The organism is Jutongia huaianensis (assembly GCF_014384985.1).
Taxonomy (GTDB): Bacteria; Bacillota; Clostridia; order Lachnospirales; family Lachnospiraceae; genus Jutongia; species Jutongia huaianensis.
The window spans coordinates 1-230,686 of record NZ_JACRSX010000003.1 but is presented as its reverse complement, the minus strand read 5'-3'; the positions used below and the strand labels follow the sequence as shown (position 1 = coordinate 230,686).

Below are 230,686 nucleotides of genomic sequence, written 5' to 3'. Positions count from 1 at the left end.
TCTGAATATTGCCGTTGTCACACATGGCGGTGTGATCCGTATTTTACTGACCGCTCTTTTTGGAGGAGATTTTGCAAAACGTTTAATGTTTGGCACTTCTCTGGAAAACTGCAGCATCACCCAGCTTCACTATGATGAAGAAAAAAATGGATTTTTTCTGGACCGCTTCAATGATTATGCGCATCTGGAACAGGATCCGTCTCTGTTACGCAATCGTTTCAAATAAACGAAAGGAGTCTGAATTATGACAAAGATTATTCTGGCATCCGCATCAGACCGCAGAAAGGATATTTTGTCACAAGTAGGGATTTCCTACGAAGTGATGCCGAGCAGTATTGATGAAGATGCGATCCAGGCTGACACACCTGCTGCACTGGTGGAAGCATTATCTGCCGCCAAAGCAGAAGATATCGCCGAACGTCTTACAAAGAATTTCGTCATTATCGGTGCGGATACTGTTGTTGTAAAGGACAATAGCATTCTGGGAAAGCCGTCCGATGAGGCAGAAGCAGCGAAAATGCTTCAGATGCTTCAGGGAAACCGCCACGAAGTATATACCGGTGTTACCCTGATCTCTGTCTCCCCGGAAGGAAAAGGACTGATCGATACCTTCCATGTCCGGACCATTGTTGATATGATCCCAATGACCGCAGCACAGATCGATGCTTACATAAAAACAGGAGAACCTATGGACAAGGCAGGCGCCTACGGCATTCAGGGCCGTGGTGCTGCATATATTCAGGATATTGCCGGAGATTATTATAATGTCGTGGGACTTCCAATCTCCACAGTACTGACCCGGTTAGCCAATATGGGAATTGATCTGTATTAAATAGTAAACCATTTATGCCACACAGAAAAATTTGTGTGGCTTTTTTATTCAAACTCTTTTCATAATTTTTGTTTTTGTTGCATAATCGGTGTTCTAGGCGTATAATAAACACCGTTATGATTTTTGGTAACCTGTTCGTATTACGAAAAACATAACACGAATATGTAGAGATAATATAGGAGGTTGATTATGATCAGAGTAGGAATTATCGGTTCAACAGGATATGCAGGACAGGAGATCGTGCGTATTTTACTTCGCCATCCAGAGGCAAAAATTGTCTGGTATGGCTCACGCTCCTATATTGACAAGCGATATAGTGAAGTTTTTGGAAATATGTTCCAATTAGTAGAAGACATCTGCAAGGGAGAAAATATGAAAGAACTTGCAGATCAGGTGGATGTTATATTTACTGCCACACCTCAGGGCTTATGTGGCTCACTGGTAAACGAGGAAATTTTGTCAAAGGTAAAGATTGTGGATCTCAGCGCAGATTTCCGAATCAAGGATGTAGACAAATATGAAAAATGGTACGGAATCCATCATGAAAGTCCGGATTTTATAAAAGAGGCTGTATATGGTCTTTGCGAGATCAATAGAGAGGATGTCAAAAAGGCACGTCTGATCGCTAATCCCGGATGTTTCCCGACATGCTCCATTCTGTCTGTTTATCCCCTTGCCAAAGAGGGAATTATTGATATGAGTACCGTGATCATTGATGCCAAATCAGGAACCTCCGGTGCCGGACGTGGTGCCAAGGTTGCCAATCTGTATTGCGAGGTTAATGAAAGCATTAAAGCATATGGTGTGACAACTCACCGCCACACCCCGGAGATCGAGGATCAGCTCAGCTATGCCTCAGGAGAAGATGTGATTCTGAACTTCACCCCTCATCTGGTGCCAATGAACAGAGGTATCCTTGTTACTGCATATGCTTCTCTGAAAAAGAATGTCACTTACGAGGATGTGAAAGCCATCTATGATAAATATTACAAAGAGGAGTATTTTGTCCGTGTTCTTGATAAAGATGTCTGCCCGGAGACACGCTGGGTAGAGGGCAGCAACTTTGTCGATGTTAATTTCCGGATCGACCCGCGTACCAACCGTGTCATTATGATGGGTGCCATCGACAATCTGGTAAAAGGCGCTGCCGGTCAGGCTGTCCAGAATATGAATCTGTTATTTGGACTTCCTGAAAATCTCGGTCTGGAAATGCCTCCGGTATTCCCATAAATAAAAGCGTTATTCCGAGAAACAGACCAGATCATTGAATATAAACAACAAAGCAGAATTTATAATTCTGCCCGCAGTCAATGGAGGATTAAAATGAGTGCAGAAGAAAAAAGTACATATATGAGTGAGATCGTAGGAAAGGCAGAAACTCTGATCGAGGCCCTTCCTTATATCCGTGATTTCAATAATAAGATCGTTGTTGTCAAATATGGCGGTAGTGCCATGCTGGATAAAAAGCTGGAAGAAAGTGTGATTCAGGACGTTGCCCTCTTAAAGCTGGTTGGTATGCAGCCGATCATTGTTCATGGAGGTGGCAAGGAGATCAGTAAGTGGATTGACAAGGTAGGAAAGGAAACGGAATTTGTTGATGGTTTCCGTAAAACAGACAAGGAAACTATGGAAATTGCAGAAATGGTATTAAACCGTCTCAATAAATATCTGGTACAGATGGTAGAACGTCTGGGCGTTAAGGCAGTAGGTATCTCCGGAAAAGATGGAGGACTTCTGCAGGTGGATCAGAAAAAGCCAAACGGTAAAGATATCGGTTATGTGGGAGATGTTAAGAAGGTAGATACTCTCGTGATCGATACCCTGCTTGCCAATGATTTTATTCCGATCATCGCACCGATCGGTCTCGGTGAGGACGGTGAAACCTACAATATCAATGCTGATGATGCTGCCTGTGCCATTGCCGGTGCTCTGGGAGCAGAAAAGCTTGCATTCCTGACAGATATTGAGGGTGTCTGCAAGGATCCAAAGGACCCTTCGACCCTGATCTCTGTGATGAGTCTTGAAGATGCCCATAATCTCATTGAAGACGGTACCATCAGCGGTGGTATGCTGCCAAAGGTTACAAACTGTGTGAATGCAGTCAATGCCGGTGTTGGAAGAGTACATATCCTGGATGGACGTATTGAGCATTGTCTTCTTCTGGAGTTCTTTACCAAAAAAGGTATCGGAACGGCGATCATTGACACAGAAGGCGGTCTTTACGAAAACGAACGCATTTAATGATTTTACTCAATATAAACGGATCAATACCGGGATATATGCAGGGACCGGATTGAAAATTGACAGAACGGAGGATGAATATGGATATTCAGAAAGCAGATCAGCATTTTATACATACTTACAATCGTAAAATAACATTTGTCAAAGGGGAAGGAATGTATCTCATTGACGATACAGGCAGAAAATATCTTGATATGGGTGCCGGCATTGCCGTTTCTGCCCTTGGCTACAGCAACGACGAGTACAAACAGGCATTGAAGGATCAGGTGGATCAGTTGATCCATATTTCTAATCTTTACTTTAATGAGCCTGCCGTCAAGGCTGCCGGTTATCTCTGTGAAGCATCGGGAATGGACCGTGTTTTCTTTACCAACAGCGGAGCAGAAGCCATTGAGGGAGCATTAAAACTGGCACGTAAATATGTCCGCACCAAAACCCCTGAAAACAAAGGTGATATCATTGCCATGGAACATTCTTTCCACGGTCGTACCATGGGTGCACTGTCTGTAACCGGTACAAAGCATTACAGAGAACCGTTCGAGCCATTGATCGGCGGCGTTTCTTTTGCAAAATATAATGATTTAGACAGCGTTAAGGCTCTGATCACACCGGATACCTGTGCTATTATTATGGAGTCCCTGCAGGGAGAGGGCGGTATCCATCCAGCTACAGAGGAATTTATGAAAGGGGTTCGTGCTCTTTGTGATGAGAATGGCATTGTGCTGATCTTGGATGAGATCCAGTGCGGTATGGGCAGAACCGGTGAAATGTTTGCATTCCAGCATTACGGTATCCAGCCGGATATCATTACCAGTGCAAAGGCACTGGGCTGTGGTGTGCCGGTAGGTGCTTTTGCAGCCAAAGAAGAGATTGCACGGGCTTTAGTTCCGGGAGACCACGGAACAACCTATGGCGGTAATCCACTGGCAACAGCGGCTGTCTGCAAGGTATTTGAAATTTTCAAAAAAGAGCATATTGTTGAACATGTCAAAGAGCTTACCCCTTACCTCCGGGAAAAGCTGGAATCGCTTGCTGCAAAGCATGCATCCATGAAGGAGGTTCGCGGCATCGGTTTTATGCAGGGGATCGAATCCGATATTCCGGCAGGAGATATTGTGGGTGCCGCCCAGGAAAAGGGACTGATCTTGATTTCCGCCGGTACCAATATTATCCGTATTGTTCCTCCTCTGATTGCAGAGAAAGAGCATATTGACGAAATGTGTCGTATCCTTGATGAAATCTTTACCGAAAAAGAAGCATAGACTACAAATACAGCGATTGATACAAATGAACATACATATACACAACAAACGGGTCCGAAAGACCCGTTTGTTGTGTATAGATCTTTTTATTATGGGAAAACTAACCAAAATGAAGGGAGGTTCTTCTATGTGGGGAATGATCATTTCTTTGATCTCCGGTGTTCTGATGAGTGTGCAGGGAGTGTTTAACACAGAGGTAACAAAACAAACCAGCGTCTGGATCTCCGCTGCCTTTGTGCAGCTTACTGCCTTGATTGTCTGTATCGCAGCCTGGTTTCTGACGGGAAGAGACGGACAGATTGCCGGTATTATGCGTGTTCATCCACGTTATATGCTGTTAGGCGGTGTCATTGGCGCCTTTATCACATACACCGTCATTATAGGCATGAATCAGCTTGGTCCCGCCAAAGCAGTTATGTTGATTGTCGCGGCCCAGTTGATCACAGCCTATCTGATCGAGGTTTTTGGACTGTTTGGTGTGGAACGCGTAGGCTTTGACTGGTTGAAGCTTTTGGGAACTGCACTCTTTTTGGCAGGGATCATAATTTTTAAAAAAAATTAATAAATTTTTTCCCGGTGGCTATTGTTTTTTTGGCTGGAATCGTTAGAATAGAGATAGGTTCGCAATTAAAATGACATATATCTGCTATGAATTTCATTCGTAGGAGGTATTATGAAACGTCAAACATTGATCACAATAGGAATATGTATCTGTTTTCTGGTGCTGTCCGGCTGGTTCTATATGAGATCTACAGCAGGATCAGCCCCAAATACACAGGAATGGATATCCGGCCGGGACACACCTGCTCCGTCTCTGACGGGAGATGTGTCTGCGGACAAGGTTACTGCTGATAATGGGGAATGTGCAGTATATATCTGCGGTGCCGTGAAAAATCCGGGGGTTTACCGCTTTACAGGAGATGCCAGAGTCTGTGACGCCGTGGAAGCAGCAGGCGGTTTTCGCAAAAAAGCAGACCGTGCTGCGATCAACCAGGCACGGCCGTTAAATGACGGGGAGCAGATTACGATCCCCAAAAAAGGGAAAAACACCGGTTTTGCAAAGAAACAATCTGTCGGGGGAGGCAGGGAATCCGGGCTGGTCAATATTAATCAGGCGGATCTGGCGGAGTTGATGACACTTGCCGGGATTGGCGAGGCAAAAGCCCAGTTGATCATCGATTACCGCACAGAAAACGGAAGCTTTGCTTCTGTTGAGGATATTATGAAGATTTCCGGGATTAAAGAGGGGATATATAACCGGATCAAAGATCAGATCACAGTGTAAAAGAATCAATGAAAAGTTTAGGGGGAGCGTTATGGCGAGAAAGGTTCTGGTTGTTGACGATGAAAAGCTTATTGTAAAAGGAATCCGTTTCAGTCTGGAACAGGATGGAATGGATGTAGATTGTGCCTATGACGGGCAGGAGGCTCTGGATCTGATCCAGAAGAATGAATATGATGTTGTATTACTGGATGTGATGCTTCCGGTTCTCACCGGTTTTGAAGTCTGCCAGCAGGTACGGGAATTTTCTGATGTTCCAATCATCATGCTGACCGCAAAGGGCGATGATATGGATAAGATCCTTGGTCTCGAATACGGTGCGGATGATTATATCACCAAACCATTTAATATTCTGGAGGTAAAGGCCAGGATCAAAGCAATTATCCGTCGCAGCAATGCAGGTCACTCCCATGACGAAAATCCAAAGCTTCTTACATATGATGTATTAAAGGTAGACTGCGATAGCCGCAGAGCCTATATCGACGAAAAGGAAGTGAACCTGACTGCAAAGGAATTTGATCTTCTGGAGCTTTTGATGGTTCACCCGAATAAAGTCTACAGCCGTGAGGAACTGTTAAATACTGTCTGGGGCTATGATTATCCGGGAGATGTCAGAACAGTGGATGTCCATATCCGCCGTCTCCGTGAAAAAATCGAAAACAAACCAAGCGATCCAAAGTATATACATACAAAATGGGGCGTTGGCTATTATTTTCAGAAATAAACCGGCTGCGACTTCCGGATTACTAAAATAAATGCTTCAAATGGCAGGGAAGGGTGCGCTTTGAAACAATTTCTTGGCAAAGTTCTGTATTTTCTCCGCAGTATGCGGATACAGGTACTGATTGTATTTTTGATGATGGGACTGGTTCCCCTGTATATCTTTTCTATAATTATTACAAATGCATATGAGTCAAAGCTGGTGTCCCAGCGTGTCGATGAGCTGCAGTCCTACGGAACCATGATCTCCAATCTGGTGGTGTCCTCCGGTTATCTGGTGGATCACGACAGTGAGGAGGTTGTGGAAGAGGCGGCACAGATTGCTGAAATTTATCAGGGACGTATTATTCTGGTAGATCAGAACCTCCGCATCATTCATGATACTTATGGACTGGAGAACGGCAAAACAGTTATTTCCACAGAGGTTGTAAAATGTTTTAACAGCGATAATGGAAAATACATAAATGAGCTGGGAGAGTATGTTCAGCTTACCATGCCCATTATAAATTCCAACAAACAGACAACCGATGGTGTCGTCATCATGAGCTTTTCCACGAAAAATCTTCATCAGATGGCGGATGCCGTCAAACGTCAGGTATACATTATCCTGTTGATATTAACAATTCTGGTGCTTTTGGGTGCTTTGCTTTACTCCACCCTTCTGGCACGCCCATTAAAGCAGATTACATCCTCGATCAACGAAATATCCCAGGGGGATATGAGTGTAAAGCTTAACATGCATGGTTTTTCGGAGATCAGCAGTATTTCTGATTCTTTCAATCAGATGATCGATGTCATCCGAAATCAGGACACGGCACGTCAGGAATTTGTTTCCAATGTTTCCCATGAGTTAAAGACACCGATTGCTTCTATGAAGGTCCTGGCCGATTCCCTGCTTTCACAGGAGGGAATGCCGGAGGAAATCTACCGGGAGTTTCTCGGTGATATCACCAATGAGATCGAGCGTATGACAAAGATCATTAACGATCTGCTCTCCATGGTCAAAATGGACAAGAATACGTCTCAGGTAGAAGTTGTCAACACAAGCATCAACGATCTTCTGGAGCAGCTTTTAAAGCGACTCAGACCGATCGCGGCAGAACGTAACATTGAGCTGATCTACGAAAGTTATCGTCCTGTCATGGCAGATATAGATGAAACCAAAATGTCAATCGCATTAAATAACCTCATTGAAAATGCCATCAAATACAACTATGACGATGGCTGGGTCCGCGTAACGCTCAACGCCGATCACAAGTTTTTCTATGTCACGGTACAGGACTCCGGCGTTGGTATCCCGGAGGATGTTCAGGATAATGTATTCGAGCGTTTTTACCGAGTGGACAAGGCGCGTTCCAGAGATACCGGCGGTACCGGACTGGGACTTTCCCTGACCCGTAGTGCCGTACTTTTACATCGAGGTTCCATTAAGCTATATAGTAAAGAAAAGGAGGGGACGACATTCACTGTCCGTATCCCGTTAACTTATGTTCCATAATATACCAATATCCCAAAATGCAAGATATCTATGGAATCAACACTGTTACCCGTCAGCATATGCTTATCATATCATCGCCGGAAAGGAGGACCACATGCCGATTAGCACAGATACAACATCCAAAAATATTCATCTGTTACGATTGGGCTTTTGCGCCTGTGTCCTGTTTTTGGTACTTCTCTTTTGTGGTGGTTGTTCTTTCCATAAGGAGAAAGAATATACCGGCTATTATGTATTTTGTCCCGATGCCAATGAAACAAAAGTGGGATTTGAAAAATATACGCCAGAGTCCCGGAAACGGGATGATCTCGTCAATGAATTTCTGACAAGACTTCAGTCGGAACCAAAGGATCTCGGACTGCGAAAGGCATTACCGGACGATGTTACAGTAGATGATTTTATTTTCGAAGACTCCGGCCAGTTGTCTCTGTACTTAAGCTCCGGTTATGGAAAGATTAAAGGTGTCTCCGAAATTCTCCGTCGGGCTGCCATTGTAAAAACACTCTGTCAGATCCGCGGAGTCAGCAGTGTACAGTTTTATGTTGCCGGTCAGCCCCTGACTGATTCTAATCTGGACGCTGTAGGATACATGACTGCCGATTCCTTTATTGACAATACCGGCGGAGAAACCACCTACAAACAAAATGCCACATTAAATATGTATTTTAGCGACAAAACAGGAAGCAACCTTGTCAAGGTCCCTGTAGATATTACCTATGACGCAACCATCCCCCTGGAGCAGCTTGCCGTAGAGCAGTTGATACGCGGACCCTATTCTATTGATGGTGTGGACCCTGACGAGATCAAAGCAACGATACCGGAAAAAACAGAGCTTAACAAAATCTCTGTCAAAGAAAATACCTGTTATGTTGATTTCTCTGAAGAATTTCTCAAAAAACGTACCAATATTTCCGCAGAGACAACCATTTATTCTGTTGTAGATACTCTTGCAGAATTATCCAATATCAACAAGGTACAGTTTAGTATTAACGGAGAACAGGTGCTTTTATATAACGATACCATTGATTTCGGTTCTGCCTTCGAACGTAATCTGGATATTGTCGATCAGGAATAGGAGGAACAACTATTAAACGACCATTTTTATGGATTTTTGCTGGAATAACCATATTATTTCTTTTATACCGGGCCATTTATTCTGAAAAGGATGATGCCCGGTATTATTGTTTTAACGGGATCTGGGAGGATCAGACCTCTGCTTCAGCCACCGGAACGATTGATCAGATCTGCATGGAACAGGGAAAAGAGGACCGTATTGTCCTGTATCTGAAAAACTGTCGTATTCATCTGACAACTGATACACAAGTGTATTTCCAAAAGAAATTGTATATTTCTATTTCCGGAAAACCCTCTCTGCAGCCGGGAAACACTCTTTTTCTGAATGGAACACTTCTGGAATTTCCGATTGCCACCAATCCCGGTATGTTTAATCGCCGGGAATATTACAAAGAGAAAGGAATTTACTATGAATTCAGAGCTGATTCCTTTCAGGTACTGCAGTACAATATAGATCCCATCAAAAATATTCTGTATCATATCCGGGACAGAATCAGTCTTGTATACCAGACCTGTCTGCCCCCAAAAGAAAGCGGCATTGTATCTGCAATGATCCTTGGAGATAAATCTCTTCTGGATATGAATATCCAGAAGCTGTATCAGGAAAGCGGGATTGGACATCTGCTTGCCATCAGCGGTGTTAAGACACAAAACTTGGCTATCCCCCTAACCCGTAAAACTCGCATAAACTCGGCATTTGTGTCACTACATATCGCTAAAATTTACATTCTAAAACTGTGCTTAGACGAGGAAATTATTCCCCGTTGTCGTTTCCCTTGTTCAAGGGGGTATCTCACAAAATATATAAATTAGCAAAAGAAGCAATAATTCAGCGTAAGTTTAATCTTATGGCAGAAGTCTAAAAATTGGCAAAAGGAGAAGATAAATATGGCATATAAAAAATATAGAGAAATGAAGGTTTATGAAGCAAGTGGATATCAGTACAAGCGAACACCAAGCATTGTTCTGAAAGGAAAATGGCTGTCGGATCTGGGATTTGACATCGGAGAGCAGATTGAAGTGAAGTGCGAGGATGGACGGTTAGTTATAACAAAAGCGAATGAAATATGGGACATAAATTAGATAGATTTTAGGTAGAGTTGAAGGGCGTGGATGGATGCAGAAAAAGCTGACCATAAGAATGATCAGCCTTGTATTATATCTTTCGGAAGAAATCTTCGTCAATTGTATAAGTTGTTATTGGATGTACCCCAATTTCGTATTCAGTGAGTTTATTGATGAATTCTTCGCCATCTAAAAGGTCAATCTGTTGTTTGCCTGGGCTGCAGGCTTCTTCACGTGCGGCTTTTGAAAATGTGCCAGTGGTAATAAAAAGACCTTTTTCAATATTAGTTGTGAGAGAACCACGGAAATCTCTAATATCAGGTGCACCAACAACACCGCTGTATCGTTTGCATTGGAAAGCAACATTAAAACTGAAGATGCCGTTGATTTTCAGCTTTCCGGTTCCATCAATTCCACCATCACCAGATTTCTTTGTAACTTCTACTTGGGAAAATCCGCATTCACGAAGAACTCTTTGAGTTAGTCTTTCAAATCCATACGGATCCATTGTTTGTAGAATATCAGCAAGCTTTTCCTTCCAAGGTTTTATTTCATCTGGAAATTCCTCATCATCGTTGCTGGGATCGTCGTCTTCTGGAAGATCTGGGGCTTCATCCTTAGTGGAGGATGAAGCGGCTTTATTTCGTCTTTCTGCGTTTTTCTTTACGATGGCAGATACGATTTCTTTTTCGTCAAGAACCTCTATACCAACGAAGTCTGGGGTGATAGACCATACAGAACGAGCACTATTATGGATAACACCATACTTTGAGAGATATGTTCTTGCCCACGCTAGTTGGTAGGATAATTCGCTCTGGTTAACTTTTCCCATATGTGTGATGTCTGCTACTTCATCTGGGATGTTCAGATCCTTTATAACTTGGTTCAGAATCTCATCGTTGGTTCCTGAACCCCCAAGCTCTTTTAATGCGACAAAAGTCGGCATTATCAATTTGTTATATCGTGGAATTCGACTGTCTATCTTGTTTCGCATATAATCACTTCCTTTTGGGTATACTTAAATTTTATTATACTGCATGTTTATACTTGGATCAATACTTGAGAACGGTAGAAGTTGAATAGGTTTACAGAAATACTTGCTTATATTCGCCCTGTCGAATATAATGAATAGTACATTTTGATGGCTGGAGTGGTATTTATGGATTGTTTAACACCAGAGCAAAGACATAAAAACATGGTTAACATAAAGTCAAAGGATACGTCAATAGAAGTTGTCCTAAGAAAAGCATTGTGGAATAAAGGGATTAGGTACAGAAAAAATTATAAATTATTACCGGGTACTCCTGACATTGCTATCACAAAATATAAAATTGCCATTTTTTGTGATAGCGAGTTCTTTCATGGTAAGGATTGGGAAGTTTTAAAGCCTCGATTGGAAAAAGGAAAAAACGCTGAATTTTGGATAAAGAAAATTGGAAAAAACAGAGAACACGATGATGAGGTTAATAAAAAACTCTTATTTATGGGATGGACCGTTATAAGATTTTGGGGAAACGATATAAAGAAAAAAACGGATGAATGCATTAAAGTAATTGAAGAAACGATTTTTGACATGTTGATTTGTGATGAAGAAATGCAAGACAGTTAAGCAATAACCGCCTTGCATTTTTTATGTCATATTAATAGCGTGAGAGATCGAGAGTATAGCTTCCAGGAATGCATATATGGGCAATGTCATCATCGAAGTCTTCCAATTTTCGAAGAAGTGGTCGATCATAGATGTTTTTTATGTTTGTGGCTGGATAACCATTTGCAGGTGAGTATTTTCGAATCAACCGAGAGCTTAATCCTGGTGTTTGTGGAGTCATTGCGTCAAGAGCATTATACAAAGTATTTGGCATGTAGATTGCGATGAAGCCTCTTTGCTTATATTGTTTGACTCTGTCAGGTGACCATTCACTTGGATCATCAAACAGACCATATCCAACTACGGGAGCAGCATTTTGCCCAGTTCCACTGACAATTAAACGTTCTTTGGCCTTGTAGCTTTTGACCGATATAAATAGGTTAAAAGGAGATCCCATAATGGCGAAATCTCCAATCCAATCCCATGTTTTAGGAAGTGTATCATATCTGTTTGGAGCACTTGCGTCGAGTGCTATTTTACAGATTAATTCAGTTACGGCTCCGGTGACTTTGACGTCCTCTTTGAGTCCGGCTGTGACTATATCGGTATGAACAGCATCACGTGCGGCCAAAATATCATATATGTGATCGTATTGGGTTTGTGCAGATGCACCGGAAAAACCGCTTCTTCGTATTGTCTCATCAAAGATAAGCTGCGATTGAGAGATATCTTTACGTGTTTTATTCTGTACATCTCTTAAATCATTTATGAACGGCATATCAAAGCCTCCTTTATTGCTTAATATTAATATTGTAACAGTTTTGATGATGAATGTATAGAGTAGTCGATATTCTGGCTTGAAATTTGTGATTTTACCAGTTTCAATTTTGCACAAAATGTGATAAAATGAGGACAGATTGACCTATAAAAGAGACAAAGGAGATATTGAGATGAATACGTCCGAAGCAATAAAGGCGAAAAGAAAGAATTTGGGGCTTACGCAGAAGGATTTTGCCGATGCACTTGGAATGGGAAGAAACGGAGATAGAACATTACGCAGATGGGAAAATGGAGAATCCGCTCCGTCTGTATTAGAATATAAAACGATTTTGCAATTTGCAGAGAAAACACCGTTTGAAGTAAAGGATGAAATACCGGAATTTAAATTTATTGATTTGTTCGCTGGAATAGGAGGAATAAGGATTCCCTTTCAGGAGTTGGGGGGAAAATGTGTATTTACGTCAGAGTGGGACAAATTCGCACAAAAGACCTATAGAGTAAACTTTGGTGAAGAACCGGCAGGAGATATAACGCAAATAGATGCAAAAGACATTCCTGATTTTGATATTTTACTGGGTGGTTTCCCGTGTCAGCCTTTTTCACAAGCCGGATTAAAAAAAGGATTTTCTGATACTAGGGGAACTTTATTTTTTGAAATTGAAAGAATCTTAAAGGAAAAAAGACCGAAAGCCTTTTTGCTGGAGAATGTCAAGCAGCTCAAAGGGCATGATAAAGGACGCACATTAAAAGTGATACTGGAACATTTGGATGCACTCAATTACTACGTCAACTACGAAGTACTCCGTGCTGGAGATTTTGGTGTTCCTCAGAATAGAGAAAGAATTTATATTGTTGGATTAAATAAAGAATACTATAATATTTCTGATGATTATGAGTTTAAGTTTCCAACACCTACTTATGAAAAAACAAGACTTGGCGATATATTGGAACATGATGTGGATGAAAAATACACGATAAGTGATGCATTATGGGAAGGACATCAACGAAGGAAAAAAGAACATAAGAAAAAAGGAAATGGATTTGGTTATTCATTATTTAACGAAGAATCAGAATATACAAATACTATTAGTGCACGATATTATAAGGATGGAAGCGAAATTTTAATTGATCAGGGACCAGATAAAAATCCAAGGAAACTCACTCCGAGAGAATGTGCTAGATTACAAGGCTTTCCTGAACAATTTATTATAACGGTTTCTGATACCCAGGCATATAAGCAATTTGGAAATTCCGTTGCGGTTCCGGTTATTCGTGCAGTAGCGAAAAGGATCAGAGAGGAAATGGGGTCTTTACCAGTAAAGGAGTGATTTAACGAATGGATGATAACAATACAATTTTGAAAGATTTAGGAGAACTTGTAGAAAATACAAAAAGTGCAGTTAAAGCTAAATTTAGTTATGAGGATGTTAGTCTGAGTGGGGGATTTAAGAAGGCTTTCGCAAAAAATATTGCTTCTGGTGGAAATACAATAGAGTATTTAAAAAGCACTGCTATTATTACTACCTCGGCTGGGTTGAAAATATACTTGCCTAATCAATGGTTTGTTCTTGCAACCTATCCGGTAGAATTGATAAAGGAAATTATAAAGTACCGAAATTACACTGAAAAGGTAATTGATAGTAATGCTGGTGTTTTCGTGGGAAGCAATGGAAAAGCTCTGGAAAAGAAAGAAATATACAAAAATTTGAAAAGCACAGATGGCATAGATTTTTCTGAAAAGTTCAAGCAAATTATGAAAGATTATCTGTTGGATTTGGGACAGCAGGAGGATATTGCTAATCAAAATTGTGAATTGTTATATAAATTCGTATCAAACGATAAATGGTGGTTAGGTGGAAAAGGGATAGAGAGAACAAATGATTTCTATGTTTCGCCTATTTTAAGTGTATTAAATCTTGTTAACGCAAGTCAGTCATATGTGGCAACTATTACGTATGCATATGTGAATGATGCAAATTTGTATGCAGAGTTGGAAACAATTACAGAGGCCGATGAAGAATGCAGTGACAGTTTCGAAGATGAATACCGTAGGGCGGCTAAGATAATCACAGATTATGTGTCAGAAACTGGATTTGAAATACCATGCAGAAGAAGTAATATTGAAACTGCTATACGAGAGTTTCAGGAAAGATTCTCACCAGAAAAGCTGGCAGCCATTGAAGATGAGAATCTCTTAACTTCTTTATTTTATACAGTTGGGGATAATAAAGAAGCACTATGCTGTTGGTTAGAGCATAATGCAGACTGCCGAGAATATTTCGGAAGCATTGCTGGTGGATCTGCATACAAATTTGGTTTGTTTCAGAAAAAGGATACAGGCGAGTGGATGACGGGAAGCCCGCAGAAACCAGAGGTGTTATCAGAAGAACAGGCTCTTGAAATCGGAAAGACAATAAGAGATGCCCTTGTTAAAGGTGTAGATATTATAAATAATGCCATCTTGGATAATCTGTCTGATTTTGAAAAGCTCGATGAAGATTTGAAACAGGGTGTAGGTGAACAATACTATAACCTGGCATGGTTTCATAAATATTTTTCACTTATCTGTCCAGAAAAATTAAGCGGTTTCCATTCAAATGACTGGCAGACACATGTACTCAGATGTTTAAGAATCAATCCAAGTGAAAAATATTATGCCCGAAGCGCACAGCTTGCGAAGATTGAAAACTATGCCGGAATGTATTATAGAGAATTCTTTGCTGTTGTTTTCGAAGAATTTGGTGGCATAAAACATTTTGTGAGAATTGGCACAAAAGATGATGAAAAAAATTATGTTGCGGAATGGCAGCAGAAATCTGTAGTTGGAATCGGATGGAGAGCTATCGGGTCACTTCAGGATTATGTTGCGGGTGATGGAATAGATAAGGATGCCATTACAGAAAAGATGATGGAAGAGTATTTCCACGATGATAAAAAGACAGCATCCAGAAAGGCCGGAGAACTGGCAAGATTCTATAAAACAAATGCAGATACTGTTTTTGTAGCTATGAATGGAGAAAAGCTGATAGCGTTTGTTGATGAAATTGGAGATTACTTTTATGACGCATCAACGGCTATGGCGCATATGAAAGCTGGAAAGTGGCATAATAAATTTGCAGATGGAGATACCCTTCCGGATAAAGCAGAAGGAAAACTTACATCCTGTTATCAGCTTACAAATAATGAAAATCTGATGTTTTTATATGAAAAATATTATTATGGGGAAGAAGCTGAATCAGAAGAATTAGATAATTCGGAAGCGGAGGAAACCTATATGCCGTTAGTATTTAACACAGAAATAGAAACAAAATATGAAAGAAACCGTATTGTTTTTGGTGCTCCGGGTACTGGAAAGAGTTATGAACTGAAAGAGGATTGTGAGGACTTGTTGAAGGACACAAATGGTTCTTATGAGCGTGTTACATTCCATCCTGATTATTCATACTCGCAGTTTGTTGGTACATATAAGCCTGTCATGGGTGCAGATGAAAAAATCAGATATGCTTTTGTGCCGGGACCGTTCATGCGTGTTTATGTAGAAGCACTTAAGAGCGGAAGAACTGAAAATCCACAGCCACACCTTCTGCTTATTGAAGAGATAAACAGAGCAAAAGTGGCAGCAGTATTTGGCGATGTATTCCAGTTGCTCGACAGGGATGATGATGGAGTCAGTGAATATGAAATTCAGGCATCAGAGGATATTAGAAAATATCTTGCCTCACAACTAAAAGGAGATCCTGATAACTATCAGAAGATTCGCATCCCCAATAATATGTTTATCTGGTCTACAATGAATAGTGCGGATCAGGGAGTATTTCCGATGGACACTGCGTTTAAGAGAAGATGGAACTTTGAGTATCTTGGCATCAATGAAAACGAAGAAAAGATTTCTGGCATTGGGAAAATAGAACTTGCCGGAAGTGATGAGCCTATTGAATGGAATATCCTCCGCAGAGCTATTAATGCAAAAATGTCATCAGATCAGTTTAAGATTAATGAGGACAAGCTGATGGGACCATTCTTCCTTTCAAAGAAGATAATTGCATCTGACGAGAATGGCATGATTGTAGATACAGACAAATTTGTGGCTGCATTTAAGAGCAAGGTAATTATGTATCTGTATGAAGATGCAGTTAAACAGGGCAAGCACAGATTCTTTGATGGATGTGATAACAGCAAATATTCATCTGTGTGTGATGCTTTTGATGAAATAGGAATGGGAATCTTTGGACCAAATTTCAAGGAAAACTTTTATGATAAACAAAAGGATGAGGCATAATGAAAGTTGTTTCACGGTATGTCAGGGAACAGAAGCGTTATACGAAAAATGACCTTAAAAGCAAGTTTTCCTTTGACGAAGACGGAGTAGAAAAATTTATAAAAAATCTCAAAGCCTATGGTGTCTTGAAAAGTGTAAAAAATACTGATGACCAGCTCGAAATGTCAGACCTTGTAGATGACGATGTGGAAATTACGGATGAAACGGCAGAGAGTGGTGACTGCCTGTATGTATTTACATATGTCGGAGTCATCACCTGTGGAAGCCGTGTCATAAAGGTTTATCCGAAGTATCTGCTGTCAAAGAAAGACGATAATGTTCTGGATGAGATGAAACAGGTTGTTAAAGTACTTGAGCGTTACAGCCGTTCCGAAGAGCAGATTATCAATGTTTTTAATGGTAATGGAGAGAACAGAAGTTTTAATATACTTGCGGTTATCCTGTTCCTGATTAATGATTATTACGAATATGGTATCTATACGAACAGTGAGGATATCATAGAAGTAAATGGAGAGGGCGAAATCCTCTGGGGAAAGACCATTGATGAGAGTTTTGCCATGATCGAGGATAACCGTCCGTATTATATGGAACTTTATACGGAGAAATCTGTAGAAGATGACATGGATTATTTCAAACGTCTGCATGAATGCGTGCTTACGGAATGTTCCAGACAGCTTCGAGATGCACAATTGGATACTCTCTTTGATATGGATGTCATAGAACTTTCCGAGGAAAAACTGGCCGATTTTGGTGATAAGGAATATGTGTTAGAACGGATTATAAAGGAACTAAATCTTCAATTTAATACGCACAGGCAGATTCTTCTCAAAACACTATATGCCTATGTGTCCCAAGACAGAAAAATGCTGGATGAGAATGATGGTATCAGTATGTTTGGAACAACAGCATACCATGCTGTCTGGGAGAAAGCCTGTGCGGAAGTATTTGACAATAAGCTGAATACTACCCTTACCCAGCTCAAGATGACTGTTCCGCTTGCGGAGAAATATAACAGCAAAACGGCAAAGAGACAGAAGCTGATAGATATTATAGAAAAGCCTGTATGGCAGGGAGAAGATACGGAAGCAAAGGCAGCAGATACCCTTATTCCAGATTTGATCAGTATTCCGTGCGTAGACGGAAAGGACTGGTTCATAATATTTGATGCCAAATATTATAATCTTCAGTTGGAAAAAGGAAAGTCCCTCAGAGGAAATCCGGGTGTCGGAGATGTAACAAAACAATATCTGTATCAGCTTGCCTATAAGGATTTTATTAATGCACATGGCATTGCAGAAGTCAGAAATTGCTTCCTGATGCCAACAGAGAAAAAAGATATTGTAAAAAAAGGCTGTGCCAGAATGGCTATGCTTGAAGCACTCAATCTGAAAAACATACAAATCCGTCTGATTCCGGCAGCAGAGTTATATGATAATTATCTGACCGGAAATCATATGGATATTACACGATTGGATTTGTAATAAAGGAGGGACGGAATTATGGTTGTTTGTCCAAAATGCAGATCGGACAGGACTGCACCAATATTATATGGTTATCCGTCCAATGAAGCCTTTGAAGCAGAAGAGCGGGGAGACCTTATCCTGGGTGGATGTGAGATGATAGACGGAATGCCACACGAGGATTATGGCTGCCTTGACTGCAGATACCGATGGTCAAAGGAACTTCTTCCAGCTACTCAGATTACAAAAATACGATATAAGGTTGTGGAGAATGGTCCGTGCACGATAGATTCCCAACAGTCGTGGGTATATGAAATATATCCTGATGGAAGGTGTAAAGAATATACATACCAAGGGCAGAACCGGAAATATCAATTTAAGACGGAAGAGAAGGTATCTGAAAAGAAGGCATACAGACTTGCATGTAGTTTGCAGAAAATCATAGGTGCTCCATTATGGGAGAAGAACATTGTAGAAGGTCAAGTGTGCGATGGATGCAGTTATAAACTTCAGATAACTTATGCTGATAAGCGGAAAGAAGTTATAAATGGTGATGTTGCCGGAGGTACGTTTGATTCCATACTGGAGAAATTCGTCCGCAGTGTGTTTTAGGAATAAGCCAATTGACATAAATGAACTATTGACAACAGAACAAGTGTTCGATATAATAAGCCTAGGTTCGCTACCTAAGGTTATTAATGTTAAACAGTGACAAAATTGACACCAAGGTTAGGTCAGCCTGACTTTCCCTTAGCTGGCCTTCAATTATTATATGGAGGCGATAACGTGGTTACCAAACTGGAAGTGGGCGATAAGGCTTTTATTGTAGAGAGCAATCGCATTGTCAGAGAAGTTTTTATTCTAAAGAGAAGTAGAGATTTTTATACCGTTCGTTTTGCTGAAAATGCATCAGGCGGTATACAACTTAGGGCAAGCAGACTTTTTGCTTCCAAGGAAGATGCCGAAAGCAGTATGCCCAAGAAACAAGTACAGAAGAGAACAGGATTTCGTTCTCCGTATGATTATCTATAAGAATGGAGGATAGCATATGGGAGAGCAGATTCTTAAAGTTTCATGTCCGTGCTGCAAAAATGGCAGATTATTTGATGTGATGCCTGATACTGAAGGTACTATCCAGATAAAATGCCCGTGCTGCAGAAAAATAATACAGATATCATTACATAATAAAGAGATTCGTACTGAGCGAATAGGTGCATGAAAATTATAGCAACCAATGCCTGACGAAGCAATAGATACTTTCTTTTGCTTTGTCAGGCATTTTTTAATTACTTTGCGTATGCGTGCAAATGCAAAGTGGATTTGCAAGTATTGACAAATTAAACAAATGATATTATAATTTGTTTAAAGATGCGAAGAGAAGGAGATGATTGCTATGAAAAACGAAGAATTTGAACTTTTGATTCAAAAAGCAACAATAGGATGTTGTACGAAAGAAGAACTGTTAGATGCCAAGGAAAGACTGGAATCTGCCGTTGAGGATAAGAATGCTGATTGTGCGGATTATGAACAAGCTATGCAGATGCTTAGTCTGGAAGGCAAGGATAGCAATAATCCTGAAGAAGTGAAGAAAGCGCTGGAATCTTATGGAGTTACTGCTATTACAAGAGATGAAATAAAGGAATTACAAGAGCAGAGAAATAGGTTGGCGTATTATCTGACTAACATCACGGAGGCATTGGATAAATTTAAAAACTTTAATAAATATGCATGCTTCAATAATATCCGTGCTTTGTTAAAGATAAATTCAGATGTAAAAATTGGAATGATAGAGAAAGAGGCAGGTGTTCGTCTTGGATATATGTCAAGACTTGAAAAGCCTGAAAATTCATCTGAGCCTACATTGGAATTTGTGGCAACAGCAGCAAAGATGCTTGGTGTGAGCATAGACTTCCTGATATCAGCCAACATTGATGAAGTAACGCCAACAGAAAAATATGTATTGGAATTTATAAAAAAAATTGCGGATGATTCTAAATGCGAAAAATTATATTGGAACAGGGAGTCTAATCAAAGACTGAATATTCCTACAGATTTATATTCAGATTTTGGTCCTGCACCACATGCATTACAGAGCCCAGATGATAATAGCATGGACTGTAATGGTAATTATAGACAGGCATGCTTCTATTCAAGATTTTATCCTGAAAAAAATATACAGGTAACAGGAAATGTTTATTGGTCAAGATTAGAAGATGCTGAAAGCGATATATACATTTTACCTTGTGCAATCAATATAGATCCTGATTGCATGGAGGGACAAGAGTGTTATGAAATATATATTATTGCACCTGATAAATCTGTTGTTCCGTTGTGTAACACAATCATGGCATGCGACATAATAAAAGCCGCCGTGAAGGATTTGTATATGCAGATTGAGGTGTTGTCTTCACACGTAAATATTGATAAAAAAGCGAGAAGCGTTATAGATGCCTATTTGAATAAAGATAAAAATGCATTATCGAAGATCTTTAAAGCACCTGAACCTTCAAGTGATGATTTTTCGACCGATACAGATTTGCCATTTAACTAGGAGGTGGTGCGTATGCAGAGAATAGAAATCAGAAACCGAAATAGTAGTAAGCCTACAAAACCGAGAGTGTTTGATGCACTGATCGATGATGATGGAAAAATATATTTTGAATCAAAAGTAAACAAAAATCCTGAAGTGGTGGCACTGACGGATGTCATGAAACAAATTGAAGAAGCACAGACAAGCTACTGAGCCCTGATCCATAATTTATGAGATACTATATGCCAGAGTTGTTACTGCAATCGAAAGATTGCGTAGCAACTCTATTTTTTTGTCCTTTTTTAGGTTGGTCCAGAAAAGTTTACTTGCTCTTATATATTGCAGTAAACAAAGACTTAAAGATTTTCAGAAACAAAAGGGAGAACAAGTATATAGATACCTGATTACGATACGCATTTGGGTAGTATGGATGTTCTTCAGACTGATGAGATTCAGTTCAGCATTGGAGATAAAAATACCTAACCTTATATATTCTCCGTTTGAAAAATTCAAAATACGATTTTTTTTCAAAACAAAAAAGCGAATAAAGAGAAGAAGGTAATAGGAAAAAATTCAAGAAAAAAATCGAATAGGAAATTAGCCTTCCTATTTGGATTTTATATTTCTATCAGACAAGGACGAAGGGAGGTGAAAAGCTGTGAGTGCAAATGAGCGAAGAGCTGAGATCATGCGAATCATGGTCGCACGAAGACAAGAGAATATGCAGGTCTTAGCTGCGGAGCTTGGTGTTACGGATAGAACTATCCGAAATGACATTCTTGTGCTTACGGCTGAGTATCCTCTTGAAACTACTAGAGGTAACGGAGGCGGTGTCCGTATCGCTGACTGGTATCATCCACATAAAAATATTTTTTCACAGGATCAGATTTCGGTTTTGGAACAGTTGATGGACAAGGCTGATGATGAACAGAAAAAAGTGCTTGACCAGATGCTCCGTGAATACGGCTCTAATAAGTATAGTCCTGCAGTCTAGGACAGGCGGATGACGATCTGCCATCCAAGAACAATATTGACGAGAACCCCACGGCCATGAGAGCCGAATGAGAAAGGATGATTTAATTATGAAGAAAAAAATTTTTATCTGCAGCCCTTATCGGGGCAGAGTCGAGGAAAACAAAAAGAACGCAGTGAGCTATGCAAGGATCACTGCCATGTCAGGTGACGTTCCAATCGTACCACATCTCTATTTCCCATCATTCCTCAATGACAATATCCCAAACGAGCGAATGACAGGCATCGCAATGGGTCTTGAACTCATGGATATGTGCGATGAGGTGTATGTGTTCGGTTTCGACATCACGGAAGGCATGAAGTTTGAACTCGACCATGCAAAGGAAACAAGGAAACCTGTAAGGCTTTATGATACGGATTTCAATCCCGTGAATGTCAGGACCATTCCTGTGGATGAACGTGCGGATGCCAGATACAAGGGCATCATCAGAAATCTGAAGGTGTTGAAGTAGGAGGTCCACCATGTCAGCAGTCAATGTCCGTTACGGACTGTATCCGGGTGACCGCCTTATGGTCACTGACGGAAAGAAAAAGAAGAGAGCAACCGTAGTAAAGGAGTACCCGTTCCATATTCTGATGGACTGGGGAAAGTACAAGTCCAGCATAAACAAAATCGATGTGTATACAGGTGATGTGAAGCTGGCACGCATTTGAAAGGAGAGAACGTCATGAGTGAGGCATTGTTATTAGTGGCCGAGGGATACGAGCAGATTGCTGCCGGAATCAGAAAGATGGTTGCAGCACAGAAGGATACACCAAAGAAAGAGGAGAAGCCTGTGAAGAAGGCAGAAAAGAAGGAAACTCCTGTGGAAGATACACCGAAGGATGAAGCTGCCCCAAAGGAGAAAACAGTGGACAGAAAGACGGTCCGTGCATTCCTTGCGGAAAAATCCAGAGCAGGAAAAACATCCGAGGTCAAGAACCTGATCGAGCAGTTCGGATTCCAGAAGCTGTCAGATGTTCCTGATGAGAAACTGCCGGAACTGTATGAGAAAGCACAGGTGCTCTAATGGGCGGACATGCAAGGTTCTCCCCATCGTCCGGTAAAAGACGTCTGGAATGCCCTCCATCGTTACTGTTGGAGGAGCAGTTCCCGGATGAAGAATCTCCCTTCGCAGCAGAAGGGAGTGCCGGACATGCGATGGCAGAGTACCTCATCAATAAGTATCTGAAGAAAAGGACTAAAAGACCTGTATCTGATTATTATTCGGATGAACTGCTCGAAGCCGTGGATGTTTACGTGGAATATGACATCAGCCAGATCGAACAGGCAAGACATGAGTGTCCGGATCCGTTCATCGGTGTGGAGCTTAAGGTCAGTCTTGCTGACAGGATTCCGGACTGTTTCGGAACAGCAGACATGGTAGTTGTTGATTCACACAAGATCCACATCATTGACCTGAAACTCGGCAAGGGCGTGATGGTCGATGCGGAAAGAAATGTCCAGCTTATGATCTACGGACTGGGAGTCCTTGACATGCTCGGTTTCTTATATGAGATCGACATGGTGGAACTTACAATCGTCCAGCCGAGAATTGACCATTTCTCTACATGGGAGATATCTACAGAAGAACTTCTTGCATGGGGAAAGGACGTTCTTGAACCGGGAGCTGCAAAGGCACTTGCCGGAGAGGGAGAGTTCAAAGCCGGAGACCACTGCAGATTCTGCAAGGCAAGATTTACATGCCGTGCAAGGGCAGAGGAATATCTGAAACTTGCCCAGATGGAATTCAAGGAGCCGGACCTTATGTCTGATGAGGAAATCGCAGAGGTGCTTTCCAAGGCAGATGCACTGAAGAAGTGGGCAGAGGAGGTTTACACCTACGCACAGAATGAAGCGGTGGTCAATCATAAGGAATGGCCCGGATATAAGCTCGTTCTGGGAAGAAGCAACCGGAAATACACGGATGAGGATGATGTTGCAGAGGCAGCAGAAAAAGCCGGATACACGGACATCTTCAAAAAGAGCCTGATCGGTATTACCGAGATGGAAAGACTGATGGGCAGAAAGAAATTTAATGAGATCCTTGGCAGTTTTGTGTACAAGCCTGACGGCAAGGTCACACTGGTGCCGGATTCAGATAAAAGAGAAGCAGTAAAAACAGCAACCGCAGAAGCGGATTTTAAGGAGGACTAAATTATGACAACAGCTAATTTAACAAAAGTAATCGTACCTTGCAGACTGAGCTACGCACACCTGTGGGAGCCGGATTCCATCAATGGAAGCGAACCGAAGTATTCCGTATCCTGCATCATCGATAAGGATGATAAGGAGACCATTGCCAAGATCAAGAAGGCTATCGAGGTGGCAAAGGATGAAGGAAAGGGCAAGTGGGGCGGCAAGATCCCAGCAAATCTGAAACTCCCGTTAAGAGACGGAGACATCGACAGACCTGAAGATGAGGCGTACCAGAACAGTATGTTCCTGAATGCGAATTCAAAACAGGCTCCTCAGATCGTGGACAGACAGGTACAGCCGATCCTTGACCAGAGCGAGGTATATTCCGGCTGCTACGGAAGGGTATCCATTACATTTTACGCTTATAACAGCAACGGCAACAAAGGTGTGGCAGCAGGACTCGGCAATGTCCAGAAGTTAAAGGACGGAGAGCCTCTCGGTTCCAGAGCCAATGCCAAGGATGAGTTTGATGCAGTGGATGCAGAGGACGATTTCCTTTCATAGGAGTGAACCAGTAAACCATAGGAAGGGCGGTGGCATACACCGCCCGGATACATAAAGGAGATGCCATGAAGGAACTGATGAAAGAGTTAAACAGCATAAAAAAATATATTCCATATAATACGTTCCGCACCATCAAGGGACAGATAAAGTCCGGTAACGTGGATGCTGCGAGAACGGGAATCAACAGAATAAAGAAGAAAGCGGAGGGACAGGCTTATGGACACACTTGCAATTGATATTGAAACCTACTCGGATGTATCACTCCCGGACTGCGGGGTACATAGATATGCTGCATCGGAGCAGTTTGAGATCCTTTTATTTGCATACAGTCTGAACGATGAGCCGACCAGGATCATTGACCTTGCATCCGGGGAGAAAATGCCGGATGAGATCATGAAGCTGCTTACGGATGATTCCGTGATAAAGACTGCCTATAATGCAGCATTCGAGCGTAACTGCATCAACCGTTACTTTGGTCTTTCCTTAAAGCCGGAAGGGTGGAGATGTACGCTCGTTCAGGCATCCATGCTGTCGCTTCCGCTGTCACTGGAAGGCGTGGGAGAAGCACTGAACCTTGATAAGAAAAAGATGTCGGAAGGAAAGGAACTGATCCGGTTCTTCTGTATGCCGTGTAAGCCGTCCAAGTCAAACGGCGGCAGGACAAGAAACCTTCCATCTGATGAGCCGGAGAAGTGGGAGCTGTTCAAGACCTACTGTATCCGTGACGTGGATGTGGAAAAGCAGATCAGGAATAAGCTCTCGAAGTTTCCCATACCGGACAGGGAGCAGGAACTGTACTGCATGGACCAGAGGATAAATGACAGGGGCATCATGGTGGATCCGGAACTTATCACACATGCAGTGGCCTGTGATCTTCTGTATAAGGAAACGGCAACAAAGAAGGCATATGAAATATCAGGACTTGAGAATCCGAACAGCGTGGCACAGCTTAAGGGATGGCTTGCACGAAAAGGCATCGAGATCGATTCCCTTGCAAAGGCAGCCGTGGAGGAACTGGTGGAAAACACGGACGGTGATGTAGCGGAAATGATGAAGCTGCGTCTTGCCCTGTCAAAAACGTCAGTCAAAAAGTATGAAGCTATGGAACGTTCCGTCTGTCCGGACGGAAGGGTGCATGGATTACTGCAGTTTTACGGGGCCAACCGTACAGGAAGGTGGGCCGGCAGACTGGTGCAGATCCATAACCTTCCACAGAACCATATGGAAGACCTCGAACTTGCACGCTCCATCGTAAAGGAAGGCAGATATGACCTTGTGGAGCTTTTGTATGATTCCATACCGGATGTGCTTTCGGAACTGATCCGTACCGCATTTGTGGCAAAGCCGGGATGCAGATTCATAGTCAGCGATTTTTCCGCGATCGAGGCAAGGGTCATGGGCTACCTTGCCGGAGAGGGATGGGTAATGGAGGAGTTCCGTGGTGCCGGAAAGATCTATGAGCAGACGGCATCGAAGATGTTCCATATCCCGATAGAGGAGATCACGAAAGGAAGCCCGTACCGTGCAAGGGGAAAGGTGGCATCGCTTGCCTGTCAGTATGGCGGTGCGGAAGGTGCGCTTATCAGCATGGGAGCACTGAACTTTGTGGAAGAGGATGAACTGAAAGGTCTGGTGCAGTCATGGCGGACAGCAAATCCGCACATCGTAAATTACTGGTATGAGATCGATGGTGCGGTAAAAGCTGCCGTGAAGGAACGGAAGATGACCACGGTCGGAAGGGTGACGGTATATTACCAGTCCGGGATGCTAAAGATCGCACTGCCGTCAGGAAGGGTGCTGTCATATGTAAGACCGAGGATGACCGTGAACCGTTTCGGCTCGGAAAGCGTCAGCTATGAAGGTGTCGGTACGAACCGCAAATGGACAAGGATAGAATCCTACGGTGCAAAATTCTGTGAGAACATCGTTCAGGCAACCGCAAGGGATGTGCTGGCAGAAGCAATGCTCAGGCTCGAAAAGAAAGGCTTTGACATCGTGTGCCATATCCATGATGAAGTGGTGCTTGAAGTGCCGGAAGGAACATCCTCGGTGGAAGAAGTAAATGAGATCATGGCGGTATGCCCTGACTGGTGTGAGGGGCTTCCGCTTAAGGCAGCCGGATTTGAAAGTCCGTTTTACAAGAAAGATTAGGAGGTGCTGCATGGGAGGACGAAATACGGAAGGCTATCCTGACCCGACAGCAAATACTGCGGTCGGCAGGGTAACAAAGGAAGAAAAGAAGAAAAAGAAGGAGGCAGGAAAAGATGTTCGTATCAATCGGAAACTCAAGAATGGACAAAAAGTTTAACTGCACGGATATGACATATGAAGATTTTGTCAGCCGTCTGTCCAAGACAAAATATACTGCAGAAACAATGGAGCAGTACAGGAAGATGCCGAAGGGACAGCAGGACAATATCAAGGATGTCGGAGGCTTTGTTCTTGGAAAGCTGAAGGGCGGACGGAGAAAGAAAGACTGCGTGATATCCAGATCCGCCATCACGCTTGACATGGATTACGGGACACAGGGCATCATTGATGAACTGGAAATGTTCTTTGACATGAAGATGGTGGTGTATTCCACCCATAAGCATACACCGGAAAAGCCGAGACTGCGTATCATCATATTCCTGACAAGGGATGTGACTCCTGATGAATATGGTGCGGTCAGTCGTATGCTTGCATCGGATATCGGCATTGAACTTTTCGATGATTCCACCTATGAGCCTTCCAGACTCATGTACTGGCCTAGCACTTCAAGTGACGGTGAGTATGTGTTTCAGGAAATCGATGGGGCAGAGGTGGATCCGGATGAAGTGCTGGCACGTTATAAGGACTGGCATGATGTATCCGCATGGCCGGTAAGCAACCGTCAGGCATCCGTGGTACAGAGGGATATAAAGAAACAGGCAGATCCGCTTTCCAAGGACGGACTGATCGGGGCATTCAACCGGACATATACGGTGACACAGGCTATCGATAAGTTCATCCCGGATGTGTACAGGCATTCGAGGGCAATCCCCGGAAGATATGATTATATCCCGGCAGACTCGGCAGCCGGAGTCGTTGTCTATGATGACCTGTTCGTATACAGCCATCATGCAACAGACCCGTGCTGCGGAAAGCTGATGAATGCGTTTGATGTGGTAAGGCTTCATAAATTCGGTGACAAGGATGCAAGGGCAGACGAAGGGACAGAACCCGGAAAACTCCCGTCCTTTAAAGCCATGCAGGATTTTGTATCTGCAGATGAAGAAGTAAAGAACACGCTTGCAAAAGAAAGACAGGAGCTGGCAGTACAGGAATTTTCCGCAGAGTCGGATGAGGACTGGCAGAATAAACTGGCACTCGACCGCAGGGGAAACATCAAGGATACACTGCAGAACATCGCACTGATCATCCGCAATGATGAGAATTTCAAGCACATCGTGTACAACGAGTTCAAGGATACCATTGATGTCACCGGTCCGCTTCCGTGGAAACAGGTAAAACCTGGATGGAACGATTCTGACCTTGCAAATGCAAAGGTGTATTTCGAGAGGGTGTACGGGATCTGGTCACCAACCAAGTTCAAGGATGCACTGCTTGCCGTGGTGTCATCCGACAGGCTTTACCATCCGATCAAGGATTATTTTGCAACGCTTCACTGGGACGGGCAGGAGCGTATCGACACACTGCTCATCGACTATTTCGGTGCGAAAGATTCTCCGTACACAAGAGCAGTCATCCGCAAGACACTGGTGGCTGCGGTAGCACGTATTTATAAGCCGGGAGTGAAGTTTGACTCCATCCTCGTGCTGAACGGTCCGCAGGGAATGGGAAAATCAACCTTCTTTTCCATACTCGGAAAGCAGTGGTTTTCGGATTCCTTATCCATTTCGGATATGAGGGATAAGACTGCTGCCGAGAAGCTGCTCGGCAACTGGATCCTCGAAATCAGTGAGATGAACGGCATCCGCAAGACTGAGGTCGAGGTAGTGAAGTCCTTTGTCACCCGTCAGGATGATAAGTTCCGTCAGGCATACGGTGTAAATGTAGAGTCCCACCCAAGAAAATGCATCATCGTGGGAAGCACCAACTCCGAGGGCGGATTTTTACGTGACGTAACAGGAAACAGAAGGTTCTGGCCTGTGCATGTGCCGGGGACAGGAAAACACCATCCGTGGGAGCTTGACTGTGTTGACCAGATCTGGGCGGAGGCAATCGATCTGTATAACGAAGGCGAGGAGCTGTTCCTAAAAGGTGCGGAGGCAGAAGAAGCCTATAAGATGCAGCAGGAGGCAATGGAGTCGGATGACCGTGAAGGAATCGTGCAGGATTACCTCGACAGACTGCTGCCGGATAACTGGGCATCGATGGATATCTACCAGAGAAGGGCATTCCTAGGCGGTGGTGAGTTTGAGACAGTTGGTGTAAAGGGAACGGCCGTGCGTGAGCGTGTCTGCATCATGGAGATATGGGTGGAGTGCTTCGGCAAGGAACGCCAGAACTTAAAAAAGGCGGATTCCTATGAGATCGAAGGCATCTTAAACAAGATCGGGGGATGGAAGAAGTATGATTCCAATACCACGGGCAAGACCAAAGTCCCCCTTTACGGAGTGCAGAAGACTTTTGTGCGGATGGATGAGAAACCAGAGGAAACCCGTTAGGCGGTTTCCGAGGTTTCCCAGATGCAGATGGGCAACGGTAGTCGGAAACCGTGCTGACACCTTGGAAAATAAGGGGTTGCGGTTCTTAGTTTCCCAATTTCCCATTAAATCCAGTTGAGAATTAGAAATAAAGATAAAAAGAGCAATTCATGTATATATGCGCGTATAGGAGTTAAAGGCATATGGCAACCGCAATCGGCAAAGGAGGTATCTGGTTTTGCTAGAAAGTACAGTAGAGAGACATTTGAGGGAAGAAGCTAAAAAGCGGAAAGGCATGGCGTTAAAGTTCGTATCGCCCGGTATGAATGGAGTGCCTGACCGCATCGTCCTGATGCCGGACGGGAAAATGGCATTTGTGGAACTGAAAGCACCGGGGAAGAAGCCGAGACCTCTTCAGCTGAAGAGAAAGCGGATGTTTGAGAGGTTAGGCTTTCCCGTTTATGTAGTTGATAATATCGAACAGATCGGAGGTATCCTTGATGAAATACAAAGCACATGATTATCAGCAGTATGCAACAGATTTTATAATCGAACATCCCGTGAGCTGCCTGATCCTTGACATGGGACTTGGGAAAACGGTCATCACGCTCACGGCACTGTGGCTTCTGCTGTTTGATTATTTTGAAGTAAGGCGGGTGTTGGTGATTGCACCAAAACGTGTGGCTGAGACCACATGGCCGGCAGAGATAAAAAAGTGGGAGCATCTTTACGGCATGACATCTGCAGTGGCAATGGGAACTGCAGCACAGAGAAAAGAAGCACTTCTGTCAGGAGCAGATGTGACCATCATCGGAAGGGACAATGTTTCGTGGATGACAAAAAATATGTTTTTTGATTTTGACATGGTCATCATCGATGAGCTGTCGAGCTTCAAGTCCCCAAAGGCACAGAGGTTCAAAGACCTGAAAAAAGTAAGGCCGATGGCAAAGCGGGTGGTCGGACTTACCGGAACACCGGGAAATCTTATGGACCTGTGGGCGGAGATAGGGATTCTTGATATGGGGCAGAGGCTTGGGAGATTCATCGGTGGATACCGTGACAGGTTCTTTGTTCCGGATAAGCGGAATCGTGAGATCATCTTTTCCTACAAGCCGAGGGAAGGCGCTGAAGAAAAAATATATGAGCTGATCTCTGATATCAGCATTTCCATGAAGGCTGTTGATTATCTTGATATGCCGGAATGCATAAGCAACCGTGTGAACGTATCCATGTCGGAATCCGAACAGGTGCTTTATGACAGGATGGCAGATGAAATGATCCTTGAATACGGGGAAGGACAGGACATCGATGCGGTAAATGCAGCAGCCTTAAGCAACAAGCTCCAGCAGATGGCAAACGGTGCAGTCTATGATGAATCCGGCAATGTCCGTAATATCCATGACAGAAAACTGGATGCTCTGGAAGACCTGATCGAATCGGCAAACGGGAAACCGCTTCTGGTTGCATACTGGTTCAAGCATGACAGGGAGAGGATATTAAAGAGATTTCCGGCAAGGGATATCAATACAAAGAAAGACATTGATGACTGGAATTCCGGAAAGATCCCTATTGCACTGATCCATCCGGCATCGGCAGGACACGGACTGAATCTTCAGGAGGGCGGATCGACAATCGTATGGTTTTCCCTTACATGGTCCCTTGAACTGTATCAGCAGCTTAATGCCAGACTTTACAGACAGGGGCAGAAACACACGGTTGTCATAGAGCATCTGGTAACGGATGGGACGGTCGATGAGGATATCCTTCATGCAATCGAGAGGAAGGACAATACACAGAATGCAATGATAGAAGCGGTAAAGGCAAGGATTGGAGGTATGGCGGATGACGGCAGAAGTAATGATGAAGGAATATAAGAACATGAAAAAGGAACTGACCGTGACTGAGTTCCAGCTCCGTCAGTTTCAGGGAGTGAGCGAACAGGACATGATCGATTCCATGCTCTATGCCCATCCGGAAGGGGAAAGGGTGCAGACCAGCACTCTTTCCGATAAGACGGCAAACATAGCGATCAAGTACAGGACAGCAATCGAAAGGGAGAATGACGAGTGGTATGGTTTCCTTTTTCACAGATATATGTTCCTGAAGGAAGAACTGGATTTTTTCGAGCATGCAGTGAACGGACTGGATGAAAGACATAGAAGCATCATCACGGATCTTCTGGATGAAGATATGACATGGGACATCATGATGGATCGATACCATGTGAGCCACACGATGATAGCAAAGTACAGAAAAGCAGCATTAAAGGAACTTGATAAACAGTATGAACTTAGGGACAGACAGGTGGAAGCCTTTGTTCTCGGATAGGAGGTTTTATGTGTAAGCGTGGAGATATTTACTATGTGGATTTTGGAGAAAAAGATGGAAGCAAGCAGGGCGGTGTCCGTCCGGCACTGGTGGTAAGCAATAATAAGGCGAATAAGCATTCACCTGTGGTCACGGTCGTTCCGCTGTCAGCCAGGGTGTGGAAAAAGAAGTATCTTCCGACCCATGTGCAGATCCCCAAAGGCAGCGGTCTGAACAAGCCGAGCATGGCTCTGGCGGAACAGGTGGAGACCCTTGATAAAACAAGACTTGGTGACAGAATCGGGGAAGTGCTGGATGACATGGTCATGGAGCAGATTACAGTAGCGCTCCAGATACAGATAGGTGCATATGCAGAGTACAATTAAGGCAGTCAGACGGCTGTCTTTTTTGTTTGCTCTATGGTAAAATCTTAATATGCTTTTAATGTGTGAAATTGGGAAGGTGTGATATTTTATGTCCTATGAAGAAGATTATAGAGAACCTTATCGTGCAAAATGCGTTTGTGGTCGGGGTTACTTACAATTTTACAGGATACATCTGTCAAATGACTGGGGACAGGAAAAAGAGAATGACACGGCTGTTGAGATTTTCTGTGAAAGTTGTAAGAAAAAATATCATTATGAGAGAAATCACGGAAGCGATTATTTAGTCCCAGATGGATTATCATTTCCAAATCAGATCCCTGAATTGAATAGAAAATATTCTTATAACGATAAGGAACAGCTTGTAAAAAAATATGGACGGGAAAGAATAGAGGCTATGGTAGCAGATATGACTGCACCAAAGCATCGTTTTATAAAAAATCTGGAAAATGACGATGCAATTAAATTTGCAAATCGCTGGGCGCAGTGGTATAGAAAAAAATCACTGTCACCTATGATTTCATATTTACAAAATATTCTGGATCAATATAGTGATTTAGAGAGCAGCATTGAGTGTAAAAAACCATATAATGAAAAGTATCATCAGGAAATGAATGCTTTTTCAAAGATGGAAATGGAAACAGAGAAGAAGAGTTATAGGCTGTCATTCCAATATGATAAAAAACAGGATGAAGCCGATAAAGAGAGAAGAAGACGGGAGCAGGAACGCTACGAAGAAGAACATCGATATGATGATTTTGAGGCAGTTGTTCATTATGATCCGTCATATAAAAGAGATTTTTCCAATCAATACTGGGACAGTTATTTTATAAAAGAGTGTACAGATATGCAGCATCTGTCTTTAGATAAGCCGGAATATGGAAAACCAGTAATAACAATTGCAAAAGAATATGCCTGCGTGTGCCAGATTTGTGGAAAGGAAGAGAAGATACTTTCATCCAGCATGAAGATATCATATGATGAGGAACAAGGGTATTATCTGGAAAAAAGCTGTAGCTGTCACTGTGTTTCATCTTTTGAAGCAAAAACAATGGATATATTAGATCAACTGGGAATTACTTATATCCGGGAAAAATCCTTTGATGGCTTGGTTGGAGATTCCGGAAAGAATCTTCGGTTTGATTTCATATTGTCAAAATCAGTAGACGAAACTGGGAAAGCAATATTTGATCTGGCAATAGAATTACAGGGACCACACCATTATAAAAAAGGATATTATGATGAGTTCGGTACATACGTAACAGACGATTGTTCGGACAATAAAAGTATAAATGATAGGTTTGAGCGTCAGCTAAAATACGATGATAAAAAGAAGAAATATTGTCAGCAGCATGGAATCAGCTTAGAGTGCATTAAATATGCGGCATCTAATGATATTGATTGTTTAGAAAAGATGCTTAGAAATATTTTGAAACAGCACGGATATCGGTATTTCGTTGAGAACGAGAAGCATGGTGAACAGATGGTGTACTAGAGGTGCACTAAAGGTGTACTAAAGGTGTACTGACTTTTTATTTTACAGGTGCTATGATTAAGATGGCAAAAATGGAAGGGAGCAGAAATGCTCCTTTTCTTTATGCCCGGAGGCGGTGTCTTTCCAATCCTTTCACACCGCCCGTGTACATAGAAGGGAGGAATAGCAGATGCCGATGAAACCAAAGAAACCGTGCAGACATCCCGGATGTCCGAAGCTGACAGACGGTCTGTACTGTGAGGAGCATGAAGCACTGCACCGTGGTGACAGGACGAGCAGCAGTAAGCGTGGTTACAATAGGCGGTGGCAGAAGGCAAGGGCGAGGTACTTAAAAGCACATCCTTTGTGCGTGCAGTGCATGAAGGAAGGCAGGGCAGTGACCGCAACCGTTGTCGACCATGTGAAGCCACACCGTGGTGATCCCGTTCTGTTCTGGGACGAGAAGAACTGGCAGAGCTTATGCAAACCTTGTCATGATAAAAAGACATGGAACGAGGATAACAATCCTGAGTATCGGTTCTGATGGCAGACCGTGGGGGTATCAAAATCTCTACGGAGCAAGCCGCTGAAGACCGATGGCCCCCTTTGCGTGAATTTTCGCAGAATTAAACAGGGGGGATATAAAACAGACAGGATAATTTTCGCAGAATGTACTTAAAACACGGCAAAAAGGGGTATTTTCTTTTGCCGGAAAATTATGAAAAACGCAATATTTAAGGCTGGAAAACAGTGTAAAAACATTGTTTTTCCGGCCTTTTTTCGTGTGCTGGAAGGAGAGTGAGAAAGGATGACGGACACACAGGCAAAGCAGATCAACGAGATGCGTATGCGGGGCATGGGATATAAAGCTATCGGAATGGCAATCGGACTGTCCCGTGACATCGTCAGGAATTACTGCAAGCGACATAACCTTGCCGGATATGCCACAGTGGTTTCAAAAAATATGAAACTCATGGTGGACGGTAAAGAGGTATGCCACTTCTGCGGTAATCCAATCGAACAGCCGAAGACAGGCAGACCGAGACGGTTCTGCTGTGAAAAATGCAGAAGGGAATGGTGGAAAGCACACCCCGAAGCAGTGAAGAAAAGCGAGAAGGCTTCCTACACGTTTGTATGTGAGCAGTGCGGGAAGCCATTTATTTCCTATGGAAACAAGAACAGAAAATACTGTGGCCGTGAATGCTACTTCCGGCACAGATTTTTAGCAGAGGAGGATCAGGAAGATGCAGTTTCAGAGTTATAAAATAGCAGACCTTATCCCCGCTTCCTATAATCCAAGAAAGAAGCTGAAGCCGGGTGATAAGGAATATGAAAAAATCAAGAACTCCATTAAAGAGTTCGGATATGTCGAGCCGATCATCATCAACTCAGACATGACCATTATCGGAGGACACCAGAGAGCCACGGTTCTTTCAGACCTCGGATATACGGAAGTGGAGTGTATCATGGTCGATATCGACAAGACCAAGGAAAAGGCACTCAATGTTGCCCTTAATAAGATCACGGGTGAATGGAATAAGGAACTTCTGGCGGACCTTATCAAGGATCTTGAGGATTCCGATTTTGATGTCGGCGTCACGGGTTTTGAACCGCCGGAGATAGAGCAGCTTTTCAATTCCGTGCATGACAAGAAGATCACGGAAGATGATTTTGATGTGGAAGCGGAGCTTGCAAAACCGACCGTTGCAAAGGCGGGTGATGTGTGGCTGCTCGGAAAGCACCGTGTCATCTGCGGTGATTCCATTCTGCCGGAAACTTACGATGCACTGATGGATGGACGGAAAGCCAACCTTGTGCTGACGGATCCTCCATACAATGTAAATGTTGAGGAGACAGCCGGAAAGATAAAAAATGACAACATGCCGGATGAGGATTTCTATAAATTCTTATTCGCAGCATTTGTCAACATGGAGCAGTCGATGGAACAGGATGCTTCCATTTATGTTTTCCATGCGGATACGGAAGGGTTGAATTTCAGAAAGGCATTTAAGGATGCCGGGTTCTACCTTTCCGGCTGCTGCATCTGGAAAAAGAATGCACTGGTGCTTGGAAGGAGTCCGTACCAGTGGCAGCACGAGCCGTGCCTGTTCGGATGGAAGAAAGGCGGTAAGCACCAGTGGTATTCCGACAGGAAGCAGACAACCATCTGGGAATATGACCGTCCGAAGGCGAGCAAGGATCATCCGACCATGAAACCCGTGGCACTTATGGCATATCCGATACAGAACTCATGCATGAGCAACTGCATCGTGCTTGACCCGTTCCTCGGTTCAGGTTCCACGCTGATCGCCTGTGAGCAGACGAACCGTATCTGCTACGGCATTGAACTGGATGAGAAGTTCGTGGATGTCATCGTGAACCGCTACATTGAACAGCGTGGTTCGGATGCTGATGTATATGTGCTCCGTGATAATATGAAAATTTCATATCAGGATTTATGCAGGGGAGGGATGTATAATGAAGCAGATGACATTTCTTGACCTGTGTTCCGGCATAGGCGGTTTCAGGCTTGGCCTGGAAACTGCCGGCCATAAGTGCATCGGATACTGTGAATATGATAAATTTGCAAGAGCCTCCTATGAGGCTATGTATGATACGGAAGGAGAGTGGAAAGCTCATGATGTCACAAAACTTAAATCCGAAGATGTCCCCTATGCAGACATCTGGTGCTTCGGATTCCCATGTCAGGACATCTCCGTTGCTGGAAAACAGCGGGGACTGGTCGGAAAAAGAAGTGGAATATATTACAACATTATTGACCTCCTCAAAGGTAAAGAAGAAAGTGCTAAACCCACATACTTACTTGTTGAGAACGTTAAGAACCTGTTATCGATCAATGCAGGATTCGATTTTGCCTCAGTTCTGTCTGAAATGGACGAAGCAGGGTATGACTGTCGGTGGCAGGTGCTTAACTCCAAAAATTTCGGAGTGCCACAGAACCGTGAGCGTGTGTTCATTATCGCAAATCTTAGAAGCAGAGGTAGACGAGAAATATTACCTCTCACCGGAGAAAACGCAGCAGCTCTTAACCAGCTTATAGGAGGTATGCAGGGTTACCGTGTTTACGGGACGGACGGCATCTCCGCAACGCTTGTCGGCAATGCCGGAGGCGTCGGCGCAAAGACAGGGCTTTATTTCATCGACCAGAGCAACCATGATCCGAAGATCACGGACACGGCAAGATGCCTGACTGCACGGTACACTGCCGGGATGACAAACCACACGGCAATGAACTCAGCGGTGCTTGAAGTTCATCCGGTCCTGACACCGGAACGTATGGAGAAAAGACAGAACGGCAGACGCATGAAGGATGACGGAGAGCCGATGTTCACGCTGACATCTCAGGACAGACACGGTGTGTATGTCTGTAAGAAGGAAGATTCCGTGAAAGTCAGGAATGCCACAAAGACAGGATACGATGTTGCCCGTGAAGGTGACGGCATCAATCTTGCGTATCCGGACAGTACGACCAGACGGGGCCGTGTAGGCAAGGGCTGTTCCCAGACGCTGGACTGTTCTGGTCAGATGGGTACGCTCATGAGGGGCGGACGCATCAGAAGGCTGACACCGAGGGAGTGCTTCCGGTTACAAGGATTTTCTGATGAGCTGTTTGACCGTGCATCGGCTGTCAACTCCGATGCACAGCTATATAAACAGGCGGGGAATGCAGTGACGGCAACCGTGGCATATGCGGTTGCGATGTCCCTGCCGGAGTCCAGAAACTGACCTTACATTTTCTTTTGGAAAGTACCATTATCTGCTTGACTATATGGGCGTTCAGAGTGATATATGGTACTACCAAAAGGAAAGGAGATCAGCAGAATGGAAATTATAACAAACGCTGAAAACAGAAAAGAACTGGTAAAAGCCTTAGCCGGGCATTTCGGACAGAGGTCAGAGTACCTTGGACCACCAAGTTTTGCATACCGCATCGGCAGCATCACGGTGGACAGGGATGCAAAGGTCATCCTTGAAGATGATAGTATGGAAGATGAGGTGAGAAGGGTGCTTTTTCAGAACGATGTTGCAGAAGAAACACAGGAACCACAGACGGAAGAACCAGAAGCGGAAATAAAAATACCAATTGGTGATATGACACCACAGGGAATCATCAACCTGATAAACATGATGCATTCCAAGCAGTACCTTATCAACAGGGCAGCCGGAAGGGAGTGCATTTCCATTACGGATACGCTGACAGATGCACTTGCCGAAAGAACCTTTGAAAATACGGAAGAAGCGGTAAGGTTCATTACGGAACATGGCGGATGCAGGGGAGTCGCATTTAAGGTTGGAAACATTGATTTTACGGGATTCCCGCATGCGGACAGCATGATGGAATATTGCAGACTGGCAGCAGCTATGGTAAAGAAGGCATCGGAACAGAAACGTGTAAATCCGAAACAGACCATTGAAGAAAATGAAAAATATTACATGAGGGCATGGCTTGTGTCCATCGGATTTGGCGGGAGCGAAGGAAAGGAAGTAAGAAATTTCTTTCTTAAGGGACTGAAAGGACACACGGCATTCAGAACCCCGGAAGATGCGGAAAAATGGAAAGCCAACCGCAGGGCAGAAAGGGGGACAACGGTATGTTTGGAGTAAGCAGACAGACACTTGAAAGACTCAGAAAAGAATATCCTGCGGGAACCAGGGTGGAACTTATCCGCCTTGATGACCCATACAGAAAGATACCGTCAGGAACCATAGGAACGGTCGAGTTCGTGGATGATGCGGGACAGCTCCACACGGTGTGGGAAGGACACGGCTCTCTTGCAATGATCTACGGAGTGGATGAATGGAGAAAGGCAGATACCAATGAGTAAGATAACGACCGTATGTTACGGTAAGGAAGATACATGGGAAACGAAGGAAGCTGCGGAGCAGTTCTTCCTTCAGGCCATGATGGGTTCTGACGGAAGTGAACGGGAGCGGTATACAAATATATACATAAAACTGCAGATGGGGCTGACCTACTGCACGGATGAAAAATTTTAAACGAGGTGGATGATGAAAGAAATCAGGAGAAAGCTGATGGCTCTGATGAAGAAGCATCAGATGGGAATAACAGAATTTGCAGAGAAATGTGGTATGGAAGAAGGTAGAATGGAAAGAATCCTTCACAGCAGGGGAAGGCTCACACCGGCCGAGGCGGTACAGATCGCAGCAGCCTTCGGCCAGACGATGGAAGAAGCGTTTGATATCGACCCCCTTCCAATGGACGAAGTCCGTGAAATGGAAAATACGGAGTTTCATAAGATGGTGACGGAGCATCTGAACACGATAGCAAAGATACACAAGAAAACTCCTGCAGAATTTGCAGAGCAGTGTGGTCTGACGGAGCGGAGGGTAAAGAATCTGCTGGACGGCACGGCAAGGATGAGTGTTGTTGAAGCGGTAAAGATTGCGGATGGATTCAATGTGTCCCTTGATTATCTGCTTGGGTATTATCCTTATCCGCTGCCGACACCGAAGACGGAAGAACAGGTCCGTGCCTTTGAAGCAATCGGAAAAATGAACCTCGATGAACTTGCAGAATTTGCAGAAAAACTAAAGGAAGAGCTGCCACAGGAAGAGTCATAATATACACAATTCCAACCGCAGATGTTTGTGCAGTTTATGGCACATATATAACTGGATATATGTGTGTTTTAGAGCGAATATGTACCTACCGAAAGGGAAGAAAACAAACGGAGGTACAAGCCATGAACGAAAGGATTGCAAGACAGATTGAGGAAATGAAGAAACAGACCATCGGAGTTGAGGTCGAAATGAATAACATCAGAAGGGGTAAGGCAGCAGAGCTTGCAGCTGCATTCTTCGGAACGGGAAGATTTGAAAACACGGCTTCCAGAAACGGATATTATACATGGTCAGCATGGGACGAAAGCGGAAGGGAATGGAAATTCCAGAAGGATGTCAGCATTGCGGGACCTGATGATAAGAAATGCGAACTGGTGACACCGATCCTTACCTACAGCGACATTGAAACACTGCAGGAACTTATCAGGAAGCTCAGACATGCGGGGGCAAAGAGTGATGCGACAAGGGGATGCGGGGTACACATCCACATCGGTGCAAAAGGGCACACACCGCAGACACTCAGAAATCTTGCAAACATCATGGCGGGGCATGAGAACCTTCTGGCGGATGCCTTAGACCTTGACAGGGGAAGGATGAACCGCTACTGCAGAACGGTAGACCCAAGATTCCTCAAGGAACTCAACAAGAAGAAACCGAAGACGATGGCTGCCCTTGCAGACATCTGGTACACCTCAAACAGAGCAAGCTACGGACGGAATCAGCATTACAATGACAGCAGATACCATATGCTGAACTACCATGCAACCTTTACAAAGGGGACGGTTGAATTCAGGCTTTTCCAATTCGATGCCCCGGCAGACGGAAAGCTGAACGGACTGCATGCGGGACAGCTTAAGAGTTACATCCAGCTCTGCCTTGCACTCAGCCAGATGGCAAAGGAAGTAAGGACGGCAAGCCCGAAACCGCAGCAGACGGAAAATCCGAAATACGCAATGAGGACATGGCTTTTAAGACTCGGATTCATCGGGGATGAATTCAAGACGGCAAGGGACATCCTCACAAAGAGACTTGCAGGAGACACCGCATTCAGAAGCGGAAGGGCTGCTTGAAGAGAACAGCCTCCTGCCACCTTGGAGCATTGACCGCCATGTGCGGTCTTAAGGTGGTAGAAGGGTGTTCCCTTCGGAAAGGATGGAAACATTATGCAGAAAAGATATTACATTGCTTACGGCAGCAACCTAAATATCAGACAGATGCGGATGAGATGCCCGCATGCGAGGGTGGTCGGAACTGCAGTCATTAAAGATTATGAACTGCTTTTCAAGGGAAGCCTTACGGGTGCCTATCTTACCATAGAACCCAAGAAGGGCGGAGAGGTTCCCGTTGCAGCATGGGAGGTCACGGAATCGGATGAGGCGGCACTTGACCGCTACGAAGGATTCCCAACATTTTATTACAAGAAGGAAATGGAACTGGACATCAAGGGAATACGGACGGGGAAGATACGGAGAAGGAAGTGCTTTGTATATATCATGCACGAAGAACGGAAGATAGGAGTTCCTTCCCTTTCCTATGTAAGCACATGCCTTCAGGGGTATATCAGCTTCGGATTTGACGAGCACTATCTTTCCGAAGCACAGATAAAAGCGGTGGAGGTGGCAGGACATGAAGAGTGAAATACTGCGGATACGGATATGCCCACGGTGCGGAGAAAGATACGTAGCACCGCCCGCTTTATCAAGGACTGATGGAACAACGCTTATCTGCCCAGACTGTGGCACACGTGAGGCTCTTGAGAGCATTGGTGTCGGAACAGAGGAACAGGAACAGATCCTCGAAGCCATCCACAGATCACAGCAGTAATATGTACAATTCCTCCGGTGGATCTTTGTGTACATTATGAAGCAGATATGACTGGATAATATCTGCATTCAGAGCGAATATGTACCTACCGAAAGGGAAAACAAAGAAAACGGAGGAACAAAACCATGAAGAAGATTGAAATTTTTGAAAGAGCCATCAAAGAGGGAGGAAGACTTAAGGATTACGGAATCAATGCAACGGTGTTTGCAGCATACAGAAACCTTGAATACACAGGAAACGAAGACCTCGATTTTGCGGATACCATCTGGGATCATGATATTGCAGAGATTGCAGAGACCTTAAGGGAAAACGGAATCAAGGAATTTACGATAAGCAGCACCTTTTCAGGACTCATAGAAACACTTGCAGCTTTTGAAAAAGAAGGAATAAAGATGGCGGGACTTATCGAGGTGAACGCAGGATACACAGATTTTATGACCGGGGAAAAAGCAAGGATCCCGGCAATCAGAATGACACTTTAAAAACACATGGATAACAAAGCAAAGGACCTCTCCGGAGGTCTTTTATTATGCCCATTTTTACGAGGAGGTGAGGACAGTGGCACAGAGAGGAAGAAAGCCAAAGCCTACGGCAGTAAAGGTGCTTGAGGGAAATCCGGGCAAGAGAAGCCTTAACACGGGCGAACCAAAGCCTGAGAAAAAGGCCCCGCGCTGTCCGGCATGGCTTGAGGACGAGGCAAAGAAAGAATGGAAAAGGATGGCGAAACAACTGGAGCATCTCGGCATCCTGACGGAAATAGACATGGCAGCATTCGCAGGATACTGTCAGGCATATGCAAGATGGAAAGAAGCAGAGGAATTCATCACACAGCACGGTGCAATCGTGAAGACTCCGAGCGGTTACTGGCAGCAGGTACCACAGGTATCCATAGCCCAGACCTATCTGAAGATTATGAATAAGTTCTGTGAGCAGTTCGGTCTTACACCGTCTGCAAGAAGCCGTATTTCAACGGATAACGGGGAAGACAAGCAGAACGATGAAATGGAGCTTCTGCTTGTGAAAGGCGGTGCAAAGTAATGTTTGATAAAGCAAAAGCGGATCATGCGGTGAATTTTATCAACTGCCTGAAACACACCAAAGGACGGTGGAGGGGAGTTCCTTTTGAACTTCTGCCTTGGCAGGATGAGATCATCCGCACGATCTATGGAACAGTAAAAGAAAACGGATACAGGCAGTACAACACCTGTTATTGTGAGATACCAAAGAAAAACGGAAAGTCCGAACTGGCAGCAGCCATTGCACTGTATATGACATGCGGTGACGGTGAGTGGGGAGCAGAGGTATATGGATGTGCTTCCGACAGACAGCAGGCTTCCATCGTATTTGATGTTGCGGTGGACATGGTGGACCAGTGTCCGGCACTGAAAAAGAGGATAAAGCCTGTCATGTCCGTAAAGAGACTTGTGTATAAACCGACCAACAGTTTCTATCAGGTGCTGTCGGCAGAGGCATATACCAAGCATGGTCTGAATGTCCATGCGGTGATTTTTGATGAGCTGCATGCACAGCCGAACAGAGAACTGTTTGATGTCATGACCAAGGGTTCCGGTGATGCAAGAACACAGCCGTTGTTTTTCCTGATCACGACAGCCGGAACAGACAGAAATTCGGTGTGTTTTGAACAGCATCAGAAGGCTCTGGATATCATTGAGGGAAGAAAAATCGACCCGACATTTTATCCCGTGATATATGGTGCTTCCGATGATGATGACTGGTCAAGCGAGGATGTGTGGTATAAAGCGAATCCTTCACTCGGCTATACGATAGACATTGAAAAAGTACAGAATGCCTATATCAGTGCAAAGGAAAATGCAGCAGAGGAGAATGTATTCCGTCAGCTCCGTCTTAACCAGTGGGTAAAGCAGAGCACACGATGGATGCAGATGGATAAATGGGATGCCTGTGCATTTGCCGTAAATGAGGAAGAACTTCTCGGACGGGAATGCTATGGCGGACTCGACCTTTCAAGTTCTACGGATATCACGGCATTCGTGCTGGTGTTCCCGCCAAGAAATGATATGGAAAAATATATGATACTTCCGTATTTCTGGATACCGGAAGATAACATGAGGCTGCGTGTCAGAAGGGATCATGTCCCATATGATGTATGGGCAGCCGAGGGATGTCTTCAGACCACCGAGGGCAATGTCATCCATTATGGATTTATCGAGCAGTTCATTGATGAGCTGGGAACAAAATTTCATATCAAAGAGATTGCATTTGACAGGTGGGGAGCTGTGCAGATGGTACAGAACCTTGAGGGTATGGGATTTACCGTTGTTCCGTTCGGACAGGGGTATAAGGATATGAGTCCTCCGACCAAGGAGCTGATGAAGCTGACACTTGAAGAGAGGATAGCACATGGCGGACATAAGGTACTGCGGTGGATGATGGATAACGTGTTTGTCCGTCAGGATCCTGCAGGGAATATCAAAATGGATAAGGAAAAATCCACGGAGAAGATTGACGGGGCTGTTGCAACCGTCATGGCACTTGACCGTGCAATCAGGAATGAGGGCAGTGACGGAAGTGTGTATGATGACCGTGGCATTCTCGTATTCTGATGCAGCTGTGTATGATTCTGTAAAATCATAATCCGGCTGCATGTTTCTGTGCTAATATAAAGAAAAAGCACAGGAGGCATCCGCATGCAGGAAGAATTTTTTATGAACAGTATGGAACATGATCCAAAACTCAGTGGGGAGCATGGTGCACAGACAAGGAAATCCCTTGCAATGAAAGCAGAGGAGATACTTGGAATGGATCTGGAAGTGATAGTGGCAGATGATGACCTAATGTATGATTCACTGGTAAAACTGAAACCGCTTGAGAATCCAAAGAAAAATCCAATGCAGAATGCACTGAGAAAATATTATTACTACAGGAATGGAAAAGAATTTCCAAGACTGAACAGTTATCAGAGATAATACGGAAACGGCACTTCTTCGGAGGTGCTTTTTTTGTAGCCGTTTTTAGGAGGTGTCACATGGGAATTAAGAGTTTATTTGGTTTCGGACAGGCGAGGGATAAGCCTGTGGATAAGGCGGCTGATGCCGGATATTCGTTCCTGTTCGGACGGACAACAAGCGGAAAGCCCGTGAATGAAAGAACTGCAATGCAGACAACGGCAGTATATGCCTGTGTCAGGATTCTTGCGGAAGCAGTCGCATCCTTACCCCTTCATGTATATGAGTATCAGGATGACGGAGGCAAGAAGCTGGTGCATGAACATCCTTTATATTATCTGCTCCATGATGAGCCGAACCCAGAGATGACTTCATTTGTGTTCAGGGAAACACTGATGAGTCATCTTTTAATATGGGGAAATGCCTATGCACAGATCATAAGGGACGGTGCCGGAAGGGTGCTTGGCCTGTATCCGCTTCTTCCTGACAAGATGGAAGTGCAGAGGGATGACCGGGGAAATATTTATTATGTGTATTCCAGAAACAGTGATGAAAATCCCATGTTCAAGGAATATGGCAACATCAAGCTGAAAGCCGAGGATGTACTTCACATTCCGGGACTCGGATTTGACGGACTGATCGGTTATTCACCGATTGCGATGGCAAAGAATGCTGTCGGCATGACGCTTGCCTGTGAGGAATACGGTGCGAGTTTCTTTGCAAACGGTGCGAATCCGGGAGGGGTTCTGGAACATCCAGGAGTGCTGAAGGATCCGTCCAAGGTCAGGGAATCTTGGAACTCCGTGTACCGAGGTGTGAATAATGCACACAAGATCGCAGTGCTTGAGGAAGGCATGAAGTACCAGCAGATAGGAATACCACCGGAAGAAGCACAGTTCCTTGAGACAAGGAAATTCCAGATAAATGAAATAGCAAGACTTTACAGGATACCGCCACACATGGTCGGTGACCTTGATAAGTCGAGCTTTTCGAATATAGAGCAGCAGTCCTTGGAGTTTGTGAAATACACACTGGACCCTTGGGTGATCCGGTGGGAGCAGTCACTCCAGAGGTCGCTCCTTCTGCCGGGAGAAAAAGGGAAGTATTTCATTAAGCTGAATGTGGACGGACTTCTCCGTGGGGATTATCAGTCGAGGATGAACGGCTATGCAGTCGGAAGACAGAACGGCTGGTTTTCTGCCAATGACATCCGTGAAATGGAGAACATGAACCCTATCCCTGATGAGGAAGGCGGCAACCTGTACCTTGTGAACGGCGCAATGACCAAACTTGCGGATGCAGGGGCATTTGCGGGAGCGGACAACGGACAGCAGAAGGAAGAAGAAAAACTCCCGGCACAGGAAAACAGCAGAAAGAGAGGTAAACGATGAAGCGGAAGTTTTGGAACTGGATAAAGAATGAAGATGAGAGCGTGCCTGATATGGAAAGGACGCTCTTTTTAAATGGCATGATCTCGGATGAAACATGGTACGGGGATGAAGTTACCCCGCAGCTTTTCAAGGATGAGCTGAATGCCGGAAGCGGAAATATCACGGTATGGATCAATTCTCCGGGCGGTGATGTGTTCGCAGCAGCACAGATCTACAACATGCTCCGTGACTACAAGGGAAGCGTGACCGTCAAGATCGACGGCATTGCAGCTTCGGCAGCATCCGTTATTGCGATGGCGGGAAATACGGTATGCGTATCCCCTGTGGCAATGATGATGATCCACAATCCTGCGACTATGGCAATGGGTGAGGCAAAGGATATGCAGAAGGCAATCGCAATGCTGAATGAAGTCAAGGAGTCCATCTTAAATGCTTATGAGTCCAAGACTGGGCTTACCCGTGCAAGGCTCTCACACATGATGGATGACGAGACCTGGTTTAATGCCAAGAAAGCCGTGGAGCTTGGATTTGCAGATAAGATCCTTTTTGATTCCGATGAGGATGAGAAAAAGAAAGAGCCGGAAGAGCCGGAGAAAAAGCCGGACGAAGGCAGTGAAGGAGAGGAAGAGGAGAAAAAGGATGACGGGGAAAAGGAGAAGAAAAAGAAGCTCCCGTTCCAGCAGGATTCCATGATGTTCTCTACAAAGGCGATGAATGAATCGTTCCTTTCCAAGGTATCCCATACGGATGCCATGATACCAGTTAACCAGTTGGAAAAAAGACTGAGTCTTTTAACACATTAAGGAGGATTTCAAGATGAGTAAGATTTTAGAATTAAGAGAAAAAAGAGCAAAGGCATGGGAAGCAGCAAAGGCATTTCTCGATGCCAAGAGAACACAGGAAGGCTTTGTGTCCGCTGAGGATGCAGCAACCTACGACAAGATGGAAGCAGATGTCGTAAATCTCGGAAAAGAGATCGAGAGACTGGAAAGACAGGCTGTCATCGATGCAGAGCTTGCAAAGGCAACAAGCACACCGATCACCAACCAGCCGAATGCAAAGACTGATGGTGATACAAAGACAGGAAGGGCAACCGATGAGTACAGAAAAGCGTTCTGGAACGGCATGAGAAACAAGGTGCTGTCCTATGAAGTACAGAATGCCCTTACCATCGGCACGGATTCCGAGGGCGGTTATCTCGTACCGGATGAGTACGAGAAGAAACTGGTGGAAGCACTGGAAGAGGAGGTATTCTTCCGTAACCTTGCAACCGTCATCAAGACATCGAGCGGTGATCGTAAGATCCCAATCGTTACATCCAAGGGTGAGGCAGCATGGATCGATGAGGGCGGTCAGTTCCCTGAATCCGATGACAGTTTCGGACAGACAACTATCAGTGCCTTTAAGCTGGCAACCATGATCAAGGTGTCAGATGAACTCTTAAATGACAGCGTGTTCAATATTGAGCAGTATATTTCAAGGGAGTTTGGAAGAAGAATCGGTACAAAGGAAGAGGAGGCATTCTTTATCGGTGACGGCAAGGGAAAACCTACCGGAATCTTCAATGCCACAGGCGGTGCAGAGACAGGGGTTACTGCCAATAATACTTCCATTACATTTGATGATGTCATGGATCTTTATTACTCCCTGCGTGCTCCATACCGTAACAAGGCAGTATGGCTTCTTAATGATTCGACCGTAAAGGCAATCAGAAAGCTGAAGGATGGAAATGGAAATTATATCTGGCAGCCGTCCGTGAGGGAAGGAGAGCCGGACAGGATCCTCAACCGTCCGTACCGCACATCCATTTATGTGCCGGAGCTTGCAGCAGGAAGCCGTGTCATGGCATTTGGTGATTACAGTTATTACTGGATCGCTGACCGTCAGGGCAGAAGTTTCAAGAGACTGAATGAGCTTTATGCTACAACTGGTCAGGTCGGATTCCTTGCTTCCGAGCGTGTGGACGGCAAGCTGATCCTTTCCGAGGCAGTCAAGACACTTGATATCAAGGCTGCCGGAAAGTAGGTGGACGGATGTTCGTAACGCTTGAGGAAGCCAAAGGTTATCTCAGGGTCGATTCGTCAGACGAGGATGATCTCATCCTCCGTCTGATGGAGACATCCGAAAGCCTGATCTTAAATGTGACAAGACGTACACGGGCAGGACTGAAACGGCATGAGGCACTTATCCGTACTGCGGAACTGTATGCTATTGCTTATCTGTATGAGCACAGGGAAGAAGCCGATCATAAGGCAATGACGGAAACACTGAAATATTTGCTCTTTGGGATCAGGAAGGAGAGATTCTGATGATTGAACTCATGCGTGAGAGGATCACGATACAGAAAAGCAGTACCCAAAAGGATAAGAATGGAAACCACATGCTTGTGTGGGAAGATTATTATAAGTGTTTTTCCTATGCGAACAACCTGTCCGGTAAGGAATACTGGGAAGCAAAACAGGTCAATGCGGAAACAGAACTGGATTTTATTATCCGGTACTGCAGTGAGGTGTCAGGACTTGACACGGAGCATTACCGCATAGTTTTCCGTGGAAGACTTTATAATATTACATTCGTTGATAACGTGCAGTACAAAAACAAATCGGTAAGGATAAGGGCTGCCCTGATAAAGAGGTGATGGAATGGCAGAGAGAAGAACGACCGTTGACGGTCTTGCGGATGCAATCATGGACGGACTCAAAGAGTATGCAGACCTTGCAACGGATACGGTCAAGGATGCGGTAAAAGATGTATCCAAGACGGTAAAGAAAGACATTCAGGCAAATGCCCCAAAGCGTACCGGCCGGTACAAAAAGAGCTGGACCGTGAAAAAGACAGCGGAAAGCAGCAATTCCATCACGATGACTGTCCATTCCAAGGACAGATACCAGATTGCCCACCTGTTGGAGCACGGCCATGCAAAGCGGGGCGGCGGCAGGGTAGCCGGAAGGGAGCATATTGCTCCGGCAGAGGCAAAAGGAAACAGGGAGCTTATGCAGAAGATTGAAAGGGGGCTGCGTTCATGACATATGAAGAAGTTGTGGCAATGATGGAAGAAATGAATCTTCCGTTTGCTTATGACCATTTTGTGGAAGGCGAATCCCCGGAACCGCCTTTTGCAGTATTTCTTTATCCGGGAAGCAGCAATTTCCCGGCAGACGGTAGGGTATATTATAAATCCAGCCGTCTGAATATAGAAATTTATACGGATTTGAAAAATCCGGAACTGGAATTTACAGTAGAAGCCGTGCTTGATCTGCACGGTATTTTTTATGAAAAAAGCGAAGTATGGATAGAAACTGAAAATCTGTATGAGGTGCTTTATCAGATGGAGGTATAGAAGATGGCTAATAAAAAGAACAAAGTCAAATTTAATATCTGCAATGTGCATTACGCACCGATTACGGTTGCAGAGGAAGGCACGGTCAGTTTTGGAACACCTGTACCAATGCCCGGTGCAGTATCCATCAGCATGGATCCGACAGGAGAGCCGGAATCATTTTATGCAGATGGTATTGAGTATTATGTAATCAACAACAATCAGGGATATGATGGTGACCTTGAACTTGCCATGATCCCGGAATCGTTCAGAACGGATATCTTAAAAGAGGAACAGGATGCCAATAAGGTGCTTGTGGAGAATGCAAATTCCGAAACAGGAAGCTTTGCACTTCTTTTTGAATTTGATGGTGATATCCGTAAGATCCGTCATGTACTTTATAACTGTTCCGCATCCCGTCCGACCATTGAGTCAAAGACTAATGAAGAAGATAAGGAAGTGCAGACAGAAACACTGACAGTAAAGGCAAGACCAATGGCAGACGGATATGTCAAGGCAAAGACAGGAGATTCCACGACAGATACAGTTTATAACAACTGGTATAAGAGTGTGTATCTTCCGGCTGCAACTCCGGCACTGGAGCAGCAGTCAGCAAAATCAACCAAGAGTGTATCATAGGGAGGACTAAGACATGGGTATCAGAAAGGATATAGAAATTGACGGACAGATGGTTGCATTCAAGGCAAGTGCAGCCATTCCAAGAATCTACAGATTAAAGTTCCAGAGGGATATTTATAAGGATCTGGCAGTGCTTGAAAAGAGTATTGGAGATGGAAAAGAGGAATCATCAAACCTTGATATGTTTTCTCTTGAGATGTTCGAAAATATAGCATTTATTATGGCCAAGCATGCGGATCCAAGCATTCCGGACACACCGGAAGAGTGGCTCGATAATTTCAATACATTTTCAATTTATCAGGTCCTTCCGCAGCTTATTGAACTGTGGGGACTGAATGTAAAAACGGATGTGGAAGCTAAAAAAAACTTCGTCCGACAGAGCGTGAAATGACAACCCCACTGTTTCTGTTGCGATGCGTGCAGTTAGGTTTATCGATGGCAGATCTTGATATGCTGTCGATAGGCCTTATCAATGATATGTACAGCGAGAGCCGGAACGATGATTATAAGTATGCTGAGCTTGCCACACAGGAAGACTTCGACCGATTCTGATTGAGAGAACAGTCTTTTTCTGTTATACTTATCTACAGAAAAAGGCTGGGATATTCTCAGCTACAAATCGAAATTTGTCAAAGAAACTTGATGACAATTAAGTGATAGTATTGCAGAAATGACAATCTGAAATTGAGGAGATAAATAAGTATGAATACAAAACAGAAACAAATTTTAGCATGGGTTCTCCTTAGTTGTGGAGTTATTATCGCCGGTGTAATACTTGGTGGTATTACCGGAAAACTTGTTTTAGACCACATCATATAAGGAGAAATGTCATGTTCAGTACAAATAAAAATCGTAAAATAGGTATGTTGATATTTCTGTTTGTTGTATCCTTTATTGTGGGTATGCTCATCAACATTCAACGTCTTGGGTCTTTACCGATGAAGCTTATCCAAGTTGAATGGAATGATACAGTAGGATGTGTGTATGAAAATCTTGATTATGAAAATCCGAGCGACCACAAATATGATTTATATGTGCCGAAAAATCTTGATACGCCAGAGTCAAAATGCCTGATTCTTTATATACACGGAGGAAGTTTTAATTCCGGGAGCAAAGAAGATGGCGATGCGTGGTGCAAATATTATACGTCAAAAGGATACGTAACAGCAACGGTTGATTATACATTGCAATCAAAGAAGGGAAAAAGTGAAGAAGAATTACTCAACGCCAGTCTTGAGTTAATGAATGAAGAAATTCTAAGCTGTGTTGCCGCAATCAAGGAGCAGGCATCGCAGCTTGGAATTGATTTAACACAAATGGCTACCTGTGGGGTGTCAGCAGGTGGAACACTTGCGATGAACTATGCATATAAAAATGCTGACATTTCTGCAATCCCAGTAAAGTTTGTCTTTCAACTCGCAGGTCCTGCTTCATTTGAGCCATCCGATTGGAGTTTGCTGAAATCGATAGACCATATAACCACAGATGCGGATTTTGCAACCATGATGACAGGGGTTAGAATTACAGATGAAATGATGGCATCAAAAGAGTATCTTCCGTATATTTACTCTGTTTCGCCTACATATTTGGTGGATGCAAACTCGGTGCCGACCTTGATGGGGTATGGACTAATCGACCATTGTGTGCCGACTCAACTTAAATACCCTTTAATAGATGCATTGAAAGAGAATGGTGTGCCATACGATTATGTTGAATTTCCAAAATCGAACCATGGAATGTATAATGATATTGATAAATTGCAGGAGTTTATCAATCTATCACTTGAATACTGTGATAAGTATTTTGATAAATAAGATAAAGACAAATTCAAGTTTGCAACACTGACAATTTTATAATATTACATAGGACATCCGTCAGAAATGGCGGGTGTTTTTATTTTATTACGGAGCAGAAATGCTCCTTTTTTTGTACCCATTTTTAGGAGGAGGTGAGAGGAATGGCAAGCCGTATTCAGGGTATCACGGTAGAAATTGGTGGTGATACAACCAAACTGCAGAATGCACTTAAAGGCGTGAACGGACAGATTAAGTCTACCCAGTCACAGCTTAAGGATGTAAATAAACTTCTGAAACTGGATCCGGGAAATACGGAGCTTCTGGCACAGAAGCATAAGCTGCTTGCGGAAGCGGTCGGTGAGACAAAAGAGAAACTGGCAACCCTGAAGACGGCAGCAGAACAGGCGAATACTGCACTTGCCAATGGCGAGATCTCACAGGAACAGTATGATGCCCTTCAAAGGGAAATCGTGGAAACGGAACAGGACTTAAAGAATCTGGAAACACAGGCCAACCAGTCGGCAACGGCAGTACAGAAAATTGCAACAACGGGCGAGAAGTTAAAGACGGTTGGGGACAACATTTCCTCTGCCGGGCAAAAGCTTCTCCCGGTAACAGCCGGAGTGACTGCACTGGGTACGGCATCCGTAACGACCGCAGCCAACTTTGAATCTTCCATGTCACAGGTACAGGCAACAATGGGAATCACCAAAGATTCTATGTCCAAGGTCAACGGGCAGTCGGTAAATACGATGGATACCCTTTCAAAGCTGGCAAAGAAGATGGGTGCAGAGACGGCCTTTTCCGCATCTGAGTGTGCGGAAGCATTGAATTACCTCGCCCTTGCCGGATACGATACACAGCAGATGTGTGATACACTGCCGACCGTTCTTAACTTGGCAGCAGCCGGAGATATTGCCCTTGCTGATGCTTCGGACATGGTAACGGATGCGATGTCTGCCCTTGGAATGGGTGTGGATGAAGCAGAAACAATGGTAGACCAGATGGCAAAGACGGCATCTACCACGAACACATCGGTTGCACAGCTTGGCGAAGGAATCCTTACCATTGGTGCGACTGCAAAATCCATCAAGGGCGGTACGGCAGAACTGAATACCGCACTTGGTATTCTTGCAAATAATGGTATCAAGGGTGCAGAAGGCGGTACACACCTCCGTAATATTATCCTGTCCTTACAGAATCCTACGGATAAGGCAGCAGCCCAGATGGAAGCCCTCGGACTTTCCGTATATGATTCTGAAGGAAACATGCGGTCAATGAATGATATTCTTGGTGACCTCAATAAGAGCATGGATGGAATGACATCTGCTGAGAAGTCAAATATCATCAGCACCATTTTCAATAAGACAGACCTTTCTTCCGTAAATGCCCTGCTTGCCAATACGGGAGAAACATGGGACAGTTTACAGAAGTCCATCACGGACAGCGGTGGTGCTGCACAGCAAATGGCAGATACACAGCTTGATAACTTACAGGGACAGATCACCATCTTAAAGTCAGCACTGGAAGGCCTGGCTATTTCATTTGGAGAACTCCTGATGCCGGCCATTAAACAGATAGTCGGATGGGTACAGAAGTTTGTTGACTGGCTGAATGGACTGAGCGAGGGAACAAAAAAGACGGTCGTTACGATTGCACTTCTGGCAGCAGCACTCGGCCCCGTTCTTATCGTGATCGGCAAGGTAATATCCGCAGTCGGCACGATCATGACAATCGTTCCGAAGATTGCCGGAGTCATCAATACGGTAAAAGGAGCATTTGCAGCACTTAATACTACAATGCTTGCAAATCCAATCGTTCTTATCATTGCAGCAATAGCAGCTCTTGTGGCTGCTTTTATTTATTTGTGGAATAACTGCGATGGATTCCGTCAGTTCTGGATAGACCTTTGGGAGAATGTAAAACAGGTAGCCATCACGGTATGGAATGCCATAAAAGCGTTCTTTTCACAGGTATGGGAAGCAATCAAGATGATATTCTCGACCGTGTTTGAAGTGATAAAAACGCTGGTAACCACTTATTTCAATCTGTATAAAACCATCATTGAAACGGTATTCAATGTAATAAAGACCGTCATTACTACGATCTGGAATGCAATCAAGGGCGTGTTTACTACAGTTTTCAATGTGATAAAAACTCTGGTCACAACGTATTTCAATATCTATAAGACCATTATCCAGACGGTGCTTACCATTATCCAGACGGTTATCACGACCGTGTGGAATACGATAAAAACGGTCATTACCACAGTTCTGAATGCGATAAAGACCATCTTTTCCACGGTATGGAATGCAATAAAGACGATCATCAGTGCAGTGGTAAGCGGAATCAAGGGACTGATCACGGGAGATTTCACTGCAGTCAAAAATTCCATTACCACGATAATGAATACGATAAAGAGCACCATTTCCACTATCTGGAACACCATCAAGTCCACCATCTCCACGGTTCTTGGTGCAATCAAGGGTGCAGTCACATCCGTATTTAATGGAATCGTAAATGCAGTGAAGGGGGCAATGGGAAATGTCTTAAATGCCGTAAAATCAGGATTTTCCAATGTAAAGAGCTACATCACGGGTCTGGCTTCACAGGCATTTACATGGGGTAAGGATCTCATCATGGGAATCGTAAACGGCATCAGGAGCTGCATCGGTGCAGTCGGGGATGCAGTAAAGAGTGTGGCTGACAAGATCAAGTCATTCCTTCACTTCTCCGTGCCGGATGAAGGCCCTCTTACTGATTATGAATCATGGATGCCTGACTTTATGGGCGGACTTGCCAAGGGAATCGAAAAGAGCCGTGGAATGATCCAGAAAGCAGTCAGCGGGGTTTCTTCCGACATGGTCATCAATCCAAAGGTCAGCGGGGTGGAAAACATGACAGGAAACCCTACGGCACAGCAGACGGAAAGCATTTCAGGAATGCTTTCTGCAATTACTTCTGCAATCCGGGATGTTAAGGGAGACAGCGGTGACATTGTCATTCCTGTATATCTGGGCGGTACGATGCTCGATGAGGTTATTGTATCGGCACAGCAGAGGGCAAATTTAAGAAGCGGAGGAAGATAGCATGGCATATATACAGTATCTTGTTTTTAACGGCCGTTCCCTTCCAAAGCCGGATTCTTATGACGTGGGACTTTCCGATGTAGAGGCAGATTCCGGCGGGGAAACGGAAGCCGGAACAACACAGAGGGATGTGGTAAGGACGGGAGTGGCAGACATTTCCGTCTCTTTTTCAGTATCACCGAAGTGGGTAAAACTTCTGACGGTATATTCCAAACTGCCGAAGATCGCAGTGGAATATTTCGATACGGAAACCTTGGACTTAAAAGAAGCAGAAATGTATATTACTGGATTTAAGGCAAAGCTGGAAAAGGATACATCATACAAAGGTCTGTGGACGGTATCTTTTTCCCTGAAAGAAATGTAGGAGGCGGATACGGTGTTTGAGGTATCAGAAAAATTCAAGAATGCCGTAAGGCAGAATACAAGAAAATATGAATGGTACGGGACCATCACGACAAAAGCCGGAAAGGAATATCCGTTTACGGCTAAGGATATCGTGAAAGGTTCCGGCTACATAAAGTGGCAGTGCTGCAGTAATACGGAGATAGAACTCGGAACGGTTTATGCTGCTGAAATGGGAATCAGCCTGTTTTCGGAAATCGACCGTTATACCCTTGAGGATGCAGAGGTAAGGCTTTATTACCGCCTGACACTTCTGGATGGGACAAAAGAGACCATACCGATGGGAATTTATGAGATCTCCGAAGCAAACAGGAAGGTACGGACATTGGAACTGAAAGGCTATGATCATATGCTCCGGTTTGAAAAAACGCTGAAGCTGGATTCTTCAAGCGGAACGCCATATCAGTTTCTAAAGGCTGCGTGTGATGCATGTAAGGTTGAATTGGCACAGACGGTTGCGGAGATCAACGCCCTCCCAAATGGAAAAACCACCCTCGGTGTTTATTCTGATAATGACATGGAAACATTCCGTGATCTGATCTTTTATGTGGCACAGGTGGTAGGCTGTTTCTGCCAGATAGACCGGTATGGAAAACTGGTTCTCAAAAGATATGGAAATGAGTCCGTATGGAATGTGGAGCAGAAGGAAAGGTTTGACAGCAGTTATTCGGATTTTGTTACAAGATATACTGCCGTGTCATCCACGAACCAGATCAGCCAGACGGCAGAGTATATTGCAATGGAAAAGGATGATGCCCTTACAATGAACCTCGGTATCAATCCGCTTCTTCAGTTCGGACTGAAATCCGTAAGGGAGAAAATCCTGCGGGAAATCCTGACGGCACTGCAGAAGATAAATTATGTCCCGTTTGACAGTAACACCATAGGAAATCCGGCAATGGAAGTCGGTGATATCCTTAAGTTCTCAGGCGGTCATGCAGACGAAACAAAAATAAGCTGCATTACAAGCATCGAGTGTAAGATCTACGGAAAGACGACACTGAAATGCGTGGGTAAAAATCCGAGACTTGCATCTGCCAAGAGCAAGAACGATAAGAACATTACGGGTCTTATCAATTCCGTGGAAAGCGGAAGGACCATTATTTATAACTTTGTAAATGTTGCCCCGTTTGAAATAGGACAGCCACTGACGAATGTTATGGATATTGATTTTACTGCAACGGAGGACACAACGGCAGCGTTCCAGTGCGAGATGCTTCTCGAAGTAATAAAGCCGGAGGATGCCACTGCAGATGGAGAAACGGAAGAAGAAAACCCAGAGCCGGAACTTCCGGAGCTTTCCATCATATACAAAATAAATAATGAAACCATTGATACCTTTATGCCGACAAAGACCTGTCTGTATGGAAAGCATATTATGACATTGTTTTTTCCGATATCAAAGGTCATAGAGAACAGTTCAAATACATTTTCCATGTATCTAAAGATATCATCAGGGAGCGCAAAGATCGGTGAGGCACAGATCAGGGCAACCATCAGTGGTCAGGGACTCGCAGCAGGACTGGGAGACTGGAATGGACGCATCAATATCAATGAGAATATTGGAAATATCAGCATTACGGATGTACCGTTTGTGGCTGATGTGTTTAAGGATACGGCATCCGTAACATTCCCGTCCAAAAAGACACAGGGACTGACACAGACAATCGGAAATATTCCGATTGCTGACCAGAACTATGAAGCGGATGCATTTACGGATCGTGCATGGATCACGGAGATCCTCCGAACCTTTGTACTTACAAGCGTGCGGGGAAATCCGAATTATAACGGATATATCACGGTCAATACGGAAGAACGGTTCATGCTGCGGAAACGGTATGTACAGAAGTCAGGACCGGAATCCCTCGATCACGGATATGCAGAAGACCTCGTGATCGATATTTCATACTTCACAAGGGTGGACGGGGTGGAAGTCAATGGTTATACCGCAGCAGTCCGTCCGCAGTTTGTAATCACTACGGCAGAGACTTCCGTTAAATTTCCAGATACCATTACCGTTGAAAACGGGTTCTTTGAACTGAAAGCAGTAACTGAACAGACACAGGAAGCCGTGACGGATGAAGTGGATGAAGGTTTTCTGGAAAGGACAACGGTTGATATATCCGGCTTTGACGGAGTGAAAGGAGTGGAATTTACACTATGAACTATGACAATATAAATGATATTTTTTCGGCCGGTATCACCAACATGACCTGTCTGTTACAGGACAGCAACAACTATGATGGCGGTACGCTTACCGTGAGCGGTGCGGATTTTTTCACGTTCCTCGGAAAAGCCGTGCCGTATATTTATGCACATGGTGATTCTTACTGGGGAATCGGCAGTGATGCCACGCACCTTAAAGTGGATAACCGTGATACCAGAATGAGATCGCTTTACAGGGAAGAAGGGACTTTATACAGTTATTACCGTTTCCTGAAAATACGGTGGGAAGGATGGTCGCATTACAATGCATCCGGGGCGGACTACCAGCTAAAGTATGACCTCCTGTTCTGGGACACGGGGGATATTTCCCTTCATATGATTTCTGTTCCTGTCCAGTGCTATGATGGCGGTTTTGGGTTTAGTGCAGACAAGAACTATACTTTCACAAAGCCCGATGCAGCTTCCCCGGATATTACTTTCCAGTATTATGCGGACAGTAAGACCTTTGAAGTGAAATACACACCGATTGACCTGTTGGTCCCGTTTAAACTCCTCATAAAAGACGGGGACGGAAAACTGTATACGGTGGAGAACCAGATCATAAATGAGGAGCTGTCAGAAACAGCGGATGTGCTTGTCGGACTGGAAGAAACAGAAGTCAATGCACTTTTGTTTAAAAAATATGGATTTGCAAAGATGCCGGAGTGGAATCTGATAAAAGGGCTGATACTTCCTTCCGTATTAAGCTGGAGTGACAGCAGGGCATTTCCTCTGAATGCCGTGATCACGGGAACACCGCCAAAGCAGTATATTGAATGCATGGCGGATCTTTCGGACGGCACGGTTATTGGAATCAAGGCACTGAATGCAGAATATGAGGGAGAAATCACGGTACAGTACAGTTATGACGGGGAGACCTTTACGGATGAAACCCCGATGGCGGATTTTCTCACCATGAATCTGGATGAATTGTATGCCGGACTGCTGGAAGCAAAGACGATAACCTTCCGTTTCTGGCTTGCGGGCGATGCAACGCTTACATCCTTTATCATGAATTATAGAAATGGAGATGATGACGATGCTCAAGGGAACAACAAGAATAGAACTTACTGATGTAAATACGGGTGAGGTGGAGACTTACCAGAACAGCAATATGGTCACCAATGCACTAAGGGACATCCTGAAACCGCTCGGACTTTCCAAAAGACCGAACAGGTTCTTAAATGAGTTTGTGCCGTATTATGAAAAACTGCTCGGAGGAATCCTGTGCTTCGACAGGGAGATACCGGAGAATGCGGATGGATATTATCCCCCGGCAGATGCAAACCTTGTCGGCTGTGCTTCACATGGAATGCAGAACAACACAAAGAATACCTTCCGTGGCGGATTCAACCAGACAGAATCGGAAGTAAATCTGAAAGACAGGTATGTGAAATATGTATATGATTTTGCAACCAGTCAGGCGAACGGCACGATTGCCAGCATCTGTCTTACACACAGAAATGGTGGTCTTACATCATACGGCAGTAAAAATACCAGTCCAATCAGGGACAATTTACTGATGCAGTCCATTGCAGAAGACAATCTTCAGTATGTGTACCCTGACAGGACAGGAGCAAGCACGAGCAGCAGATATTCTGGTATGACGATTGGAAAAACGGAGCTGATATTCCTAATCGACAGGGCAAAGGACTGTGTGTATTATTTCAAGGTGGCAGATAAGAACCATATCCACATCACAAAAAGACGTGCATTTTTAAAGACGGTGTCTATTCTTGATAATATTTATACCACGAAACCGCTTATCGAAGAAATCGAACTGGCGGAGCTATCCTCGGAACTGCAGATAGGCTACTGGTCATATAATTATGATCCGTCAAATGATTGTCTGTATATCTGCACGAGCAGCAACAGCAGGACTGCCCCAGAGGGAAAGTTTCTTATAACGGAAATAAAAGTGGACACTTGGAAAATCAAGCAGTATGAAATTACAAACACTACGGATAAATATCTCAGGACGGAAGGAAACTGGGGAATGTTCGTTACCGAAGGCTATCTTCTGCTGAGGGGATATGATGCCCCGTATGATGTGTATAAAATCCAGATCACGAATTCGGCCAATGTTGTAAAGCTGAAGCGGACCAATGTGACCAACATCAATGGCGTGCCAAAGTTCGTGATCAACGGACGGGTTTATTACGAATACAGTTATGAACAGCTTCTGATTGCGGATTTGGCAACGAATGAGATTATGCCACCGGAGACACAGACATTGTTTAATTCCAGTTATACGATGAGCGTGACTCCTGTAAGAAATGAACCACTCATTTACTTTTGTGATTATGGCACATGGTCAACGTCCGGCTGGTACATGATGTGTAATTATCTGGCAACCATCAATAACCTTGATGCCCCGGTTACCAAGACGGCAGATAAGACAATGAAGATAACCTATATCTTACAGGAACAATAAAATAATTTTCGGAAATCGGCAGTTATCCATTACGGTTAGCTGCTTTTTTCATACAAAAAATCAAAGGAGGACAAGACGATGAAGGAATTCTGGAATGCGGTACAGTTTGTATTTACGGCAGTCGGGGGATGGCTCGGCTATTTCCTTGGCGGATGTGACGGCCTGCTTTATGCGCTGCTTGCGTTTGTGGTGATTGATTATATCACGGGAGTGATGTGTGCAATCAGTGACCAGAAGCTGTCCAGTGCAGTCGGTTTTAAGGGAATCTGCCGTAAGGTGTTAATTTTCCTTATGGTCGGCATTGCAAACATTATGGATGTACATGTCATCGGCACCGGAAGCGTGCTTCGGACGGCAGCTATTTTCTTCTACATCTCAAATGAAGGGATATCCCTTCTGGAGAATGCATCCCATCTGGGACTGCCTGTTCCGGCAAAGATAAAAGCCGTTCTGGAACAGCTCCATGACAGGGCAGAAGATGACAAAGACAACGGGGAAGGGTAGCACCTTCCCTATTTTATTACAAAGAATTGGAGGATCATATTATGAGTCAGAGATTTGGAATTGATGTAAGCAGATGGCAGGGCAGTTTTGACTTTGCAAGGGCTAAGAGTAAGGAAGGCGTTGAGTTTGCCATTATCAAAGCCGGAGGTGCTGATTCCGGGCTTTATAAGGACAGCCAGTTTGAGGCAAACTATAAGAAATGCGTGGAATGCGGACTTCCGAAAGGGGCATATTTTTATGGAAATGCCAGAAGTACTGCAGAAGCAAAGAAAGAGGCAGGATATTTCCTTTCACTCCTTAAGGGGAAGAAGTTTGAATATCCTGTTTTTTATGATGTGGAAGGAAGCATGATCACAAAGAATGACAGGAACACACTGACACAGATCATCAAGGCATTCTGTTCAGAAGTGGAAGCAGCCGGATACTGGGTCGGTATTTATTCATCCGAGTCATTTTTTAACAGCGAGATGAACGATGTGGAGCTTACTCGCTACACCCACTGGGTTGCCAGATGGGGAAAGAGCAAGCCGTCCCCAGCAAGCGGTGCGGAAACACAGATCTGGCAGTTTGGCGGTGAGACGAACCTTATCCGCAGTAATAAGATTAACGGACAGACCTGTGATCAGGATTACTGCTATGTGGATTTCCCGGCAAAGATCAAGGCAGCAGGACTGAATGGTTATGCGAAGGGAAACAGCAGTGCTCCGGCAAAGAAATCAAACGAGGAGATCGCAGCAGAGGTCATTGCCGGAAAGTGGGGGAATGGCACGGAAAGACAGAACCGTCTGTCTCAGGCGGGATATGATTATTCTGCCATCCAGAGCATCGTGAATAAAAAGCTCTCGCCATCCAAGAAATCCGTGGATGAGATCGCAAGGGAAGTCATTCATGGTGACTGGGGAAACGGAACGGAGCGTAAGAACCGAATCAGTGCTGCCGGATACGATTATTCCGCAGTGCAGAAAAGGGTAAACGAGCTTTTAGGATAAGGATATGGCTGATGGTCAGGAATGGCTGTCAGCCGTATTTTTTTCAGTTTATGCCAAGGATAAAAAGGTGAAAGGTATCCGAGAAAACACTTGCTATTATTGGCTTTCAGAGTGATATATAGACTACCAAAACGAAAGGAGGCATGGCTTGTGGAAATTCAGATCAGGGAAGGAAACAGGGAACAGAAGAGAAAACTAAGGGTATGTGCTTATTGCCGTGTATCAACGGATGCAGATGAACAGGAAAATTCACTGGAAAACCAGATAAGGCATTATGAAACTGTCATAAAAGCGAACCCGGCTTATGAATATGCCGGAGTCTACAGTGACTTTGCCATATCAGGGTTCAAGGAAAAAAGACCCGGTCTGCAGAAGATGCTTGCTGATGCACAAAAAGGAAAGATAGACCTTATATTAACAAAATCGGTATCACGTTTTGCAAGAAACACCTCAATCGTTCTGGAAGCTACACGAAAGCTGAAAGAACTGAATGTAGGTGTTTTTTTTGAACTTCAGAATATCAATACCCTGTCGGGGGAAGGCGAGCTGATGCTTACGATCCTTGCTGCATTTGCACAGGCAGAAAGTGAGAGCGGAAGCGTTGGTGCAAAGATGGTGTACCAGAGAAAGTACGAGGCAGGTATTCCGGTACAGTACCTTGAGCGTTCTTTTGGATATACGAAAGACGAAAGGGGAGTCTATATTGCAGACGAAGAGGAAGCAGCATGGGTAAGAAAGATCTATGAGATGGCAGCAGACGGATATACTCCTGCATCAATCAAACGGTATCTGAATGAAAACAAGGTAAAGACCATAGGCGGTGCAGAATGGATCGACAGCACGGTGTTCCGTCTTATTGAAAATGAGATCTACAAGGGTGATTACATCATGCATAAGCATTTTGTGAATGAAGAAAGAAAATTGGTGAGAAACAGGGGAGAAGTAGATGCATGGTATATCGAGGATGACCATGAAGCAATTGTTTCCCCCGAACTCTGGCAGAAGGCACAGGATGCCATTGAAGCAAAGCGGGATTACCTTGCAGAAGGATCTGTTATTGAAGATTTTACGGAAGAGAACTACCCATACATGAACAGGATATTCTGTGCAAAATGCGGACATCCGCTTTATAGACGCATCTATAGTAACGGCAACAGACTGAACTGGGGGTGCAGCGGTACAAAGCGGCATGGGAAATCATTCTGCGAAGGGATAAACATTCCGGACGGGGTGCTTCGGAAAGCATGGCATTTTGACGGGAATATGTATATTGATGAGAAACCTTCCGTAAAGGGTACAAAGGAATTCACCTATCTGAAGGAGAGCTCATGGAAAAGAAGGCATAAGAAGAAAGTGCCAGAAGCAATACCGGAAAATACGGAAGAAGCATATCCGTACAGAAAGAAGATATTCTGCGGACTCTGCGGAAGCAGACTGGTCCGCCATGTAAATCCGAAAAGCCATAAGGTCATATGGATATGCAACGGGGCAAAACGGAAAGGAGTGGCATTCTGCAGGGGGACAAGGATACCTGACTCCGTTATCAGGGGATGGGGAGAAATCAAAAAAGATATTTATATTCAGAGAAAGGATGATAAGAATGGCAAGAAGCGTTACAGTTATACCAGCAAGAAACCGACAGCGTGAAACAGGACGCAGGGCGGTACAGGAAAAGAAGATAAGGGTGGCAGCCTACTGCCGTGTTTCCACGGATCAGGAAGACCAGCTCCACAGCTTTGAAGCACAAGTCGATTATTACACTAAATATATCAATGACCATGAAAATTATGAAATGGCGGGCATCTATGCGGATGAGGGTATTTCAGGAACCAACACAAAGAAAAGGGAACAGTTCAAAAGGATGATCGCAGACTGCGAAAGCAGTAAGATAGACCTTGTCATTACAAAGTCCATCAGCCGTTTTGCCAGAAACACGCAGGACTGTCTGGCATATTCCAGAAAATTAAAGAACCTTGGAATCGGCATCATATTCGAGAAGGAAAACATCAACACCCTTGATTCCACGGGCGAGCTTCTATTCACGATATTAAGCTCGCTTGCCCAGGATGAGTCAAGAAATATTTCGGAGAACTGCAAATGGGGCATCCGCACCAAATTCAAGAATGGTGAGATGCATCTGAATACATTCAAATTCTTAGGATATGATAAAGATGAGAATGGTAAGCTGGTCATCAATAAGGAACAGGCAAAAACGGTAAGACGCATCTACAGGGATTTCCTTATCGGCATCAATCCGGCACAGATCGCAAAGGAACTGACGGAAGAGAAGGTTCCGGGATGCAACGGACAGACGAAATGGTATCCAAGCACAATCGTGGGTATCCTGAAACAGGAAAAGCATATGGGCGATGCGCTTCTGCAGAAGACCTATACGGCAGATTTCCTTACCAAGAGACAGGTTAAAAACAACGGTGAGATAGCGCAGGTCTATGTAAAGGACAGCCATAAGGGGATCATAGATAAGCAGACATGGAATGCGGTGCAGGAAGAATTTGAACGCAGGGAACGGTTCATGGAAGCGCACGGCACGGACAGGTACAGTTACGGTGCGGACTGCATGCCGTTCTGTGAGAAGGTGTTCTGCGAGGAATGCGGAAGCCTGTTCACGAGACATTCATGGAGATCAAGGGGAATCGTACAGTGGCAGTGCAAGAACCACAGGAAAGATGGGAAAGTGGCATGCACGAATGCCTACGTTGATAATGCAGACCTTGAAAAGGGATTTGTAAAAGCATTCAACAGACTGGTGGCAGACAGGGATAAGCATATGGAAAGATGGCAGCAGATGAAGTCGGACGGGACACCGCTTGAAAAGATCAGGGCGGGGCAGATGATGGAAGCCGTGGGAAATGAACCTCTTACCAGATTCGTCCCGGAGATCGCACAGCTTGTCCTTGCGGAAGTGACGGTGCTTGGTGCAAAGAAATATGAGTTCTTCTTTCAGGAAGGCAGCAAGGTAAAGGTTTCCGTGTAGATCACCCGGAAACCCCGCTGTCATGAAGTCCAAACAGCTCCATCTGGCTGCTTTCACCGTCCGCATCCCCAGGTTCAGGAATGTCGGATGGTTCTTCTTCCATGTCCTTTTTATGCGGAAGTTTATGGGTATAAAGTTTATCCCAGGTAAGCGGATTCCGGCTTTTTTTGTTGTAGTATATCAGTATGGCTTCCGCAAATCCGAGTGAGCCGGAACGCCTGTCCTTTGCAGTGCGGGCGAGTTCCTTGATGGATATCCTTCCGAGCTTTTCCTTAAATACATCATCTTTTATGGCATCACCGTAAGCATTCAGGAAACGTGCCAGTCCGTTCATCATGTTTGCACTGAAGGACTGGGATGCACCTTCCCATGTGGCTGCAATGAGACGGATGACATGGTCGAGCATATGATAGCCGTATTTGTCGTGGATGTTTTCCAGGGTTGCGACAGCGCAGATACCGCCCGGTGTCGTGGTAGATGCGATGGTAAGGTCATAGGATTCCACCAGGTCACGGATGATGAGCTGTTTGTCATTGCCAGCCTCTATGTTTGCCATGAATATCTCATAAGGCAGCAGGGGCTTTACATATTTCATCTGGTTTGCAAAGATATCCGCTTCATGTTCATATCCGAGGTCATCGTATACCATACACCACACGGGTGTCTCCCTGGATCCTGAAACGAGGGCAACGATCTCAATGGTGTGCTGCCCGTTGAATACATAGTTGATGCCGTTCCTCCGGCTGACCTTTACGGGATTTATCTGGTACAGGTCAAAGTTGGCGGCAGCACGCTGGACATGGTGCTGTGAGAGGTTGCGCTGGTATTCCTGGTTGGATACGAGATTCCTGATAGGAATCTGTTCAAAGTGTACTTTTGGGACGAACTGCATCAGGTCAATGGCCTGTGGCGTTTGTCCGGCTGTCTGTTCTTCTGTCATCTGGATCATCCTCCTCAAGCTGCGAAAGCAGTCTGGTTATTTTTCTTGTTAGGTTTAACAGCTGCATCTTCACTTCACGCCTTGCATTAACTGAGGTGGAAGGAAAATCTGTAAGCTCCATGGTCCTTGATATGGTCTTTGACCATGAAGGTATCGTAAATTTAAGGCTTTCGAGTTCCGCATCCGGGTCAGTGGCGGGCATCTGCTTAATTCCGGCTTCGGCACTTTCCTTTTCCCGTTTTATTCTTCTTGAGTCCGGTTTTCCGGTGGGAAGCCTCTGCCACCTGAGTTCGTGCCGGAGCTGGGAGTATCCGATGCGGTCTATAGACCCGCTGTCCAAGAGCCTTTTCAGTCCGTTGATATCCTCAATGGGAAGACGGGAGAGTTCTATGATATTTTCATGGGATACACGGAGTTTCCCGTTTAATATCTTTTCTGCGATCTCCGGGCTTTTCCTTTTCAGGTCATCGACCGCACGGGCATAAATATCATATTTTGTCACGGTGGAAAAACCAAAATTAAATTCATTGCCTATGATGGTGGCAATATCTGTCTTACGGACATATTTCTGTGATACCTGTCCGTCTGCATTCAGTTCCGTGTCAGGATGTTTTTTCATGAATTCATCACTGGCGGTATTCATGTCCGCACGGAACAGTCTGCCTATCAGGTATTTTTTGTATTCCCCGGTAAGGTCTGTACGTTTGAGCTGTTCATGGCAGATAAAAGAGACTGCCATATCACGGCTTTCAAATATGATGCGCCGGATGTTGAAATGGATATCCCATTTCGTACAGATTTTATACCGCAGACGGCCGTCAAGTATGATACCGTTCCACACGCATACAGGCTCCAGGCATCCGTGGTCAAAGATGTTTTCTTCGAGTTCTTCCAGGTACTTTTCTTCCCTTGGCTGTATTAGCTCATCAAATTCCGGATCCGTCTGAAGTTCCGGGACTGGTCTGTTGTTCATACTGATTCCTCCGTTCGGGTCATATCATCTACAAGTACGCATTCATTCATGGAAAAGCTGGCCAGGCATTCTTTTGGATTCAGTGCACCGTAGATACGGTAGCTGTGGTTGTCCTCAAGATGTATGCCTGTATGCTGTAATGCCTGTAAAAGCTCCGTACTGTATAATTCGTAACAGTAACGGCTGTCGGCTTTACTGTAGCGCACACGGTGGGCAAGGTAATCCTTACGCACACTTTTCCTTATGGCAATCATGCTGTCCTGTGGGTTTACAAGCAGCTGGATATACTCTGGGTCACCGAGCATATGGAGCGTGAGCTTGTGTATGCGTATTCTGTTTTTCTTTAAGTCAATGCATAGGACCGGCTTCAAAGAGGTTTCTCTGTTCATAATGCTGTTCCTCCTTTTCTGGATGTTCTGTTTTTTCTTCTTCCGGTTCAGCGGTATTGTTTTCGGAGATGCCGAACACCGCATAACCGTCAAACATGTTGACCTGTAAACTGCTCTGGTGTTCCTCGACAGGCACACCGAACTGGTTCTGCCATTCTTCCGGATAGCTTGGCGTGCGGGATGCTTTTATCTTTCCGTCTTCCTTTTCCTCACGCACGAAGATCTCAGGCGTTGTGAGGTCAAAGACAAACAGCAGTTCATTGTCTGACCGTATCAGCTTCCCAAGCAGTTTATAGCGGTAGGATGAATTCCATCCCATAAGCGACACGACTTTGGCAAAAAAGATACGGCAGGTGATCTGTCTTGGAGAGCGTTTTGCCGTTGCGGAACACCACCGGAAGGAATCCTTCTCATCCTCCTGGCATGGACGCACCGCCAGTTTCTTTTCATCCGGGTTTACGAGTATCTGCACGAAATCCGTATCCGGCAGCTTTTTTATGCATGCGGTGTTTACGGATACCTTGCTGGAATTAAAAGTAAAGGACGGTTCGTAGGTATGGGCAAAGAACTCGCCGCGGACGACCTGATACCCGTCATAGCTGAAAGCATCATCCTCGGTCACGGGAATGGTATTCTTTTCATCGTTTGTCTGTATGTTCATCTGTGTTCTCCTTCATATCTGACATGATCTGTTTAATATTCTTTTCGATGTCATTTTTACTGGTGACCTGTATATCAGTGTCGTTGTATGTTACCGGGGCATGGGAGGTATCCGGGTCTTTACGTCCGGTGAATCCGGCAAGTTCCTCTGCCTGTGCGTGGCTGTAATAATTGCTCCCGAATGTGTCTGCCCAGTCAGGCGGATAGGCCCGGACATTTCTCTGCTGGTTGTCCGTAAAGGGTTTTACGGCCGGATCCGCATCCGGTGCAGCGACCATGTCATTGGGGATGAATATCTCCGGTTCGGAAAGGTTGAAGAGCAGTACGGCATCATTCCCGCTGCCACGCTTTACCCCCGTAATGCGGTAACGGCAGTCATCGTTCCAGCCGAGGAGGGAATAGAGCGTGGGAAGAAATGCAGTTCCGCTGATCTCACGTGGAGAGTTTTTGCCGTCTTTCTTTTTAGACCACTGCATGGCATTCCGGCAGTCTTTCCCCGCATTCCTTACGGCAAAGACCAGTTTCTTTGGATGTATGAGCAGTTCCACAAGCGTGCTGTCAAGTTTGCGGACGGCAGGAGCGGAAAAGCGGATATCTCCCTGGCTGAAGGTAACGGTTATACGGTCCGTGCTGTCAAAAAACTGTGAGCGTGCGATCTCATATCCGCGCAGGTCAAATTCACCAGATCTTACCTCTACATGCCCGGAAGATGGGCCGGACTGTTCCGTGCCGTCATAAACACTGGAAGAAGCATTCATGTAATCCGTTTCCTTAAATCCCGCCCATCTGGGGTTTATGGATACAAACCCTTTCAGGACGCCTCTCGGAATGACCTTCAGCTGCGGAAGGATCCCCTTGTTCCCGTACTTGGCATTGCTGATCAATCTCTGGACCGCAATAAAGTCATCCCTTGATATGATGGCTTCGTGATGGTCGCGCTTCCGGTACTGGGGACGGTTCTGCATATTCTTCTTTGATTTGTGATTGAGGTAATTCGGAGTGTAGGTCTTGTGTGCAAGGACATCACCGCAGTGCCTTTCATTCTGCAGTATCTGAAGGATGGAACCGGGAGACCATACGGTGTTTCCTTTTTTGGTCTCGCAGCCGAGTTCCGTCAGGGTATCGGCAATCTCCTGACAGGTGCATCCGTTTAAGTACATCATAAATATGAGTTTTACGATCTTTGCTTCCCCTTCATTAATGATGAGGTTTCCGTCTTCATCATGATCATATCCGAGGAGTATCGGTGTAAGGAAGATTCCCCTGCGGAAACGCATCTCAATGGATGCATTCATGATCTCACTTTTGGTATGGCTTTCTTCCTGTGCAAGTGTGGCCATGAAGGAAAGCACCATCTCACTTTTGGGGTCAAAGGTGTTAAGCCTTTCTGTTTCAAAGAAAACACCGACAGGATGGGGAAGTGAGAGAAGCTCCCTGACATAGCCGATGCAGTCCACCACATTCCTGGCAAAACGTGATACGCTCTTGGTCACGATAAGATCTATCTGACCTTTTTTGCAGTCTTCAATCATCAGTTTAAACTGGTCACGGTGCTGGAGGGAGGTGCCGGAGATGCCTTCATCCGCATAGATCTGCACCAGTTTCCAGTTCGGACTCTTACTGATGACATCATGGTAATGGTTCTTCTGCAGTTCATATGAGGATGTCTGTCTCGGATCATCCGTTGACACCCTTGCATATACGGCAACACGCTGTTCATTTTCCACTGCAAATATATCTTCCTGCGGAAGGGCAGGGATCACGTCAAGTTCATCCGGGTCGATACCTTTATAACGTTCCCTTATCTTACTTTTCTGGTCGGCAACTGAGCCGGCTTTCTGCTCGTTTTCGTTCATGACTTACCACCTTTATTTCTGTGCTGGATTTTATTATAAAATTTTCATGCTGAAATAAAATAGACTATACGGACAGCCATATCCCTATAGTCTATTTCAAAGAAAATTTATTTGTGTGAAAATAGTGTGCCTTTATCTGTGCCTGTCACTGGAAGCAAGCTCCCAGCCGTTTTTGTGCATGGTTTCAAGGCTTGCCTTTATAAGTTCATAGATGAATCTTTTCTCATTTTCCGAGCAGTCCTCCATGAGCATATCGATGTCTGTCTGGTATGCAGCCGGATTGTTCATCTGCACTCCGGCAAGCAGTTCATCCACGGTAATGCCGAGGGCATTCACGATACGGATGATAGATTCCAGGCTTGCTTTTCTTTTTGCATTTTCAATGTGGCTTATGTAGGAGACGGAAAGGTCAGTCATTTCCGCAAGCTGCGCTTGTGAAATATGATTCTGCTCCCTTACTTCCTTGATACGGTGTCCTATCTGCCTGTGGTTGACAGATGTCTGCGTCTGATTCATAGATTGTACCTCCTGTTTTCTTTTTCTTACGCAAGGTAAATTATCTATCAATGAGTGCAAAAAAGTTGTGTAATTTAATAAAGTGTAATGGAGTAAAAGGGAAACAGGAGATAGGAAAGTGCGAAATATGTCGAACGATTCTTATTGAAGGATACGGATGCAGATGGTATGCTTATAACTGAAACAAGACGATATAAGAATGATGGAAACAAGGTAAATCAAGGTTCTGTCATGATACAAAACTGAACTGCATAAACCTGCCGTTCATATTTTTTTACCCAGATACTCCACTACACTAGAGTAAATTACAAAAGAGATATGGTTCTAATAATTCTTCTGCGTAACGGTTACAATATGTATATCGTACAGATAGAAGAGAGGTGTAATTTACTTGCGTACAGAGGAGTACATACCAAAGAGGATAAAAGAATTATGCAGCAAGCATAAAGTCTCCAAATACAGACTTGCACAGCTCACGGATATGTCGCAGACAGCGTTGGCAAATATAATGAATAAGAAGAGCATACCTACAGTACCGACCCTGGAAAGAATCTGTGATGCATTCGGAATTTCAATCGCACAGTTCTTTGCCGGAGATGGTATGCGGCCTGACCTGACGGATGAGCAAGGTGAATTATTGGAGATATGGGATGACTTAAATGCGGATGAACGCAGAATACTGATGAACTTCGTAAGGACGCTGAAGAAGTAAGGGGAAGCAGCTTGATTGTATCTGACAAGACTGGCTTCCCTTTTTCTATGCATTCCTGTGACCACGGAAAGTGATGAGGATGTATATGAGAGTACAGGATGAGGAATTCAAAACAATGATCTACGATCTGATGAACGGACATTATGATCTGGATAAGTTTGATTGTGAGGAAAGCAGTGTGGTAGAGAATGAATTTGCAGAAGGCAGATACTGTGAAAAACTCTACAGTGAAATGCTTGCAGCCTATGGAAGGATATGCCAGAGGCTGCATGAGCAGTCAGGTGAGGACAGGGACGTGGAAATCATAATAAACAATCTGCTGGACATGGGCAGATACCAGAGCATGAAGATGTTCAATTATGGGGCATTATTTACTGAAAAACAGAATCAGCAGTAAGACGGAACGCAAAAAATAGTGTGGCTACGATTTGACAGCCACACTATTTTTTGTTACAAATATAGTGGTGTTATACGATGCGTATAACAGAGAGCCGCAAAAATGGTTTTGCGTGATTATACAAATCTCAAGAATAAGCAAATCTGGGGTGTTCAAAGGGGGGTATATCCCCTAGTGGGCTATCCCCCTTAGCATTGTATGCTGACTATCCCTTTATAATAAGAAGTTATGCCATCTATAAAAGACAGGGTAAAGCCCCAGACGGGACTTCATGTGTCGATCCTTGGTATGGCTCTGCGAAAGCTCCTCAAAAAACTTTATGTTCCGGAAAAAAGCGCCATCCCTGTATGCATCCTTCTGGTCGCTTCTTATGGCCAGATGACAGATTTCAGTATCTCTACCAGCCGGGCTGTCATTATGATGATCCTTTTGCTTGCTGCTGATCTGTTCGAGCGGACTTATGATGGCAAAAACGCTCTTGCATTGGCTGCCGTGATCATTTTACTGCAAAAACCTTTCGCACTTTTTTCATGCAGCTTTCTTCTTTCTTTTGGCGCAATGGCTGGGATTTATCTGGTACTACCTGTACTGGAGCAGGTGTGGTTTGGGGATCCGTGGGCCAAACGACGCAAACGCCGGAGATTACATCATCTTGACAGGGAACTCCTCGCCAATAAACGCACCGGCAGATTCCGGATCTTTTGCCGGCAACAGGGGCAGAAGATAGGACAAATGCTTTTGGTAAGCAGTTCTGTTCAACTGACTACACTTCCTGTTGTTTTATATTTCTTCTTTGAAATCCCTCTGTACGGCATCGTGATCAATCTTTTTGTCATCCCATTGTCATCCCTTCTGGTGGTTTTTTCCTTTGTGGGAGGGGTCATTGGCTGTATCTGTTTACCTGCAGCAAAATTTATTCTCTCCAATGCCTTCTGGCTGCTAAAACTTTATGAACAGATCTGTCTGATCTTTCAAAAGCTGCCGGGCCATATGCAGATCTTTGGCCGTCCGGTTTGGTGGCAGCTTCTGTTATATTACCTGATGCTGATCCTTGTCCTGTTTTGTCTTATGTATCTTCTCTACAAAATTGACGAGGCAGAATATCAAAGGCTGCCTTTACAACCTGAAAAAAACAGAAAAAAACTAAAATATATCGGAAAAGTATTACCTGTCCTCTGTATTATATTTATCGTGCATATTCCCTCCGGCACATTTGAGATGACCATGCTTGATGTGGGTCAGGGAGATGGCATATACCTTCACACACCGGCACATCAGGATATTCTGATCGATGGCGGAAGTACCAGTGAAAAGCAGGTGGGAAAATACCGCATCCTTCCATTTCTTAAATCAAAAGGAATCCGACAGATCGATTATCTGATTGCAACCCATGCAGACGAGGATCATATTAACGGTCTGGAGGAGCTGTTAAAACTGAGTGGTGACGGGTATAAGATCCGACAGCTTCTTCTGCCGGATGTCGCAGACAAAAAACAGAGCGGCTATGTTTTGCTTCGTAAAGCAGCAAAACAAAAACATATTCCGGTCCGGTATTTGTCCACCGGGAGTTATTTCCGATCCGGCGGTGTTTCCTTTTTCTGTCTGAATCCATCAGCAGGCAGCTCCTTTGACTCAGCCAATGCAGAATCCATCACACTTAGTATGCAGTATCAGGACTTTTCATGTCTGTTTACCGGAGATCTGGAAGGAGCAGGAGAGGAAGCGCTTCAGCGAATTGTCAGTTCATCTCCTTTAAGACAGTCCTATCATATTCCAGAACATTACACTGTCCTGAAGGTGGCACATCATGGCTCGAAAAATTCCACCGGTGAAGAACTTCTCGATATTCTTAAGCCGGAATATGCCCTGATCTCATGTGGCAGAAAGAACCGGTACGGTCATCCCCACCGGGAGCTTCTTGATCGTCTGGCAGACACCGGAGCAGAGATTCAGCGAACCGATGAAAAAGGAGCCTTATCCGTTATCCTCCGGAATGGAAAACCGTGTGTGACAGGCTATCTGGACAATCAGGACAATCAGATTTCAAAAAACAAATGACAAACAATTTGCTTTGTGCTACAATGAAAATATCTTTGATTAAGTGAAGATATAAATACAAATAGAGGAGGCTTATCATGGACTACAAGAATGCAGGCGTTGACATTGAGGCGGGCTATAAGGCAGTAGAGCTTATGAAAAAGCATGTTGCCAGCACGATGAGAAACGAGGTGCTGACAGATATTGGTGGATTTTCAGGGGCATTTTCCCTGGATAGTTTTAAGGGGATGGAGCATCCAACCCTGGTTTCCGGTACAGACGGAGTAGGAACCAAGTTAAAAATTGCCTTTGAGTTGGACAAGCACGACACGATCGGCATCGACTGCGTGGCAATGTGTGTAAATGACATTGCATGTGCCGGTGGAGAGCCATTATTTTTCTTAGATTATATTGCCTGTGGCAAAAATGAACCAGAGAAGATCGCACAGATCGTCAGTGGTGTTGCTGAGGGCTGTCGTCAGTCGGATGCAGCACTGATCGGTGGTGAGACAGCAGAGATGCCCGGATTTTATCCGATAGATGAGTATGATCTTGCCGGTTTTGCCGTAGGAATCGTAGACAGAGACAAAATGATCACCGGAAAGGGCATTGCAAAGGGTGATGTACTGGTAGGTATCGCATCCTCCGGTATTCACAGCAATGGTTATTCTCTGGTGCGTAAAGTATTTGATATCAACAGGGACAATCTGAACCGTTCTTATGAATGTCTCGGCGGCAAGACGCTGGGTGAGACCATTCTGACGCCAACCATTATCTATGTTAAAGCATTAAAGAGCGTAAAAGATGGCGGTGTAACCATAAAAGGCTGCAGTCATATTACCGGTGGCGGATTCTATGAGAATATTCCAAGAATGCTTCACGATGGCGTGCGTGCCAAGGTAAAGGCAGACAGCTATCCGATCCCTCCAATCTTCTCCATGCTTGCAAAGGACGGAGATATTGCAAAGGAAATGATGTACAATACATACAATATGGGTATTGGTATGCTTCTTGCAGTGGATGCTGCTGACGCAGACAAGACCGTCGAGCTTGTTAAGAAGTCCGGACAGAATGCTTATATTATCGGCGAGATCACTGAGGGCGAAAAGGGCATTGATTTAGTATAATTATTATTTATGATATCGCTGCCCACTGCGTCATTGCTGCGACGGGCAGTCAATAATGGAGGAAACTATGCAAAAGATTGCAGTATGCGTATCCGGCGGAGGAACAAATCTCCAGACGATCATTGACGCCGTATCAGATGGCACGATCCGCAATACAGAGATTGCTGTAGTGATCAGCAACAAGGAAAATGCATATGCGCTGGAGCGTGCATCTAAGGCAGGAATTCCGGCTAGATGTATCAGCCCCAAGTCATATGAATCAAGAGATTCCTTCGCAGATGCCATGTTAGATACATTAGAAGAATATAATGTTGATCTGGTGGTACTTGCCGGTTATCTGGTGATCGTACCTGCAAGGATGATCGAGAAATATCATAATCGTATCATTAATATCCATCCTTCCCTGATCCCGGCACACTGTGGAATGGGATATTATGGATTAAAGGTTCATGAAAGTGTTCTGGCAATGGGCAATAAAGTAACCGGTGCCACGGTTCACTTCGTCGATGAAAAAGCAGATCATGGTCCGATACTTCTTCAGAAGGCAGTAGAGGTTCAGGAGGGAGATACCCCTGAGATCCTGCAGAGAAGAGTCATGGAACAGGCCGAATGGAAGATCCTTCCAAAGGCAATCGATCTGATCGGTGCCGGTAAAGTAACTGTAAAAGACGGAATTGCACACATTAGTGAGTAACGGATCTTTAATACATCACAGCGTAAATTTATGACGCCGCAGAGAGCGGCGGAATGGAGGCATAAACATGAAAGTATTAATCGTAGGAAGCGGTGGACGTGAGCATGCGATCGCATGGAGCGTGTCTCAGAGCAAAAGAGTCGATAAGATTTACTGTGCTCCGGGCAATGGCGGAATCGCCCAGATTGCAGAATGCGTTGACATCACTGCAATGGAGTTTGATAAACTGGCCGACTTTGCCGAGAAAAATCAGATTGATCTGACAATTATCGGTATGGATGATCCATTAGTTGGCGGTATTGTTGATGTTTTCGAGGAGCGAGGCTTACGTGTCTTTGGTCCCCGCAAAAATGCAGCGATCATTGAAGGCTCCAAGAGCTTTTCAAAGGATCTCATGAAGAAATATGATATTCCTACCTGTCACTATGAGACATTTCATTCTCCGGAAGAAGCTCTCCTCTATCTGGGAGGATGCAATTTTCCAATCGTATTAAAGGCTGATGGACTTGCTCTTGGAAAGGGTGTACTGATCTGTCAGAATCTGGAAGAAGCAGAGGCTGGCATTGCTACTTTGATGCTTGACAAACAGTTCGGTGATGCCGGTGATACTGTCGTGATCGAGGACTTTATGGTCGGTCGTGAGGCTTCCGTTCTCTGTTTCTGTGACGGTACCCATATCAAGCCTATGACAAGTGCACAGGATCACAAGCGTGCAAAGGATGGGGATCAGGGCTTAAATACCGGTGGTATGGGAACATTTTCTCCAAGTCCGTTCTATACCGAGGAGATTCAGCAGTTCTGCGAGGAGAAGATCTACCAGCCAACCATGGATGCCATGAAAGCAGAGGGCAGAGATTTTGTCGGTATTCTTTTCGTTGGTCTGATGATGACCGCCGACGGTCCAAAGGTCTTAGAGTACAATGCACGTTTTGGAGATCCGGAGGCCCAGGTTGTTCTTCCACGTATGAAAAATGACATCATTGACGTGATCGATGCATGTATTGACGGCAAGCTGGATCAGATTGATCTGCAGTTTGAGGATAATGCCGCTGTCTGTGTCGTTCTTGCTTCCGATGGATATCCGGAGCATTATGAGAAGGGCAAGCTTATTTCCGGACTGGAAAAATTTGATGGCAAGGATGGTTATTATGTATTCCATGCCGGCACCAAGCTGACCGATGAGGGGATTGTGACAAACGGCGGACGTGTTCTCGGTGTCACAGCCAAGGGCAAAGACTTAAAGGAAGCCCGTAAAAATGCCTATGAGGCAACCGAGTGGATTTCCTTTGAAAACAAATATATGCGTCATGATATTGGAAAAGCCATTGATGATGCCAAATAATATGTCTGAGTTATTTTCATAACCCGACACCTGATATTAGCAACTAAAATTTTGACATAAACAAGGAGGAGTAAACATGTATCCATTTTCAGACGTTGAAAGCTTCGATCCTGAAATTGCAGCAGCGATCACAGCAGAAACCAACAGACAGCGCGAGAATATCGAGCTGATCGCATCCGAGAATCTTGTCAGCAAGGCAGTTATGTCCGCAATGGGAAGCACATTGACCAATAAATACGCAGAAGGGTATCCCGGAAAGCGTTATTATGGCGGCTGCCAGCATGTAGATGTTGTCGAGGATCTTGCCAGAGACAGAGCCATGGAATTATTTGGCTGCACTTATGCCAATGTACAGCCTCATTCCGGTGCACAGGCAAATATGACTGTATTTTTTGCCCTGATGAATCCGGGAGATACCTTTATGGGAATGAATCTGGATCATGGCGGACATCTGACACATGGAAGTCCTGTGAACCTTTCCGGCAAATATTTCCACTGTGTTCCTTATGGTGTCAATGATGACGGCTTCATTGATTACGATGAGGTAGAGAGAATCGCAAAGGAATGCCAGCCAAAGCTGATCGTTGCCGGTGCCAGCGCATATGCCAGAAAGATTGATTTCAAGCGTTTCCGCGAGATCGCTGATGAAGTTGGTGCTTACCTGATGGTAGATATGGCTCACATTGCCGGTCTTGTGGCTGCAGGGTATCATGAGAGCCCAATCCCATATGCACATGTTACCACGACCACAACCCACAAGACTCTTCGTGGTCCTCGTGGAGGTATGATCCTTTCCAGCAAGGAGTTTGCAGAGGAGCATAAGCTGAATAAGGCTCTGTTCCCTGGAATCCAGGGTGGTCCTCTGATGCACGTTATCGCTGCAAAGGCTGTCTGCTTCAAAGAAGCACTGGATCCAAGCTTTAAGGAATACGGCAAAAATATCATTGATAATGCCCAGGCATTGGCCAAGGGTCTTCAGAGCCGTGGTCTTAAGATTGTATCTGGCGGTACCGATAACCATCTGATGTTAGTTGATCTTGCAGATAAGGGTCTGACAGGTAAGGAAGTAGAGAAGTGGCTTGATGAGGCACATATCACCTGCAACAAAAACACCATTCCAAACGATCCACAGTCTCCATTTGTCACAAGTGGTATCCGTCTTGGAACAGCTGCTGTAACAACCAGAGGCTTTAATACCGATGATATGGATCAGGTTGCAGAGGCAATCGCACTGATGGTAAACGATCCGGAAGCAAACAAAGAGAAGGCGACAGCAATCGTAAAGAGCCTGACCGACAAATACCCATTATATGAATAATCACTTATTCTGACCCATATGGCAGAATAAGCAATAACAAGTGGTTAAGACCACTTTCATAAAATCCTGCGTAACAACTCACAGGAAAGCAGACGGGGCACCTTTTTCTTTCAAAGGTGCCTGTGCTTTTATCATTTGATGCAAGGGGGTAAGTTACTATGTCCTACAAACAGGAATACTATGAAAATATCGCAGAAAATATAATTGGCAAGTTTAATGCCAGAGGAATTGAGGGATACTATTGTACAGACCGCGAGGAAGCCAATGCAAAGGCAAAGCGTTTTCTGACGCCCGGATGTACCATTTCCTGGGGCGGCTCTGAAACACTGCAGGAGATCGGACTGTTAGATGATCTCAAAGAGTCCGATTATACCTTATTTGACCGTGCAGAAGCGGTTACTCCGGAAGAAAAACGGGAAATGTACGGCAAAATCGTTACCTCCGATGTCTATTTTATGAGCTCCAATGCCATTACGATCGACGGAGAGCTGGTCAACATTGACGGAGTCGGCAACCGTGTTGCCTGTCTCTGCCACGGCCCACAGCAGGTCATTGTGATCGCCGGTATGAATAAGATCGTTCCGGATGTCCGCAGCGGCATTGCAAGAGTCCATAATATGGCTTCACCGCCAAATGCGCTGCGCCTCGGACTGAAAACTCCATGTGCCCAGTATGGCAGGTGTGCTGACTGTCTGAGCAGTGACTGCATCTGCTCCCAGACAGTAGTAACCAGATTTTCCAGAATTCCCGGCAGGATCAAGGTAATCCTTGTGGGAGAGGAGCTTGGTTACTAAACAGCCAATATCATAATATCTATCAGAGAATCAGGTGCATTCTCAGGAAAGGATTGAATACAAATGTGCAAAAATAAGCCAGATCAGACACATGGAACATGTGTCCATGTAGAAGTCAACGTAACAAAGATCGTAAAATATGTATGCATTACAGGTATCGCCATTGTAGGAATTATCTTTGGCTGCAGTGCCTGGGCAGAAGTACAGAAGGGAAATATCGGCAGTTCTGCTGAATAAATATTTATGGGAAAAGAGTTATTTATTGCGGAGAAACCAAGTGTGGCAAAGGAATTTGCCAAAACCTTAGGAGTAAACGGAAATGCCGGCAATGGCTATCTAGAATCCTCCGATTATGTGGTAACCTGGTGTGTCGGTCATCTGGTCACCATGAGCTATCCGGAGGTCTATGACCCGGCACTGAAAAAATGGTCTTTAAATACCATTCCCTTTATGCCGGAAAAGTTCCTTTATGAACTGATTCCGGATGTAAAGAAGCAGTTTAATATCGTAAAAGGGCTGTTAAACCGTCCCGATGTGGAGCGGATTTATGTCTGTACCGACTCCGGACGGGAGGGAGAATATATTTACCGTCTGGTGGATCAAATGGCAGAAGTTTCTGACACCAAAGAGAAGCGACGTGTCTGGATCGACTCCCAGACCGAAGAGGAGATCCGCCGCGGTATCAAGGAGGCAAAGCCACTGTCGGAATATGACAATCTGGCAGCCTCCGCATATCTTCGCGCCAAAGAAGATTATCTGATGGGCATCAATTTTTCCCGTGTTCTTTCTTTAAAGTACAGCCAGACCATTATGAACTACCGGAAAGGTGCCAAATACGCAGCCATTGCCGTAGGACGTGTTATGACCTGTGTACTTGGAATGGTTGTCCGCCGGGAACGGGAGATCAGAGGCTTTGTCAAAACACCATTTTACCGTGTTATGGGTCATTTTTCCTATGAAGGCAAAGAGTTTGACGGAGAATGGCGCAGCGTTGAGGGCTCCGCTTATTTTCAGTCTCCAAAGCTTTATAAAGAAAACGGTTTCAAGGAAAAACCTGAAGCACAGGTTCTATGTCAGACTCTGGGATTCCCGGCAGAAAACCCAGAAAACTGCTTCCATCCGGAGGACGGGGAAGAAACGCACAAAGCAGTCGTAGAAAAGGTCGAACGCAAAAAAGAAAAAAAGAATCCGCCTTTATTATTTAATCTGGCAGAGCTGCAAAATGTCTGTTCCAAGCTGTTCAAGATCAGCCCGGACGAAACCTTGAAGATCGTTCAGGAGCTTTACGAGAAAAAGCTGGTTACATACCCAAGAACAGATGCCCGTGTACTTTCTACCGCCGTTTCCAAGGAGATTCACAAAAACATTGGCGGTCTGCGCAATTATCCGGTTGTTCGGGAGATTGCAGAAAAGATCCTGGCCGGTTCAAGCTACCGGAAGATTGCCTCGACCAGATACTGCGATGACAAAAAGATCACGGATCACTATGCTATCATCCCGACCGGGCAGGGCTTTGGTGCGCTGCGAAGCACCAGTCTGACGGCGCAGCGGGTCTACGAGGTGATCGTACGCCGTTTCCTGTGCATTTTTTATCCTCCGGCAGAATACCAGAAGATCAGTCTCACCGCCGTGCGGGAGCAGGAGCGTTTCTTCTCCGGAATCCGTATTATGCTGCAACAGGGGTATTTAGAGATTGCCGATGCGTCCTTCTCCAACAAAAAGAAAACAACGGCAAAGGAGTCCGGCGACCAGAATGCGGATAACGTCTCCGAGGAAGAAAAGGATACCTTCGATGAGGAATTGATCGCCCTGATGAAGCAGATCAAAAAAGGAACCGAAATTGATCTGAACAGTTTGGAGATTAAAGAAGGCGAGACATCACCGCCAAAACGGTACAATTCCGGTTCCCTGATCCTTGCCATGGAAAATGCCGGACAACTGATCGAAGACGAAGAGCTTCGTTCCCAGATCAAAGGAAGCGGCATTGGCACCAGTGCCACAAGAGCCGAAATTCTCAGTAAGCTTGTAGCCAAAAAATACCTGAAGCTGAACAAAAAAACACAGATCATCACACCGGAATTTCTGGGCGAAATGGTCTATGACGTAGTGGATTCCTCCATTCGTTCCCTTTTAAACCCGGAGCTTACCGCAAGCTGGGAAAAAGGACTGACCTATATGGCAGAGGGAACCATCACCGAGGACGAATATATGGCAAAACTGGAAAATTATATTGCCAAATGGGTCAATGGTGTCAAAGGCCTGAATAATCAGGGATATCTGCGAAAAAAATTTGATGAAGCAGCAGTATATTACAAGAAATAAAACATATCACGTAATCTGAACGCCTTATATTTTAAGCTCAGAACGTAACAGGAAAGGGAAAGCTATGTACGATGCATTAAAAAACAAGAACTTATTTAATTTTGACGAGTCCATCGCCAGAGATATTTTTACCGACCGGGAGTTTCCATGGGAGGTACTGCCTCATATCGGAGAATTCATTCTGACACTGGGAGCCGGATTGCCGGCCGATGAATATGAGCAGAAGGGCGAAAATATCTGGATTGCCAGATCAGCCACCATCGCACCGACCGCATCTATCAATGGTCCATGTATCATCGGGAAAAACACAGAGATCCGCCAGTGTGCCTTCATCCGAGGCAATGCCATTGTGGGAGAGAACTGCGTTGTAGGAAACTCCACGGAATTAAAAAATGTCATTCTCTTTAACAATGTACAGGTTCCTCATTACAATTATGTCGGAGATTCCATTCTCGGATATAAATCCCATATGGGTGCCGGTTCCATCACCTCCAATGTCAAATCTGACAAGACAAAGGTGACAATCCGCTATAATGACGATGTGATCGCCACGGGCTTAAAGAAAATGGGAGCGATCCTCGGCAATTATGTGGAGGTTGGCTGTAACAGCGTACTCAATCCGGGAACCATCATCGGAAGCAATACAAATGTCTATCCATTATCCATGGTCAGAGGATATATTCCCAAGGGAAGCATCTACAAGCGTCAGGGGGAAATTGTCGAAAAATCCATCAATTAAAATTTTTGGTGAGTTTTTTTGTCAAAAAGTGTAGACTAAATAAGAATTTTGTGCGAAAATATATTTAGGACTGCGGTGATGCCGCAGATAAAAAGCATATTGAAAGGAGTAAAATCATGGTTTATTCACAGGAAGTAGAAAACATGTGCCCTGTTGCCCAGGGTGTGCATCATGGAGCTGCACCAATCCCTGAGGAAGCAAAATGGGTTCAGGCAAAGGAAGTTAAGGATATTTCCGGTTTTACACATGGTATTGGCTGGTGTGCACCTCAGCAGGGCTGCTGCAAGCTGAGCCTTAATGTAAAGGAAGGTATCATTCAGGAGGCTCTCGTTGAGACTGTTGGATGTTCTGGTATGACACATTCTGCAGCTATGGCTGCTGAGATTCTCCCAGGTCTGACTGTTATGGAGGCACTCAATACTGACTTAGTTTGTGATGCAATCAATACAGCAATGAGAGAGTTATTCCTTCAGATCGTTTATGGTCGTTCACAGAGTGCATTCTCTGAGGATGGACTTGCAATCGGTGCCGGTCTTGAGGATCTTGGAAAGGGTCTTCGTTCTCAGGTTGGTACTATGTACGGTACTCTGAAGAAGGGACCTCGTTACTTAGAGATGGCAGAGGGTTATGTTACTGCAATCGCATTGGATGATGAGGATATGATCATTGGTTATAAGTTTGTAAACCTTGGTAAGATGACAGATTTCATCAAGAAGGGTGATGATCCTAATACTGCATGGGACAAGGCATGCGGACAGTACGGACGTGTTGCTGACGCAGTGAAGCTCATTGATCCGAGAACTGATGAAGAGATCGCAAAATAAAGAAAAGGAGGCAAACGAATCATGGCATTATTTGAATCATATGAGAGAAGAATTGACCAGATCAACAAAGTGTTGAACAGCTATGGTATTTCTTCCATTGAAGAAGCAGAGAAAATTACAAAGGATGCTGGACTTGATGTTTACAATCAGATAAAGGGAATCCAGCCAATTTGTTTTGAGAACGCTTGCTGGGCATACATAGTAGGTGCAGCAATCGCTATTAAGAAAAACTGCCGTAAGGCATCAGAAGCAGCAGCAGCAATCGGAGAGGGTCTTCAGTCTTTCTGTATCCCGGGTTCTGTTGCAGATACACGTAAGGTAGGTTTAGGACATGGTAACCTTGGTAAAATGCTCCTTGAGGAGGATACCAAGTGCTTCGCATTCCTGGCTGGTCACGAGTCATTCGCAGCTGCAGAGGGTGCGATCGGTATCGCTGAGAAAGCAAACAAGGTTCGTAAAGAGCCACTTCGTGTCATCCTGAACGGTCTTGGTAAGGACGCTGCTCAGATCATCTCCCGTATCAATGGATTCACATTCGTTGAGACTGAGTTTGATCCATATACAAACGAGGTTAAGGAAGTATTCCGTAAGTCTTATTCTGAGGGACTTCGTGCAAAGGTTAACTGCTATGGTGCAAACTCTGTACCAGAGGGTGTTGCTATCATGCACAAAGAGGGTGTAGACGTATCTATCACAGGTAACTCTACAAACCCTACACGTTTCCAGCATCCGGTTGCAGGTACTTACAAGAAAGAGTGCCTGGAGCAGGGTAAGAAATACTTCTCCGTTGCTTCCGGTGGTGGTACAGGACGTACCCTTCACCCGGATAACATGGCTGCAGGTCCTGCTTCCTATGGTATGACAGATACTTTAGGACGTATGCATAGTGATGCACAGTTCGCAGGTTCTTCTTCTGTACCGGCTCACGTTGAGATGATGGGTCTGATCGGTGCAGGTAACAACCCAATGGTTGGTATGACAGTTGCTGTAGCAGTAGCTGTTCAGGAAGCTGCTGACGCTGGCAAGTTCTAAGAAACCGTAGATTTCGGGCGTAATTAGAATAAAACTTTTATATAATAAAAGAGTGCACTTCTGATGAAGTGCACTCCTTTTATTTCTTATACATATATGATCTCGGCACCGCCAAATGCCACACTTCCCGTGATCACAAGCACCGGTGCATCCGGCAGTGGGGTATAGCTTTTCTGATTCTTAATGTTTACCGCACCAAAGGAACAGTCAATGTTGTTGATCACCTGCCAGGTCTTTGGCACATACAGCACCATATTACCAAATGCTACATCAATCTTCGTATATACCTGTTTCTCCGTAGTAAACGCATTATCATAATATACCTTCATCTCTCCAAAACTGTTTTCCAGATGGGCACTGCGGAAGTTCTGGGAATTAATATACTTGATCGAAGCTCCAAAGGAATTTTCCATATGGATCACATCCTCGTCCGGTATATCTATGACATCCTCCGCATACCGGATACTGTCATCGGATTTTGCGTGGTGGAAGATATGCCATGTGTGCTTCCGTGGGAACAAAATACTCAGACCGATGGACCCAAGAAGTGCCGCTCCCAGAACCGTCCACGGTGTCAGGGCTGTAATTCCCAGCATATCATCATAGATGCAGGCAAGAAATGCCGCCGAAAATAAAATTTCAAAAAAATTGATCGTGAATATACCTTTAATAAAGGTCCATGCAAATATGATCGTAAAAATGATACTGATAAAGGACAGATCCGGCAGCGTTCCCAGCTTGCTTAAGATCAGCATGGCGGCTCCTGCCACAAAGAATACACCCCAGAACAGCTTATCAATACTGTGTGTTGAATGATTTTTCATAATAGATACCTTACCTTTCCTTTTGATAATGATTCAGCTCCATTTGATGAATCAATGCTTTATAATAGTTTCGCGATACAAAAACCTGTTTGTGACTGTCAACAAATTCCACCACACTGGATGCCGCAATATTCTTATGGATCGAATACACCTTATGGGTATTTAATATGGCGGATTTTGATATCCGCAGAAAATAGCGGGGCAGTAGTTCCTCCAGCTCATACAGCTTCTGTCTGGTCTGGAAGATGTCCTCTGCCGTATGGACATTGATCCATTTATCCTCCGTTTCAAAAAACAGAATATCCTCCAGATTTAGAAAATATTGCACATCCCCTTTATAAAAGGTCATTCTTGGATGCTCCGGTACAGCGTCTGAAATAACCTGCTGAAGCATTTGAATCTTCTCGGTCAGTGCCGGACATCGGATAATGATCTCATTTTCATTCAGATCACTGTCCAGTTCAATCTTTATCTTCATACACACCGCCTCTCTTTATTTTCTCACTCAGCCAAGATATGTGCTTATTATAGAGAGAAACCCTGCCCTTGTAAACACAAATCACCTAAGAGGTCAAAAATCACAGCTAACCGGTCAAAAAAAGTTGCCAAACAGAAAAAAATATGATAGAATCCTTGTTTGTATTAAATTTTTAAAGATTATGTCAAATTTATGTCAAAAACAAGAAACGAAAGAGGAGGATTCAGAAATGTTTCCATCAGATAAAGAGCACTGGCAGGAGCTTTTCCGCCAGTTTGGCTCATACGTTATCGTCGGTGGCAGTGGTGCCATTATGGAATGGTGCTGCTTTGCCGGACTTGTCTATTTTACAAGGCTGTCATACCTTTGGAGCACCATCATAGCCTTCGTGATCGGTCTTTACTTTAACTGGATGTTAGGCCGCGCCATCACCTTCAAGGATGTCGTAACAGACCGTTCTATCTGGCAGGAGATGTGCCAGATCTTTATGGCCGGTGCCATCGGACTGATCTTAAACGTAATCCTTATGTATGGTCTCGTGGAGTATTATGGCATGGTTAAGATTATGGCAAAGATTACAGCCACCTTTATTGTATTTCTCTGGAACTTTGCTGTACGCAAATATTATATTTATAAGATATAATTTCAAAGACATCTTCTTTCCTTTTCCTTGGAAGAGAAGATGTCTTTTTTCTTGTGATTATTTTCCTTTAATGATAAGATAATAAAGTAACCACTCACAATAACATAATTATGATTGGAGGAAAATATGAAAAAGAAATTATCCTGTTTGATGTTGACACTGATCCTGGTGATCAGCGCACTGACCGGCTGCATGGGACAGGGGGTTGCCCTGACACTGAATGCCGACGGAACCTGTACATATATGGTGAAATATCTGTATGAAAAGGAAACCTTTCAGGAATCCATAAACCAGGCTGCAGGCACATCCCCTCTGACAACAGCTGATTTTACAAAAGCAGAGGAAACGATCAACGGTATGACATATCTTACCTTTAGCCGCCAGTTGACCTTTGCCAATGCAGAAACTATGAAAATGACTCTGACAGACCTCACGGCATATATCAATAAATTAAAAGAGGGTTCTGTCAATGCTGCATTGTATAGCACGGAAACCATCAACTCAGCCCCATTTTCCGAGATGTCCCTGGATGGCAGTACCTTTACCGCCAAAGCTACCAGCACCTCTGATTCCATGACATCTTCCATGTCATCCGATATGGCGAAGCTTTCCGACAGTGCCGCTTATGCTGAGATCGGCAAGCTGAACACCAAAGCCTTAAAGGGATATGACAGTGTTTATGCTTATATGAAATCCTGCGGACTCATTATGGATTATTCCATCACTTTTCCGGCAAATGTTACGGAAAGCAATGGAACCGTCAATGGTGCAACCGCAAGCTGGAGTACCGATACAATGCCTGCCGACAGCAGACTGATCGCTGTGACAGCCGGAAATCCTCTCTCTGCAGATACCGAGGCACCTGTGATCTCCGGAGTAAAGAACAATGGTATATACAAAAAGGCAGTAAAGCTTCAGATTACCGATAACGTAAACGTCAAATCCGTTACGGTTAACGGCATTACTATCGGCAATACCTTTCTCAAAGCTTCCCAAAGCAAATCTTATAAAATCACGGCAACCGATGCCAGCGGAAACACATCATCCGTAAGCTTCCGTGTGGATTCCAAAAAGCCTGTGATCAAGGGCATTACAAACGGCAAAAAAGTCACAAAGCCTGTTACCTTAAGATTTAAGGATAATGTGAAGGTAAAATCCGTCACCATCAATGGCAAAAATGTAAATACCAGAAAAGCAACTGTTCAGAAAAAAGGCCGTTATGTTGTTAAGGTAAAAGATACCGCCGGAAATGTAGCAAAAGCAGTTTTCCGTATCGCATAATGTAAGAATTATACAAGGGAAAATGATAAAAATACAAGATTAAAGAAAAAATATAACCCGTGGGATAGACAATATTTCCCACGGGTTATATTTTGTGATATATGATATGTTTTCTTTAATTTCCCTTAAACTTAGACTCACAATAAATGCAACGGTAGATCCGGTTCTTCCGGTCCGTGAGCTTAAACTTGTGTGGAAGCTCCTGCTCAATGGAAGTAATGCAGCGTGGATTCTTGCACTTGATAATATTCGTAACCGTTTCCGGCAGAGAAAGCTGATGCTTCTCCACGATCTCTGCGTTCTTAATAATATTAATGGTAATGTTGTGATCCAAAACCCCCAGCACATTCAGATCAATGTCAAGGTCACCTTCAATCTTAATGATGTCCTTTTTGCCCATTTTATTGCTTTTTGCGTTTTTGATGATCGCCACAGAGCAGTCCAGTTTCTCCAGATTCAGATATTCATAAATCTTCATGGCACCGCCGGCCTGGATGTGATCGATCACGATTCCCTGATTCAGTCCTCCGATATTTAACATGGTATCTCCACCTCCAATAACTTCATGATCAATGCCATTCTCATATATACGCCATTCTGAACCTGCTTAAAGTAAACCGCCCGCGGATCATCATCCACATCAGTGGAGATCTCATTAACTCGAGGGAGAGGATGCAGAATGTACATATCCTTCTTTGCATACTGAAGCTTATCCTTCGTTAAGATGAAGCTGTCCTTCAGGCGGATGTAATCCTCCTCATTAAAGAAACGTTCTCGCTGCACTCTTGTCATATAAAGGATATCAAGCTTTGGCATATTCTCCTCCAGCTTGTCCGTCTCAATGTATTCAATATTGCCGGCATCCAGCACCTCACGACGCAGATAACTCGGAATCCGCAGCTCCTCCGGAGAGATCAGAACGAACTTTACATTTGGGAACCGGACCATTGCGTTGATCAGAGAATGAACCGTACGTCCAAACTTGAGGTCACCACACATACCGATGGTCAGGTTGTCCAGTCGTCCCGTCTGGGTTTTGATGGTCAACAGATCTGTCAGAGTCTGGGTCGGATGATTGTGTCCACCGTCTCCGGCATTGATCACCGGGATGGAAGAGTGCATTGCAGCCACCGTCGGAGCACCCTCCTTTGGATGACGCATTGCACAGATATCCGCGTAGCAGGAGATGACACGGATCGTATCCGCAACACTTTCTCCCTTAGATGCTGAGCTGGAAGAAGCCTCAGAAAAACCAAGTACCTGTCCCCCCATATTGATCATGGCAGCCTCAAAGCTTAATCGGGTACGTGTACTTGGTTCATAAAATAAAGTAGCAAGTTTTTTACCATCACAGACATGAGCATATTTGCTCTGGTTATTCATAATGTCCTGTCCCAGTGTCAGGAGCTCATCCAGTTCCTCCATGGATAAATCCTGTGGGCTGATAAGATGTCGCATACATTTGCCTCCTATCTCAAATTTGAATTTTTTCTATTTTACTACAACTCACCTCTGATGGCAATATATTGACTTGACTTTTTAACAGGTTTCCATAATAATAAAGACTGCGGGATTATTGATCCTATAACCTGTGCCGGTGCGCTGTCCGGCATAGTTTTCCATAAATAACCATCAGCGCAGAAATGAGGAAGTCTATGATAAAATTGTATGACAACGGAGTTTATCTGGTAAACGGCACAGATATCGTAGAGGACAACGGCGAAGCTGCCGCAGCTCTTGCTGCCAAATGTGGACAGGCTCCAAGTAAGGAAGAAGCTGCCAAAGGAACCATGGCGTATAGCATTTTAGAGGCTCATAACACCTCTGGCAATATGAAGCAGCTTCAGATCAAGTTCGACAAATTGACATCTCACGATATTACATTTGTCGGAATCATTCAGACAGCGCGTGCATCCGGACTGGAAAAATTCCCGATCCCATATGTTCTGACAAACTGTCATAACAGTCTCTGCGCAGTAGGTGGAACCATCAACGAGGACGATCACATGTTTGGTCTTTCCTGTGCCAAGAAATACGGCGGCATCTATGTTCCTCCTCATCAGGCAGTCATTCACCAGTATGCCCGTGAGATGCTGGCAGAGGGTGGTAAGATGATCCTTGGTTCCGATTCCCATACACGTTACGGTGCCCTTGGTACCATGGCAATGGGCGAGGGTGGTCCTGAGCTTGTAAAACAGCTTCTTTCCCGTACATATGATATCAATATGCCGGGCGTGATCGCTGTATATCTGACCGGTAAGCCTCAGAAGGGCGTTGGTCCTCAGGATATTGCACTGGCCATTATCGGTGCCGTATTTGCCAATGGTTATGTCAATAATAAAGTCATGGAGTTCGTGGGAGACGGCGTAGCTAATCTTTCCGCTGACTTCCGTATCGGTGTGGACGTTATGACGACTGAGACCACCTGTCTGTCCTCTATCTGGACTACAGATGACAAGATCAAAGAATTCTACGAGATCCATAAGCGTCCGGAGGGATATAAGGAGTTAAAGCCAGCTGATGTTGCTTATTATGACGGTATGGTTTATGTTGACCTGTCAACCATTAAGCCAATGATCGCAATGCCATTCCATCCAAGTAATGTATATACCATTGAGGAGTTAAACGCAAACCTTATGGATATTCTGGATGATGTAGAGAAGAGAGCATTAGTCAGCCTGGATAATAATAAAGTCAACTATACATTAAAGGATAAGGTTCACAATGGACGTCTCTATGTAGAGCAGGGCGTGATCGCCGGATGTGCCGGTGGCGGCTTTGAAAACGTATGTGATGCCGCTGATATTCTCCGCGGCAAATACATCGGTGCAGACGAGTTCTCCCTGAGCGTATATCCTTCCAGCCAGCCGGTATTTATGGAGCTGGTCAAGAACGGTACCATTGCAGATCTGATGGAAACCGGTGCAACCGTGCGTTCTGCATTCTGCGGTCCTTGCTTCGGTGCCGGAGACGTTCCTCCAAACAATGGACTGTCCATCCGCCACTCTACACGTAACTTCCCGAACCGTGAAGGTTCCAAGGTAAATAACGGTCAGATCGCATCTGTTGCATTGATGGATGCCCGTTCAATCGCAGCAACTGCTGCCAACCAGGGATATCTGACTGCTGCCACAGATATTGATGTGGACTTCAAGAAGCCAAAATACTTCTTTGACAGTGCGATTTATGAGAATCGTGTATACAATGGCTGGGGCAATGCAAAGCCTGAGACTGAGGTTAAATTCGGACCTAACATTAAGGACTGGCCGGAGATGAGTGCCCTTACTGACAACCTCGTATTAAAGGTTGTATCCGAGATCCACGATCCGGTTACCACCACAGACGAGCTGATCCCATCCGGCGAGACGTCCTCCTTCCGTTCCAACCCTCTGGGTCTGGCAGAGTTTACGCTTTCCCGTAAGGATCCTGCCTATGTGGGACGCGCCAAAGAGGTTCAGGCGGCTGAGAAGGCCCGTGTCGCAGGAGAAGATATCTTTGCTGCACTCCCTGAGGTAGAAGAGGTATTTAATACCATCAACGGCACCTTCAACGTTTCTCCGCAGGAGACACAGATCGGATCTACGATCTTTGCTGTCAAGCCAGGCGATGGTTCTGCCAGAGAGCAGGCGGCTTCCTGCCAGAAGGTACTGGGCGGCTTTGCCAATATTGCCAATGAATACGCAACAAAGAGATATCGTTCTAACCTGATCAACTGGGGTATGCTTCCATTCCTGTATCAGGGTGAACTCCCATTTGAAAACGGAGATTACCTCTTCATTAAGGATATTAAGAAAGCCATCGAAGAGAAGAACGATACCATTAAGGCTTATGTGGTAAATAAGGGCATGAAGGAATTTGAGCTTCACCTTGGTAACCTCACAGAGGATGAGCGTGATATCATTGAGAAGGGCTGCCTGATCAATTATTATCGTTCCCAGATGTAAGACTGTCTTGGATAAAGAGAGCAATTTATAAATAAAACAGAACTCCTGAAATTTTCCGTTATTCAGAAAATGATTTTAAAGACTCTTTTCTGAGGATACAATGAAATTTCGGGAGTTTTCTTTTTATGAAAAACAGGCATCAAAACAGGTATGGTTACTTGTTCTGTTGATTCTGTACATATTTTCCCTTTCAAATCAACAAAATGCACAAGTCAATTTTCACAATGGTCAATTTTTTTCAGACATAATCATCATATTTCCTCTTATTTTTTAGCAGTCTTTCCGTCTTGTCAGAGCCCGGTATTTCTGATAACCTTTTATGCAGGAAGTGACAGAAAATGGAACCCGGAATAAATTCTCTGTTATTCATCTATCAATAAAAGATCCGTTTATCAGTTTACTCTATTGTTCTGATTCGAACTTCTCCCATAATGTTCATATACATTTGTTCATCAATTTTGTTCAAATATGTCAGTAGAAAACTGTATGTCATTTGTCAAAACAGGGCACACAATATAAAAGCTGTTCGTGCACAAATCGGCATATTCTGTCACTTCTAAAATTACAACAATCATTTGTAATATATCTATCATTCAAATTATCGTTATATTTCAATCAATCTCACAAAACAGGTATCCCTCCAGACCATAAAAAATGGGATACAGAAAGGTATGGTTATTATCTATGAAGGAATCCAAAATCAATTACGAAGAATTTGTCAGCCGGATCCGTTGTCAGCTCTATGAGATCATTCCGGAGGATCTGAATATGGAAGTAAATCCCGTACTCAAAAATAATTCGGTTCATCTGGACAGTCTGGTGCTGTTCCGGGACAGCTGTGGATGCTCCCCAAGCTTTTACCTGCAGGATTACTATGCACAATATCTCCGCGGCGTAGAAATTGATGCTCTGGCAGAAGATATCTATGAACGCTGGCAATCATTTATGGACAGCTCCGGTGATGTCCTTCCTGATCTTTCCTTTGAACACTGTAGAAAATATGTTGTATACCGTCTGGTAAACGCCGCCAAAAACAAAGAAATCCTGAAGGACATTCCCCATATTCCATTCTTTGATCTTGCGATTGTATTCTATTACCTGATCAACAGCGATATCAACGGAATCCAAAGTCTGCGGATCAATAACCACATTATGAAGAATTGGAACACCAATACCCAGGAGCTGTTTGAACTGGCCCAGGAAAATACACCCCCGTTATTTCCGGAGATCTTCCGGTCTATGACGGATTACGCCAGACAATTTGCCGATTCCTTATGTTGTTCTGCCGATCTTCCCCAGGAACGTTCTCCGTATATACTGACAAACAGCAATGGTATTAATGGCGCATCCGTCTGGCTGTATCCCGGCATTTTAGAACGGGTGGGAGAGGAGCTCGGCGAAAACTTTTACATTCTGCCAAGCAGCACCCACGAATTATTGATCCTGCGGGAACAATTAGGCTTTACTTCTCCTGAACTGCTCAAAATGGTCTTCCACGTCAACCGGGAATGTGTTGATGCAGAGGAATTCCTTTCCGACAATATCTATTACTATCACATCGGAAAAAAAGCCATAAAAATGATCCCAGCTGTGGGTTCCACTCAAAAGGGTACTTTACAGAACGATTAGAATCCCTTACTATAAAGTAAAACACAATCCCATCTTAGGGATAAATGAAAGGATGAGTGAAATGAAAGTAGCAATTATTATGGGTTCTACCAGTGACCTGTCAAAGGTCGAGCCAGCCGCAGGCATCTTAAAAGAGTATGGTGTAGAAGTAAAGGTCCGCTGTCTGTCCGCACATCGTGCGCACGAGGGACTTTCTGCATTTATTAACGAATGCAACGAGGATGGCACAGAGGTTATTATTACAGCCGCCGGAATGGCTGCTGCCCTCCCTGGGGTCGTTGCGTCCCAGACCGTGCTTCCTGTGATCGGTGTTCCTCTGTCCGGATCAGTTCTTGACGGCATGGATGCCCTGATGTCTATCGTACAGATGCCATCCGGTATTCCGGTAGCTACCGTTGCCATCAACGGAGCCAAAAACGCCGCCTATCTGGCACTGCAGATCATGGCTGTCAGTCATAACGAGATCCGTACAAAGCTTTTGGCTGAGCGCAAAGAAATGGAAGAGAATGCTATGAAAACAAACGAGGAAGTCATGGCAAAATTCCAGTAACAGCCTGTTGAAATAACATAAAATAAACAGAAGGGCGTAGAAATACGTCTTTTTGTTTTGCCAAAGACTGCAAAAGACTCTACACGGAAAACTTGACCAAAATCATAAAGTATGATATATTCTAAATGTTGTCTGTGATTTACAGATAATGGTCAGCACCTATAGCTCAGTGGATAGAGCAGTGGTTTCCGGAACCATGTGGCGGGGGTTCGAGTCCCTTTAGGTGCGTTACTGCAGAGGTGAGTGGAAGCTCATCTCTTTTTCTTTATTTCAGGGATTAGAATACAAAAATCTGCCATCTCCCCTTTATCCCAAAATTTGAATTATACCTCTTATTGTGGTACACTAAATAGATGTTTAAAACTTATAGAAAGGATGTCTCAGATGATGCCAATGAAGTATAAAAAGTTCATATTTCTCTTTTCTTTGGGAATGATATTAATTGGATTTGGGACGTTTTTTATAATTTCCCCGGACTTACATTTTTCCTTTCATAAACGTTCTGCCCAAGATGCTTCCAAAGTGGCAAGCTTCGGGGCAATTCATTCTCTGAATGGCAAATCCGAGGGAAATATCCGTCAGGAACTGGATGCTCTGGTACAGCGTTATTATACCGCCAAGCAGCAGGTGGATATGGACACGATCGCCGGCTGCGTCAGTAACGTAGGACACATTGACGAAAAGAAGCTGATGACAGAATCAGAATATGTAGAAGAATACCGCAATATCAACTGTAAGATCCTGGACGGTGCCACCAAAGGTTCTTACCGGGTTTATGTCTACTATGATGTGAAAATTTTTGATATTGATACACTGATTCCCTCCCTGAATGCTCTTTATATTAAGCAGGATGAGCAAGGAAACTTTAAAATATATCTGGATACCTTAAAGTCCGGCGAACAGAAATATATCGACAAGCTGGACAGCAGTAAACAGGTTCAGGAGCTGGTTCACTCTGTGCAGAAGCAGTTAGAGACTGTGATCAGTCAGGACAGTGAGGTACGGGGCTTTTACGAAATGCTGGAGAACGCACAGAAAAGCGACACAGCAAAATAACTTTTAAAGAAAAGGATTAGAAAATATGGCAGTCAGAATTAATAAATATCTCAGTGAGGCGGGCGTTTGTTCCCGCAGAGAAGCAGACCGGATGCTGGAACAGGGCAGGATCTGTATTGATGGCATTCCGGCTCTTCCCGGACAGAAAGTAGAAGATGGGCAGACCGTCACTGTTGACGGCAAAACGGTCCGGAAGGAGGACGAAGAGATCTTTTTGGCATTTTACAAACCCCGGGGTATCGTTTGTACCACGGCCGAATCAGAAAACGGCGAAAAGATTGTCAATGTCGTAGATTATATCAATTATCCAAAACGGGTCTACCCTGTAGGACGTCTTGATCAGAATTCCGAGGGACTTTTACTCCTGACCAACCAGGGGGAAATCATGGAAAAAATCTTAAGGAGCCGCTACGGTCACGAAAAGGAATATTTTGTCCGGGTAAACCGCAGGATCACCCCGGAGTTTCTGCGAAAAATGTCGCAGGGTGTAGAGATTCTCGATACCGTCACAAAGCCTTGCAAAGTATGGCAGGAGGATGAAAAAAGCTTTCATATCATTCTGACCCAGGGACTGAACCGACAGATCCGCCGGATGTGCGAGGCTCTGGATTACCGGGTTACTATGCTGCGCCGGGACCGCGTGGTCAATATTACGCTGGACGGTCTGATCAAGGGACGTTACCGCAGACTGACACCGCAGGAAGTCCGTGAATTAAAAGAAATCTGTATTTCCGGAAAGAAAGGGCAATAATATGATAGATCAGAAAAAACATATGCAGGATTTAGTACAGCAGCTCAACGAAGCAGCCGCTGTGTATTATCAGGGCAAAGACGAGATCATGAGCAATTATGATTATGACCGGCTTTACGATGAACTGGCGGCTCTTGAGAAGGAGACGGGTATCATTCTGGCAGGCAGTCCTACCCGGCGTGTGGGATATGAAGTCCTTAGCGAGCTTCCAAAAGAAACCCATGCAGCTCCCATGCTTTCTCTTGACAAAACAAAAAGTGTGGATGCCCTCGCCTCGTGGCTGGAGGGACAAACAGGCCTTCTTTCCTGGAAAATGGACGGTCTTACTATTGTGCTCACCTATGAAAACGGTACACTGCAAAAGGCTGTCACCCGTGGAAACGGCCAGGTGGGAGAGGTAATCACCAACAATGCCCGTACCTTTACAAACATCCCTCTGTCTGTCCCATATCATGGACAGATGATTCTCCGGGGAGAAGCCGTGATCTCTTATTCTGAGTTTCGAAAGATCAACGAAACACTTCCGGAGGAGGAGCAATATAAAAATCCTCGAAATCTCTGCAGCGGCTCCGTTCGCCAGCTCAATAATGAGATCACTGCCAAACGGAATGTTTCCTTCTTTGCCTTTGCGCTGGTTCAGGCAGAGGGGGTGGATTTTCATAACTCTCAGGAAGAAAAGTTCCTGTTTCTGAGGGAGCAGGGCTTTGATGTAGTGGAATACCAGCGTGTCACCTCTGAGACACTTCCTGCTGCCATCCGGAGCTTTGCTGACAAGATCCCTCAAAACGATTTTCCTTCGGACGGTCTTGTGCTTCTGATGGATGACATTGCTTACGGCGAGGGGTTAGGCATGACCGCCAAATTTCCGCGAAACGCTATGGCATTTAAATGGGCAGACGAAACAGCAGACACAACCCTTCTTGAGATTGAATGGAGTGCCTCCCGTACCGGCCTGATCAACCCGGTTGCCATCTTTGAGCCGGTAGAGCTGGAAGGAACCACCGTCAGTCGTGCCAGCGTACACAATATCAGCATTGTACACCAGCTGGAGCTTGGTATCGGCGATACGATCCAGGTATATAAAGCCAATATGATCATTCCGCAGATTGCAGATAATCTCACCCGGAGCGGAAAGCTGACAATTCCGGATACCTGCCCTGTCTGCGGTCATCCTGCCGTGATCCATCACGAAAATGATGCCGAGGTGCTTTTCTGTGAGAACCCGGAGTGCCTTGCCAAAAAGATCAAATCCCTGACCCTTTTTGTAAGCCGTGATGCTATGAATATTGACGGACTCTCCGAAGCAACCATCGAGAAATTTTTATCCAAGGGTATGCTTCATGAACTGGCAGATCTGTACCATTTATCGGACTACCGTGAAACCATTATAGAAATGGATGGCTTTGGCGAGCGGTCCTATGAAAAACTGATCACTGCTTTGGAAAACTCCCGTCAGACCACTCTTGCAAAGTTTATCTACAGTCTCGGCATTTCAAATATCGGACTATCCAATGCAAAGATGATATGTAATGCACTCGGAAATGATCTGGAGCATATCCGTCACGCCACCGTTGAAGAACTCACGGCTATTGATGGAGTGGGAGATGTGATCGCCCGGAGCTTTGCAGACTATTTTGCCTCACCGGAGCACAATAAGACCGTGGACGATCTGCTGCAGGAGATCACTTTGGAAACGGTACAGACTGACAGCCAGGCACAGGATCTGTCCGGCCTGGTATTTGTCATCACCGGTTCTCTGGAGCATTTCGAAAACCGCAGTGCCCTGAAGGAGACGATTGAAAACGCCGGTGGTAAGGTAACCGGCAGTGTTACCCAAAAGACCTCCTACCTGATCAATAACGATATCGCCAGCACTTCCTCCAAAAACAAAAAAGCAAAAGAGCTGGGCGTTCCTATTATTACAGAGGAGCAGGCAATGGAGCAGTTCGGGCTGTCTTGACAGAATATCAATTATCTGCAACAATAATAGATACTCCTTTTGGGTATAACGAATCCTCAGGAGGAGTGATTTCGCAGTTACGAGAAAAGAGGAGTTGTATATGCCAATTAAGGTTCAGAATGATCTTCCGGCAAAGAAGATCATGGAAAATGAAAATATCTTTATTATGAATGAAACAAGGGCCATTACTCAGAATATCCGTCCCCTTCAGATTGCAATCCTTAATCTGATGCCCCTGAAGGAAGACACGGAGATCCAGATGATGCGAAGCCTTTCCAATACTCCTTTGCAACTGGAGGTGACATTTCTGACCACCGCCAGCTACATTGGCAAAAACACTCCGGCCAGCCACTTAAACCAGTTTTATCAGACCTTCGACGATGTAAAAGACAAAAACTTCGACGGACTGATCATCACCGGTGCTCCTGTGGAGCAGATGGCATATGAGGAGGTTCAGTACTGGGAAGAGCTGACCCATATTATGGACTGGTCCAAAACAAACGTAACCTCCACCCTTCATATCTGCTGGGGGGCACAGGCAGGACTTTACTACCATTACGGCATTCCCAAATATCTGCTGCCCAGGAAGACTTTCGGTATCTTCGAACACCGTGTTCACCACCGCAAGATTCCATTGCTGCGCGGTTTTGATGACGTTTTCTGGGCACCACATTCCCGCAATACAGGCGTAGACAGCAAGGCGATCGCCGCCTGTGACGATCTGCTGCTTCTGGCAGATTCTCCGGAAGTGGGAGAGCTGATCCTGATGGCACAGAACGGCAGACAGATTTTTGTGCTGGGTCATCTGGAATACGACCGTCTGACCCTGGACAAGGAGTATAAGCGCGACATTGCCAAGGGCATTGATATTGCACTTCCAAAGAACTATTATCCCAATGACGACCCGGAGCAGAAGCCGCTTCTTCGCTGGCGTGGTGCTGCAAACGCTATGTACAGCAACTGGATCAATTATTATGTATATCAGGAAACTCCATTTGAGTTTATTAATACCGAGAAAGTTTTATCCAGACACCGGGAAAATAAATAACTCAAACTTCCCACACCAAGAACTATAATACGCCCAGACTGTTTCTGATGTGGGAAGTTTGAGTAAATAAATATTTTTTTCCAAAAGTTATACCTCTCTGACGAAGACTCTTTTTAAGAACCGTCTTTCGTCAGAGTTTTTTTTATGCTGTTTTCTAAAAATTGCACAATTTTTCATTTATCCATTTTATTTATTTGTGTATTTTTTTCATTTAGATTGTTTCTATGTTTGTTATATGATATAATTTCTCTATAATTTGTGTTTTAAACGCAAAAAACTATAAACAATCACTAAACTCAGGGAACGGTATTTCTACCGGTCTCTGTCCGAAACATGTTTTTGAAAGGAGAAGGAAACGTGAATAGTCAGGAAATTGCACGGCTCGATGACATTCTGCAACAACACGATTACAACAGTACGCTTCTAATCGCGATCATGCAGGATATCCAGAAGGTATACCATTATCTGCCGGAGGAGGCATTATGTTACATCGCCCGCAAGCTAAATCTCAGTGAAGCCAAAATTTATGGGGTGGCTACATTTTATGAAAATTTTTCATTGGAACCAAAAGGGAAGTATGTCATAAAAATCTGTGACGGAACCGCCTGCCATGTACGGAAATCCGTACCGATCCTGGAGGAGTTCCGAGGAATGCTTGGTCTGAGCAAGGAAAAGACTACTACCGATGATATGCTGTTTACCGTTGAAACGGTGTCCTGCCTCGGAGCCTGTGGTCTCGCACCGGTCTGCACAGTAAATGATCATGTCCATCCGTCTATGACGCCGGACAAAGCCAGAGCATTGATCGAGGAATTGAAGGAGGAAGCGGCCAATGAAAATTAAAACAAGAGAACAATTGATCGCAAAGCAGAAGGAATATGCTGCTTCACTAAACAGCCAGCGCAAACAGATCCTGATCTGTGCCGGAACCGGATGTGTTGCAGGCGGGTCTTTGCAGATATATGACCGCATGAAGGAAATCATCGAGGAGAAGGGGCTAAGATGTGCCCTTGTCCTGGAAAAGGAGCCTCATGATGAGAGTATCGGACTAAAGAAAAGCGGATGCCACGGTTTTTGTGAGATGGGACCCCTGCTTCGGATCGAGCCAATGGGCTGGCTTTATCTGAAAGTAAAACTGGAGGACTGTGAGGAGATCATCGAAAAAAGCATTATCCATGATGAAGTCGTGGATCGTCTTGTTTATCAGGATGAAAGCCTGAAATCTTACGTCAGACAGGAGGATATTCCTTTTTACAAAAAACAGACACGTATCGCTCTGGAATACTGTGGGCGCATCAATGCGGAAAGTATTGCGGAATATATTGCCCTTGGGGGCTACAGTGCCGTTGCAAAAGCGTTGTTTGATATGACTTCCCAGGAAATTGTTGACGAGATCACAGAGTCCTGTCTGCGTGGACGTGGCGGCGGCGGTTTCCCTGCCGGTCGGAAATGGCAGCAGGTGCTGGATCAGAAAGAAGAGGAGAAATATATTGTATGTAACGGAGACGAAGGGGATCCCGGTGCATTCATGGACCGCTCCATGATGGAAGGTGAGCCGCACCGTGTGATCGAGGGTATGCTGATCGCAGCCATTGCTACCAGAGCACATCATGGTTATATTTATGTTCGTGCCGAGTATCCGCTGGCAGTGGAACGTCTCCAGACAGCCATTGATAAAGCCATGGATAAGGGACTTTTAGGAAAGGATATTTTAGGCTCCGGCTTTGACTTTGACTTACATATCAGCCAAGGTGCCGGTGCATTTGTCTGCGGGGAGGGAAGTGCTCTGACCACATCCATCGAAGGAAACCGCGGTATGCCACGCGTAAAACCACCGCGCACCGTGGAGCATGGTCTTTTCAACAAACCTACTGTCCTGAATAATGTAGAAACTTTCTGTAATGTTCCTCCGATCATCCTGAACGGTGCAAAATGGTATCAGGGCTTTGGACCGGCCAACAATCACGGCACCAAGGCATTTGCCCTGACTGGTAATGTCAAAAATACCGGTCTCATTGAGGTTCCGATGGGAACAACGCTCCGGGAGGTAATCTTTGATATTGGCGGTGGCGTAAAGGGTGGTGATTTCAAGGCAGTCCAGATCGGCGGACCATCCGGTGGCTGTCTCTGTATCAGTGCCACCGAGGATCATCTGGATATGAATCTGGATTTTGACTCTCTCAAAAAAGTAGGTGCTATGATCGGATCCGGTGGTCTTGTCGTAATGAATGACAAAAGCTGCATGGTAGAAGTTGCCCGTTTCTTTATGAATTTCACCCAGAATGAATCCTGCGGCAAATGTGTTCCATGCCGTGAGGGAACAAAACGGATGCTGGAGCTCTTGACTGACATCACCGAAGGCCGTGGTACCATGGAGCATATCGAACTGCTGGAAAAACTTTCCGATACCATTTCAGCCACAGCACTCTGTGGTCTTGGAAAAACGGCGGCTTCCCCGGTTGTCAGCACCTTAAAGTATTTCCGGGATGAATATATTGCCCATGTCGTGGACAAAAAATGTCCGGCAGGTCAGTGTAAAGCACTGATGACATATCAGATTGATCCGGAGCTTTGCCGCGGCTGTACCAAATGTGCCCGTATGTGTCCTGTCGGAGCCATTACCGGCACGGTAAAGGAACCGCATACCATTGATCCTTCCAAGTGTATCAAATGCGGAGCCTGCAAAGAGGGTTGTCACTTTAACGCCGTAAAAGAGGTTTGATTAAGAAAGGATTAGGTTAAATATGTCTGAAAAATATATGATCATTGACGGAATCCGTACCGCTTTTACGGATGAAAAAAATATCCTGCAGGTTATCCGCAAAGCAGGAATCCATGTGCCTACATTTTGTTATTACACGGATATGTCCATTTACGGTGCCTGCCGTATGTGCGTTGTGGAAGATGAACGTGGAAGCATTATCGCCTCCTGTTCCACACCGCCGAAAGACAAAATGGTGATCCGTACCAATACATCAAAGCTTCATCAGCACCGCAAAATGATCCTGGAGCTGCTTCTAGCATCCCATTGCCGGGACTGCACCATATGTGAGAAAAACGGCAACTGCCGTCTCCAGATGCTGGCCGCCAGATTCCATCTTACAAAGGTGCGTTTTCCAAACACACATCCGGAGCCGGTGATCGACGACTCCTCCCTGTCCATTGTCAGGGATCCTAGTAAATGTATTCTCTGTGGCGACTGCGTAAGAATGTGTAACGAAGTACAGCATGTGGGTGCCATTGACTTTGCCCACCGTGGTGCCAATATGATCGTCAGTCCTGCTTTCGGCCGTCCTATTGCCGAGACAGACTGTGTAAACTGCGGACAATGTGCTGCTGTCTGCCCAACCGCTGCCATTACGATCAAAAAAGATTTAAAAGGAGTATGGCAGGCACTTTATGCCCCAAATAAACGGGTCGTTGTCCAGATAGCCCCTGCAGTCCGTGTGGCGATTGGAGAAGAATTCGGCATCGCTCCCGGCAAAAATACGATTGGCAAAATCTACACTGCTCTGCGCATGCTTGGTTTTGACACGGTATTTGACACCAGTTTCAGTGCCGATCTCACCGTGATCGAAGAAGCAAACGAACTGGTTTACAAGCTGGAAAACGGTGAAAAAAAGTATCCTCAGGGAAATACCATGCCACTTTTCACTTCCTGCTGTCCGGCATGGGTGCGTTTCGTAGAAACGAAATACCCGGAGCTTTTACCGTATGTTTCAACCTGCAAATCACCAATGGAAATGTTTGGTGCTGTTTTAAAAGAATATTACAAGCCGGCCGACGCAGAAGCAGGTATGGAAACCATCTCCGTTGCGGTCATGCCATGCGTCGCCAAAAAATACGAAGCGGCACGGGATGAATTTTGTCGTAACGGGGTTCCCGATGTCGATTATGTCATTACTACCAAGGAACTGATCCTGATGATCAAGGAACTTGGTGTCCAGTTTCAGGAGATTGAGCCTAGTGCTCCTGATATGCCATTTTCTATCAATTCCGGAGCCGGCGTGATCTTCGGTGTGACCGGTGGTGTCATGGAGGCTGCTCTCCGCCATGTAGCAGCAAAGAATAATGAAACGCTCCGCGAGATTGAATATTCCGGTGTCAGAGGACTAGAAGGAACTAAAATCGCAGAGATTTCTCTTGGAGATAAAACACTCCGTGTTGGTGTGGTAAATGGTCTTGGGAATGCAGATACCCTGATCCGTAAGCTGCAACGTGGAGAGGAAAAGCTGGATTTTGTAGAAGTGATGGCATGCCCTTACGGATGTATCGGTGGTGCCGGTCAGCCGTTTGGTTATCGCAGTGTCAAAGAGGATCGGGCTCAGGGCATGTATAAAGCGGATAAATCCGCCATCGTCAAACGTTCCTGTGATAACCCAACCCTGATCAATCTTTACGAAAACGGCATATTGAAGGAACGTTCCCATGAATTGCTCCATGTACATTACGGGAAATAAAATGCGTACCGTTTGAGAACGGAATGTCTCCGCAAATGTACGCATATAAGGTTGACATTCTATGAAAAAATAGATATTCTATTGATATAGAAAACTATGTATTATTCATAGGAGGTAGCTGTTATGGGGAGCAGTATCGATTACAAGTTAGATAAGATTGTAGATTATTTATACCGCAAACGGAACAAGATCGCACGGGATATTACTGTGGATGCCAGAAGACGGGCATTTCAGTTTGAATTGACTTTGTCAAAATCAGATTATACCACGATCACGATCAATTCGAACCGTACATATATTCTGACCATGCCACGGTCATCCATGCTTCCGGAGGATGAAAATATGTCTTATCTGAAGGATATGCCGTTTTCCGAGAAAATGGCTCTGGTGGACGCCTGGGGTGAGTTAAAGATGCGTCTGAACAACACGATCGCAAAAGACGGCAATCTCGGTCTTACCTTTGATGAGACGAAACCGCCGAAGGATTCCTCTTCTGGAGAAAAGACAGAGTAATTCCTCCGGTCAGAAGCAATCCGGCCAGGTAGATCATACAAAATATCATACCTGCTGCCGCCAGATACAAAATTGCATAACGGTCAGAGAAGCAGCTGCCAAGCCACCGGTAGCTGCTTTTTGCCGTAACGGCACTGGGAATCAGCAATATTCCGGGCACAAAAATTCCCCGGAAAGCATCGAAATCCTCCTCTGTCCTCACCGTCTCAGCATCATTTCCGGCCCACAAATACGGTTTCAGATACAGCAGTTCCAATAATACCTGCAGAAGCTGGCTCACCAGCAGACCGATCAGATAAAGACGCATTCCATACACCGGAACCGCCCACAGCAGGAACAAGATCCGCACTCCCAGACTGACCGCCGTGATCAAAAAGGAGATATGTGTTTTTTTCATTCCATTGATAATACTGGTAAGAGCCGTTCCAAGATACAGGAACGGACAAAGCCATGACAGCGTTACCAAAAAATCTCCTGCCAGTTCATTGTGAAAGATTACCAATCCCAGTTCCTTGCCAAATACCATAAAAATGCCGGTACACAGAATCCCCAGAAGAAGGCAATACCGGATGGAAAGGGAAATGCTTCTCCGTATCATACGGGTATCCCCGGCAGCATCCGCCTCCGCCACAGAAGGTACTAAAAGTACCGCAAGAGAGTTGGTAATGGTAGAGGGAAACAACAGAAATGAAAATGTCATACCGGTCAGCACACCGTAAATGCTAAGCGCCTCCTCACTACTGCAGCCGTACCGCTTTAACATTGCCGGCAGCAGAACTGTTTCCACGCTGTTGAGAAATGTAATAAAAAGTCTTGTCAATGTGAGAGTAGAAGCCAGCCAGAGCAGAGAGCGGATTCCGGCGCTGCAGCCGTTTTGCCGATGCTGCCGGTATAATTTCCTTTTTCCGGAGTCAGATCTATCCCGACAGTGTTTCCAGAGCTTCCATACATTAAAAAAACAGGAGCTGATCTCTCCGGCTGCAAGCCCCCATACTGCAATGCGGCAGTTTTCCTCCACCGTGGCATCCGGCATCATAAAAAACGTCATGCCAAACACAAAAAAGATCCGGAAGATCTGCTCGATTACCTGGGTTATCGCCGGAATCTTTGCATCCTGTATTCCATAATAATACCCATTGATACACGCCGACAGACAGCAAAAAGGAAAGAATACTGCCATAATTCTTAAGTAAGGCGTCAGAGCCGGCTCCATCACAAAATGAAGAGCGATCCACTCTGCTTTCCACCACATAAAAAACTGCAGTCCAAAGGCAAGGAGCAGGGCAATCGCCGTTCCGGTCCGGAATATTTTCATCACTGAGCAGACATTGTCATTCTGATTCTTTTCCGATGCAATGACCTGGGACAGTGCAGTCTGGATACCTGCCCCATAAATGGTAAAACAAATGGCATATACGGGAAAGATCAACTGATAGATTCCCAGATAATGTGCTCCCAGCATATCGGCCAGATAGATCCGGTAAAAAAATCCAAGAATTCTTGTCACAAATCCGGTAATTGTCAATAATAAAGTCCCTTTCAGAAGCTTCCTCGCCATTGTTCCCATGAGTGTTCCTCCGAAGCCGGCAGTCAATCACTCTGTCCGGTCATACCTCTTTGTTCATTTCTATGAAAAAATAATGCAACTATGACAAAAAAGCGCATAAAGTATGAATAACAGGATACATGGGGGCAACGTATAAAATGATCTATTTGGACCACGCCGCAACCACAGCAGTTTATCCGGAGGTCATCCGTGAAATGACACCTTATCTTCATGATTATTATTACAATCCTTCCAGTTCTTACAAAGAAGGAAGACTGCTTCATAAAAAGCTGGATCAGATCCGCACAGTTCTGGCCGGGGGCATCCACGCAAAGCCACAGGAAATTATTTTTACCAGTGGTGGAACAGAATCAGATAACTGGGTGCTGGTAAATGCTGCCAGGTCTCTCTGCGGAAAAGGACGTCATATCATCACCTCTGCCATAGAACATCATGCCATCCTTCATACATGTCATTTTCTGGAAAACTGCGGTTTTGATCTAACATACCTTCCGGTAAACCGGGAGGGCTTTGTGGCGCCTGCTGTCCTGGAAAAGGCAATCCGTCCTGATACGATCCTGATTTCTGTGATGTATGCAAACAATGAGATCGGTACTCTGCAGCCGATCCGTGAATTGGGTCAGATTGCACAAAAAAACAGCATCCTGTTTCATACAGATGCTGTGCAGGCATATGCCCATGTACCCATTGATGTTTCAAGCACACCGATTGATTTTTTAAGTGTCAGTGCTCATAAATTTGGTGGTCCCAAAGGTGTCGGCTTCCTCTACGCCAAAGAGGGAACGCCTCTGTCTCCTCTGTTATACGGTGGTGCCCAGGAACAGGGCAGAAGAGCAGGCACCGAAAATGTTGCCGGTATCGTTGGTATGGGATGTGCTGCGCAGCTTTCTCTGGAGCATATGACAGAATATGCCGGACAGGAATCTTCCCTTCGGGATCACCTGATGCACCGGATTCTGTCAGAAATCCCTATGACAAGACTAAACGGCAGCAGCCAAAAACGCCTGCCGGGCAATTTAAATGTCAGCTTTTATGGTATTGACAGCGCCACGCTGATCGCTATGCTGGAAACAAAAGACATTTATGTATCCGGCGGTTCTGCCTGTTCCTCTGCAGATCAGGCTCCATCCCATGTACTGCACTCTATCGGACTTTCGGATGAAATGGCACTGGGCGCACTGCGCATCACCATAGGCCATGAAAACACAATGGAGGAGATCAATGAAACATTTGAAAATATCCGATCCTTCGTGCAGAAACTCCGGCAGATATCATAACGGAATCATTTCCGGTTTTCTCTTGCGGAATTCTGTGTAATACCGAAAACCACATTTTCGTAAAAGCTCCGGAATTCCTTCAAAGGCATATGCCAGATGCTTCGTTTCATGGGCATCTGAACCAACGGTAATGATCTCGCCCCCAAGCTCCCGGTAGCGTTTCAGTACCTTTTCCTGTGGATTGGTATGGCCAAGACCATATTTAATCCCGGCCGTGTTGACCTCTATGCCTTTGCCCTTTGCCAGCAGGAGACGAAGGATCTCGTCGATCATATCCGACGAATCCCGAAAGCACCGATCCATATATGCTTCGTCAATGATCCCCTGCGCCTTGTTCTTCTGCTGTGTCGGTGTATAACGGATAATGTAATCAATATGACCATAGACATCAAACTTTGTATCTGTTCGGATATTTTCCATAGTGATCTCGTAATATCTCCGGATTCCGTCCTTCTCTGAAAACTGCTCCCAGAAAGACGGATAATACGGATCTGTATCATCAACTAAATGTGTCGAACCAATCACAAAATCAAATGGATGAGTCTGGATCAGCGCATTACATCTCTGTGCCAGATCCGGTTTCAGACCAAGCTCTACACCTCGGCGGATCTCAAATTGCGGATATTTCCCCTGCAAAAAGGAGAGCATCTCAAAATATGGCTCCATCTCAAACAAAAACTCCACACCATTTCCGGTATCCGGAAAATCATAATCAATATGATCCGTAAAACAGACCGAATCCAGCCCCAGTTCTATGCCCCGCTGTACCATCGCCTCCATCGGGGTATCACTGTCAGTAGAAAATGATGTGTGTACATGATTGTCAGAACGTATCATAATAATTTCCATTCCTTTCTGCACCCGTCAGCTTCCGGCTTCGGGTACAATTTTAATCCTCTATTTCCTTAAGACCGGAAATGTCCGGTACGATTGTCATGGAATAATTGGTATAATATACTACAAAACCCGGCTTGCTTCCGTTTGGCTTTTTGATATGCTTTCTCTGAATATAATCAATCTCGGCTTTTGCCTGATCCTTCGCCTTGGAATACCAGCCTGCCAGAGCGGCTGCCTCCTCAAAGGTTCTGTCCGGCAGTTCCTTCCCCTCTGTCTTTACGATCACATGGGAGCCTGCCGTTCCTTTGGCATGAAACCACCAGTCACCGCCATTGGCAAAGTGGAAGGTAAGTTCATCATTCTGATAGTTATTCCTTCCCACATACATATGAAATCCACCGGAGGAAATATAATGAAACGGCTTGCTTTTTATCTTCACACGCCCTCTGTTACTGCGTGGCTGCGCATGCTTCTTTACATAACCACACTCCGAAAGCTCCTGACGGATCAATGTCAGATCCTCCTCCTGGCGGGCAATATCCAGTGCATTGCTCACAGACTCCAGATGCTCTATTTCCTGTCTTGTTTCCTCTAACTGAACCGTCAATGCCTCAAAGGTTCTTTTTAACTTGGCATATTTATCAAAATACCGCTTGGCATTTTCCATGGCAGATTTTGTCTGATCCAGTGGTATTGTGATCTCTTTGCCCTCATCATAATAGTTCTCACAGGTAAAGCTTTTCTCTCCGCCAGTCAGACTATACCCGTAGGTTGTTAAAAGGTCACCATATACCTTATATTTATCACGTTTTTTCGTATCACGAAGCTGTTTCTCCTGAAGATCATATTTCTTACGGCAGCGTTCCAGCGCCGTATTGGTGACACGGCGCAGCTCAAAGGATTTCTGATGGATCCGGGAATACAGCTCCTTCTGCGCATAAAAGTCGTATAAAAGCCGGCTGATGCTGTCATAAGAAATACTCTGGCAGGTCTCATCCCTCTCATAGGAAGTCAATGGAAACGCCGCAAACTCTACCGGCTCCTGCCCCCGTTTGACCAGTGTCGGAGCGAAAGAGTGAGAGAGCAGTTCCTCCCGGAGCCGTTCAAAATTGCGATACAAATGAAGCCGCTCCATATCCGAAAGCTCACTGGTAGAGGCGGCATCCTGCAGACTTGCCCGGTATAACAGTTCATTGGCCATAACCGGACTGAAACCGGTCAGAGAGGTATACAGTGCCTTTGCCGGCGGCATAGGCTTCGTCAGTATTTTTTCTGTAAACTCCTCGCAGCTTACCGTAAAGGGATCCAGTTTTTCCTGTGTATTTGGGATAAAATATGTTCTGCCCGGCAGTACCTCCCGCACAGAGCTGACCAGAGCCGACACCCGTTTAATACTGTCAATGATCACATCATCCTCCTGACAGAAGATGATATTACTGTGCTTGCCCATCAGCTCGATATATAACTTTTTGTGACACAGATCCCCCATTTCATTCAGATGCTCCAGTTCAAAGCAAAGCACACGTTCCAGACCGATCTGCCGGACAGACAGGATTCTGCTGTTGGACAAATGCTTCCGGAGTACCATACAGAAGGTTGGTGCCGTCATAGGAGAGTTCTTTGTCTCCTCCGTTTCATAGATCAGTGGGAGACTTGGATTCACGGAAACCACCAGCCTTTTCTGACTGCGGACAGTCTTTCCGTCCTCCCCGGTTCTGCTCTGCTTAATCGTCAGAAGCAGCTCGTCCTTCTCCGGTTGTGCGATCTTGGCAATACGGCCTCCTGCCAGGTCCCGCTCCAGTTCATATACAATATCAGCAATTACCATTCCATCTAATGCCATGGTTTGATGTCCCCCTTATTACGTTTTCTCTTGCTCCATTTTATATGTACCATCTTCCTTTTGCAACAGTTGCCAAAAAAAAGTTAATATGATACATTATCTATCAGGAGAAATGAAAGACGAAATATCGTCATAAGAAATGAGGAAGAAAAATTGCTTCGCTTTGTATATGTATTGATCAGAAATTTACATAGAGCCTGGATGATTCCCCAGGCAGGCTATTATGCCGCAAGAGACCGGAAATATTCCGAGGAGTTTCGATATCAGTATGATCTGAAAATGATACGCCAGATGATGAAAACCGCCCGGATCTCCACCTCTGTATATGGCCGTGAAAATCTGCCGTCTCAGGGAGGATATGTGATGTTTCCCAATCATCAGGGGAAGTACGATGCTCTGGGGATCATGTACGGTCATCCGCTGCCATGCTCGGTAGTGATGGATGATGCCAGATCCCATATGCCGTTAGTCAGCCAGTTCATTGATCTGGTCAAAGGCAAGCGCATCAAGCTCCATGATATCCGTCAGGCGGCCAAGATCATACAGGAGGTCTCCGCAGAGACAGCACAGGGCCGGAAGTTCATTATTTTCCCTGCAGGAGGATATAAGCACCGCAATGGCAATCAGGTGGATCCTTTTAAGCCCGGCACTTTCAAAAGTGCCATGAAGTCAAAGGTTCCCATTGTTCCGGTGGCTTTAGTAGATTCCTGGAAGGTATATGATCTCAATTCCCTGCGGCATGTCCACACACAGGTTTATTTTTTGAAACCTCTTTATTATGAGGATTATAAAGGCATGAAATCCGTAGAGGTCTGTGATCATGTTTACCGCCGGGTATGTAAGGCTGTACGGCTGGGAGAGCGTAATATGCCGGAACAGGCAGTACGCTGTTGATCATTAACCGGTATCTTCTGCATATATTATGATGCAAGGGATAAACGCAGATAGCAAGCCTTTGGAAACTTATATCCGAAGTTACTTTAAACTTTATCAAACATATGAAAGGAGGGTGTCCTATGAATCAATTACGAAAACAGCGCTGGCTCATCGTTGCCATGCTTTTCTTTGTGCTTATTTCAGGGATTGGAACGGATGTTACCAGAATCTCACAAATGGACACCTCTGATCATTTCCGCCGGGAAAGCCTGCTTTCCACACTTTCTTCCATCCGGACAGATTCGCCGGATGTCTGCAGCACGGAGCAGTTAGGCATACGGGTACTGCAGCCGAAGCTTGAAGCTTCACGCCCGGTATCCTTCCGTCAGGATGGACGGCAGCAGCAGCTTTTATTGCTGTTATATACGTCGATCATATTCTGCTTCTGTGTCTTTTTTGCCCGGAGAAGTTATGAACCGGCATTCTATAAATCTACAACTCATCATCTCGCCCGGATCATGCGGTTTATCCATGACAAGGATGGCGAGAAGATCTTCTTTTCATTCCATTAACCAAAAATTGAATATTGGCACATTATGTGCAGAAAAGGAGATTATTATGGGTACAACTATCGTTTTAGTTATTGTAGGTGTCGTGATCTTAGGAGTAACAATCTTTAGCTTTCAGTTTTCGAACGGAGGCTCTGTCTCTGACACGGAAACCGGAAATGAAACCAAAAACGGCAGCAGTAAATAATCTGCCGTAGCACATCACGAAAACACATAATTCCGAAATAAATGTTTTAACACATAGGGGAAATCCATGGCTGCAATATCCTGCCCTGTATAAAGCGGAGATTTTGTTAAAATCTCCCCATTTAGCAGGATTTCCTGACACCCCACGATATCCCCGCTGCGGACAGGTGCAGTCAGCTTCTCCGGCAGAGACGTCCGGATTTCCACGACGTCATCGGCCCGGAGTGGCAGCTGCAGACTGTCCGTATCTTCTTTTGACATAAATACAGTGACATTGTGATCACAGCCATTTTCCACAGACAGTTTCCAGGTATCGCGATCAGACGGGATCTCACAGGTTTTAAAACCTTCAAAGCCATAATCCATAAGCTTTGTGGTATCGGACCATTTATAGGTTTTATGAGGCGGCCATCCGCAGGCAAGGACAGCAGAGACCAGCGTACGGTTATTTTTGGTGGCGGCACCGCAGAAGCAGTAACCTGCATTCCCGGTAAAACCGGTTTTGATTCCCAGAGCCCCTTGATACATGCCAAGAAAGGCATCATGATTAGACACCTGAAAGCTGCGTTGTCCTGACGCATCCTGAAACTGATACTGAGGAGTCTGGATCACCTTTTGAAATTCTTTATTTTGAATCGCATAAGATGCAATCATACAAAGCTCTTTTGCTGTGGTATAATGCTCCGGATCATCCAGACCATTTGGTGTAACAAAATGCGTAGAAACACAGCCGATTTCCTCTGCCTTTTGGTTCATCAGCTCTGCAAATCCCTCCACGGACCCGCCAATGTGTTCCGCAATGGCAACGGCAGTATCATTATGGGATTCTAACATCAAAGAATACAGCAGATCTCCCAGACGATATTTTTCGCCTTCCCGGATATTTAGCTGAACATCCGGCATGGATGCCGCATAAGCAGATACTGTCACCATTTCATCCAGACAGCCGGATTCCAGTGCAAGAATACAAGTCATGATCTTGGTTGTGCTTGCCATTGGCATTTTTTTATTCTCATTTTGGGAAAGCAGAAATCTTCCGGATTCTGTATCCATCACGCAATATGCCTTTGCATAAAGAGATGACGGGGTAGAGGCAGCAACACTGGAACCAAGCTCCGATGCCGTCATACGGACAACCGGTACAATGGACTCTGCAGGCTTTTGGGATGGCTCCCAAAAAGCTTTTTCCCGTATTGCCATATGATTTTTTAATGGTTGTGTCAAAAGGAAAAGACAAAAGACAAGCAAAAGAAAACTTATGATTTTTTGCATGATATTACCCTGTATTTCATATAGAATTAACTAAATTATATGAAGAAACGGAAGAATCATTCTTTTTTCTTCCCGGAACAAAAAAATGGCGAAAAAACGGTTGCCATTTTTGCCCAAAAGAGATACACTTATACTTGGTGTAAATTTGTTATTATTATTACTACTATATAGGAGGTCAAAACATGAGTAACTCAAACACTATGTCTGCGAAAGACCGTATTGCGTCTTTAGTTGACGAGAATAGTTTTGTTGAACTCGGTGCTGGAATTACCAAGAGAAGCACAGATTTCAACATGCAGGAGAAATCCGTACCGGCAGATGGTGTCATCACCGGATATGGACTGATCCAGAACAATCCTGTCTATGTATACAGTCAGGACGCATCTGCACTGAATGGTACGATCGGAGAGATGCATGCAAAGAAGATTGCACACATCTATGAGCTTGCAATGAAGACAGGAGTACCTGTGATCGGTCTGATCGACTGCGCAGGAATGCGTCTTCAGGAGTCCACAGATGCCCTTGCAGGATTTGGTCAGATCTACAAGATGAAAGCAAAGGCTTCCGGAGTGATCCCACAGATCAGTGCCATCTTTGGTAACTGTGGTGGTGGTGTGGCTGTTATGGCTGCAATGAGCGATTTTACCTTTATGGAGCAGAACAACGGTAAGCTTTTCGTAAACTCTCCAAACACACTGGAGGGTAATTACACCGATAAGCTGGATACTGCATCTGCTGATTTCCAGAAAACAGCTTCTGTTGTAGATGTGATCTGCGACGGAGAGGCTGAGGTATTTGAAAACGTACGTAACCTCGTAAGTATTCTCCCGGAGAACAATAACGAGATCGGTGGTATGGAAGAGTGTCTGGATGATCTGAATCGTCTGGTTCCTGATTTTGCCGCTGAGGTTAAGGATCCTGCTGCAGCACTGGAAGATCTGGGCGACAATAACTTCTTCCTTGAGTTAAAGAAGGATTTCGCAAAAGAAATGGTTACAGGCTTTATCAGTCTTGACGGTATGACTGTAGGCTGCGTTGCCAACAGAACCGCTGTTTACGGCGAGGACGGCAGTGAGCAGGAGAGTTTTGAGGCCCGCCTGACATCTGACGGATGTGACAAAGCGGCTTCCTTTATCAAAACATGTGATGCATTTAATATTCCGATTCTGACCCTGACCAATGTAGAAGGCTTTGCTACTACAGTAGAAGAGGAGAAGACCATCGCTTCCAAGGCGGCTGCCCTTACTGCTGCATTTGCTGAGGCAGATGTTCCTAAGGTAAATCTGATCACAGGAAATGCTTACGGAAGTGCATACATCACCATGAACTCCAAGCACATCGGTGCAGATATGGTATTTGCCCTTCCTGATGCAAAGATCGGTATGATGGATGCCCAGGTTGCTGCCAAGATCATGTATGCTGACGATAAGGATGCTGATCTTGCTGCCAAGGCTGCTGAGTTTGCTTCCCAGTCCGGCACAGAAGCTGCTGCAGCCAGAGGGTATATTGATTCCATCATCAGCCCTGAGGCAGCCAGAAAACAGTTAATTTTCGCATTTGAGCTTCTGTTCACAAAAAGTGAGTATCCAATCGGCAAGAAGCATGGAACCATCTAAGAAGGAGAGGCATTTATGAAAAGAAAATTATTATTATTTTTCTGTGTTTTATCCTGTGTATTGATGGTATCCGGCTGTTCTTTAGTCCGTGGAAATGAAAACTTTGACAAGAAAACGCTGGAACAGCAGACAGACAACTTCCTGACAAGCTGGTTTGCAGCAGATTTTGAGGGAACCATTTCCACATATAAAGATCAGATGAATGATACAACCCTTGCACAGTATAAGCTTTATGCAAAGCAGAAGGCACAGTATAAGGGATTAAAGAAAAAAGAAAAAACAGAGTTTACGATCACCACAGACTCCGCTACAGTTACAGAGACAATCCTGTGCGAGAGCGGAGACAAGGTTCTTGCAAGTCTGACCTTCGACAAGGACGGTCAGATCCAGACAGACGACAGTGGCAACTATTCATTCAAATTTGATGAATATAAAACTCTGGGCCAGAAAATGCAGAAGGCAGGTCTGAATACGATCCTGAGTATGTCTATCGTATTCCTGGTGCTGATCTTTATCAGTCTCCTGATCAGCTGCTTCAAATTCATTGGTCTCATTGGCAAAGGAAAAGCAGAGAAAGCTCCTGTGGCAGCAGCCGCACCTGTGGCACCGGTCGCTTCCGAGCCTGAGAACCTGGTAGATGACCTGGAATTAGTTGCTGTGATCACCGCAGCCATTGCCGCTGCTTCTGAAACAGAAAGCGCAGACGGACTTGTTGTTCGTTCTATTATCCGTCGATAATAGCTAACAAATAAACGATTGAATTTATTAAATGGAGGATTATCATGAAAAATTATACAATTACAGTAAATGGAACTGTTTATGACGTAACTGTAGAAGAGGGAACAGGTTCTGCGGCTCCTGCTGCAGCAAGCGCACCAAAAGCTGCTCCTAAGGCAGCTAAGCCGGCAGCACCAAAGGCTGCAGGTGCAGGTGCTGTTAAGGTTAACGCACCAATGCCAGGTAAGATCCTTTCTGTAAAGGCATCTGTCGGACAGGCAGTGAAGAAGGGGGATGTGATTCTTATTCTTGAGGCTATGAAGATGGAGAACGAGGTTGTTGCACCTGAAGACGGTACTGTAGCAAGCATCGATGTTGCTGCCGGAGATTCTGTTGAAGCTGGTGCTGTACTTGCAACACTGAACTAATTTTAGGAGGGAATAACTTTGGATTATATTATCTCAACGCTTGAGAATCTGGCCGGCCAGACAGCGTTCACCACGCTGACTCCAGGTAACTACCTGATGATCCTGGTAGGCTGTGTCTTTCTCTATTTAGCGATCAAAAAAGAGTATGAGCCATTGTTGCTGGTTCCGATTGCCTTTGGTATGATCCTGGTAAATATTTATCCGGACATCATGGCCAATCCGGAGGACACCTCCAATGGCGTTGGTGGATTGTTACATTATTTCTATATTCTCGATGAGTGGAGTATCCTGCCATCACTGATCTTCCTTGGAGTCGGTGCTATGACAGATTTCGGTCCACTGATTGCGAATCCGATGAGCTTTTTGCTGGGTGCTGCCGCTCAGTTCGGTATCTTTTCCGCTTATCTTATTGCAATCCTCTGGGGATTCAACGATAAGGCAGCAGCCGCTATCTCAATCATCGGTGGTGCCGATGGTCCTACTTCTATTTTCCTCTGTGGTAAGTTAAAGCAGACGGAGTATATGGGACCGATCGCCGTGGCGGCATATTCTTATATGTCACTGGTGCCGATCATCCAGCCACCGATCATGAAGCTTTTTACCACAGAAAAAGAGCGTAAGATCAAAATGGAACAGCTTCGTCCTGTATCCAAACTGGAGAAGATTCTTTTCCCTATTATCGTAACGATCGTTGTATGTCTGCTTCTGCCGACAACAGCACCTCTGGTAGGTATGCTGATGCTTGGTAACCTGTTCAAGGAGTCCGGCGTAGTAAAACAGCTGACAGAGACAGCATCCAATGCATTAATGTATATCGTTGTTATTCTGCTTGGTACTTCCGTTGGTGCATCAACATCTGCTGAGGCATTCTTAAGACTCAGTACATTAAAGATCGTTGGTCTTGGTCTGATTGCTTTCGCAATCGGTACCGCTTCCGGTGTATTATTCGGAAAACTGATGTGCTTCGTCACAAAGGGCAAGGTCAATCCTTTGATTGGTTCTGCCGGTGTATCTGCCGTTCCAATGGCGGCTCGTGTATCCCAGAAGGTTGGAGCAGAAGCAGATCCTACAAACTTCCTGCTGATGCATGCAATGGGACCAAACGTTGCCGGAGTTATCGGTACTGCTGTGGCAGCCGGCGTATTTATGGCAATCTTTGGAATTTAGAATTGGAGGAGAATCATGGCTAATAAAGAGAAATCTATTGAAAAGAAACCTTTAAAAATAACAGAAACCATTCTGCGTGATGCTCATCAGTCTCTGATCGCCACCAGAATGACCACAGAGCAGATGCTTCCGATCGTAGACAAGATGGATCAGATCGGATACCATGCAGTAGAGTGCTGGGGTGGTGCTACATTTGATGCTTCCCTTCGTTTCCTCAAGGAGGATCCATGGGAGAGACTTCGTAAATTAAGAGACGGTTTCAAAAACACAAAGCTGCAGATGCTTTTCCGTGGACAGAATATCCTCGGTTACAATCATTATGCAGATGACGTGGTAGAGTATTTCGTACAGAAATCCATCGCAAACGGTATTGATATTATCCGTATCTTTGACTGTCTGAACGATCTCCGTAACCTGGAGACCGCAGTAAAGGCAGCCAACAAAGAAAACGGTCATGCACAGATTGCTCTTTCCTATACTCTGGGTGATGCATATACTCTGGATTACTGGAAAGATATGGCAAAGAGAATTGAGGATATGGGTGCCAAATCCCTTTGTATCAAGGATATGGCAGGTCTCTTAGTTCCTGTCAAGGCTACTGAGCTTGTTCAGGCATTGAAGGAGTCCGTTGATATTCCAATCGATCTTCATACCCATTACACCTCCGGTGTAGCTTCTATGACTTATATGAAGGCAGTAGAGGCAGGCTGCGATATCATCGATACCGCAATCTCTCCATTTGCTATGGGTACTAGCCAGCCTGCTACAGAGGTTATGGTTGAGGCGTTCAAGGGCACACCTTATGATACCGGTCTTGATCTTGATAAGCTTGCAGAGATCGCTGATTACTTCCGTCCAATGCGTGAGGAAGCATTAAAGACTGGCCTGATGAATACAAAGGTGCTCGGGGTTAATATCCAGACACTGCGTTATCAGGTACCTGGCGGAATGCTTAGTAACCTGGTATCCCAGCTCAAAGAAATGGGGCAGGAGGACAAGTACGAGCAGGTACTTGAGGAAGTACCAAAGGTTCGTAAGGACTTCGGTGAGCCACCTCTTGTAACACCTTCTTCACAGATCGTTGGTACACAGGCTGTTCTGAATGTAGTATCCGGCGAGCGTTATAAGATGGTAACAAAAGAGTCCAAGAAACTCCTTTCCGGAGAGTTCGGACAGACTGTAAAGCCATTTGATAAGGAAGTACAGAAGAAGTGTATTGGTGATACCAAACCGATCACATGCCGTCCAGCCGATCTAATCAAGCCTCAGCTTGCAGATATCGAGAAGGAAATGGCTCAGTACAAGCAGCAGGATGAGGACGTGCTTTCCTACGCACTGTTCCCACAGGTAGCAACTGAGTTCTTCAAATACCGTGAGGCACAGCAGAACAAGGTAGATGCAGCCGCTGCTGATACCGAGAGCAAGGCTTATCCGGTTTAATCTATCTACGAAAACGTAATATAGAAACATAAAAAAATACTCCGGCAAAGATCCGAAATAAATTCGGTTTTGCCGGAGTATTTTTTAATTATGTACCAGTAATAAAAACAGGTTCCTTTTCTGATCTATCATTCAACAACAGTTCTTTTAAATATTGCATTAAATAAAATGATAAATAATAATTGCAATAATAATTCCAAGAATGCTTCCCAGTGTGATCTTTACCGAAAGACCAAAAGTCAGCACCAGGATCCCAAGATCAAGCCTGAATGGGTGTGTCAGACCAAATTTCTGTCCATAGCTGAGCCATGAAAGAGCAGAAACGCCTGCAGTTGCCTGAGCAATAAAGCTGCCGATCACGATCCCTGCCAGAAGCAGCAAAAACAGTGCCCAGTTATTTTTTCCGGCACCACGAGCCATATGATTCACCTCATTTCTAATAAAAATAATATCTGCTTTATTATAAAGGAAGTACATATGTTCGTCAAGAGATTGTCCTGCAAATTCATGTTGTATTTCTGAATAGTTTCTGAAAGATTATGAATCGGACTTGTGAAACACTGCGTAATAGTGTATGATGCATATGTATGTAATCAAATAATGTATATATAGGAAGATGAGGATTAAAATGAAAAAAACGAAGAAAAAAAACAGACGGATCGTTCCAAAGGTGCTCTTTGGACTTGCTCTGTGTGCCAGCATATTTGCCGGCTTCTGGATTGCCCGGACACAGATCGTATTCAGCTCTGTCAATCAAAATAAGGACAATGCCTTCAAGGAGGTTAAACTCCCGAAGGGCAATTACAAGAGTGATAACAACATCGTAAATATTCTGGTCATCGGTAATGATTACCGTAAGGAGACCGGATATACAGCAGCAGGGCTTCCTGATGTTATTATGATCGCCACACTGGATAAAAAGCACAAAAATCTTAAGCTGACTTCTCTGTTGCGTGATCAGATCGTTGAGATCCCCGGACATGGTCAGAACCGTCTGAATTCATGCTTCGGCTATGGAGAGGATGGTCCGACACTTCTTTATAAGACCATTGCACAGAACTTTAATATCAAGCTTGACGGCTATGTAGAAGTAGGCTTTGATGCGGTAAAGGCCATTGTCAACGCCGTAGGAGGAGTGGATATCGAGCTTACAGAATCGGAGGCCGCATATCTGAATGCCACCAATTACATCCGTCCTGCCAAATACCGCAATGTGAAGGCAGGCAAGCACACCTTAAACGGAGCACAGGCTCTCGGTTACAGCCGTATCCGTAAAACCGCCAAAGGAATTACCCCTGTCACACCAAACGGCAAAATGGACGATTACGGTCGTACATGGCGTCAGAGAAATGTCATTAACGCTATCTTCAATAAGGCAAAAGGGACCTCCCTGCCAAAGCTTATGGACTTGGCACAGACCATTCTCAGCAAATATGTGACCACAGATCTTAGCAGTCAGGATATCATCGGATATATGAAGGATGTAGTTATGATGGGAACGATGGAGATTTATCAGCTGCAGATTCCGATGGATAATTATTTTACGACGCAGAGAGATTATTATGCACCGGGTTCCACCACAAACCTCGGTTCTGTCATCCTACCGGATATGACAGCCAATACCGCTGCATTAAATGATTTTATCTTTAAATATAAAGGCACAGAAGGGCAGGAGTATACCTATACTTCCGGCAGCGGAACCACCACACCGGCACAATAGACACAAAAAGGGCAAAACAGTGTTTTTGCCCTTTTTATATAAAATTTTCCTCTACAATTTATTTTCAAAATATTCTCAATCAATCCCGTTTTTTGTACACTATCTCTTGCATATTTCTCAGGTATCATGTAAAATATATAAGTATTTATTGCAAAAACTATAAGATAAATGTGAGGATTACATATGTGGGTTAAAAGAGTACTTTATGTAGTAGCACTGATTGTCAGCGGTGCACTGGGATTCGTAGCCGCCAAAGGGCAGGTAGCTGTATTGGATACCCTTGATGTGGTGCAGAGAGATTATGATACCTCTTTATCAAAGGTAGATCTGTCCGGTATCCGGGTCAATTCCGATGACAATATTGTCAATGTACTTCTGGTGGGAAATGACTACCGAAAGGAGAATGGTTATGCTGCCGCCGGTCTGACCGATACCATGCTGATCGCTACATTGGATATGAAGCACGGCACATTAAAGCTCACAACACTGATGCGTGATATGCTGGTAGAGATTCCGGATCATGGCAGCAATAAGTTAAATTCCGCCAATACCTTTGGTGGAATCGAGCTTCTTTATAAAACGATTGCACAGAATTTTAACATCCAGTTAGATGGATACGTTGAAGTCAGCTTTGATGCATTTAAAACCATCGTCAATGATGTCGGCGGTGTGGAGATCGAGCTCACAGAATCTGAAGCTGCATATCTGAATGCCACTAACTATATCCGTCCCGCCAAGTACCGCAATGTAAAAGCTGGAAAACACACGCTGAACGGAGCGCAGGCTCTTGGTTACTGCCGTATCCGTAAATATGCAAAAGGTATTCAGCCGGTGACACCGACCGGCCAGATTGATGATTACGGCCGTACCTGGCGTCAGAGAAATGCCATTACCAGTATTTTCAATAAGGTCAAGAAAATGCCAATGTCCAAATGGCTGGACATTGCAAAAGATGTCCTGAAAAAGAATGTAAAAACCGATCTGACCAACAAACAGATCATTAATTATATTAAGGATGTCGTTATGATGGGTACCACTACGATCCATCAGCTGCAGATTCCTGTGAATCCATACTTCTCCGGTGGAAATGTTCCGGGTGTTGGCTCCTGTCTTTCTATCCAGAAGGAGTATCAGGCAGATGCCATTAACCAGTTTATTTTTAAGTATAATGGTAAAAACGGAGAGTTCGAGTATACTCCGTCCAGTGATGTCAGTGGTTACTCCGACAGCAGTGCGACCGTTTCTCCGTCTCCGGCACAATAATACAGACCATGAATATACAAAGATGAGACAATATCAAAAGGAAATCCAACGCAGTTTTCTGCATGGATTTCCTTTTTGAGTGTATCGGAAAATGCCATATATCAATGATTGATTCTTTGTAATATTAAGCAACAAACCATCGTTTAAGAAGCTTTCCCAGGCAGTCGGTATATGTTGCCTTTGGCACATTTCTGGCAGCATAGACCGGGATTTCTTCCAGAGTCTGGTTATTCATTGTATAAACAATTCTGCCGATCATATCCCCCTTCCGGATCGGTGCCGTAAGATCCTTTTTATACTCAATCCGACGTTCGATCTGATCTCCGGATTCCCCTTTGCACAGGGTGTAAGAAAAATCCTTTGATATATACGGAATTACCGTTTCTGATACACCATTTTTGACCGGAATCGCAGGCAGCTTCAAAGCCGTAGTCTGATCCTCAAAACCGGTACAGTTCGCAAAACCGTAATCCAGCAGAGATGCAGCCTGACTAAAACGGATCTTGGGATCCGGAGCCGCCATCACGACTGCTGTAAGGCTCACAGCCGCACGGGATGCTGTCGCTGAAAGGCAGTATTTTGCCTTTGATGTGGAACCGGTTTTTAATCCCGTGATTCCCTGATATGTCCGGATCAGCTTATTGGTATTGGTCAGTCCAAACTGTGTGTCCCCCTTTTTGGTTGAATGGGTGATCTCATCCATCCAGATGGTAGAGTAGTGGCTGATCTGCGGATAGCCGGAGATCAATGCCCGTGACATCAACGCCACATCATACGCACTGCTGTAATGACCACTTTCAATGGAATCATCCAGACCATTGCAATTCATAAAATGCGTATGCTTCATCCCCAGTTCCTTTGCCTTATGGTTCATCTGGTCCACAAAGGCCTGCTCGGAGCCTGCAACATATTCCGCCATGGCAACAGCCGCATCATTGGCACTTGCCACACTGATACATTTGATCATGGTATCCACCGTCTGCGTCTCCCCCGGTTCCAGAAACACCTGTGAGCCTCCCATGGACGCTGCATATTCGCTGACAGAAACAGCATCCTCCAGATGGATCTGTCCCTTTTCCAGCGCATCAAAGATCAGCAGCAGAGTCATGATCTTTGTAATACTGGCAGGAATCAGTTCTTTGTCTTTTTCCTTCTCATATAAGATACGCCCGCTGCTGTTTTCGATCAAAACTGCGGACTGCGCAGTAATATCCATCGTATTATTTTCTTCGGCCTTCTTTTCCTCCTGTGCATAAACCGTCACATTATGTATTGGATCTCCCAGGCTGCCGGCAAACAGCAGCACTGCTAAAAACAGGGCAAACGCTTTTTGATACTTCATAGGAAACCTCATATCTCCTTCAATTACCATAATATATTGTACAAAATGCAGGATTATTCCAAAAAGTGTTTGGCAACCGCCACATCTTCGTTTATAATAGGTATGAAAAACCCAAAGAAAGGCATGGTAATAAATATGACAAGTAAAGAACGGGCAGAGTTAAAATCCCAGGCAATGACAATGGACAGCATCTTCCAGATTGGCAAGGCAAGTCTGACACCCCAGATGACCCAGGCGATCCGTGATGCACTCCACGCCAGAGAGCTGATCAAAATATCCGTATTAAAAAACTGTACAGATGATCCAAAAGAGCTTGCACGGATTCTGGCAGAGCGTACCGGCTCCCAGGTAGTTCAGGTCATTGGCAAGAAAATTGTCTTATATAAATTAAATCCCGAAAAGGAAAAGAAAAGAAGGGATGCTGCCAAAAAATGAGTCAGATCGGTATTATGGGAGGCACCTTTAATCCCATTCATAATGCTCATCTGACCATGGCTATGGCTGCATATGAGCAGGCAGGACTTGACCGGATCTGGTTTATGCCATCCAAAAATCCCCCTCATAAAAACTCCTCCGAAATTATTTCTGAGGAGCACCGCAGTAATATGATCAAACAGGCGATCAAAGACACACCATATTTTGCATTTTCAGATTTTGAGCTGCGCCATGAGGGAACAACCTACACGGCCCAAACTCTGAAACGGCTGCAAAAAACATATCCTGATCACCGGTTTTATTTTCTGATGGGCGGAGATTCCCTGTTTGAACTGGAAACCTGGTATCACCCGGAAATGATCATGAAAATGACAACGATCCTGGCATTTTCCCGAAACGGAGAAACCATGCAGCAGATGTATGAAAGAGCGGCTTACCTGACCAGCAATTATCAGGCTGATATCCGGATTCTTTCTATGCCGGATATGCCCATCAGCTCCAGTCTGATTCGCAGCCGGATCTTGTCCGGTCTATCGGTGAGCCAGATGATTCCTCCCGACGTGGAGAAGTATATTTTCAAAGAAAATTTATATACTACAAAGGAAGTGTAAGCACATGCTGGATAATGAGCAACTAGAGCAGATTCAGAAAAAGCTCCAAAAAAATATAACTTCTAAAAGATACTGCCATACTATTGGCGTAATGCACACCTCAATTTCCATGGCCATGCGATATGGTGCTGATCTGCAGCAGGCGGCTCTGGCCGGTTTACTGCATGACTGTGCCAAATGCCTTGACGATAAGGAAATGCTGCGCCAGTGTGATAAATACGATATTCCATGCAATAAAACAGAAAAAAAGCAGCCTTATCTGCTTCACGCAAAGCTTGGAGCCTGCTATGCTGCCCAAAAATACGGAGTGGAAGAGGACGCCGTCTGCAGTGCCATACGTTATCATACTACGGGACGTCCCGGTATGAGCCTGTTGGAAGCAATCGTATTTACCGCGGATTATATTGAGCCAAACCGCAAAATGCTGGAGCATCTGCCGGTCATCCGTAAAATGGCCTTTATTGATCTGGAGGAAGCCGTCTATATGATCCTACGGGATACCGTAGAGTACCTCGGAAAAGGCGATAAAGAAAAAACCGATCAGATCGAGCATCACACACTGGAAGCATATGATTACTATAAACGACTGCACGAAAAAAAGCGCGGAGACTCATAATTACAGCACAGAAAGGAAAATTCTATGGAACAGTCAAAGAAAATGGCATTAACCGCTTATGAAGCATTAGATGAAAAAAAAGCCGAGGAGATTAAAGTTATTGGAATCGGCGAGATCTCCATTCTGGCGGATTATTTTATCATCGCAGGAGGAGGAAGCAAACCGCAGCTGCAGGCAATGATCAATAATGTGCAGGAAAAAATGCATGAAGCCGGCTTTGATGTGAAACGGATCGAGGGGAACCGGGACAGCAGCTGGATCCTGATGGATTACGGCGATCTGGTGGTTCACCTGTTCAACCGGGATGACCGCCTGTTCTATGATCTGGAGCATATCTGGTCCGACGGAAAACAGATCGATATTCGGGAACTGCGCTAAGAACATTTGTTTGACAAAAAAACTTACTTGTGATATCCTAATAAAAAGAACTTGTGTTTGCATCTTTTTATCTTGAATACTAGAAAAGGAGACCCCTGCTGTGGAAAAAGGAAGAATATCACCGAAACAATTAGAAATATTGGAATATATCAAATCAGAAATATTAAATCGCGGATACCCACCGGCTGTCCGTGAAATCTGTGAGGCTGTTCATCTGAAATCAACCTCCTCCGTTCATTCTCACCTGGAGACTCTTGAGAAAAACGGCTATATCCGCCGGGATCCCACGAAACCCCGCGCTATCGAGATCGTAGATGATGATTTTAATCTTGTGCGCCGGGAGATCGTAAATGTTCCCCTGATCGGAAATGTTGCTGCCGGAGAACCAATCTTCGCAGAGCAGAACATCGAGGGATATTTTCCGCTTCTGGCAGATGATATGCCATCTGGAGAGGCTTTTATGCTGAAGGTCAAAGGAGAGAGTATGATCAATGTTGGTATTTATGACGGAGATCATATCATTGTACATAAGCAGAACACAGCCCGCAATGGAGATCTGGTGGTCGCACTGGTTGACGATTCCGCTACAGTAAAGACTTTTTACAAAGAGAAAGGTCATTTCCGTTTACAGCCGGAAAACGATACGATGGAACCGATCATTGTCAATGAAGTAGAGATTCTTGGAACCGTTGCCGGTTTATACCGCAGATATTAGAGAGATCGATCAAAGCCTGATCACGTTTGATATACCGTGATCAGGCTTTTTTGTATATAATAAACTTATTAGAACTTTTGTTCGATTTTCTATTGACAAACATCTGTTCGTGTGCTATATTAATATCACAGAACAGATGTTTGTATTTGTTTTTTAACATTACATAGGATTTTATCGAATGGAGGTCATTATGATGAAAAATTACAAATTTATCGTACCATGCGTGATCATTGCTTTCCTGATGGGACTGCTCGTTATGAGTGGCATCAGCAGAATCTCAGCATCACCAGCGAGGACACAGGCTGCCAATATCCGTGAGAAACGTATCGTATCTGTTATGGTAGAGGAGAATGATAGTATCTGGTCTATTGCAAAGCGTTACTATACAGAGGAATGTGGCTCCATGAAGGATTATATTGCAGAAATTAAGAAATGTAATTCCATCACTACCGACACCATTTACGCCGGCCGTCCATTGATTCTGCCTGTCTGGGCATCCGATGCGGAGCTTCCGGATTTAGAAAAGAGTCTGTAATCCCCCCGGTTTTCCTGCAACATTCTCAATGAATGGCAGACGAAACCATTACATTCTTTTCATTATAAGATAGAATTTATTTCATCTGTTTTGAGTAAAACCTTATACACAATTATCCCCCTTTCTGCATATGAATTCTCGCTGAAACATATTTAATCCGCCAGATTATGGAACATTCCATATCCGGCGGATTTTATTTTCTCCGGATCATTTTTCTGGAATATCTCACTTTTGCCTTGAATTTGCAACATTTATTTTGTAGTATATTATGATGTGAGAAGAAAAAAGAAACGAGGGATAAATATTGAAATACTACAGTAGTTTAATTCGATTATTATTAACCATATTGATGATCAGCATTCTTTCATTTCAGCCATATATCGCATCTGCCGAGGAAACCACAGCTACCGGAGATGTAGAGGTGGAAACCGACGAACTGGAAGATATCGACTATGATACCGATGACACCGATGGCGTCTTTTTAGATATCGACGTGATTCCGGATGATTATGACCATTCTGTTTATTCAGCCGCCCTCAGCACTGTATATCTGGAAGAGAACACAGCCGGTGGCGATCAGGAGCTTTCTCTCCTTACAGACCGTAGTATGGATTCTGAGCAGATCAAAACATCAATTGAGGAAGAAAAAGGTGTATTGACCTGCGTATTTCCAAACACATACAATGCCGTAGGAGAATTAAAAAAGGCAGTCACGAATTCCTTTGTAAAGAATATATCGATATCTAAAACAGAGAGCACTGTCACTGTAACCATCAAATATCAGTCAACCTGTATAGTTTCTACAACATATGACGAACAGGGCGTTTCCTTTACCTTTTCAAAAGCATCCTACTCCATACGCATCCATCTTCCGGAAGGAGTAACAGGAAATCAGATTACAGATATCGATTATTATTACGATCACAAATTTGTCTTGAAAATCCCAGGAAAGTGGAAGAGCTTTTATGATCAGTATCCGATTCTTCAAAGAAATAATGCAATTACCTCTTTGAAAGTTTCACAGTCCGGAAATCACACCCTGATCACTGTAAAAACATCAAGACTGCAGGGTTACAAATATGAACAGCAGGGCGATTATCTTTTTGTAAATGTCAATGATCCCCGTAAGATATACAAAAATATTGTTGTATTGGATGCCGGACATGGCGGGAAAGATTTTGGTGCCAGAAGCCGTGGAGCCAAAGAAAAAAATATCAACTTCAAAATAATATATACTCTGGCAAAAGAATATTTCAATAGTTCTGCCTCAAATGTCAAGGCATACTGGTCCCGTTACAACGATAAATTTATATCCTTATCTGCCAGAGCGCGTTTTGCCTCTGAGGTTCAGGCCGATCTCTTTGTAAGCCTCCATATGAACAGTGCGCCAAATACAAGAGCAAACGGAATGGAGGTTTATTATGCCCGCAGCAACAACGGCGTATCTTCCATGGGGCTGAAAAGTCAGACATTGGCACGCCGCATGCATGACCAGTTAGAAGAGAATCTCAGTATCCCAAGCCGTGGTGTAAAAAAAGCAGAGTTTTATGTATTGCGCCACAATACCGTTCCTGCCATTCTGATAGAGCTTGGCTTTATCTCCGGTAACAGGGATCACAACAAGATTACATCTTCCGGTTACCAGAAAAATGCAGCCAAAAACATCTACGACTGCATTTCCAATGTATTTAAATCATATCCAACCGGTCGATGATCTTTACCATTCTGATCGGATAACATTCATTATTTTTTGCGAAGTGTAACCGCATCCGCCGCACTTCTTTTTTGCGCATCATCCATTGCCGCATAATGCTTTCGGGTGGTATTTACGTCATTATGGCCCAGAACCTCTGCTACAAGATAAATATCACCTGTCTGTTGATATAAAGCCGTGCCATAGGTGCTGCGAAGCTTATGAGGTGTAATATGCTTAAACGTCGTAATCTGGGACGTATACTCATTTACAAGATTTTCTACTCCCTGGACACTGATTCGGCGTTTTTGAATGGAATAGAAGAGGGCATGTTCATGCCCTTCTTTTGCTTTTACATGGACACGTTCCTCTTTAATATAATTCTTCAGAGCTTCTGCAACCTCTGCTCCAAAATATACATATTCCTCCTTACCGCCTTTTCGAATGATACGGATACGGTTATTCCGGAAATCCACATCCTCAACATCCAGGCCAACACATTCCGAAACACGGATACCTGTTCCTAAAAACAACGTAAATATCGCAATATTACGCAATTTATTTTTCTCATAATAAACCTTTTTCATACCGGATAAATTGTCACCACCTCGTTCAACGAGATCCAGAAGCTCACTGACTTCCTCTGAATCCAGTCTGATGATTTCCCTATCGTGAAGCTTTGGCATATCTACAACAACCGTAGGATTATTCTTGATAAGATCTCTTTTTTGATAATATAGAAAAAAGCTTCTCAGAGAAGAAAACTTTCGCTTAATACCTCGTTCATCATTCGTAAACACCTGATCCTCATACTTATAATACTTAAGATATTCCAGATATTCCTCAATATCAACCGGCTGCAGCTGTTCCAAATCCTGAAGCCGGATATCAGTCATCTGTGCATCCTGAAACATAGGATTCTGTGCCAAAAGAAATCGGAAAAAGGTACGAATATCATATCCGTAACCAATCCGGGTCTTTGCAGTGGTCGTTGGTTCAATTCCACGAAAATAATCCCGGCAAAAAGACGGCATAGTTTTCAAAAGCTCCCGCAGTTTAACTGTATTTTGATTTGATGTGCTTTGATGATATGTTTGTATATTGGATGTTCCCATAAGTATAAACAGCTCCTTGATCGAAATTTATGCTGAAAAATGCACACTGTAATGAATCGCAAAAAATGCGATGCAGTCCATCAATCCAGTATATGTGCCTTTTTTCGGATATATTTTACCATATCCGGGTAAATGACGCAAGCTCTGTTTGAAAAACTTGAGTTTATCCAAGAGAGGTATTTTGAGAAAGACAGATACTGCTATCTGCCCTGGTTCGATATAATTTTTTGAAGCGCATTTAATTCTGATGCTCCAAGCTTTTGATTGGCCAGATAAGACTGTATAAAGTTTTCCAACGATCCATTATACATCTGATTCAGCAATGCCTTTGTTTCAATTTCCTGGATTTTTCTTTTCGTGATATTGGCACGACAGATGAAACCGGGATCTTCTCTGGTGACAGCTCCCTTGTCAATCAATCGCTTGATAACCGTATATGTCGTATTTTTTTCCCAGCCAATATACTCCTTAATGATCTTAGAAATATCTCTAGCCGCCAAAGCCTTGTTAGACCATAACAGCTCCATAACATTTAATTCACCTTCATGTAAACGTATCTCTTTCATGAATTAATCCTCCAGTTTCTTATAACCCCAAACAAAGCAGTAAACAAATCTTTTACCTATCAAAAAAGTAACTCCTTTTTCTATATCAAGCATATCATTCTACAAATGTATCGTCCTATGATAGTGCTGTAGAACATCATCAAAAACTGATATGCTTTTATTCTACTCACTTAGAAGGTTTTCGTCAACGGGAATATGTCTAAAAAATTACAGTCATTTTAATTCACTTTGCACAAAAATTAAATATATTACATTTTGTTTACAGTTTCTCTATGTTTATTGATGGTTCGTTTTTTATTCTACAAATGTGGAATCATTATTTTTAAGTATCTGTACAAGAGATTCATATTGGTTTCAACAAAGCAGATCTGTCATGTCATGTTTATTTTCATCGAGTATTCTTCCTATCCGTTTAATTATCTACTTTTGTAGACTACCAAGACGATGCAGTAGTTTTTCAAAATATTCCGGTAACGGAGCCTCGAACTCCATGTATTCTCCTGTACGTGGATGGATAAATCCCAACGTTTTGGCGTGAAGTGTCTGTCCTGTCAGGTGAAACGGACATTTTTGAGGACCATATACCTGATCCCCCAAAATCGGATGTCCAATACTCGCCATGTGTACACGGATCTGATGAGTCCGGCCGGTCTCCAGCTGACATTCCACATATGTGTATTTGTTATTTAGGTGATCCAGAATATGGTAATGCGTAACCGCTTCCTTTCCATTCTTTTCATTAATAGCCATTTTTTTGCGATCTACCGGATGACGTCCTATTTTCCCAACAACCGTGCCATCCTCTGCAAGATGACCCAATACAATGGCATGATATTTTCGCGTAATAGAATGTTCTTTCAGCTGCTGGGCAATGCACTGATGCGCCTGATCATTTTTGCAGGCCACAATTACGCCCGTGGTATCCTGATCGATACGATGAACAATTCCCGGACGCATCACACCGTTGATCCCTGACAATGAATCCCTGCAATGGTACATCAGTCCATTCACGATCGTGCCATGATAATGCCCCGGGGCCGGATGAACTACCATCTGCTTCGGTTTATTGATCACAATAACATCTTCATCCTCGTAAAGAATATCTAACGGAATATCTTCCGGTTCTATCTCAGGCTCTGTTAAGGCTGGCACATCAAATGTAACCGTGTCCCCTGTATTTACCTTATAACTCGCCTTGGATGCGGCATGATTGATCTGCACACAGCCATTTTTGATATTCTTCTGCAAAAAAGACCTGGAATAATCCGAAAGCTTTTGTGCCAGAAGCGCATCCAGGCGAACTCCTGCTTCTTCCGGTGCTACGATAAATTCAATCCTTTGTTCTGCCATAATCATACAACCAATGCCTTTCCTCGATCCACAGCTCTTTGCCCGTAGACACAGCACTGCGTAAATACTTTACTTTTTATGATATACTTCCAGATCACTTTCCTGATACACAAATCCAATCAATATAGCAAGTACAACAGCAGAAACCACCACATAACAATCCGCCACATTAAAGATTGGAAAATCAATTACCTTTGCATAAAGAAAATCGATTACATATCCGTGAACAATCCTGTCATACATATTGCCAACTGCCCCTGCCGCCAGCATAATTCCAAAAAAACGTACCGGCAGATAGTGTACCGTATCCGGTGTTTTGATCAATATATATATAATCGCCGCCAGAATAACCGCTGTCAATATCACAAGAAAAATCTGTTTGTTCTGCAATATTCCAAATGCCGCTCCATAGTTTTTAAGATATTGAAGCACAAATACGTCTCCAATTACCTTTTTGGCCTCATGTCCCTGCAGGCATGTATCTGCGGCATATTTACTCCATTGATCCAGTCCAAACAAAACAAGAAACAGAAGAATTCCTTTGATATATTTTTTCATCGTAATGATCTCCTTCCGAAAAAAACTGCCAAACCAAAGCTGGCTGCGTCTGGTCTGGCAGTATTATTCATTTATAATGTAACTCTGCTAAAAGATTACTCCTCTGCATTAATCATAGTAAAAGGATTAACCGTCTTTTCCTCCGGTTTTGCCTCTGCAGCCGGATCCTCCGGCTTTGTTACGGCAAACTCATCATCCGCAGCCGGAACATTATCAAACTCGCTTGGTGCAGTAAATAACTCACCCGGAGCCGGTGGAATTGCTCCATTCGCTGTAGGATCCACGCCACTGATACCACTGGCAAACTCATCCTCCACAGCCTTTTCTTCCTCTGCCGGAACCGGATCAGGAATCGAATATGTCATATTGTCTGCTGACCCGAAATATGTCTCATTTGTCACATAAGTTTCTGCATCATATGACTCCTGTACCGTTGGTATCTCGTCTGTTGTATTCTTTTTCTCTGCATCCAGTGCTGCCATTGCTTCTGCCGCAATCGCATCAAGATCTGCACTGACATCCGGCTCTTCGTCTTTCTTTACATCCAGCTTACTAAAGTCCGGCATTGGAACAGCATGAGGTATTACCGGCTGCTCCTCACTGACTGCACTGTCCACAGCATCCAGCTTACTAAAATCAGGCATTGGGATTTCATGAACAGCTTCTGCTGCCGTCACTGCCTCGGCGGTATCCTCAACTGGCTCTGCCTTAATCTGGGCAGGTTCTTCTGTTGCTGCCGGCACCGGATCAGGAATCGAATATGTCATATTGTCTGCTGAGCCAAAATATGTCTCATTGGTTACATAAGTTTCTGCATCATATGTCTCCTGTACCGTTGGGAGCTCATCTGTTGTTGTCGGTGGAATTTCCTTCTGCTCTGCAGGCTTCTCTGCACTTTCCTCTGCCTTTGTATCATTGTCTGCAGCTACCGTTACCGGCGTCTCAGAAGATACCGCTGCTTGTTCTACGACAGGATTCTCCTCAGCAGCTTCTGTGTTGTCTTTATTGGCAGGGACAAAATCATCATAAGAGGTTCCCAGCATACTATTTATTGAATTAAACGGATCCTCTGATGACTCCTTCTTCATTTCATTCAATGCCTCTGATGCAATCGAATCAATCTCATCAAGCTTTGACTTGATATCATCCTCTACAGGTGCTTCTTCCTTCTCCTCCTCTACAGTCTCCGGTGCTGTATATGCCACAGCCTCCTCCGCAGATACGTGAATACCGGTTGCAATATCCTCTGTAGCCGGAGTATCAATATCTAAGGATAATTTTTCTGCTTTTTCCTCTACCGGCTCCTCTGAAACCTCTGCAGAAAGACCTCCTGCAAGAATGTCATTTTCTTCTTGGACATCTTCCCTCTCCGGAGCAGTATCCTCCACCGGAAGATCTAATTCCTTTGTATGCTCCTCCATATCATCTACACTCTGCTTGGCTGCAGCCTGCTCCTCAACCATTTTTACCTGCTGGGATTCCAGAAGATCCTCCAAACCGGTAGTATTTAACTTTTCTTCCTCCTTGTCAAGCTGCTCCAGCTGCATATTTAACATATCCTTAAACTGCTGTTTATAATTATCATAACTTCCCATCAGCTTCCGTACAATATCTGTCAGCTCAGACAGCTGTTTACCGGACTCTGCAAGCTTCTCCTCTGTCTTCTCACGGGTATCGCTGATCACTTTATCAGCAGATGCTTTAGTATCTGCCATAATGCGATCTGCACGCTCTTTGGCATTATACATAATATTGTCCGCTTTTTTCTCTGCTTCCGCTACCAGATCGTCTGCCTTTCTCTGGGAATCTCTTTCCAGACGATCTGCTTTTTCCTCCGCCTCTCTGGTGACCTTTCTGGCTTTTTCCTCTGCCTCTCTGGTAACAGTCTCTGCCTTTTCCTCCGCTTCTCTGGTGACAGTTTCGGCCTTTCTCTCAGACTCTCTGGTCAATGTTTCTGCTTTCTCCTCAGACTCCTTCTTCAGTGCTGCAGCTGTCTCCTCAGACTCTTTCTTTAATGTTGCTGCTCTCTCCTCGGACTCTCTGGTCAGCTTATTTGCCTTCTCCTGTGCATCTGCCACAAGACCGTCTGCACGGGACTTTGCTTCACGAAGCATTACTTCCGCTTTTGCTCTGGACTCCTTCTCAACCTGTGCAGCAGCTGTTTTGGATGTCTCCAGTGTCTCAGACGCTGTCTGCTCCGCAAGTACCAGTGTTTTCTGCAGTGTCCCCTCCATCTGCTTATAATACTGAATACCCTCACTCAGCGTTGTAATCTTCTTTTTGAGATCACTGTTCTCCTTGTAAAGCTGTTCATAGCTGGCCTGGATCGATTCAATAAAATCATCTGTCTCCTTTTTGTTGTATCCACCCATGGTGGATTTCAGTACATGATTTTGAATGTCAATCGGTGTAAGCATACAATTTCCCTCCTCTGAAATTTATAAAATGTTCATAATACGGGAACAAAGTCCCTGTAAATAAGTCAATACCACTATCAAAAGATAGGGACAAAGATCAAACTTTGCAGTACATAATATAGAGTGCTTTATCAGCCACTGCATAGGATACCACATGGGTGTCATCAATACCGCCAGAAATCTCACAATATAATCTCCAAACGGAAATAATACCAGAAAGCTTCTTAACAAATAAAGTAGCACGACCACATCCAAGACAATGAAAAAACATTGAAAGGTATATATTATCAACTGCATGATCAGAACTCCTTATTTAATGTCGGAATCCCAAATTCATCATCTCTGGACAGCTCCAGATAGTCCCCCGAAATATCCACGCTCTCTGGCGAGAATATAAATATATATCTGGAAATCTGATGCATCTTACCGGAAATAGCAAAGATACAGCCGGAAATGAAGTCCATGATCCTCTGTGCTTCCATAATGTCAATTCCCTCCAGATTGACAACGACAGCCCGACCCTGGAGAAGCATCTCGCATGCATCCGTGGAATCCCCAAAATTCTTCGGCTTGCAGATACATACCTCCAGACCCCTGGCCGTTGTACGGATCGGTACCACCTTATTGGACGCGGTTCTTACCGAAGTGCGTCTTGGCTCCGGTGCAGGCTGTGGCTCTGGCTCGTCCTCCTCATAAGAAGATCTGCGGCTGTTCTTACGCTCAGAACGTCTCTGCCGTCTCTCCTCCTCTGCCAGAAGGCTTCTCTCCTCTGCCTCATCAATATCGTCCTCGAAATCATCCTCATAGTAATCATCATCGTAGTCCTCGTCGCCGCCGAGTCCTAATAACTGTAATAGATTCCCTAATGGATTTGCCATAACTTTACCTCCCGATGCTCCTCACATCTCTTTTATTTAATATCGTAATTTCTCTCTCCGAAAATACCGGTGCCTACACGGACGTGTGTCGCACCCTCCTCTATGGCAACCTGATAGTCACCTGTCATTCCCATAGAAAGAACACTCATATCAACATTATCAATGTTTTTTGCTCCAATGTCAACCGACAATTGCTTTAATTGACGAAAAATACTACGATTTTCTTCCGGATCCTCTACAAAAGGAGCAATCGTCATTAATCCTTTAATATGCAAATGCTCCAGTCTGGAAATCTGCTGTACCAACGCCAGGGTATCCTCCAGCTTCAGACCAAATTTTGACTCTTCCTGTGCCACATTCACCTCAACCAGAATATCAGCCTCCGTGTCTCTTTTCACACATTCTTTCTCAATCGCTTCCGCCAGATGAAGAGAATCCACCGAATGGATCAGGCAGGCCCTGTCAATGATATATTTAATCTTATTGGTCTGCAGATGTCCGATAAAATGCCATCTGATATCCTTCGGAAGCACCTCATATTTTTCCTTTAATTCCTGCGCTTTATTTTCTCCAAACTCTCTTTTGCCGTACTCATACGCCTCTTCGATCATCTCCACCGGCTTTGTTTTGCTGACACTGATCAATGTCACCTCCGACAAATCTCTGCCGGCTCTCAGGCATGCCTGACGAATATTCTCCTCTACGATCTTTAAATTATCTTTAACCATCTTCTGTCCTCCCCTGCGATGTTAGTAAATAATATCATCCTCCCGGATCACCTTTGGATCCAGAATAATATGGTCATATGCGGATAAACCGCCGGATGTATTCTTTTTTATAATGCAGTATTCATTATTTTGATACGATATCTCTACCGGACGAAACTCGCAATAGCCTTTATTGCAGCAATACACTCCATCCAGTTTTTCTGTTTCCGACAGCCGGAACAGACTGGAACCCAGAGTATCTGTGGAAATCTCTGTTCCCGCTTTAAAATCATCCGCAGGAATATAACAATATTTTTCTTTCTTTTCCTCTCCCTCAGCCTGGCTTGTCCCATCATCAAAGGAAAGAATCGTTGTATCACACGGCTCATAATCCACGGACCCGTTCTTTTTATATACAGCCTTCACTATTGTATCTCCACTCTGTCCCGTAACCACATAATCTGCCGGTATCTTATAAAATTCCTTCTGCAAAATTGATGATTTGGGGATCTTGAGACCTGCCTCATCATTCATCTTGATCTCCAGATCAAGATAACGGTTATTGATGTACTGAATCATGTATCGTTTAAGATCTATCCGGGCATAATAACCGCCATCCATGGTAAAAGTCGTAACCTGCGGTGTTACCTTTGCCTGAATCTTTTTCAGAGTAACCGTCACCGTCTTTTCCTGCTGAATATTTTTAAACTGTTCTTTGGACAAGGGAAAAACAACAGACCAGCTTTCATTGGTCACCAGACGATAAATCGGTGATCCCGCTTTGACAGATTCTGTCTTTCTTAACTGTTTCGGATCATCTGAGGTGTTTTCAAAGGTTTTCGCCGTGATCGTATTCATATCCAAATTTTCCAGCCCATCAGAGGTGTAGGATACAATGCCACTTTCCCCTGCGCTGCCAAACTGAAAAGAACTCTCTCCTCCCTGCTCCTTTAAAATCTTCGTCACATTGTCCAGAAGTCTGGCATTGGTCAACTCGGAGATCGTATTGTCCAGATTATATTTAAAATTATATGTCTCGCCAAAGTTTGACATGCTGTAGGCTGCCTTGTACGAAGAAATTTCACTCCGTATATCACTGGTATTCTGTGCATTCAGCTTGATTTCTCCGGTGTCTGCATTGGCCAGCTGATTATATATCTGACCGGTCTGATCAATGGAATAGATCTTCGTCCGTGCTCCCACCTTCGTGCCATCTGCCACATAATAATTAATATATCCCTCCTGATCGCTGTTCACCAGTTTTTCATTCCGGATAATAATCCCCCTCACCAGATTATCATCGGCAATCTTTTTTTCTGTTACCTCATAAATGGATACATGATCTTTGGTCAGGGACAATGTTCCCTGCAAAAGGATATATATGGCAAAAAGAATCAAAAAGAAACCGGTCACTTTTGAATTTTTGCGTTTCATCTTCACTACGTTCCCGGAACGCCGCTTTCCTGCCACAAAATCCCTCCTTCCAAAATGAGTGGTTCTAACCTTTTTATTATAGCTTTTTTTTATGATTTTGACAAGATAAGTGTATATATTTTCTTCCTGCCGGAAATACTAAAACTGTATCAGTAAACGGATACAGAAAGGTATGGTGTTTTTATGAAAACATTAGATTATATCATTCTCGTACTCATCATTGTCGGTGCCGTCAACTGGGGACTGATCGGTTTCTTTCAGTTTGATCTGGTACGTGTGATCTTTGGAAATATGAGTCTGTTTTCCCGGATCATTTATGCCGTTGTGGGATTGAGCGGATTATACGCCATCAGTTACTTTGGCCGAATCCGTTCCACAATGTAATAGGCAGAATAAAAAGAAAAAGAGAGGATTATTTTCCTCTCTTTACATATTCCAGTAAATGATTCATCTGTGTGTACGCTCCATAGGATGAATCTGCTTTTAAAATAATTGATATATAATCTCTTTTTTTCTTATCCTGGAAATACATGATCAGACATCCTCCCGCCTTTACAGTGGCTCCGGACTTTCCTCCGATCGCAGTCAATCCTTTCGGCGGCTGCTTGGAACCGGTCAGATACGGATCCGATGACACAATTTCAAGAGACTGTTTCTTTCCCTGGGCATTCTCCCATGTAGCTGTATACTTCGTACATTGGATGATCTCCCGAAAATCGTCATATTTTAATAATTCGTGAAAGATCAAATACAGATCATATGCTGTTGTGTAATGATTATCGTCATGAAGACCATGGGAATTTACAAAATGTGTTCCACTGACCCCCAAAGCCACCAGTTCTTTATTCATTTTGGATGCAAATTCTGCCTCGGATCCCGAAATATGCTCTGCAATGGCTACCGAAGCATCATTTCCCGAATATATCAGCATACAATATAACAGATCCTTCATGGAGATCTTATCTCCCTCCTGGAATCCACATAACCTCGCACCATACTCTGTAATATGGGATGCATTATTGCTGATCGTAACAGTATCATCCGGATTAGCATACTTTATTGCCATCAAAGCTGTTGCAATCTTAGATACACTGGCCGGATATTCTGTCCCGTATACATTCTGTGCATAAAGCACCTTATGCCGGCTGTCATCAATCAAAAGTGCCGCATCAGCCGTGATCGCTGCATCTGTTGCCGTATTGCTCTTTTGAGGTACAATACATACATCCTCTGACAGCAGCGTACTGTCTGCCGAACTATTATCACTGTTATTGTCTGATGTATCTGAAGCCGCCTCTCCATCATAACTGATCTGTGTATCAGACACCGGCACAGTATCCACACTACAGCCTGTCAACAAAGAGCAGATTCCGATCAAAGCAGCACAAACACATCCTGCGCTTACCCATTTGTTTTTCATTTTCTTTTTTGTTCTAATCATTTATTCCTCTTCTTTTTTGATCATTTCACGCCACTCAAGATCGCCATGCTCCAAAGCCTTCACCAAAAGTTCTGCTGTCGCAAGATTTGTTGCAAACGGAATGTTGTATGTGTCACACAAATGGATTACATTCATCACATCCGGCTCATGGGATTTTGGCGACTGAGGATCTCTCAAAAAGATGACCATATCGATCTGGTTGTGCTCAATCTGGGATGCCAGCTGCTGCTCGCCCCCCAGATGACCCGCAAGATACTTATGCACCGTAAGATTTGTCACTTCTTCAATCAAACGGCCGGTCGTCCCGGTAGCATATATCTCATGTTTACTGAGAATCCCCCGATATGCAATCGTGAAATTCTGCATCAATATTTTTTTTGCATCATGCGCAATTAAACCAATGTTCATTGTTTCACCCCTCCAAGTAAATTTTATACCTTCTCTTACAAAAACATCTACAGACTAAAATCAATGTCAACATCATTGTCCATATCTGAATATGCCTTTCGCATTGTAAATCCACCCTTTTTCGTTTTGGCCGGCTGGATACCGATATTGATGACCAGTCCTATACCGATCATCGACGACATCATAGAACTGAGACCATTGCTTAGAAACGGCAGTGGCAGACCTGTATTTGGAAAAAGAAATGTCACAACGCATATATTACTGAACACCTGGAACATAAACATCGCAGACACCCCGACTGCGATCAGCATGCCCAGGAAATCCTGTGCCTTTCTTGCAACGCGGAAACACTTAAATATCAGAATACCAAATAACAGCAAAACCAGACAGCATCCCAGAAAGCCAAATTCCTCTGAAATCACACTCCAGATAAAGTCACTCTCCCGGATAGATACACTGGAATATGCTCTGGAGCTTCCTGCTCTGGCACCATCCTTTAAAAACTTACCATACAGACCACCCTCTGCAATCGCATTGACGGAAGATTTCTGCTGACGGTTCAGATCGACAATACGCATCACCGTAGAGTCCTGATTTTTGAATGCAAAGACACGGTCATACTGATATCCCTGAAGCAGTAAATTTCCCGGCTGCTGAACATACCAGTACACGATTAACGTAATCGGAAGCCCCACGGAAATGATCGGTACGATCACACGATACGACAGTCCTGCCACGAAAGTCATAACCGCCATCACAAAAAGAATAACAAGACTGGATGACAGGTCAGGCTGTATCACAATAGCACCAAATGCCGGCAGCGTCAGTAATACGATCCATACAACGGCTTTGAATTGATCAAGCTGTTTTCGTATCTTGCAGAACAGCACCGCCATCGTCAGAATAAATATAATTTTTAACAACTCCGACGGCTGGAATGTTATACTTCCCACCGGCAGCCTGATCCATCGGCTGGAACCGGTATCCAGATCAGTTCCGATCCCCGGAATCTTTGTCATAAGAACCAGCATGATTCCCAGAAAAAAGTAAACTGCTACAAATCTGCATATAAAATGATAATCCAGTACAGACAAAAAAGCAACAATAAAAAGCCCCATAATCATTCCTATGAGCTGTCCCCTCATATATCCGGCTCCCTTTTCTGCGCCACCTGCCAATTTTAAGGTAAACGCACTGATCATGCATAAAATTATTACAATGATAACCAGAGAATAATTAAAATTACGCCAATCATATTGCTTTAATCTGTTTAACATGTATCTCTACTTCCTCTCAATGCTGCTGTGATGATCTTCTGAAATTTCTGGAACCCTTGATCGGAATATTGGCCATAACCGCATTAACCGGTGTTGCACCATCCTCCAGCTCCATCTGCTTCACTTTAATATCAAGACCCTCCACGTCAATCTCTACATACTTTGAGATAACCTGAATGATCTCATTTTTCATCTGCTCCATAATTTCCGGCGAGCACACAGCCCGATCAGAGGTAATGGCTACCTTGAGACGGTTCTTTGCGTTCTCTCCGCTTTTCACGTCACTTTTAAAAAAACTTGAGAAAAATCCCATTCCAAACCTCCATCTACGCTGATAAACTCGTTTATTTCCCGGTTATCAGCGAATTTATCCTTTATTTTGAATAATTGTCTATTTCTTTAAGATTGAAGCAAGCTTCTGGAATAATCCCTTCTTTGCTTCAAAATCAATAAAATCTACCTGCTCGCCAACAATGCGTTTGCAGATGTTCATATATGCCTGTCCTGCCATACAATCGGAACCAACCAGTGGCTCACCATTATTGGCAGAAATTACAATATGCTCATCATCCGGTACTACACCGATCAGATCAACAGCAAGAATTTCCACAACATCCTCGCTGGACATCATATCACCGCTCTTTACCATATCTACACGGAGACGGTTTACGATCAGATGTGTCTGTCCAATCTCATTTGCCTCCAGAAGTCCAATAATACGATCCGCATCACGAACTGCTGATACCTCCGGCGTTGTTACCACCAAAGCACGATCTGCTCCTGCAATGGCATTTTTAAATCCCTGCTCTATTCCAGCCGGGCAGTCCATCAGTATGTAATCAAACTCTTCCTTCAACTCATCCGCAAGTTTTTTCATCTGCTCCGGTGTAACCGCAGTCTTGTCCTTTGTCTGCGCAGATGGCAGCAGATAAAGATTCGGATAACGCTTATCCTTGATCAGAGCCTGTTTAATACGGCAGTTATTTTCTACAACATCAACCAGATTATAGACGATCCGGTTCTCCAGTCCCATGATCACGTCAAGATTACGAAGTCCTATATCGGTATCGATCAGCACTACTTTCTTTCCCATCATGGCAAGCCCGGTTCCTACATTGGCTGTAGTGGTTGTCTTACCAACACCGCCTTTTCCGGATGTGATTACAATAACCTCTCCCATTTTTATTTCCTCCTAATTATTAAAGTGTTAATCTATGATGCACTGCCAGTCTGCAGTTACATTTTCTTTTCATAAAGCCAGGATTTTCCAGATGATACTCCGGTTTATGACAGCCGGATATCACTCATTACATCCTTATCCAGAGGTTCAATATAAATATTTCCATCCTCCCAGAATGCAATTTTTGTCTCTCTTTCCTTTTTGCCCCGGCCCTTTTTATCCTCATCCGGTGATCGCGCAATCGTATCAGCGATCCGGATCTGCACCGGTTTCATATCTAAGGCTATCACAAATGCATCAACATTTCCAGCAGAACCTGCAAAAACATTTCCCTTCAGGGAACCCAGAATGATTACATTTCCCTTAGAAATGACCTTCGCACCGTTGTTGACATCTCCCAGAATAATGATGCTTGTCTCCACATCCAAAACCTGTCCGGAACGAAGATTTCCCTTAAAAAAGAAACCGGTTCCATTATCTGTCTGGAGCAGATTGGCTGCTGTTTTCCCAGCTTCGGAAATTTTAGAACCGCTGCCTCCTGCCTGAACTGCTCTGGCAAATGCCGCTTCTTTTTCCGGATCCTCATCCAGAACACAGACAATCTGAAGACGACAGTTTTTCCGGATGATCTCTAAAATCTCATCCTGCTGTTCATCATCCAGTTCCCTGCCCTGAAAAGCGATCGCCTTCTGTGCATCTCCCCAGAAATCCGCAGAAGTCTGAAATTTATCTGCCACTTCCTTTTTGATCAGTTCCCATTCCGCCTCCGGATCCAGTTTCAGAATGATTCCCGATTTGGATCCTGTTATTTTTACTACATTTCCCATATCATTTCTCCCATTCTTGTACGATAGATATCTTAATCATTTGTTCTCGCATAGTGTCCGACAGATGTCGCTTTTCCACCAGACACCTTTTTGTCTCCAAAGTAATATTGATAAACATCCCTTGCACATTCCATTGCATAGGAAGATGTATAGCCATTTGGAATAACACAGCTTACGGAAATCTCCGGATTCTCATACGGTCCATAAGATAGAAAATACGCATGGTTTGGATGAAGAGTATTCTGCTGTGCCGTACCGGTCTTACCGGCAAATTTCTTTTTCATTCCCGCGAAAATGCTGCCATGCTCTGCACCGTTTGCCACCCGGTACATACCATTGTGGACTGCCTGCCAGGTGGACTGGGCCACATTAACCTTATTTCTGACCTTTGCGGAATTGTTTAATACTGTTTTTCCATCAACATCCTTGATCTTATCCACCAGCGTCAGATCATAACAGGTTCCACTGTTGGCTACCGTTGTCACATATCTGGCAAGCTGGATCGGCGCATAGGCATGACTACCCTGACCGATACAGGAACGAAGAATATCTGTTGTGGAAAAATGCGGAGCCGACTCCGTGATCTCCACACCGGATTTATCGGTCAGACCGAACATATCTGCATATTTCTTTAACCGTGCCAGACCTCCCTTATCATTCACCCTGCCATTATGTCCACTTCCCAGACGATATCCCATCTCATAGAAAAACACATTACAGGAATGCTCCAGCGCCCCAGACACAGTCAGATTGCCATGTGAGGAACTGCTCCAGCATCTCGGAGAACCGTAAGCCGGCGCTTTCGTAAAGGTGACTGTATCATAAACTGTACTGCTTGGAGTAATAAGCCCCTCCTGTAGAGATGCTACAGATGTCACCATCTTAAAGGTAGATCCCGGTGCAATCTCCTGCTGGGTCGGACGATTCAACAGAGGGGATGCCGTATTATCCTTCAGATACGTGTAAAAGTAATCAGAATCTACCTGATTTGCCATTTTATTATTGTCGTAGCTTGGGTACGTTACCATGGCCTTGACATCACCGGTATTCACATCCGTAACAATGATAGATCCGGAGCATGGATCCAGCCCAAGCTGTCCCGGCGTGATCTCCAGCTTCTTGATCTTGCGGATCAGGAAAGAATATGACGACGTAATGCCATGTTTAACCTGGGTGTACTCCTGTGCATTGTACTTGATATCTCCCTGATCAAATAAGAGCAGACAGATATCCCGTCCGGAAAGCTCATAATGATATATCATATAGCTATATATCATCTTCGTAAATGTAGTATCATTTTCTAATAAATCAATGCCATAGTCAACCAGTTTTTTGTAAATTTCCTGCGTACTATAGAAATCGTTTCCAATATCCAGTTTATCCAGATCGATCCACTGCTGTGAGATCGCATACTGCAGATATTTACTCAGACTGAGAGAACCGTTGGCGTAACTCTTGTATGTTGCATCCGAGGTATCTACGGATTTCTGGGAGCTGTCAGACTCATTGCTCTCTGTGATCACAATGGAATTTTCTGTCAGGATCTTGTAAAAATAGTCCAGAAAATCATTCATATCGGAAGATATACTCTTTGCATCCGCTGTACTGCCGGAAGCCAAAAGCTGTCGAATCCTGCGAACGATTACTTTTTTCTTTGCCTTATATTTATTCAGAGTCGCTTTCTCTAAGACAGAGGCATCGTCATCATTAAAGCGCTCCACATTGACAATATTATTTTGAATGATCGCATTATAAACATCATAGATCGGAACCCGTATATCCTTCGTAGAATGTCCTCTGGTACCTGCATACATACTATTGTTGATATTGGAGATCAGAATACCCGCGATCCTTTCCTCCAACAGATGATAGCATTCCTCCTGAAGCTTGGCATCAATCGTCAGATACAGGTCATTCCCCGCTACCGGATCCTTTGTGGTTTTCTCGGAAATGATCCGGCTGGTTCCTCCGTCTACCGTAATCTCCTTGCTTCCCTTGGTTCCCCGCAGATATTCCTCATAAGTGCTTTCCAGACCTGAAATACCGATCTGATCGTCTACCGAATATACAGACTCTTCACCATCCTTTTGCAGCTCCTCCAGCTTCTCTGCCGAAATGGAACCTGTATATCCCAGCATATGTGCAAAATATTTGCTCTTTTTATAGACACGTGAAGTATTCTGATCAATATCAACACCCGGCAGAAGTTCACTGTTCTCCTTGATCGCTGCCACCGTATTTTCGTTTACATTTTTGGCCAGAATAATATCCTGAAATTTTGCATATCGATTGATAAACATTGCGTAACGGACTGCAAGAATATCAATCGCCGTATCCTGATCATAAGAATCGGATATCTCAAATTTTTTGATCAGATAGTCATACATTTCCTGTGGCGTCGTATCTTTCTGCTCCTGTGTGAGAGCTTTGACGCCCCCCTGCACAGAATATGCATCTGCCTGATAACGTTCCAGTGAGCTTCCTTCTACCTGATACTGAAGCTTCCCCTTTTCATACTGAAGATAATACTCTACTGATAATTCACTGCCATGCTTCTGCAGAATATAAAGCAGACGGTGGATCATCTGATTTTTTTCATCATTGGTCATACCGGACAGCTTTGATGTTTCCGAAAACACAATATTGTAGGATAATTTATTGTAAGCAAGAAGCTTTCCATTGCAGTCATATATATTTCCTCTGGTTGCCTTGATGTCTTTCTCCTTAATGGTATTGCTGGCACCACTTGCGATAATATTGTCTCTATCCACAATCTGAAGCTCAAACATACGATTGACCAAAATAGAAAAAAGAAGAACAAAAACAACCGTAATCGGCAATAATCTGGAATTAAAAAACATTTTTATATATTCTTTCAAATTGTCTAACACGACTTTTCTCTCCTTTCTTTTTCTTTCATACCCGTTTCCTGTTAAATGATCTTTTCCCGATCCATCTCAATATGCTCCTCCAGAGAGACCTTTTCTTCCGGATTAAAATATGTTTTGATGCGGCGCATGATCAGATAAACCAACAGGCCAACGATCAATGTATAAATAGCCTCCGGAATCATCACATGCAACAGATAAAACGGAAAATCCATACGTCCCCGCAGCATAAAACGGCAGACATAATAAAGGATACCATAAGCAAGATCACTAAAAACAATCGTCAGTGCCGGAATATACAGCTTGTCCTTAAAATACAACTTGTTGAGCATTCCATTGATATACCCGATAAACGCATAGATCAATATGGTCAGACCAATAACAGAATTAAACATGGCATCCACCAGAAGTCCGCCTACAACACCGGAAAACATTCCAAGCTTTCTGCCATACATCAGACCGAATGCCGCTGTCACCATGATCAGTATGTTTGGGGATACCCCCCCAAGATGAAGATGGCTAAATACCGAGGCCTGAAGTACAAAGCATATGATATTTAACAATAAAAGATAAATATATCGTCTCAATTTAAAATATCCTCCAAATCACCGGAATCTTTTACTTCTGTGATAACCAGAACCATATCAAGTCCTGAAAAATCCGCTGCCGGTGTCAGATGTGCCGACTGTGTAATATTGGACGAATCTGTCTCGATATCTCTGGCATAACCGATCAGAATGCCCGGAAGATATTTGTCACTGACCGGCGAAGTAACCACTTCATAACCATTCTTAATCTCTGCGTCAGCCGGAATTCCGGAAATATCGATCATACCTTTATTGATCAGCTTCAAATTACCGTTTACAAAGCACATATCCGATGTTTTCAGAAAAGATCCGGTCACACTGCTCTCATCATCAATAATGGAGCGTACTCTTGCGTATGATTTATTAACCTCTGTCACAATACCTACCAGACCATCCCCTGCCAGTACGTTCATATTAACCTTCAGACCATCATTGGAACCCTTGTCGATCACAAAGCTGTTAAACCAGTTGCCATCACTGCTGATGACATGAGCTGCCACTTTCGGATAATCTGAATACTTTTCGTCGAGATCATAAAGCTTACGGAAATTATCCAGATCATATTTATCCTGCTGCAACAGACGATTCTGCGCTGACAGATCATCCACCTGTTTTTTGAGGGAATCATTTTCCCTGGTTAGTTTTTTGACAGTCGTGGCATAGTCCATTCCATCTGCCACCACCAGACCAATTTTATTGATTCCGCGCTGCATCGGCGTAACAATACTTCCCACCGCTGTACGGATCGGTGTCATTTTGTCCTGAAATCGAAAGGATACAATGATCAAAGCAACACAAACGATCGCAATCATCATCAATATATATTTCGGATCCATGGTAATTTTTGTCCGTTTACGCATTCCTACAACTCCTTCACATCATAATATGTACACAAATACCCCGGTTCTGCCGGTTTTAATCTTTGGTGCTTTTCAATGGGATGCTGTATCTGGCGGCAGTCTTCGGATGCTCTGCCAGATAACCCAGTCCGGAAACCACAGTCCTCTGTGCATGCTTTGTGGTGTTGATCCGGTATCTTGTCTCATTGGCCACAAGCTGATCCATACCACGGATCCACGAGGATCCTCCGGTCAGATAAATTCCTTTCTCTGCAATCTCTGATGCAATCTCCGGCGGAGTCCGTTCCAACATAGATCTTACAGCAGCAGAAATGGTCATAAACACTCCCTGTACCAGTGGGAATATCTCTGAGGATGCAACCGTCACCTCACCGGGAAGTCCCTTCACAACATTTCTTCCCACAACAGTCACCTTTTCATCCACCGGGACAGCAGATACCAGTGACTTCTTGATCTGTTCCGCACTTTTTCTGCCTATGACAAAATTATGCTCCTTACGGATATAATTTATAATCTGCTCATCAAAATAATTACCACCATAGGGCAGCAGCTTCGATACTACAATACCTCCCAACGACAGCACAGAAATCTCCGTAGTGTCTGCTCCGACATTTACGATCATAATCCCTCTGGAATTCTCCACGTCCAAATTAAGCCCCAGCGCATCTGCAATGGGTTTATGGATCAGAAACACCTTATGCGGCTTGCTTTCTCCCTCGGAAACAACTCTGGAGTATGCGTTTTTGTCCACCTCACGGATATCCGCAGGTACCGCGATATAAAAATCTGCATTTTTCAATTTGCGCTTGCCGGATAACTTTTCCAGCATAAAATTCCACAAAGAAATCATATCTCCCATGTGAGAGATCACACCATTTTCCAAAGGAAATGAAACCTTGATATTGGGCGGAACCTTTTCAAACATCTCATATGCCTTATCGCCGATCGCCACCGGACGCTGCTGTGGTCCCTTCCCCACTGTCGCCACCACCGTGCGTTCATTCAGGATGATACCGTCTGATTTTTTATATACCTTGACTGTACCTGTTCCAAAATCAATACCATACGTTTTATGTGCCATTGGAATACTCCCTTCCGGTAATTCAATCTATGTCTGTTTTACAAATACCCGCTTTCCCGAAAGCTGATATATCGATTATCCCCGACCACAATGTGATCCAGAAGCTCAATGCCGATCATATGTCCCACTTCCTGAATACGCTTTGTCATCAGCATATCCTCTCTGCTGGGTGTCGGATCCCCTGACGGATGATTATGCAGTAAAATAATATTGACTGCCTTATGCTTCAGGGCATTATAAAAGATCTCCCTCGGTGCAGCGGCGGATGCATTAAAGGAGCCGTTGGAAATCACAATCTCCTTCGACAGGGCGTTTTTGCCATCCAGAACAAGCAAACGTACCTGCTCTGTCTCTAAAAAACGCATCTGCTGTATATAATATGCCGCCACCTGCTCCGGTTCATTGCATTTAAGCTTCTCTGCCGGCATACTGGACCGCACCATGCGCTTCGTGAATTCTGCCATGCATTTCAACTGCACTGCCTTTACCATACCGATGCCATGTATCTCCTGAAGCTGCTCCATGGAAATGTGAAACAGTCCTCCCAGATGCTTTCCCGGCAAATGACACAACACACGTTCTGCCAGATCCACAGCCTTTTCTCCCCGGCTGCCGGTTCGTATCACAGCCGCCAGAAGCTCACTGTCAGAAAGTACTTCCGGTCCATAATGGACACACTTCTCGTATGGTCTTTCGGACAATGGAAGCTCCTTCATCCGAATGACCTCCACTGCCTGTTTTTCCTTATGATCACGTTCGTTTTTTTTCATTTATGCCTCCTGTCCGAAGGCTTCCCCCATCAAACGTATCAAATTACATAGTATCATAAATTCTTATTTTTGTATAGAACCATCTTCTAATAGAATTGTGATTTATTCGTGATATTTTTATGAAATCCGACATATCTCTTTTACTATAATGACAATAAATGCTCATTTTCCATATATTGTACCGACATCATAATGCCAAATTTCGCATGATACCAGGTCAGACCTCCCTGGAAATATACAGCATATGGCGGTTCGATCGGACCATCTGCACTAAGTTCTATGGAAGACCCCTGTACGAACGCACCTGCCGCCATAATGACATCACTGTGATATCCCGGCATCGCATACGGCTCCGGTGCCACATGACTGTCCACCGGCGATCCCGACTGAATCCCTTTACAGAATGCGATCACACCCTCTGCAGACCCCAAAGTGACCGCCTGGATAATATCATGGCGGGATTCCGTGCTGTTTGGAACAACCTGAAAACCAAGACGTTCATAGATATTTGCCGCAAAAATTGCCCCCTTTAACGCAGAGGCCGCTACACATGGTGCCATAAAAAATCCCTGGAAGAAAGAACGGTTCAGACCGAGAGTTGCCCCTACCTCTTTTCCAAGGCCAGGTGCAGTCAGACGGTATGCACACATATCGATCAGATCCTGCCGTCCTACGATATAACCGCCGATCGGCGCCAGTCCGCCTCCCGGATTTTTGATCAGGGAACCAACACACATATCTGCTCCCACCTGTGTCGGCTCGATCCGCTCTACGAACTCACCGTAACAGTTATCTACCATGCAGATCACATCCGGGCGAATGGACTTGATAAAAGAGATCAATTCGCCGATTCGTGCCACGGAAAGAGTCGGACGAGTAGCATATCCCTTGGACCGCTGAATCGTTACAAGCTTTGTCCGATCGTTTAAAGCCTCCCGGATCCCTTCAAAATCAAAGCTTCCGTCCTCCTTCAGATCCACCTGTCGGTAAACAACACCAAACTCCTTCAGACTGCCCGGTGCCGCATTATCTCCGATTCCGATCACACCCTCCAGCGTATCATAAGGCTTTCCTACCGGAGAAAGGAGCTCATCCCCCGGCCGCAGATTAGCAGAAAGTGCCACAGTAAGGGCATGGGTTCCACAGGTAAGCTGTGGTCTGACCAGGGCTGATTCCGTCTCGAATACACTGGCATAAACATCCTCCAGCGTCTCTCTGCCCAGATCATCATAACCATATCCCGTAGAGGATTCAAAGCAGCCTGCACTAACCTTATGCTTCTGCATTGCCCGAAGTACTTTCATCTGATTATATTCCGCAGTCCGGTCAATCGCCTCAAACCGTTCCTTTAGTCCTGCCTCTATTTTGCTGCAAAAATCATAAACCTTCTCACTGATTCCCGCTTCTTTGTACCAATCCTGTAATTCCATTTTTTCTTCCTCTTTTCTCTTTTTCTCTTATTTCTTCCGTTTTCCGTCAGATCCGAAACCGCTCCTGTATTTCATCAACACAATACGCAAGCAGTGCGTCTTCGCTGTTATATTGTTCTTTCTCCAGCCATGTTACGGTACGCTCCCGTCGAAACCATGTAAACTGTCTTTTTGCAAAATGTCTTGTTTCCAGCTTAATCTTTTCAAACGCCTCATCCATTGTACATTTTCCGGCAAAGGCATCCAGAATTTCCTTATATCCAAGCCCCTGCATAGACACCATCTCACGGGTACAGCCGCGCTCTTCCAACTGCTTTACTTCTTCGATCAGACCATCACGGCGCATCTGATCCACCCGTTTGTTAATACGTTCATATAAGATTTCTCTTGGAAGGCTCAACACATAATAAATGAAATCATACGGGGATTCCTTCTGCCTCTGCGTTTCGTTATGCTCTGAAATTTTCTGCCCGGTCTGCTGATAGTATTCCAATGCCCGAATCACCTTCTTGACATTATTGGGATGGATCTGCTCTGCCGATTCGGGGTCTACCTGGGCAAGCTCCTGATGAAGCTTCTGCACCCCCTCATTCTCCGCCTTCTGCTCCAACATCTGCCGATAAGAGGTATCTGCCTCATTCTCTGTAAAGTCAATGTCATACAGAACCGACTGGATATAAAATCCGGTTCCTCCTACAATAATCGGAATCTTTCCTTTGGAATAGATCCGTTCCATATATTTTTTACAAAGTCTCTGGAAAACAACGACATTAAACTCCTCCCATGGCTCCAGTTCATCCACCAGATAATGAGTCACGCCGTCCATTTCCTCCGACGTAATCTTTGCCGTACCAACATCCATCCCTTTGTATACCTGCATCGAATCCGCAGAAATGATCTCTCCTCCCACTGCCTTTGCCAATCCTATGGACAAAGCCGTTTTTCCCACAGCAGTAGGCCCCGTCAGAATGATCAACGGCTTCTTTTTTTTCTTACAAGCTTCCATACTTTTCCTTTCCCCATTTTATACTATCCGTTTAAACTTCTTATCCAGCTCTGTTTTGGTCATCTTAATCATAGTTGGTCTCCCATGAGGACAATGATATGGATTTTCTAACGTCATAAGCTCCCGTAAAAGCTCCTCCATCTGTTCTCTTGGCAGGCGGTTATTTCCTTTCACAGCTGCCTTGCAGGACATGGACGCGATCTTGTCCTTTAAGATATCCGGTGTCGGTCTGGAATGCTCATCCACCATGGCATCAATGACCTCCTTTAATAACTCCTCATTGCCAATCTGTGGCAAATGCGCCGGAACACCATTCACTACATATTCTCTGCCTCCAAAAGGCTCAATCTGATACCCCAGTTCCTCAAAGACGGACATATGCTCCTTCACTGCCTGCTCCTCCTGCATAGTCAGTGTCAGAACAACCGGAGGCTGTAAAAGCTGTACCATAGGCTTTTTTTCTGAGAACTGTTTCATAAACCGCTCATATAACACCTTCTCATGAGCCGCATGCTGATCCACCATATACATGGCATTGTCATATTGCAGGATCCAGTATGTGTCAAATACCTGTCCGATAATCTTCACTTCCTTCTGTGCCTGTTCGGAAAGAATGCCTTTATCAAAGAAAGATTCCTGTACCGGATTATGGACATTGTACTTTACTTCCTTTGTGTGTTCTGTATTCTGAACAATATTTTCGACTATTTCTACCTGTCCGATATTTGGTGCAGTACTTACGGCTTCTTCTGTCTGTCCGATATTTGGTGCAGTACTTACGGCTTCTTCTGTCTGTCTGATATTCGGAACAGCATTTCCGGCTGCTTTTGTTGATTCCATATCTGAGACGTCATCCATTATTTTCGAAGCATCTGCTCTGTCCTGTTTTCCATACACAGCACTTTCCCGCATTATCCCCTGCTGTTTTAATATTTCATCCTGTTTTTTGATCTCCTCCAGGATCTGGACGGACTGCATCCTTTTTTTTTCAAACATCTCCGGCTCCCGAACAGGTTTTGCCGTAGCCTGTCCTTTTTTGGGTACAGGTTGGGAAGCCGGTGACGCCAGAGACACTTCCGGTATAAATTCTCTGTGCTTTAATGCTTCGCTGATGGCATGATAAACACTTTGATAAATCCCCTGCGCATCTGAAAAACGGATTTCCATTTTCTGTGGATGCACATTAATATCCACCAGCTCCGGCGCAACCGTAAAATGCAACACTGTAAATGGATATCTGTGCTGCATAGTATACGGCTGATAAGCGTCCTCAATCGCTTTATGAATTGTAGAGCTCTTAATATATCTGCCGTTAATAAAATAATTCATATAATTGCGGTTGCCTCTGGAAATGATCGGTTTGCCGATAAATCCCTTTACCTGACAGCTCACCTCACTGGCATCCACCTCCAGAAGATTTGATGTAATATCCTTACCATAAATATGATATATGACGTCTTTCAAATTTCCATTTCCCGAAGTATGAAGCTTTGTCTGATTCTGATTGATAAACCGGAAGGAAATATCCGGATGGGACAGCGCAAGACGTTCGATCAGGGTATTGATATATCCCGCCTCTGTCGGGGACGATTTCAAAAATTTCAAACGCGCCGGTGTATTAAAGAAGAGATTACGGACCAGAATTGTAGTGCCATCCGGACATCCCACCGCCTCCAGTGTCCGCTCCTTTCCACCGTCCGCTTCATAGCGGCAGCCCATCAGCTCATTTCTGGTCTTTGTCACCATCTCCAGCTGTGACACAGATGAAATGCTGGCAAGTGCCTCACCTCGAAAGCCCAGCGTCGATACCCTGAGCAGATCCTCGGCATCATCAATCTTACTGGTGGCATGAGGCGTAAATGCCAGCCGGACATCCTCCTCATTCATTCCCACTCCGTTGTCCGTCATACGGATCAGTGCCTTACCACCGTCCTTCACCTCTACGGTGATCGCATTGGCATCAGCATCGATCGCATTTTCCGTCAATTCCTTTACCACTGCCATGGGTCTTTCGATCACCTCACCGGCAGCAATCTTATTAATGGTATCCTGATTCAGAACATGTATCTTTGACATTCCGTTCCTACATTCCTTTCTGCCAGAAACATCCGTCTGCAGGCACAAAATTTTTCCGGCAGCCGTCCTGACATTGTTCTTTTATCTGCGTTTACATCCTCTCCCGCAGCTTCGTCTGCATCTTATATAAAATATTCATAGCATCGATCGGCGTTGTTGTGGACAGATCCAGATCATGCAGCTCATAAATAATATCATCTGTTTTGACATTTGGCTGATATCCGTCAAACAGTGAAATCTGTCCCATTTTCTCTGATTCAATCTCAGACTCTGTTTTCTTTCTTATCTTACGCGGCTTTTTGGTCTGCTGTTCAATCCCATATTCATAGTCCGGAATTTCGTACTCTACTGCAATATCCTTCGCCTTCTCGGCAATGTCGTTATTGCTCAGCTCATCCACGATCTCTCTTGCCCGCTTCAGTACGTTTTCCGGGACACCGGCTAATTTTGCCACCTGAATACCATAGCTCTTATCCGCCCCGCCTTTGATGATCTTGCGCAGGAAAATGATATCATCTCCCTGCTCTTTCACAGCAATGCAGTAATTATCAACGCTGTCCAGCTTTCCCTCAAGCTCTGTCAGTTCATGATAATGGGTTGCAAATAATGTTTTTGCACCCAGAAGCTTTTTATCTGCAATATGCTCAATGACAGACCATGCAATCCCCAGCCCGTCAAAGGTGCTGGTGCCACGGCCGATCTCATCCAGAATGATCAGACTGTCTTTGGTGGCGTTCCGGAGAATATTGGCAACCTCTGTCATCTCCACCATAAAGGTACTCTGGCCGCTCGCCAGATCATCGGAGGCGCCGACTCTGGTAAAGATACGGTCCACAATACCGATTACTGCTTTGTCAGCAGGCACAAAGGAGCCGATCTGTGCCATCAGCACGATCAGGGCAGTCTGACGCATATAGGTAGACTTTCCTGCCATATTCGGTCCGGTAATAATACTGATCCGGTGCTTGTCATTGTCCAGATATGTGTCATTTGCCACAAACATATCGTTTTTGATCATTTTCTCCACAACGGGATGTCTGCCGTTTTTGATATCGATCAAACCCTTTTTACGAATCTCCGGGCGCACATAATTATTCTGCTCCGCAACCACGGCCAAAGATGCCAGCATATCCACTCCGGCAATGATCTTGGCCGACTTCTGGATCCTGCCAATCTCACCGTAAATAGTATCACGGACTTCACAGAACACATTATATTCCAGGGTATACAGCTTATCCTCGGCCCCAAGGATCGTATCCTCCAGCTCCTTTAGCTTTGGTGTGGTATATCTCTCCGCATTGGCAAGAGTCTGCTTCCGCATCCAGTCCTCAGGCACCAGATCCTTAAAGGAATTGGTTACCTCCAGATAATAACCGAATACTTTATTATACTTGATCTTTAAGTTTTTAATCCCGGTCTTTTCCTTTTCCTCTTCCAGAAGCCCGGCAAGCCATTTCTTACCATCGGTTTTCGCAGAACGAAGCTTATCAATCTCCTCGTTGTAACCGTCCTTGATCATGCCACCCTCCCGAACTGTTAGAGGCGCATCCTCATCAATGGAATCCGTAATCAGGCTGCAGATATCTGCCATATCATCGAGATCGTTTCCGTAAGAAGCAAGCAGTTTATCCCCCTCAAAGCTGTTCAGGAGATATTTGATCGGCGGCAGCATGGCAAGGGACTGACGGAATGCCAGCAGATCCTTCGGATTGGCACTGCGGTAACTGATCTTGCTGATCAGACGCTCCAGATCATAAATTGGAGACAAATACTCTCTGAGCTCCTCTCTGGAGATCGCATTATTATTTAACGTTTCAATGGCATCCAGACGCCGGTTGATCTGATCCTTATCCAAAAGCGGCTGCTCGATGGAATTACGAAGCTTTCTCGCTCCCATGGCCGTCCTGGTCTTATCTAACACCCAGAAAAGCGAGCCTCTCTTGGCCTTCTCCCGCATGGTCTCACAAAGCTCCAGATTTCTTCTGGTGGCCCTATCCAACAGCATATAGCTGTTTGGCACATATGGCTTGATCGTTGTGATATGATCCAGAGAAATCTTCTGTGTCTCCTCCAGATACTGCATGATGGCTCCTGCCGCAGTCACTCCAATGGAATAGTCTGCAAGCCCCAGTCCATCCAGAGACCCCACATGAAAATGACGGCAAAGGCTGTCCACACAGCGGTCCTCATCAAAATGCCAGGGATCAATAGCAGATACCACAATCTTCAGACGTCCTCTTAAATCCTCCAGATCGACTCCTGACACCAGAAAAGAATCGTTGCAGATGATCTCAGAGGGCATGGTCTTGCCAATCTCATCCAGAAGCTTGTTTTCCGAATCAAACTCGGTCACATAATAGTCTCCGGTGGTAACATCCACATAGGATACACCATAAGCATTCGTCGTATATACTACACAGAGAAGATAATTGTTACGGCTTTCATCCAGTGCCTGCATATTCAGGTTGGTTCCCGGAGTGGCTACACGGACCACCTCCCGCTTAACCAGCCCCTTGGCAAGCTTCGGATCCTCCACCTGCTCACAGATAGCTACCTTATATCCTCTGCTGATCAGCTTATCAAGATAACCGTCCACAGCATGAAAAGGAACGCCACACATAGGTGCGCGCTCCTCCAGTCCACAGCTTTTGCCGGTCAGGGTCAGCTCCAGCTCCTTAGATACGATCTTTGCATCGTCAAAAAACATCTCATAAAAGTCCCCTAAACGATAAAAAAGAATACAATCCTTGTATTCCTCCTTCGTTTCCAGATACTTTTGCATCATTGGTGTCAGTGCCATATCTTTATCTCTCCGTTTTCTATCAATCAATAAGGAGCAGCACTGTAAGCCGGGTTCTGTATCAGACAATCATCTATCTAGGACTGCCGTTACCGGCAGTCTCAAGCAACCTACCCGGAACACGGCGGGCCGCCGTATGGTCCCTGTTCGGTCTTGCTTCGGATGGGGTTTACACAGCCATCTCCGTTACCGGAGACGCGGTGAGCTCTTACCTCGCCTTTTCACCCTTACCAGACGAATCTGGCGGTTCTTTTCTGTTGCACTGGCCTGGGAGTCACCTCCACCGGACGTTATCCGGCATCCTGCCCTGTGAAGCCCGGACTTTCCTCACCTGCGGCCTTTCGGCACCTGCAGCTGCGATTGTCTGTGCTGCTCGTCAACGCCCATTTTACCACGAGGGACGGGAAAAGTAAAGTCGGAATGATCAAAAAGAAAAAGCTCTCCGCCCCGTATTTTTACAGAACAGAAAGCTTTCTATCCCCGCCACCCAAATCATCATAAATTATCTTCACTGCTGTTATTGTCAATAAGTATCATCTTCCTCAATGACATGTATTTCCAGAAAGTCAAATTCAATATCATCAATAAAATTATCCTTCCGGAACCGTGTCTTATCCACCCTCTGAAATTCTTTAATATTGGAATCCAGCCAGATCGGCCGGCTCAGATCAAAGGCATAACACACCTCATCCACCGCATCAAACACCTTTTTTGTTCTGTTTTTCTCCCGGCTGTCATCGCAGATTGTCAGATCTTGAAGCATCCTGTTATCCTTAAATATTTTTGCCCATAAGCGAAACATATGAATCCCTGTGCCTTTCCAATTTTTCCATTTTATTTTTGAAATATCAAACTATCCATAAATTAACTATAGTATTTATAGCATCTATATTTACCTTGTCGTGATCTTGTTAATATTCTTGATCAAAACGGAAATCGTTCCGTCCGGATTCGTGATAAACTCCACCTGATCCGCATCCTGATACTGCTCCATCGGAATATTGATCTCAATGCCGGTGTCCGTTTTCAGGTACTGCTTTTCAAATTTTTTGGTGGTGCGCTCACTCTGTGGTGTTACCTCCGCCGTCTCCATATGGTACTTTTCCATTTTTTTGTCAAACTCTTCCTTGATCTGCGGCACATCCCCGTAAAGCTTTTCACTGACCTTTTCCACACTGACTGTACCGGTCTCTTCCATCTCCTCTTTGATCACACGTTTTGCTTCTAACTGCTTTACCGGTTCTTCCGAATAATGCTTATTATTCACCTGCTTCACCGCATTGACCACTATGTCCAGCTTCGTCTTGGAGGACATTGCCGCATGACAATGCAGATAAAGTTCCGACAGATAATTTACTTTACTTCCATTGATCTCATATTTCTTCTCGATGACCTGTACACTGTAATCAGACAGATCAATGATCACTGCCTCTGACAGTTTCGTCGTCGCAGAAGGAAGCATGGAACGATAGCGGATGATCTGATTAACATTTCGTCCCTCTTCGTTCTGTGTCATGTGCACATAGCTTTCCTTATAGTTCATTTTAAGCAGTCCCAAATACTGGACAGAGTGTACCTGAAAGGTCACAACCGCAAAATCCGCCGATGGAATCGTCACATTGGCATTCATAATATCATATAATGCTTTGGCAAGCTTTTTGCTGTCCTCCACCATATTATCCTCAGAAAACTCCTTCACAAGGGCATAGACATCCGTCTGCGCATAAGACACGCTCTCTGCCGTCTCTAGCCCGTCTGCTTCAACACCTCCGGCTTCCATGAGAAAATCCACCGATTCTGCGCTTTCCCCTGTCTGCTTATCCGGATCGGCCCCGTCACTCTCCCAGGGCATCTCCTCCGTCTCAGCAGCACCAGATTCTTCCGTAAATTCACTGCTTTCTTCAAATCCATCAAAGAAGCATTTCTTCATCTCATCTCCGGACATAATTTTATATATTAATCCACGAAAGAAATCGTTTGTATCCGGTGACAAATCTAAAAGCTCTTCGGAAAATACAGGATATCCCAGTTCTGCATCCAGAATATGTACAATTCCTTTTCTGATAATGATCTCATCCTGTGTCAAATCACTCACCCTGCCTTTCTTTTATCTGATCATAAAGACTTTTACGAACCTTTTTGCGTGTAATTTCCACCAATCCCAACTTTGTCATATCCACCACGGTTGTCTGTACCTGATCCTTCCGGACCTCCTGCCGCAAAAGCTCCAGCAGACTTTTCTGATCCTGCTCTGATTCCATATCAATAAAATCCACCAGTATGATTCCGGACAGATTACGCAGACGAAGCTGCGCTGCAATTTCTCTGGCCGCCTCCACATTGATCTTATAGAAGGTCTTCTGCACATCTTTCTTTTTGGAAATTGCCTTTCCTGTATTGACATCAATGGACACCAGAGCCTCTGTAGGCTGTATCACAAGATATGCACCGCTTTTGAGCCATACCTTTGGCATCATGGCATGTTCCAGCGTCTTAGTGACGTTATAAACCGCATCCAGCTTTCCATGTGCCGAATCCCACAATGCAAGCTTCTCAATCTGACCGGGATCATTTTCTGTCAGATACCCGGACACCTGACCGTAAATCTCCGGATCATCCGTCACGATCCTCTCCACCTCAGCGGCATAGCCATCCCGGATATCTGCAAGATACGCCGGAAGTGCCTGCTCCAGACAGCTAAACACCACCTTATGCATTCCGTCTTTACAGATTGCCTCATAACGCCGCAGCAGCCCTGCAATCTCCCGCCGGAGAGTCTCCTCCGATGCCCCGGCACTGTTTGTTCTGGCAATCAGCAAAAAGCCCTCCTGCTGATATTCTCCTAAAAGCTCCAGCAGATATGTTCTCTTTTCTTTATCCTTGATCTTTTTGGAGACATTGCATCCGCTTTTTCCTACGGTAAGCACCACATATCTGCCGGTCAGGTCGATGGCTCCGGTCAATGCCGGCGGCTTTGTCTTTAACGCTTCCCGTTTCACCTGGACAATGATCTCATCCCCAATGAGAACCCGCCCATCATCAGGCCTGCCCCCGGCTGTATGAAGAGGTGTTACCCTTTCTCCTAACGAAAGATATCCCATCTGACCTTTGGCAAATTCCACAAAGGCCGCATTGATATTTTTGACCACATTACGAACCTTTCCCACGTAAATATCACCAACTACAGCCGTCCTCGGATCCTCTTCCATGTTCTCTGCGTGTATCTGGAGAAGCCGTCTCTCATCGGCGAGAATAGACAATATTTTATTTTCTTTTCTGGTGAGTAAAAGCTCCATGACGGCGTCCTCCTTTCCTTTTACGGATATTTTTTAAAAATGTTTTCAGCAGCATTATTATATATCACGTTTCTCAAGCCCCATCATTTCTGATACTCCGACAATGGCACCAGCTCGCACGGCACCTCATCATGGAGAAGATGGATCTCTCCTTTTTTGCCGTTGGCATCCCCATACATTTCCAGACGATGGATCTGATAATCCAGCGGATCATACGGTGTGTCCACAAATTGGCACAGTGCCTGCATCACAAGCTCCGGCTTGATGTTTAGCACACTTCCTGCGGTTAACTGACAGTAGAACACCGGCTGATATTCCTCTGTATCAAGACACAGGCTGCCATATTCCCTGCCTGTCTGTGTCTGAAAGTCCTCCATCGCAGCACTGAGATAATAAATATTCGGCTTAATATCTACCTGCTTCTCCGACCGCTTTGTCTTTTTGGTCACGAGGATCTCCGGCTGTGCCAGAAAATCCGCCAAAACCAGCTCCATATCTGCCCTGTCCCGAAATACGGACACCTTGTCCGGCTTTAACGCCACCAGATAATCACAGCCCGCTAACATCGCCATAGATGGTTTGGAATCATCTGGCAGCAGAACAAAATCCTTCACCCGGATCTCGTCATTCATCTGGGAATTGATCCAGTCTACCATACGTTCCGGCTCCGGACACTCCTCCAGCTCCATATCCATATATTCTGCATCACTGGTGAGACCAATTCCCAGCGGAGAGGTAAAAGAAAGGATCTGATGCGGCGAGTATCCTTTACTGTAACTTACCGGAATATGCGCCCGCCGGAATGCCTTCTGGAAATAACGCATTACATCCAGATGTCCGATAAACCGCATCGATCCACATTTTGAAAATTTAATTCTTGCTTTCATGTTCTATAACCATGCCTTTCCATTTCAACTTGATCTGCTCTGTCAGACAACATTTTCCCTTTTTTCGGTACAGACACCACCACCAAAACGTGCGGCACCACAACCGGCACACTGCTGACGACAGTTTGGTGTCACAACTGCCTCTTTGGCTCTATGATACTCCCGCAGCAAAAAGCTCTTCGTCACACCGCAGTCAATAAAATCCCATGGGAACAGCTCGTCCTCACTGCGCTCCCTGTCATTGTAAAAATCCATGGTCAGGTGATGATCCGCAAATGATTTCTGCCATACATCATATTTAAAATATTCTGTCCATGCGTCATAAATACACCCCTCTTGATATGCCTGCAGGATCACATCATTCAGCCTGCGGTCTCCTCTGGCAAATACGCCCTCCAGGACAGATACATCTGCATCATGGCAATTATATTTAATACTCTTTGCATTAAGCTGGCTCTTGACCTTGCCAAGCAGGAAATTTCTCTTTTCTACTGCCTCCTGCTGGGAATTCATTCTTGCCCACTGGAACGGTGTAAACGGCTTTGGCACAAAGATCGAAGTACTTGTTACGATATTAACCTTGCCTTTTCTCTCTTCCTTCGGGATCGTATAATATTCTCTGGCAATCTTGTCCGACAGAATGGCAATTTCCTCAATATCATCATAGGTCTCTCCCGGCAGTCCCAGCATAAAATAAAGCTTCACACGGGTCCAGCCTCCCCGGAAGGCATCCATAGCGCCATTCAGAATATTTTCCTCGGTCAGTCCCTTATTAATGACATTCCGCATTCGCTGGGATCCTGCCTCCGGAGCAAAGGTCAGACTACTCTTTCGCACGTCCTGCACCTTAGACATAACATCCAGAGAAAATGCATCAATACGCAGAGACGGAAGTGCAATATTGATCCCGTTTTTGCTGCACTCGTCAATCAGCCAGTACACTAACTCCGGCAGCTCCTTATAATCACTGGAGCTTAATGAGCTGAGTGTGATCTCCTCATGACCGGTGGACTCCAGCATCTTGATGGCACGCTCCTTCAAAAACTCCAGCTTACGGGGACGGATCGGCCGGTAAAGTACCCCTGCCTGACAAAAACGGCAGCCACGAATACATCCTCTCTGGATCTCCAGAACCACCCGGTCCTGTGTCACCTTGATGTACGGCACTAACGGCTTCTCCGGATAATAGGTATGCTCCATATCCATTTCTACTTCCTTCATAACCGTTCTTGGCGCCTCCGGCACAATCGGTTCAAAGGATGCCAGCGTTCCATCCTCATGGTAGGATGCTTCATAAAACATTGGCACATAGATACCCGGAATCTGCGCTGCTCTTTTGAGAAAAGCAATACGGTCTCCTCCTGATTTCTTCCATTCCTTGTACTCATCCATCATCCGGCGGTACTGTGTCTCTCCCTCTCCAATATAAAACATATCAAAGAAATCTGCGATCGGTTCCGGATTGTAACTGCACGGACCACCTCCGATCACAAACGGATCTTCCATGGTACGCTCTGACGCCTTCAGAGGAATTCCTGACAGATCCAGAATCTGCAGAATATTGGTATAACACATTTCATACTGGAGCGTGATCCCTAAAAAATCAAAGTTTTTAATGGGGTCCTGCGTTTCCAATGCAAAAAGTGGGATATGCTTTTCTCTCATAATCCGATCCAGATCCACCCATGGCGAATAGACTCTCTCGCAATAAACATCATCCCACTGATTAAACATATCATAAAGGATCTGGATCCCCAGATGAGACATTCCGATCTCATACACATCGGGGAAGCACATACAAAAACGCACATCCACCGCCGCCGGATCCTTTTTGACCATATTAATCTCGTTTCCAATATATCTCGCCGGTTTTTCCACCGATAAAAGTATTTCATCCGACAATGCTAATTTTCTCGTACTCATGTTATTTTGAAATCCTTTCTTTTTCAAATGTCTCACTCCAAAACGGCTTTTGACTGACATTCCGGCAGACCTTTTGAACTTTGCTCTCCAGACGATTCCATGCTGACTCGTCCTGCATGCACTTCCGGACATACTCCTGCCCAAAGCCCCGATAAGAAAAATCTCTGGAAAATGCTGCCAAAAGAAGCAATAGCAGCATCAGTGACGCCATAAAGCGCACCAGTCCAAAATGAAATACCGGCGTCTGTGGATTTTCTTCCTCTACAGATCCTGCCCCCTCAAAGGAATTTCCTTTGAAGTCCCCTCTATAGAAAAAGCCGGCATTGTCACCTGTCTGTCGAAAAGATGCCTTTGCCGCCATTATTTTCTGCTGACGATTCATTTGTTGATCCATCTGCTGCATATAATCTCCTCCATTCCTATGATGCAAGATTCAAAAGATTTTTTACCTCCATCTGATCCGTGGATTGGATTGCTACCTGTCTTTTGACCCTTGTATCACATTATATGAATGGAAAAGCTATTTATTCGTTCCAGTCCAGTCCCGGATATTCGTTGCACTTGTCCCTTACCAGCAGACCATGGACCGCATCCAGGATTGGCAGATTCTCAAATAAAACCTTATTGATCTGCTCCACGATCGGCATACTGACCTGATACTTCTGCGCCAGTGCCATTGCTGCCCTTGCCGAATGGACTCCCTCAACCACCTGGTTGACCTCCTTCATAGCTGCCTCCGTGGTATATCCCTTTCCGATGAGATAACCGGCAGTATGGTTTCTGCTGTGCTCACTGGTACAGGTAACGATCAGATCTCCGATTCCGGAAAGTCCCATAAAAGTCTCCATCCGGCCGCCCATCTTGACACCAAGACGGCTGATCTCCGTGATTCCTCTTGTTATCAGTGCCGCACGGGTATTATCTCCGAATCCCATACCATCTATGACACCTGCCGCCAGGGCAATGACATTTTTAATGGATCCTCCCAGCTCAATCCCAATAATGTCTGAACTGGTGTACACGCGGAATCTGTCATTCATAAAGATTTCCTGCACAAGCTCCGCAGATTCTCTCTTCACCGAACCTACTACAACTGTCGTCGGCACACCTACTGCTACCTCCTCAGCGTGGCTTGGTCCGGATAAAACAGAAACATCTGCCTGCGGCATCTCCGCAAGGATCACATCTCTCAACGTGCAGAGTGTATCATTTTCAATGCCTTTTGCCACATTTACAATGCGCTGTCCTTCCGTGATATACTGACTGGCATTTTGGGCTGTCTGACGTACAAAAGGCGATGCCACTGCAAAGACGATCAGATCATATCCGGTACACGCTTCCTTCAGATCCTTCGTAAGCTTAATCGAATCCGGCAGCTTTGCTCCCGGCAGTCTGTTTTTATGCTCTCTGTACTCCGCCAGCATATCAATCTCGGACTCAATTGCAGACCAAAGCGTTACATCATGTCCATTTTTTGCCAACATAATCGCCAGTGCTGTCCCCCAGCTTCCGGCCCCCAGAAAACTCACCTTACTCATAAGCTATTCTCCTATCTACTTTTATAAATACACTTATTGTTCGTTCTTTTTCTTCCCCCAAAGTGGATTTTCATTTCCATGGATCAGCCGGACGATATTGTTGCGGTGCTGGAAATATGCCAGAGCCGTAAAGATCAGGCTGACTACCATCATATGTACGAAATAGGGATTGTCCCTGTATAATACAAGTGTATTGGCAGGAATATACCAGGCTACAAAAAGAGATCCCACCGATACATAACGGGTCAGTGCTACCATAATAATAAAAATTGCAAGACCGATCGGGATCATCAGCGGATGACACGCAGACATTACAACCGCTGCTGTCACAGCAATACCCTTGCCACCTTTAAATCCCAGATAAAACGGATAATTATGCCCCAGAACCACACCGAGCCCACAGTACAGACACCAGAGGTACCATTGCTCCGGTGCGAACGCCAGACGGATCACAAGGATTGGCACGATTGCCTTTGCCAGATCTCCTACAAAGGTGATCAGAGCCGGAAGCTTGCCGAGATTACGCAGTACATTGGTAGTCCCTGCATTTCCACTTCCCTTCGTTCTGATATCCATATGATAAAATTTTCCCACAAAATATCCTGTTGAGATGCATCCACAGAAGTATCCCACAATCAGGCAGATAAGATAAGCAGCCATGATCAATTTTCCTTCCTTTCCCTCACGAAGAATTTCAGAGGTGTTCCTGAGAATCCAAACGCCTCACGTATTTTATTTTCCAGATATCTGGTGTATGAAAAATGCATCAGCTTTTTACTGTTTACAAAAATAACAAATGTCGGTGGTTTGACACTAACCTGTGTCATATAATAAATCTTAAGTCTGCGTCCCTTGTCTGACGGTGGCTGCTGCATTGCCACTGCCTCTGCGAGAATATCATTAAGCACACCTGTCGCAATACGCAGGGAATGATTCTGAATAACTACCTCTAACGTGTCAAACAGCTTCGGAAGTCTCTGACCGGTCTTTGCCGATACAAATACAATCTCTGCATAAGGAAGAAATGAAAGCACCTTACGGATATCATTGGTATATTTCTTCACCGAATTATTATCCTTCTCCACGGCATCCCATTTGTTGACAACAATGATCATACCTCGTCCACGATCATGAGCGATTCCTGCAATCTTGGCATCCTGCTCTGTGATGCCCTCGGTGGCATCGATCACCAGCATCACCACATCGGCACGCTCCACGGCAGACACCGTACGAAGAATGGAATAACGCTCTATTTCTTCTTTGATCTTATTTTTACGCCGCAGTCCTGCCGTATCAATAAAGACATACTCCTTGCCTTCCCAGGTCACAGCCGTATCCACAGCATCTCTGGTTGTTCCTGCAATATCGGATACGATCACGCGGTTCTCCCCCAGAAGCTTGTTGATAATAGAGGATTTACCTACATTTGGCTTTCCGACAATAGCAACTCTCGGACGCTCATCCTCCTCTTCCTCCAGATCCTCCGGGAACAGATGAACAATCTCATCTAACATCTCACCCACACCGATCTTGCCGATGGAGGAAATTGGAAATGGTTCTCCGATCCCCAGATTATAGAACTCGTAAACATCCATGCTCTGTTTTTCGAAGTTATCGATCTTATTTACCACAAGAACAACCTTTTTGTGGGATTTACGAAGCATATCTGCCACCTGATAATCTGCATCCACCAGTCCTGTCTTTCCATCCGTCAGGAAAAGAACGACATCTGCCATCTCGATGGCCATCTCTGCCTGCTCCCGCATATGCTTCAACATCAGATCATTGGTCTCCGGTTCAATACCTCCGGTATCCATCAGCGTAAAGCTGTGATTCAGCCAGGTCACGTCCGCATAGATCCTGTCTCTGGTAACACCTGGTGTATCCTTGACGATGGAGATCCGTTCTCCCACCATCATATTAAACAATGTGGATTTGCCCACATTGGGACGTCCCACGATTGCTACGATTGGTTTTGCCATTTTATGCAGTCTCCTTTCCCCAAAATTACTTCTCTACGACATGATCTGCCAGATAAGACTTCACCTTCTTATATAACAGATCATCCATGATCAGATCCTTCGCATCCGTTCCGTAGAAATTATGGAACTGCTTATTTAATGCCTCCTCATCATCACAGTTATAAGTAGAAAGATAGCTTTTCAATTCCTCTTTGTATTCCTTATCGGAAACCTTGATATTTTCCTTTTCTGCGATTGCTCCATAGACAAGCTGCTTGCCTACATCTTCTTTGGCAGTCTTGGTCAGATCCTTTTTAAAATCTGCGGAAGTGGTCTTCTGGGCAGAAAGATAATCTGAAATCGTATAATTATTCTGCTGCAGATAATAATTGATCGAAGTATAGAGCTGGTCATACATCTCCTTTGTTCTCTTCTTTGGATACTCATTGACCTTCGATGCGTTATATACGCTGTCCCATGCCAGATCCTCCGTGGATTTCCGGCGGAGTGTTGACTCATAATCCTCCAGCGATTTATAAGAAGTCAGGTTCTTTGTCACAAACTTATCTGTCAGCTCCGGCCGGATCTTTTTCCCCTGGATATAATTCACTGTAACAGTGAATACTGCCTTTTTGCCAGCAAGATCCGGATTATTGGAATAACTGTCCGGGAAAGTTGCCTTTACCTCCAGCGTCTGGCCAACCTGAGCACCGATCAGACCATCTTCGAAGCCCGGAATAAAGGTGCCGGAACCAATGGTCAGATTATATCCGTCCGGATTCTCTTTTTTAGTGCAGGAACCGCCGCTGAACTTCTTGCCATTGACCTTTCCCACATAATAAATATTAACGGTATCCTTATCTTTTACCTTTCCGGTCTTTTTCTTTTTATACTCTGCATAGGTATCCAGTGTGGAATCAATCTGTTTCTGTACCTGTTCATCAATTTCTGACTTTTTTACAGAAATCTTTTTGTATTCTCCCAGTGTCACGTACTCAGAATCAGCCTTCTCTGCCGTTTTCTTCTTTCCTACGCTGCAGCCTGAAGTAAATGCCACGGTTACACATAAAAGCACAGAAAGTGCTATCTGACTTGTTTTTCTCAAAATAATACCTCCAATTATCTTATAAATATTAACGAATATAATAGTCTGTAATCATACAACGCCATACTAATTTATATCATAAACCGCCCAAAATGAAAAGCCCTTTGAGAAAAATTCACCGAGAATTCAAAAAGCAGTCATTGACGGATAGGTCGAAAAGCGATATATTTTTGAATAGGATTGAAATTTTTCAGATTGGAGAAGAACTATGTCAAACATAAATTATCATGACTCTTTATTAGTAGCACCTCTTCGTATTATTGCCTTAAATAACTGTAAGGAGCTTGGTGAGAAGATCAATCAGCTTATCATCGAGCGTCGTCACAAGGCACTTTCCGAGGCTGGCTCCTGCAGGTCCTCTTTTAAAATGCAGGAATATGACAGGGACGATTATCTGGTATCTTATGATTGTCCGCGTTTCGGCACCGGTGAGGGACGTGCCGTGATCAATCAGTCAATTCGCGGAACAGATCTTTTTATCATTGCAGATACGGTCAACTACAGCGAGCTTTTCAAAATGCATGGAAGCATTTCCCAGATGTCTCCTGATGACCATTTTATGGATCTGAAACGTGTTATTATGGCCTGTGGAGGTTCTCCGCGGCGTATCACCGTGATCATGCCATATCTGTATGAGGGACGTCAGAATGTCCGTACGGCAAATGAATCTCTTGATTGTGCCCAGGCACTGCAGGAGCTGACGGAAATGGGTGTGGAGACCATCATTACCTTTGATGCACACGACAGCCGTGTACAGAATGCGATCCCGATTCACGGCTTTGATAACTTCTACACCTCTTATCAGTTTATCCGCGAGATCTTTGAACGCAATCCGGAGATGCCGGTGGATGCAGACCATCTCATGATCGTCAGCCCGGATGAAGGAGGTATGGGGCGCGCTGTTTATTATGCCAGCCTACTGGGAGTTAATATGGGGACCTTCTACCGCAGAAGAGATTATTCTATTACCGTCAATGGAGAGCATCCGATCGTTTCGGTGGAATTTCTCGGAAATGATCTTTCCGGCAAAAACATTATCCTGTTAGATGATATGATCGCATCCGGCCAGACCATCATTGATGCCGCCGAGGAGCTGAAAAAGCGTGGTGCTGCCAAGGTGATCATCTGTGCAACCTTCGGCTTATTCTCCAACGGACTTGAAAAAATTGACGAGGCCTATGAAAAGGGGATTTTCGATAATATTTACACAACAAATCTGGTTCATTGCCCAAATGAACTGCTCCACAAGCAGTATTATGTCAATGTCGATATGAGTGCATATATTTCTCTGATCATTGACACCTTAAATCATGACACATCGGTCAATAATATTCTGGATGCAACCAGCCGTATCCAGGAGCTTGTGAAAAAGCGTCTGCAGGAGCAGGTAAAGTAAGCTTTTCGAAAACAGATACAAATATTAAGAGAGGATATGATATCCTCTCTTTTTTGTTTATTATGATTCTTTGTAAATTGCCAAAGAGATTTTTCAAATTCTCTTGGTCCTATCCAACATTTCAACCTCTGATCCGTAAAAAACCATTCAGATTTCCCCGTTTGCCATGGCTTGCCCTATGGGAAAACAACAATTCATGATTGCAACAGGTACACACTCCTGAAAGATGGATGTGCTCCGGCTGTACCCCGGCTCTTTTGAGCTGAAACCAGTTTGCAGCCCAAAGATCCAACTGATATTTCTGATCTCCCTCTCCGGTCACTCTGCCCTTTTGCAGAATCTGCCCAATCTCATCCGCTTCATACGCTTCTGAAAACTGCTTTGCAACATCTTCACTGATTTCATAACATTTCTGACAGATAGACGGTCCGATCAATACATGGATATCTTCCGTCTGACATCCCATCTCCTGCAGCTTGCGGATCGTCTCACCCCCAATCCCTGCCACCGTTCCTTTCCAGCCGGAGTGGGACGAAGCAATGATCCTTTTTACCGGATCACAAAAAAATAAAGGAACACAGTCTGCATATGAAGTAGCCAGCAAAAGCTCCGGAATATCTGTGAACATTCCATCCACACTCTTTAGCTTCTTTTCAATCTCAATACCGGCACAAAACCTTTCATCTACATACCGGACTGTTGTTTCATGAACCTGATCTGATAACACCAGCTTCTCTGCTTTGCTGCCAATGGATGCACAGTATCGGCGGTAATTTTCACAGACATTTTCCCGTGGCTCCCCCCTGTCCCAGCCCAGATTCAGGGTAGAAAGATATCCCTCACTGATACCTCCCAGTCTGGTAGAAAAGGTAAGCTGCAGCCATTCCTGCTGATCAAAGGAATGAAAATGAAGATAGGGCACCTCCGCCTGCTTTTCCAAAACGGTTTCTTTATCATCATAATCAGCAGCATATGGCTTTCCCTCTGCTGCAAATTCTTCTTTGCTTTTTCGTATCAGTTCCATAGTCCTAATCTCCTATATAAATAATCATTTACATTCCTAGGCTCCCCATCAATCAATTGATTTATCTGTCTTTCGATATTATATAAAATCAAAAGCATTTTCGATGTGCTTTAATGTACCGTCCCCGGACACTGCTATTACATCAAAACGGCAGGCATGATCCATACCAAAACCACGCTTTTTATAATAATACAGCGTCGTCCGGCATATTTGTCTCTGCTTGGCAGTATTTACCGACTCCAGGGCATTTCCGTATCCGCCCTTCCCACGATACCTGCACTCACAGATCACCAGCATGCCTGCCGCATCCTCTGCAATAATATCAATTTCACCATGACGGCCGGCATGATAATTTCTCTCCAGAATGGTATAGCCATGCTTTTCCAGATATTTCGCAGCTATATTTTCATAAAAGCTTCCGATCTCCCGTCGATTATGCATTCCTTCCCCTTTTATCCAATTGATCCCGGACCTTCTTTTCCGGGTGATCCATAACTTTTGCTTTAATGTTATCCATGGCATCAACAAATACCAGAACATCCGCTACCACCTGATAAAGCTCCGGAGGAATATACTCTCCGATCTCAATCTCCCGAAGACTTCCCGCAAGCTTTTCGTCCCTGTGTACCGGAATATCAGCTTCCCTGGCTGTCTGTATAATCTTTTCCGCCACATACCCCTGACCGGAAGCAATGATCTTCGGTGCCTGATCTGTCGGTTCATACTCCAATGCAACCGCTGTTTTCTTTTCTTTCTCCGGTCGATGAAAATATTGAAATCCATCCTTTGCCACAGTATCACCTGCTTTCGTCAATAAAAACTAAACTAATAAGACTTTTATTTTATAATTATCCTTACATAATCTTCTGGACAATTCTAATAAAAGTTCTTAATAAAGGTCCTTCTGTGAATCGGACAGGAACCATATTCCCTGATCGCCTCAATATGCATTTGGGAACCATAGCCCTTGTGCTTTGCAAAGCCATACTCCGGATAGAGGGCATCGTACTCCACCATCATCCGATCCCTGGTCACCTTCGCCAGAATACTGGCTGCCGCAATGGATACGCTTTTGGCATCTCCCTTGATGATCCCAACCTGCTTCATAGGCATCGCCGGAATCGTCACGGCATCCACCAGAAGCAGATCCGGTGTCACCTTCAGCCTTTCCACCGCCTGATGCATCGCTTCGTAGGTTGCCTGAAGAATATTAATCTCATCAATCCTCTGGGGAGATACAATTCCTACTGCACTTGCTATGGCTTTTTCCTGTATCTCATCAAACAGCTCATCCCTTCTAGATGCACTGACCTGCTTGGAATCATTCAGATACAAGATAGAACAATCCTTTGGAAGGATGACTGCTCCAGCCACTACCGGACCGGCTAACGGACCTCTTCCGGCCTCGTCAATTCCACAGATTGCCGTATAGTCTGCATATTTCTTTTCGAATTGTTTCATCCCCTCCAGACGCTCCAGCTCGCTCTGCAGCTTCTCCTTTTCCCGGTAAACTCTGGCGATCAGATCCTGCACCCCCTTACGACTGTCTGTCTGATAGCTCTGTGCCAGCTTTTCCTTCGTTTCCAGATCCACTGCTGTCTGAAATTCTTCCTTAATATCCCGGATTGATTTCATTCTTTGTCTCCTTTATTTCAAACCTCCAAAATGAGTTAACGGCCATGTACAGATCCATGCCTCTCCTACGATATCATTTTTATTGACCAGTCCCACATATGAGTTCCGGCTGTCCGTACTCATATTCCGGTTATCTCCCATAACAAAATACTGATTTTCACCCAACACCAGCGGATTCTCTGCAATTCCCGCTTCATTGATCGTCGTGGAAGAATATTTATCGTCCGTCAGCTTTTCGTTATTGATATAAACACTGCCATCAATGATCTGAACGGTCTCTCCCGGTAATCCGATGACCCGTTTAATATAATAGGTTTTCTCCTGTGACTCACTGTTATAATTTACAGGAAATACCACAACATCATATCGCTTTGGATCTGTAAAATAATATGACAATCTCTGGATCACAACACTGTCTCCATCTGTCAGAGTCGGCTCCATGGATTCTCCTTCTACCGGTGTCTGGTATGCCACATAATTTGTTACAAAGGAAGCAAGGAAGTATGCAATTCCAATACAAAAAGCAATGATAATAATATTCGTCAACAAATGAGATGCTTTTCCTGCCTTTTGAGGAATCACTTCCTTCAGATCCTGTATTTTCTCTGCAAAACGATTTTCTTCTACTGCTTCTCCCTCCAGCTGGACGATCTGCCCATCAACGGCTTGCCCGTCTACAGGATTGATCATTTCTCCCTCTGCAGTAACCGCCTCTCCCTCTAAGGTAGCTGCTGATTCCTGTCTCTTTCGAAGCAGGCCTGTCACCCTTTTACCAATACCACTTGCCGTTGAGGCGGCCTTGTGTGCAAGTTCCGCTCCCTTTTGGGCCGCTGTTTCGCTGTTTTCCTGCTGTTTTTCTGCCTGAAGCTGACGGTTTTGCTCCATGGCAGCATTGACATCCTCCAGAGTCCGTTCCTCCGGAGCAAGCTTTTTCTTTAAATCAGAAAATTTCTTTTTGATCCCTGCTACATCCAGCTTAATGGTAATCTCTACGGTATGATCCTGCTCCTCATCCATTGGTTTCGTTTCCTCTGAAATAGTTTCCAAAGCAGATGATTTTGATCTGACCGGTCTGGAAGTAGATGTACTGACAGAGATTAAATGCTCTTTTTGTGTCTTCTCCGGTTTTGGCACCTCTGCCTGCTGAAGCTCCGGCTGCTGTGCCTCTGTCACATTTGCGTCCACAGACGGGATCGGTGTCTGATCCGGTATGCTCTGTCGTGTAATCTGTCCCTGTGGCAAAACACTCTGCTGCATAGAAGCCGGCTGTCCGGGTGTATTCTGCTGTATCTGGCGTCTCTTTCCCGGTGCCTGTGGCATCACAGTCTGGCCTGACCGAAGCTGCTGCGATCCCGCCGGCTGAGTCTGCTGCGCTCTCATCACCTGCCCTGATACACTTTGTGGCTGTATATTTTGTCCGGATTTTATCTGCCCTGACGGCTGCTGTGCAGATGTCACCTGTCCTGCCATATTCTGCTGCACCGGACGGCTCTGATCTGAAACCGATGCTGCCGCAGTCTGTCCCGATACATTTTGTTGTACCGGACGGCTTTGACCCGGTGCCTTTGGCATCACAGCCTGGCCTGACTGTAGCTGCTGTGATCTTGCCGGCTGAGTCTGTTGTGGTCTCCTCGTCTGTCCGGATACACTCTGTGGCTGTATATTTTGTCCGGATTTTATCTGCCCTGACGGCTGCTGCGCAGACGTTACCTGTCCTGACATATTCTGCTGCATCGGACGGCTTTGACCCGGTGCCTGCGGCATCACAGCCTGGCCTGACTGTGGCTGCTGTGATCTTACCGGCTGAGTCTGTTGTGATCTTCTCGTCTGTCCTGATATATCCCTCTGTGCCGGACGGTTCTGCCCCTGTGCCTGCGGCATCGCAGTCTGCCTTGATACTGACTGCTGTGTTCTCACTGACTGAGCAAAATTCCCCTGCATAGATTTCATTTGTCCCTGCCCGGCCGTACCGGATGACATGGGCTGTCCCAGCTGTATCTGACGGGCAGCCGCCTTCTGTGCCGGATGTGTCTGTGCAGACATTGCCTGCTGCTGGGAAAGCTTCTGATCGGCAGTCTGCTGAACCGGACGTGTCTGGCTTACCGGCTTAGACTGCACCGGACGAGATGAGGATTCCCCCGCCTTTTTTCCTTCCAGTCTGGCTCTGATCTCCTCTGCAAACGCCAGACTGTCTTCAATCATTTTCTCGTCATACATAACTGTTCCCCCTACAAAAGCACATTATTTTTCAGGCTGCTCCAGGCTGATGCAGCCCAGTCTGCCATTTCGGAAATCATCTATCACATAATTGGCTGCCTTGTCCAGATCATGCTCTCCACCTGCTTTCAGACATCCCCTGCGCTTCGCAACACGTTCCAGAAGCTCCACTTCATTTTCAGCAGGCTCAATCTGATAAGTATCCGGAATTGCTTTTGGATAATGCTCTCCAAGATACTGCATTAAAAGCATACACAACTCATACTGGTTAGATAACTCATCTTTAATGGAACCAATAAACGCCAGCCGCAAACCAACTGTCTGATCCTCAAACTTAGGCCATAAAATCCCCGGCGTGTCTAACAGTTCTACATTTTTATTTAAACGGATCCACTGCTTCCCCTTTGTAACACCCGGTTTATTGCCTGTTTTGGTGCAGGATTTTCCCGCAAAACTATTAATGAACGTAGACTTTCCTACATTGGGAATGCCTACGATCATCGCACGGATCGGCCGGTTTAAGATTCCTCTGCGCCGGTCGCGCTCAATCTTTTCCTTGCAGGCACTCTGAATCACTTCGTTAACCTGCTTTACGCCTTTTCCGTTTTTGGAATTGACAAGAGCTACAAAAAATCCCTTCTCCTCATAATACTTTTTCCACCGGGCCGTCACGGAAGAATCTGCCAGATCGCATTTATTCAACAGAATAATACGGGATTTTCCATTTGCCATCGGATCAATATCAGGGTTCTTACTGCTCAGGGGCACTCTGGCATCCACCAGTTCAATGATCACATTGATCAGTTTAAGATCCTCCTGCATTGCCCGTTTCGCCTTCGACATATGACCGGGATACCATTGAAATTCCATATGAATAATCCAACCTTTCTATTATCTGCCTTGTCACAGACATACTATGATAAACTGCTGCTGGTATCTGACTTTTGAAAATTATTGATCATTCCAACAAAAGTAAAGGAATTCATGCGTATCCATGCTTTTCCTACGATAGATTTACGGGATATATTCCCCACCGTTGCATTTCTACTATCCTCGCACTCATTTCGATTATCACCAAGGACAAAATACTGTCCCTTCTCTAACGTAAACGCATCCTCTGCCAAACCACCATTATCCATCAATGGAAAATCGAGCTTTTCCTTTAATTTCTTTCCATTGATATAAACTTGTCCCTCCAGTATCTGTACCTTTTCTCCGGGAAGACCGATCACTCGTTCCAACGTAAAATAACTGTGCTCTGATCCCGTCTGTTTTACAACAACTACATCATTGCGATGGATCTTGTGAAAACGATAGGACAGCTTATTAACTAAAACACAGTCTCCGGATTTTAATGTGGGGCTCATATATTCACCGGATACCGTCATCTTTTCGAGCCCGTATCTGGTAATCGCAAATGCCAGAAACACTACAATGACCGCTTCTACCAACGTGATCAGCAATTTTAAGATAAATTGTTTCGAAAATCGACGTTCCTCCAGATCAAAATCATATTTCATGTTTTTAATTTCCTGTCTCAATATTTTTCAAAACACGCAATGCATGCTTTGGAATAAATGTTTCAAAATGCTCCTTACAAAACTGCTCCGCATATGGCTGCGTCGTACAGATTTCTGCATATTCCCTCAGCCTGTTGCATAAAAGTCCATACTCCTTTACCGTGAGTCTTCCCTTTTTCAATAAGAGATAATAGTTATCCTTCTCCTGCTCATAATAAACTGCACTGCTGATAGGTTTCTCCATCGCAATGCCGGCAGAAAGCTGTTCCAGATCCTTCAGTGACTCAAACATAAAAATTCTCGGAGCACTTAGAAGCTTTGTCTCTTTTTCTGATTTTCTCTTTTCTGCCGGCCGGAACATCTCCTGCAGATCCTGTCCCTGTGCATTCTCCACTTCAGCTGCAAGCTCTGCGGATAACTCATCCTCTGCTTCTGCAGGACTTCCCTCTGCCTCCGGATCGATCAGGGAGGCCAGCTGCTGGTGGATATGCTGCAGCATATTCTGAAAACCATCTGCGCTGTTATCCCGCTCTGATAATGTGATCACAATGCCATTATCCGGCATCTTCATTATCTGCATCGAAACCATGCCACTATGCGCCTCATATCCAATCTCTTCCTCGGCACGTTCTACCAGATGCTCCAAAAACTCTCTCGCTTTCTCCTGATTGGAGAAAAAATCCTCTATTCGAAACCCGTATGCATTCATTTCTTCCTCGGACAAAATGCACTGTACGGTATTTTTATCGATTCTGCGAAAATCCATGTACATTCCTCCTATCTATGCTGTATATACCATTCCGAATGAGCTTCTCTATATACAGCTACTCATCATTATCTTAATGCACGAACCTCCATCTGTCAAATCATCCACAAAAAAAACACAAAGAATTCATAATCTTCATCCATCTTACCATCTCGTAAAAATCTTTCCCATCATTTTCTACAGGAATAACGCAAAGCTGGCAAGCACCACAATACCAAGCACAATACGATACCAGCCAAAAATCTTAAAGTCATGTTTCTTAATATATCCCATCAGAAATCTTATCACAAGCACAGATACCAGGAAAGCGGAAATCATTCCCACTGCCAGAACACCTGCTTCTAGTGCGGTATAATGAACACCAAATTTTAACAGCTTAATCAGACTCGCACCAAACATCACCGGAATCGCCAGATAAAAGGTAAATTCTGCCGCAATCTGTCTGGAAAGTCCCAATATCAGACCACCGATGATTGTTGCACCGGAACGGGATGTTCCCGGAAATACCGCTGCCACCAGCTGAAATACACCGATCAGGAATGCCGTTTGATATGTAATATCTCTAATGGAAGTAATCTTTGCTGTTCTCTTTTTGTTCCAGTCCTCTACCAATATAAATAAAATACCAACAACGATCAGCATAATGGAAACCGTTCTGTAATTGTAAAACAGCGCCTCCAGATAATCACCTGCTGCAAGCTCAATGATCATCGCCGGAATACAGGCTACGACAATTTTAAGCCACATCACAAAGATATCTTCTTTGATCCATCCCGGAAGAACCTTATTCGTGCCATCTGACTTTCTCTGAAATGGCCAGATCTGTTTCCAGAACAACAATACGACCGCCAGGATCGCTCCTAACTGAATCACCACAAGATACATTTCTTTGAATGCTTCTGACATAGAAAGCTGTACAAACTCATCCAACAAGATCATATGACCTGTACTGCTGACCGGCAGCCACTCGGTAATTCCCTCTACAATACCAAATAATAACGATTTTAATATTTCTAACACATTTTCCTCCGTCCCGTGTCCCTCCAATGAACACCTGCATTATTTGCATCGGAAGTTTTGTCCCGGCAAACCGCCACATACGCACAACACTCCCTATGCTCTACATAAATACTACTATACTATACCGAAATATACCTTAAAGTACAAGTAGAAAGAGTTTAACATTCCCTTAACTTTATCTAAACAACAAAAAAATACCCTGCAGAGAATACACTCCACAGGGTACTCATTTCACATTTCCATATGAAAGAAGGATTTCTTACTGAAACAAATTATTTAACAACCTTCTTCAGCTCTTCTGTAAGCTTTGGAACAATCTTGTTCAGATCGCCAACAATACCGTAATCTGCTACATCAAAGATTGGAGCAGAATCATCCTTGTTGATTGCGATGATAATGTCAGACTCTTCCATACCTGCTGTATGCTGGATTGCACCGGAAATACCGATTGCAAAGTATACATTAGGGCGAACAGTCTTACCTGTCTGACCTACCTGAAGCTCTTTTGGAAGCCATCCGTTATCTACTACGGCACGGGAGCAGCTTACAGTACCACCGATCACGTCAGCCAGATCCTGAAGCATCTTGAAGTTCTCTGCGCTTCCAACACCACGGCCACCGGATACGAGAATCTTTGCATCCATGATATCAACTGTATCAGAAAGCTCCTTAACAATGTCAAGAATCTCAACATACTTGTTGTCCGGAATAAATCCAGGATTGTACTCAATTACCTCAGCCTTAGCACCGGCAATCGGATCAATCTTCTGCATTACACCAGGACGAACTGTTGCCATCTGAGGACGGTTGTCAGGACATGCGATTGTTGCGATAGTGTTACCACCAAATGCAGGACGAGTCATAAGAAGCTGATTGTGCTTCTGCTCCTGTCCAGGGATTGCATTCAGAGGGAAATCACCGATTTCAAGTACAGTACAGTCTGCTGTCAGACCTGTAGCTACTCTTGCTGAAACGCGAGGACCAAGGTCACGACCGATTGCTGTAGCACCAACCAGAACGATCTCCGGCTTGTACTCGTTGATTACTGATGATAATGCATGTGCATATGGCTCTGTTCTGTATTCCTTGAGCTCAGGGTCATCAACAACGATAACCTTGTCTGCACCATACTCTGCCAGCTGATCTACAAGTCCCTTTACACCAGAACCGATCAGAACAGCTGTAACTTCTGTATTCAGAGGAGCTGCGAGCTCCTTTGCTTTTCCAAGCAGCTCAAATGCGATGCTGCTCAGCTCATTGTCTACCTGCTGTGCAAAGACATAGACACCCTTATATTCTTCTAAATTCATTATTGTCACCACTTTTCCTTATTTTGATTAGATTACATGCTTCTCTTTTAATTTGCCCATGATGTATGATACTGCATCGTCCGGAGAATCCGGAGTAACAACCTCGCCAGCACCCTTCTTTACCTTATCAGATGCCTTTGCGATCTTTGTAGGAGACCCCTTCAGACCAAGGTTAGAATCATCTACATCCTTGAGGTCAGCTCTGCCCCAGACTGTAATCTCTTTCTCATATGCATCGAAGATTCCGCCCGGTGTCATATAACGAGGCTCATTCAGCTCAGAAAGGGCAGTGATCAGACATGGCATCTTAGCTTTCAGTACATGATATCTGTCATCGAACTGACGCTCAACGATCACGCTGTCACCCTCAACCTTAATATTCTTTGCATAAGAGATAACAGGAAGATTCAGATGCTCAGAGATCTGTGGTCCAACCTGTGCGGTATCACCATCGATAGCCTGACGGCCTGTGATGATCAAATCATAATCAATATTTCTCAAAGCGCCGGCAATTGTTGTAGAAGTTGCCCATGTATCAGCACCACCGAGTACACGGTCTGTTACCAGAATACCCTTGTCAGCACCCATAGCAAGTGCTTCACGAAGAACTTCCTCAGCCTTTGGAAGACCCATTGTAAGAACGGTTACTTCCACATTGTCTTTGCCCATATCGTCTTTAATTCTGAGTGCTGCTTCCAAACCAGCTTTATCGTCCGGGTTCATGATGGCAAGCATAGCACCTCTGTCCAGAGTACCGTCCGGATTAAACTTAACTCCGCCCTTTGTATCTGGAACCTGCTTAATACAAACTACTATTTTCACAGCTTTGTCACTCCTTGTCTTTTATTTTTATTCAGTGAATCCATTGTTTCTATTAACGGAGAAGAGCACCAGAGATAACCATACGCTGAACCTCTGAAGTTCCCTCGTAGATCTCTGTGATCTTTGCATCACGCATCATACGCTCTACATCGTACTCTCTGATATATCCATAACCACCAAACAACTGAACACACTTGGTAGTAACCTCCATTGCAACCTCAGCAGCATAAAGCTTAGCCATAGCTGCCTCAACAGAGTAAGAAACCTTTGCACCATTTGCAAATTCCTGTTTCTTAAGAGCTGCCTTGTATACAAGAGCTTTAGCAGCCTCAATCTTTGTAGCCATATTTGCAAGCTGGAACTGTGTATTCTGCTGAGCAGAAATAGCACGTCCGAACTGCTTTCTCTCCTTGGTGTACTCGATCGTCTTTTCCAGAGCACCCTCAGCAAGACCAAGAGCCTGGGAAGCGATACCGATACGTCCACCATCCAGAGTATGCATAGCGATTGGGAATCCCTTTCCGCGGACACCTAACAGATTCTCCTTTGGAATACGGCAATCCTCAAAGATCAGCTCGTATGTAGAAGATCCACGGATACCCATCTTCTTCTCCTTTGTACCGAAGGAGAATCCCGGAGTTCCTTTCTCTACGATAAATGCGGAGAAGTTCTTTTTCTTTCTGCCGCGCTTGTCCTCTGTGATATCAGTAACAGCAATAATGATATAAACATCTGCTACCTTACCGTTTGTGATGAAGCACTTAGAACCATTCAGTACCCACTCGTCTCCATCCAGAACAGCCTTTGTCTGTGCACCCTGTGCGTCTGTACCGGCACCCGGCTCAGTAAGACCAAATGCACCAAGCTTCTCACCGTTACAGAGAGGAGGAAGGAATTTCTCTTTCTGCTCTTTTGTTCCGTATGTGAGAATTGGGTCTACACAAAGAGATGTATGTGCAGATACGATAACACCTGTCGTACCACAAACCTTAGACAGCTCCTCTACACACATAATATATGTCAGGATGTCTGCACCCTGTCCACCAAACTCCTTTGGTACCGGGATTCCAAGGAATCCGTTCTTTCCCATCTTATCCACTGTAACCTGTGGGAATACCTCAGTCTCATCAGTTTCCTGTGCCAGAGGCTTTACTTCATTTTCAGCGAAATCCTTAAAAAGCTGTCTCGCCATCTCATGCTGTTTACTTAATGTAAAATCCATGATTTGCTTTACCACCTTTCCTAATTTAATTCTTTTTTAATTACTGAGCATCAACCGGAGTCTTTGTACGGTCAGCATTGTAAACATAGAAACCTTTTCCGCTCTTTGCACCGAGGTTTCCACCACGAACCATCTTACGAAGAAGTGGGCATGCACGATACTTGCTGTCACCTGTCTCATTGTAAAGTACATCCATGATAGCAAGGCAGATATCAAGACCAATAAAATCACCTAACTCAAGAGGTCCCATTGGATGATTTGCACCAAGCTTCATAGCTGCATCGATACCAGCGATATCAGAAACGCCTTCCATCTTGATGAATGCAGCTTCATTGATCATAGGGATCAGGATACGGTTTACTACGAAACCAGCAGCCTCATTTACCTGTACAGGAGTCTTTCCAATCTCCTCAGAAATCTTCTTGATAGCATCAACAGTCTCAGCAGGTGTATTTACACCAGCGATAACCTCGATAAGCTTCATACGGTCAGCAGGATTGAAGAAATGCATACCAACCATTGGACGAGTCAGACCATTTCCAATCTCTGTGATGGAAAGGCTTGATGTATTTGATGCAAAGATACACTCTGGCTTAGCAATCTTGTCAAGCTCTGCGAATGTTGTCTTCTTTACATTGATATCCTCAAATGCTGCCTCTACGATCAGATCACAATCCTTGCAAAGGTCTTCCTTTAAGCCCGGTGTGATTCTTCCAAGGATTGCATCTACTGCATCCTGTGTCAGCTTGCCCTTCTGAACAAGTCTGTCATACCCCTTGGCAATCTTATCCTTACCGCCTTCAGCCCACTCCTGCTTGATATCGCAGAGTGCTACTTCATAACCTTCGTTCTGAGCAAATGCTTTAGCAATGCCCTGTCCCATAGTACCAGCACCAATAACGCCTACTTTCATTGTCTATAACCTCCATTTTTTTATTTGGAGAAGCAACCGGTAAACGCCTGCCTCTCCCTTGTATGATAATCCTGTCGGATTAAACTAGCAGTTCTTGAAAGGTACAACCTTTACCTTCTGCTCCTTCGGAGCCAGGAAGTTGCCCATTCCAGCCTTCTGATCCTCTGTCTCGAAGCAGCCACCAAAAAGCTTCTCCTCGATCACGATAGCCTGATCGATATCTACCTGAAGACCATCGTTGATTGCCTTCTTGCAGTTGCGGACAGCGATCGGAGCGTTCTTTGCGATGGTAGATGCCATCTTCTTTGCCTGCTCCATCAGCTCCTCCTGTGGATATACTGCATTCACAAGACCGATTCTGTATGCCTCGTCAGCCTTGATATTGCGTGCAGTATAAATCAACTGCTTTGCCATGCCTACGCCAACAGTTCTTGCAAGTCTCTGTGTTCCACCAAAACCAGGTGTGATACCAAGACCAACTTCCGGCTGACCGAACATTGCATTCTCAGAGCAGATACGGATATCACAGCTCATAGAGATCTCACAGCCGCCACCAAGAGCGAAACCGTTTACTGCAGCAATAACAGGGATTGGAAGAGTCTCAAGCTTGCGGAATACATCGTTTCCTTTCTTACCGAAAGCCTCTCCCTCTGCCTTTGTCAGTGTGCTCATCTCTCCGATATCAGCACCTGCAACAAAAGACTTGTCTCCTGCACCTGTCAGGATCACGCATCTTACAGTATCCAGATTGATTGCATCCAGTGTCTGATCCAGTTCATCAAGAACCTGGCTGTTCAGAGCATTGAGTGCCTTTGGACGATTGATCGTGATGGTTGCAACAGCACCATCTGCTTCATATAAAATGAAATCCATAGTAGTGTATCTCCTTTTTAATTATTTGTAAGCTTCAACGATTGTAGAGCAGCCCATTCCACCACCAATACAAAGAGTAGCAAGACCTCTGTTTGCTCCCTCTTTCTGCATCTCATGAAGAAGTGTAACAAGGATACGGCATCCGGAAGCTCCAACAGGATGTCCAAGTGCAATAGCACCACCGTTTTTGTTTACCTTAGACATATCGAAGTTCAGGTCTCTTGCAACTGCTACAGACTGTGCTGCAAATGCCTCGTTTGCCTCGATAAGATCAATGTCATCGATTGTAAGACCTGTCTTAGCAAGAACTTTCTTTGTAGAAGCAACAGGACCAACACCCATGATCTCAGGACGAACACCACCAAGTGCTCCTGCTACGAATGTAGCCATTGGCTTAACACCAAGCTCTTTTGCCTTCTCTTCTGTCATAACAACAACTGCTGCTGCACCATCGTTGATACCGGATGCATTACCGGCTGTAACAACACCGCCCTCTTTACCGGAGCAGCATTTCAGCTTAGAAAGGCCTTCTGCTGTTGTGCCAGGACGTGGACCCTCATCCTTAGAGAAGATGATCGGCTCTTTTGTCTTGCGGTCAACACCTGTCTGTACAGGTACGATCTCATCATCAAACTTGCCTGCTGCAATAGCTGCCTCGCACTTCTGCTGGCTGTTTGCTGCAAACTCATCAAGTTCTTCACGGGTAAGACCCCACTCATCAGCAACATTCTCTGCTGTGATCATCATATGATACTGATTGAATGCATCCCAGAGAGCATCGTTTACCATGGTATCAACGAGCTTACCATTGTTCATACGGTATCCGTAACGCCCCTGCATCATAGCGTAAGGAGCCATAGACATGTTCTCCATACCACCTGCAACAACGATGTCAGCATCACCGGCTTCGATCATCTGAGCAGCCATATTAACACAGTTCAGACCAGAACCACATACTACGTTAACTGTAACAGCAGGTGTCTCAACAGGAAGTCCTGCCTTGATAGATGCCTGACGTGCTACGTTCTGACCAAGACCTGCCTGGATAACACAACCCATATATACATGATCAACCTGATCAGCCGGAACACCAGCTCTGTTCAGAGCCTCCTTGATTACTACAGATCCTAATACAGGAGCCGGAGTCTTACTAAGACCTCCACCCATCTTTCCGATAGCGGTACGACAAGCGCCTGCCAAAACAATTTTCTTTGCCATAATAAAAAATCCTCCTTCTTTTTTTATGACCACTTCTCTGCTGAGCAGATTGTGAAAAATGACGAAAAATGTATGTACTATTTTTATCGTTATTTATCACATTAGTGACCTAACTACCCTCAATGATATATCAAACTTCCAAAAATGGCAAGCCTTTTTCCGACATTCCCGTGCAAACCGCACAAACAGGCAACGTCCCCCCCTTTCCTGTCTCCTGCAAGTATTTTACATTTGACGCACGATATATAAAAGTGTTATCCTATATTTATATGTGTAGAATGTACAAAGCAAATGAAAAGTTTTCTCAGAAACAAGCTATTTTGTACAACTGCTTTTATGCAGTACATCTAAATAATCATATGTGATGAACTTAATTTCATCACGGAATGGAGGAAATCATGGATTACAAAGAAATGTACTCTAAGAAACTTGTAAGTGCTGATGATGCCGTACGCGAGATCAAATCCGGCGACTGGGTTGATTACGGCTGGGCAGCCACCACAGTTGTCGACCTGGATAAAGCACTTGCAAAACGCCTGCCGGAGCTTACAGATGTAAATATCCGCGGCGGAATTTTAATGAAGGAGCCTGAGATCTTCAAAATTGATGATCCTGCAGCTCACTTTGCCTGGAATTCCTGGCATATGGGCGGCATCGAGCGTAAAGCAATTGCAAAGGGCTTTAGCTTCTATTCTCCGATCCGTTACTCTGAGCTTCCGAGATATTACCGCGATTCCCAGACTCCGCCGGATGTAGCGATGCTTCAGGTAGCACCGATGGACGAGCACGGATATTTCAATCTCGGGCCAAGTCCTTCCCACGCAATGGCTTGTATCCGTTCCGCCAAAAAGGTAATTGTTGAGGTCAATCAGAATATGCCGATCTGCCTTGGTGGATTTGACAACTGTGTCAGCATCAATGATGTAGACCTGATCGTAGAAGGATCTAACACTGATCTTTACGAGCTTGGCGGTGGCGGTGCTGCAACAGATATCGACCATGCCGTGGCGAAATATATTGTTGATGAGATTCCGGACGGTGCCTGCCTGCAGCTTGGTATCGGCGGTATGCCAAATGCCGTTGGTTCACTGATCGCGGAGTCCGACCTGAAGGATCTGGGCGTACATACGGAGATGTATGTAGATGCCTTTGTAGATATTGCCAAAGCCGGCAAGATCACCGGTATGAGAAAGAACATTGATAAAGGACGTCAGGTATACGGATTTGCAGCAGGAACCAAAAAGCTTTATGATTATCTGAATAATAATCCGGCTTGTATGGCAGCTCCTGTAGAATACACCAACGATATCCGTTCCATCTCTGCACTGGACAATTTCATGTCCATCAACAATGCTGTTGATATCGATCTCTTCGGACAGGTAAATGCAGAGTCAGCCGGTATCAAACACATCAGTGGGGCAGGCGGACAGCTCGACTTTGTACTTGGTGCTTACCTCTCTAACGGTGGTAAGAGCTTTATCTGTATGTCTTCTACCTTCAAAACAAAAGACGGCACCGTGACATCACGTATCAAGCCAACCCTTGACAATGGATCTATTATTACCGACACCCGAGCAAATATTCATTATTTTGTTACAGAGTACGGTATCGTAAATCTCAAGGGCTTATCTACCTGGCAGAAAGCCGAAGCTCTGATCTCTGTGGCACATCCTGATTTCCGTGATCAGCTGATCGCTGAAGCAGACAAGCTTCATATCTGGAGAAACAGTAACAAACGATAAAAATCTTTTATTCATTAAAGAAATAGAGGATTACATTTTAAATGTAAAATGGCGGCATCCATTATATTGGATACCGCCATTTTATATTTTTGATCTGCTGTTTACTGCTCCAGCTTACGGTTTGTCTTCTCCTGGAACTTCTCACTTTCAATAATAAATCTCTCATGAGTTCCCTTACCGATCAGCCCCTTGGAATCATACGCCTCCACCTTAAATACAAGCTTGCGACCCTCAATGGCTGTTAATTCACTATCACATGTGATCTTCATGCCAATTGGTGAAGATGCTACATGTTCAATCTCTACACGAGTTCCCACTGTACCACAGCCTTCATTCAGATGCTCTGCTACACTCATAAACGCAGTTTTTTCCATCAAAGCAAGCATTGCCGGTGTTGCAAATACATCCATCACACCACTTCCCATGGTTTTTGCTGTAAACTGATCTGTTACTGTCATCTCCTGATGCCCCTTTAATCCTACCTCTAACATTTTTATGTCCTTTCTACGCAACCGGATATATTCTATCATATATCCGCGCACGATTTCTGCGCATGACGGAGTTTCGAAGAAACTCCTAATATGAACCCTTTAGGGTTCATTATATCATATATCCGCGCACGATTTCTGCGCATGACGGAGTTTCGAAGAAACTCCTGATATGAGCCCTTTAGGGCTCATTATATCCTGCGATTTCTTGTTTATTATTATACCTCTACCGCCTCCGGGAAAAGCTCCTGAAAATACGGAAGCTCACAAACCCAGTTACAGAAGGTGTGCCATTCCTGCAGTTTATGACCATGACGTGCCCGATACATAGCAATCGCATTTTCGTAGGACATGGTGCATGTCCTCATCTGATGATAGCTTTCCGGCAAAAGCTGGATCATACTGTACCAGAGAGCCTTATCCTTTGTCTCCATATATTTCAAACGGATCTGCTCCAGACAATCGATCATCTGATCCATCTGTGTCTCCGCCTCCGGCACCATATGATCCATACTGAAATCTGCTCTTTCAAAAGGCTTGCTGTGGATCTTATGCATAGTGCTTGTGGAATTAGCTACCGTACCAACCTTATAAGTGTCATACTCCTTCCACCAGTAAATTGGTGCGGTAATATCCACCGTAATAAAAATCTGGCGGATAAATTTGCGGTGGTCATTCCCTGCCTGACATAATCTTTTGGCCAGCTGCAGATCATTTTCCCCAAAAATGAATTCTCCCTTATCATTGACATAGCTGTCACCTCTCGCCCAGCTGTTTAATGGGTTTCTGGCACCACGCATAGCGTTTTCCATGTTCATCACAGATGTTCTCTCAAATGTAATCATCTCTCTGCATTCCTCCTTTATTCTTCTACCGGATCCTCGTCAAACTCTACGATCACATAATAGCCCCGCTCCGTTTTCTCTACATCCTTCACCACACCATCCAGAGTTTTCAGACGCTGTGGCAGCTTATAACAACCGGACATAGCCACTGCCGGGTTAATAATATAACTATAGTTTAACGCTGTTTTCTTTTCTGTAACATTAACTGCATCTCCGGCCTTGACCAGACCCGGACGTTCCATTTTAAAACGCATTTCCCTCATATGAATCCTACATTCCTTTCTCAGCCTGCAAATCAGGGTCTACTGACACAAAATTTGTCATTTGTATAACACTTTATCAGCAGTAATATCCTCTGCCAAAACAAAGATTACAGAACATATCGCCGATACAAAGATACATACAAAGATCCGAGCTGCATCCGGAAGCCGGCTGGTAATTTCGCTGCATCCCCTGATACCATGTGCCTCCCGACTCCAGAATCCTTACCAGCTGCTGATACTGCTGGTTATAAGGCTCCTGCATCACCGCCTGTCTCGCATACTCCAGTGCCATCAGATTGTTTCCCAGTCCCATATTGGCTACGGCACTGAGATAATACCACTGCCCGGTTCTTTCCTGCATCTGATTCAGTACATTGATCGCATCATTATAGTAATGATTCTGAATATATGTTGCAGCAGATTTTAAATGCATCACATACTCTTCACTCTGTCCCTCCGTCCGGAAGCCTCCGTTAAATCCCTGAAACCCTCCGTAACCGGAACCACCGGCACCATAATAGCTACCACTCCCGGAGCCACCATGTTCTCTCTCATTAATGATCTGCTGATATGCCTGCTGCAGCTCTTTAAACTTCTCCTCCGCTTCGTCCTTATGAGGATTATTGATATTGGCATCCGGATGATATTTCCGGCTCAGCGTTCGATATGCTTTTTTTATCTCGCTGTCAGAGGCATTCCGAGGAACACCTAAGACCTGATACGGATCGATCATCCTTCCTCTCTCCATTCTTTTTTATCCGTTCTGCTTTTCTTTTGATCAAATTTTGTCCAGACTCCCGAATATAATATATTGCGTAAGATCTCCACATTGTCTACCACCGGAAGTCTCTCAAAATGATAACAGGCTCTTGATATCATTTCCGTAAGAATCTGTCTGACACGTTCTTTCCGGTTATCCTTTTCCATCTCGATATCCTGAATCTGCCTGTCCGCCGCCAGAAACGGATTATAGCTTTTCGTACGGAAATCCTCCTGAAGATCATCCCAGGCATCCAGAAGATATATATATTTTCCAAGATAAAATCCCATATGATACAGATCCTGATACCAGATATCCTTCTCCGGCGCAAATAATGCTCCGCATATTCTGCCAAAAAGCCCGGAAACAAGATCCAGATCTGCCTCATTCCGAAGTTCTGCCTGCTTCAATTCCTCCAGACATTGTCGTATCATCTCCGACTGATCCGGATACTGTCCGGAAACTCTCCTGCCTGCCTGATGAAGCACAACTCCGTATGTGCCCCGTATAAGATTCCGGTCATCCTGCCAGTCATCCATACACTTATAATATGTCAATAAAATATTCATTGATGCGGCATAGGACACATACATCGTATCATATTTATATCTTTTACGAATAGGATGTGCAACACAGCCCCCATATGTGACCTTTTTATCGACATCATACAGGGAAGACAATATCATCGCCAGAAATGTCATATCATAGTTTAACGATAATCTGCCGGAAAATCCATACTCCTTTTGCAGCCTCCGGCAGAGACCGCAATACCACCCCTGATATTCCTCCAGCTCCCTGACCTTTAACTCTCCCTTATTCGGAAGGACATATCCAAACATGAAATCATCCTCTAGCTCTTTTTGATAAATTCCGTCTTACACATCGGACAGGTGATCGCAATCTTTCCTTTCCCCTTCGGGACACGGATACTCTGTCCACAGTTCGGACAGCGGAAGATCTTGTATGTCTTTCTCTGCTGCATATTATTCCGCTCTCTGCTAAAAAAATACTTCACGCTGTTGTGACATTTTAAATACCATTCGTTTTCCCGGTATCTCTGATAATGATTTCTGGAAAATGTCCTGTAGTAGGAAAAGATCAGAATAATCATAACCAAAACACTGATAATCAGCCGAAGCACATCATGATGTATAAACAACTGAATAAACATTAAAAGAAACGCTAATATTACCAAAAAATGAGAAAAGTGGTCTACTCCATAACGTCCCTGCATAAACCGGCGAAACCAATCCCGCATACGGCACCTCCATATAATAAATCACTATAATTTTTTCTTAATTTAATCATACTAGCAAACAGAGAAAATGCAATGAATTAAAATAAAAATATTTCTAAAACTTCTATAAACACCGCATCTTGTTTTTGGGTACAAAAAAAGCACGAGACGGGATTCGAACCCGCGACCCTCGCCTTGGCAAGGCGATACTCCACCACTGAGCCACTCGTGCATTTTCTCAATCGAATGATTGAAATATTATGTAATTGTCTGCTGTAATACAGCAAGCACGAGACGGGATTCGAACCCGCGACCCTCGCCTTGGCAAGGCGATACTCCACCACTGAGCCACTCGTGCATTTCGCTTTCCGACAACCTCTTGTCTCAAGCACAAGTAGTATTCTATCGGAAAGCGTGTGATTTGTCAACCACTTTTTTTAATTTTTTTATTTTTCTTTTCTTTCACGAAATCTTACCCGGTTTCACCAGTATTTTACTTAAAATAGGATACACCGGATTCAAAGATATGCTGATTCTGATCGCCATAAATATTGACAGCTACACCGTCACCAATACGCTCGGAATGAGCCATCTTACCGAGAACTCTTCCATCCGGACTGGTAATACCCTCAATAGCCGCATACGAGCCATTTGGATTGAATTCCTCGTCCATAGTCGGATTGCCCTGCAGATCCACGTAACGCGTTGCCACCTGACCATTTGCAAAGAGTTCCTTGATCACACTCTCCTCTGCCACAAAACGACCTTCACCATGAGAAGCAGGAATTGCATAAACGCCACCAAGCTCTGCACGCATCAGCCATGGGGACTTATTGGTTACTACCTTTGTGTAAACAGACTTGGAAATATGACGTCCAATGCTGTTGGTTGTCAGAGTCGGTGCTCCCGCTGTCTGTGGCTTGATCTCACCATATGGCACAAGTCCCAGCTTGATCAGTGCCTGGAATCCGTTACAGATACCAAGTGCCAGACCATCTCTTTGCTGCAACAGATCATGAACGGCATCCATGATCTTTGGATTTCTGAAAATGGACGCAATAAACTTCGCTGAACCATCAGGCTCATCACCGGCACTGAATCCGCCAGAGAACATCAGGATCTGACTTTCTCTGATAGCTTTTTCAAAAGCATTGACAGACTCTACAATCTGTCCCTCTGTCATATTCTTAAATACTAATGTCTCTACCTCTGCTCCTGCCTGCTCAAATGCCTTTGTAGTGTCATACTCGCAGTTTGTACCAGGGAATACAGGGATAAATACCTTTGGTCGTGCCAGCTTTCTCTGTGCAGTATAGACCTGCTTTGCATCAAACAGGGTATCCTCCAGCGGCTTCTGCTCCACACCGGATCTGGTTGGGAATACCTCCTCCAGGCGTCCTGTCCATGCTTCATACGCTTCCTTCATAGAGATAGACGTAGTACCTGCCACGAAATTCGGCTGCTCTGTTACAGTACCGATCTCTTTGCCAGCGAGCTTACATGCTGCATAGTCCTCCGGATCCATCTCAACGATAATAGAGCCATAGTCCTTTGCAAACAGCTCATCAATCGAAAGCCGGTCATTTAATGTAACACCAAGCTCGTTACCAAATGCCATCTTGCTGACAGCCTCGCAGATACCGCCAAAGCCAACGGCATATGCAGAAACAATCTTCTTCTCATGGATCAGCTTTGTAATGTCTGCATAGAGACTCATTAACTGAGAATATACCGGAAGATCAAACTCATCCTTCTCAATATCAAACTTCACAAGAACATTGCCTGCCTTTTTCAGCTCCGGACTGACAACATCCTGCAAAGTCGCTACGTCAACTGCAAAGGAGCATAATGTTGGCGGTACATCAATATCATTAAAGGAACCGGACATACTGTCCTTTCCACCAATAGATGGAAGTCCCAGCTTCATCTGCGCATCATAAGCACCTAAGAGAGCTGCCATCGGCTCACCCCAGCGCTTCGGATCTGTTCCGAGACGTCTGAAATACTCCTGGAATGTAAAACGAATCTTACTGTAATCGCCACCGGAAGCGACAATCTTGGCCACAGATGAGATCACGGCATAAACAGCTCCATGATATGGACTCCAGCTTGTCAGATATGGATCCATGCCATAGCTCATCATCGTAACGGTATCACATTTACCCTCCAGCACCGGAAGCTTTGCGATCATTGTCTGGATCGGTGTATGCTGTGTCTTTCCACCATAAGGCATCGTTACGGTAGACGCACCGATGGAGCTGTCAAACATCTCCACAAGTCCCTTCTGGGAGCAGACATTCAGATCACGCAGAGTATCTAACCATGCGCGCTTCAGATCTCTTGTATCTTTCTTTTCCCGGAAGTAGTTTTTGTCCTGATCCGGTATCGTCACCTCAACATCAGTCTCCTGATGAGCACCATTGGTATCAAGGAATGCCCTGGAGATATCTACGATCGTCTTGCCTCTCCATTTCAATACAAGACGCGGGCTTTCCGTTACCTCAGCCACAACCACAGCTTCCAGATTTTCTTCTGCTGCAAAATCAAGCATTTTATCGACATCAGACTTGGCAACAACAACAGCCATACGCTCCTGAGACTCAGAAATCGCAAGCTCTGTGCCGTCCAGTCCGGCATACTTCTTTGGCACCTTGTCCAGATTAACCTCCAGACCATCTGCCAGCTCGCCGATGGCAACGGACACACCGCCGGCACCGAAATCGTTACACTTCTTTATAATGGAGCTTACCTCCTGACGACGGAACAGACGCTGGATCTTTCGCTCTGTCGGAGCATTACCCTTCTGAACCTCTGCACCACAGACATCAATTGACTTTGTGGTATGTGCCTTAGAAGATCCTGTAGCACCGCCGATACCGTCACGTCCGGTACGTCCACCCAGAAGAATGATAATATCTCCCGGATCACTGTTTTCACGAATAACATTGCGTCTCGGAGCAGCTCCCATAACAGCACCGATCTCCATGCGCTTTGCCACATAATTCGGGTGATAAACCTCATTGACCAGTCCGGTCGCAAGTCCGATCTGGTTGCCATAAGAGCTGTATCCATGAGCAGCACCCGTAGTAATCTTACGCTGTGGCAGCTTACCCGGAAGGGTGTCCTTCATGGAAACAGTAGGATCTGCCGCGCCGGTTACACGCATTGCCTGATATACATAACCTCTGCCTGACAGCGGATCACGGATCGCACCGCCAAGACATGTCGCAGCACCACCAAACGGCTCGATCTCCGTCGGATGATTATGTGTCTCATTCTTAAAGAATACAAGCCACTCCTCTTCCTTCCCATCAATCTCTACAGGAACAACGATGGAGCATGCATTGATCTCATCAGACTCCTCCATATCATCCAGCTTACCCGCCTTCTTTAACTGACGCATTGCCAGAAGCGCAATATCCATCAAAGAAACAAACTTGTCGTCTCTGCCTGCAAACATTTCTTTATGAGCTGTATAATACTCCTGATATGTCTTCTCAATCGGTTTCTTATAATAACCATCATCAAAGGTAACATTCTTTAACTCGGTGAGGAATGTGGTATGACGGCAGTGATCAGACCAATATGTATCCAGTACACGGATCTCTGTCACGGAAGGATCACGCTTCTCCTCTCCCGCAAAATACTTCTGGATATGCAGGAAATCCTTAAAAGTCATCGCCAGATTCAGAGAATCATAGAGCTCCTTTAATTCTGCCTCCGGCATACTCTGAAAACCATCAAATATAGCTACGTCTGCCGGCTCATCAAACTTCTGAACCAGTGTATCCGGTTTCTTTTCGTCGGTTTCTCTGGAATCCACCGGATTGATACAATATTCCTTGATCCTTGTGCGGTCTTCCTCGCTGATCTCTCCCTCAAAAACATACGTTGTCGCAGAACGGATCACCGGATCCTCTTTTTCATTTAAGAGCTTTACACACTGCTCTGCCGAGTCCGCTCTCTGATCAAACTGTCCCGGAAGATATTCTACGGAAAAGCAGAATGCATCCGGATCCATCTCAAAGATCTCCTCATAATAATCATCTACAGGCGGCTCTGAAAAAACCGTCATCAGTGCCTGCTGATATGTGGCATCGCTAAGATTCTCCACATCATAACGAATCAAAACCCTTACGTTACGCAAAGCGGTAATGCCAAGATACTGTCTTACTTCCTCCTTGAGTTCTTTTGCCCGAACTGCATAAGGAGCTTTTTTCTCCACATAAATTCTTTTTACCTGTCCCATTTTTTCCTCCTGTTTGTAATCAACAACGTACATATGCCATGTGAAATCAATTTATTATTTGCCGGAAGTTGCGTCAGAAGAATCGCCATTCATCTTCTCCAGATCTGCGGCGGTAACAATATCCGTCGTTACAGAGCCGATCGTCACATCATCCCATACGTCAGAGTTTGTTGATACTTTATAATTTTCAAGAATGCCCTGATACCATGTATCATAAGCATCATTCTTTGCAGAAGTAATGGCAGAATCACATGCTTTCTTATAGCTGTCATTGGAATTATTATCTACCATCTTAACAAAAAGAACATATCCACTCTTCTCATCCTTGATAATATCAGAAATCTCATCCTTCTTCATAGATTTGATCTGCTTCAGAAGTTTTTTATCCGTTACCATGCTCCAGCCGTCCTTCTCTGTGAAGCTTGTATCAGAAAACTTAATATCTGACTTGCTGTCATCCTTCAGAAGCTTAGAGAAATCCTTGGCATCTGCAGCCTTTTTGTACAGCTCCTGCAGTTCCTTTTCCAGTTTGGACTTCTCGCTGTCAGAAAGCTTCTTGGTATTTCCGTCAGAATCTGTGGATGTGTTAGAGAATGCATAACACTGAACCTTGTACTCTCTGTAATCCTTCTTGGAAATATCCTTAATTGCAGCCTTCTCATCGACTGTCTTATCCAGTTCCTTCGTCTGTTCCTTTTTATAATTATCCGCCAGTTTACGAAGTTCAAAACGCTTTGTCAGCTTACTCTTAGAAATATTCAGACGAAGCTTCTGTGTAAAGGAAAGTCCCTTTAATGCCTTGGCAACCTCATCCTGAACTTCCTTTTTATCATCGGCACCCAGCTTCTTTCCTGCTTTCTTTGCCTCCTGATAAAGAATCTCATACTCTGTCTCGGTATCAATAACTTCCTGCTTCAGACCAATTGCATTTGTTACGGTAGAAGTAATATTCCGGTCACTACCCATGTAGTTATTTTCCCAGATAGACTTGCCCGTGTACATCTGATACATCTCATCGTAAGGAAGATATGCACTCTCACGCTCATAGATCGGATACATCATATCATCCATCGTCAACTTGGTATTATTGACCTTTAATACAACCTTTGGCTGAAACTGCTGGATACCTACACCGATGCAAAGAACCAGCACAATAATGACACAGATTGCACCGATCACAATCTTTTTCGTATCACTAAATCCGCCATCGGATAACCTCTTATTTCCTTTTGCTGCAGAAACCTGGGAAGATTCCTTTACACTCTCGCCATTCTGCTTGTTCATGATTTTTTTTGATGAATTCATGTTTACTCCTCCACTCAGTAATTATCACGTTCAAAAAATAAAACGCTATCTTCTATTCTACCGAAAATATAAGAGAAGTCAAGAAATTATTCCGAATTCACACAAAACTCATAAATAATCAATGACAGAAAATCAAAAAAGTCTCCCGCTTAATTCTTATGACAAAAAAAAGAAACCTGATAAGGTTTCTTAAATAATGTGATAAAATATATAATGCGGAAGAAGGGACTTGAACCCTCACTCGGAAATCCGAACTAGAACCTGAATCTAGCCTGTCTGCCAATTCCAGCACTTCCGCATATCTGCTTGCGAGCATCTCTCGCAAGCACGATTAGTATATTATCATCTTTATGTTTGATTGTCAACTATTATTTTTAATTTTTTATGTTTTTTAAATTTCCGCAAAAGAAATGAGCAAAAGCTCCACTCCAAGCTGGTCTCCAATATTTCCTCTCTTAAACTGGTATTCCGTTTCAATACAGGAATCCAGCATGGTTTTGATTTTTGATCCGGAAAATCTACGACACTGTGACTGGTACTTTCCCACGGCAAACGGAGGAATTCCTGCTTTTTTGGCCATTTCTGCCCGGTCATATTTTCCTGTCATGCCCTTAACCTGCAATAAAACATTAAAATGACGGGTCAGAAGATAAAGGATCGACATAGGATTTTCCCGCAGAGTCAAAAGATCATGATACAGTCGCAGAGTCTCTCCCTGATTGCCGGACGCCACTGCATCCATCATCTGAAAGATCCTTCCTGTAACCTGGATACTGCACACCGCATCAATATCCTCTTTGGTAATGATCTCTCTGCCCTCTGTGTAGGCGATCAGTTTATCCAGCTCATTTTTTATGTTGGTCATGGAATTATCGACCTGCTCCAACAGGTAGGATGCGGTACTCTCCTGTATTTTTCTGCCGCTTTGTTTCAGAAGCAGTGCCACCCACGCTTTCAGTTCCCGCTCCGTCATTGTCGTCATCTCAACAGCAAGACCGTTTTTATTGACATATTTGTACAGCTTATTTCGTTTGTCAATTTCTTTCTCAACAAATACCATCACCGTGGTATCCGGCATGGCCGGCAGATAGTCTGCCAGTTCCGAAGCATTCTTAAACCAACGGCTGTTTTCTATAATGATGATACGATGATCGCTGAAAAAAGGAAGGGTATTGGCTGCTTCCCGCAGCGTCGGAAAATCAATATCTTTCCCCTCAAAATAGGAATAGTTCATCTCATCTCCATCGCCCAATACTGCCTTTTTCAGTCTGTCACGATACATTCTTTTCAGATAATCTTCCTCTCCATACAAAAGATATACCGGATGAAATGTCTGGTTGTTCAGATCTTCCTTCAACTGTTTCATATATACGACCTAATCCCTTCCATGGTCAGCACCGTTCATCTCACTTCATATATGCCTGAAACCTCTCCGCCGGGTCTGCCTGCACTTCAAAACCCAGCTCCCTCAATGTCTGCGCCAAGGCCTTCAATGTCTCTATCATATCCGTCTCATTGGCATTATTTCCCATATGACCAATACGGATCACCTTGCCTGCAAGCACATCAAAGCAGCCTGCGATCATAATATGGTGCTTCTCTACCATTGTGTCCAAAATATCCTGTGCTTTCATTCCCTCCGGCACATAAAATACCGTAACAGAAGATGCAAAGCCACTTTCAAGATACAACGTAAGTCCTGCTTCTGTCAATGCTTTTCTGGTTGCTGCCGCAATCTTTGCGTGGCGTTTCAGATGCTCCGGATCTGCCGCCACATTTTCCAGTGCCTGTCTAATTCCCATAATATCGCTGACCGGCATCGTATAAGGGAACCACTGATCCTTATAATAATTCTCAAAGGTGAGAAGATTCGCATAAAAGGACCGGATCGGCGTCTTTCTATCGTGCATTGCCGCAAACGCATCCTGACTGACTGCCACCATAGTAAGTCCCGGAGGTGCTGACAATGCCTTCTGGGAACCGCCGCAGACAATATCAATCTGTGCTGCGTCTACGTCCAGCTCATCTGCAAACATACCTGTCACCGAATCCACGACTGTCAGAATGCCGTATTCTTTCAAAACCGGACACAGTTTCTCTACCGGATTTAATAAGCCGCTTGGAGTATCACTGTGTACAAGCGTTGCATATTTAAAATCATGATCCTTCTCCAGATAATCACGAAGCTTCTCCGGCGACAACGGATTGTGGTAGTCAAGAGACCAAGTTACCGGATTTCCCTGATACATAGACACAAAATCAGCAAAGCCTTTTCCAAAGATTCCATTGTCGATCACAAGAACACGGTCCCCCGGCTCCGTCAGAGAAGCACAGGCAGCCTCCAGTCCAAGGATTCCCTCCCCTCCCAGAACGAAACATTCATTCTCTGTGTGAATCAGATGTCCAAACAGACGGCAGGTGTCCCGGTAGAAATCATAAAATGCCGGATCCAGATCCGGATTTGTGGTCCGTAAGCTTCTGGCATGATACACGCTGTCTGCCACCTGCGTCGGTCCCGGAGTCATAATTTTGATGGAAGTATTCTCTAATGTTTTCATATCAATCCCTGTTCCTTTCTCTCTGTTTTTATCTTATTCTTTCAGGAAGAGGCAGCCACAGAAAAATCTGCGCCTGCCTTTTTCGTATTTCATCTCATATTAATAATGATCAAAATAATCTCATCATATATATCTTTAATTATGGAGTACCTTCTGCAATACCAGGATCACAGGAACTGCGATCAAGCCTGCAACAAAGATCTGTACCAGATTGCCCGGAATAGAAGTTACAGGTGCCACAAAGTTTCCATAAAGAATGATCTCTGCGATATAATAACCGACAACCTTAATAATTGCTGCCACAAAAACGGCAAGGATCAAACGCCCCTTTCCTGCTTTCTTTCCCGCTACTGCGGCAAATGCAAAACCGATCAGGCCACAGATCACAAAGGTAAATGGTGCCCATGAAACCCAGCCGGAAGTCAGATCAAACAATCCCATACCGAAAGCACCTGCCAGTGCGCCGGTTCTTTTTCCATAAATAGCTGCAGCTACAAAAAGAGGGATATTTCCCAGATGGATCAAACCACCATTGGCTGCCAGAAAAGGAATGCGTACATTAATAAATGCCGTTGCCACATAGGTCAATGCGATAAATAATGCTGCCATTGTAATCTCAATGGTCTTGCTGTGTGAAGTTTCTGTCTCTGCAACATTCATCCCTGCTGCTGTCGTTGTCTCTTTTGCCATAATAAAACCCTTCTTTCATTTGTATTTCTCATTAAAGATCTTATATATGATAAAAAAAAACTGACAGTATGAAAACTGCCAGTTTTTATATTTTTTATGGTGCCAGATTTATTTTATTCGAATCGACCATTCAAAAATTGCATGTAATCTCCGGATAACTCTTAGAATAATCCTGTGATCACACCGTCCTCGTTGACGTCAATGCCCTCTGCCGCCGGATGCTTTGGAAGTCCCGGCATAGTCATAACAGTACCGGTGATCGCTACTACAAAGCCAGCGCCAGCAGACACATATACCTCACGGATATTAATTGGGAAATCCTTCGGGCAGCCGAGCAGCTTTGGATCATCGGACAAAGAGTACTGATTCTTTGCCATACAGATTGGAAGCTTCCCATAACCAAGCTTCTCCAAACGTGTAATTGCCTGAGATGCCGCCGGAGAATAGCTGACGCTTCCTGCTCCGTAAATCTCTTTGGCAATCGTCTCGATCTTCTCCTTGATCGGCTGCTCTGCCTGATACAATGGTGCATAATGACTTTCCTTGTTCTCCAGAGTATTTAACACCTTCTCGGCCAGAGCGATACCGCCTTCACCGCCGTGCTCCCATACCTCAGACAGTGCAAAATCACAGCCCCGCTCCTCACAGAATTCCTTGACAAATGACAGTTCTGCATCTGTATCGGATACAAAACGATTTAATGTTACAACACATGGAACACCAAATTTTGAAACATTTTCAATATGCTTCTTCAGATTGGCAATGCCCTTCTTTAACGCGTCCAGATTCTCTGCCCCCAGATCCTCCTTGGCAACACCACCATTATATTTTAAAGCACGGACAGTTGCTACCAGAACAACGGCATCCGGCTTCAATCCTGCCATCCGGCACTTGATATCCATAAATTTCTCTGCTCCCAGATCAGCGCCAAAACCAGCCTCGGTAATACAGTAGTCTGCAATTTTCAGACCTGTTTTGGTAGCACGTACACTGTTGCAGCCATGAGCGATATTGGCAAACGGACCACCATGTACCAAAGCCGGTGTATTCTCCACCGTTTGGATAATATTGGGCTTGATCGCATCCTTTAACAGAGCTGCCATAGAACCAACGGCATGAATATCCTTTGCATATACCGGCTCTCCATCATAATTGTAAGCAACAATAATACGTCCCAATCTCTCCTTCAAATCCTTCATATTATCTGCCAGACAGAGGATTGCCATAATTTCAGAAGCTACTGATATAATGAAATGATCCTCGCGGACCACACCATCTACCGGTCTGCCCAGACCAACAACAATGTTACGGAGCACACGATCATTCATGTCCATACATCTCTTCCATACGATCTGGTTTGTATCAATGTTTAACGCATTTCCCTGCTTAATATGATTATCCAGCATTGCAGCCAAAAGATTATTAGCTGATGTGATGGCATGGAAATCTCCGGTAAAATGAAGGTTTAAATCTTCCATTGGTACCACCTGTGCATAGCCGCCGCCGGCTGCACCACCCTTAATACCAAAGCAAGGTCCCAGGGATGGCTCACGAAGGGCGATTACAGCCTTCTTGCCAAGCTTTGCAAATGCCTGGCCAAGACCAACCGTCGTCGTTGTCTTTCCCTCTCCTGCCGGAGTCGGATTAATCGCAGTTACCAGAATCAGCTTACCGTCCGGCTTATCCTTTACGCGGTCCCACAGCTCATCCGAAAGCTTTGCCTTATACTTTCCGTAAAACTCCAGCTCATCAGCCGGAATATCAAGCTGTGCTGCCACATCCTGAATCGGTTTCATCACTGCTTCCTGTGCAATTTCAATATCAGTCTTCATATTAGTCCTCCATTCGTATATTCATATAACATATATATCACAAATTCGCAACACTCCGGCAAAAGGTTCGAAAAAGCTCCGCTTTTGCCTTCGCGCATATTATATCACACTCTCCTCCCAAAACACAATCACCACTTTCCGAAGAGATATGTAACGTAATCCTTCACAATATCATGCTCCGTATACTGATAAAGCATACGGCAGCCTACCATTTCCTCCACTTCGTCAAAGATCAGTCTGCCATCCGGCAACGGCAGGAAATCAATGCTGTACATCCCGTCAAAACAATCCGGCAGGCACTTGATAAAGCAGTCAATATATTCTCTCTGCGCCAGAGTAAGTCCCATTTCACGGACACCTCCTCCGAGAGAAAAGTTTGACCGGAAATCCTTTTTTCCTTTCCGGAGCATAGCACAGTAAATCTCACCGGCCAGAACATAGACCCGCAGATCCCTGCTTTGACATTCAATCTTTTCCTGAATCACCACTTCCCGTCCTGCCAGAATATCTCTCCATTCTTCCTGAGCTTCCACCAGAAAAACTTCGCTCCCTCCGTGACCGGATACGGATTTGATCACACCATGCCGCATTTGCTCCGGTATAACAGCACCAATATGATCTGCCGCGCATTTTATTATTTCTGCATTTCCTATATTGCTTATGTTGCCCATTTGTGCCGGAACTGTCAGAAAAACAGTTGCCGGACACCATTTTTCATTTAAAATTTTCTCCGGCAAGTGCTCCTGAAAATACGTCATCATTTTGTATTTATGATTTGCAAGCTCTACCAAACGGCTGTTATGGTATACCGGAATGTTCCGCTCTTCATACCAGCGGCTCACCTCCGGATCTCTTGTCCGGTTTAATACAAAATCAGGATTTATTTTTTCGGAAAATGTTTGGTAATCCGTTTTGGATACAAAAGAAAAATCAATGCCCTTTTCTATTCCTGTTTGTTGAAACATTTCGATAAATCCATGATTTTTTTGTGCTTCTTTATTCTCATAGATCAGATATGCTTTTTTCATGGGAACACCGTCCCTGCCGGAACTTGTTTTCTGTCCTCCAAAAGCTTCAGAATATGCTCCATGATTTTTTCTGCCACATTAACACCGGTACAGGTATGGATATTTTTGAAATGCGCATTGGAATTAACCTCACAAACAATATCCGCCCGGCCGCTTTCCTCATCAAACAACAGATCCACACCACAAAAATCAAGACCAAGAACCTGCGCCGTCAAAACAGCCAGCGAACATTCTTCCTTTGACGGGGTATATGGCTTCATACTGCCACCGTTGGTAATATTGGCACGAAAATCTCCATTTTCCGAATATCGCTCCATGGCCGCCACCACCTCACAGCCTACCACCTGCAGGCGTACATCCCGGCCGCTGCTGTATTGGTGGTATTTCTGATATAAAAACGGTTTTCCTCCCAGCTTTCCCGTAAGCTGCTCCAGCATCTTTCGGTCCTGAGCCATGTATACCTGCATGCCAAAGGAACCAAAACATTCCTTGACAATCATAGGATATCCCAGACGCTCCTCCACCGTGTCCAAAAAATCGGTCTTTGTATATCCAATATTCGCATAGGTCATCGGAGCCGGAATTGTCGGCAGCAGCCGTATTTTTTCTTTTGGATGCGCTGCGTTCCAGGCAGCAAGGCGCAGATATGTCTCACATTTATCGTCACAGACGCCCACAGATTCCACCGAATTCAAAACCGGAATTTGATATCTGTCCGCAAACATGGACAGACATTTTCCATAGGGAATATCCTTATCCCAATAAATTACAAAGTCATATTCTGACAGCCACGCCGGCTCCTCTTCAATCATAAGAAGTCTCTCCGCATTTTCTATAATATCCAACGTCATTCCCCGTTGAAGTGCCGCCTCCCGCAGCCATTCATAATGCTCCACAAACTTTCCGGTCCGGAGAAATGCATTGGTCACCAGCAGACCTTTGTAACCATCTTCTTTTTCCCTATTCTGCATTTCCAGCCTCCTCCTGATCCGCAAATTCCTGTGCCAGTGCAAATTCATCTTCAGACGCAGCTTCACCTGTGCTGTCTCCATGTCCCAGATACACTTCAAACTGCTCCATAGTCATCAGCACCTGACGCGGCTTTGTACCCACTGCCGGTCCAACGACCCCAGCTTTATTTAACTGATCAATGATGCGGCCGGCTCTGTTAAATCCAATAGAAAATTTCCGCTGCAGTTGTCCTGCCGCAGCTCTTCCGGAATCAATAACAAAACGTCCTGCATCCTCAAAATATTCATCTACGTCAGACTTTTTATCCTCCGAAGTGCTATCTGCTCCGGCAGGAATATCTACGATCTCCGTTACTTTGTCATTGTAGACCGGAGTCTCATTGTTATTACACAGAAATGCAACAACATCCGATACTTCCTTATCCGACACGAAGGCACCCTGCAGACGTACCGGCTCCGAGTAACCGGAAGGGAAAAACAGCATATCACCCTTTCCCAAAAGCTTTTCTGCACCGCCCTTGTCCAGAATTGTTCTGGAATCAATAGCAGAGGATACCGAGAAAGCAATACGGGAAGGAATATTCGCCTTGATCACACCGGTAATGACATTAACCGATGGTCTCTGGGTTGCCAGGATCAAATGAATGCCGGCTGCTCTGGCAAGCTGTGCCAGACGGCATACTGCATCCTCCACTTCCTTGGATGCAACCATCATCAGATCTGCAAACTCATCCACGATGATCACAAGCAGCGGCATATGGGTATAACCGGCCGCTTCTGCATTCTCAACAGACTTGATCTTCTCATTATATCCGGCAATATTCCGGACGCCCAGCTCTTTAAACTTGTTATAACGGTCCATCATTTCCCGAACTGCCCAGTTCAGGGAAGCTGCCGCTTCCTTCGGATCTGTCACAACAGGACAGTACAGATGTGGAATACCATTGTAGCAGCTAAGCTCTACCACCTTCGGATCGATCATGATCAGCTTCACTTCATTGGGATCTGACTTATATAAAATACTCATGATCAGCGTATTGATACAGACTGATTTACCGGAACCGGTCGCACCGGCGATCAGAAGATGAGGCATTTTGGCAATATCCGTCACAATGACCTTTCCCCCAATATCCTTGCCCACAGCAAATGCCACCGGACTTTTCGCCTTTTCAAAAGCTTCCCCCTCCAGAAGCTCCCGGAAATGTACGGAGCTCGGCTTCTCGTTTGGCACCTCAATACCCACTGCCGACTTGCCTGGGATTGGCGCCTCAATACGAATGCTCGGTGCTGCCAGACTCAGCTTCAGATCATCCGCCAGATTGGTGATCTTATTGACACGTACGCCCTGTGCCGGAAGCACCTCATAACGGGTAACAGTCGGGCCGCAGGTTACGGCTCCCATCTCCACTTCTACATTAAAGCTTTGCAATGTGTCCTTTAAACGCATTGCTGTTTCCCTGAGATCCTTATCACTGGCCCCACTGCTCTCCTGCTTAGTCGGCAGACTGAGCAGGTCGATTGGAGGAAACTGATATGGAATCGTTTCATTTTCTACCTTACTGTCATTTAATGCATTGAAAGTATCGGAGTTTGACACATAATCGTCGCCGCCAATCCGCCCATGAGAAGACTGTTTCTTTGGGGCAGACTTCTTCCTCGGTACGCTTCCCGGTACGTTGGAAGAAACCTCTGACGCTGTAGACACCGGTTCCCCGGCAAGTACCGCACCTGCTCCTGCGGCTGCCGGTTTCTGCCCCGCCGCTTCAGCATCCGGTGCTGTTCCCGCAACACTACGGAATTTGTGATTCATTTCCTCCCTGTAAATCGGGATGTCCATCTCTGACTTTTTCTCAGATACCGGTTCTTTTGCCGAAGGTTCCGAAACGGAAACGGCAGTCTTCTTCTCAACATCCACCATCGCCTTCTGTGGCTCCGGCCTCTCCTGCATCACATCAAACTCCGAATCGTCATTCTCCGCACCAATAATCTCCTGCATTCCTGCAGGAATACTAAGCTCCGGTGTCTCCTTTTGATTTTCCGGCTTTGCTGCCTCCCATGCCTTTGCTGCCGCCGCCTGCTCTTTTTTCTTCTCTTTTTCCAGCTTTTTGAGCTTTTCCTTTTGCTCCTTCGCTGCAATCCGTTCCTGCTTCTCTCTGGTCTCAATTTCATCCAGCCTTCTGCCTGCCGCCTGTAGATCCACTGCCTGTAATGTCACTCCGGCTCTGCTTGCAGCTGCCTGATCTGCCCTTCTGCTTTTGGGAATCACACGGTAGGAAGGCTCCCGGTAATCGTTTTCTTCCTGTACAAAACGGTCATATTCCTCCTCCATCTGCTCCTTGTATGCATTCTTCTTACGGAGAGATGCCATCATTTCCAGACCATGAAAAATATATGCGCAAAGCAGGATCAGACCGAGAAGTACAACAGCCGCACCTCCCTTCCCTATCACAGAAGACAAGGCGGTTCCTATTCCACGGCCAATAATTCCACCGCTTCCCTTGCCGTGCTTTGCCACATCCTCCAGTGACATATAAAGACATTTAAAATATTCATGATGAAGTACATGATTGCTCGTGAAATATTCTGTCAGTATTTCCTGTTGGAAGATCAGCTCTGTCAGTGCTCCCAAAAGCACCAGAAGTACACCGCCACTGATAATCTTTCGCGGTACTCTGCGATCTCCGGCATTAACAACAGCAAATACATAGCTAATAACTATCATTGCCGGCATCAGCCAGGAAATCCATCCAAACAATCCAAAATGAATCCCTGTAAGAACGATCCCAATTTTTCCACATACACCCAAAAAGCACAAATAAAAAAAGATACTGATGATCGATAACACAAGAATCGTAATTCCTGTCTCAAATGCCAGTTGATCCTTATATGTATTAATCTCATCGGCAGTTCTTTTATGCTGTCTCGCTGTATTCCCCGCTCCGGATGATTTTCTGCCGCCAGCCGTACTCTTTCTGCCGGCAGAATTTTTTCCATTAGAAGCCGTTTTTCTTCCCGATGTATTCTTTCTGGTCGCCGTTCCGGAACTTTTCCGTTTCGCCGTACTGTTCTTTCCCGCTGTCCCGGATCTCGTCTGGCTCCCGGTTGCCCTTGCTGATGATTTTCTTGCCGCTGCCATACTCTTCCTCATTTCTACATTTTATATAACTGATTTCTACGCCCGGATGGATGCAATAATTGATACAATACCAACCACTGCGCAATAAATTGCAAAATACTTAAACCGCTTACCACGGATCAGTCCCATCATAAAACGGATTGCCAGATAACCGGAAACTGCCGCCACCAGCATGGAAATAATGCAATACAAAACATCTGTCTGCGTCAATGCCAGAGAAGAAAGGTCTCCGATTTCCAATAATACTGCTCCCAGAACTGCCGGTATGGACATAATAAAGGAATACTTTACAGCAAATCTCTTATCAAAACCACAAAGCAGACATGCCGTGATCGTGGTTCCCGATCTGGACACTCCCGGTAAAGTTGCAATTCCCTGGGATACTCCCACTAAAGCGGCCTCTCCATAACGGATATCCTTCGGCTTTTTGCTGCCCGGCTCCACCAGATCCGCAATCACAAGAAAAACTGCCGTCACAAGCAGACAACACGCCGGCACCAATGCAATCTCATTGGCCTGCTCCACATAATCCTTAAAGATCACACCGATCAGTCCTGTGGGTATCGTTGAAACGATCACCAGCATCACATATTTGCGATAGGAGCTTCGGACTACTTTATGATAAGGCCGCTGCTTTCCGGTAAGATTCTGAAAAAAACGTCCCACGTTGGAAAAACTGTCCCCTAAGATATGGAAGCCCTCCCGGATCAGATGACTGATGTCATTCCAGAATGCCACAAAAATTGCCAGTAATGTACCAAAATGAAGCATGACGTCAAAAAACATCCCTCCGCTCTCCAGATTCACATGAAGAAGCTGTTTGATCAACACCAGATGCCCGGAGCTGCTCACCGGTAAAAATTCTGTCAAACCCTGTACTAAACCAAGCAAAACCGCCTTCCATAGAGACATATCATTTCCTCCTTTGTGCTTTCCATCTCATTTTAACCTTAGCTTCTTATTATAGCGTTTTTTGTTTGGAATTGCAAATATACCCCTGCTCCAAAAAAAGAACGCAGATCGCCGCAAATCGACAGATAAGGGCTATAACAAAAAACTGTCCCACATTTGTGAGACAGCCATTTTCCGGATATTGATGCGTCCTACGTCTGTATGAGTTCAGGTTATCCTGCATATTTCCTATGTTTTTCGTTTGTGCTAAAGCAATCCGCATGTGAAACCTCTCTGTCTAATAAATTCTATACGAAATGCGAACCCCTTTTCATTCCGGTACTTCTAATAATCATTACAGAAATCATATCAAACATTTCAATAACATTGCCAGCCTTGACCTAATCCATTTTTCGACCTGTTTTCTCCTTTACTTTGTTCCTTCTCCAATCAGCTCTCCCAGCTTTTTTAACGCATCATGCATTCCTCCCACCTGCTGAAACAGCCCGCACTCTACCGCCTGCTTTCCCACCAGAATCGTTCCCAGATCCCTGGTCAGAATTCCCGGCTTTACCATCATACTCTCCAGCTTGTCCTGTGGAATTCCGGAATGATCCGCAATAAATCCCGTGATCCGGTCCTGGATCAGCTGAAAATATTCATAGGTCTGGGGAGCTCCCAGCACCTGACCGCTCATACGCACCGGATGAATAATGACCGTTGCCGACGGTGCGATCACCGTATAGTCCGCTGCCACGGAAAGAGGAACACCAATGGAATGACTGTCCCCCACCACCAATGCAACCGACGGTTTGGACAGGGATGCGATCATTTCCGACAATGCCAGACCGCAGGACACGTCTCCTCCAATAGTATTAACCACAAACAACACCCCATCTACCTGTTTGGTACAGTCTAAAGATGCCAGCATCGGCAGCAGATGCTCATATTTCGTTGTTTTCGTCGTATTTGAGGAACACTCATGTCCCTCAATCTCCCCAATGATAGAGATCATCTGTATCTTATGCCCTTTTTCATCCTGCAGCATCATATTTCCATATTCTTTGATATTTTCTTCCATTCCTTCCTCCCTTGTGTCTCTATACAAAAAAGACAGAAAATGATATGATATTTCATTATCATTTTCTGCCTTTTTATGGCTATTTATTCATTGATAAATTATTTTACATCCTTGATACTGAAGCTCATTCTGCCCATCTTGTCCTTGCCAAGGCAAACAACTTTTACATGATCCCCAAGTGTCAGAACATCTTCTACATGGTTGATGCGTTCTTTTGCAATCTTAGAGATGTGAACCATTCCCTCTTTGCCAGGAGCAAACTCGACAAATGCGCCAAACTCTTTGATGCTTACCACATCGCCCTCCAGGATCTGTCCCTGATGGAAGTCTGTTGTAATGATCTCGATGAGACGCTTTGCCTCATTCATCATTGCTTCATCCTCACCACAGATAGATACCTGACCTTCATCGTTGATGTCGATCTTCACACCGGTTCTCTCGATCAGAGCGTTAATGGTCTTACCACGCTGTCCAACAACATCACCGATCTTCTGTGGATCGATCATGATCTGGATGATCTTTGGTGCATACTTGCCAACCTTCTCACGAGGCTCGCTGATTGCCGGCTTCATACAGGTATCCATAATGAACATTCTTGCCTCACGGCATCTTGCAATGGCTCCCTCTACGATCGGACGGGTCAGACCATGGATCTTGATATCCATCTGAATGGCTGTAATACCATCCTCCGTACCGGTTACCTTAAAGTCCATATCGCCAAAGAAATCCTCCAGTCCCTGAATATCTGTAAGCAGTACAAAATCGTCATCTGTCTCGCCTGTTACGAGACCACAGGAAATACCTGCAACCATTTTCTTGATCGGTACACCGGCAGCCATTAATGACATGCAGGATGCACATGTAGATGCCATGGATGTAGAACCGTTTGACTCGAAAGTCTCAGATACGGAACGGATTGCATATGGGAACTCTTCTTCACTTGGAAGTACCGGAAGCAATGCCTTCTCTGCCAGAGCACCATGACCGATCTCACGACGTCCCGGTCCACGGCTAGGCTTTGTCTCACCAACAGAGTATGAAGGGAAGTTATAATGATGCATATATCTCTTCTCTGTCTTGTTGGCATCCAATCCGTCGATTCTCTGCTTCTCAGAAAGAGGAGCCAGAGTTGTGATATTGCAGATCTGAGTCTGTCCACGGGTAAACATGGCAGAACCATGAACTCTAGGAATCAGATCAACCTCAGCAGCCAGTGGTCTGATCTGTGTGATCTCGCGGCCATCCGGACGCTTGTGATCCTTGAGGATCATCTTGCGTACTGTCTTCTTCTGGTACTGATATACAGCCTCATCCAGAATCTCCAGCCAGTCTTCCTTCTCAGCAAATGCCTCCGCTAACTTCTCGGTTACCTGGCGGACATTCTCCTCTCTTGTCTGCTTATCATCAGAGAATACAGCCTCTTCCATCTCCGCAGGAGGTACGATCTTTTTGATCTCCTCGAACATCTCCTCCGGAATCGCACAGCTTGTATACTCATGCTTTGGCTTACCAATCTCTTCTACCATCTGATTGATCAGTGCAATGATGGTCTGGTTGACGTCGTGGCACTTGTAAATTGCCTCGATCATCTTGTCCTCCGGAATCTCATTGGCTCCGGCCTCGATCATAATAACCTTCTCTGCAGTGGAAGCAACCGTCAGACGAAGATCACCATTGTCCCATACCTCCTGGCTCGGATTTACGATGAACTCGCCGTCTACCATACCCATCTGTGTGGTAGCGCATGGTCCGTAGAACGGAATATCTGAAATACTTGTTGCAACAGCAGAACCGATCATAGCAACAAGCTCCGGACGGCACTCCGGATCAACAGAAAGAACCAGGTTGTTCAGAGAACAGTCATTTCTGTAATCCTTTGGGAACAAAGGACGCATTGGACGGTCAATAACACGCGCTGTCAGAACCGCATTCTCAGATGCCTTTCCCTCACGTTTATTAAAACCTCCCGGAATCTTTCCGACAGAGTACATTTTTTCTTCAAACTCTACTGACAGAGGGAAGAAGTCAATTCCCTCCCGCGGCTTCTCAGATGCTGTGGCAGTACAAAGAACCGTTGTGTCTCCGTAATGCATCAGGGCAGCACCATTCGCCTGCTTTGCAACTCGTCCGATGTCGATAGACAGAGTTCTTCCGGCAAGCTCCATGGAATATGTTTTGTATGCCATGATTATCTCCTTTCCTTTTGCCCTGTGGGGCTTAGCAAAACAAGGCACCCTTGCAGGTGCCTCATCCCTCATTGTGTAAAATTATTTTCTAAGACCAAGCTTCTCGATCAGTTCACGGTAAGCGTCGAGATCTTTCTTCTTAAGGTACTCAAGAAGGTTACGTCTCTGACCGATCATCTTCAGCATACCACGTCTTGAATGGTGGTCTTTCTTGTTCTCCTTCAGATGCTCTGTGAGCTCACGGATACGGAATGTAAGGATTGCTACCTGTACCTCTGGAGATCCTGTATCCTCTGGTGTACGTCCATACTCTTTTACGATTTCTGCTTTCTGCTCTTTGCTAATCATTGTTTTTCCTCCTATAATTTAATATATGCCTGTCACTAAGAACCGGTTGGAGTCTCCGAAATCCGAGTGACGGTAATCACAACTTATTTAGAATAACACATTGAAATGTGTTTGTAAACAGGTTCGTCTGATTTTTTCTATTTTCATCCATTCACAGAATTTTCGTCAGCTTCTGATGGCTTTTTCTCATTTTCTTTGTGGTCTAACTCAATATCTAACTCCAGCTGAATCTCTTCCTCAGCCTCCAGCTTAAAGTCTTCCACCTTTTCCGGATTAACCACCGGCAGATCCTCCAGGGATTCAATACCAAAGTTGCGCAAAAACTCCTCCGTTGTGGCAAACAGGATCGGGCGTCCCGGTGCATCCAGGCGGCCCACCTCGCAGATCAGCTTGTATTCCACCAGCTTGTTGATCACATGGTCACTCTTTACGCCACGGATATGCTCTACCTCCAGCTTCGTGATCGGCTGCTTATAAGCTATGATAGATAAGGTCTCCAAAAGCACATCGGTCAACACATGCTTCTTCGGCACATGGGCGATCTTGACCAGATACTCATACATGGAGGATTTGGTACACATCTGAAAGGCACCGTCCAGCTCGATGATCTGTATCCCTCTGTCATCTCCGGCGTAGCGGTCCATCATATTCCGGATCACATGGCGGCAGGTATCCTCATCCTGCTCCGTTGCCGCTGCGATACGCTCCAGTTCCACGGCCTCTCCCATGGTAAACAGAATCGCCTCGATCACCGCTTCTAAATCTGCTATTTTCATTTCCTTATCCATACGAATCCTACATTCCTTTCTCAACCCGCAAACTTGAAATTCCAAACATAAAGCCTGCCGTGCGAAAATTTATTTCTCACACACCACTGGATGGCACAACTTCTACATCCTTCACACCCGGTACATATGTAATCAGAATATCATCAAAAATATTTTCCTGTTCTATTTTTAACTTACCCACCTTCATCAGCTCCAAAATTCCCAGGAAGGTTACGATCAGCATCAGCTTACTGTGCTGCTCCTCTAACATTCCACGGAATGTAAATCGGCCGTGAGCCATAGCGTATTCCTCAATATGCAGCATCCGGTCCGTGAGACTGATCTTTTCCTTCTCAATATTTCCAAACTTACTTCGGATCGGATCGATCTTGTCCACCTGTTTTTTCATAATGTCCCGGAAGATAAGCTGCAGCTTTGATAACGTCACATCGGAAAGAAGTGCTTCCACATCTACTTCCTCCTGATACTCTGCGATTTCCTTTGGTATTGTCGGCTTTTTGAATATCATATGAGAGGCGTCTAACTGCCGGTCCTTCAGCTCATAGGACGCATACTTATACAATTTATACTGCAATAGACGTTCTACCAGCTCAGCTCTCGGATCTTCTTCCTCGCCCTCCTCTGCCGGTGGTGCCGGGAGAAGCATTTTCGACTTGATCTTAAGCAAAGTCGCCGCCATAACAAGAAAATCGCTCATAACGTCCATGTCCTTCGTTTCCATGTTCGAAACGTAATCCATATACTGCTCTGTGATCTCCACGATCGGAATATCAAAAATATCAATCTTATTTTTCTCGATCAGATGAAGCAGCAGATCTAACGGTCCGTCAAACGCTTCCAGCTTTACTGATAAACTCATACTAATCCTACATTCCTTTCTCACCTTGTAGCCTTTCGTCCGCTGTCGCAAAGCTGCCGTGTGAAATATCCTACAAAAACAGAACGATCAGCCGGGAGGCTCCATAATGGATCATATCCAATAAAACAACCAGAACAAAAATCAATTTCACGGTTCCATCCGCCTTGATCATTCCCAGATATGCTGCCGGAGATACCCCTGCAACGATCATCCCCATATCAAAGGTGGAAATCGGAAATAAATTGGCTGTCAGCATCCCGGCACTGAGCAGTGCAAGATACTGTACCAAAATTGGGACAATCGCATTCCACCAATGAGGCAGTACCAGATGATCCAGTCCGTCTATCCCACCATATCCAAGCCGCAAAACAGCAACGCTTCCTGCCAGAACAACGACCAATGAGACAATCCCCGCCATTCCCAGACAAAGATTGGTACGGCGGTCCCTGACACGGAAAAAATACGGTTTGGATATCGGAACCATACTGGTCAGAGACAAGATCAGTCCAACGGGATCAATATACCGCCAGACCTTCCATGGTGCTGTCCGAAAGCATTTTACCGATTTCTGGCAAAACATATAGACAAACAGACGCACACATTCGTGATAGATCATTAGAAAAGCCGCCGCTGCAAGGCAGATACCAAGCTCTAAAAGGATTTCTTTCACCCTGTCACCTCAAATAATCAAATTGAAGACCATACATCCGCACCGTATCGCCCTCCTCTATGCCAAGCTTCTCCAGTTCATCTACAATACCGCTTGTCCGCAGGAACTTCTGAAAGAATTCAAAGCCTTTTTCGGAATCAAGATTGGTATAACCAAGCATTCTCTCAATCCGTGGTCCCTCAACCACATACATGCCTTCTTTCTCATCATACTCCACAATATATGGTTCATCCTTAAAGGTCTCCTGCTCCAGATCATATTCCTGTTCGAACACAACCGGCTCCTGATCCAGCTGGTCAAGCTGCTGTTTCACATAATAAAGAAGCTCCTTGACACCCTTACCGCTGACTGCTGAGATTGGAAATACCGGAATGCCTTTCGGTTCAAACTCCTCCTTCAAAAGCGTGATCACGGTATCCTCCTCGGTTCCATAAAAAACGTCGGTCTTATTGGCTGCGATCACCTGTGGACGTTTGATCAGCTCCGGGCTGTAGTTTTCCAGCTCTTTATTGATGATCAGAATATCATTTAAAGGATCCCTTCCCTCGGTAGACGCTGCATCCACCATATGAATAAAAAGCTTTGTTCTCTCAATATGACGCAGGAACTCGTGTCCCAGTCCCACTCCCTCGGAAGCTCCTTCAATCAATCCCGGAATATCTGCGATCACAAATCCATCGGTTCCCTCCAGATCAACTACACCAAGGATCGGGCTTAGTGTTGTGAAATGGTAATCGGCAATCTTTGGCTTTGCATTGCTGACCCTTGACAGAAAAGTGGATTTCCCGACATTTGGAAAACCAATAAGTCCCACATCCGCAATAGTCTTCAACTCCAGAATAACCTCAAGCTCTCTGCCCGGCTTTCCCGGCTGGGCATATTTCGGTACCTGCATCGTCGGCGTAGCATAGTTCATATTTCCCTTTCCGCCTCTGCCGCCCTTCAGGACCACCTCTCTCTTATGCTCGTGAGACATATCAATAATGACCTTTCCGGTCTCAGCCTCCCTCACAACTGTTCCTTCCGGCACATGAACCACCATATCCTCGCCATCGGCTCCATGACATCGTCTCTTGCCGCCCGGCTCGCCATCCCCGGCAAAATATTTCCGGATATGACGAAAGTCATTCAGTGTATTGACACGGGGATCTACCTCAAAGATCAAATCGCCACCCCGGCCACCGTCTCCACCGTCCGGACCACCTGCTGCTACATACAGTTCTCTTCGGAAACTCACATGACCGTCTCCGCCTTTTCCGGATCGTATTGTTATTTTCGCACTATCTGCAAACATCATATCCTCCTTTTCTAAAACGAGAAGTTCTTATAAGTAAGAAATAGGGGCTGCCACTGGCAACCCCTTATCGGTAACCGGATTTCCCGGTCAAAAAGTCTTATTTAGCTTCTACCGGATATACGGAAGCCTGCTTTTTGTCTCTACCTTTTCTCTCGTAACGAACAACACCGTCTACAAGTGCAAACAGAGTATCATCTCCGCCACGTCCAACATTTACACCTGGATGAATCTTTGTACCACGCTGTCTGTATAAAATGTTACCAGCAAGTACGAACTGTCCATCGGCTCTCTTTGCTCCTAATCTCTTGGACTCGGAATCTCTACCGTTCTTAGTAGAACCCATTCCCTTTTTATGAGCAAACAACTGAAGGTTCATCTTTAACATGGTTCTATCCCTCCTGTTTTTCTAATCGAATTTTAATGTGTTTCTTTCCATACTCATCCTGAATCCCGTTCAGACCCAGAACAAGTGATTTCAATAACAGCTGTGATGATGTACTGACCGGTCTGTCCGTAATCTGAAAAAAAACGGAACCACTATCCGGATCAACGGAATTTTCAAAAGCATCCTCCGTATACTGATCAATGGAATTGATCGCATTGATCACAAGAGCGGATACAGCAGCACATACAATGTCCTGACCGTACTCAGCATATCCGGCATGACCCGACATCTGAAATCCTGTATACTCCCCGGAGGGAGTCTGAAATATCTTAACATCTATCATACTGTCACCCTTCTGTGAATCTCACAGAATCTTTATCCGTCATCAGACTGGATTAAGCGTTGATCTTGTCGATCTTAACCTGTGTATAAGCCTGTCTGTGACCGTTTTTCTTATGATATCCGGTTTTTCTCTTATATCTGTAAACGATAACTTTCTTTGCTTTGCCTTCCTTAACAACTGTTGCAGAAACACTTGCATTTGCTACGTCAGCACCTGCCTTCATAGCTCCGTCGTTTACAGCCAAAACGCTATCAAATGTAACTGTCTCGCCAGCCTCTGCTGCAAGCTTCTCTACGTTAATGATATCACCCTCGGCTACTTTGTACTGCTTTCCACCTGTTGCAATAATTGCGTACATCTTTGCACCTCCTTATCATTACTCGCCAACTATGGTATCCGGAAACATTTCCGGCATTTCACAAAACCTCGTTGAGCGGCACACTTGAATATCTTAGCATTCCACCTTCATTCTGTCAACTGTTTTTCCTGACTTTTTTGAAGTTTTTTGTAATTTAAAATTTTCCTAAACAATCCCATTCATTTCAAGCCGGGCAAATCCATTTGTATATTCCCCAAAGCACCAGCAGATGGATCGGATAAAACCAATAAAAGAAACCTCTGGGCATCCTTGTTGCCCCCTGATCCCTCTCTGCTGAATACAGCCTGACCGGAGCCAGTGCCAGTGCAGCTATAAGCTCCATCCAGCCCTGACACAGGCATATCACCGGAAACAACCACAGAAGTGTCCTAAAATCGTACCGGCACACATAAAACGCCGTGATCATCAATATCCCCCACATAGAATAATCACATTGAAGCAGCACCGCTGTTCCAAGCCCGCCAAATACGATCAGCAGATATGCTGCACACCTGTTCACTCCCACAATGCACTTCTCAACCTCTGCTATACCCCAGAGTACCGCAAGCCCGATTCCCAGCGTAAAAAACACATTTTGGTCACTCCGGGCAACCATCTTCCCGGAAAACACCAGATCATAAGGAATCTCAGAAATCACCGCAAAGCACCAGAGTCGTGCCAGATACTTTCCCCGGCTGTGAGTATAAATAAACCCCTGCACCAACAGGAAACAGATCAGAGGAAACGAAAGTCTGCCAATCCCCCGCATAATATGATACAACACGGACATTGTACTTTGCGGTACAAAAAGATAACCTATATGATCAATCACCATGCTCCATATGGCGATCCATTTTAACTGATTCCGGGATAATGTCATATGCATGAAAACCTTCTTTTCTTCTTTCCACTTTACCTGATCCTGAGAGCAGGTACCTTAATCTGCTATGATGCCTGCCCTTTATTTTCCTTAATGATAGGAAAGAACCTATCCACAATCAATGAATAGGTTCTTTCCTCGGGTTGGGCTGTTATAAATAACAGTTAGCAGTCTGTAGGGGAATCGAACCCCTGTTTTCGCCGTGAGAGGGCGACGTCTTAGCCGCTTGACCAACAGACCAAATATGAAGTTGTAAGCTGTAATAACAGCTAGCAGTCTGTAGGGGAATCGAACCCCTGTTTTCGCCGTGAGAGGGCGACGTCTTAGCCGCTTGACCAACAGACCATTTTCTCTGCTGCGCTTTACCGCGTCAGCAGTTGATATATTACACTACTTTCTGACAAATTGCAAGCATTTTTTTAAATTTTTCCAAAAAAATTTGCAAATCTGTCAGAAAGCCGCATGTTTTCTGGGTTTCTAACGACCAAAATATTGATCAATTCCATCGGCCATACCGACCGCCATCTTATTTCTGGTCTCTTTTTTCTGCATATAACGATCCTCCGATGCATTACTTAAAAATCCCATCTCGATCAATGTCACCGGTATTTTACTCCAGTTTGTACCGGTAAGATCATCTCTCAGAGAGAGCCCTCTGTTACGGATTCCTGTTTTTTTGCAGTAATTTTTCAGAATATACTGGGACAATTTTTTTGACTTTGCACTCAGCTTTCCTACATAACGGTTTTGGGTGGAAGGATATAACGCCGAAGCTCCCCTTACCGAAGAAGAAGCTGAACTGTCCCCATGGATCCTGATATAAATATCCGCACCGCTTTTGTTGGCAATCTGCGCACGCTGCTTATTACTGATATTTACATCATTTTTACTGCGGATCATAATAACCTTATAACCTCTGGATTTCAGCTCCTTTTGAAGCTTTTTGGCTACGATAAGGTTTAATTTATATTCCGGCACATGAGATGCGACACCTGTCGCTCCCCCCGCCACCTTTGCCTTCCGGGTAGACGAACCCGGCCCCATCGGCTCTGTGGAGCTGTCACCACGAGACTGATGCCCGGCATCAATCGCAACTACCCTCTGGCGTTCTGCCGCTTCTGCCTTTTGACCATTGCCCTTAATGGTGCCAAACTTATTAAACGGATATATTCGTAACACGGCCTTGCCTTCGATTTTATCTCTGGATACAGGTCCTACTTCCTCGTAACGGCTGTCTTCGCTGACCTCCCGGTTATCCCCCAGCACAAAATACTCATCCTTGCCAAGCTTCAGTGGCTCTGAGGCAATACCGGACTCCGTCATAGGATCCTTGCCATAATTTTCCTTCAGAACCTTGCCGTCAATATAAATCGTATTCCCCACAATCTGGATCGTCTCTCCCGGCAGACCGATTACACGCTTAATATAATAATCCTCGTTTTCTCTGCCATACGGATAAAATACAATAATATCAAATCTTTTGGGGTCTGAAAATCGGTAGGACAACTTGTCTACCAGCAGATTATCCTCGTCCTGCAGGGTAGACTCCATTGAAGTCCCGTCAACAATCGTTCTCTGTATCACATAGCGCGGTACTACCATAACACAGACCACGATGATCGCTACATAAACGATCAGCTCGATCAATGCACTTTTTATCTTTTGAAGCCTGGTCGGCTTCTTTTCCGGTTCATTTTCTGATATATTTTCCTCTGCAGGACATTCTTTCTCCTGCTGGATTTCCTTTGTCTGATCCTGGTTTTCTTCCATCATCACAACAAGCTCCTCCGCCTCTGATTTATACGATCTGATCTTTTCCCGAAGTTTTTCCTCTACTCATCTTCCTCAGAGAAAGAAATGATAGATTCCGCTTCCTCTGCTCTCTCCTGAGCTTCTTTTGCCTTTCTTGCCTCGATCTCAGCAGCCTCCTCCTCACTGAGAATATGGATCTTGGAATTGCTAAGCTCCTCAATCGCAGTAGACAATGGCTTTGGACATTTTGATTTTACTAAAGGCTGTACCCCGTCAATAAGCTGACGTGCTCTTTTGGAAGTTGCCAAAACGATAGAATAACGGCTGTTTACTACAGGTGCCTCTCCGGTCTCTACCTCGCTGTTTACTAATTTCATTAAGTCTGTATAAGATGGATGTAACATAATATTCCCCTTTCAAAATTTAGTTTATATTCATTATGCTAGCTTATAGAATATCGCAAAAAGATAAATTTATCAACTATCTTTTTTCAAACTCCTGTTTTATTTTTTTGATAAATTTCTCCTGCTGTTCTCTTTTGTAATGGAGAGAACGGATCAGTCTATGTACATTTTCCACACACTCGTCCAGATCGTCATTCACTACGATATAATCATATTTCTCCATATAGCTGCACTCTTCCTTTGCTCTCGCCATGCGGTCACGGATTACTTCTTCTGTCTCAGTTCCTCTGCCACGGAGTCTCTGCTCTAACACGTCCACCGATGGCGGCGTCAGAAAGATCAGATTTACCTCTGGCAGGATTTCCCTTACATGAAGGGCTCCCTGCATTTCAATCTCAAGGATCACATCTTTTCCCTGCTCTAACTGCTGTACCACATATTCCTTGGGTGTCCCGTAATAATTTCCCACATACCGGGCATATTCGATCAGCTGATGCTCTGCGATCATCTGCTCAAATTCTTCCTTCGTCTTAAAGAAATATTCTCTGCCATCCTGCTCCCCCTCTCTCGGAGAACGGGTTGTTGCTGAGATTGATAAACCATAGTCATATTTATCCAGAAGCTGTTTTACAACGGTTCCCTTTCCGGCTCCTGAAAATCCTGAAATTACAGTAAGAACTCCTTTATCTGACATTTTTATTCCTCCATTTCCATATTCCGCAGTTCCCCTTCCTGCGGCGAATGAACTCTGCTCTCGATGGTTTCCGGCAAAAGTGCTGACAGCACCAGATGCCCGCTGTCCATTACCAGAATACATTTGGTCTTCCGCCCGCATGTGGCATCCACTGCCAGTCCGGCATCCTTCGCATTTTGTATCATACGCTTGATCGGTGCCGCATCGGCCCGTACAATGCCAATGACCTTATTCATATTGACCACATTTCCATAACCGACATTAACCAGCATAATAATGTCCCTTCCTGTCTGCTCTGTTATTCTATATTCTGAATCTGCTCTCTGACCTTCTCGATCTCTGTCTTGAGATCAATCGCAATATTGGATAATGCCCTGTCATTTGCCTTGGAGAGTATGGTGTTTGACTCCCGGTTCATCTCCTGTGCGATAAAATCCAGCTTCCGTCCAATATTGTCTCCCAATTTTAAAGTATCTCTCATATTCTTGATATGGCTGTGCAGACGTACTGTCTCCTCATCCACGCAGACCTTATCAGCATAAATAGTCAGCTCTGTGGCAAGCACACGTTCATCAATATTTTTATCTCCCAGAAGCTCCTCCACCTTTTCGGTGATCCTGCTGCGGTATTCTTCCATCATCTCCGGAGAACGTTTTTCCACGTCACATACCATCTTTTCAATGCCGTCCAGCTTTTCATTCAGATCAAGAAACAGATGCTCCCCTTCCTTCTCTCTCGCTTCCACGAAATGAGCCGCCGCCTGACGCAATGTCTGCTCCAGTACAGGGAGTAACGTTTCCTCATCATCCTCAGCTTCGTCCAGAGCAATGACATCCGGCATCCGGATCAATGACGCCGCAGTAATTCCCTTTTCCAGTCCAAAGGTCTGAGCGGCCTTTTCAATGGCGTCCATATATCCCTGTGCCACTGTATCATGGTAATCTACCTTTGTTTTCTTTCCGGCATAATCCTCATAGGAAATATAAATGTCGATCTTTCCTCTGGCCGCAAACTCCTTTACTGTCGAACGCACGACATTTTCAAAGGCGTTAAATTTCTTGGGCATCTTGATCCCAATATCACAATATCTGTGATTGACCGCTTTCATCTCTACTGATATTTTATACTCCTCCGTAATGGTCTCACTCCGGCCAAAACCCGTCATACTTTTAATCATGATAATCCTACTTTCTCCTTTTTATATCATTTCGTCTACTTGCCTGTTTCAGAATTCTCTGCCTGTTTTTCTGTCTTATCCGTTTCCGACAGTTCCCCGTTCGAAAATTGCTCCTCCGCCTTCCGATCCGGCTCTTCCCCGCTTTCCGAATCTCCGGTCATAGTCTTACCTTCTGCCGCCGGTGCTTCAATGGGTTTCTGTGTCAGAAGCTGCAATAGAGAAATCTTATTTTCTGCATCCCGGCGCAGGTTAGCATTTCTCTTTTCCTGCTTTGTATATAAAACGTAATGCTTATCTCCATTCACATCTGTCCGGATCCTCTTCAGATCCTTATACATATCCGTCTCCATACTAAGGCTTTTATGATACAGACGCAGCTCCAGATAATCCTTTAACAGCCGGTAGATCATCGCAAATAACGGCACACCGACGATCATACCTGCAATGCCCCACAGCCCTCCAAACAGCAGGATGGCAAACAGCACCCAGAATGCCGTCAGACCCGTTGATTCTCCCAAAATTGCCGGTCCTATTACATTACCATCCAACTGCTGGAGGATAATAATAAAGATAACAAAATAAACACACTGGACCGGATTGACCAAAAGGATCAGAAGTGCACTTGGCACTGCTCCAATATAAGGACCAAATACAGGGATCACATTAGTCACACCAACGATCACGCTGATCAGCAGCGGGTATGGAAGCTTCAGAATCCACATCACAATAAAACACAATACGCCAATGATCGCAGAATCCACGATCTTACCAACGATGAATCCGCTAAATGTATCGTTTGTCATGCGTCCGTAATGAAGGATTACATCTGCCTGTTTCTTGCCAAAGACCGCATAGATCAGCTTTTTTGCCTGTGCCAGAAATCTATCCTTGCCAAGCAGCAGATAAACTGCCACAATACAGCCGATCATCAGATTATATAATACTCCCAGCACACTGAATACACCACTGGCAAACATGGAGGCCAAAGAGTTTACATTTGGTAAAAGCCCTGTCTGCAGCCAAGGAAACAGATCCTTTTGAATCCATTCATCCAGACTATCCGTCACATGAAGCAGGGCATCCTGAAACTGATTGGCCAGGTAGGGGTTATCCATGACCCACTTGCTTACCTTATGATAATAATCCTGTGCCTGATCCGGCAGAGTGTTCACCAACGTAACAATGCTGTTGACCACCTGTGGTATCAACAGCCACAAAAGTACGGTAATGATCAGAAAACCGGTGATCATCGCCAGGACAATGCTGACAGCCTTGGTAAACTTCCGGTAGCGCCGCTGTCTCCGCTCATCCTCCTCCGGGATCTTGCGTCCGAAGAGTTTATAAAAGCAGTTGCTGTAAAATACCATCAGCGGATTTAGCAGATATGCGATCACAAGTCCATAAATCACAGGCATCAAAAGCTTCACCAATGCTGCTGCCGCCTTCCATATATAGGAAAGATTCGTCAAGCAGTAAAAAATGATGATCGATATGATGATCACTAAAAGCAGGCCAAACCAATGACCCAGTAATCCCCGAAATCTTTTTTTACTTTTTGGCTTTTTTTCAATAAAATCCGGATGAAAGATCTCCTCAATCTCCGTTTCCAACACATCGTCCTTCTGCTTCTTCTCCATAGAAATGTCCATGCCTTTCTAAACATCCGCAGACAGCCGCTGCAGATAGAATATTCTCATAGTCTTACGATAAAACACACTCTGTTTAATGATAAACGATTCCCTTGCAAAAAGCAATAGCCGTCCGGAGAAGATTCCCTGTTTCTGTCCCGGCACCATCATATACCGTTTATTACAAAAAGCATGCAAAGATCGATGCCCCGGCTACCGTCAACAGCCCTGCCACTGCAATGGATAAGCCGGAGATTGCCCCCTCTGTTTCGCCCATTTCCATTGCCTTTGATGTACCAATGGCATGAGAGGCCGTGCCGATTGCGACTCCCTTAGCGATCGGCTCTGTAATATGAAATACTTTACATGCAGCTTCCGCCAGAATACTTCCCAGAATACCCGTTATAATAATGATTGCCACAGTCAGTGTCACATAACCGCCTAATTCCTCAGAAACACCCATTCCAATGGCAGTGGTAATGGACTTTGGCAGGAGCGTCGTGTATTCCTTATGGTTCAGTCCGAAAAAGACTGACATAGCAAGAACACTGACAAGGCTTGTCAAAACACCGGATAAGATTCCGACCATGATTGCCTTAAAATTCTTCTTTAACAGCTCCATCTGCTCGTAAAGAGGAATAGCCAGACAAACTGTCGCCGGTGTCAGAAAATAACTGATCACATCCGCTCCCTCCTGATAAACCTTATAATCTGTCTTGGAGATATTTAAAAAGAGCATGATCAGGATCACGGAGATCAAAAGAGGATTAAAAATGGCCAGCCGGAATTTCTTCTGCAGCAGCATACCGATACCATATGCCACAAAGCTCAAAGCAACACCCCAAAACACGGAATTCTGCATAAACTCACTCATTCTGCACATCCTCCTCTGTCATAAACTGTGTGACCCTGCCTGCCACGAACATTACCAGAAGCGTGCTCAGCAAAGTGATCACCGCATAAGGAAGCAGTATCGGCATCAGTACATGATACGCTCCTAACAAACCCACAGCTGCCGGAATAAACATCAGTGGCATTACTTCTATTAAAAAGTATCCCGTCTCCTTCACCTTATCCAGAGACAGAATTCCACCGGCCAAAGCCGTAAATAGGATTGCCAGGCCATAAATGCTTGCCGGAACCGGCAATGGGATCAGGTTATGTAACACTTCCCCAATCAGGGAGATCAGCAGAATAATAGAAAACTGTCGCAAATATTTCACAACAAAACACCTCTTTCTCTTTTGTTCTAAAAATATACTTAATATTAGAAATACCGCCCATAAAGACAGCGTTTCTTAGCGTATACCTATTGGGAGATTTTGTCAATAATTTAAAAAAAATAAAAAAAGGGGTTTTCAAACAAATAAAAGTATGTTATAGTACCTAACAGTTGGATAACGAACGGAACAAGGGTGTTCTCATTACTTGTAATGAGTGCGCCCTTTTTTACTAATCAGACTGACATAAGCTTCTGTTTCGCCCGACTCTCATGAGACGGTCATGGACATCAGGGACTGGCACAAGGAAGACCGCCTCATAAAATAAACAGTCAGTTGACGATGAAAGGATGGTAGGAATTATGGAACAAAACGTAATTGAGCAGGTTTTCGGAAAAGACGTGTTCAACGATGAGGTAATGAAAGAAAAGCTGCCTAAGGATGTTTACAAATCATGGAAGAAAACCCTGGAGAACGGCGAAGACCTGAATCAGGATATCGCAAATGTTGTGGCACACGCCATGAAGGAATGGGCACTGGAGCACGGCGCTACTCATTATACCCACTGGTTCCAGCCGATGACAGGTATTACTGCAGAAAAGCATGATTCTTTCTTAAGTCCTGCATCTGACAGCAAACCGGTTCTGGAATTCTCTGGTAAGGAGTTGATCAAGGGGGAGCCGGATGCATCTTCTTTCCCTTCCGGTGGTCTTCGTGCTACCTTTGAGGCAAGAGGATATACAGCATGGGATTGTACATCTCCTGCATTTCTGCGTGAGGATGCTGCCGGAGTTACACTCTGCATCCCTACTGCATTTTGTTCATACACAGGTGAGGCGCTGGATAAGAAAACTCCTCTCCTTCGTTCTATGGAAGCCCTCAGCAAACAGGCTGTCCGTATTGTAAAGCTTTTTGGATATGACGATGTCAAAAAGGTTTCCTGCTCCGTAGGACCTGAGCAGGAATATTTTCTGGTTGACCGTGACAAATATTTACAGCGTAAGGATCTGATCTTTACCGGTCGTACTCTTTTTGGCGCACCGGCACCAAAGGGTCAGGAATTAGATGATCATTACTTTGGCACCATCAAAGAGCGTATTGCTTCCTTTATGAAAGACCTTAACATTGAACTTTGGAAGCTCGGTATTCTCTCTAAGACGCAGCATAACGAGGTTGCGCCTGCCCAGCATGAGATGGCTCCGATCTTTACAACCGCTAATATCTCTACGGATCATAACCAGCTGGTTATGGAGATTATGAAGAAGGTTGCCAAGAGACATAACCTGGAGTGCCTCCTTCACGAGAAGCCATTCGCCGGTGTAAACGGTTCCGGTAAGCATGATAACTGGTCTATCGTAACCGATACCGGTATCAACCTTCTGGATCCCGGTAAAAAGCCACATGAAAACAAACTGTTCCTTCTGACACTTGCCGCTGTAATCAAGGCAGTTGATGATAATGCAGAGCTTCTTCGTCTGTCCGCTTCCAGTCCGGGAAATGACCACAGACTTGGTGCAAACGAGGCACCGCCTGCTATTATCTCCATCTTCCTCGGCGAGCAGTTAGAGGATATCATTGAGCAGATTGTCAGAGGTGATGTTTCTTCCTCAATTCAGGGTGAGAAGCTGGATACCGGTGTACATGTACTTCCGGTATTGAAGAAGGATGCTACCGACAGAAACCGTACATCACCGTTTGCTTTCACCGGTAATAAGTTTGAGTTCCGTATGCTTGGTTCTTCTATGTCCATCGCCGGACCAAACTTTACATTAAATGCTATGGTTGCGGATGTTCTTCAGGATTTTGCTGACGAACTGGAGCAAGCAGAGGATTTCGATACTGCTGTTGACGCCCTGATCAAGAAGACTGTAACAGAGCACCAGAGGATTATCTTCAATGGTGATGGATATTCTGATGATTGGGTTGAGGAAGCAGAGAAACGTGGTCTTCCAAACATCAAGTCTATGGTTGAGGCAATTCCTTATCTTGCATCCGAGAAGAGCGTAAAGCTTTTCGAAAGACAGAATGTTATGACAAAAGCGGAACTTGAGTCCCGTGTTGAGATCAACTATGAGAACTACTCTAAGACTATCAACATTGAGGCAAAGACAATGATTGACATGGCCGGCAAGCAGTTTATCCCATCTATTATTAAATACACCACAAGCCTTGCAGATTCTATCACAAAGGTTCAGGCTGCATGCCCAACTGCTGATGTATCTGTCCAGACAGAGCTCTTAACAAAAACATCTTCTCTTCTGGCTTCTGCACAAAAGGCACTGACTGCCCTTGAGGCTGCTGTTGCTGAGGCAGACACCAAGGAAGAAGGCAAAGAACAGGCGCTGTTCTTCCGTAAGGTTGTATTTGCTGATATGGAGACACTCCGTGCTCCGATCGATGAGCTGGAAATGATCGTTGACAAGACATTCTGGCCGGTACCTACCTACGGCGATCTGCTGTTTGAGGTATAAACTCCTCACTTTACCTACATAAGAATAAACTTGCTTTCATATTATAATATTCCCAATTTATAAATGAATCAGAGAAGGGACGGTTGACCGTATGGCAATCGTCTCTTTTTCTGGTGTATCGAAAAATGCTCGTAATGCATTAGAAAGCCAATGAGAATTGCGAAGCAATTCTTGGAGGGCAAAACGCTGGTTTTGCCCTTTTCTTGTGTTATAGTTTTGTTTATGGTATACTTAAAGTTATCAATGCAGATGTTTTGGTTCGTACATATATCTGTTTATCATTAGATGAAAAGCATCTGAATTTTGGAGTTATCAAATAATACTTACGGAGGTATCCAACATGAATAATAAAAAAATCGTTGTTGCTCTGGGTCACAATGCCCTCGGCAGCACTTTTCCGGAACAGAAGGCTGCCGTAAAAAAAGCGGCTGCTGCAATCGCTGATCTGATCGAAGCCAAATATCAGGTTGTGATCACACACAGTAACGGACCACAGGTTGGTATGATCCACGCTGCCATGACAGAATATTCTCTTCTGGAACCGGACAACACAGTTGCACCAATGTCCATCTGCAGTGCCATGAGCCAGGGTTATATCGGCTACGATCTGCAGAACGAGCTCCGTACAGAGCTTTTAAACCGCGGTATCTACAAGCCTGTCACCACCTTGATCACACAGGTTCGCGTCGATCCGTTTGACGCTGCATTCAGCCAGCCTTCCAAAGTTATCGGACGTTATATGACAGAGGAAGAGGCAAAAGCCGAGCAAAAGAAAAACAACCATGTCATTAAGGATGGAGACAAGGGCTATCGCCGTATCATTGCTGCTCCTCGTCCAATGGAGATTTACGAACTGGATGCCATCAAAGCTCTTCTGGACGCCGATCAGGTTGTCATTGCCTGCGGTGGCGGCGGAATTCCGGTTCTGCAGCAGGGGACCCGTCTGAAGGGTGCCAGTGCAGTCATTGAGAAGGATCTGACCAGTGCCTGCCTCGCAGAGGGAATTCAGGCAGATATGCTGCTTCTGCTCACCGGCGTAGAAAAAGTTGCATTAAACTTCAACACGCCACAGGAAACACCGTTAGATTATCTGTCGGTTGAGGAAGCCACCAAATATATCGAGGATGGCCAGTTTACCACAGGTGCTATGCTTCCTAAGATTGAAGCTGCTGTTTCCTTCGCATCCTCCTCTCCTGCCCACAAGTCCGTAATTACCGATCTGGATACAGCTTTGGACGGCGTTACGGGAAAGACCGGTACTCTGATCACAGCGGATTAATCAAATTTAATTATTTTCTGCCAATCATAAAAACAGGAAGCACATCCCTGAAACGGATATGCTTCCTGTTAGTTTTTATCTTATTACTCTTTTATTTTCTACTGCGCATAAGAACCACTCTTAGAGATCGTTGCCACATCCACAATAGAAAGATGCTGCTTATCTGCATTCTCCAGGCTGGTGAGAAGTGCATTGGCGGTGTCCAGAGAAGTTAATACATTGACACCTGTCTCAATGGCGGTACGGCGGATCAGGAAACCATCTTTCATCTTGTCGCCGTGGGTCGGTGTATCAATAACCAGATCGATCTGATGCTCCAGAAGCAGATCCATCAGAGTCGGTGCCTCCTCATTGATGCGGTTGACCGGAATCGCCAGTACCCCGTTCTCATTTAATACACGGGAGGTATTTCTTGTTGCAAAGATTTCATAACCAAGCGCCTTGAAACGCTTTGCTACACCAACGGCCTCCAGCTTATCGGAATCCTTTACGGAAATGATCATCTTCTTATGCTTTGGAAGATTGACTCCGGCACCTAAAAATGCCTTATACAGTGCCTCATCGAAAGTCTTGGCGATACCAAGACACTCACCGGTAGACTTCATCTCCGGTCCCAGAGAAATCTCTGCTCCACGAAGCTTCTCAAAAGAGAATACCGGCATCTTGATGGCCAGATATCCTGCATCCGGTGCAAGACCCGGCTCAAAGCCCAGATCCCGGATCTTTGCTCCAAGGATTACACGGGAAGCCAGATCAACAATCGGGATACCTGTTACTTTACTGATATAAGGTACGGTACGGCTGGAACGAGGATTTACCTCGATCACATAAACCTCATCCTGATATACGATAAACTGAATGTTGATCAGACCAATGACGTGAAGGGAACGTGCCAGCTTGCCAGTATAATCCACCAGAACACGCTTGATCTTGTCGGAGATTGTCTGTGCCGGATATACGGAAATACTGTCACCGGAATGGATACCGGCTCTCTCAATATGCTCCATAATACCTGGGATCAGAATATCCTCACCATCACATACGGCATCCACCTCAATCTCCTTACCCATCAGGTATTTATCGATCAGGATCGGATGCTCCTGATGATAACGGTTAATGACCGCCATAAACTCTACAATATCCTGGTCTCGGACAGCAATCTGCATTCCCTGTCCACCCAGCACATAAGAAGGACGGATCAGTACCGGATAACCAAGCTCGTTGGCAACCTTTAATGCTTCCTCCGTAGTAAATACGGTGTCTCCCTTTGCCCTTGGAATACAGCATTCCTCCAGGATCTCGTCAAACAGCTCACGATCCTCGGCAGCATCAACGTTCTCAGCACTTGTACCAAGAATCTTCACGCCCATCTTGATCAGGGATTCTGTCAGGTTAATGGCTGTCTGTCCACCAAACTGAACCACAGCCCCGTCCGGCTTCTCCAGACGAACGATATTCTCTACATCCTCCGGTGTCAACGGCTCAAAATACAGCTTATCGGCAATATCAAAGTCTGTACTTACCGTTTCCGGGTTGTTATTTACAATAATAGTCTCATAGCCCTCCTGCTTCAGTGCCCATACACTGTGCACAGAGCAGTAGTCAAACTCGATACCCTGTCCAATACGGATCGGACCGGAACCCAGTACCATGATCTTTTTGCGGCCACTTGTCTCTTCCACCTCATTGGTTCCATCAAAACATCCATAATAATAAGGTGTCTCTGACGCAAACTCTGCGGCACAGGTATCTACCATTTTGAAAGCAGCTGTAATTCCATACTCATAGCGAAGCTGCTTTACCTCTTCCTCCGTCTTGCCGGTCCAGCGTGCAATCACGTTGTCCGGAAATTCCATTCTCTTCGCTTCCTTCATAAGCTCTTTGTCAATGTTGCCATTGCAGTCCTTGAGCTTCTTTTCCATCTCCACCAGAATGGCGATCTTATCAATAAACCATTTATCAATCTTAGTGATCTCATGAATCTTGTCATAGGAGGCAATGCCTCGGCGAAGGATCTCTGCGATCAGATAGATACGACGGTCATCGACGATATCCAGCTTATCCAGTACATCCTCATCAGACATTCCATCGTAGTCGCCGGTTTCCAGACAATCGACATGCTGTGCCAGAGAACGGATCGCTTTCATCAGACCGCCCTCAAAATTAGTACAGATACTCATAACCTCACCGGTTGCCTTCATCTGCGTGGTCAGAGTACGCTTTGCATTGATAAATTTATCAAACGGAAGTCTTGGTATCTTAACAACACAGTAATCCAATGCCGGCTCAAAGCTTGCATAGGTCTTGCCGGTAACGGCATTTGGAATCTCATCCAGAGTATATCCCAGTGCAATCTTTGCTGCCACCTTGGCGATCGGATATCCGGTAGCCTTGGAAGCCAGTGCAGACGAACGGCTCACACGAGGGTTTACCTCGATCACACAGTATTCAAAGGATGTCGGATGAAGTGCAAACTGTACGTTACATCCGCCGGTCACTCCAAGCTCGCTGATAATCTTCAATGCAGAAGAACGAAGCATCTGGTACTCCTTATCGGACAAGGTCTGGGATGGTGCCACAACAATACTGTCACCGGTATGAACACCAACCGGATCCAGATTTTCCATATTACATACGGTAATGCAATTTCCGTTGCTGTCGCGCATTACCTCATACTCGATCTCTTTCCATCCGGCAATACATCTCTCCACAAGAACCTGACCTACACGGGAAAGACGAAGACCATTGGAAAGAATCTCCTCCAGCTCTTCCTGATCATGGGCAATTCCACCGCCGGAACCACCAAGGGTATAAGCCGGACGCAGAACTACCGGATAGCCGATCTTTTCTGCAAAGACCACACCATCTTCAATATTTTCTACCAGCTCAGAAGGAGCACATGGCTCTCCGATCCGCTCCATCAGATCCTTAAACTCCTGACGTCCCTCTGCATTACGAATCGTTTCCGCTGTTGTTCCAAGAAGCCTTACATTATGACTATCCAAAAATCCAGACTCCGCAAGCTCCATACCAAGGTTCAGACCAGCCTGTCCACCCATGTTCGGAAGAAGACTGTCCGGTTTTTCCACCTCAATGATGTGCTGAAGTACTCCAACCGTCAATGGCTCAATATATACCTTATCCGCAATATCTTTATCCGTCATGATCGTTGCAGGATTGGAGTTGACAAGGATAACCTCCATTCCCTCTTCCTTCAGAGAACGGCATGCCTGTGTTCCCGCATAGTCAAACTCGGCTGCCTGTCCGATAACGATCGGACCGGAACCAATTACCAATACACGTTTAATTCCCTCTAATTTTGGCATTACTGATTACCTCCCATCATTTTGATAAACTCCTCAAACAGTACCTCTGAATCCTTTGGACCTGCATTTGCCTCCGGATGGAACTGCACGGTCTTCACCGGCTTTCCAATATATTCCAGACCCTCGATGGTCTTGTCATTAACATTGATAAACCATGGCTTCGCCTTTGTGTCATCCAGGCTCCCGCCATCCACCACATAACCGTGGTTCTGGGAAGAAATATAAACCCTTCTGGTATGAAGATCCATTACCGGATGGTTTGCACCACGATGACCATATTTCATCTTATATGTCTTAAAGCCGTGGGCCAGTGCCATCAGCTGATGCCCCAGACAGATTGCAAAGATTGGAATACCTGACTCAGACAGCTTGCGGATCTCCTCAATGATCTCCACACACTCTGCCGGATCTCCCGGTCCATTTGTGATCATAATACCGTCCGGCTTTGCTGCGATCACATCCTCCGCCTTGAAATCACAAGGATATACATCAACCTCGCAGCCTCTGTTTAACAGACAGCGGATAATATTATTTTTGGTTCCCACATCGATCACAGCCACCTTAAAGCTTGTCTCTGTCTTTTCAGAGCCTAGATCACCCGGCTTGAAAGACTCCTTCTGGCTCCGTGACACTTTCTGTACCACACCGGTCACGTTATACTCCTTTAACTTTGGAAGAATCTCGTCCAGATTATAATTTTCATTTGTTGTGATCATTCCATTCATAGTACCCTTTTCCCGGAGGATCTTGGTAAGTGCTCTGGTATCAATACCGTAGATGCCCGGAATATCCTGATCTTCCAAAAACTTCTGTAAAGTATCCTCACATCGGAAATTGCTTGGCAAACGGGAAATTTCTCTGGTGATAAAACCGTCCGGCCATCCCTTTCGAGACTCCATATCGTCATAGGCAATACCGTAATTGCCGATCAGCGGATATGTCATAGTAACTGCCTGTCCCGCATAACTTGGATCTGTCAGAACCTCCAGATATCCGGTCATTGACGTATTAAATACGATCTCACTGATCACTTCCTTCTGCGCCCCAACACTCTTGCCCTCAAATACTGTTCCATCCTCTAAAATAAGAAACGCTTTCATCTAAATTTCCCATTCCTTTCCATTTAGTTCTAGTAACATTTCAGCAGTTTCAACTAAATTTGTTGCACTATCCATGCTTATTTTTTGTATGTATCTGTGTGCTTCCTCTTCTGTCATCTGGTTTCTCTCCATCAATAGCTCTTTTGCTTTTCGTATCGTTCTTTTTTCACCTTCTGACCGTACTTTCGGCTTATTCTTCTGCTTTTTCTTCCAACGCCAGTACTGCACCATCATCATTTCCAGAGTATTCAGCAGATCCTGAACCTTGAGAGGCATGGGCAGCGACACAACCTCACTGATATCACTGTCCTCCAGCTTGGCCGGAGATGCCATCAAAAGCATTTGAAAGCCTTTGGGCAGGTAATCGAGAACCTCCGAAAAGTGCATATCGCGGAACCGGTATCCGCATATCACCACACCGCCGTCCAACTCATTGACTGCACTGACAATCTGTGCCCCGTTGTCACATACCAGACTGACATCATACCCGTTTCGAAGCAGAAGTTTTTTAAGATTTTTTGCATCGTCCAGTTTCGGAAATGCAATGATAATATCTGCCATAAAAACCTCCTGTGTATCGGTTACTGATCAGCGGTGCTCCTATACTGTCCCAAGATAACGGTCTGTTTCCCATCTCGTTACCTGTCTGCAATATTCTTCCCACTCTGCATCCTTTGTAGAGATCAGATAATTCGATACATGCGCCCCCAGCACATCCCGCAGAAACGCATCATTTTCAAAACGTTTCACCGCTTCGTAAAGCGTCCGTGGAAGCTTCTCTCGCTTGGCCAGTTCCTCCTTTGACATTTTATCCATACATACCGGCGGCTGCAGATTTCTTTTGATACCATCCATTCCTGCTGCCAGACACGCTGCAAGCACCAGATATGGATTTGCTGCGCCATCCGGACTCCGGAGAATGATCCTGCCGCCGTCTCCGCCAACCGAGGTCAGACGGATCAGCGGGCTGGAATTGTGCACAGACCAGCTCACCCGCAGAGGTGCCAGAAATCCCGGCACCAGACGCTTGTAGGAATTGACCAGAGGATTGGTAACCAGAGACATATCTGCAATATGCTCCAGGATACCTGCCATAAATGCATATCCCTCCTTGCTTACTCCTGCAGAATCATCAGCATCGGTAAAGATATTTTTACCATTTTTTGATAAAGAAAATGTATAATGTGCTCCGGATCCCTTCGAATCCTTCTTAGGCTTTGGCATAAAGGTCGCATGAAGACCATGACGTTTTGCCACAGTCCGGATCACCAGCCGGGAGGTCATAATATTGTCTGCCATCGTCAGTGCATTGGTATAAGTCATATCCAATACATGCTGTGCCGCCTCATCGGAATGATAAGAAGACTCCGTAGAAATCCCCATATCTGCCAGATAAAGTACCATATCACGTCTGGCGTTTTCTCCGCAATCTGCCGGCCCAACATCAAAATAGCCGCCCTTCTCGCTGGAATTCTGGGTCGGCTCTCCGTTTTCGCCAAGGTCAAATAAGAAAAACTCATTCTTAAGGGCAACGTCAAAATCGTATCCCATGTCCTTTGCCTCAGCAATTATTCTTTTTAAAATATAACGGCTGTCACCGTCAAAAGGCGTTCCATCGGGTTTCACAATGTCACAGATAAAACGGGCTACCTTTCCATGCTGTGGACGCCATGGAAAAATAACAAACGTATCTAAGTCGGGAATTAAGAATAATTCCTCCATATCGCCATCAAAACCATCGATCGCTGCGCAATCAAACTGGCATCTGCCATCCAGGATCTTGTCAATCTGGTCAACAGTGGTTGCCATATTCTTCAGATTTCCTGCGATGTCTGTAAATTGAAGACGGATAAACTCGATGTCCTCCTCTTCAATCATGTCTAATATGTCATCTCTGGTATACTTTGCCACGCTGCATCCTCCTATTCGCCATGATAATTCATCGTTCCTATTGTATCAACGCATTCTCTTTATTATATATCGTATAGAGAGGGATGTCAAAGAGTATTTTTTAGTTTATATGATTTAAATCCATTCTATTGTTCATTTTGTATCCACCATCATTTTATATAAATTGTGCAGACCGTCTGCACAATTTATCATTTCTTTAATTTACCTTCAAGCCAGGAAATAATAATCCCACAATATGGTGTTAAATTCCTCTCCTGAACCAAGCTCGTATATGTACGCTCTAATTCATGCACATAGGCATCCTGTGACTTACCTGCACATTTCTGCACGATTCTCTTCTGGGCTTCCGATAATACTTTTTTTCGTGTCTGCGGAAGAGAAATAGCTGTACAATTTAAGTTCAAGGTATCTGTCACATCTTTGTTTATCTCCTCATCCTCAGAATAAATACTTCCGTCTGCTTTATACTTTATTTTTCTGACTGACACCTCATCAAATGGATTTATGGTAAGTTCTTTGTTTTTTCTATGAGCATCACAGGTCGTATCCTCAGTTTTTACACCTTTTACTAAACTATTCCCATAGCAGACACCCAGCATCCATTTAAAATCCAGCGTTGCCTTTTTATCATGTACGATCTCATCTTTCGGATGTCTCGGTCGACAATGTTCTATTCTTACAACACTCGGACTGTCTATTCTCCTCATACAATATGCACAAAGATGTTTTTGTTCATTCCACATCTGCTCTCTAACATCTGCACGCACACTTGATGGCATATCCTCATAATCCGCATCCGGATTTTTTTTACGAAATTCCAAAAGGCTGTTAGGTTCTTTTCCTCTTTTTACAACAATCATACTCTATTCCCCCAATATCATCTCCAGATCCAGAGAAGTTCTCGCAGCCGCAACATCCGGATCCGTTGCCCCAACAATGTTTTCGATTTCTTTTAACACCTTGTCTGCCTCTTGATACTTCTTTTCATCCATATACGCATAGAATAAATCCATACGCTGTTTTACAGCAACCGGTCTGTCAGATACCTGCATAACCTCTCTTAAAATAGAGTTAGCATCTCTTCCATAAGTCTGTGCTACAGGCATATAGATTTTGCCATTATCCAGAATACGAATCTGCTCTTTTGGCACAGAATTAATTACTGCCGGTGCATGAGAACTGACAATAAACTGGATCTTAGGAAAAATCTCATTAAGGTCATTTAAAATGCTCTGCTGCCACTTAGGATGCAAATGTAAATCTATTTCGTCAATCAAAACAATTCCCGGTGTCTCTCTCAATACTTGATCACCTAGAGTTGGATTTAAAACAGCCATACGATAAGCAATATCTCCAATCATACTAAGGGTATTCTTGTATCCATCACTCATTTCATTCATTGCAAATTTTTGTGCACCACCGTCATCCGTTTCAAATTCCAACATTAATCTATGCGTATCAAGATCAAAGAAAATACCGGCATTTTTTGATCCACTGATTCTCTCATAACTTTTACATATAGCTTTTTCAACTGTCTTCAAAAGCAATGGTCTTTCTATCATTCCTGTTTTCTGCTGCTCTTGAAGACTTTTCATCGTCTGGATCTGAAACCAGTTCAGCATCAATTTTTCATTTGATTCTGCTGCCATGCAATCTACATATCCCACCTGCCTCTTGAACTCTGTTAATGACTGTAAATTTCTCTTCTCCTTCTTCTGTGCATATAACCGTCCGGTACCATAATAAGATATCAACGGCAATATTAAAGTTTTATCCCCTTTCATAATTCTATTTTTCGTTTTCTTCGCAATATCCGTTATCTGGCTTGCATCCTTTATCGTTGTCTTGCCGTTCTCAGAATTTAACGACCGGAGCCACTGCTTATCCTTCTCACCCAGGCAGTCTCCTACACTTTCAATACTGACCGGAAATTGATGCTGAGGATCAATCGTTCCATTTAAGTCATGAAACTCATACCTTGCATCATCTTTTAATATACTGCGGCTTACTGCTCCATCAATTCCTAGCAAAAATGAACTGATTGAAACAGCCACAGCATCCAATAGCGCTGTCTTTCCGGCTCCGTTTTTACCTACAATCAATGTTATATGTTTGTCAAAATCAATGCTTACTTTTTCAAAGCATCTAAAATTTTTAATCTTAATATTATTTAATCTCACTGTTCACACCTCCTGGGTTAATTTTATTATATCTTTGCCAACAAGTCTATCTTTTCAGGTTCTATATGAATTTGTGCAGACGGTCTGCACAAATTATTTTTATTCAGCCTATGGCTTTTAAGAGTCCGATAAAAAATCACTACCGGTCACTTATCGAACACTTTGTATCCGATATTCCGCAAAAGTGTCCGATAGTGTTCGATAAGCAGTAATATAATCACTAAATCACATATTTAGTTGCCGGTCCATTTCCAATCTTCATAATCAATCCTTTTTCTATCATCTTATCAAGCAATTTTCTTGCTCCTGTCTTTGACTTATAGCCACCTACATCAGCAGCTTTTTGAGAAGAAATACTTCCATTCTGCCTGATATACTCAAGTATTTTATCTTCTTTCGACACAGCCATTGCTTTTGCCTGATTTGTATTTTCATTTCTGATATCAACAGCTCCCGGAATATATACCACTTGTCCGACTTCGAGCTTTAATGTTACTCTGTCATTGCGCTCTGAGAAATCAAATACTGGTTTCTTCCAGTTTTGTTCAGCCCATGCTGTCATAATCTTATCGACACCACTTCCTGCACGTTCACCGACATTTACAAAACCAAACATCTTTAAAATATTTGGATTTCGCGGATCACTATTACCACCTGCATAAAATTCTTCTTTTGTCACTCTGATAGTACCGGGATTGGAAATAATAATTTCTTTTCCTTTCTTCACAACAAGAATTCCTCGTCTACCATAATAATTTGCATGTGCCAACGCATTCGCCAATGCTTCTTCCAATGCATCATGCACATCCACTCTGTCTACCCGATATCCATTTCGTCTATTTGCAAACGGAACCGCTACATCATCATCCATTCTGGTACGTACCTTGCAGAAAAAGTCGTATATATTACCGCTCCAATCCCCTTCATTAGAATGTGTCCGGAATAACCAGCGCACCGCTTTATCATCACATTCCTCGCGATAATCCAGAAAATAGTTTGGAAAAACCTCCGTAATATGATAAGCCTCTCCAAAAAATAATAGTCCTGCTATCGTTGGAGATAATGTACCATTTTTATTCTTCGATGCTGCCCTTAGCTTCATAAGGAACTCATCATTTTCCAAAGCATTCCACGGATGTCCACTGTGAAGCTGTTCAAAAATAATTCTATAGCCTTTTATCGTATCCTGATTCAGCGCATCCAATCCAAACTCTTCCAGCACTTCCACATCCCCAGATACATCTCTCTGATCTGCAAACATTGCCCGGACCGCCTCTTCGGTACAAAGGAAATCTCCTTCATAATCTCTCTTGTAAGTCCCCTTCATCGGGTCTGTCCCAATGTATACCGGCTTATCGTGCCTATCTGCTGCTGGAACATCAATTCTTAATATTTTCTTTTCTCCAACAACCACAGGTCTGACATGATGATTCAGTAAGATGTTCTTTGATACCTTATTCCTGTCATTCAATGTACTCCAAAAGTCTTTCTGATATTTAACAATCTGCTTGTCTGTCAATCCTTCAACGGTAAAAGAATCTCTGTGTTCCTTAATACCAAGCAGAATCGTGCCACCATTTGTATTTGCAAAAGAAGAGTAAGTCTCCCATATGCTCTCAGGAAGTCCACCGGTTGCCAGCTTACATTCTCGCTCATGATTTTCTTTAATATTTAATTCTTCTAGAATCTCTTCCTTCAATCGCCAAACCTCCTGACTATATTTTTATCAGTTCAATTTCTTTCAAAATTTCACTCTGCAATTCTTTATCATTAACAGCATTTCTATATGCCTTTTATGCCAATATTTATACTCATCAAAGTTCTCTAACAAAGTCTCTAAAGCATAAACAAGAATGCTATATGACAATGATGGAATGAAAGGCTACATTAAAATATAAAATGCC

The 230,686-nt window shown here is 44.7% G+C and carries 226 protein-coding genes, 6 tRNA genes and 1 other RNA gene (1 of these 233 cut by a window edge); 118 read left to right on the top strand and 115 right to left on the bottom strand.

Annotation, left to right across the window (positions count from 1 at the left end; translation table 11 throughout):
• From H8704_RS04590 to H8704_RS04535, 12 genes are all read left to right on the top strand, one after another.
• Positions 1 to 226, top strand: partial view of a histidine phosphatase family protein gene (locus H8704_RS04590; RefSeq protein ID WP_022465022.1) — the end only. Its footprint begins 488 nt before the window's first position; 226 of the gene's 714 nt are visible here — the last part of the coding sequence; its start codon lies off the left edge, out of view; its stop codon occupies positions 224 to 226.
• Positions 227 to 244: 18 nt separating this feature from the next.
• Positions 245 to 832 (top strand): Maf family protein, encoded by a 588-nt coding sequence (locus tag H8704_RS04585; RefSeq protein WP_249297504.1) that lies wholly within the window; start codon positions 245 to 247, stop codon positions 830 to 832.
• A 189-nt stretch (positions 833 to 1,021) separates the two neighbouring features.
• Positions 1,022 to 2,062, top strand: coding sequence for an N-acetyl-gamma-glutamyl-phosphate reductase (gene argC, locus H8704_RS04580; protein WP_022465020.1), 1,041 nt, complete (start codon positions 1,022 to 1,024; stop codon positions 2,060 to 2,062).
• 93 nt (positions 2,063 to 2,155) lie between these two features.
• On the top strand, positions 2,156 to 3,073 hold the full coding sequence (argB, locus tag H8704_RS04575) for an acetylglutamate kinase (protein ID WP_022465019.1): 918 nt from the start codon (positions 2,156 to 2,158) through the stop codon (positions 3,071 to 3,073).
• 74 nt (positions 3,074 to 3,147) lie between these two features.
• The gene (locus tag H8704_RS04570) at positions 3,148 to 4,335 is read left to right on the top strand and encodes an aspartate aminotransferase family protein (protein ID WP_249297503.1); all 1,188 of its coding nucleotides are present in this window, start codon (positions 3,148 to 3,150) and stop codon (positions 4,333 to 4,335) included.
• A 127-nt stretch (positions 4,336 to 4,462) separates the two neighbouring features.
• Positions 4,463 to 4,897, top strand: a complete 435-nt coding sequence (locus H8704_RS04565; protein ID WP_022465017.1) for a DMT family transporter — start codon at positions 4,463 to 4,465, stop codon at positions 4,895 to 4,897.
• Positions 4,898 to 5,008: 111 nt separating this feature from the next.
• The gene (locus tag H8704_RS04560; RefSeq protein ID WP_249297502.1) at positions 5,009 to 5,620 is read left to right on the top strand and encodes a helix-hairpin-helix domain-containing protein; all 612 of its coding nucleotides are present in this window, start codon (positions 5,009 to 5,011) and stop codon (positions 5,618 to 5,620) included.
• Positions 5,621 to 5,651: 31 nt separating this feature from the next.
• Positions 5,652 to 6,341: a response regulator transcription factor gene (locus H8704_RS04555; protein WP_022465015.1), complete on the top strand. Its 690-nt coding sequence runs from the start codon at positions 5,652 to 5,654 to the stop codon at positions 6,339 to 6,341.
• Between the two features lie 60 nt (positions 6,342 to 6,401).
• The gene (locus tag H8704_RS04550; RefSeq protein ID WP_118678508.1) at positions 6,402 to 7,835 is read left to right on the top strand and encodes a sensor histidine kinase; all 1,434 of its coding nucleotides are present in this window, start codon (positions 6,402 to 6,404) and stop codon (positions 7,833 to 7,835) included.
• A gap of 94 nt (positions 7,836 to 7,929) precedes the next feature.
• Positions 7,930 to 8,910, top strand: coding sequence for a GerMN domain-containing protein (locus tag H8704_RS04545; protein WP_249297501.1), 981 nt, complete (start codon positions 7,930 to 7,932; stop codon positions 8,908 to 8,910).
• Positions 8,907 to 9,722 carry a ComEC/Rec2 family competence protein gene (locus H8704_RS14220; RefSeq protein ID WP_330605829.1) on the top strand — a complete coding sequence of 272 codons (816 nt, stop codon included), beginning with the start codon at positions 8,907 to 8,909 and terminating at the stop codon, positions 9,720 to 9,722. Before H8704_RS04545 ends, H8704_RS14220 begins: the two co-directional genes overlap by 4 nt.
• A 75-nt stretch (positions 9,723 to 9,797) precedes the next feature.
• Positions 9,798 to 9,992: a SymE family type I addiction module toxin gene (locus H8704_RS04535; protein WP_249297500.1), complete on the top strand. Its 195-nt coding sequence runs from the start codon at positions 9,798 to 9,800 to the stop codon at positions 9,990 to 9,992.
• A gap of 73 nt (positions 9,993 to 10,065) precedes the next feature.
• Here H8704_RS04535 and H8704_RS04530 read toward each other — a convergent pair whose 3' ends face one another.
• Positions 10,066 to 10,968: a restriction endonuclease gene (locus H8704_RS04530; protein WP_249297499.1), complete on the bottom strand. Its 903-nt coding sequence runs from the start codon at positions 10,966 to 10,968 to the stop codon at positions 10,066 to 10,068.
• Positions 10,969 to 11,133: 165 nt separating this feature from the next.
• Between H8704_RS04530 and H8704_RS04525 the strand changes: the two genes are divergently transcribed.
• Positions 11,134 to 11,583, top strand: a complete 450-nt coding sequence (locus tag H8704_RS04525) for a very short patch repair endonuclease (RefSeq protein ID WP_249297498.1) — start codon at positions 11,134 to 11,136, stop codon at positions 11,581 to 11,583.
• Positions 11,584 to 11,614: 31 nt separating this feature from the next.
• Here H8704_RS04525 and H8704_RS04520 read toward each other — a convergent pair whose 3' ends face one another.
• Positions 11,615 to 12,340, bottom strand: a complete 726-nt coding sequence (locus H8704_RS04520; protein WP_249297497.1) for a hypothetical protein — start codon at positions 12,338 to 12,340, stop codon at positions 11,615 to 11,617.
• A 139-nt stretch (positions 12,341 to 12,479) separates the two neighbouring features.
• Here H8704_RS04520 and dcm point away from each other — a divergent pair, with 139 nt between their 5' ends.
• From dcm to H8704_RS04240, 55 genes are all read left to right on the top strand, one after another.
• Complete coding sequence (gene dcm / locus H8704_RS04515; protein ID WP_249297496.1) at positions 12,480 to 13,670, top strand: DNA (cytosine-5-)-methyltransferase; 1,191 nt, start codon at positions 12,480 to 12,482, stop codon at positions 13,668 to 13,670.
• An 8-nt stretch (positions 13,671 to 13,678) separates the two neighbouring features.
• Entirely contained in the window at positions 13,679 to 16,621 is a 2,943-nt protein-coding gene (locus H8704_RS04510) for an AAA family ATPase (protein WP_249297495.1), read from the top strand.
• On the top strand, positions 16,621 to 18,102 hold the full coding sequence (locus tag H8704_RS04505; protein ID WP_249297494.1) for an LlaJI family restriction endonuclease: 1,482 nt from the start codon (positions 16,621 to 16,623) through the stop codon (positions 18,100 to 18,102). Before H8704_RS04510 ends, H8704_RS04505 begins: the two co-directional genes overlap by 1 nt.
• 18 nt (positions 18,103 to 18,120) lie before the next feature.
• On the top strand, positions 18,121 to 18,693 hold the full coding sequence (locus H8704_RS04500) for a hypothetical protein (RefSeq protein ID WP_249297493.1): 573 nt from the start codon (positions 18,121 to 18,123) through the stop codon (positions 18,691 to 18,693).
• Positions 18,694 to 18,867: 174 nt separating this feature from the next.
• The gene (locus H8704_RS04495; RefSeq protein WP_249297492.1) at positions 18,868 to 19,113 is read left to right on the top strand and encodes a hypothetical protein; all 246 of its coding nucleotides are present in this window, start codon (positions 18,868 to 18,870) and stop codon (positions 19,111 to 19,113) included.
• 361 nt (positions 19,114 to 19,474) lie between these two features.
• Entirely contained in the window at positions 19,475 to 20,632 is a 1,158-nt protein-coding gene (locus H8704_RS04490; RefSeq protein WP_249297491.1) for a hypothetical protein, read from the top strand.
• Positions 20,633 to 20,644: 12 nt separating this feature from the next.
• Complete coding sequence (locus tag H8704_RS04485) at positions 20,645 to 20,824, top strand: hypothetical protein (protein WP_249297490.1); 180 nt, start codon at positions 20,645 to 20,647, stop codon at positions 20,822 to 20,824.
• Between the two features lie 445 nt (positions 20,825 to 21,269).
• Positions 21,270 to 21,605: an HTH domain-containing protein gene (locus H8704_RS04480; RefSeq protein ID WP_004843290.1), complete on the top strand. Its 336-nt coding sequence runs from the start codon at positions 21,270 to 21,272 to the stop codon at positions 21,603 to 21,605.
• A 67-nt stretch (positions 21,606 to 21,672) separates the two neighbouring features.
• Positions 21,673 to 22,095, top strand: a complete 423-nt coding sequence (locus H8704_RS04475; protein WP_249297489.1) for a DUF4406 domain-containing protein — start codon at positions 21,673 to 21,675, stop codon at positions 22,093 to 22,095.
• 10 nt (positions 22,096 to 22,105) lie between these two features.
• Positions 22,106 to 22,297, top strand: a complete 192-nt coding sequence (locus H8704_RS04470; RefSeq protein ID WP_249297488.1) for a hypothetical protein — start codon at positions 22,106 to 22,108, stop codon at positions 22,295 to 22,297.
• A gap of 14 nt (positions 22,298 to 22,311) precedes the next feature.
• Positions 22,312 to 22,653 carry a hypothetical protein gene (locus H8704_RS04465; protein WP_249297487.1) on the top strand — a complete coding sequence of 114 codons (342 nt, stop codon included), beginning with the start codon at positions 22,312 to 22,314 and terminating at the stop codon, positions 22,651 to 22,653.
• Positions 22,653 to 23,780 carry a DUF2800 domain-containing protein gene (locus H8704_RS04460; RefSeq protein ID WP_249297486.1) on the top strand — a complete coding sequence of 376 codons (1,128 nt, stop codon included), beginning with the start codon at positions 22,653 to 22,655 and terminating at the stop codon, positions 23,778 to 23,780. Before H8704_RS04465 ends, H8704_RS04460 begins: the two co-directional genes overlap by 1 nt.
• A 3-nt stretch (positions 23,781 to 23,783) precedes the next feature.
• On the top strand, positions 23,784 to 24,326 hold the full coding sequence (locus H8704_RS04455; RefSeq protein WP_249297485.1) for a DUF2815 family protein: 543 nt from the start codon (positions 23,784 to 23,786) through the stop codon (positions 24,324 to 24,326).
• A 65-nt stretch (positions 24,327 to 24,391) separates the two neighbouring features.
• Positions 24,392 to 24,562: a hypothetical protein gene (locus H8704_RS04450; RefSeq protein ID WP_181972374.1), complete on the top strand. Its 171-nt coding sequence runs from the start codon at positions 24,392 to 24,394 to the stop codon at positions 24,560 to 24,562.
• A complete protein-coding gene (locus tag H8704_RS04445) occupies positions 24,543 to 26,477 on the top strand; it encodes a DNA polymerase (RefSeq protein ID WP_249297484.1) in 1,935 nt (644 codons plus the stop codon). The genes H8704_RS04450 and H8704_RS04445 overlap by 20 nt, the downstream gene beginning before the upstream one ends.
• Positions 26,478 to 26,487: 10 nt before the next feature.
• Positions 26,488 to 26,634, top strand: coding sequence for a hypothetical protein (locus H8704_RS04440; protein WP_249297483.1), 147 nt, complete (start codon positions 26,488 to 26,490; stop codon positions 26,632 to 26,634).
• Positions 26,618 to 28,975: a virulence-associated E family protein gene (locus H8704_RS04435; RefSeq protein WP_334299396.1), complete on the top strand. Its 2,358-nt coding sequence runs from the start codon at positions 26,618 to 26,620 to the stop codon at positions 28,973 to 28,975. Before H8704_RS04440 ends, H8704_RS04435 begins: the two co-directional genes overlap by 17 nt.
• 217 nt (positions 28,976 to 29,192) lie before the next feature.
• Positions 29,193 to 29,474 (top strand): VRR-NUC domain-containing protein, encoded by a 282-nt coding sequence (locus tag H8704_RS04430; protein ID WP_117717894.1) that lies wholly within the window; start codon positions 29,193 to 29,195, stop codon positions 29,472 to 29,474.
• Positions 29,455 to 30,828 carry an SNF2-related protein gene (locus H8704_RS04425; protein WP_249297481.1) on the top strand — a complete coding sequence of 458 codons (1,374 nt, stop codon included), beginning with the start codon at positions 29,455 to 29,457 and terminating at the stop codon, positions 30,826 to 30,828. The genes H8704_RS04430 and H8704_RS04425 overlap by 20 nt, the downstream gene beginning before the upstream one ends.
• Complete coding sequence (locus tag H8704_RS04420; protein ID WP_408611189.1) at positions 30,812 to 31,282, top strand: hypothetical protein; 471 nt, start codon at positions 30,812 to 30,814, stop codon at positions 31,280 to 31,282. Before H8704_RS04425 ends, H8704_RS04420 begins: the two co-directional genes overlap by 17 nt.
• Before the next feature lie 8 nt (positions 31,283 to 31,290).
• A complete protein-coding gene (locus H8704_RS04415) occupies positions 31,291 to 31,647 on the top strand; it encodes a type II toxin-antitoxin system PemK/MazF family toxin (RefSeq protein ID WP_249297479.1) in 357 nt (118 codons plus the stop codon).
• An 88-nt stretch (positions 31,648 to 31,735) separates the two neighbouring features.
• Entirely contained in the window at positions 31,736 to 33,139 is a 1,404-nt protein-coding gene (locus tag H8704_RS04410) for a hypothetical protein (RefSeq protein ID WP_249297478.1), read from the top strand.
• Between the two features lie 169 nt (positions 33,140 to 33,308).
• Positions 33,309 to 33,662 (top strand): HNH endonuclease, encoded by a 354-nt coding sequence (locus H8704_RS04405; RefSeq protein WP_249297477.1) that lies wholly within the window; start codon positions 33,309 to 33,311, stop codon positions 33,660 to 33,662.
• 264 nt (positions 33,663 to 33,926) lie between these two features.
• The gene (locus H8704_RS04400) at positions 33,927 to 34,382 is read left to right on the top strand and encodes an RNA polymerase subunit sigma-70 (RefSeq protein ID WP_249297476.1); all 456 of its coding nucleotides are present in this window, start codon (positions 33,927 to 33,929) and stop codon (positions 34,380 to 34,382) included.
• Complete coding sequence (locus H8704_RS04395) at positions 34,363 to 35,619, top strand: site-specific DNA-methyltransferase (RefSeq protein WP_249297475.1); 1,257 nt, start codon at positions 34,363 to 34,365, stop codon at positions 35,617 to 35,619. Before H8704_RS04400 ends, H8704_RS04395 begins: the two co-directional genes overlap by 20 nt.
• The gene (locus H8704_RS04390; protein WP_117795932.1) at positions 35,597 to 36,865 is read left to right on the top strand and encodes a DNA cytosine methyltransferase; all 1,269 of its coding nucleotides are present in this window, start codon (positions 35,597 to 35,599) and stop codon (positions 36,863 to 36,865) included. The genes H8704_RS04395 and H8704_RS04390 overlap by 23 nt, the downstream gene beginning before the upstream one ends.
• Positions 36,866 to 36,961: 96 nt before the next feature.
• Entirely contained in the window at positions 36,962 to 37,744 is a 783-nt protein-coding gene (locus tag H8704_RS04385) for a hypothetical protein (RefSeq protein WP_249297474.1), read from the top strand.
• Positions 37,732 to 37,965, top strand: coding sequence for a DUF4314 domain-containing protein (locus H8704_RS04380; RefSeq protein WP_117781589.1), 234 nt, complete (start codon positions 37,732 to 37,734; stop codon positions 37,963 to 37,965). The genes H8704_RS04385 and H8704_RS04380 overlap by 13 nt, the downstream gene beginning before the upstream one ends.
• Complete coding sequence (locus H8704_RS04375; RefSeq protein ID WP_249297473.1) at positions 37,958 to 38,137, top strand: hypothetical protein; 180 nt, start codon at positions 37,958 to 37,960, stop codon at positions 38,135 to 38,137. Before H8704_RS04380 ends, H8704_RS04375 begins: the two co-directional genes overlap by 8 nt.
• Positions 38,138 to 38,149: 12 nt before the next feature.
• On the top strand, positions 38,150 to 38,722 hold the full coding sequence (locus tag H8704_RS04370; RefSeq protein WP_249297472.1) for a helix-turn-helix transcriptional regulator: 573 nt from the start codon (positions 38,150 to 38,152) through the stop codon (positions 38,720 to 38,722).
• Positions 38,723 to 38,844: 122 nt separating this feature from the next.
• The gene (locus H8704_RS04365; protein WP_249297471.1) at positions 38,845 to 39,792 is read left to right on the top strand and encodes an amidoligase family protein; all 948 of its coding nucleotides are present in this window, start codon (positions 38,845 to 38,847) and stop codon (positions 39,790 to 39,792) included.
• Positions 39,793 to 39,885: 93 nt separating this feature from the next.
• Entirely contained in the window at positions 39,886 to 40,359 is a 474-nt protein-coding gene (locus H8704_RS04360; protein WP_117781593.1) for a gamma-glutamylcyclotransferase family protein, read from the top strand.
• Positions 40,360 to 40,671: 312 nt separating this feature from the next.
• Positions 40,672 to 41,028, top strand: coding sequence for a DUF7698 family protein (locus tag H8704_RS04350; protein WP_117781595.1), 357 nt, complete (start codon positions 40,672 to 40,674; stop codon positions 41,026 to 41,028).
• A gap of 76 nt (positions 41,029 to 41,104) precedes the next feature.
• Positions 41,105 to 41,584: a phage terminase small subunit P27 family gene (locus tag H8704_RS04345; RefSeq protein WP_117781596.1), complete on the top strand. Its 480-nt coding sequence runs from the start codon at positions 41,105 to 41,107 to the stop codon at positions 41,582 to 41,584.
• Positions 41,584 to 43,131: a terminase large subunit gene (locus tag H8704_RS04340; RefSeq protein WP_117795919.1), complete on the top strand. Its 1,548-nt coding sequence runs from the start codon at positions 41,584 to 41,586 to the stop codon at positions 43,129 to 43,131. Before H8704_RS04345 ends, H8704_RS04340 begins: the two co-directional genes overlap by 1 nt.
• A gap of 84 nt (positions 43,132 to 43,215) precedes the next feature.
• Positions 43,216 to 43,494: a hypothetical protein gene (locus H8704_RS04335; RefSeq protein WP_117781598.1), complete on the top strand. Its 279-nt coding sequence runs from the start codon at positions 43,216 to 43,218 to the stop codon at positions 43,492 to 43,494.
• Between the two features lie 59 nt (positions 43,495 to 43,553).
• A complete protein-coding gene (locus tag H8704_RS04330; RefSeq protein WP_249297469.1) occupies positions 43,554 to 44,864 on the top strand; it encodes a phage portal protein in 1,311 nt (436 codons plus the stop codon).
• Positions 44,861 to 45,667 carry a head maturation protease, ClpP-related gene (locus tag H8704_RS04325; RefSeq protein ID WP_117781600.1) on the top strand — a complete coding sequence of 269 codons (807 nt, stop codon included), beginning with the start codon at positions 44,861 to 44,863 and terminating at the stop codon, positions 45,665 to 45,667. Before H8704_RS04330 ends, H8704_RS04325 begins: the two co-directional genes overlap by 4 nt.
• A gap of 13 nt (positions 45,668 to 45,680) precedes the next feature.
• The gene (locus H8704_RS04320; RefSeq protein WP_117781601.1) at positions 45,681 to 46,889 is read left to right on the top strand and encodes a phage major capsid protein; all 1,209 of its coding nucleotides are present in this window, start codon (positions 45,681 to 45,683) and stop codon (positions 46,887 to 46,889) included.
• A gap of 8 nt (positions 46,890 to 46,897) precedes the next feature.
• The gene (locus H8704_RS04315; RefSeq protein ID WP_249297468.1) at positions 46,898 to 47,173 is read left to right on the top strand and encodes a head-tail connector protein; all 276 of its coding nucleotides are present in this window, start codon (positions 46,898 to 46,900) and stop codon (positions 47,171 to 47,173) included.
• Positions 47,173 to 47,502 (top strand): phage head closure protein, encoded by a 330-nt coding sequence (locus H8704_RS04310; RefSeq protein WP_249297467.1) that lies wholly within the window; start codon positions 47,173 to 47,175, stop codon positions 47,500 to 47,502. The genes H8704_RS04315 and H8704_RS04310 overlap by 1 nt, the downstream gene beginning before the upstream one ends.
• Before the next feature lie 4 nt (positions 47,503 to 47,506).
• Positions 47,507 to 47,890 (top strand): HK97 gp10 family phage protein, encoded by a 384-nt coding sequence (locus H8704_RS04305; protein ID WP_249297466.1) that lies wholly within the window; start codon positions 47,507 to 47,509, stop codon positions 47,888 to 47,890.
• On the top strand, positions 47,887 to 48,204 hold the full coding sequence (locus tag H8704_RS04300; protein WP_249297465.1) for a hypothetical protein: 318 nt from the start codon (positions 47,887 to 47,889) through the stop codon (positions 48,202 to 48,204). The genes H8704_RS04305 and H8704_RS04300 overlap by 4 nt, the downstream gene beginning before the upstream one ends.
• 3 nt (positions 48,205 to 48,207) lie before the next feature.
• Positions 48,208 to 48,822: a major tail protein gene (locus tag H8704_RS04295; RefSeq protein WP_117781604.1), complete on the top strand. Its 615-nt coding sequence runs from the start codon at positions 48,208 to 48,210 to the stop codon at positions 48,820 to 48,822.
• 13 nt (positions 48,823 to 48,835) lie between these two features.
• The gene (locus H8704_RS04290) at positions 48,836 to 49,213 is read left to right on the top strand and encodes a hypothetical protein (RefSeq protein WP_117795903.1); all 378 of its coding nucleotides are present in this window, start codon (positions 48,836 to 48,838) and stop codon (positions 49,211 to 49,213) included.
• A 439-nt stretch (positions 49,214 to 49,652) separates the two neighbouring features.
• Complete coding sequence (locus tag H8704_RS04285) at positions 49,653 to 50,636, top strand: alpha/beta hydrolase (RefSeq protein ID WP_117801562.1); 984 nt, start codon at positions 49,653 to 49,655, stop codon at positions 50,634 to 50,636.
• Between the two features lie 143 nt (positions 50,637 to 50,779).
• Positions 50,780 to 53,707 carry a phage tail tape measure protein gene (locus H8704_RS04280; RefSeq protein WP_249297464.1) on the top strand — a complete coding sequence of 976 codons (2,928 nt, stop codon included), beginning with the start codon at positions 50,780 to 50,782 and terminating at the stop codon, positions 53,705 to 53,707.
• A gap of 1 nt (position 53,708) precedes the next feature.
• Positions 53,709 to 54,071, top strand: a complete 363-nt coding sequence (locus tag H8704_RS04275; protein ID WP_117781227.1) for a hypothetical protein — start codon at positions 53,709 to 53,711, stop codon at positions 54,069 to 54,071.
• Between the two features lie 12 nt (positions 54,072 to 54,083).
• On the top strand, positions 54,084 to 56,273 hold the full coding sequence (locus tag H8704_RS04270; RefSeq protein ID WP_249297463.1) for a hypothetical protein: 2,190 nt from the start codon (positions 54,084 to 54,086) through the stop codon (positions 56,271 to 56,273).
• Entirely contained in the window at positions 56,270 to 57,388 is a 1,119-nt protein-coding gene (locus tag H8704_RS04265) for a hypothetical protein (RefSeq protein WP_249297462.1), read from the top strand. The genes H8704_RS04270 and H8704_RS04265 overlap by 4 nt, the downstream gene beginning before the upstream one ends.
• Positions 57,354 to 58,748: a hypothetical protein gene (locus H8704_RS04260; protein WP_249297461.1), complete on the top strand. Its 1,395-nt coding sequence runs from the start codon at positions 57,354 to 57,356 to the stop codon at positions 58,746 to 58,748. The genes H8704_RS04265 and H8704_RS04260 overlap by 35 nt, the downstream gene beginning before the upstream one ends.
• Before the next feature lie 78 nt (positions 58,749 to 58,826).
• Complete coding sequence (locus H8704_RS04255; protein ID WP_117781223.1) at positions 58,827 to 59,252, top strand: phage holin family protein; 426 nt, start codon at positions 58,827 to 58,829, stop codon at positions 59,250 to 59,252.
• Positions 59,253 to 59,293: 41 nt separating this feature from the next.
• On the top strand, positions 59,294 to 60,241 hold the full coding sequence (locus H8704_RS04250) for a GH25 family lysozyme (protein ID WP_249297460.1): 948 nt from the start codon (positions 59,294 to 59,296) through the stop codon (positions 60,239 to 60,241).
• A gap of 150 nt (positions 60,242 to 60,391) precedes the next feature.
• On the top strand, positions 60,392 to 61,888 hold the full coding sequence (locus tag H8704_RS04245; RefSeq protein ID WP_249297459.1) for a recombinase family protein: 1,497 nt from the start codon (positions 60,392 to 60,394) through the stop codon (positions 61,886 to 61,888).
• Positions 61,842 to 63,236, top strand: a complete 1,395-nt coding sequence (locus tag H8704_RS04240; RefSeq protein WP_249297458.1) for a recombinase family protein — start codon at positions 61,842 to 61,844, stop codon at positions 63,234 to 63,236. The genes H8704_RS04245 and H8704_RS04240 overlap by 47 nt, the downstream gene beginning before the upstream one ends.
• 1 nt (position 63,237) lies before the next feature.
• Here the strand turns inward: H8704_RS04240 and H8704_RS04235 are convergent, their stop codons facing one another.
• The 6 genes from H8704_RS04235 to H8704_RS04210 form a co-directional block, all read right to left on the bottom strand.
• Positions 63,238 to 64,185 carry a DUF6551 family protein gene (locus H8704_RS04235; RefSeq protein ID WP_008117799.1) on the bottom strand — a complete coding sequence of 316 codons (948 nt, stop codon included), beginning with the start codon at positions 64,183 to 64,185 and terminating at the stop codon, positions 63,238 to 63,240.
• Positions 64,133 to 65,149 (bottom strand): ParB N-terminal domain-containing protein, encoded by a 1,017-nt coding sequence (locus H8704_RS04230; RefSeq protein ID WP_118524423.1) that lies wholly within the window; start codon positions 65,147 to 65,149, stop codon positions 64,133 to 64,135. The genes H8704_RS04235 and H8704_RS04230 overlap by 53 nt, the downstream gene beginning before the upstream one ends.
• Positions 65,146 to 65,538 (bottom strand): hypothetical protein, encoded by a 393-nt coding sequence (locus H8704_RS04225; RefSeq protein WP_249297457.1) that lies wholly within the window; start codon positions 65,536 to 65,538, stop codon positions 65,146 to 65,148. The genes H8704_RS04230 and H8704_RS04225 overlap by 4 nt, the downstream gene beginning before the upstream one ends.
• A complete protein-coding gene (locus H8704_RS04220) occupies positions 65,498 to 66,199 on the bottom strand; it encodes a hypothetical protein (RefSeq protein WP_008117805.1) in 702 nt (233 codons plus the stop codon). Before H8704_RS04220 ends, H8704_RS04225 begins: the two co-directional genes overlap by 41 nt.
• Positions 66,177 to 68,054 (bottom strand): recombinase family protein, encoded by a 1,878-nt coding sequence (locus tag H8704_RS04215; RefSeq protein WP_249297456.1) that lies wholly within the window; start codon positions 68,052 to 68,054, stop codon positions 66,177 to 66,179. The genes H8704_RS04220 and H8704_RS04215 overlap by 23 nt, the downstream gene beginning before the upstream one ends.
• Positions 68,055 to 68,186: 132 nt before the next feature.
• Entirely contained in the window at positions 68,187 to 68,570 is a 384-nt protein-coding gene (locus tag H8704_RS04210) for a helix-turn-helix domain-containing protein (protein WP_249297455.1), read from the bottom strand.
• 391 nt (positions 68,571 to 68,961) lie between these two features.
• Between H8704_RS04210 and H8704_RS04205 the strand changes: the two genes are divergently transcribed.
• The 13 genes from H8704_RS04205 (at position 68,962) to H8704_RS04145 (ending at position 81,908) form a co-directional block, all read left to right on the top strand.
• Complete coding sequence (locus H8704_RS04205; RefSeq protein WP_249297454.1) at positions 68,962 to 69,282, top strand: helix-turn-helix domain-containing protein; 321 nt, start codon at positions 68,962 to 68,964, stop codon at positions 69,280 to 69,282.
• Between the two features lie 85 nt (positions 69,283 to 69,367).
• Entirely contained in the window at positions 69,368 to 69,679 is a 312-nt protein-coding gene (locus H8704_RS04200) for a hypothetical protein (protein WP_249297453.1), read from the top strand.
• 228 nt (positions 69,680 to 69,907) lie between these two features.
• On the top strand, positions 69,908 to 71,737 hold the full coding sequence (locus H8704_RS04195; RefSeq protein WP_249297452.1) for a DNA internalization-related competence protein ComEC/Rec2: 1,830 nt from the start codon (positions 69,908 to 69,910) through the stop codon (positions 71,735 to 71,737).
• A gap of 77 nt (positions 71,738 to 71,814) precedes the next feature.
• Entirely contained in the window at positions 71,815 to 72,843 is a 1,029-nt protein-coding gene (gene purM / locus H8704_RS04190; RefSeq protein WP_249297451.1) for a phosphoribosylformylglycinamidine cyclo-ligase, read from the top strand.
• A gap of 67 nt (positions 72,844 to 72,910) precedes the next feature.
• Positions 72,911 to 73,537 (top strand): phosphoribosylglycinamide formyltransferase, encoded by a 627-nt coding sequence (gene purN / locus H8704_RS04185; RefSeq protein WP_249297450.1) that lies wholly within the window; start codon positions 72,911 to 72,913, stop codon positions 73,535 to 73,537.
• A gap of 67 nt (positions 73,538 to 73,604) precedes the next feature.
• A complete protein-coding gene (gene purD / locus H8704_RS04180; protein ID WP_249297449.1) occupies positions 73,605 to 74,879 on the top strand; it encodes a phosphoribosylamine--glycine ligase in 1,275 nt (424 codons plus the stop codon).
• A gap of 76 nt (positions 74,880 to 74,955) precedes the next feature.
• The gene (gene glyA / locus H8704_RS04175) at positions 74,956 to 76,197 is read left to right on the top strand and encodes a serine hydroxymethyltransferase (RefSeq protein WP_022465008.1); all 1,242 of its coding nucleotides are present in this window, start codon (positions 74,956 to 74,958) and stop codon (positions 76,195 to 76,197) included.
• 158 nt (positions 76,198 to 76,355) lie between these two features.
• A complete protein-coding gene (locus H8704_RS04170; protein WP_249297448.1) occupies positions 76,356 to 76,991 on the top strand; it encodes a lactate utilization protein in 636 nt (211 codons plus the stop codon).
• A gap of 63 nt (positions 76,992 to 77,054) precedes the next feature.
• Positions 77,055 to 77,228, top strand: a complete 174-nt coding sequence (locus H8704_RS04165) for a hypothetical protein (RefSeq protein WP_022465006.1) — start codon at positions 77,055 to 77,057, stop codon at positions 77,226 to 77,228.
• A 6-nt stretch (positions 77,229 to 77,234) separates the two neighbouring features.
• Positions 77,235 to 79,313 carry a DNA topoisomerase gene (locus H8704_RS04160; protein WP_249297447.1) on the top strand — a complete coding sequence of 693 codons (2,079 nt, stop codon included), beginning with the start codon at positions 77,235 to 77,237 and terminating at the stop codon, positions 79,311 to 79,313.
• Positions 79,314 to 79,377: 64 nt separating this feature from the next.
• On the top strand, positions 79,378 to 80,052 hold the full coding sequence (locus tag H8704_RS04155) for an acyltransferase (protein WP_249297445.1): 675 nt from the start codon (positions 79,378 to 79,380) through the stop codon (positions 80,050 to 80,052).
• Positions 80,053 to 80,168: 116 nt separating this feature from the next.
• Positions 80,169 to 80,876, top strand: a complete 708-nt coding sequence (locus H8704_RS04150; RefSeq protein WP_022465003.1) for an iron-sulfur cluster assembly scaffold protein — start codon at positions 80,169 to 80,171, stop codon at positions 80,874 to 80,876.
• Between the two features lie 21 nt (positions 80,877 to 80,897).
• Positions 80,898 to 81,908: a GGGtGRT protein gene (locus tag H8704_RS04145; protein ID WP_022465002.1), complete on the top strand. Its 1,011-nt coding sequence runs from the start codon at positions 80,898 to 80,900 to the stop codon at positions 81,906 to 81,908.
• Between the two features lie 86 nt (positions 81,909 to 81,994).
• Here the strand turns inward: H8704_RS04145 and H8704_RS04140 are convergent, their stop codons facing one another.
• Together H8704_RS04140 and H8704_RS04135 are read right to left on the bottom strand one after the other, a co-directional pair.
• Positions 81,995 to 82,732, bottom strand: coding sequence for a LiaF transmembrane domain-containing protein (locus tag H8704_RS04140; RefSeq protein ID WP_022465001.1), 738 nt, complete (start codon positions 82,730 to 82,732; stop codon positions 81,995 to 81,997).
• A 10-nt stretch (positions 82,733 to 82,742) separates the two neighbouring features.
• Positions 82,743 to 83,210, bottom strand: a complete 468-nt coding sequence (locus tag H8704_RS04135) for a LytTR family DNA-binding domain-containing protein (RefSeq protein ID WP_022465000.1) — start codon at positions 83,208 to 83,210, stop codon at positions 82,743 to 82,745.
• 229 nt (positions 83,211 to 83,439) lie between these two features.
• Here H8704_RS04135 and H8704_RS04130 point away from each other — a divergent pair, with 229 nt between their 5' ends.
• Complete coding sequence (locus H8704_RS04130) at positions 83,440 to 83,853, top strand: GtrA family protein (RefSeq protein ID WP_022464999.1); 414 nt, start codon at positions 83,440 to 83,442, stop codon at positions 83,851 to 83,853.
• 126 nt (positions 83,854 to 83,979) lie between these two features.
• Positions 83,980 to 85,134, top strand: a complete 1,155-nt coding sequence (locus H8704_RS04125; RefSeq protein ID WP_249297444.1) for an LppM family (lipo)protein — start codon at positions 83,980 to 83,982, stop codon at positions 85,132 to 85,134.
• 115 nt (positions 85,135 to 85,249) lie between these two features.
• Here H8704_RS04125 and H8704_RS04120 read toward each other — a convergent pair whose 3' ends face one another.
• Entirely contained in the window at positions 85,250 to 85,675 is a 426-nt protein-coding gene (locus H8704_RS04120) for an aspartate carbamoyltransferase regulatory subunit (RefSeq protein ID WP_022464825.1), read from the bottom strand.
• Entirely contained in the window at positions 85,669 to 86,592 is a 924-nt protein-coding gene (gene pyrB, locus H8704_RS04115) for an aspartate carbamoyltransferase (RefSeq protein WP_118678524.1), read from the bottom strand. Before pyrB ends, H8704_RS04120 begins: the two co-directional genes overlap by 7 nt.
• 197 nt (positions 86,593 to 86,789) lie before the next feature.
• Between pyrB and H8704_RS04110 the strand changes: the two genes are divergently transcribed.
• From H8704_RS04110 to H8704_RS04055, 12 genes are all read left to right on the top strand, one after another.
• Positions 86,790 to 89,078: a hydratase gene (locus tag H8704_RS04110; RefSeq protein WP_022464823.1), complete on the top strand. Its 2,289-nt coding sequence runs from the start codon at positions 86,790 to 86,792 to the stop codon at positions 89,076 to 89,078.
• A gap of 684 nt (positions 89,079 to 89,762) precedes the next feature.
• Entirely contained in the window at positions 89,763 to 90,707 is a 945-nt protein-coding gene (locus H8704_RS04105) for a DUF5688 family protein (RefSeq protein ID WP_022464822.1), read from the top strand.
• Positions 90,708 to 90,768: 61 nt separating this feature from the next.
• Positions 90,769 to 91,257 carry a 5-(carboxyamino)imidazole ribonucleotide mutase gene (gene purE / locus H8704_RS04100; protein ID WP_249297443.1) on the top strand — a complete coding sequence of 163 codons (489 nt, stop codon included), beginning with the start codon at positions 90,769 to 90,771 and terminating at the stop codon, positions 91,255 to 91,257.
• A 155-nt stretch (positions 91,258 to 91,412) separates the two neighbouring features.
• Positions 91,413 to 91,485, top strand: a tRNA-Arg gene (locus H8704_RS04095).
• A gap of 294 nt (positions 91,486 to 91,779) precedes the next feature.
• Positions 91,780 to 92,313, top strand: coding sequence for a hypothetical protein (locus tag H8704_RS04090; RefSeq protein WP_147354603.1), 534 nt, complete (start codon positions 91,780 to 91,782; stop codon positions 92,311 to 92,313).
• Between the two features lie 25 nt (positions 92,314 to 92,338).
• Positions 92,339 to 93,064 carry a pseudouridine synthase gene (locus H8704_RS04085; protein ID WP_022464819.1) on the top strand — a complete coding sequence of 242 codons (726 nt, stop codon included), beginning with the start codon at positions 92,339 to 92,341 and terminating at the stop codon, positions 93,062 to 93,064.
• A 1-nt stretch (position 93,065) separates the two neighbouring features.
• The gene (ligA, locus tag H8704_RS04080; protein ID WP_249297441.1) at positions 93,066 to 95,024 is read left to right on the top strand and encodes an NAD-dependent DNA ligase LigA; all 1,959 of its coding nucleotides are present in this window, start codon (positions 93,066 to 93,068) and stop codon (positions 95,022 to 95,024) included.
• A 100-nt stretch (positions 95,025 to 95,124) separates the two neighbouring features.
• Positions 95,125 to 96,072 carry a homoserine O-acetyltransferase MetA gene (gene metA / locus H8704_RS04075; protein WP_118678532.1) on the top strand — a complete coding sequence of 316 codons (948 nt, stop codon included), beginning with the start codon at positions 95,125 to 95,127 and terminating at the stop codon, positions 96,070 to 96,072.
• 333 nt (positions 96,073 to 96,405) lie between these two features.
• A complete protein-coding gene (locus H8704_RS04070) occupies positions 96,406 to 96,915 on the top strand; it encodes an NADH-quinone oxidoreductase subunit NuoE family protein (protein WP_118678534.1) in 510 nt (169 codons plus the stop codon).
• Complete coding sequence (locus tag H8704_RS04065; protein ID WP_118678536.1) at positions 96,905 to 98,794, top strand: NADH-quinone oxidoreductase subunit NuoF; 1,890 nt, start codon at positions 96,905 to 96,907, stop codon at positions 98,792 to 98,794. The genes H8704_RS04070 and H8704_RS04065 overlap by 11 nt, the downstream gene beginning before the upstream one ends.
• A 22-nt stretch (positions 98,795 to 98,816) precedes the next feature.
• On the top strand, positions 98,817 to 100,532 hold the full coding sequence (locus H8704_RS04060) for a [FeFe] hydrogenase, group A (RefSeq protein WP_249297436.1): 1,716 nt from the start codon (positions 98,817 to 98,819) through the stop codon (positions 100,530 to 100,532).
• A gap of 123 nt (positions 100,533 to 100,655) precedes the next feature.
• A complete protein-coding gene (locus tag H8704_RS04055) occupies positions 100,656 to 101,045 on the top strand; it encodes a hypothetical protein (protein WP_249297433.1) in 390 nt (129 codons plus the stop codon).
• Here H8704_RS04055 and H8704_RS04050 read toward each other — a convergent pair.
• A complete protein-coding gene (locus H8704_RS04050) occupies positions 100,987 to 102,612 on the bottom strand; it encodes a polysaccharide biosynthesis protein (protein ID WP_249297431.1) in 1,626 nt (541 codons plus the stop codon). The genes H8704_RS04055 and H8704_RS04050 overlap by 59 nt on opposite strands.
• 137 nt (positions 102,613 to 102,749) lie before the next feature.
• Here H8704_RS04050 and H8704_RS04045 point away from each other — a divergent pair, with 137 nt between their 5' ends.
• On the top strand, positions 102,750 to 103,889 hold the full coding sequence (locus tag H8704_RS04045) for a cysteine desulfurase family protein (RefSeq protein ID WP_249297429.1): 1,140 nt from the start codon (positions 102,750 to 102,752) through the stop codon (positions 103,887 to 103,889).
• Here H8704_RS04045 and H8704_RS04040 read toward each other — a convergent pair.
• Together H8704_RS04040 and H8704_RS04035 are read right to left on the bottom strand one after the other, a co-directional pair.
• On the bottom strand, positions 103,884 to 104,750 hold the full coding sequence (locus H8704_RS04040; RefSeq protein ID WP_330605821.1) for a histidinol-phosphatase HisJ family protein: 867 nt from the start codon (positions 104,748 to 104,750) through the stop codon (positions 103,884 to 103,886). The genes H8704_RS04045 and H8704_RS04040 overlap by 6 nt on opposite strands.
• A gap of 28 nt (positions 104,751 to 104,778) precedes the next feature.
• Positions 104,779 to 106,569 (bottom strand): Rqc2 family fibronectin-binding protein, encoded by a 1,791-nt coding sequence (locus tag H8704_RS04035; RefSeq protein WP_249297428.1) that lies wholly within the window; start codon positions 106,567 to 106,569, stop codon positions 104,779 to 104,781.
• A 153-nt stretch (positions 106,570 to 106,722) separates the two neighbouring features.
• Here H8704_RS04035 and H8704_RS04030 point away from each other — a divergent pair, with 153 nt between their 5' ends.
• The 3 genes from H8704_RS04030 (at position 106,723) to H8704_RS04020 (ending at position 108,201) form a co-directional block, all read left to right on the top strand.
• A complete protein-coding gene (locus H8704_RS04030) occupies positions 106,723 to 107,463 on the top strand; it encodes a lysophospholipid acyltransferase family protein (RefSeq protein ID WP_118678546.1) in 741 nt (246 codons plus the stop codon).
• 122 nt (positions 107,464 to 107,585) lie between these two features.
• Entirely contained in the window at positions 107,586 to 108,017 is a 432-nt protein-coding gene (locus H8704_RS04025) for a hypothetical protein (RefSeq protein ID WP_118678547.1), read from the top strand.
• Between the two features lie 46 nt (positions 108,018 to 108,063).
• A complete protein-coding gene (locus H8704_RS04020; RefSeq protein ID WP_182439775.1) occupies positions 108,064 to 108,201 on the top strand; it encodes a hypothetical protein in 138 nt (45 codons plus the stop codon).
• Between the two features lie 14 nt (positions 108,202 to 108,215).
• Here H8704_RS04020 and H8704_RS04015 read toward each other — a convergent pair whose 3' ends face one another.
• The gene (locus tag H8704_RS04015) at positions 108,216 to 109,400 is read right to left on the bottom strand and encodes a D-alanyl-D-alanine carboxypeptidase family protein (RefSeq protein WP_249297427.1); all 1,185 of its coding nucleotides are present in this window, start codon (positions 109,398 to 109,400) and stop codon (positions 108,216 to 108,218) included.
• A 254-nt stretch (positions 109,401 to 109,654) separates the two neighbouring features.
• On the opposite strand from H8704_RS04015, the gene H8704_RS04010 reads away from it, so the two are divergent.
• Genes H8704_RS04010 through H8704_RS03990 form a run of 5 tightly spaced genes read left to right on the top strand, consistent with a single transcriptional unit; the run spans position 109,655 to position 114,840 of the window.
• Complete coding sequence (locus H8704_RS04010) at positions 109,655 to 111,088, top strand: acyl-CoA carboxylase subunit beta (RefSeq protein ID WP_249297426.1); 1,434 nt, start codon at positions 109,655 to 109,657, stop codon at positions 111,086 to 111,088.
• 15 nt (positions 111,089 to 111,103) lie between these two features.
• Positions 111,104 to 111,826, top strand: coding sequence for an OadG family protein (locus tag H8704_RS04005; protein WP_022464804.1), 723 nt, complete (start codon positions 111,104 to 111,106; stop codon positions 111,824 to 111,826).
• 44 nt (positions 111,827 to 111,870) lie between these two features.
• Positions 111,871 to 112,233, top strand: a complete 363-nt coding sequence (locus tag H8704_RS04000) for a biotin/lipoyl-containing protein (RefSeq protein WP_022464803.1) — start codon at positions 111,871 to 111,873, stop codon at positions 112,231 to 112,233.
• 18 nt (positions 112,234 to 112,251) lie between these two features.
• Positions 112,252 to 113,400, top strand: coding sequence for a sodium ion-translocating decarboxylase subunit beta (locus H8704_RS03995; RefSeq protein WP_022464802.1), 1,149 nt, complete (start codon positions 112,252 to 112,254; stop codon positions 113,398 to 113,400).
• 15 nt (positions 113,401 to 113,415) lie between these two features.
• A complete protein-coding gene (locus H8704_RS03990) occupies positions 113,416 to 114,840 on the top strand; it encodes an oxaloacetate decarboxylase subunit alpha (RefSeq protein ID WP_022464801.1) in 1,425 nt (474 codons plus the stop codon).
• A 159-nt stretch (positions 114,841 to 114,999) separates the two neighbouring features.
• On the opposite strand, the gene H8704_RS03985 is transcribed toward H8704_RS03990, so the two are convergent.
• The gene (locus H8704_RS03985) at positions 115,000 to 115,260 is read right to left on the bottom strand and encodes a DUF4321 domain-containing protein (RefSeq protein WP_022464800.1); all 261 of its coding nucleotides are present in this window, start codon (positions 115,258 to 115,260) and stop codon (positions 115,000 to 115,002) included.
• Between the two features lie 208 nt (positions 115,261 to 115,468).
• Here H8704_RS03985 and H8704_RS03980 point away from each other — a divergent pair, with 208 nt between their 5' ends.
• Positions 115,469 to 116,560: an LCP family protein gene (locus H8704_RS03980; protein WP_022464799.1), complete on the top strand. Its 1,092-nt coding sequence runs from the start codon at positions 115,469 to 115,471 to the stop codon at positions 116,558 to 116,560.
• Between the two features lie 183 nt (positions 116,561 to 116,743).
• Entirely contained in the window at positions 116,744 to 117,823 is a 1,080-nt protein-coding gene (locus tag H8704_RS03975; RefSeq protein WP_249297425.1) for an LCP family protein, read from the top strand.
• A gap of 124 nt (positions 117,824 to 117,947) precedes the next feature.
• Here H8704_RS03975 and H8704_RS03970 read toward each other — a convergent pair whose 3' ends face one another.
• Positions 117,948 to 119,165: a D-alanyl-D-alanine carboxypeptidase family protein gene (locus H8704_RS03970; protein ID WP_249297424.1), complete on the bottom strand. Its 1,218-nt coding sequence runs from the start codon at positions 119,163 to 119,165 to the stop codon at positions 117,948 to 117,950.
• Between the two features lie 135 nt (positions 119,166 to 119,300).
• On the opposite strand from H8704_RS03970, the gene H8704_RS03965 reads away from it, so the two are divergent.
• The 7 genes from H8704_RS03965 to H8704_RS03935 all read left to right on the top strand — a co-directional run bounded on the left by H8704_RS03965 (position 119,301) and on the right by H8704_RS03935 (position 124,169).
• Positions 119,301 to 119,600 carry a YhbY family RNA-binding protein gene (locus H8704_RS03965; RefSeq protein WP_022464796.1) on the top strand — a complete coding sequence of 100 codons (300 nt, stop codon included), beginning with the start codon at positions 119,301 to 119,303 and terminating at the stop codon, positions 119,598 to 119,600.
• Positions 119,597 to 120,211 carry a nicotinate-nucleotide adenylyltransferase gene (nadD, locus tag H8704_RS03960; RefSeq protein WP_249297423.1) on the top strand — a complete coding sequence of 205 codons (615 nt, stop codon included), beginning with the start codon at positions 119,597 to 119,599 and terminating at the stop codon, positions 120,209 to 120,211. Before H8704_RS03965 ends, nadD begins: the two co-directional genes overlap by 4 nt.
• 4 nt (positions 120,212 to 120,215) lie before the next feature.
• A complete protein-coding gene (gene yqeK, locus H8704_RS03955; protein ID WP_022464794.1) occupies positions 120,216 to 120,827 on the top strand; it encodes a bis(5'-nucleosyl)-tetraphosphatase (symmetrical) YqeK in 612 nt (203 codons plus the stop codon).
• Positions 120,828 to 120,851: 24 nt separating this feature from the next.
• The gene (gene rsfS / locus H8704_RS03950; RefSeq protein WP_022464793.1) at positions 120,852 to 121,205 is read left to right on the top strand and encodes a ribosome silencing factor; all 354 of its coding nucleotides are present in this window, start codon (positions 120,852 to 120,854) and stop codon (positions 121,203 to 121,205) included.
• Positions 121,206 to 121,305: 100 nt separating this feature from the next.
• Positions 121,306 to 121,920, top strand: coding sequence for a transcriptional repressor LexA (lexA, locus tag H8704_RS03945; RefSeq protein WP_022464792.1), 615 nt, complete (start codon positions 121,306 to 121,308; stop codon positions 121,918 to 121,920).
• Positions 121,921 to 122,110: 190 nt separating this feature from the next.
• Complete coding sequence (locus tag H8704_RS03940) at positions 122,111 to 122,455, top strand: LysM peptidoglycan-binding domain-containing protein (RefSeq protein WP_182439777.1); 345 nt, start codon at positions 122,111 to 122,113, stop codon at positions 122,453 to 122,455.
• Positions 122,456 to 122,759: 304 nt separating this feature from the next.
• Positions 122,760 to 124,169: an N-acetylmuramoyl-L-alanine amidase family protein gene (locus tag H8704_RS03935; protein ID WP_147354605.1), complete on the top strand. Its 1,410-nt coding sequence runs from the start codon at positions 122,760 to 122,762 to the stop codon at positions 124,167 to 124,169.
• Positions 124,170 to 124,198: 29 nt separating this feature from the next.
• Here the strand turns inward: H8704_RS03935 and H8704_RS03930 are convergent, their stop codons facing one another.
• From H8704_RS03930 to H8704_RS03895, 8 genes are all read right to left on the bottom strand, one after another.
• Positions 124,199 to 125,263 (bottom strand): tyrosine-type recombinase/integrase, encoded by a 1,065-nt coding sequence (locus H8704_RS03930; RefSeq protein ID WP_249297422.1) that lies wholly within the window; start codon positions 125,261 to 125,263, stop codon positions 124,199 to 124,201.
• Positions 125,264 to 125,463: 200 nt separating this feature from the next.
• Positions 125,464 to 125,829, bottom strand: a complete 366-nt coding sequence (locus H8704_RS03925; protein ID WP_022464788.1) for a BlaI/MecI/CopY family transcriptional regulator — start codon at positions 125,827 to 125,829, stop codon at positions 125,464 to 125,466.
• Positions 125,830 to 126,249: 420 nt separating this feature from the next.
• A complete protein-coding gene (locus H8704_RS03920) occupies positions 126,250 to 127,179 on the bottom strand; it encodes an RluA family pseudouridine synthase (RefSeq protein ID WP_249297539.1) in 930 nt (309 codons plus the stop codon).
• Positions 127,180 to 127,248: 69 nt separating this feature from the next.
• A complete protein-coding gene (lspA, locus tag H8704_RS03915) occupies positions 127,249 to 127,737 on the bottom strand; it encodes a signal peptidase II (protein WP_118676922.1) in 489 nt (162 codons plus the stop codon).
• Between the two features lie 95 nt (positions 127,738 to 127,832).
• Positions 127,833 to 130,154, bottom strand: coding sequence for a DivIVA domain-containing protein (locus H8704_RS03910; RefSeq protein WP_249297421.1), 2,322 nt, complete (start codon positions 130,152 to 130,154; stop codon positions 127,833 to 127,835).
• Between the two features lie 299 nt (positions 130,155 to 130,453).
• Entirely contained in the window at positions 130,454 to 131,032 is a 579-nt protein-coding gene (locus tag H8704_RS03905) for a cell division protein SepF (RefSeq protein ID WP_022464783.1), read from the bottom strand.
• 32 nt (positions 131,033 to 131,064) lie between these two features.
• A complete protein-coding gene (locus H8704_RS03900) occupies positions 131,065 to 131,760 on the bottom strand; it encodes a YggS family pyridoxal phosphate-dependent enzyme (protein ID WP_022464782.1) in 696 nt (231 codons plus the stop codon).
• A 21-nt stretch (positions 131,761 to 131,781) separates the two neighbouring features.
• A complete protein-coding gene (locus H8704_RS03895; RefSeq protein WP_249297420.1) occupies positions 131,782 to 133,209 on the bottom strand; it encodes an HlyD family efflux transporter periplasmic adaptor subunit in 1,428 nt (475 codons plus the stop codon).
• A gap of 147 nt (positions 133,210 to 133,356) precedes the next feature.
• On the opposite strand from H8704_RS03895, the gene H8704_RS03890 reads away from it, so the two are divergent.
• Positions 133,357 to 133,557 (top strand): DUF378 domain-containing protein, encoded by a 201-nt coding sequence (locus H8704_RS03890; protein WP_022464780.1) that lies wholly within the window; start codon positions 133,357 to 133,359, stop codon positions 133,555 to 133,557.
• Between the two features lie 28 nt (positions 133,558 to 133,585).
• Here the strand turns inward: H8704_RS03890 and H8704_RS03885 are convergent, their stop codons facing one another.
• From H8704_RS03885 to H8704_RS03760, 26 genes are all read right to left on the bottom strand, one after another.
• Positions 133,586 to 134,614, bottom strand: coding sequence for a D-alanyl-D-alanine carboxypeptidase family protein (locus tag H8704_RS03885; RefSeq protein ID WP_249297419.1), 1,029 nt, complete (start codon positions 134,612 to 134,614; stop codon positions 133,586 to 133,588).
• On the bottom strand, positions 134,615 to 135,022 hold the full coding sequence (gene mgsA / locus H8704_RS03880) for a methylglyoxal synthase (RefSeq protein ID WP_022464778.1): 408 nt from the start codon (positions 135,020 to 135,022) through the stop codon (positions 134,615 to 134,617).
• Positions 135,023 to 135,069: 47 nt separating this feature from the next.
• Complete coding sequence (locus tag H8704_RS03875) at positions 135,070 to 136,299, bottom strand: FtsW/RodA/SpoVE family cell cycle protein (protein ID WP_249297417.1); 1,230 nt, start codon at positions 136,297 to 136,299, stop codon at positions 135,070 to 135,072.
• A 16-nt stretch (positions 136,300 to 136,315) separates the two neighbouring features.
• Complete coding sequence (gene minE, locus H8704_RS03870; protein WP_022464776.1) at positions 136,316 to 136,612, bottom strand: cell division topological specificity factor MinE; 297 nt, start codon at positions 136,610 to 136,612, stop codon at positions 136,316 to 136,318.
• Positions 136,613 to 136,690: 78 nt separating this feature from the next.
• Complete coding sequence (minD, locus tag H8704_RS03865; RefSeq protein ID WP_118676939.1) at positions 136,691 to 137,479, bottom strand: septum site-determining protein MinD; 789 nt, start codon at positions 137,477 to 137,479, stop codon at positions 136,691 to 136,693.
• A gap of 104 nt (positions 137,480 to 137,583) precedes the next feature.
• Entirely contained in the window at positions 137,584 to 138,306 is a 723-nt protein-coding gene (gene minC, locus H8704_RS03860) for a septum site-determining protein MinC (RefSeq protein ID WP_249297415.1), read from the bottom strand.
• 32 nt (positions 138,307 to 138,338) lie between these two features.
• Positions 138,339 to 141,197, bottom strand: a complete 2,859-nt coding sequence (locus H8704_RS03855; RefSeq protein ID WP_249297414.1) for a penicillin-binding transpeptidase domain-containing protein — start codon at positions 141,195 to 141,197, stop codon at positions 138,339 to 138,341.
• A 41-nt stretch (positions 141,198 to 141,238) separates the two neighbouring features.
• Positions 141,239 to 141,781 (bottom strand): rod shape-determining protein MreD, encoded by a 543-nt coding sequence (mreD, locus tag H8704_RS03850; protein ID WP_022464772.1) that lies wholly within the window; start codon positions 141,779 to 141,781, stop codon positions 141,239 to 141,241.
• Complete coding sequence (gene mreC, locus H8704_RS03845) at positions 141,778 to 142,641, bottom strand: rod shape-determining protein MreC (protein ID WP_022464771.1); 864 nt, start codon at positions 142,639 to 142,641, stop codon at positions 141,778 to 141,780. Before mreC ends, mreD begins: the two co-directional genes overlap by 4 nt.
• A 55-nt stretch (positions 142,642 to 142,696) precedes the next feature.
• The gene (gene mreB, locus H8704_RS03840) at positions 142,697 to 143,722 is read right to left on the bottom strand and encodes a rod shape-determining protein (protein ID WP_118676943.1); all 1,026 of its coding nucleotides are present in this window, start codon (positions 143,720 to 143,722) and stop codon (positions 142,697 to 142,699) included.
• Between the two features lie 38 nt (positions 143,723 to 143,760).
• A complete protein-coding gene (gene radC / locus H8704_RS03835) occupies positions 143,761 to 144,492 on the bottom strand; it encodes a RadC family protein (protein WP_249297412.1) in 732 nt (243 codons plus the stop codon).
• Between the two features lie 143 nt (positions 144,493 to 144,635).
• Positions 144,636 to 145,922, bottom strand: coding sequence for a methionine gamma-lyase family protein (locus H8704_RS03830; RefSeq protein WP_022464768.1), 1,287 nt, complete (start codon positions 145,920 to 145,922; stop codon positions 144,636 to 144,638).
• A gap of 46 nt (positions 145,923 to 145,968) precedes the next feature.
• Positions 145,969 to 146,928: a tRNA (adenosine(37)-N6)-dimethylallyltransferase MiaA gene (miaA, locus tag H8704_RS03825; RefSeq protein WP_022464767.1), complete on the bottom strand. Its 960-nt coding sequence runs from the start codon at positions 146,926 to 146,928 to the stop codon at positions 145,969 to 145,971.
• An 18-nt stretch (positions 146,929 to 146,946) separates the two neighbouring features.
• Entirely contained in the window at positions 146,947 to 149,004 is a 2,058-nt protein-coding gene (gene mutL / locus H8704_RS03820; protein WP_249297411.1) for a DNA mismatch repair endonuclease MutL, read from the bottom strand.
• Between the two features lie 91 nt (positions 149,005 to 149,095).
• The gene (gene mutS / locus H8704_RS03815) at positions 149,096 to 151,804 is read right to left on the bottom strand and encodes a DNA mismatch repair protein MutS (protein WP_249297409.1); all 2,709 of its coding nucleotides are present in this window, start codon (positions 151,802 to 151,804) and stop codon (positions 149,096 to 149,098) included.
• 29 nt (positions 151,805 to 151,833) lie between these two features.
• Positions 151,834 to 152,180: RNase P RNA component class A (rnpB, locus tag H8704_RS03810), an RNA gene on the bottom strand.
• A 147-nt stretch (positions 152,181 to 152,327) separates the two neighbouring features.
• Complete coding sequence (locus tag H8704_RS03805) at positions 152,328 to 152,606, bottom strand: hypothetical protein (RefSeq protein WP_249297407.1); 279 nt, start codon at positions 152,604 to 152,606, stop codon at positions 152,328 to 152,330.
• A 90-nt stretch (positions 152,607 to 152,696) separates the two neighbouring features.
• Positions 152,697 to 153,899 carry a nucleoid-associated protein gene (locus tag H8704_RS03800; protein ID WP_249297406.1) on the bottom strand — a complete coding sequence of 401 codons (1,203 nt, stop codon included), beginning with the start codon at positions 153,897 to 153,899 and terminating at the stop codon, positions 152,697 to 152,699.
• The gene (locus H8704_RS03795; protein ID WP_249297404.1) at positions 153,892 to 155,100 is read right to left on the bottom strand and encodes a ribonuclease E/G; all 1,209 of its coding nucleotides are present in this window, start codon (positions 155,098 to 155,100) and stop codon (positions 153,892 to 153,894) included. The genes H8704_RS03800 and H8704_RS03795 overlap by 8 nt, the downstream gene beginning before the upstream one ends.
• A gap of 83 nt (positions 155,101 to 155,183) precedes the next feature.
• Positions 155,184 to 155,987, bottom strand: coding sequence for a TIGR03936 family radical SAM-associated protein (locus tag H8704_RS03790; RefSeq protein ID WP_022464761.1), 804 nt, complete (start codon positions 155,985 to 155,987; stop codon positions 155,184 to 155,186).
• 42 nt (positions 155,988 to 156,029) lie between these two features.
• Positions 156,030 to 157,910, bottom strand: a complete 1,881-nt coding sequence (locus H8704_RS03785; RefSeq protein ID WP_249297402.1) for a TIGR03960 family B12-binding radical SAM protein — start codon at positions 157,908 to 157,910, stop codon at positions 156,030 to 156,032.
• 1 nt (position 157,911) lies between these two features.
• Positions 157,912 to 158,313 (bottom strand): hypothetical protein, encoded by a 402-nt coding sequence (locus H8704_RS03780; RefSeq protein WP_249297400.1) that lies wholly within the window; start codon positions 158,311 to 158,313, stop codon positions 157,912 to 157,914.
• 121 nt (positions 158,314 to 158,434) lie between these two features.
• On the bottom strand, positions 158,435 to 159,448 hold the full coding sequence (locus H8704_RS03775) for an NAD(P)H-dependent glycerol-3-phosphate dehydrogenase (protein WP_022464758.1): 1,014 nt from the start codon (positions 159,446 to 159,448) through the stop codon (positions 158,435 to 158,437).
• Positions 159,449 to 159,481: 33 nt separating this feature from the next.
• Complete coding sequence (gene plsY, locus H8704_RS03770; RefSeq protein ID WP_022464757.1) at positions 159,482 to 160,108, bottom strand: glycerol-3-phosphate 1-O-acyltransferase PlsY; 627 nt, start codon at positions 160,106 to 160,108, stop codon at positions 159,482 to 159,484.
• A 2-nt stretch (positions 160,109 to 160,110) separates the two neighbouring features.
• Positions 160,111 to 161,430, bottom strand: a complete 1,320-nt coding sequence (gene der, locus H8704_RS03765) for a ribosome biogenesis GTPase Der (protein WP_022464756.1) — start codon at positions 161,428 to 161,430, stop codon at positions 160,111 to 160,113.
• Positions 161,431 to 161,455: 25 nt separating this feature from the next.
• A complete protein-coding gene (locus H8704_RS03760; RefSeq protein ID WP_249297398.1) occupies positions 161,456 to 162,514 on the bottom strand; it encodes an FKBP-type peptidyl-prolyl cis-trans isomerase in 1,059 nt (352 codons plus the stop codon).
• Between the two features lie 208 nt (positions 162,515 to 162,722).
• On the opposite strand from H8704_RS03760, the gene H8704_RS03755 reads away from it, so the two are divergent.
• A complete protein-coding gene (locus H8704_RS03755) occupies positions 162,723 to 163,910 on the top strand; it encodes a ribose-phosphate pyrophosphokinase (protein ID WP_118676961.1) in 1,188 nt (395 codons plus the stop codon).
• 121 nt (positions 163,911 to 164,031) lie between these two features.
• On the opposite strand, the gene pgeF is transcribed toward H8704_RS03755, so the two are convergent.
• From pgeF to H8704_RS03680, 16 genes are all read right to left on the bottom strand, one after another.
• Positions 164,032 to 164,934, bottom strand: a complete 903-nt coding sequence (gene pgeF, locus H8704_RS03750) for a peptidoglycan editing factor PgeF (protein WP_249297396.1) — start codon at positions 164,932 to 164,934, stop codon at positions 164,032 to 164,034.
• Between the two features lie 78 nt (positions 164,935 to 165,012).
• Complete coding sequence (locus tag H8704_RS03745) at positions 165,013 to 165,375, bottom strand: YraN family protein (RefSeq protein ID WP_182439610.1); 363 nt, start codon at positions 165,373 to 165,375, stop codon at positions 165,013 to 165,015.
• Entirely contained in the window at positions 165,368 to 165,727 is a 360-nt protein-coding gene (locus H8704_RS03740) for an EscU/YscU/HrcU family type III secretion system export apparatus switch protein (protein ID WP_249297394.1), read from the bottom strand. The genes H8704_RS03745 and H8704_RS03740 overlap by 8 nt, the downstream gene beginning before the upstream one ends.
• An 83-nt stretch (positions 165,728 to 165,810) precedes the next feature.
• Positions 165,811 to 166,569, bottom strand: coding sequence for a ribonuclease HII (locus H8704_RS03735; RefSeq protein WP_022464750.1), 759 nt, complete (start codon positions 166,567 to 166,569; stop codon positions 165,811 to 165,813).
• Between the two features lie 12 nt (positions 166,570 to 166,581).
• Positions 166,582 to 168,786: a signal peptidase I gene (gene lepB, locus H8704_RS03730; RefSeq protein ID WP_249297392.1), complete on the bottom strand. Its 2,205-nt coding sequence runs from the start codon at positions 168,784 to 168,786 to the stop codon at positions 166,582 to 166,584.
• A 24-nt stretch (positions 168,787 to 168,810) separates the two neighbouring features.
• Positions 168,811 to 169,656 (bottom strand): ribosome biogenesis GTPase YlqF, encoded by an 846-nt coding sequence (gene ylqF / locus H8704_RS03725; protein WP_249297391.1) that lies wholly within the window; start codon positions 169,654 to 169,656, stop codon positions 168,811 to 168,813.
• Positions 169,657 to 169,700: 44 nt separating this feature from the next.
• The gene (gene lepB, locus H8704_RS03720) at positions 169,701 to 170,306 is read right to left on the bottom strand and encodes a signal peptidase I (RefSeq protein ID WP_022463585.1); all 606 of its coding nucleotides are present in this window, start codon (positions 170,304 to 170,306) and stop codon (positions 169,701 to 169,703) included.
• 4 nt (positions 170,307 to 170,310) lie between these two features.
• A complete protein-coding gene (locus tag H8704_RS03715) occupies positions 170,311 to 171,072 on the bottom strand; it encodes an adaptor protein MecA (RefSeq protein ID WP_182439608.1) in 762 nt (253 codons plus the stop codon).
• Entirely contained in the window at positions 171,050 to 171,130 is an 81-nt protein-coding gene (fbpA, locus tag H8704_RS14515; RefSeq protein ID WP_118677047.1) for a Fur-regulated basic protein FbpA, read from the bottom strand. The genes H8704_RS03715 and fbpA overlap by 23 nt, the downstream gene beginning before the upstream one ends.
• Positions 171,131 to 171,249: 119 nt before the next feature.
• Complete coding sequence (locus tag H8704_RS03710; protein WP_118677049.1) at positions 171,250 to 172,092, bottom strand: undecaprenyl-diphosphate phosphatase; 843 nt, start codon at positions 172,090 to 172,092, stop codon at positions 171,250 to 171,252.
• Positions 172,093 to 172,364: 272 nt separating this feature from the next.
• On the bottom strand, positions 172,365 to 173,402 hold the full coding sequence (locus tag H8704_RS03705) for an electron transfer flavoprotein subunit alpha/FixB family protein (RefSeq protein WP_249297390.1): 1,038 nt from the start codon (positions 173,400 to 173,402) through the stop codon (positions 172,365 to 172,367).
• A gap of 27 nt (positions 173,403 to 173,429) precedes the next feature.
• A complete protein-coding gene (locus H8704_RS03700; protein WP_022463581.1) occupies positions 173,430 to 174,224 on the bottom strand; it encodes an electron transfer flavoprotein subunit beta/FixA family protein in 795 nt (264 codons plus the stop codon).
• A gap of 52 nt (positions 174,225 to 174,276) precedes the next feature.
• Complete coding sequence (locus H8704_RS03695; protein WP_022306389.1) at positions 174,277 to 175,446, bottom strand: acyl-CoA dehydrogenase; 1,170 nt, start codon at positions 175,444 to 175,446, stop codon at positions 174,277 to 174,279.
• Positions 175,447 to 175,486: 40 nt separating this feature from the next.
• Positions 175,487 to 176,359, bottom strand: a complete 873-nt coding sequence (locus H8704_RS03690) for a 3-hydroxyacyl-CoA dehydrogenase family protein (protein WP_022463580.1) — start codon at positions 176,357 to 176,359, stop codon at positions 175,487 to 175,489.
• Between the two features lie 84 nt (positions 176,360 to 176,443).
• Positions 176,444 to 177,232, bottom strand: coding sequence for an enoyl-CoA hydratase-related protein (locus H8704_RS03685; protein WP_249297389.1), 789 nt, complete (start codon positions 177,230 to 177,232; stop codon positions 176,444 to 176,446).
• 21 nt (positions 177,233 to 177,253) lie between these two features.
• Entirely contained in the window at positions 177,254 to 178,450 is a 1,197-nt protein-coding gene (locus tag H8704_RS03680; protein WP_022463578.1) for an acetyl-CoA C-acetyltransferase, read from the bottom strand.
• 398 nt (positions 178,451 to 178,848) lie between these two features.
• On the opposite strand from H8704_RS03680, the gene H8704_RS03675 reads away from it, so the two are divergent.
• Positions 178,849 to 180,192, top strand: a complete 1,344-nt coding sequence (locus H8704_RS03675; RefSeq protein WP_022463577.1) for a butyryl-CoA:acetate CoA-transferase — start codon at positions 178,849 to 178,851, stop codon at positions 180,190 to 180,192.
• 101 nt (positions 180,193 to 180,293) lie between these two features.
• Here H8704_RS03675 and H8704_RS03670 read toward each other — a convergent pair whose 3' ends face one another.
• From H8704_RS03670 to H8704_RS03470, 40 genes are all read right to left on the bottom strand, one after another.
• Positions 180,294 to 180,683 carry a thioesterase family protein gene (locus H8704_RS03670; protein ID WP_022463576.1) on the bottom strand — a complete coding sequence of 130 codons (390 nt, stop codon included), beginning with the start codon at positions 180,681 to 180,683 and terminating at the stop codon, positions 180,294 to 180,296.
• Between the two features lie 215 nt (positions 180,684 to 180,898).
• On the bottom strand, positions 180,899 to 181,525 hold the full coding sequence (locus H8704_RS03665; RefSeq protein WP_249297387.1) for a hypothetical protein: 627 nt from the start codon (positions 181,523 to 181,525) through the stop codon (positions 180,899 to 180,901).
• 17 nt (positions 181,526 to 181,542) lie between these two features.
• Positions 181,543 to 181,788, bottom strand: coding sequence for a hypothetical protein (locus H8704_RS03660; protein ID WP_022463574.1), 246 nt, complete (start codon positions 181,786 to 181,788; stop codon positions 181,543 to 181,545).
• A gap of 76 nt (positions 181,789 to 181,864) precedes the next feature.
• Positions 181,865 to 182,536 carry a J domain-containing protein gene (locus H8704_RS03655; protein ID WP_330605818.1) on the bottom strand — a complete coding sequence of 224 codons (672 nt, stop codon included), beginning with the start codon at positions 182,534 to 182,536 and terminating at the stop codon, positions 181,865 to 181,867.
• Positions 182,518 to 183,387 carry a DUF5685 family protein gene (locus H8704_RS03650; protein ID WP_249297386.1) on the bottom strand — a complete coding sequence of 290 codons (870 nt, stop codon included), beginning with the start codon at positions 183,385 to 183,387 and terminating at the stop codon, positions 182,518 to 182,520. Before H8704_RS03650 ends, H8704_RS03655 begins: the two co-directional genes overlap by 19 nt.
• Before the next feature lie 11 nt (positions 183,388 to 183,398).
• Entirely contained in the window at positions 183,399 to 183,806 is a 408-nt protein-coding gene (locus H8704_RS03645) for a hypothetical protein (RefSeq protein ID WP_022463571.1), read from the bottom strand.
• A gap of 139 nt (positions 183,807 to 183,945) precedes the next feature.
• Positions 183,946 to 184,017 (bottom strand) — tRNA-Gly (locus tag H8704_RS03640).
• A 54-nt stretch (positions 184,018 to 184,071) separates the two neighbouring features.
• Positions 184,072 to 184,143: transfer RNA gene (locus H8704_RS03635), tRNA-Gly, on the bottom strand.
• A gap of 135 nt (positions 184,144 to 184,278) precedes the next feature.
• Positions 184,279 to 188,034: a phosphoribosylformylglycinamidine synthase gene (locus H8704_RS03630; RefSeq protein ID WP_249297385.1), complete on the bottom strand. Its 3,756-nt coding sequence runs from the start codon at positions 188,032 to 188,034 to the stop codon at positions 184,279 to 184,281.
• A 54-nt stretch (positions 188,035 to 188,088) separates the two neighbouring features.
• Complete coding sequence (locus tag H8704_RS03625) at positions 188,089 to 189,339, bottom strand: peptidylprolyl isomerase (protein ID WP_249297384.1); 1,251 nt, start codon at positions 189,337 to 189,339, stop codon at positions 188,089 to 188,091.
• Positions 189,340 to 189,553: 214 nt separating this feature from the next.
• Positions 189,554 to 189,637: transfer RNA gene (locus tag H8704_RS03620), tRNA-Leu, on the bottom strand.
• Positions 189,638 to 189,730: 93 nt separating this feature from the next.
• Positions 189,731 to 190,705, bottom strand: coding sequence for a DNA polymerase III subunit delta (gene holA / locus H8704_RS03615; RefSeq protein ID WP_249297383.1), 975 nt, complete (start codon positions 190,703 to 190,705; stop codon positions 189,731 to 189,733).
• Between the two features lie 40 nt (positions 190,706 to 190,745).
• Positions 190,746 to 191,897, bottom strand: a complete 1,152-nt coding sequence (locus H8704_RS03610) for a pyridoxal-phosphate-dependent aminotransferase family protein (protein WP_243101799.1) — start codon at positions 191,895 to 191,897, stop codon at positions 190,746 to 190,748.
• Positions 191,898 to 192,032: 135 nt separating this feature from the next.
• Positions 192,033 to 192,587, bottom strand: a complete 555-nt coding sequence (locus tag H8704_RS03605) for an ECF transporter S component (protein ID WP_022463566.1) — start codon at positions 192,585 to 192,587, stop codon at positions 192,033 to 192,035.
• Positions 192,588 to 192,748: 161 nt separating this feature from the next.
• Positions 192,749 to 194,419 carry a formate--tetrahydrofolate ligase gene (locus tag H8704_RS03600; protein ID WP_249297382.1) on the bottom strand — a complete coding sequence of 557 codons (1,671 nt, stop codon included), beginning with the start codon at positions 194,417 to 194,419 and terminating at the stop codon, positions 192,749 to 192,751.
• Positions 194,420 to 194,547: 128 nt separating this feature from the next.
• A complete protein-coding gene (locus H8704_RS03595) occupies positions 194,548 to 195,447 on the bottom strand; it encodes an ATP-grasp domain-containing protein (protein WP_249297380.1) in 900 nt (299 codons plus the stop codon).
• Positions 195,444 to 196,418, bottom strand: a complete 975-nt coding sequence (locus tag H8704_RS03590; RefSeq protein WP_249297378.1) for a RimK family alpha-L-glutamate ligase — start codon at positions 196,416 to 196,418, stop codon at positions 195,444 to 195,446. The genes H8704_RS03595 and H8704_RS03590 overlap by 4 nt, the downstream gene beginning before the upstream one ends.
• Complete coding sequence (locus tag H8704_RS03585; RefSeq protein ID WP_249297377.1) at positions 196,408 to 199,554, bottom strand: DNA translocase FtsK; 3,147 nt, start codon at positions 199,552 to 199,554, stop codon at positions 196,408 to 196,410. Before H8704_RS03585 ends, H8704_RS03590 begins: the two co-directional genes overlap by 11 nt.
• A 36-nt stretch (positions 199,555 to 199,590) precedes the next feature.
• Positions 199,591 to 200,466, bottom strand: coding sequence for an undecaprenyl-diphosphate phosphatase (locus tag H8704_RS03580; RefSeq protein ID WP_249297376.1), 876 nt, complete (start codon positions 200,464 to 200,466; stop codon positions 199,591 to 199,593).
• Positions 200,467 to 200,875: 409 nt separating this feature from the next.
• A complete protein-coding gene (locus H8704_RS03575; protein ID WP_249297375.1) occupies positions 200,876 to 201,526 on the bottom strand; it encodes a ClpP family protease in 651 nt (216 codons plus the stop codon).
• Between the two features lie 98 nt (positions 201,527 to 201,624).
• Positions 201,625 to 203,712, bottom strand: coding sequence for a polyribonucleotide nucleotidyltransferase (locus tag H8704_RS03570; protein ID WP_243101813.1), 2,088 nt, complete (start codon positions 203,710 to 203,712; stop codon positions 201,625 to 201,627).
• Positions 203,713 to 203,793: 81 nt separating this feature from the next.
• The gene (rpsO, locus tag H8704_RS03565; protein WP_118676996.1) at positions 203,794 to 204,060 is read right to left on the bottom strand and encodes a 30S ribosomal protein S15; all 267 of its coding nucleotides are present in this window, start codon (positions 204,058 to 204,060) and stop codon (positions 203,794 to 203,796) included.
• 143 nt (positions 204,061 to 204,203) lie between these two features.
• Positions 204,204 to 204,836 carry an SMC-Scp complex subunit ScpB gene (scpB, locus tag H8704_RS03560; RefSeq protein WP_182439613.1) on the bottom strand — a complete coding sequence of 211 codons (633 nt, stop codon included), beginning with the start codon at positions 204,834 to 204,836 and terminating at the stop codon, positions 204,204 to 204,206.
• A gap of 88 nt (positions 204,837 to 204,924) precedes the next feature.
• Positions 204,925 to 205,707 (bottom strand): segregation and condensation protein A, encoded by a 783-nt coding sequence (locus H8704_RS03555; RefSeq protein ID WP_022463804.1) that lies wholly within the window; start codon positions 205,705 to 205,707, stop codon positions 204,925 to 204,927.
• Between the two features lie 70 nt (positions 205,708 to 205,777).
• Positions 205,778 to 206,377, bottom strand: a complete 600-nt coding sequence (locus H8704_RS03550; protein ID WP_249297374.1) for a hypothetical protein — start codon at positions 206,375 to 206,377, stop codon at positions 205,778 to 205,780.
• Between the two features lie 4 nt (positions 206,378 to 206,381).
• Positions 206,382 to 207,671, bottom strand: coding sequence for a GTPase ObgE (gene obgE, locus H8704_RS03545; protein ID WP_249297537.1), 1,290 nt, complete (start codon positions 207,669 to 207,671; stop codon positions 206,382 to 206,384).
• 100 nt (positions 207,672 to 207,771) lie between these two features.
• On the bottom strand, positions 207,772 to 208,059 hold the full coding sequence (gene rpmA / locus H8704_RS03540) for a 50S ribosomal protein L27 (protein ID WP_022463807.1): 288 nt from the start codon (positions 208,057 to 208,059) through the stop codon (positions 207,772 to 207,774).
• Between the two features lie 4 nt (positions 208,060 to 208,063).
• Positions 208,064 to 208,402, bottom strand: coding sequence for a ribosomal-processing cysteine protease Prp (locus H8704_RS03535; protein WP_118677002.1), 339 nt, complete (start codon positions 208,400 to 208,402; stop codon positions 208,064 to 208,066).
• Between the two features lie 52 nt (positions 208,403 to 208,454).
• Positions 208,455 to 208,760, bottom strand: a complete 306-nt coding sequence (gene rplU, locus H8704_RS03530; RefSeq protein ID WP_022463809.1) for a 50S ribosomal protein L21 — start codon at positions 208,758 to 208,760, stop codon at positions 208,455 to 208,457.
• A gap of 184 nt (positions 208,761 to 208,944) precedes the next feature.
• Positions 208,945 to 209,646 (bottom strand): TraX family protein, encoded by a 702-nt coding sequence (locus H8704_RS03525; RefSeq protein ID WP_249297373.1) that lies wholly within the window; start codon positions 209,644 to 209,646, stop codon positions 208,945 to 208,947.
• A 162-nt stretch (positions 209,647 to 209,808) separates the two neighbouring features.
• Positions 209,809 to 209,880: transfer RNA gene (locus tag H8704_RS03520), tRNA-Glu, on the bottom strand.
• A 33-nt stretch (positions 209,881 to 209,913) separates the two neighbouring features.
• A tRNA-Glu gene (locus H8704_RS03515) sits at positions 209,914 to 209,985 on the bottom strand.
• 132 nt (positions 209,986 to 210,117) lie between these two features.
• Positions 210,118 to 211,413, bottom strand: a complete 1,296-nt coding sequence (lepB, locus tag H8704_RS14215; protein WP_330605828.1) for a signal peptidase I — start codon at positions 211,411 to 211,413, stop codon at positions 210,118 to 210,120.
• A gap of 59 nt (positions 211,414 to 211,472) precedes the next feature.
• The gene (rpoZ, locus tag H8704_RS03500) at positions 211,473 to 211,796 is read right to left on the bottom strand and encodes a DNA-directed RNA polymerase subunit omega (RefSeq protein WP_022463812.1); all 324 of its coding nucleotides are present in this window, start codon (positions 211,794 to 211,796) and stop codon (positions 211,473 to 211,475) included.
• 76 nt (positions 211,797 to 211,872) lie between these two features.
• Positions 211,873 to 212,490 (bottom strand): guanylate kinase, encoded by a 618-nt coding sequence (gene gmk / locus H8704_RS03495; protein ID WP_118677006.1) that lies wholly within the window; start codon positions 212,488 to 212,490, stop codon positions 211,873 to 211,875.
• Between the two features lie 2 nt (positions 212,491 to 212,492).
• Positions 212,493 to 212,762, bottom strand: coding sequence for a DUF370 domain-containing protein (locus H8704_RS03490; protein ID WP_022463814.1), 270 nt, complete (start codon positions 212,760 to 212,762; stop codon positions 212,493 to 212,495).
• A gap of 26 nt (positions 212,763 to 212,788) precedes the next feature.
• Positions 212,789 to 213,667, bottom strand: coding sequence for a YicC/YloC family endoribonuclease (locus tag H8704_RS03485; RefSeq protein ID WP_249297372.1), 879 nt, complete (start codon positions 213,665 to 213,667; stop codon positions 212,789 to 212,791).
• Between the two features lie 35 nt (positions 213,668 to 213,702).
• The gene (locus H8704_RS03480) at positions 213,703 to 215,304 is read right to left on the bottom strand and encodes an AI-2E family transporter (RefSeq protein WP_249297370.1); all 1,602 of its coding nucleotides are present in this window, start codon (positions 215,302 to 215,304) and stop codon (positions 213,703 to 213,705) included.
• A gap of 172 nt (positions 215,305 to 215,476) precedes the next feature.
• Positions 215,477 to 216,169 (bottom strand): LrgB family protein, encoded by a 693-nt coding sequence (locus H8704_RS03475; RefSeq protein ID WP_249297368.1) that lies wholly within the window; start codon positions 216,167 to 216,169, stop codon positions 215,477 to 215,479.
• The gene (locus H8704_RS03470; RefSeq protein WP_022463818.1) at positions 216,162 to 216,518 is read right to left on the bottom strand and encodes a CidA/LrgA family protein; all 357 of its coding nucleotides are present in this window, start codon (positions 216,516 to 216,518) and stop codon (positions 216,162 to 216,164) included. The genes H8704_RS03475 and H8704_RS03470 overlap by 8 nt, the downstream gene beginning before the upstream one ends.
• Before the next feature lie 359 nt (positions 216,519 to 216,877).
• On the opposite strand from H8704_RS03470, the gene H8704_RS03465 reads away from it, so the two are divergent.
• Both H8704_RS03465 and arcC read left to right on the top strand, forming a co-directional pair.
• A complete protein-coding gene (locus tag H8704_RS03465) occupies positions 216,878 to 218,986 on the top strand; it encodes a glutamine synthetase III family protein (protein WP_118689396.1) in 2,109 nt (702 codons plus the stop codon).
• 340 nt (positions 218,987 to 219,326) lie between these two features.
• Positions 219,327 to 220,265, top strand: coding sequence for a carbamate kinase (gene arcC / locus H8704_RS03460; protein WP_249297366.1), 939 nt, complete (start codon positions 219,327 to 219,329; stop codon positions 220,263 to 220,265).
• Between the two features lie 98 nt (positions 220,266 to 220,363).
• Here the strand turns inward: arcC and carB are convergent, their stop codons facing one another.
• From carB to H8704_RS03425, 7 genes are all read right to left on the bottom strand, one after another.
• A complete protein-coding gene (gene carB, locus H8704_RS03455) occupies positions 220,364 to 223,591 on the bottom strand; it encodes a carbamoyl-phosphate synthase large subunit (RefSeq protein ID WP_249297364.1) in 3,228 nt (1,075 codons plus the stop codon).
• Positions 223,591 to 224,691 (bottom strand): carbamoyl phosphate synthase small subunit, encoded by a 1,101-nt coding sequence (locus H8704_RS03450; RefSeq protein ID WP_022463822.1) that lies wholly within the window; start codon positions 224,689 to 224,691, stop codon positions 223,591 to 223,593. Before H8704_RS03450 ends, carB begins: the two co-directional genes overlap by 1 nt.
• Positions 224,692 to 225,252, bottom strand: a complete 561-nt coding sequence (locus H8704_RS03445) for an ANTAR domain-containing response regulator (RefSeq protein WP_022463823.1) — start codon at positions 225,250 to 225,252, stop codon at positions 224,692 to 224,694. It lies immediately after the preceding gene.
• A 39-nt stretch (positions 225,253 to 225,291) separates the two neighbouring features.
• The gene (locus tag H8704_RS03440; RefSeq protein WP_249297363.1) at positions 225,292 to 226,602 is read right to left on the bottom strand and encodes a glutamine synthetase family protein; all 1,311 of its coding nucleotides are present in this window, start codon (positions 226,600 to 226,602) and stop codon (positions 225,292 to 225,294) included.
• Between the two features lie 188 nt (positions 226,603 to 226,790).
• Positions 226,791 to 227,462, bottom strand: a complete 672-nt coding sequence (locus H8704_RS03435) for a retron system putative HNH endonuclease (protein ID WP_249297361.1) — start codon at positions 227,460 to 227,462, stop codon at positions 226,791 to 226,793.
• Between the two features lie 3 nt (positions 227,463 to 227,465).
• Positions 227,466 to 228,782: an AAA family ATPase gene (locus H8704_RS03430; protein ID WP_249297360.1), complete on the bottom strand. Its 1,317-nt coding sequence runs from the start codon at positions 228,780 to 228,782 to the stop codon at positions 227,466 to 227,468.
• A 220-nt stretch (positions 228,783 to 229,002) separates the two neighbouring features.
• Positions 229,003 to 230,481 carry an RNA-binding domain-containing protein gene (locus tag H8704_RS03425; RefSeq protein WP_249297359.1) on the bottom strand — a complete coding sequence of 493 codons (1,479 nt, stop codon included), beginning with the start codon at positions 230,479 to 230,481 and terminating at the stop codon, positions 229,003 to 229,005.
• Between the last annotated feature and the right edge of the window lie 205 nt (positions 230,482 to 230,686).

Excerpts from the sequence above, each read along its gene's own strand:
- H8704_RS04585 (WP_249297504.1), top strand. The coding sequence starts at position 245 with ATGACAAAGATTATTCTGGCATCCGCATCAGACCGCAGAAAGGATATT.
- argC (WP_022465020.1), top strand. The coding sequence starts at position 1,022 with ATGATCAGAGTAGGAATTATCGGTTCAACAGGATATGCAGGACAGGAG.
- argB (WP_022465019.1), top strand. The coding sequence starts at position 2,156 with ATGAGTGCAGAAGAAAAAAGTACATATATGAGTGAGATCGTAGGAAAG.
- H8704_RS04570 (WP_249297503.1), top strand. The coding sequence starts at position 3,148 with ATGAATATGGATATTCAGAAAGCAGATCAGCATTTTATACATACTTAC.
- H8704_RS04565 (WP_022465017.1), top strand. The coding sequence starts at position 4,463 with ATGTGGGGAATGATCATTTCTTTGATCTCCGGTGTTCTGATGAGTGTG.
- H8704_RS04560 (WP_249297502.1), top strand. The coding sequence starts at position 5,009 with ATGAAACGTCAAACATTGATCACAATAGGAATATGTATCTGTTTTCTG.
- H8704_RS04555 (WP_022465015.1), top strand. The coding sequence starts at position 5,652 with ATGGCGAGAAAGGTTCTGGTTGTTGACGATGAAAAGCTTATTGTAAAA.
- H8704_RS04545 (WP_249297501.1), top strand. The coding sequence starts at position 7,930 with ATGCCGATTAGCACAGATACAACATCCAAAAATATTCATCTGTTACGA.
- H8704_RS04535 (WP_249297500.1), top strand. The coding sequence starts at position 9,798 with ATGGCATATAAAAAATATAGAGAAATGAAGGTTTATGAAGCAAGTGGA.
- H8704_RS04530 (WP_249297499.1), bottom strand. The coding sequence starts at position 10,968 with ATGCGAAACAAGATAGACAGTCGAATTCCACGATATAACAAATTGATA.
- H8704_RS04525 (WP_249297498.1), top strand. The coding sequence starts at position 11,134 with ATGGATTGTTTAACACCAGAGCAAAGACATAAAAACATGGTTAACATA.
- H8704_RS04520 (WP_249297497.1), bottom strand. The coding sequence starts at position 12,340 with ATGCCGTTCATAAATGATTTAAGAGATGTACAGAATAAAACACGTAAA.
- H8704_RS04510 (WP_249297495.1), top strand. The coding sequence starts at position 13,679 with ATGGATGATAACAATACAATTTTGAAAGATTTAGGAGAACTTGTAGAA.
- H8704_RS04505 (WP_249297494.1), top strand. The coding sequence starts at position 16,621 with ATGAAAGTTGTTTCACGGTATGTCAGGGAACAGAAGCGTTATACGAAA.
- H8704_RS04500 (WP_249297493.1), top strand. The coding sequence starts at position 18,121 with ATGGTTGTTTGTCCAAAATGCAGATCGGACAGGACTGCACCAATATTA.
- H8704_RS04490 (WP_249297491.1), top strand. The coding sequence starts at position 19,475 with ATGAAAAACGAAGAATTTGAACTTTTGATTCAAAAAGCAACAATAGGA.
- H8704_RS04485 (WP_249297490.1), top strand. The coding sequence starts at position 20,645 with ATGCAGAGAATAGAAATCAGAAACCGAAATAGTAGTAAGCCTACAAAA.
- H8704_RS04475 (WP_249297489.1), top strand. The coding sequence starts at position 21,673 with ATGAGAAAGGATGATTTAATTATGAAGAAAAAAATTTTTATCTGCAGC.
- H8704_RS04470 (WP_249297488.1), top strand. The coding sequence starts at position 22,106 with ATGTCAGCAGTCAATGTCCGTTACGGACTGTATCCGGGTGACCGCCTT.
- H8704_RS04465 (WP_249297487.1), top strand. The coding sequence starts at position 22,312 with ATGAGTGAGGCATTGTTATTAGTGGCCGAGGGATACGAGCAGATTGCT.
- H8704_RS04460 (WP_249297486.1), top strand. The coding sequence starts at position 22,653 with ATGGGCGGACATGCAAGGTTCTCCCCATCGTCCGGTAAAAGACGTCTG.
- H8704_RS04455 (WP_249297485.1), top strand. The coding sequence starts at position 23,784 with ATGACAACAGCTAATTTAACAAAAGTAATCGTACCTTGCAGACTGAGC.
- H8704_RS04450 (WP_181972374.1), top strand. The coding sequence starts at position 24,392 with ATGAAGGAACTGATGAAAGAGTTAAACAGCATAAAAAAATATATTCCA.
- H8704_RS04445 (WP_249297484.1), top strand. The coding sequence starts at position 24,543 with ATGGACACACTTGCAATTGATATTGAAACCTACTCGGATGTATCACTC.
- H8704_RS04440 (WP_249297483.1), top strand. The coding sequence starts at position 26,488 with ATGGGAGGACGAAATACGGAAGGCTATCCTGACCCGACAGCAAATACT.
- H8704_RS04435 (WP_334299396.1), top strand. The coding sequence starts at position 26,618 with ATGGACAAAAAGTTTAACTGCACGGATATGACATATGAAGATTTTGTC.
- H8704_RS04425 (WP_249297481.1), top strand. The coding sequence starts at position 29,455 with ATGAAATACAAAGCACATGATTATCAGCAGTATGCAACAGATTTTATA.
- H8704_RS04420 (WP_408611189.1), top strand. The coding sequence starts at position 30,812 with ATGATGAAGGAATATAAGAACATGAAAAAGGAACTGACCGTGACTGAG.
- H8704_RS04415 (WP_249297479.1), top strand. The coding sequence starts at position 31,291 with ATGTGTAAGCGTGGAGATATTTACTATGTGGATTTTGGAGAAAAAGAT.
- H8704_RS04410 (WP_249297478.1), top strand. The coding sequence starts at position 31,736 with ATGTCCTATGAAGAAGATTATAGAGAACCTTATCGTGCAAAATGCGTT.
- H8704_RS04405 (WP_249297477.1), top strand. The coding sequence starts at position 33,309 with ATGCCGATGAAACCAAAGAAACCGTGCAGACATCCCGGATGTCCGAAG.
- H8704_RS04400 (WP_249297476.1), top strand. The coding sequence starts at position 33,927 with ATGACGGACACACAGGCAAAGCAGATCAACGAGATGCGTATGCGGGGC.
- H8704_RS04395 (WP_249297475.1), top strand. The coding sequence starts at position 34,363 with ATGCAGTTTCAGAGTTATAAAATAGCAGACCTTATCCCCGCTTCCTAT.
- H8704_RS04390 (WP_117795932.1), top strand. The coding sequence starts at position 35,597 with ATGAAGCAGATGACATTTCTTGACCTGTGTTCCGGCATAGGCGGTTTC.
- H8704_RS04385 (WP_249297474.1), top strand. The coding sequence starts at position 36,962 with ATGGAAATTATAACAAACGCTGAAAACAGAAAAGAACTGGTAAAAGCC.
- H8704_RS04380 (WP_117781589.1), top strand. The coding sequence starts at position 37,732 with ATGTTTGGAGTAAGCAGACAGACACTTGAAAGACTCAGAAAAGAATAT.
- H8704_RS04375 (WP_249297473.1), top strand. The coding sequence starts at position 37,958 with ATGAGTAAGATAACGACCGTATGTTACGGTAAGGAAGATACATGGGAA.
- H8704_RS04370 (WP_249297472.1), top strand. The coding sequence starts at position 38,150 with ATGAAAGAAATCAGGAGAAAGCTGATGGCTCTGATGAAGAAGCATCAG.
- H8704_RS04365 (WP_249297471.1), top strand. The coding sequence starts at position 38,845 with ATGAACGAAAGGATTGCAAGACAGATTGAGGAAATGAAGAAACAGACC.
- H8704_RS04360 (WP_117781593.1), top strand. The coding sequence starts at position 39,886 with ATGCAGAAAAGATATTACATTGCTTACGGCAGCAACCTAAATATCAGA.
- H8704_RS04350 (WP_117781595.1), top strand. The coding sequence starts at position 40,672 with ATGAAGAAGATTGAAATTTTTGAAAGAGCCATCAAAGAGGGAGGAAGA.
- H8704_RS04340 (WP_117795919.1), top strand. The coding sequence starts at position 41,584 with ATGTTTGATAAAGCAAAAGCGGATCATGCGGTGAATTTTATCAACTGC.
- H8704_RS04335 (WP_117781598.1), top strand. The coding sequence starts at position 43,216 with ATGCAGGAAGAATTTTTTATGAACAGTATGGAACATGATCCAAAACTC.
- H8704_RS04330 (WP_249297469.1), top strand. The coding sequence starts at position 43,554 with ATGGGAATTAAGAGTTTATTTGGTTTCGGACAGGCGAGGGATAAGCCT.
- H8704_RS04325 (WP_117781600.1), top strand. The coding sequence starts at position 44,861 with ATGAAGCGGAAGTTTTGGAACTGGATAAAGAATGAAGATGAGAGCGTG.
- H8704_RS04320 (WP_117781601.1), top strand. The coding sequence starts at position 45,681 with ATGAGTAAGATTTTAGAATTAAGAGAAAAAAGAGCAAAGGCATGGGAA.
- H8704_RS04315 (WP_249297468.1), top strand. The coding sequence starts at position 46,898 with ATGTTCGTAACGCTTGAGGAAGCCAAAGGTTATCTCAGGGTCGATTCG.
- H8704_RS04310 (WP_249297467.1), top strand. The coding sequence starts at position 47,173 with ATGATTGAACTCATGCGTGAGAGGATCACGATACAGAAAAGCAGTACC.
- H8704_RS04305 (WP_249297466.1), top strand. The coding sequence starts at position 47,507 with ATGGCAGAGAGAAGAACGACCGTTGACGGTCTTGCGGATGCAATCATG.
- H8704_RS04300 (WP_249297465.1), top strand. The coding sequence starts at position 47,887 with ATGACATATGAAGAAGTTGTGGCAATGATGGAAGAAATGAATCTTCCG.
- H8704_RS04295 (WP_117781604.1), top strand. The coding sequence starts at position 48,208 with ATGGCTAATAAAAAGAACAAAGTCAAATTTAATATCTGCAATGTGCAT.
- H8704_RS04290 (WP_117795903.1), top strand. The coding sequence starts at position 48,836 with ATGGGTATCAGAAAGGATATAGAAATTGACGGACAGATGGTTGCATTC.
- H8704_RS04285 (WP_117801562.1), top strand. The coding sequence starts at position 49,653 with ATGTTCAGTACAAATAAAAATCGTAAAATAGGTATGTTGATATTTCTG.
- H8704_RS04280 (WP_249297464.1), top strand. The coding sequence starts at position 50,780 with ATGGCAAGCCGTATTCAGGGTATCACGGTAGAAATTGGTGGTGATACA.
- H8704_RS04275 (WP_117781227.1), top strand. The coding sequence starts at position 53,709 with ATGGCATATATACAGTATCTTGTTTTTAACGGCCGTTCCCTTCCAAAG.
- H8704_RS04265 (WP_249297462.1), top strand. The coding sequence starts at position 56,270 with ATGAACTATGACAATATAAATGATATTTTTTCGGCCGGTATCACCAAC.
- H8704_RS04260 (WP_249297461.1), top strand. The coding sequence starts at position 57,354 with ATGCTCAAGGGAACAACAAGAATAGAACTTACTGATGTAAATACGGGT.
- H8704_RS04255 (WP_117781223.1), top strand. The coding sequence starts at position 58,827 with ATGAAGGAATTCTGGAATGCGGTACAGTTTGTATTTACGGCAGTCGGG.
- H8704_RS04250 (WP_249297460.1), top strand. The coding sequence starts at position 59,294 with ATGAGTCAGAGATTTGGAATTGATGTAAGCAGATGGCAGGGCAGTTTT.
- H8704_RS04240 (WP_249297458.1), top strand. The coding sequence starts at position 61,842 with ATGGCAAGAAGCGTTACAGTTATACCAGCAAGAAACCGACAGCGTGAA.
- H8704_RS04235 (WP_008117799.1), bottom strand. The coding sequence starts at position 64,185 with ATGATCCAGATGACAGAAGAACAGACAGCCGGACAAACGCCACAGGCC.
- H8704_RS04230 (WP_118524423.1), bottom strand. The coding sequence starts at position 65,149 with ATGAACAACAGACCAGTCCCGGAACTTCAGACGGATCCGGAATTTGAT.
- H8704_RS04225 (WP_249297457.1), bottom strand. The coding sequence starts at position 65,538 with ATGAACAGAGAAACCTCTTTGAAGCCGGTCCTATGCATTGACTTAAAG.
- H8704_RS04220 (WP_008117805.1), bottom strand. The coding sequence starts at position 66,199 with ATGAACATACAGACAAACGATGAAAAGAATACCATTCCCGTGACCGAG.
- H8704_RS04215 (WP_249297456.1), bottom strand. The coding sequence starts at position 68,054 with ATGAACGAAAACGAGCAGAAAGCCGGCTCAGTTGCCGACCAGAAAAGT.
- H8704_RS04210 (WP_249297455.1), bottom strand. The coding sequence starts at position 68,570 with ATGAATCAGACGCAGACATCTGTCAACCACAGGCAGATAGGACACCGT.
- H8704_RS04200 (WP_249297453.1), top strand. The coding sequence starts at position 69,368 with ATGAGAGTACAGGATGAGGAATTCAAAACAATGATCTACGATCTGATG.
- H8704_RS04195 (WP_249297452.1), top strand. The coding sequence starts at position 69,908 with ATGCCATCTATAAAAGACAGGGTAAAGCCCCAGACGGGACTTCATGTG.
- purM (WP_249297451.1), top strand. The coding sequence starts at position 71,815 with ATGGACTACAAGAATGCAGGCGTTGACATTGAGGCGGGCTATAAGGCA.
- purN (WP_249297450.1), top strand. The coding sequence starts at position 72,911 with ATGCAAAAGATTGCAGTATGCGTATCCGGCGGAGGAACAAATCTCCAG.
- purD (WP_249297449.1), top strand. The coding sequence starts at position 73,605 with ATGAAAGTATTAATCGTAGGAAGCGGTGGACGTGAGCATGCGATCGCA.
- glyA (WP_022465008.1), top strand. The coding sequence starts at position 74,956 with ATGTATCCATTTTCAGACGTTGAAAGCTTCGATCCTGAAATTGCAGCA.
- H8704_RS04170 (WP_249297448.1), top strand. The coding sequence starts at position 76,356 with ATGTCCTACAAACAGGAATACTATGAAAATATCGCAGAAAATATAATT.
- H8704_RS04165 (WP_022465006.1), top strand. The coding sequence starts at position 77,055 with ATGTGCAAAAATAAGCCAGATCAGACACATGGAACATGTGTCCATGTA.
- H8704_RS04160 (WP_249297447.1), top strand. The coding sequence starts at position 77,235 with ATGGGAAAAGAGTTATTTATTGCGGAGAAACCAAGTGTGGCAAAGGAA.
- H8704_RS04155 (WP_249297445.1), top strand. The coding sequence starts at position 79,378 with ATGTACGATGCATTAAAAAACAAGAACTTATTTAATTTTGACGAGTCC.
- H8704_RS04150 (WP_022465003.1), top strand. The coding sequence starts at position 80,169 with ATGGTTTATTCACAGGAAGTAGAAAACATGTGCCCTGTTGCCCAGGGT.
- H8704_RS04145 (WP_022465002.1), top strand. The coding sequence starts at position 80,898 with ATGGCATTATTTGAATCATATGAGAGAAGAATTGACCAGATCAACAAA.
- H8704_RS04140 (WP_022465001.1), bottom strand. The coding sequence starts at position 82,732 with ATGAAAAATCATTCAACACACAGTATTGATAAGCTGTTCTGGGGTGTA.
- H8704_RS04135 (WP_022465000.1), bottom strand. The coding sequence starts at position 83,210 with ATGAAGATAAAGATTGAACTGGACAGTGATCTGAATGAAAATGAGATC.
- H8704_RS04130 (WP_022464999.1), top strand. The coding sequence starts at position 83,440 with ATGTTTCCATCAGATAAAGAGCACTGGCAGGAGCTTTTCCGCCAGTTT.
- H8704_RS04125 (WP_249297444.1), top strand. The coding sequence starts at position 83,980 with ATGAAAAAGAAATTATCCTGTTTGATGTTGACACTGATCCTGGTGATC.
- H8704_RS04120 (WP_022464825.1), bottom strand. The coding sequence starts at position 85,675 with ATGTTAAATATCGGAGGACTGAATCAGGGAATCGTGATCGATCACATC.
- pyrB (WP_118678524.1), bottom strand. The coding sequence starts at position 86,592 with ATGCGACATCTTATCAGCCCACAGGATTTATCCATGGAGGAACTGGAT.
- H8704_RS04110 (WP_022464823.1), top strand. The coding sequence starts at position 86,790 with ATGATAAAATTGTATGACAACGGAGTTTATCTGGTAAACGGCACAGAT.
- H8704_RS04105 (WP_022464822.1), top strand. The coding sequence starts at position 89,763 with ATGAAGGAATCCAAAATCAATTACGAAGAATTTGTCAGCCGGATCCGT.
- purE (WP_249297443.1), top strand. The coding sequence starts at position 90,769 with ATGAAAGTAGCAATTATTATGGGTTCTACCAGTGACCTGTCAAAGGTC.
- H8704_RS04085 (WP_022464819.1), top strand. The coding sequence starts at position 92,339 with ATGGCAGTCAGAATTAATAAATATCTCAGTGAGGCGGGCGTTTGTTCC.
- ligA (WP_249297441.1), top strand. The coding sequence starts at position 93,066 with ATGATAGATCAGAAAAAACATATGCAGGATTTAGTACAGCAGCTCAAC.
- metA (WP_118678532.1), top strand. The coding sequence starts at position 95,125 with ATGCCAATTAAGGTTCAGAATGATCTTCCGGCAAAGAAGATCATGGAA.
- H8704_RS04070 (WP_118678534.1), top strand. The coding sequence starts at position 96,406 with ATGTTTTTGAAAGGAGAAGGAAACGTGAATAGTCAGGAAATTGCACGG.
- H8704_RS04065 (WP_118678536.1), top strand. The coding sequence starts at position 96,905 with ATGAAAATTAAAACAAGAGAACAATTGATCGCAAAGCAGAAGGAATAT.
- H8704_RS04060 (WP_249297436.1), top strand. The coding sequence starts at position 98,817 with ATGTCTGAAAAATATATGATCATTGACGGAATCCGTACCGCTTTTACG.
- H8704_RS04055 (WP_249297433.1), top strand. The coding sequence starts at position 100,656 with ATGGGGAGCAGTATCGATTACAAGTTAGATAAGATTGTAGATTATTTA.
- H8704_RS04050 (WP_249297431.1), bottom strand. The coding sequence starts at position 102,612 with ATGGGAACAATGGCGAGGAAGCTTCTGAAAGGGACTTTATTATTGACA.
- H8704_RS04045 (WP_249297429.1), top strand. The coding sequence starts at position 102,750 with ATGATCTATTTGGACCACGCCGCAACCACAGCAGTTTATCCGGAGGTC.
- H8704_RS04035 (WP_249297428.1), bottom strand. The coding sequence starts at position 106,569 with ATGGCATTAGATGGAATGGTAATTGCTGATATTGTATATGAACTGGAG.
- H8704_RS04025 (WP_118678547.1), top strand. The coding sequence starts at position 107,586 with ATGAATCAATTACGAAAACAGCGCTGGCTCATCGTTGCCATGCTTTTC.
- H8704_RS04020 (WP_182439775.1), top strand. The coding sequence starts at position 108,064 with ATGGGTACAACTATCGTTTTAGTTATTGTAGGTGTCGTGATCTTAGGA.
- H8704_RS04015 (WP_249297427.1), bottom strand. The coding sequence starts at position 109,400 with ATGGCAATACGGGAAAAAGCTTTTTGGGAGCCATCCCAAAAGCCTGCA.
- H8704_RS04010 (WP_249297426.1), top strand. The coding sequence starts at position 109,655 with ATGAGTAACTCAAACACTATGTCTGCGAAAGACCGTATTGCGTCTTTA.
- H8704_RS04005 (WP_022464804.1), top strand. The coding sequence starts at position 111,104 with ATGAAAAGAAAATTATTATTATTTTTCTGTGTTTTATCCTGTGTATTG.
- H8704_RS04000 (WP_022464803.1), top strand. The coding sequence starts at position 111,871 with ATGAAAAATTATACAATTACAGTAAATGGAACTGTTTATGACGTAACT.
- H8704_RS03990 (WP_022464801.1), top strand. The coding sequence starts at position 113,416 with ATGGCTAATAAAGAGAAATCTATTGAAAAGAAACCTTTAAAAATAACA.
- H8704_RS03985 (WP_022464800.1), bottom strand. The coding sequence starts at position 115,260 with ATGGCTCGTGGTGCCGGAAAAAATAACTGGGCACTGTTTTTGCTGCTT.
- H8704_RS03980 (WP_022464799.1), top strand. The coding sequence starts at position 115,469 with ATGAAAAAAACGAAGAAAAAAAACAGACGGATCGTTCCAAAGGTGCTC.
- H8704_RS03975 (WP_249297425.1), top strand. The coding sequence starts at position 116,744 with ATGTGGGTTAAAAGAGTACTTTATGTAGTAGCACTGATTGTCAGCGGT.
- H8704_RS03970 (WP_249297424.1), bottom strand. The coding sequence starts at position 119,165 with ATGAAGTATCAAAAAGCGTTTGCCCTGTTTTTAGCAGTGCTGCTGTTT.
- H8704_RS03965 (WP_022464796.1), top strand. The coding sequence starts at position 119,301 with ATGACAAGTAAAGAACGGGCAGAGTTAAAATCCCAGGCAATGACAATG.
- nadD (WP_249297423.1), top strand. The coding sequence starts at position 119,597 with ATGAGTCAGATCGGTATTATGGGAGGCACCTTTAATCCCATTCATAAT.
- yqeK (WP_022464794.1), top strand. The coding sequence starts at position 120,216 with ATGCTGGATAATGAGCAACTAGAGCAGATTCAGAAAAAGCTCCAAAAA.
- rsfS (WP_022464793.1), top strand. The coding sequence starts at position 120,852 with ATGGAACAGTCAAAGAAAATGGCATTAACCGCTTATGAAGCATTAGAT.
- H8704_RS03940 (WP_182439777.1), top strand. The coding sequence starts at position 122,111 with ATGATGAAAAATTACAAATTTATCGTACCATGCGTGATCATTGCTTTC.
- H8704_RS03930 (WP_249297422.1), bottom strand. The coding sequence starts at position 125,263 with ATGGGAACATCCAATATACAAACATATCATCAAAGCACATCAAATCAA.
- H8704_RS03925 (WP_022464788.1), bottom strand. The coding sequence starts at position 125,829 with ATGAAAGAGATACGTTTACATGAAGGTGAATTAAATGTTATGGAGCTG.
- H8704_RS03920 (WP_249297539.1), bottom strand. The coding sequence starts at position 127,179 with ATGGCAGAACAAAGGATTGAATTTATCGTAGCACCGGAAGAAGCAGGA.
- lspA (WP_118676922.1), bottom strand. The coding sequence starts at position 127,737 with ATGAAAAAATATATCAAAGGAATTCTTCTGTTTCTTGTTTTGTTTGGA.
- H8704_RS03910 (WP_249297421.1), bottom strand. The coding sequence starts at position 130,154 with ATGCTTACACCGATTGACATTCAAAATCATGTACTGAAATCCACCATG.
- H8704_RS03905 (WP_022464783.1), bottom strand. The coding sequence starts at position 131,032 with ATGGCAAATCCATTAGGGAATCTATTACAGTTATTAGGACTCGGCGGC.
- H8704_RS03900 (WP_022464782.1), bottom strand. The coding sequence starts at position 131,760 with ATGGTTAAAGATAATTTAAAGATCGTAGAGGAGAATATTCGTCAGGCA.
- H8704_RS03890 (WP_022464780.1), top strand. The coding sequence starts at position 133,357 with ATGAAAACATTAGATTATATCATTCTCGTACTCATCATTGTCGGTGCC.
- H8704_RS03885 (WP_249297419.1), bottom strand. The coding sequence starts at position 134,614 with ATGATTAGAACAAAAAAGAAAATGAAAAACAAATGGGTAAGCGCAGGA.
- mgsA (WP_022464778.1), bottom strand. The coding sequence starts at position 135,022 with ATGAACATTGGTTTAATTGCGCATGATGCAAAAAAAATATTGATGCAG.
- H8704_RS03875 (WP_249297417.1), bottom strand. The coding sequence starts at position 136,299 with ATGTTAAACAGATTAAAGCAATATGATTGGCGTAATTTTAATTATTCT.
- minE (WP_022464776.1), bottom strand. The coding sequence starts at position 136,612 with ATGGGATTTTTCTCAAGTTTTTTTAAAAGTGACGTGAAAAGCGGAGAG.
- minD (WP_118676939.1), bottom strand. The coding sequence starts at position 137,479 with ATGGGAGAGGTTATTGTAATCACATCCGGAAAAGGCGGTGTTGGTAAG.
- minC (WP_249297415.1), bottom strand. The coding sequence starts at position 138,306 with ATGGGAAATGTAGTAAAAATAACAGGATCCAAATCGGGAATCATTCTG.
- mreC (WP_022464771.1), bottom strand. The coding sequence starts at position 142,641 with ATGCGTAAACGGACAAAAATTACCATGGATCCGAAATATATATTGATG.
- mreB (WP_118676943.1), bottom strand. The coding sequence starts at position 143,722 with ATGGCACATAAAACGTATGGTATTGATTTTGGAACAGGTACAGTCAAG.
- radC (WP_249297412.1), bottom strand. The coding sequence starts at position 144,492 with ATGAAAAAAAACGAACGTGATCATAAGGAAAAACAGGCAGTGGAGGTC.
- H8704_RS03830 (WP_022464768.1), bottom strand. The coding sequence starts at position 145,922 with ATGGAATTACAGGATTGGTACAAAGAAGCGGGAATCAGTGAGAAGGTT.
- miaA (WP_022464767.1), bottom strand. The coding sequence starts at position 146,928 with ATGGAAGCTTGTAAGAAAAAAAAGAAGCCGTTGATCATTCTGACGGGG.
- mutL (WP_249297411.1), bottom strand. The coding sequence starts at position 149,004 with ATGTCAAAGATACATGTTCTGAATCAGGATACCATTAATAAGATTGCT.
- mutS (WP_249297409.1), bottom strand. The coding sequence starts at position 151,804 with ATGGCACTGACACCAATGATGCAAAAGTATCTGGAAACGAAGGAGGAA.
- H8704_RS03805 (WP_249297407.1), bottom strand. The coding sequence starts at position 152,606 with ATGTTTCGCTTATGGGCAAAAATATTTAAGGATAACAGGATGCTTCAA.
- H8704_RS03795 (WP_249297404.1), bottom strand. The coding sequence starts at position 155,100 with ATGGAGCTTTTACTCACCAGAAAAGAAAATAAAATATTGTCTATTCTC.
- H8704_RS03790 (WP_022464761.1), bottom strand. The coding sequence starts at position 155,987 with ATGAAAGCAAGAATTAAATTTTCAAAATGTGGATCGATGCGGTTTATC.
- H8704_RS03785 (WP_249297402.1), bottom strand. The coding sequence starts at position 157,910 with ATGAGTACGAGAAAATTAGCATTGTCGGATGAAATACTTTTATCGGTG.
- H8704_RS03780 (WP_249297400.1), bottom strand. The coding sequence starts at position 158,313 with ATGCAGCAGATGGATCAACAAATGAATCGTCAGCAGAAAATAATGGCG.
- H8704_RS03775 (WP_022464758.1), bottom strand. The coding sequence starts at position 159,448 with ATGAGTAAGGTGAGTTTTCTGGGGGCCGGAAGCTGGGGGACAGCACTG.
- plsY (WP_022464757.1), bottom strand. The coding sequence starts at position 160,108 with ATGGCTGCTTATCTTATCTGCCTGATTGTGGGATACTTCTGTGGATGC.
- der (WP_022464756.1), bottom strand. The coding sequence starts at position 161,430 with ATGGCAAAACCAATCGTAGCAATCGTGGGACGTCCCAATGTGGGCAAA.
- H8704_RS03755 (WP_118676961.1), top strand. The coding sequence starts at position 162,723 with ATGTCAAACATAAATTATCATGACTCTTTATTAGTAGCACCTCTTCGT.
- pgeF (WP_249297396.1), bottom strand. The coding sequence starts at position 164,934 with ATGGAACTGATACGAAAAAGCAAAGAAGAATTTGCAGCAGAGGGAAAG.
- H8704_RS03745 (WP_182439610.1), bottom strand. The coding sequence starts at position 165,375 with ATGCATAATCGACGGGAGATCGGAAGCTTTTATGAAAATATAGCTGCG.
- H8704_RS03735 (WP_022464750.1), bottom strand. The coding sequence starts at position 166,569 with ATGAAATCAATCCGGGATATTAAGGAAGAATTTCAGACAGCAGTGGAT.
- lepB (WP_249297392.1), bottom strand. The coding sequence starts at position 168,786 with ATGTATGACGAGAAAATGATTGAAGACAGTCTGGCGTTTGCAGAGGAG.
- ylqF (WP_249297391.1), bottom strand. The coding sequence starts at position 169,656 with ATGGAATTTCAATGGTATCCCGGTCATATGTCGAAGGCGAAACGGGCA.
- lepB (WP_022463585.1), bottom strand. The coding sequence starts at position 170,306 with ATGAAATATGATTTTGATCTGGAGGAACGTCGATTTTCGAAACAATTT.
- H8704_RS03715 (WP_182439608.1), bottom strand. The coding sequence starts at position 171,072 with ATGGATTTTCGCAGAATCGATAAAAATACCGTACAGTGCATTTTGTCC.
- H8704_RS03705 (WP_249297390.1), bottom strand. The coding sequence starts at position 173,402 with ATGAATTTAGAAGAATATAAGGGTGTCTATGTCTTTGCACAGCAGGTA.
- H8704_RS03695 (WP_022306389.1), bottom strand. The coding sequence starts at position 175,446 with ATGGATTTTACATTAAGTAAACAGCATGAGATGGCGAGACAGCTTTTT.
- H8704_RS03690 (WP_022463580.1), bottom strand. The coding sequence starts at position 176,359 with ATGAAAGTAGGCGTTATTGGTGCTGGTACTATGGGACAGGGCATTGCT.
- H8704_RS03685 (WP_249297389.1), bottom strand. The coding sequence starts at position 177,232 with ATGGATTTCATTTTATATGAAGCAGATGGTGCTGTTGCAACCATCACG.
- H8704_RS03680 (WP_022463578.1), bottom strand. The coding sequence starts at position 178,450 with ATGGCAAAGAAAATTGTTTTGGCAGGCGCTTGTCGTACCGCTATCGGA.
- H8704_RS03675 (WP_022463577.1), top strand. The coding sequence starts at position 178,849 with ATGGATTACAAAGAAATGTACTCTAAGAAACTTGTAAGTGCTGATGAT.
- H8704_RS03670 (WP_022463576.1), bottom strand. The coding sequence starts at position 180,683 with ATGTTAGAGGTAGGATTAAAGGGGCATCAGGAGATGACAGTAACAGAT.
- H8704_RS03665 (WP_249297387.1), bottom strand. The coding sequence starts at position 181,525 with ATGATTACATTTGAGAGAACATCTGTGATGAACATGGAAAACGCTATG.
- H8704_RS03660 (WP_022463574.1), bottom strand. The coding sequence starts at position 181,788 with ATGAGGGAAATGCGTTTTAAAATGGAACGTCCGGGTCTGGTCAAGGCC.
- H8704_RS03655 (WP_330605818.1), bottom strand. The coding sequence starts at position 182,536 with ATGGAGAGAGGAAGGATGATCGATCCGTATCAGGTCTTAGGTGTTCCT.
- H8704_RS03650 (WP_249297386.1), bottom strand. The coding sequence starts at position 183,387 with ATGTTTGGATATGTCCTTCCGAATAAGGGAGAGTTAAAGGTCAGGGAG.
- H8704_RS03645 (WP_022463571.1), bottom strand. The coding sequence starts at position 183,806 with ATGCGGGATTGGTTTCGCCGGTTTATGCAGGGACGTTATGGAGTAGAC.
- H8704_RS03630 (WP_249297385.1), bottom strand. The coding sequence starts at position 188,034 with ATGGGACAGGTAAAAAGAATTTATGTGGAGAAAAAAGCTCCTTATGCA.
- H8704_RS03625 (WP_249297384.1), bottom strand. The coding sequence starts at position 189,339 with ATGAATTCATCAAAAAAAATCATGAACAAGCAGAATGGCGAGAGTGTA.
- holA (WP_249297383.1), bottom strand. The coding sequence starts at position 190,705 with ATGAAACAGTTGAAGGAAGATCTGAACAACCAGACATTTCATCCGGTA.
- H8704_RS03610 (WP_243101799.1), bottom strand. The coding sequence starts at position 191,897 with ATGAAAACATTAGAGAATACTTCCATCAAAATTATGACTCCGGGACCG.
- H8704_RS03605 (WP_022463566.1), bottom strand. The coding sequence starts at position 192,587 with ATGGCAAAAGAGACAACGACAGCAGCAGGGATGAATGTTGCAGAGACA.
- H8704_RS03600 (WP_249297382.1), bottom strand. The coding sequence starts at position 194,419 with ATGAAGACTGATATTGAAATTGCACAGGAAGCAGTGATGAAACCGATT.
- H8704_RS03595 (WP_249297380.1), bottom strand. The coding sequence starts at position 195,447 with ATGAAAAAAGCATATCTGATCTATGAGAATAAAGAAGCACAAAAAAAT.
- H8704_RS03590 (WP_249297378.1), bottom strand. The coding sequence starts at position 196,418 with ATGCAGAATAGGGAAAAAGAAGATGGTTACAAAGGTCTGCTGGTGACC.
- H8704_RS03585 (WP_249297377.1), bottom strand. The coding sequence starts at position 199,554 with ATGGCAGCGGCAAGAAAATCATCAGCAAGGGCAACCGGGAGCCAGACG.
- H8704_RS03580 (WP_249297376.1), bottom strand. The coding sequence starts at position 200,466 with ATGTCTCTATGGAAGGCGGTTTTGCTTGGTTTAGTACAGGGTTTGACA.
- H8704_RS03575 (WP_249297375.1), bottom strand. The coding sequence starts at position 201,526 with ATGGAAGAAAATATCAAAGAATATGGAAATATGATGCTGCAGGATGAA.
- H8704_RS03570 (WP_243101813.1), bottom strand. The coding sequence starts at position 203,712 with ATGGCATACAAAACATATTCCATGGAGCTTGCCGGAAGAACTCTGTCT.
- rpsO (WP_118676996.1), bottom strand. The coding sequence starts at position 204,060 with ATGATTAGCAAAGAGCAGAAAGCAGAAATCGTAAAAGAGTATGGACGT.
- scpB (WP_182439613.1), bottom strand. The coding sequence starts at position 204,836 with ATGAAAATAGCAGATTTAGAAGCGGTGATCGAGGCGATTCTGTTTACC.
- H8704_RS03555 (WP_022463804.1), bottom strand. The coding sequence starts at position 205,707 with ATGAGTTTATCAGTAAAGCTGGAAGCGTTTGACGGACCGTTAGATCTG.
- obgE (WP_249297537.1), bottom strand. The coding sequence starts at position 207,671 with ATGTTTGCAGATAGTGCGAAAATAACAATACGATCCGGAAAAGGCGGA.
- rpmA (WP_022463807.1), bottom strand. The coding sequence starts at position 208,059 with ATGTTAAAGATGAACCTTCAGTTGTTTGCTCATAAAAAGGGAATGGGT.
- H8704_RS03535 (WP_118677002.1), bottom strand. The coding sequence starts at position 208,402 with ATGATAGATGTTAAGATATTTCAGACTCCCTCCGGGGAGTATACAGGA.
- rplU (WP_022463809.1), bottom strand. The coding sequence starts at position 208,760 with ATGTACGCAATTATTGCAACAGGTGGAAAGCAGTACAAAGTAGCCGAG.
- H8704_RS03525 (WP_249297373.1), bottom strand. The coding sequence starts at position 209,646 with ATGCATATGACATTATCCCGGAATCAGTTAAAATGGATCGCCATATGG.
- lepB (WP_330605828.1), bottom strand. The coding sequence starts at position 211,413 with ATGATGGAAGAAAACCAGGATCAGACAAAGGAAATCCAGCAGGAGAAA.
- rpoZ (WP_022463812.1), bottom strand. The coding sequence starts at position 211,796 with ATGTTACATCCATCTTATACAGACTTAATGAAATTAGTAAACAGCGAG.
- gmk (WP_118677006.1), bottom strand. The coding sequence starts at position 212,490 with ATGTCAGATAAAGGAGTTCTTACTGTAATTTCAGGATTTTCAGGAGCC.
- H8704_RS03490 (WP_022463814.1), bottom strand. The coding sequence starts at position 212,762 with ATGCTGGTTAATGTCGGTTATGGAAATGTGGTCAATATGAATAAGGTC.
- H8704_RS03485 (WP_249297372.1), bottom strand. The coding sequence starts at position 213,667 with ATGATTAAAAGTATGACGGGTTTTGGCCGGAGTGAGACCATTACGGAG.
- H8704_RS03480 (WP_249297370.1), bottom strand. The coding sequence starts at position 215,304 with ATGGAGAAGAAGCAGAAGGACGATGTGTTGGAAACGGAGATTGAGGAG.
- H8704_RS03475 (WP_249297368.1), bottom strand. The coding sequence starts at position 216,169 with ATGAGTGAGTTTATGCAGAATTCCGTGTTTTGGGGTGTTGCTTTGAGC.
- H8704_RS03465 (WP_118689396.1), top strand. The coding sequence starts at position 216,878 with ATGGAACAAAACGTAATTGAGCAGGTTTTCGGAAAAGACGTGTTCAAC.
- arcC (WP_249297366.1), top strand. The coding sequence starts at position 219,327 with ATGAATAATAAAAAAATCGTTGTTGCTCTGGGTCACAATGCCCTCGGC.
- carB (WP_249297364.1), bottom strand. The coding sequence starts at position 223,591 with ATGCCAAAATTAGAGGGAATTAAACGTGTATTGGTAATTGGTTCCGGT.
- H8704_RS03450 (WP_022463822.1), bottom strand. The coding sequence starts at position 224,691 with ATGAAAGCGTTTCTTATTTTAGAGGATGGAACAGTATTTGAGGGCAAG.
- H8704_RS03445 (WP_022463823.1), bottom strand. The coding sequence starts at position 225,252 with ATGGCAGATATTATCATTGCATTTCCGAAACTGGACGATGCAAAAAAT.
- H8704_RS03435 (WP_249297361.1), bottom strand. The coding sequence starts at position 227,462 with ATGATTGTTGTAAAAAGAGGAAAAGAACCTAACAGCCTTTTGGAATTT.